Annotated in this window: 188 protein-coding genes, 3 tRNA genes, 1 other RNA gene and 1 pseudogene (1 of these 193 cut by a window edge); 101 read left to right on the top strand and 92 right to left on the bottom strand. The window is 49.8% G+C overall.

Annotated elements, in window-relative coordinates:
- The 16 genes and pseudogenes from ACTHSA_RS05150 to ylqF all read left to right on the top strand — a co-directional run.
- Window positions 1-510: pseudogene (locus ACTHSA_RS05150) on the top strand (RHS repeat protein); the annotation flags it as partial.
- Window positions 511-568: 58 nt separating this feature from the next.
- The gene (locus tag ACTHSA_RS05145; RefSeq protein ID WP_108700029.1) at window positions 569-2,794 is read left to right on the top strand and encodes a DNA internalization-related competence protein ComEC/Rec2; all 2,226 of its coding nucleotides are present in this window, start codon (window positions 569-571) and stop codon (window positions 2,792-2,794) included.
- A gap of 402 nt (window positions 2,795-3,196) precedes the next feature.
- Complete coding sequence (locus tag ACTHSA_RS05140) at window positions 3,197-3,829, top strand: phosphoribosylanthranilate isomerase (protein WP_070625516.1); 633 nt, start codon at window positions 3,197-3,199, stop codon at window positions 3,827-3,829.
- Window positions 3,830-3,853: 24 nt separating this feature from the next.
- A complete protein-coding gene (locus tag ACTHSA_RS05135) occupies window positions 3,854-4,456 on the top strand; it encodes a DNA glycosylase (RefSeq protein ID WP_070625528.1) in 603 nt (200 codons plus the stop codon).
- A gap of 4 nt (window positions 4,457-4,460) precedes the next feature.
- Entirely contained in the window at window positions 4,461-4,871 is a 411-nt protein-coding gene (locus ACTHSA_RS05130) for a hypothetical protein (RefSeq protein WP_070625514.1), read from the top strand.
- 111 nt (window positions 4,872-4,982) lie between these two features.
- Window positions 4,983-6,185, top strand: coding sequence for a tryptophan synthase subunit beta (gene trpB, locus ACTHSA_RS05125; protein ID WP_049322854.1), 1,203 nt, complete (start codon window positions 4,983-4,985; stop codon window positions 6,183-6,185).
- Between the two features lie 194 nt (window positions 6,186-6,379).
- The gene (locus ACTHSA_RS05120; RefSeq protein ID WP_070625512.1) at window positions 6,380-7,285 is read left to right on the top strand and encodes a DMT family transporter; all 906 of its coding nucleotides are present in this window, start codon (window positions 6,380-6,382) and stop codon (window positions 7,283-7,285) included.
- A 52-nt stretch (window positions 7,286-7,337) separates the two neighbouring features.
- A complete protein-coding gene (bioA, locus tag ACTHSA_RS05115; protein WP_070625526.1) occupies window positions 7,338-8,627 on the top strand; it encodes an adenosylmethionine--8-amino-7-oxononanoate transaminase in 1,290 nt (429 codons plus the stop codon).
- Entirely contained in the window at window positions 8,624-9,280 is a 657-nt protein-coding gene (bioD, locus tag ACTHSA_RS05110; protein WP_070625510.1) for a dethiobiotin synthase, read from the top strand. The genes bioA and bioD overlap by 4 nt, the downstream gene beginning before the upstream one ends.
- Window positions 9,270-9,764: a chorismate--pyruvate lyase family protein gene (locus tag ACTHSA_RS05105; RefSeq protein ID WP_070625508.1), complete on the top strand. Its 495-nt coding sequence runs from the start codon at window positions 9,270-9,272 to the stop codon at window positions 9,762-9,764. Before bioD ends, ACTHSA_RS05105 begins: the two co-directional genes overlap by 11 nt.
- Window positions 9,765-9,991: 227 nt before the next feature.
- Window positions 9,992-10,858, top strand: coding sequence for a 4-hydroxybenzoate octaprenyltransferase (gene ubiA / locus ACTHSA_RS05100; protein ID WP_432760660.1), 867 nt, complete (start codon window positions 9,992-9,994; stop codon window positions 10,856-10,858).
- Between the two features lie 268 nt (window positions 10,859-11,126).
- Window positions 11,127-11,576: a PTS IIA-like nitrogen regulatory protein PtsN gene (gene ptsN, locus ACTHSA_RS05095; RefSeq protein WP_049344012.1), complete on the top strand. Its 450-nt coding sequence runs from the start codon at window positions 11,127-11,129 to the stop codon at window positions 11,574-11,576.
- A 3-nt stretch (window positions 11,577-11,579) separates the two neighbouring features.
- Entirely contained in the window at window positions 11,580-12,542 is a 963-nt protein-coding gene (gene hprK, locus ACTHSA_RS05090; RefSeq protein WP_004520066.1) for an HPr(Ser) kinase/phosphatase, read from the top strand.
- Window positions 12,523-13,377, top strand: coding sequence for an RNase adapter RapZ (rapZ, locus tag ACTHSA_RS05085; RefSeq protein WP_004520067.1), 855 nt, complete (start codon window positions 12,523-12,525; stop codon window positions 13,375-13,377). The genes hprK and rapZ overlap by 20 nt, the downstream gene beginning before the upstream one ends.
- Before the next feature lie 34 nt (window positions 13,378-13,411).
- Complete coding sequence (locus tag ACTHSA_RS05080; RefSeq protein WP_039862229.1) at window positions 13,412-13,636, top strand: protocatechuate 3,4-dioxygenase; 225 nt, start codon at window positions 13,412-13,414, stop codon at window positions 13,634-13,636.
- Between the two features lie 91 nt (window positions 13,637-13,727).
- On the top strand, window positions 13,728-14,669 hold the full coding sequence (ylqF, locus tag ACTHSA_RS05075; RefSeq protein ID WP_004520069.1) for a ribosome biogenesis GTPase YlqF: 942 nt from the start codon (window positions 13,728-13,730) through the stop codon (window positions 14,667-14,669).
- 55 nt (window positions 14,670-14,724) lie between these two features.
- Here ylqF and ACTHSA_RS05070 read toward each other — a convergent pair whose 3' ends face one another.
- The 8 genes from ACTHSA_RS05070 to ACTHSA_RS05035 form a co-directional block, all read right to left on the bottom strand.
- Window positions 14,725-15,318: a LolA family protein gene (locus tag ACTHSA_RS05070; RefSeq protein ID WP_004520070.1), complete on the bottom strand. Its 594-nt coding sequence runs from the start codon at window positions 15,316-15,318 to the stop codon at window positions 14,725-14,727.
- 59 nt (window positions 15,319-15,377) lie between these two features.
- Window positions 15,378-17,600 carry an NADP-dependent isocitrate dehydrogenase gene (locus ACTHSA_RS05065; RefSeq protein WP_070625504.1) on the bottom strand — a complete coding sequence of 741 codons (2,223 nt, stop codon included), beginning with the start codon at window positions 17,598-17,600 and terminating at the stop codon, window positions 15,378-15,380.
- Between the two features lie 172 nt (window positions 17,601-17,772).
- A complete protein-coding gene (locus tag ACTHSA_RS05060) occupies window positions 17,773-18,975 on the bottom strand; it encodes a beta-ketoacyl-ACP synthase (protein ID WP_070625502.1) in 1,203 nt (400 codons plus the stop codon).
- Between the two features lie 3 nt (window positions 18,976-18,978).
- The gene (locus ACTHSA_RS05055) at window positions 18,979-19,497 is read right to left on the bottom strand and encodes a hypothetical protein (RefSeq protein ID WP_070625500.1); all 519 of its coding nucleotides are present in this window, start codon (window positions 19,495-19,497) and stop codon (window positions 18,979-18,981) included.
- Between the two features lie 97 nt (window positions 19,498-19,594).
- Window positions 19,595-20,833 carry an NAD(P)/FAD-dependent oxidoreductase gene (locus ACTHSA_RS05050; protein WP_070625498.1) on the bottom strand — a complete coding sequence of 413 codons (1,239 nt, stop codon included), beginning with the start codon at window positions 20,831-20,833 and terminating at the stop codon, window positions 19,595-19,597.
- Window positions 20,834-20,967: 134 nt separating this feature from the next.
- Entirely contained in the window at window positions 20,968-23,286 is a 2,319-nt protein-coding gene (locus tag ACTHSA_RS05045) for an MMPL family transporter (protein ID WP_070625496.1), read from the bottom strand.
- A gap of 93 nt (window positions 23,287-23,379) precedes the next feature.
- Entirely contained in the window at window positions 23,380-23,997 is a 618-nt protein-coding gene (locus tag ACTHSA_RS05040) for a 4'-phosphopantetheinyl transferase family protein (RefSeq protein ID WP_070625494.1), read from the bottom strand.
- Window positions 23,998-24,049: 52 nt separating this feature from the next.
- Entirely contained in the window at window positions 24,050-24,562 is a 513-nt protein-coding gene (locus ACTHSA_RS05035) for a hypothetical protein (RefSeq protein ID WP_223168965.1), read from the bottom strand.
- 199 nt (window positions 24,563-24,761) lie between these two features.
- Here ACTHSA_RS05035 and ACTHSA_RS05030 point away from each other — a divergent pair.
- Together ACTHSA_RS05030 and ACTHSA_RS05025 are read left to right on the top strand one after the other, a co-directional pair.
- Window positions 24,762-24,854: transfer RNA gene (locus ACTHSA_RS05030), tRNA-Ser, on the top strand.
- Window positions 24,855-24,934: 80 nt separating this feature from the next.
- Entirely contained in the window at window positions 24,935-25,495 is a 561-nt protein-coding gene (locus ACTHSA_RS05025) for a pseudouridine synthase (protein ID WP_440367199.1), read from the top strand.
- A 55-nt stretch (window positions 25,496-25,550) separates the two neighbouring features.
- On the opposite strand, the gene ACTHSA_RS05020 is transcribed toward ACTHSA_RS05025, so the two are convergent.
- From ACTHSA_RS05020 to ACTHSA_RS05000, 5 genes are all read right to left on the bottom strand, one after another.
- The gene (locus ACTHSA_RS05020) at window positions 25,551-26,357 is read right to left on the bottom strand and encodes a DUF4198 domain-containing protein (protein ID WP_003685136.1); all 807 of its coding nucleotides are present in this window, start codon (window positions 26,355-26,357) and stop codon (window positions 25,551-25,553) included.
- Window positions 26,358-26,509: 152 nt separating this feature from the next.
- Window positions 26,510-27,886, bottom strand: a complete 1,377-nt coding sequence (gene radA, locus ACTHSA_RS05015) for a DNA repair protein RadA (protein WP_070625490.1) — start codon at window positions 27,884-27,886, stop codon at window positions 26,510-26,512.
- Window positions 27,887-27,959: 73 nt separating this feature from the next.
- On the bottom strand, window positions 27,960-28,496 hold the full coding sequence (locus ACTHSA_RS05010; protein WP_004520080.1) for a hypothetical protein: 537 nt from the start codon (window positions 28,494-28,496) through the stop codon (window positions 27,960-27,962).
- Window positions 28,497-28,585: 89 nt separating this feature from the next.
- The gene (locus tag ACTHSA_RS05005; RefSeq protein WP_004520081.1) at window positions 28,586-30,058 is read right to left on the bottom strand and encodes a S41 family peptidase; all 1,473 of its coding nucleotides are present in this window, start codon (window positions 30,056-30,058) and stop codon (window positions 28,586-28,588) included.
- Window positions 30,059-30,273: 215 nt separating this feature from the next.
- Window positions 30,274-32,181, bottom strand: coding sequence for a peptidoglycan DD-metalloendopeptidase family protein (locus ACTHSA_RS05000; protein ID WP_440367196.1), 1,908 nt, complete (start codon window positions 32,179-32,181; stop codon window positions 30,274-30,276).
- 173 nt (window positions 32,182-32,354) lie between these two features.
- Here ACTHSA_RS05000 and ACTHSA_RS04995 point away from each other — a divergent pair, with 173 nt between their 5' ends.
- From ACTHSA_RS04995 to ACTHSA_RS04965, 7 genes are all read left to right on the top strand, one after another.
- The gene (locus ACTHSA_RS04995) at window positions 32,355-32,900 is read left to right on the top strand and encodes a CreA family protein (RefSeq protein WP_004520084.1); all 546 of its coding nucleotides are present in this window, start codon (window positions 32,355-32,357) and stop codon (window positions 32,898-32,900) included.
- 30 nt (window positions 32,901-32,930) lie between these two features.
- A complete protein-coding gene (locus tag ACTHSA_RS04990) occupies window positions 32,931-33,479 on the top strand; it encodes a YqgE/AlgH family protein (protein WP_049322876.1) in 549 nt (182 codons plus the stop codon).
- Window positions 33,472-33,927, top strand: a complete 456-nt coding sequence (ruvX, locus tag ACTHSA_RS04985) for a Holliday junction resolvase RuvX (protein ID WP_003680463.1) — start codon at window positions 33,472-33,474, stop codon at window positions 33,925-33,927. Before ACTHSA_RS04990 ends, ruvX begins: the two co-directional genes overlap by 8 nt.
- A gap of 163 nt (window positions 33,928-34,090) precedes the next feature.
- The gene (locus tag ACTHSA_RS04980) at window positions 34,091-34,513 is read left to right on the top strand and encodes a YidB family protein (protein ID WP_003747321.1); all 423 of its coding nucleotides are present in this window, start codon (window positions 34,091-34,093) and stop codon (window positions 34,511-34,513) included.
- 149 nt (window positions 34,514-34,662) lie between these two features.
- Entirely contained in the window at window positions 34,663-35,211 is a 549-nt protein-coding gene (locus ACTHSA_RS04975; RefSeq protein WP_003685141.1) for a carboxymuconolactone decarboxylase family protein, read from the top strand.
- A 125-nt stretch (window positions 35,212-35,336) separates the two neighbouring features.
- Entirely contained in the window at window positions 35,337-36,428 is a 1,092-nt protein-coding gene (locus tag ACTHSA_RS04970; RefSeq protein ID WP_440367583.1) for an acyl-CoA dehydrogenase family protein, read from the top strand.
- Window positions 36,429-36,512: 84 nt separating this feature from the next.
- Window positions 36,513-36,683, top strand: coding sequence for a rubredoxin (locus tag ACTHSA_RS04965; RefSeq protein WP_003680460.1), 171 nt, complete (start codon window positions 36,513-36,515; stop codon window positions 36,681-36,683).
- 47 nt (window positions 36,684-36,730) lie between these two features.
- On the opposite strand, the gene dapC is transcribed toward ACTHSA_RS04965, so the two are convergent.
- The 4 genes from dapC to ACTHSA_RS04945 all read right to left on the bottom strand — a co-directional run bounded on the left by dapC (window position 36,731) and on the right by ACTHSA_RS04945 (window position 41,329).
- Window positions 36,731-37,921, bottom strand: coding sequence for a succinyldiaminopimelate transaminase (gene dapC, locus ACTHSA_RS04960; RefSeq protein WP_440367581.1), 1,191 nt, complete (start codon window positions 37,919-37,921; stop codon window positions 36,731-36,733).
- Window positions 37,922-38,043: 122 nt separating this feature from the next.
- Complete coding sequence (locus tag ACTHSA_RS04955; RefSeq protein ID WP_137040981.1) at window positions 38,044-39,216, bottom strand: NAD(P)H-dependent flavin oxidoreductase; 1,173 nt, start codon at window positions 39,214-39,216, stop codon at window positions 38,044-38,046.
- A 339-nt stretch (window positions 39,217-39,555) separates the two neighbouring features.
- On the bottom strand, window positions 39,556-40,236 hold the full coding sequence (locus ACTHSA_RS04950; protein ID WP_004520099.1) for an OmpA family protein: 681 nt from the start codon (window positions 40,234-40,236) through the stop codon (window positions 39,556-39,558).
- 217 nt (window positions 40,237-40,453) lie between these two features.
- On the bottom strand, window positions 40,454-41,329 hold the full coding sequence (locus ACTHSA_RS04945; RefSeq protein WP_440367580.1) for a YoaK family protein: 876 nt from the start codon (window positions 41,327-41,329) through the stop codon (window positions 40,454-40,456).
- Window positions 41,330-41,490: 161 nt separating this feature from the next.
- On the opposite strand from ACTHSA_RS04945, the gene ACTHSA_RS04940 reads away from it, so the two are divergent.
- From ACTHSA_RS04940 to ACTHSA_RS04925, 4 genes are all read left to right on the top strand, one after another.
- Complete coding sequence (locus ACTHSA_RS04940; protein WP_049351446.1) at window positions 41,491-41,880, top strand: hypothetical protein; 390 nt, start codon at window positions 41,491-41,493, stop codon at window positions 41,878-41,880.
- Between the two features lie 122 nt (window positions 41,881-42,002).
- A complete protein-coding gene (gene ribF, locus ACTHSA_RS04935; protein WP_063075392.1) occupies window positions 42,003-42,929 on the top strand; it encodes a bifunctional riboflavin kinase/FAD synthetase in 927 nt (308 codons plus the stop codon).
- A gap of 138 nt (window positions 42,930-43,067) precedes the next feature.
- Window positions 43,068-45,860, top strand: coding sequence for an isoleucine--tRNA ligase (gene ileS, locus ACTHSA_RS04930; RefSeq protein ID WP_440378822.1), 2,793 nt, complete (start codon window positions 43,068-43,070; stop codon window positions 45,858-45,860).
- 305 nt (window positions 45,861-46,165) lie between these two features.
- Complete coding sequence (locus tag ACTHSA_RS04925; RefSeq protein WP_004520105.1) at window positions 46,166-46,540, top strand: DUF5071 domain-containing protein; 375 nt, start codon at window positions 46,166-46,168, stop codon at window positions 46,538-46,540.
- Between the two features lie 218 nt (window positions 46,541-46,758).
- On the opposite strand, the gene ACTHSA_RS04920 is transcribed toward ACTHSA_RS04925, so the two are convergent.
- The 3 genes from ACTHSA_RS04920 to ACTHSA_RS04910 all read right to left on the bottom strand — a co-directional run bounded on the left by ACTHSA_RS04920 (window position 46,759) and on the right by ACTHSA_RS04910 (window position 47,791).
- Window positions 46,759-47,151, bottom strand: a complete 393-nt coding sequence (locus tag ACTHSA_RS04920; RefSeq protein WP_049348337.1) for an MliC family protein — start codon at window positions 47,149-47,151, stop codon at window positions 46,759-46,761.
- 239 nt (window positions 47,152-47,390) lie between these two features.
- Entirely contained in the window at window positions 47,391-47,516 is a 126-nt protein-coding gene (gene ykgO / locus ACTHSA_RS04915) for a type B 50S ribosomal protein L36 (RefSeq protein WP_003685279.1), read from the bottom strand.
- On the bottom strand, window positions 47,516-47,791 hold the full coding sequence (locus ACTHSA_RS04910) for a type B 50S ribosomal protein L31 (protein WP_049328620.1): 276 nt from the start codon (window positions 47,789-47,791) through the stop codon (window positions 47,516-47,518). The genes ykgO and ACTHSA_RS04910 overlap by 1 nt, the downstream gene beginning before the upstream one ends.
- Window positions 47,792-47,964: 173 nt before the next feature.
- Between ACTHSA_RS04910 and ACTHSA_RS04905 the strand changes: the two genes are divergently transcribed.
- Window positions 47,965-49,461, top strand: coding sequence for a TrkH family potassium uptake protein (locus ACTHSA_RS04905; RefSeq protein ID WP_440378821.1), 1,497 nt, complete (start codon window positions 47,965-47,967; stop codon window positions 49,459-49,461).
- A gap of 53 nt (window positions 49,462-49,514) precedes the next feature.
- On the opposite strand, the gene galU is transcribed toward ACTHSA_RS04905, so the two are convergent.
- The 4 genes from galU to ampD all read right to left on the bottom strand — a co-directional run bounded on the left by galU (window position 49,515) and on the right by ampD (window position 55,124).
- Window positions 49,515-50,378: a UTP--glucose-1-phosphate uridylyltransferase GalU gene (galU, locus tag ACTHSA_RS04900; protein WP_004520111.1), complete on the bottom strand. Its 864-nt coding sequence runs from the start codon at window positions 50,376-50,378 to the stop codon at window positions 49,515-49,517.
- Window positions 50,379-50,505: 127 nt separating this feature from the next.
- Window positions 50,506-52,974, bottom strand: coding sequence for an NAD-dependent DNA ligase LigA (ligA, locus tag ACTHSA_RS04895; RefSeq protein WP_440367233.1), 2,469 nt, complete (start codon window positions 52,972-52,974; stop codon window positions 50,506-50,508).
- A gap of 139 nt (window positions 52,975-53,113) precedes the next feature.
- Window positions 53,114-54,382 (bottom strand): cell division protein ZipA C-terminal FtsZ-binding domain-containing protein, encoded by a 1,269-nt coding sequence (locus ACTHSA_RS04890; RefSeq protein ID WP_004520113.1) that lies wholly within the window; start codon window positions 54,380-54,382, stop codon window positions 53,114-53,116.
- Between the two features lie 175 nt (window positions 54,383-54,557).
- Entirely contained in the window at window positions 54,558-55,124 is a 567-nt protein-coding gene (gene ampD, locus ACTHSA_RS04885) for a 1,6-anhydro-N-acetylmuramyl-L-alanine amidase AmpD (RefSeq protein ID WP_039862241.1), read from the bottom strand.
- A 115-nt stretch (window positions 55,125-55,239) separates the two neighbouring features.
- On the opposite strand from ampD, the gene mltG reads away from it, so the two are divergent.
- The 3 genes from mltG to ACTHSA_RS04870 all read left to right on the top strand — a co-directional run bounded on the left by mltG (window position 55,240) and on the right by ACTHSA_RS04870 (window position 58,473).
- Window positions 55,240-56,235: an endolytic transglycosylase MltG gene (gene mltG / locus ACTHSA_RS04880; RefSeq protein ID WP_070625465.1), complete on the top strand. Its 996-nt coding sequence runs from the start codon at window positions 55,240-55,242 to the stop codon at window positions 56,233-56,235.
- A gap of 67 nt (window positions 56,236-56,302) precedes the next feature.
- Window positions 56,303-56,929 (top strand): dTMP kinase, encoded by a 627-nt coding sequence (tmk, locus tag ACTHSA_RS04875; RefSeq protein WP_004520117.1) that lies wholly within the window; start codon window positions 56,303-56,305, stop codon window positions 56,927-56,929.
- A gap of 263 nt (window positions 56,930-57,192) precedes the next feature.
- Window positions 57,193-58,473 carry a malic enzyme-like NAD(P)-binding protein gene (locus ACTHSA_RS04870; RefSeq protein ID WP_004520118.1) on the top strand — a complete coding sequence of 427 codons (1,281 nt, stop codon included), beginning with the start codon at window positions 57,193-57,195 and terminating at the stop codon, window positions 58,471-58,473.
- 301 nt (window positions 58,474-58,774) lie between these two features.
- Here ACTHSA_RS04870 and ACTHSA_RS04865 read toward each other — a convergent pair whose 3' ends face one another.
- From ACTHSA_RS04865 to ACTHSA_RS04835, 7 genes are all read right to left on the bottom strand, one after another.
- Window positions 58,775-60,118: an aldehyde dehydrogenase family protein gene (locus tag ACTHSA_RS04865; protein ID WP_004520121.1), complete on the bottom strand. Its 1,344-nt coding sequence runs from the start codon at window positions 60,116-60,118 to the stop codon at window positions 58,775-58,777.
- 79 nt (window positions 60,119-60,197) lie between these two features.
- Complete coding sequence (locus tag ACTHSA_RS04860; protein WP_070625463.1) at window positions 60,198-60,857, bottom strand: MarC family protein; 660 nt, start codon at window positions 60,855-60,857, stop codon at window positions 60,198-60,200.
- 1 nt (window position 60,858) lies between these two features.
- Window positions 60,859-62,010: a rod shape-determining protein RodA gene (rodA, locus tag ACTHSA_RS04855; RefSeq protein ID WP_070625461.1), complete on the bottom strand. Its 1,152-nt coding sequence runs from the start codon at window positions 62,008-62,010 to the stop codon at window positions 60,859-60,861.
- Window positions 62,003-64,051, bottom strand: a complete 2,049-nt coding sequence (gene mrdA / locus ACTHSA_RS04850; RefSeq protein ID WP_070625459.1) for a penicillin-binding protein 2 — start codon at window positions 64,049-64,051, stop codon at window positions 62,003-62,005. Before mrdA ends, rodA begins: the two co-directional genes overlap by 8 nt.
- A 4-nt stretch (window positions 64,052-64,055) precedes the next feature.
- Complete coding sequence (mreD, locus tag ACTHSA_RS04845; protein WP_070625457.1) at window positions 64,056-64,556, bottom strand: rod shape-determining protein MreD; 501 nt, start codon at window positions 64,554-64,556, stop codon at window positions 64,056-64,058.
- 4 nt (window positions 64,557-64,560) lie between these two features.
- Window positions 64,561-65,403 carry a rod shape-determining protein MreC gene (mreC, locus tag ACTHSA_RS04840; protein ID WP_070625455.1) on the bottom strand — a complete coding sequence of 281 codons (843 nt, stop codon included), beginning with the start codon at window positions 65,401-65,403 and terminating at the stop codon, window positions 64,561-64,563.
- 11 nt (window positions 65,404-65,414) lie between these two features.
- Window positions 65,415-66,452: a rod shape-determining protein gene (locus ACTHSA_RS04835; protein ID WP_070625453.1), complete on the bottom strand. Its 1,038-nt coding sequence runs from the start codon at window positions 66,450-66,452 to the stop codon at window positions 65,415-65,417.
- Between the two features lie 213 nt (window positions 66,453-66,665).
- Here ACTHSA_RS04835 and gatC point away from each other — a divergent pair, with 213 nt between their 5' ends.
- The 5 genes from gatC to ACTHSA_RS04810 all read left to right on the top strand — a co-directional run bounded on the left by gatC (window position 66,666) and on the right by ACTHSA_RS04810 (window position 71,889).
- Window positions 66,666-66,956, top strand: a complete 291-nt coding sequence (gene gatC, locus ACTHSA_RS04830) for an Asp-tRNA(Asn)/Glu-tRNA(Gln) amidotransferase subunit GatC (protein WP_003685110.1) — start codon at window positions 66,666-66,668, stop codon at window positions 66,954-66,956.
- A gap of 150 nt (window positions 66,957-67,106) precedes the next feature.
- A complete protein-coding gene (gatA, locus tag ACTHSA_RS04825) occupies window positions 67,107-68,555 on the top strand; it encodes an Asp-tRNA(Asn)/Glu-tRNA(Gln) amidotransferase subunit GatA (RefSeq protein ID WP_070625451.1) in 1,449 nt (482 codons plus the stop codon).
- 97 nt (window positions 68,556-68,652) lie between these two features.
- On the top strand, window positions 68,653-69,273 hold the full coding sequence (locus ACTHSA_RS04820) for a trimeric intracellular cation channel family protein (RefSeq protein WP_049331484.1): 621 nt from the start codon (window positions 68,653-68,655) through the stop codon (window positions 69,271-69,273).
- Between the two features lie 101 nt (window positions 69,274-69,374).
- The gene (gene gatB, locus ACTHSA_RS04815) at window positions 69,375-70,805 is read left to right on the top strand and encodes an Asp-tRNA(Asn)/Glu-tRNA(Gln) amidotransferase subunit GatB (protein ID WP_003685244.1); all 1,431 of its coding nucleotides are present in this window, start codon (window positions 69,375-69,377) and stop codon (window positions 70,803-70,805) included.
- Window positions 70,806-70,884: 79 nt separating this feature from the next.
- Entirely contained in the window at window positions 70,885-71,889 is a 1,005-nt protein-coding gene (locus ACTHSA_RS04810; protein ID WP_070625449.1) for a 2Fe-2S iron-sulfur cluster-binding protein, read from the top strand.
- Window positions 71,890-72,129: 240 nt separating this feature from the next.
- Here ACTHSA_RS04810 and ACTHSA_RS04805 read toward each other — a convergent pair whose 3' ends face one another.
- Complete coding sequence (locus ACTHSA_RS04805) at window positions 72,130-74,238, bottom strand: LysM peptidoglycan-binding domain-containing protein (protein WP_440378820.1); 2,109 nt, start codon at window positions 74,236-74,238, stop codon at window positions 72,130-72,132.
- 155 nt (window positions 74,239-74,393) lie between these two features.
- Between ACTHSA_RS04805 and ACTHSA_RS04800 the strand changes: the two genes are divergently transcribed.
- The 5 genes from ACTHSA_RS04800 (at window position 74,394) to ACTHSA_RS04780 (ending at window position 79,360) form a co-directional block, all read left to right on the top strand.
- Complete coding sequence (locus ACTHSA_RS04800) at window positions 74,394-75,053, top strand: class I SAM-dependent methyltransferase (protein ID WP_049336494.1); 660 nt, start codon at window positions 74,394-74,396, stop codon at window positions 75,051-75,053.
- 44 nt (window positions 75,054-75,097) lie between these two features.
- Entirely contained in the window at window positions 75,098-75,925 is an 828-nt protein-coding gene (gene mutM / locus ACTHSA_RS04795) for a DNA-formamidopyrimidine glycosylase (protein WP_070504764.1), read from the top strand.
- 64 nt (window positions 75,926-75,989) lie between these two features.
- Window positions 75,990-76,775, top strand: coding sequence for a 1-acylglycerol-3-phosphate O-acyltransferase (locus ACTHSA_RS04790; protein WP_049336498.1), 786 nt, complete (start codon window positions 75,990-75,992; stop codon window positions 76,773-76,775).
- A gap of 188 nt (window positions 76,776-76,963) precedes the next feature.
- On the top strand, window positions 76,964-77,701 hold the full coding sequence (locus ACTHSA_RS04785) for a redoxin family protein (protein WP_004520136.1): 738 nt from the start codon (window positions 76,964-76,966) through the stop codon (window positions 77,699-77,701).
- Window positions 77,702-77,953: 252 nt separating this feature from the next.
- Window positions 77,954-79,360 (top strand): dihydrolipoyl dehydrogenase, encoded by a 1,407-nt coding sequence (locus ACTHSA_RS04780; RefSeq protein ID WP_004520137.1) that lies wholly within the window; start codon window positions 77,954-77,956, stop codon window positions 79,358-79,360.
- A 79-nt stretch (window positions 79,361-79,439) separates the two neighbouring features.
- On the opposite strand, the gene ACTHSA_RS04775 is transcribed toward ACTHSA_RS04780, so the two are convergent.
- Entirely contained in the window at window positions 79,440-80,570 is a 1,131-nt protein-coding gene (locus tag ACTHSA_RS04775) for a PilT/PilU family type 4a pilus ATPase (protein WP_004520139.1), read from the bottom strand.
- A gap of 204 nt (window positions 80,571-80,774) precedes the next feature.
- Here ACTHSA_RS04775 and ACTHSA_RS04770 point away from each other — a divergent pair, with 204 nt between their 5' ends.
- The 3 genes from ACTHSA_RS04770 to lepB all read left to right on the top strand — a co-directional run bounded on the left by ACTHSA_RS04770 (window position 80,775) and on the right by lepB (window position 84,421).
- The gene (locus ACTHSA_RS04770; RefSeq protein WP_049336499.1) at window positions 80,775-81,476 is read left to right on the top strand and encodes a 5'-methylthioadenosine/adenosylhomocysteine nucleosidase; all 702 of its coding nucleotides are present in this window, start codon (window positions 80,775-80,777) and stop codon (window positions 81,474-81,476) included.
- A 132-nt stretch (window positions 81,477-81,608) separates the two neighbouring features.
- Complete coding sequence (gene lepA / locus ACTHSA_RS04765; protein ID WP_049336500.1) at window positions 81,609-83,402, top strand: translation elongation factor 4; 1,794 nt, start codon at window positions 81,609-81,611, stop codon at window positions 83,400-83,402.
- Window positions 83,402-84,421 (top strand): signal peptidase I, encoded by a 1,020-nt coding sequence (gene lepB, locus ACTHSA_RS04760; RefSeq protein WP_070588271.1) that lies wholly within the window; start codon window positions 83,402-83,404, stop codon window positions 84,419-84,421. The genes lepA and lepB overlap by 1 nt, the downstream gene beginning before the upstream one ends.
- A gap of 54 nt (window positions 84,422-84,475) precedes the next feature.
- On the opposite strand, the gene ACTHSA_RS04755 is transcribed toward lepB, so the two are convergent.
- Complete coding sequence (locus ACTHSA_RS04755; protein ID WP_070588272.1) at window positions 84,476-85,354, bottom strand: DMT family transporter; 879 nt, start codon at window positions 85,352-85,354, stop codon at window positions 84,476-84,478.
- Between the two features lie 237 nt (window positions 85,355-85,591).
- Here ACTHSA_RS04755 and ACTHSA_RS04750 point away from each other — a divergent pair, with 237 nt between their 5' ends.
- From ACTHSA_RS04750 to greB, 12 genes are all read left to right on the top strand, one after another.
- Entirely contained in the window at window positions 85,592-86,131 is a 540-nt protein-coding gene (locus tag ACTHSA_RS04750; RefSeq protein ID WP_070588274.1) for a gamma carbonic anhydrase family protein, read from the top strand.
- Window positions 86,132-86,145: 14 nt separating this feature from the next.
- The gene (locus ACTHSA_RS04745) at window positions 86,146-86,745 is read left to right on the top strand and encodes a Maf family protein (RefSeq protein ID WP_049336507.1); all 600 of its coding nucleotides are present in this window, start codon (window positions 86,146-86,148) and stop codon (window positions 86,743-86,745) included.
- An 88-nt stretch (window positions 86,746-86,833) separates the two neighbouring features.
- Window positions 86,834-87,613: a 16S rRNA (adenine(1518)-N(6)/adenine(1519)-N(6))-dimethyltransferase RsmA gene (gene rsmA / locus ACTHSA_RS04740; protein ID WP_004520146.1), complete on the top strand. Its 780-nt coding sequence runs from the start codon at window positions 86,834-86,836 to the stop codon at window positions 87,611-87,613.
- A gap of 7 nt (window positions 87,614-87,620) precedes the next feature.
- On the top strand, window positions 87,621-87,944 hold the full coding sequence (locus ACTHSA_RS04735; RefSeq protein ID WP_004520147.1) for a hypothetical protein: 324 nt from the start codon (window positions 87,621-87,623) through the stop codon (window positions 87,942-87,944).
- A complete protein-coding gene (locus ACTHSA_RS04730) occupies window positions 87,944-88,672 on the top strand; it encodes an amino acid ABC transporter ATP-binding protein (protein WP_003747231.1) in 729 nt (242 codons plus the stop codon). The genes ACTHSA_RS04735 and ACTHSA_RS04730 overlap by 1 nt, the downstream gene beginning before the upstream one ends.
- A gap of 63 nt (window positions 88,673-88,735) precedes the next feature.
- Window positions 88,736-89,095, top strand: coding sequence for a hypothetical protein (locus tag ACTHSA_RS04725; protein ID WP_003747228.1), 360 nt, complete (start codon window positions 88,736-88,738; stop codon window positions 89,093-89,095).
- A 4-nt stretch (window positions 89,096-89,099) separates the two neighbouring features.
- Window positions 89,100-89,552 carry a protein YgfX gene (locus ACTHSA_RS04720; protein WP_039862251.1) on the top strand — a complete coding sequence of 151 codons (453 nt, stop codon included), beginning with the start codon at window positions 89,100-89,102 and terminating at the stop codon, window positions 89,550-89,552.
- Window positions 89,553-89,590: 38 nt separating this feature from the next.
- Window positions 89,591-90,874 carry a bifunctional tetrahydrofolate synthase/dihydrofolate synthase gene (gene folC, locus ACTHSA_RS04715; RefSeq protein WP_440378819.1) on the top strand — a complete coding sequence of 428 codons (1,284 nt, stop codon included), beginning with the start codon at window positions 89,591-89,593 and terminating at the stop codon, window positions 90,872-90,874.
- Between the two features lie 13 nt (window positions 90,875-90,887).
- Window positions 90,888-92,033: a cell division protein FtsN gene (gene ftsN, locus ACTHSA_RS04710; RefSeq protein ID WP_049336513.1), complete on the top strand. Its 1,146-nt coding sequence runs from the start codon at window positions 90,888-90,890 to the stop codon at window positions 92,031-92,033.
- The gene (locus ACTHSA_RS04705; RefSeq protein ID WP_004520152.1) at window positions 92,026-92,559 is read left to right on the top strand and encodes a CvpA family protein; all 534 of its coding nucleotides are present in this window, start codon (window positions 92,026-92,028) and stop codon (window positions 92,557-92,559) included. Before ftsN ends, ACTHSA_RS04705 begins: the two co-directional genes overlap by 8 nt.
- A 152-nt stretch (window positions 92,560-92,711) precedes the next feature.
- Complete coding sequence (purF, locus tag ACTHSA_RS04700) at window positions 92,712-94,259, top strand: amidophosphoribosyltransferase (RefSeq protein ID WP_004520153.1); 1,548 nt, start codon at window positions 92,712-92,714, stop codon at window positions 94,257-94,259.
- A 74-nt stretch (window positions 94,260-94,333) separates the two neighbouring features.
- Window positions 94,334-94,825 carry a transcription elongation factor GreB gene (gene greB / locus ACTHSA_RS04695; RefSeq protein WP_004520154.1) on the top strand — a complete coding sequence of 164 codons (492 nt, stop codon included), beginning with the start codon at window positions 94,334-94,336 and terminating at the stop codon, window positions 94,823-94,825.
- Between the two features lie 65 nt (window positions 94,826-94,890).
- Here greB and plsY read toward each other — a convergent pair whose 3' ends face one another.
- Complete coding sequence (gene plsY / locus ACTHSA_RS04690; protein WP_004520155.1) at window positions 94,891-95,502, bottom strand: glycerol-3-phosphate 1-O-acyltransferase PlsY; 612 nt, start codon at window positions 95,500-95,502, stop codon at window positions 94,891-94,893.
- A gap of 57 nt (window positions 95,503-95,559) precedes the next feature.
- Here plsY and folB point away from each other — a divergent pair, with 57 nt between their 5' ends.
- Window positions 95,560-95,910: a dihydroneopterin aldolase gene (folB, locus tag ACTHSA_RS04685; RefSeq protein WP_004520156.1), complete on the top strand. Its 351-nt coding sequence runs from the start codon at window positions 95,560-95,562 to the stop codon at window positions 95,908-95,910.
- A gap of 74 nt (window positions 95,911-95,984) precedes the next feature.
- Entirely contained in the window at window positions 95,985-96,521 is a 537-nt protein-coding gene (locus ACTHSA_RS04680; protein ID WP_004520157.1) for an NUDIX hydrolase, read from the top strand.
- A 129-nt stretch (window positions 96,522-96,650) separates the two neighbouring features.
- On the opposite strand, the gene ACTHSA_RS04675 is transcribed toward ACTHSA_RS04680, so the two are convergent.
- Both ACTHSA_RS04675 and ACTHSA_RS04670 read right to left on the bottom strand, forming a co-directional pair.
- The gene (locus ACTHSA_RS04675; protein ID WP_049336520.1) at window positions 96,651-97,289 is read right to left on the bottom strand and encodes an alpha/beta hydrolase; all 639 of its coding nucleotides are present in this window, start codon (window positions 97,287-97,289) and stop codon (window positions 96,651-96,653) included.
- Window positions 97,290-97,330: 41 nt separating this feature from the next.
- Window positions 97,331-98,125: a polyamine aminopropyltransferase gene (locus ACTHSA_RS04670; protein WP_003685283.1), complete on the bottom strand. Its 795-nt coding sequence runs from the start codon at window positions 98,123-98,125 to the stop codon at window positions 97,331-97,333.
- Window positions 98,126-98,340: 215 nt separating this feature from the next.
- On the opposite strand from ACTHSA_RS04670, the gene ACTHSA_RS04665 reads away from it, so the two are divergent.
- The 6 genes from ACTHSA_RS04665 (at window position 98,341) to ACTHSA_RS04640 (ending at window position 103,981) form a co-directional block, all read left to right on the top strand.
- Window positions 98,341-98,416: transfer RNA gene (locus tag ACTHSA_RS04665), tRNA-Thr, on the top strand.
- A 36-nt stretch (window positions 98,417-98,452) separates the two neighbouring features.
- A tRNA-Thr gene (locus ACTHSA_RS04660) sits at window positions 98,453-98,528 on the top strand.
- A gap of 127 nt (window positions 98,529-98,655) precedes the next feature.
- On the top strand, window positions 98,656-99,447 hold the full coding sequence (panB, locus tag ACTHSA_RS04655; protein ID WP_049333454.1) for a 3-methyl-2-oxobutanoate hydroxymethyltransferase: 792 nt from the start codon (window positions 98,656-98,658) through the stop codon (window positions 99,445-99,447).
- 119 nt (window positions 99,448-99,566) lie between these two features.
- Complete coding sequence (gene panC / locus ACTHSA_RS04650) at window positions 99,567-100,403, top strand: pantoate--beta-alanine ligase (protein ID WP_254323800.1); 837 nt, start codon at window positions 99,567-99,569, stop codon at window positions 100,401-100,403.
- An 88-nt stretch (window positions 100,404-100,491) separates the two neighbouring features.
- Complete coding sequence (gene mutS, locus ACTHSA_RS04645; RefSeq protein WP_440361183.1) at window positions 100,492-103,092, top strand: DNA mismatch repair protein MutS; 2,601 nt, start codon at window positions 100,492-100,494, stop codon at window positions 103,090-103,092.
- A gap of 37 nt (window positions 103,093-103,129) precedes the next feature.
- The gene (locus tag ACTHSA_RS04640; RefSeq protein WP_440378818.1) at window positions 103,130-103,981 is read left to right on the top strand and encodes a DUF5672 family protein; all 852 of its coding nucleotides are present in this window, start codon (window positions 103,130-103,132) and stop codon (window positions 103,979-103,981) included.
- A 42-nt stretch (window positions 103,982-104,023) separates the two neighbouring features.
- Here the strand turns inward: ACTHSA_RS04640 and ACTHSA_RS04635 are convergent, their stop codons facing one another.
- The gene (locus tag ACTHSA_RS04635; RefSeq protein ID WP_219088717.1) at window positions 104,024-104,854 is read right to left on the bottom strand and encodes a DUF4198 domain-containing protein; all 831 of its coding nucleotides are present in this window, start codon (window positions 104,852-104,854) and stop codon (window positions 104,024-104,026) included.
- Between the two features lie 252 nt (window positions 104,855-105,106).
- Between ACTHSA_RS04635 and ACTHSA_RS04630 the strand changes: the two genes are divergently transcribed.
- From ACTHSA_RS04630 to ACTHSA_RS04620, 3 genes are all read left to right on the top strand, one after another.
- Window positions 105,107-106,150 carry a sulfate ABC transporter substrate-binding protein gene (locus ACTHSA_RS04630; RefSeq protein ID WP_191620581.1) on the top strand — a complete coding sequence of 348 codons (1,044 nt, stop codon included), beginning with the start codon at window positions 105,107-105,109 and terminating at the stop codon, window positions 106,148-106,150.
- A 77-nt stretch (window positions 106,151-106,227) separates the two neighbouring features.
- Entirely contained in the window at window positions 106,228-107,286 is a 1,059-nt protein-coding gene (dinB, locus tag ACTHSA_RS04625) for a DNA polymerase IV (protein WP_004521080.1), read from the top strand.
- Window positions 107,287-107,401: 115 nt separating this feature from the next.
- Window positions 107,402-108,133, top strand: a complete 732-nt coding sequence (locus ACTHSA_RS04620; protein WP_004521081.1) for a phosphoadenylyl-sulfate reductase — start codon at window positions 107,402-107,404, stop codon at window positions 108,131-108,133.
- 59 nt (window positions 108,134-108,192) lie between these two features.
- Here the strand turns inward: ACTHSA_RS04620 and recB are convergent, their stop codons facing one another.
- The 4 genes from recB to ACTHSA_RS04600 all read right to left on the bottom strand — a co-directional run bounded on the left by recB (window position 108,193) and on the right by ACTHSA_RS04600 (window position 118,795).
- The gene (recB, locus tag ACTHSA_RS04615; RefSeq protein WP_070625424.1) at window positions 108,193-111,849 is read right to left on the bottom strand and encodes an exodeoxyribonuclease V subunit beta; all 3,657 of its coding nucleotides are present in this window, start codon (window positions 111,847-111,849) and stop codon (window positions 108,193-108,195) included.
- A 144-nt stretch (window positions 111,850-111,993) separates the two neighbouring features.
- On the bottom strand, window positions 111,994-115,752 hold the full coding sequence (locus tag ACTHSA_RS04610) for a hemagglutinin repeat-containing protein (RefSeq protein ID WP_440378817.1): 3,759 nt from the start codon (window positions 115,750-115,752) through the stop codon (window positions 111,994-111,996).
- A gap of 255 nt (window positions 115,753-116,007) precedes the next feature.
- Window positions 116,008-117,675: a ShlB/FhaC/HecB family hemolysin secretion/activation protein gene (locus ACTHSA_RS04605; RefSeq protein WP_049343965.1), complete on the bottom strand. Its 1,668-nt coding sequence runs from the start codon at window positions 117,673-117,675 to the stop codon at window positions 116,008-116,010.
- 211 nt (window positions 117,676-117,886) lie between these two features.
- Window positions 117,887-118,795: a Dyp-type peroxidase gene (locus ACTHSA_RS04600; RefSeq protein ID WP_049343964.1), complete on the bottom strand. Its 909-nt coding sequence runs from the start codon at window positions 118,793-118,795 to the stop codon at window positions 117,887-117,889.
- Between the two features lie 105 nt (window positions 118,796-118,900).
- Between ACTHSA_RS04600 and ACTHSA_RS04595 the strand changes: the two genes are divergently transcribed.
- Window positions 118,901-119,989 carry a metallophosphoesterase gene (locus tag ACTHSA_RS04595; protein WP_070504789.1) on the top strand — a complete coding sequence of 363 codons (1,089 nt, stop codon included), beginning with the start codon at window positions 118,901-118,903 and terminating at the stop codon, window positions 119,987-119,989.
- A 142-nt stretch (window positions 119,990-120,131) separates the two neighbouring features.
- Entirely contained in the window at window positions 120,132-120,722 is a 591-nt protein-coding gene (locus ACTHSA_RS04590; RefSeq protein ID WP_039862166.1) for a LemA family protein, read from the top strand.
- A 108-nt stretch (window positions 120,723-120,830) separates the two neighbouring features.
- On the opposite strand, the gene ACTHSA_RS04585 is transcribed toward ACTHSA_RS04590, so the two are convergent.
- From ACTHSA_RS04585 to ACTHSA_RS04570, 4 genes are read right to left on the bottom strand one after another with little or no spacing between them, the layout of a single operon-like run.
- The gene (locus ACTHSA_RS04585) at window positions 120,831-121,943 is read right to left on the bottom strand and encodes an SGNH/GDSL hydrolase family protein (RefSeq protein WP_004519876.1); all 1,113 of its coding nucleotides are present in this window, start codon (window positions 121,941-121,943) and stop codon (window positions 120,831-120,833) included.
- Window positions 121,940-122,968 (bottom strand): peptidoglycan O-acetyltransferase PatB, encoded by a 1,029-nt coding sequence (patB, locus tag ACTHSA_RS04580; RefSeq protein WP_440366872.1) that lies wholly within the window; start codon window positions 122,966-122,968, stop codon window positions 121,940-121,942. The genes ACTHSA_RS04585 and patB overlap by 4 nt, the downstream gene beginning before the upstream one ends.
- 10 nt (window positions 122,969-122,978) lie before the next feature.
- The gene (locus tag ACTHSA_RS04575; RefSeq protein WP_049336334.1) at window positions 122,979-124,415 is read right to left on the bottom strand and encodes an MBOAT family O-acyltransferase; all 1,437 of its coding nucleotides are present in this window, start codon (window positions 124,413-124,415) and stop codon (window positions 122,979-122,981) included.
- A gap of 46 nt (window positions 124,416-124,461) precedes the next feature.
- Window positions 124,462-125,100, bottom strand: a complete 639-nt coding sequence (locus tag ACTHSA_RS04570) for a DedA family protein (RefSeq protein ID WP_004519872.1) — start codon at window positions 125,098-125,100, stop codon at window positions 124,462-124,464.
- Between the two features lie 230 nt (window positions 125,101-125,330).
- Here ACTHSA_RS04570 and hda point away from each other — a divergent pair, with 230 nt between their 5' ends.
- The 4 genes from hda to ACTHSA_RS04550 all read left to right on the top strand — a co-directional run bounded on the left by hda (window position 125,331) and on the right by ACTHSA_RS04550 (window position 127,981).
- Complete coding sequence (gene hda, locus ACTHSA_RS04565) at window positions 125,331-125,999, top strand: DnaA regulatory inactivator Hda (protein WP_004519871.1); 669 nt, start codon at window positions 125,331-125,333, stop codon at window positions 125,997-125,999.
- Window positions 125,996-126,664 carry an HAD family hydrolase gene (locus tag ACTHSA_RS04560; protein ID WP_004519869.1) on the top strand — a complete coding sequence of 223 codons (669 nt, stop codon included), beginning with the start codon at window positions 125,996-125,998 and terminating at the stop codon, window positions 126,662-126,664. Before hda ends, ACTHSA_RS04560 begins: the two co-directional genes overlap by 4 nt.
- A 59-nt stretch (window positions 126,665-126,723) precedes the next feature.
- Window positions 126,724-127,038: a TonB family protein gene (locus ACTHSA_RS04555; protein ID WP_004519868.1), complete on the top strand. Its 315-nt coding sequence runs from the start codon at window positions 126,724-126,726 to the stop codon at window positions 127,036-127,038.
- A gap of 157 nt (window positions 127,039-127,195) precedes the next feature.
- Window positions 127,196-127,981 carry an endonuclease/exonuclease/phosphatase family protein gene (locus ACTHSA_RS04550; RefSeq protein ID WP_039862165.1) on the top strand — a complete coding sequence of 262 codons (786 nt, stop codon included), beginning with the start codon at window positions 127,196-127,198 and terminating at the stop codon, window positions 127,979-127,981.
- A 167-nt stretch (window positions 127,982-128,148) separates the two neighbouring features.
- Here the strand turns inward: ACTHSA_RS04550 and ssrA are convergent.
- The 3 genes from ssrA to ACTHSA_RS04535 form a co-directional block, all read right to left on the bottom strand.
- Window positions 128,149-128,511, bottom strand: a transfer-messenger RNA (tmRNA) gene (gene ssrA, locus ACTHSA_RS04545).
- 112 nt (window positions 128,512-128,623) lie between these two features.
- Complete coding sequence (locus ACTHSA_RS04540; protein ID WP_004519866.1) at window positions 128,624-129,838, bottom strand: pyridoxal phosphate-dependent aminotransferase; 1,215 nt, start codon at window positions 129,836-129,838, stop codon at window positions 128,624-128,626.
- An 84-nt stretch (window positions 129,839-129,922) separates the two neighbouring features.
- Window positions 129,923-130,138 (bottom strand): tautomerase family protein, encoded by a 216-nt coding sequence (locus ACTHSA_RS04535; protein ID WP_004519865.1) that lies wholly within the window; start codon window positions 130,136-130,138, stop codon window positions 129,923-129,925.
- Window positions 130,139-130,303: 165 nt separating this feature from the next.
- On the opposite strand from ACTHSA_RS04535, the gene ACTHSA_RS04530 reads away from it, so the two are divergent.
- Window positions 130,304-130,903 (top strand): MlaC/ttg2D family ABC transporter substrate-binding protein, encoded by a 600-nt coding sequence (locus ACTHSA_RS04530; RefSeq protein WP_039862173.1) that lies wholly within the window; start codon window positions 130,304-130,306, stop codon window positions 130,901-130,903.
- A gap of 59 nt (window positions 130,904-130,962) precedes the next feature.
- Here the strand turns inward: ACTHSA_RS04530 and efp are convergent, their stop codons facing one another.
- From efp to ACTHSA_RS04515, 3 genes are read right to left on the bottom strand one after another with little or no spacing between them, the layout of a single operon-like run.
- Complete coding sequence (efp, locus tag ACTHSA_RS04525) at window positions 130,963-131,523, bottom strand: elongation factor P (protein WP_002213793.1); 561 nt, start codon at window positions 131,521-131,523, stop codon at window positions 130,963-130,965.
- A gap of 42 nt (window positions 131,524-131,565) precedes the next feature.
- Window positions 131,566-132,723 (bottom strand): elongation factor P maturation arginine rhamnosyltransferase EarP, encoded by a 1,158-nt coding sequence (gene earP, locus ACTHSA_RS04520; RefSeq protein ID WP_070625418.1) that lies wholly within the window; start codon window positions 132,721-132,723, stop codon window positions 131,566-131,568.
- A gap of 31 nt (window positions 132,724-132,754) precedes the next feature.
- Window positions 132,755-133,033: a hypothetical protein gene (locus tag ACTHSA_RS04515; protein ID WP_004519862.1), complete on the bottom strand. Its 279-nt coding sequence runs from the start codon at window positions 133,031-133,033 to the stop codon at window positions 132,755-132,757.
- A gap of 102 nt (window positions 133,034-133,135) precedes the next feature.
- On the opposite strand from ACTHSA_RS04515, the gene nadE reads away from it, so the two are divergent.
- Window positions 133,136-133,924 carry an NAD(+) synthase gene (nadE, locus tag ACTHSA_RS04510; protein WP_070625417.1) on the top strand — a complete coding sequence of 263 codons (789 nt, stop codon included), beginning with the start codon at window positions 133,136-133,138 and terminating at the stop codon, window positions 133,922-133,924.
- Between the two features lie 68 nt (window positions 133,925-133,992).
- Here the strand turns inward: nadE and ACTHSA_RS04505 are convergent, their stop codons facing one another.
- On the bottom strand, window positions 133,993-134,193 hold the full coding sequence (locus tag ACTHSA_RS04505) for a protein MIGRI (RefSeq protein ID WP_003747144.1): 201 nt from the start codon (window positions 134,191-134,193) through the stop codon (window positions 133,993-133,995).
- Window positions 134,194-134,309: 116 nt separating this feature from the next.
- On the opposite strand from ACTHSA_RS04505, the gene metX reads away from it, so the two are divergent.
- Entirely contained in the window at window positions 134,310-135,449 is a 1,140-nt protein-coding gene (gene metX / locus ACTHSA_RS04500) for a homoserine O-succinyltransferase MetX (protein WP_440378816.1), read from the top strand.
- A complete protein-coding gene (metW, locus tag ACTHSA_RS04495; protein ID WP_049329691.1) occupies window positions 135,446-136,027 on the top strand; it encodes a methionine biosynthesis protein MetW in 582 nt (193 codons plus the stop codon). Before metX ends, metW begins: the two co-directional genes overlap by 4 nt.
- 94 nt (window positions 136,028-136,121) lie before the next feature.
- Here the strand turns inward: metW and ACTHSA_RS04490 are convergent, their stop codons facing one another.
- Complete coding sequence (locus ACTHSA_RS04490; protein ID WP_049344703.1) at window positions 136,122-136,586, bottom strand: low molecular weight protein-tyrosine-phosphatase; 465 nt, start codon at window positions 136,584-136,586, stop codon at window positions 136,122-136,124.
- An 86-nt stretch (window positions 136,587-136,672) separates the two neighbouring features.
- Window positions 136,673-137,773, bottom strand: a complete 1,101-nt coding sequence (locus ACTHSA_RS04485) for a hypothetical protein (protein ID WP_003685151.1) — start codon at window positions 137,771-137,773, stop codon at window positions 136,673-136,675.
- A gap of 205 nt (window positions 137,774-137,978) precedes the next feature.
- Between ACTHSA_RS04485 and gloA the strand changes: the two genes are divergently transcribed.
- Window positions 137,979-138,392: a lactoylglutathione lyase gene (gene gloA, locus ACTHSA_RS04480; RefSeq protein WP_039864394.1), complete on the top strand. Its 414-nt coding sequence runs from the start codon at window positions 137,979-137,981 to the stop codon at window positions 138,390-138,392.
- Window positions 138,393-138,444: 52 nt separating this feature from the next.
- On the opposite strand, the gene ACTHSA_RS04475 is transcribed toward gloA, so the two are convergent.
- The gene (locus tag ACTHSA_RS04475) at window positions 138,445-139,194 is read right to left on the bottom strand and encodes a lysophospholipid acyltransferase family protein (RefSeq protein WP_070625415.1); all 750 of its coding nucleotides are present in this window, start codon (window positions 139,192-139,194) and stop codon (window positions 138,445-138,447) included.
- A gap of 56 nt (window positions 139,195-139,250) precedes the next feature.
- On the bottom strand, window positions 139,251-140,006 hold the full coding sequence (locus ACTHSA_RS04470) for a GNAT family N-acetyltransferase (RefSeq protein ID WP_070625413.1): 756 nt from the start codon (window positions 140,004-140,006) through the stop codon (window positions 139,251-139,253).
- A gap of 178 nt (window positions 140,007-140,184) precedes the next feature.
- Between ACTHSA_RS04470 and ACTHSA_RS04465 the strand changes: the two genes are divergently transcribed.
- From ACTHSA_RS04465 to ACTHSA_RS04455, 3 genes are all read left to right on the top strand, one after another.
- Window positions 140,185-141,117, top strand: coding sequence for an AEC family transporter (locus tag ACTHSA_RS04465; RefSeq protein WP_070625411.1), 933 nt, complete (start codon window positions 140,185-140,187; stop codon window positions 141,115-141,117).
- Window positions 141,118-141,299: 182 nt separating this feature from the next.
- Window positions 141,300-141,773, top strand: coding sequence for an iron-sulfur cluster repair protein DnrN (dnrN, locus tag ACTHSA_RS04460; RefSeq protein WP_070625409.1), 474 nt, complete (start codon window positions 141,300-141,302; stop codon window positions 141,771-141,773).
- A gap of 158 nt (window positions 141,774-141,931) precedes the next feature.
- Window positions 141,932-142,657, top strand: coding sequence for a hypothetical protein (locus ACTHSA_RS04455; protein WP_070587789.1), 726 nt, complete (start codon window positions 141,932-141,934; stop codon window positions 142,655-142,657).
- Window positions 142,658-142,698: 41 nt separating this feature from the next.
- Here ACTHSA_RS04455 and ACTHSA_RS04450 read toward each other — a convergent pair whose 3' ends face one another.
- Window positions 142,699-143,664, bottom strand: coding sequence for a tRNA dihydrouridine synthase (locus ACTHSA_RS04450; protein WP_070587787.1), 966 nt, complete (start codon window positions 143,662-143,664; stop codon window positions 142,699-142,701).
- Between the two features lie 83 nt (window positions 143,665-143,747).
- Here ACTHSA_RS04450 and ACTHSA_RS04445 point away from each other — a divergent pair, with 83 nt between their 5' ends.
- Both ACTHSA_RS04445 and ACTHSA_RS04440 read left to right on the top strand, forming a co-directional pair.
- Window positions 143,748-145,322 carry a glycosyltransferase family 2 protein gene (locus ACTHSA_RS04445; RefSeq protein ID WP_004519847.1) on the top strand — a complete coding sequence of 525 codons (1,575 nt, stop codon included), beginning with the start codon at window positions 143,748-143,750 and terminating at the stop codon, window positions 145,320-145,322.
- 221 nt (window positions 145,323-145,543) lie between these two features.
- A complete protein-coding gene (locus tag ACTHSA_RS04440; RefSeq protein WP_440378824.1) occupies window positions 145,544-146,872 on the top strand; it encodes an anaerobic C4-dicarboxylate transporter family protein in 1,329 nt (442 codons plus the stop codon).
- Between the two features lie 69 nt (window positions 146,873-146,941).
- On the opposite strand, the gene ACTHSA_RS04435 is transcribed toward ACTHSA_RS04440, so the two are convergent.
- Window positions 146,942-147,367, bottom strand: coding sequence for a DUF4124 domain-containing protein (locus ACTHSA_RS04435; protein ID WP_070625407.1), 426 nt, complete (start codon window positions 147,365-147,367; stop codon window positions 146,942-146,944).
- Window positions 147,368-147,556: 189 nt separating this feature from the next.
- Between ACTHSA_RS04435 and guaB the strand changes: the two genes are divergently transcribed.
- Entirely contained in the window at window positions 147,557-149,020 is a 1,464-nt protein-coding gene (guaB, locus tag ACTHSA_RS04430; RefSeq protein WP_003678893.1) for an IMP dehydrogenase, read from the top strand.
- A 284-nt stretch (window positions 149,021-149,304) separates the two neighbouring features.
- Window positions 149,305-150,324 (top strand): lipopolysaccharide heptosyltransferase II, encoded by a 1,020-nt coding sequence (gene waaF / locus ACTHSA_RS04425; RefSeq protein ID WP_004519841.1) that lies wholly within the window; start codon window positions 149,305-149,307, stop codon window positions 150,322-150,324.
- A 137-nt stretch (window positions 150,325-150,461) separates the two neighbouring features.
- Here waaF and ACTHSA_RS04420 read toward each other — a convergent pair whose 3' ends face one another.
- From ACTHSA_RS04420 to ACTHSA_RS04410, 3 genes are all read right to left on the bottom strand, one after another.
- Window positions 150,462-151,436, bottom strand: coding sequence for a class 1 fructose-bisphosphatase (locus ACTHSA_RS04420; protein ID WP_440378815.1), 975 nt, complete (start codon window positions 151,434-151,436; stop codon window positions 150,462-150,464).
- 67 nt (window positions 151,437-151,503) lie between these two features.
- Window positions 151,504-151,857 (bottom strand): hypothetical protein, encoded by a 354-nt coding sequence (locus tag ACTHSA_RS04415; protein WP_049344694.1) that lies wholly within the window; start codon window positions 151,855-151,857, stop codon window positions 151,504-151,506.
- A gap of 130 nt (window positions 151,858-151,987) precedes the next feature.
- On the bottom strand, window positions 151,988-152,833 hold the full coding sequence (locus ACTHSA_RS04410) for a 23S rRNA (adenine(2030)-N(6))-methyltransferase RlmJ (protein WP_049344693.1): 846 nt from the start codon (window positions 152,831-152,833) through the stop codon (window positions 151,988-151,990).
- A 125-nt stretch (window positions 152,834-152,958) separates the two neighbouring features.
- Between ACTHSA_RS04410 and ACTHSA_RS04405 the strand changes: the two genes are divergently transcribed.
- Together ACTHSA_RS04405 and ACTHSA_RS04400 are read left to right on the top strand one after the other, a co-directional pair.
- On the top strand, window positions 152,959-153,573 hold the full coding sequence (locus ACTHSA_RS04405; RefSeq protein ID WP_049344692.1) for a riboflavin synthase subunit alpha: 615 nt from the start codon (window positions 152,959-152,961) through the stop codon (window positions 153,571-153,573).
- Between the two features lie 16 nt (window positions 153,574-153,589).
- A complete protein-coding gene (locus tag ACTHSA_RS04400) occupies window positions 153,590-154,456 on the top strand; it encodes an ATP-binding protein (protein WP_049336551.1) in 867 nt (288 codons plus the stop codon).
- 65 nt (window positions 154,457-154,521) lie between these two features.
- Here the strand turns inward: ACTHSA_RS04400 and ACTHSA_RS04395 are convergent, their stop codons facing one another.
- Complete coding sequence (locus ACTHSA_RS04395) at window positions 154,522-154,950, bottom strand: Spy/CpxP family protein refolding chaperone (protein WP_049336552.1); 429 nt, start codon at window positions 154,948-154,950, stop codon at window positions 154,522-154,524.
- Between the two features lie 277 nt (window positions 154,951-155,227).
- Here ACTHSA_RS04395 and rpe point away from each other — a divergent pair, with 277 nt between their 5' ends.
- Window positions 155,228-155,908: a ribulose-phosphate 3-epimerase gene (gene rpe / locus ACTHSA_RS04390; RefSeq protein ID WP_070625401.1), complete on the top strand. Its 681-nt coding sequence runs from the start codon at window positions 155,228-155,230 to the stop codon at window positions 155,906-155,908.
- Window positions 155,909-156,013: 105 nt separating this feature from the next.
- On the opposite strand, the gene ACTHSA_RS04385 is transcribed toward rpe, so the two are convergent.
- Window positions 156,014-157,396, bottom strand: coding sequence for a phosphomannomutase/phosphoglucomutase (locus tag ACTHSA_RS04385; protein WP_070625399.1), 1,383 nt, complete (start codon window positions 157,394-157,396; stop codon window positions 156,014-156,016).
- Between the two features lie 121 nt (window positions 157,397-157,517).
- On the bottom strand, window positions 157,518-158,357 hold the full coding sequence (gene ypfJ / locus ACTHSA_RS04380; RefSeq protein WP_004519832.1) for a KPN_02809 family neutral zinc metallopeptidase: 840 nt from the start codon (window positions 158,355-158,357) through the stop codon (window positions 157,518-157,520).
- Window positions 158,358-158,543: 186 nt separating this feature from the next.
- On the opposite strand from ypfJ, the gene ACTHSA_RS04375 reads away from it, so the two are divergent.
- Window positions 158,544-159,041 carry a YbhB/YbcL family Raf kinase inhibitor-like protein gene (locus ACTHSA_RS04375; RefSeq protein ID WP_039862157.1) on the top strand — a complete coding sequence of 166 codons (498 nt, stop codon included), beginning with the start codon at window positions 158,544-158,546 and terminating at the stop codon, window positions 159,039-159,041.
- A 75-nt stretch (window positions 159,042-159,116) separates the two neighbouring features.
- Here the strand turns inward: ACTHSA_RS04375 and ACTHSA_RS04370 are convergent, their stop codons facing one another.
- From ACTHSA_RS04370 to ACTHSA_RS04360, 3 genes are all read right to left on the bottom strand, one after another.
- Entirely contained in the window at window positions 159,117-159,626 is a 510-nt protein-coding gene (locus ACTHSA_RS04370) for a peptidylprolyl isomerase (RefSeq protein ID WP_004519830.1), read from the bottom strand.
- Window positions 159,627-159,744: 118 nt separating this feature from the next.
- Window positions 159,745-161,160, bottom strand: a complete 1,416-nt coding sequence (locus ACTHSA_RS04365; protein ID WP_070625397.1) for an SLC13 family permease — start codon at window positions 161,158-161,160, stop codon at window positions 159,745-159,747.
- A gap of 193 nt (window positions 161,161-161,353) precedes the next feature.
- On the bottom strand, window positions 161,354-162,526 hold the full coding sequence (locus tag ACTHSA_RS04360; RefSeq protein WP_107737529.1) for a sugar transporter: 1,173 nt from the start codon (window positions 162,524-162,526) through the stop codon (window positions 161,354-161,356).
- A gap of 149 nt (window positions 162,527-162,675) precedes the next feature.
- On the opposite strand from ACTHSA_RS04360, the gene ACTHSA_RS04355 reads away from it, so the two are divergent.
- Entirely contained in the window at window positions 162,676-162,885 is a 210-nt protein-coding gene (locus tag ACTHSA_RS04355; RefSeq protein WP_004519826.1) for a heavy-metal-associated domain-containing protein, read from the top strand.
- A gap of 246 nt (window positions 162,886-163,131) precedes the next feature.
- On the opposite strand, the gene cueR is transcribed toward ACTHSA_RS04355, so the two are convergent.
- Window positions 163,132-163,524: a Cu(I)-responsive transcriptional regulator gene (gene cueR / locus ACTHSA_RS04350; RefSeq protein ID WP_049336562.1), complete on the bottom strand. Its 393-nt coding sequence runs from the start codon at window positions 163,522-163,524 to the stop codon at window positions 163,132-163,134.
- Between the two features lie 147 nt (window positions 163,525-163,671).
- Here cueR and ACTHSA_RS04345 point away from each other — a divergent pair, with 147 nt between their 5' ends.
- The 6 genes from ACTHSA_RS04345 (at window position 163,672) to ACTHSA_RS04320 (ending at window position 168,202) form a co-directional block, all read left to right on the top strand.
- On the top strand, window positions 163,672-163,881 hold the full coding sequence (locus tag ACTHSA_RS04345; RefSeq protein ID WP_003674677.1) for a heavy-metal-associated domain-containing protein: 210 nt from the start codon (window positions 163,672-163,674) through the stop codon (window positions 163,879-163,881).
- Window positions 163,882-163,980: 99 nt separating this feature from the next.
- On the top strand, window positions 163,981-166,143 hold the full coding sequence (locus tag ACTHSA_RS04340; protein WP_070504807.1) for a heavy metal translocating P-type ATPase: 2,163 nt from the start codon (window positions 163,981-163,983) through the stop codon (window positions 166,141-166,143).
- Window positions 166,144-166,214: 71 nt separating this feature from the next.
- Window positions 166,215-166,697, top strand: coding sequence for a sel1 repeat family protein (locus ACTHSA_RS04335; protein WP_070504810.1), 483 nt, complete (start codon window positions 166,215-166,217; stop codon window positions 166,695-166,697).
- Window positions 166,698-166,788: 91 nt separating this feature from the next.
- The gene (locus ACTHSA_RS04330) at window positions 166,789-167,046 is read left to right on the top strand and encodes a hypothetical protein (RefSeq protein WP_049329664.1); all 258 of its coding nucleotides are present in this window, start codon (window positions 166,789-166,791) and stop codon (window positions 167,044-167,046) included.
- 122 nt (window positions 167,047-167,168) lie between these two features.
- Window positions 167,169-167,735 carry an SGNH/GDSL hydrolase family protein gene (locus ACTHSA_RS04325; RefSeq protein ID WP_440378814.1) on the top strand — a complete coding sequence of 189 codons (567 nt, stop codon included), beginning with the start codon at window positions 167,169-167,171 and terminating at the stop codon, window positions 167,733-167,735.
- Window positions 167,736-167,851: 116 nt separating this feature from the next.
- Window positions 167,852-168,202, top strand: coding sequence for a CsbD family protein (locus ACTHSA_RS04320; RefSeq protein WP_003747074.1), 351 nt, complete (start codon window positions 167,852-167,854; stop codon window positions 168,200-168,202).
- Window positions 168,203-168,266: 64 nt separating this feature from the next.
- On the opposite strand, the gene trpD is transcribed toward ACTHSA_RS04320, so the two are convergent.
- Window positions 168,267-169,295 (bottom strand): anthranilate phosphoribosyltransferase, encoded by a 1,029-nt coding sequence (trpD, locus tag ACTHSA_RS04315; protein ID WP_440367531.1) that lies wholly within the window; start codon window positions 169,293-169,295, stop codon window positions 168,267-168,269.
- 88 nt (window positions 169,296-169,383) lie between these two features.
- Window positions 169,384-169,974: an aminodeoxychorismate/anthranilate synthase component II gene (locus tag ACTHSA_RS04310; RefSeq protein WP_003683598.1), complete on the bottom strand. Its 591-nt coding sequence runs from the start codon at window positions 169,972-169,974 to the stop codon at window positions 169,384-169,386.
- A 175-nt stretch (window positions 169,975-170,149) separates the two neighbouring features.
- On the opposite strand from ACTHSA_RS04310, the gene ACTHSA_RS04305 reads away from it, so the two are divergent.
- The 3 genes from ACTHSA_RS04305 (at window position 170,150) to kdsA (ending at window position 173,070) form a co-directional block, all read left to right on the top strand.
- Window positions 170,150-171,691, top strand: a complete 1,542-nt coding sequence (locus ACTHSA_RS04305) for a YdgA family protein (RefSeq protein WP_128582723.1) — start codon at window positions 170,150-170,152, stop codon at window positions 171,689-171,691.
- Between the two features lie 78 nt (window positions 171,692-171,769).
- On the top strand, window positions 171,770-172,153 hold the full coding sequence (gene panD / locus ACTHSA_RS04300; RefSeq protein WP_128582724.1) for an aspartate 1-decarboxylase: 384 nt from the start codon (window positions 171,770-171,772) through the stop codon (window positions 172,151-172,153).
- A gap of 74 nt (window positions 172,154-172,227) precedes the next feature.
- On the top strand, window positions 172,228-173,070 hold the full coding sequence (gene kdsA, locus ACTHSA_RS04295; protein WP_003747068.1) for a 3-deoxy-8-phosphooctulonate synthase: 843 nt from the start codon (window positions 172,228-172,230) through the stop codon (window positions 173,068-173,070).
- Between the two features lie 69 nt (window positions 173,071-173,139).
- Here kdsA and ACTHSA_RS04290 read toward each other — a convergent pair whose 3' ends face one another.
- The 21 genes from ACTHSA_RS04290 to ACTHSA_RS04190 all read right to left on the bottom strand — a co-directional run.
- Entirely contained in the window at window positions 173,140-173,346 is a 207-nt protein-coding gene (locus ACTHSA_RS04290) for a hypothetical protein (RefSeq protein ID WP_440378813.1), read from the bottom strand.
- Window positions 173,347-173,504: 158 nt separating this feature from the next.
- On the bottom strand, window positions 173,505-174,284 hold the full coding sequence (locus ACTHSA_RS04285) for a DNA adenine methylase (protein ID WP_083314035.1): 780 nt from the start codon (window positions 174,282-174,284) through the stop codon (window positions 173,505-173,507).
- An 81-nt stretch (window positions 174,285-174,365) separates the two neighbouring features.
- Window positions 174,366-174,479, bottom strand: coding sequence for a zinc finger domain-containing protein (locus ACTHSA_RS04280; RefSeq protein WP_079453713.1), 114 nt, complete (start codon window positions 174,477-174,479; stop codon window positions 174,366-174,368).
- A gap of 188 nt (window positions 174,480-174,667) precedes the next feature.
- Entirely contained in the window at window positions 174,668-175,930 is a 1,263-nt protein-coding gene (locus tag ACTHSA_RS04275; protein WP_070646345.1) for a hypothetical protein, read from the bottom strand.
- 75 nt (window positions 175,931-176,005) lie between these two features.
- Window positions 176,006-176,236 (bottom strand): hypothetical protein, encoded by a 231-nt coding sequence (locus tag ACTHSA_RS04270; protein ID WP_070646342.1) that lies wholly within the window; start codon window positions 176,234-176,236, stop codon window positions 176,006-176,008.
- An 83-nt stretch (window positions 176,237-176,319) separates the two neighbouring features.
- Window positions 176,320-178,185 carry a hypothetical protein gene (locus ACTHSA_RS04265; protein WP_070646339.1) on the bottom strand — a complete coding sequence of 622 codons (1,866 nt, stop codon included), beginning with the start codon at window positions 178,183-178,185 and terminating at the stop codon, window positions 176,320-176,322.
- 11 nt (window positions 178,186-178,196) lie between these two features.
- On the bottom strand, window positions 178,197-178,574 hold the full coding sequence (locus ACTHSA_RS04260) for a hypothetical protein (protein ID WP_070646336.1): 378 nt from the start codon (window positions 178,572-178,574) through the stop codon (window positions 178,197-178,199).
- Between the two features lie 3 nt (window positions 178,575-178,577).
- Complete coding sequence (locus ACTHSA_RS04255) at window positions 178,578-179,516, bottom strand: hypothetical protein (protein WP_070695169.1); 939 nt, start codon at window positions 179,514-179,516, stop codon at window positions 178,578-178,580.
- A gap of 109 nt (window positions 179,517-179,625) precedes the next feature.
- Window positions 179,626-180,207 (bottom strand): hypothetical protein, encoded by a 582-nt coding sequence (locus ACTHSA_RS04250; RefSeq protein ID WP_070646330.1) that lies wholly within the window; start codon window positions 180,205-180,207, stop codon window positions 179,626-179,628.
- A 108-nt stretch (window positions 180,208-180,315) separates the two neighbouring features.
- On the bottom strand, window positions 180,316-182,001 hold the full coding sequence (locus ACTHSA_RS04245; protein WP_070646327.1) for a hypothetical protein: 1,686 nt from the start codon (window positions 181,999-182,001) through the stop codon (window positions 180,316-180,318).
- 8 nt (window positions 182,002-182,009) lie between these two features.
- Window positions 182,010-183,845 (bottom strand): hypothetical protein, encoded by a 1,836-nt coding sequence (locus tag ACTHSA_RS04240; RefSeq protein ID WP_249967815.1) that lies wholly within the window; start codon window positions 183,843-183,845, stop codon window positions 182,010-182,012.
- Window positions 183,846-183,890: 45 nt separating this feature from the next.
- The gene (locus tag ACTHSA_RS04235) at window positions 183,891-184,301 is read right to left on the bottom strand and encodes a hypothetical protein (RefSeq protein ID WP_070646324.1); all 411 of its coding nucleotides are present in this window, start codon (window positions 184,299-184,301) and stop codon (window positions 183,891-183,893) included.
- A gap of 103 nt (window positions 184,302-184,404) precedes the next feature.
- Window positions 184,405-188,460: a phage tail tape measure protein gene (locus ACTHSA_RS04230; protein WP_070646321.1), complete on the bottom strand. Its 4,056-nt coding sequence runs from the start codon at window positions 188,458-188,460 to the stop codon at window positions 184,405-184,407.
- 109 nt (window positions 188,461-188,569) lie between these two features.
- On the bottom strand, window positions 188,570-189,328 hold the full coding sequence (locus tag ACTHSA_RS04225; RefSeq protein ID WP_070646318.1) for a hypothetical protein: 759 nt from the start codon (window positions 189,326-189,328) through the stop codon (window positions 188,570-188,572).
- A gap of 12 nt (window positions 189,329-189,340) precedes the next feature.
- Complete coding sequence (locus ACTHSA_RS04220) at window positions 189,341-189,805, bottom strand: phage tail terminator protein (protein WP_070646315.1); 465 nt, start codon at window positions 189,803-189,805, stop codon at window positions 189,341-189,343.
- 1 nt (window position 189,806) lies between these two features.
- Window positions 189,807-190,238, bottom strand: a complete 432-nt coding sequence (locus ACTHSA_RS04215; RefSeq protein WP_070646313.1) for a phage virion morphogenesis protein — start codon at window positions 190,236-190,238, stop codon at window positions 189,807-189,809.
- A 3-nt stretch (window positions 190,239-190,241) separates the two neighbouring features.
- Window positions 190,242-190,652 carry a phage protein Gp36 family protein gene (locus tag ACTHSA_RS04210; protein WP_070646310.1) on the bottom strand — a complete coding sequence of 137 codons (411 nt, stop codon included), beginning with the start codon at window positions 190,650-190,652 and terminating at the stop codon, window positions 190,242-190,244.
- A gap of 58 nt (window positions 190,653-190,710) precedes the next feature.
- A complete protein-coding gene (locus ACTHSA_RS04205; RefSeq protein WP_049335940.1) occupies window positions 190,711-191,700 on the bottom strand; it encodes a major capsid protein in 990 nt (329 codons plus the stop codon).
- 22 nt (window positions 191,701-191,722) lie between these two features.
- Window positions 191,723-192,058 carry an oxaloacetate decarboxylase alpha chain gene (locus ACTHSA_RS04200; protein WP_070646308.1) on the bottom strand — a complete coding sequence of 112 codons (336 nt, stop codon included), beginning with the start codon at window positions 192,056-192,058 and terminating at the stop codon, window positions 191,723-191,725.
- A complete protein-coding gene (locus tag ACTHSA_RS04195) occupies window positions 192,051-193,001 on the bottom strand; it encodes a hypothetical protein (RefSeq protein WP_070646305.1) in 951 nt (316 codons plus the stop codon). The genes ACTHSA_RS04200 and ACTHSA_RS04195 overlap by 8 nt, the downstream gene beginning before the upstream one ends.
- Window positions 193,002-193,291: 290 nt before the next feature.
- Window positions 193,292-193,501, bottom strand: the 3' portion of a protein-coding gene (locus tag ACTHSA_RS04190) for a glycine cleavage system H protein (RefSeq protein ID WP_070646302.1). It continues 90 nt past the right edge of the window; only the last 210 of its 300 coding nucleotides appear in the window; its start codon lies beyond the right edge, outside the window; it ends in the stop codon at window positions 193,292-193,294.

Genomic DNA, 193,501 nt, shown 5'->3' with positions numbered 1-193,501 from the left:
TACACCACAAGCTACGGCTACAACGCCCAATGGCTGCCCGAAACCATTACCGACGCCTTAGGTAAAACCCGACGCCTTCAATACGACACCCTCGACCAGCTCGTCTGCTTTACCGACTGTACCGGCGAAACCACCCGTTTCGGTTACACCGAATACGGCGATCTCGAAACCGTTACCGATGCGCTGGGCCATACCACCCGCCACCACTACGACGCAGCAGGCAACCCCGTCCGTACCGACTACCCCGACGGCAGTCACGAAACCTTCGAATACGACCGCCTCAACCGGCTGACCGCCCACATCGACGGACTTGGTGCCAAAACCGCTTACGAGCTCGCAGTGGACGGACTGCCGCTCAAACGCACCAACGCGTTGGGTCATACCTACGCCTATGACAAAGCCGGCAACCTGATTCAAAGTGCCGACCAAAGAAGCGGCGTACTCAATTACATCTACGACAAAATCGGACGGATTCAGGTCATAAATACTGCAATCAAATATTTGTCATAATCTACTAAAAGCATTTATTATTACATATCTAATAATCATAATTTAAGGGAAAATGTTCATGGCGTGGCGGTTTGTGTTGCCTGCTTGGGTGGTGGGTGTAGTGCTTTCGTTTGCGTTGCCGTTTGTGCCGCCATGGTGGGCTTGGTTGTCTGTAATCATTGGCGCGCTTGCGTTGTGTCGAAAATTTGCTGTGGCTTGGTTGGTGCTGGCTGTTTGCGTGGGTATGGCGTTTGGAGTGTGGCGGACCGGGCTGGTGTTGGCCGGTCAATGGCCTGCAGGGGAGGTGGCGGCTAAAGTTTTGACGGTTGAAGTGGCGGATATGCCGCGTGATGATGGTCGGCGCGTGCAGTTTGCGGCAAGGGCTTGGGATGAACAGGGGCAGGCTTTTGATTTGATGTTGTCGGATTATCAGCGGCGCGATTGGGCGGTGGGCAGCAGGTGGTCTGTATCGGCGCGGGTAAGGCCGGTGATCGGTGAAGTGAATGTGCGCGGTTTGAACCGTGAAATATGGGCTTTGGCCAATGGTATCGATGGCATGGGTACTTTGGGGCGCGACAGGAAACTCGTGCGGCAAGGTGGCGGTTTCGGTTTGGCTAATATGCGTGATGCGGTAAGCTGGAGTTGGCAGAGAACAGGGGACAAATATCCTGAGTTTTCAGACGGCATAGGGCTGATGCGTGCTTTGAGTATTGGCGAGCAATCGGCGTTGAGGCCGCCTTTGTGGCAGGCATTCCGCCCTTTGGGGCTGACACACTTGGTCAGTATTTCGGGCCTGCATGTGACGATGGTGGCGGTATTGTTTGCCTGGCTGATTAAGCGAATTTTCCGTTATTTGCCGTGGATTCCGGCAAAACCGCGTGTGTGGATATTGGCAGGCGGTGTTGCCGGTGCTTTGTTTTATGCGCTTTTGGCCGGTTTTTCCGTACCGACGCAACGCAGTGTGTTGATGTTGGCTGCGTTTGCGTGGGCATGGTGGCGCGGCAGTGGCGGCTCGGGCTGGACGGCGTGGTGGCAGGCTTTGGCCGTTGTTTTGTTGTTGGATCCGTTGGCTGTATTGGGCGTGGGAACTTGGTTGTCTTTCGGTTTGGTTGCTGCTTTGATTTGGGCTTCATCAGGCCGTCTGAAAGAGTCGGGCTGGCGGTTGGCTGTACGGGGACAATGGGCAGCGACTGTATTGTCGGTGGTATTGCTGGGCTATTTGTTTGCTTCGTTACCTTTGCTCAGTCCGTTGGTTAATGCGCTGGCTATTCCTTGGTTTTCTTGGGTGTTGACGCCGTTGGCTTTGCTGGGTTCGGTTTTTCCGTTTGAACTTGTCCAGTTGGTAGCGGCATTTTTGGCGGAATATACTTTACGCGGTTTGCTATGGCTGGCTATGGTATCGCCTGAATTTGCCGTCGCAGCGGCGCCCGTGCCTTTGCTTGTGTTGGCGATGATGGCGGCTTTACTGTTATTGCTGCCTAAAGGAATGGGCTTAAAACCTTGGGCATGTCTGGTTTTATTGGGCTTTGTGTTTTACCGTCCTGCCAAGCTGGAGGAGGGGGTGGCAAGAGTTACGGTGATGGATGCAGGACAAGGTTTGTCGGTGTTGATACAAACGCGTAACCGCAATCTTTTGTTTGATACGGGAACGGAGCAAGTGGCGCAAACAGGTATAGTGCCGAGTTTGAACGCGATGGGTGTGCGCCGTTTGGACAGCCTGATTTTGTCGCACCATGATATTGACCATGACGGCGGTTTTCAAAGTGTGGCGGCTGTCGGTACCGATAAATTGCTTGCCGGACAACCTGAATTTTATCCGAATGCAGAGTTTTGCCAAGAAGACAAATGGCAATGGGACGGCGTAGATTTCGAGTTGCTCAGGCCGTCTGAAAATGCAGGCAAGGAAGATAACGACCAAAGCTGCGTATTGCGTGTCGTGGCAAACAGAAAAGCCTTGTTAATAACCGGCGATTTGGGCGTGAAAGGCGAGGCCGGTTTGATTGAGAAATACGGCAATGCGCTGTATAGCCAAGTGTTGGTGTTGGGACATCACGGCAGCAGCACGGCTTCGTCAGGCAGCTTTTTGCATACGGTTTCGCCACAATATGCCGTGGCATCTAGCGGCTATGCCAATGCCTACAAACATCCGACCGTTGCCGTACAAAATCGTGTCCGCGCGCATGGTATTACTTTATTGAGAACGGATTTGTCTGGCGCGTTGGTGTTTGCTTTGGGACAGGACGATATATTTCAAGGCCGTCTGAAAAAGGATAAGTTTTATTGGCAGAAGAAACCGTTTGAGTAAAAAGGCTAAAAGGCCGTCTGAAAGACTTTTCAGACAGCCTTAATATTTTTTATTGACGGGCATTATCCAAATTTTGTGTGAATCCAATTGTGGATAGTTTATTTTACTCATTGATAATAAAGGATAAAATAAATTTGATTAAATAATAGGCAAATAGAAAAGAGGAAAATAATTACAAAGTTATTAGTAATAATCGGTATGATGTTCTGTATATCAAGCAGAGCCTAAAGCAGCACAGAGTTCGCACGTTTCTATAATGAAGATGCTGCGCAACTGACAGCCGCCAATATTATCGGCTGATGGTTGTTTTAAAGTTTAAGGCCGTCTGAACCTGATATTTCATGTTCAGACGGCCTTAAACTTATATAATATCCGACCCAACTGTTTAAAAAGGCTATCGCCATGAACACCATACGCACCAAAATTTGTGGTATTACCCGACCTGAAGACGCGCTGGCTGCGGCCGAATTGGGCGCGGATGCTATCGGGCTGGTGTTTTACGCCAAGAGTAAACGGGCAGTGAGTATTGAGCAGGCTCAGGCGGTTGTGAAAAATCTGCCGCCGTTTGTATCGGTGGTGGCCTTGTTTGTGAATGAAAACGAGCAAACCATCCGCGAGATTTTGCGTCAGGTGCCGATAGATGTGATTCAGTTTCACGGCGATGAAGACGATGATTTTTGCCGTCGGTTTGACCGCCCGTATTTGAAGGCTGTGCGCGTACAGTCCGCTGCCGATATTCAGACGGCCTGTGCCAAATTCCCGAATGCCCGCGCTTTGCTGTTTGATGCTTATCATCCGACCGAATACGGCGGTACGGGACAAAGTTTCGACTGGACCATGTTGCATGGCAATATCGGCAAACCGTGGATACTTGCCGGCGGATTGACGGCGGAAAACGTTGCCGAAGCGGTAAAAATCAGTGGCGCGGCGGCGGTGGACGTGTCCGGCGGCGTGGAAATCTCCGGCGGGATTAAGAGCAGGGAGAAAATGGCGGCGTTTATTCAGGCAGTAAAGGCCGTCGGAAATTTTGTTTGAATGAAAAACAACCGGAATACAAATATGCAAGAGCCAATCGTCGAGTCTCACCCTTTCGCAGCCTTGTTGCCGCCGCAGGCAACGGTCATGATGATGGGGACGTTTCCGCCTAAAGAAGAGAAACACGCGATGCAGTTTCATTATCCGAATTTTCAAAACGATATGTGGCGTGTGTATGGGTTGGTATTTTTTGGTGATGCGGCACATTTTCAAAAGCAGGGCGAAAAGGCGTTTGATGCCGATAAAATCAAAGCGTTTTTGAGTGAAAAGGGGATTGCATCCTGTCCGACCGTATTAAAGGCAATACGCGAACATGGCAATGCTTCGGATAAGTTTTTAAAAGTGATAGAAACCGTCGATTTGGCGGCAGTATTGGCGCAAATGCCCGAGTGCCGCCATCTTTGCACCACCGGCGGCAAGGCAACTGAAGTTTTGTTGGAGATTCAGGGCAGCGGTATGAAAATGCCGAAGACCGGCGAAACAGTACCGTTCCCCTATGCGGGGCGTGATTTGACTCTGACGCGCCTGCCTTCGACTTCGCGTGCCTATCCTTTGAGTTTGGCGAAAAAGGCAGCGGCGTATCGGGCTTTTTTTGAAATGGCTGGATTGACTGTTTTTCAGGAGTAAGGCGATGGATCGTTATGAAATCTCTTTAATGGCGTTTATGGCTTTGTGGTGGCTTTTAAATGTCGTCTCAGTGTGGCTGAAGGCCAAACAATGGCATATAAAGGTATTGCTGGGCGGAACGCTTTTGTATGTGATACAAATATCTGCAGTCATTATGTCTGTTAACGGCCTTAATTGGATATTTTTGAATATAAGCACTATAAATACCAATGAGTTGATTATTGCTTTGCTTGTGCTTAACTTTCTAGGTTGTTGGTTGCTGGCACTGTGGCTGGGGATGTTGACATTGAAACTATGCCTGAGAAACAAAAACGAAGAAAAATATATCGCGCCCCCGTTGGGTACGGCATTGATTGCAACATCGAGCTGTACGCTGTTGTTCCTATTTTGTCTGCTGATATTATTATTCAATTAGTTGCCGACAAGATGAATGGAAAACGGCTATAATTGCTGACAATTTTACTTTCAGACGGCCTTTTACTGAATCAGGCCGTCTGAAACCATAAAACGAACAAGGAAAAATCCCATGAAAAATTATCACGCTCCCGACGAGAACGGCTTTTTCGGCGAACACGGCGGCCTGTACGTTTCCGAAACCCTGATTCCGGCTTTGCAAGAATTGGCAGAAGCCTATAAAGCAGCGAAAGAAGATCCTTCATTTTGGGAAGAGTTCCGCCATGATTTGAAACACTATGTCGGCCGTCCCAGCCCTGTTTACCATGCCGCGCGATTATCCGAGCATTTGGGCGGCGCACAAATCTGGCTGAAGCGTGAAGATTTGAACCATACCGGCGCGCACAAAGTCAACAACACCATCGGTCAGGCTCTGCTCGCCCGCCGCATGGGCAAAAAACGCGTGATTGCCGAAACCGGTGCGGGCCAGCACGGCGTGGCTTCTGCCACCGTCGCCGCGCGCTTCGGCATGACTTGTGACGTGTATATGGGTGCGGACGATATCCAACGTCAAATGCCCAACGTGTTCCGTATGAAATTGTTGGGTGCAAACGTGGTCAGCGTTGACAGCGGCAGCCGCACGCTGAAAGACGCGATGAACGAAGCCATGCGCGAATGGGTGGCGCGTGTGGATGATACGTTCTACATCATCGGCACTGCCGCAGGCCCTGCGCCGTATCCGGAAATGGTACGCGATTTCCAATGCGTGATCGGCAATGAAGCCAAAGAACAAATGTTGGAAGCCATCGGCCGCCAACCTGATGTTGCCGTTGCCTGCGTGGGCGGCGGCTCGAACGCCATCGGTTTGTTCCATCCCTATATCGAAGAAGAAAACGTACGTTTGGTCGGCGTAGAAGCAGGCGGTTTGGGCGTGGATACCCCCGACCACGCCGCACCGATTACCAGCAAAGCCCCTATCGGCGTATTGCACGGTTTCCGCAGCTATTTGATGCAGGACGAAAACGGTCAAGTCTTGGGTACGCACTCTGTTTCCGCAGGCTTGGACTACCCAGGCATCGGCCCGGAACACAGCCATTTGAACGACATAAACCGCGTGGAATACACCGTTGCCAAAGACGACGAAGCACTCGAAGCCTTTGATTTACTCTGCCGTTTCGAGGGCATTATTCCTGCGCTGGAGTCCAGCCATGCCGTTGCTTGGGCGGTGAAAAACGCGCCGAAAATGAGCAAAGACCAAGTAATTTTGGTCAACCTCTCCGGTCGCGGCGACAAAGACATTAATACCGTGGCGAAACTCAAAGGCATTGAGTTGTAAGCCTTATTGATTGAGCAGCAAAGGCCGTCTGAAAAAGCTGGATATCAGTCTTTCAGACGGCCTTTGTTTCCGTAATGATTCAGCGTAGTATTTTATCCGCGCAAACTCTATCAAGTATCGGCGGCTAAGGAAATTTATCCTTCCAAACCGAGCTTGTGTGCTTTCTAAACCGATTATTCAAGTTATCCATCACCATGAAACATTTGGCAATCCATCTAAAACTATTGGGCATGGCGGCGTTTTGGGGCGCATCTTGGCCGATGGGGCGGATGCTGGGACAAGCGCTGCCGCCTTTAACGGGCGGTATGCTGCGCTTTTTGACGGCGGCAATCTTGCTTTTGGGCTGGCTGTTTGCACGGTATCGATTGCGTACTTTGGCGGTTTTGTCGCGTAAACAATGGCTTGGATTAGCACTGGCGGCGGCATTCGGCGTATTTGGTTTTACCGTGTTGTCTATGCTGGGTTTGCAGCGGATTCCTGCTTCAAGGGCGACGGTGTTGGTTACGTTCAATCCTGTATTGACGATGTTTTTTGCGGCTTTGCTGTTTGGCGAGAAGCTCAACGGCAAGATTGTGTCGGGTATGTTGTTGGCTGTGGCAGGCTCGATATGGGCGGTCACGCATGGCGAGATTGCGGCATTTTTGTCGGGCGGCGGCATAGGGTGGGGCGAAGTGCTGGTGTTTTTCAGCCTTTGCTGCTTGGTCACTTATACGATGATAGGCAGGGCGGTGTTGCAGGGGATTGATGCGCTGACGGTCACCGTGGCCACCGCTTGGCTGGGTGCAATGATGTTGCTGCCGCCTGCGCTGATTTCAGACGGCCTGCCGTTTGGTATGCTTGCCGAAATGGACGGCAGGGGCTGGTTTGCTTTGATTGGCCTGTCTGTCGGCGCAACGGTCTTGAGCTATGCGTGGTATTTTGAAGGCGTGAAGACTTTGGGTGCCGGCAGCGCGGCGGCGTACATCACTTTGGTGCCGGTATTCGGTATTTTGTGTTCCGCTTGGTTTTTGGGCGAGGCATTGCATGTTTCTTTGGTTGCCGGCTGTTTGGCAGCGGTGGGCGGATTGGCGTTGATGCAGTACGGAAGACGTGCCGTCTGAAATAGAAAATATGTTATATAATAATGAAACTGATCAAACCATTGTTTTCAACATGTCTGAACATTCCCCCCTGCTCGATTTCGACCGCACCCACCTGCTCCATCCCTATACGTCCATGACCGACCCGTTGCCTGTTTATCCGGTGCGCCGTGCGGAGGGCGTGCACATCGAATTGGCGGACGGTACGCGGCTGATTGATGGGATGTCGTCTTGGTGGTGTGCGATACACGGCTACAATCATCCTGTTTTGAATCAGGCGGTTGAGGCGCAGATTAAGCAAATGTCGCATGTGATGTTTGGCGGTTTGACGCATGAGCCTGCGGTAGAGCTGGGCAAGTTGTTGGTCGGGATTTTGCCGCAGGGGTTGGACCGTATTTTTTATGCGGATTCAGGTTCGGTTTCGGTGGAAGTCGCGCTGAAGATGGCGGTGCAATACCAGCAGGCGCGGGGTTTGACCGCGAAGCAGAATATTGCGACGGTGCGGCGCGGTTATCACGGCGATACTTGGAACGCGATGTCCGTCTGCGATCCGGAAACGGGGATGCACCATATTTTCGGCAGCGCGTTGCCGCAGCGTTATTTTGTCGATAATCCGAAAAGCCGTTTCGATGATGAATGGGACGAGGCGGATTTGCAGCCTGTCCGCGCCTTGTTTGAAGCGCATCATGCGGATATCGCCGCCTTTATTTTAGAGCCGGTCGTGCAGGGCGCGGGCGGCATGTATTTCTATCATCCGCAGTATCTTCGCGGATTGCGCGATTTGTGCGATAAATTTGATATCGTGTTGATTTTTGATGAAATCGCTACCGGATTCGGACGCACGGGCAAGATGTTTGCCTGCGAACACGCGAATGTCGTGCCGGATATTATGTGTATCGGCAAGGGCTTGAGCGGCGGCTATATGACGTTGGCGGCGGCGATCACTTCGCAAAAAGTCACCGAAACGATTTCGCGCGGCGAAGCGGGCGTATTTATGCACGGGCCGACATTTATGGCGAACCCGCTGGCGTGTGCCGTTGCCTGCGCCTCGGTCAAGCTGCTTTTGTCTCAAGACTGGCAGGCAAATATCCGCCGCATCGAAAGCATCTTAAAAGGCCGTCTGAAAGCTGCATGGGACATTCGCGGCGTGAAGGACGTACGCGTTTTGGGTGCCATCGGGGTGATCGAGTTGGAAAAAGGCGTGGATATGGCGCGTTTTCAAGCGGATTGCGTGGCGCAAGGAATTTGGGTGCGCCCCTTCGGCAGGCTGGTGTATCTCATGCCGCCTTACATTATTCCAGACGACCTCTTGACCGAACTTGCCGACAAAACCGTACAAATCTTGAAGGAACACAGCAAATGAAAGGCGTTTACTTCGTCAGCGGCATTGATACGGACATCGGCAAAACCGTCGCCACCGGCGTGTTGGCAAAACAATTGTTGCAGCAGGGTAAAAGTGTGATTACGCAAAAGCCTGTGCAAACCGGTTGCAAAAATATCGCTGAAGACATCACCGTCCACCGCAAAATCATGGGCATACTCATGCAGGAAGCCGACAAGCAAGGGCTGACCATGCCCGAAATTTTCAGCTATCCGGCCTCGCCCCACCTCGCCGCCCGTCTGGACGGCAGGGCTTTGGACTTGGACAAAATCCGTACCGCTACGCAAGAATTGGCGGCACAATACGAAATCGTCTTGGTCGAAGGCGCGGGCGGTTTGATGGTTCCGCTGACAGAAAACCTGTTGACCATTGATTATATCCGTCAGCAAGGCTATCCCGTCATCCTCGTTACCAGCGGACGTCTCGGCAGTATCAACCACACCCTGCTCAGCTTCGCCGCGCTCAAACAATACGGCATCAGCTTGCACAGCCTGATTTTCAACCATATTCATGACAGCAAAGATGAAACCGTTGCCGGAGATACCTTGGAATATCTTAAAGGCCGTCTGAAAGATGAGTTTCCCGAAGCCAAATGGCAGGAGTTGGCCAAAACAGAGGTGGTAAATGGCGTTTGATATACCGCGTGGCACACTTTGTTCATATGCCGAAGCTTCAAGTCTTCTGCCGTCTAAGGCCGAACATTTGCTGACCGTTTCTTCGCTAACCGCTGCGTTGCGCGCTTCAGGTAAGGATTTTTCAGTCGAGCCTGTGTATTTGGGTTTGACGAAGGGAGTGGAAAATGGAGACGAAATCTTTGTGCGCGATGTTTTGCTCAAACTGGACGGCGAAACAGTAATACAAGCCAGAAGTGCGTGCCGACCGGATAGCCGTCTATGGACAGAATTATTGGATTGCGGAACGCAGCCTCTGGGCGAGCGCCTGTTTGACGGTACATTGCCGTTGAAACGTTCGGATTTTGAGTTTCTTCGTTTTGAAGATTTCGACCATCCGTCTTTCAGACGGCCTGTTACCGCGCGCCGTTCATATTTCGATTGGAACGGCGAAACATTGGAATTAACAGAATATTTCTTATTGAAATTAATGGATTTATACCGATAAGGCCGCCTGAAAAGAAAACCAATTACCGATGTTTGTCATAATTCTGTTATAATACAATAAATTAAATCGTTAATATCTGTTTAATTTCAGACGGCAATAAATTATAATAAGAGCTAAGGCTCTAAAAAGCCTTTCCTTCCGAATCGACACATAAACAACGACACATTACATCAATGAACATAAGGCGCTTTTTTCTACAATTTCTACCGCGTTACGCTGTCGGACGGATGGTGATATACGCCAAGCTGATGCGCGTCGACAAACCCATCGGCACCCTGCTTTTGCTGTGGCCGACTTATTGGGCATTGTGGATTGCGTCTAAAGGCGTTCCTGACGCGGATATTTTTATTGCCTTTACCGCTGGCACATTTTTGATGCGCAGCGCAGGTTGCGTTGTGAATGACTTTGCCGACCGCAATTTTGACGGCGCAGTAGAGCGTACCAAAAACCGCCCGTTTGCCAAAGGTTTGGTTTCCAAAACCGAAGCGCTGCTTTTGACCGTCATGCTGTGTCTGATGGCGGCTTTATGCTTGGTACCGCTCAACCGTTTTACTTGGCTGATGAGCCTTCCGGCCTTGTTCCTGGCCGTCACATATCCCTTTACCAAACGCTTTTTCCCGTTGCCGCAGTTTTATTTGGGGCTGGCATTTTCGTTCGGCATTCCCATGGCCTTTGCTGCCGTGCAAGGCCGAGTGCCTCCCGAAGCATGGCTGATGTTTACCGCCAATGCCTTATGGACGCTGGCTTACGACACGATTTATGCCATGGCGGACAAAGAAGATGATTTGAAAATCGGTATTAAAACTTCGGCAATCACATTTGGTCATCACGATATTACCGCCTCTATGCTTTGCCATTTTTGGTTTACCGTATTGATGGTGGTGCTGGGTATTAAAATCGGCGCAACTTGGCCTTATTGGTTGGTATTGCCGATAACCGCGTATTGGCAGTATCAGCAGTATGCCGCCATCCGTACGCGCGACCGCCAGTTGTGCTTCCAAACGTTTTTGGCCAACAACCGCATCGGCTTGGCGTGGTTTTGCGGATTGGTCTGCCATTATTTTTGGTTGTTTTTGGTTTCCAAACTGTTTTAAAAAACGAGGTTGGGGCCGTCTGAAAAAAAGGGAAAAGGAGTATGCCGGACATACCCCTTTTCATTTGAATCATAGTTTGGCTAGTGATAGAATTTTTACTTTAAATTCAATATAAGCAAACAGTTGGATTATTTTTAGCTCGTTAAAAAATATCAAAAACAACATGGAAAATGTTAGCGGGAGGAGTGTAAATTACGCCTTCAGGATTGAGATTTGCACCGACAATCGGTACAATCCCATTGTTTTGCGACAGTTAAAAGAGATACACATGAGCCTGATCGGCGAAATTTTACCTTTGTCCCATATCGTTTTGGATTTGGAAGTCAGCAGCAAAAAGCGTCTGTTTGAGGAGGCCGCCCAGCTGCTGGAGAATGAAGCAGAATTACCGAATACCAACGTGTTCGACTGCCTGTTTGCCCGTGAAAAACTTGGTTCGACCGGTTTGGGGCAGGGGGTGGCGATTCCCCACGGCCGTCACGCATGCGTGAAAAAAGCTACCGGTGCGTTTATCCGCACCAAAGAGCCGGTCGCCTTTGATGCGCCCGACGGCAAACCCGTTTCCCTGATTTTTATCCTGCTTGTGCCTGAAAACGCTACCGGCGAACATTTGGAAGTCTTGTCCAAACTGGCCGGCAGATTCTCTCAAAAAGCCGTCCGTGAAGCATTGATGGCCGCGACTTCTGCCGAAGAAGTACGCACACTCCTGACCGAAGAGTAATTCATGCCCAGCATATCTGTCCGCCGCCTGTTTTCCGACAATCAGCACAAACTCGAACTTGCTTGGGCTGCCGGCAATTCCGGCGCGGACAACCGTATCGGTGTCGAAGCCGATAAACCCGTCTTGGCCTTGGTCGGCCATTTAAACTTTATCCATCCCAACCAAATTCAAGTTGTCGGCGTAGCCGAAGCCGAATATTTACGCCGTCTGGAATCGGGCGAACTCAACTATGATTTCGGCGAGCTTTTCGACATTCCCATGTCTTTGGTCATCGTCGCCAACGGTTTGCCGGTTTCGCCCAAATTACGCGATTATTGCCATACCAACAGTATCCCCTTGCTGACTTCCAAACAGGAAAGCCCGCACCTGATGGACGTTTTGCGGATTTATCTGCAACGGACATTGGCAACTTCCACCATCAAGCATGGCGTATTTTTGGATGTATTTGAAGTGGGCGTACTCATTACTGGACAATCCGGCTTGGGTAAGAGCGAATTGGCATTGGAGCTGATTTCGCGCGGCCACAGCCTGATTGCCGATGATGCAGTCGAACTTTTCCGTACCGGTCCAGAAATGCTGGAAGGCCGTTGCCCGCCTATGCTGCGTGATTTCCTCGAAGTACGCGGCTTGGGCATACTCAATATCCGCCATATTTTTGGCGAAACCTCCATCCGTCCGAAAAAAATCCTCCAGCTGATTATTAATTTGGTTCCGGCCGACGACGGATACATGAAACAACTCGATCGATTGAGCATCCGTACCGAAACAGAGTCTATCCTCAACGTCAGCATCCGTTCCGTTACCCTGCCTGTTGCAATCGGTCGAAACTTAGCAGTATTGGTTGAAGCTGCAGTGCGCAATTACATCCTTCAATTGCGCGGTAAAGACAGCACCAAAGAATTCCTCGAACGCCATCAAACACAACTCAAAGAAAACGAACAAAACCATGAAAATCGTCCTGATTAGCGGCTTATCCGGTTCAGGAAAATCCGTAGCCCTCAAACAACTCGAAGATTCAGGCTTTTATTGCGTTGATAATCTGCCTTTGGAAATGTTGCCTTCGCTGGTGTTGTACCATATTGAACGCGGCGAAGAAACCCAGCTTGGTGTCAGCGTTGATATCCGTTCCGGTATCAATATTCAGGAAGCGCAAGAGCAAATCCAATATTTGCGTCATGAAGGGCATCAAGTCGAAGTCCTCTTTATTGAAGCGGAAGAGGGTGTGTTGGTTCGCCGCTTCTCAGAAACCCGCCGCGGACACCCTTTGTCCGGCCATAATCTGACTTTGTTGGAAAGCCTGCAAAAAGAACGCGAATGGCTCTTCCCGCTTAGAGACATCGCATATTGCATCGATACGTCCAAAATGAACGCACAGCAGCTGCGTTATGCTGTGCAACAATGGCTCAATATTGAACGTGTCGGTTTGCTGGTCATTCTTGAATCCTTTGGTTTCAAATACGGCGTCCCCAACAATGCCGACTTTATGTTTGATATGCGCAGCCTGCCCAATCCGTATTACGATCCGGAATTACGCCCCTTTACCGGCATGGATAAGCCTATTCAAGATTATTTGGGTCAGCAGCCGTTGGCTCAAGAAATGGTTGATGACATCGACCATTTTATTAGCCGCTGGTTACCGCGCCTGCAGCAAGAGAGCCGTAGTTATGTGACGATTGCCATCGGTTGTACCGGCGGTCAGCACCGCTCCGTTTATGTTGTGGAAAAACTGGCCGAACGCCTCAAAGGCCGTTACGAACTCCTTGTCCGCCATCGTCAGGCACAAAGCTTGGCAGGACGCTAACTTGCCGTTTCAGACGGCCTCAAAGGAAGAAACCATGAAAAAAATCAGTCTGACCGCATTATCCCTGCTTATCTTGACCGCCTGTGCAACAGAACCTGTCACTGCTTACCGTTGGCACCGCACCGGCGCGAGCGAAGCTGAAGTTTCCCGCCAAATCAATACCTGCAAATCGCAAGTTCAAAATGGAAATACATCCAAGACGTTTGAGCAATGTATGGATGAAGCAGGTTATTACAGCTACGAGCATGGCAACCTCTAAATCCCGATTGACCGATTATCCAAATGCCGAGGCCGTCTGAAAAAATAATTGTTCAGACGGCCTCAGATACGAATAGAAAGAATAAAAAGACATGGCTATCCAATGGTTTCCCGGCCACATGAATAAGGCAAAAAAAGCCATTGCCGAACGCATTAAAAGCGTTGATATGGTGATTGAGATGTTGGACGCGCGTATGCCTGCTTCCAGCGAAAACCCCTTGCTTGCCCAGTTGTCCAAAGGCAAGCCAAAACTCAAAATCTTAAACAAGCAAGACCTTGCCGATCCCGAGCGTACCAGAGTTTGGCTCGAACACTACAACAGCCGCCAAGATACCCGCGCCATTGCGCTTGATTCTTCCGAAACTGGCGCGCATAGCAAAATTACCCAAGCCTGCCGCGCCATGATTCCGCATCGCCAAGGTATCGAGAAGCCGCTGCGTGTCCTGATTTGCGGTATCCCCAACGTCGGCAAATCCACCTTGATTAACGGTATGATCGGCAAAAAATCTGCCAAAACCGGCAACGAACCCGGTATTACCAAAGCCGAACAGCGCCTTTTCCTTGCAGACGATTTCTGGCTTTACGATACCCCCGGTATGTTGTGGCCAAAAATTATCGTTGAAGAAGGCGGCTACAACCTTGCGGCCGGCGGTGCAGTCGGACGCAACGCGCTGGACGAAGAAGAAGTGGCGCTTGAGCTTTTGGATTACCTTCGCCGCCATTATCTGGCCCTGTTGCAAGAGCGCTATCAAGCCGACAAAGATCCAAGTAGTCATTGGGACGATACTTCTTGGTTGGAGTGGATTGCTAAAAAACGTGGTGCGGTTTTGAGCGGCGGACGGGTTAACTATCAAAAGGCTGCTGAAAATATCCTGACTGATTTCCGTGAAGGAAAAATCGGCAGAATCACGCTGGAAACGCCAAACCAATGGGAAACTTGGCTGAAAAAAGCCAGACAGAAAGAGGCCGAACTCAAAGCCATTCGCGAAGCCAGAAAGGCGGAAAGAAAAGGGCAGCAGCCTTCAGCCGATTAATATAAAAGGCTGTCAGAAATCTATTTTCAGACGGCCTTTTGTTGGAATAGACAATTTAGAGGGCGGTACGGCTAAAGCTGTCTAGGGCTTTATCGGTTTGGATTTGGTTGAACTGCATGATGGTTTTGTCGCCTTGCTTTTCGTCCAATTCGATTTTACGCACCAGCGTATCGCCGTTGATTTCGATACGGTTGAAGATTTGGCGGGTAATGGCGGTTTTCGGAGTCAGGGTCAACGTCCATTTTTTCTCGTTGCCGTTTAATTTCAAATCAAATTGTTTTTCCAAGCCCTGGGTATTGCCGCCCAAAAGGTCGAGGAAGAGTTTGATTTGGCGGCTTTGGCCGTTGAGTTTGCTGGCATTTGGGTTGACCCATTGACTGCCGTTCCATTGCATGATGCCGTCTGAACGCACGCGCAGGGTGGTTTCAAATGGTTTTTGCATTTTCCAGAGCAGGCCTTTTTGTGGGACAAGGGTAAAGCTGCCGCTGGTGGTCATGGGTTTGCTGAGGGATTTGAGCTGGCGTTGTTGGACAAAATTACCTTGCACGTTTTGCGGTTTTTGCAGGGTTTGTGCCAATTCGGCAGGGGAAAATGCCCATAAAGCCGGAGCGCTGATGAGGAGAGTAAGAGAAAGAATGGTTTTTTTCATTGTGTTTCCATAAGGTTTTGAGGCCGTCTGAAAGTTCAGACGGCCTTTTATTGCTTTAATTATAAGGCTGACAAGGCCTGATTAAAGGTTGCGCTTGGACGCATCGCTTGTGCGGCTTTTTCAGGATTGGCTGCGTAGTAGCCGCCGATGTCGACCGCTTTGCCTTGTACGGCAGAGAGTTCTTCAACGATTTTGGCTTCGTCAGCAGTCAAAGCGGCTGCCAACGGCGCAAATGCGGCTTTCAGTTCGGCATCTTTGTCTTGCGCCGCCAATTCTTGCGCCCAGTAGAGGGTGAGGTAGAAATGGCTGCCGCGGTTGTCGAGTTCGCCAGCTTTGCGTTTAGGCGATTTGTCGTTCAGAAGCAGTTTTTCGGTGGCTGCATCCAAAGTGTCGGCGAGGACTTGGGCTTTGGTGTTGCCGGTTTTTTGCGCCAGATGTTCAAACGATACGGCGAGTGCGAGGAATTCGCCCAAAGAGTCCCAACGCAAGTGGTTTTCTTCGAGGAATTGTTGAACATGTTTCGGTGCAGAACCGCCTGCACCGGTTTCAAACATACCGCCGCCATTCATCAATGGAACGATAGACAGCATTTTCGCGCTGGTACCCAGTTCCAAAATTGGGAACAAGTCGGTCAGGTAGTCGCGCAGGACGTTACCGGTCACGGAGATGGTGTCTTCGCCGTTTTTCAGACGGCCCAAGCTGAATTTAGCGGCTTCCTCAGGAGCGAGGACGCGGATGTCGAGGCCGTCGGTATCCAGTTCGGCAAGATAGGCTTTAACCTTGGCGAGCAGGCTCTTGTCGTGCGGACGGTTTTCGTCGAGCCAGAATACGGCTGGCGTGTTGCTCAGACGGGCGCGGTTGACGGCAAGTTGTACCCAGTCTTTAACCGGAGCGTCTTTGGTTTGGCACATACGCCAGATGTCGCCGGCTTCAACGTCGTGTTGCATCAGGACATTACCTGCTGCATCAATGACTTGAACTTGGCCGTCGGCTTCGATTTCAAAAGTTTTGTTGTGCGAACCGTATTCTTCGGCTGCTTGCGCCATCAGACCGACGTTAGGAACGGTACCCATGGTTGTCGGGTCAAATGCGCCTTGTTCGCGGCAGAAGTCGATGGTTGCTTGGTAAACACCGGCGTAGCTGCTGTCAGGAATCACGGCTTTGGTGTCTTGCGCTTTGCCGTCTTTATCCCACATACGGCCGGAATTACGAATCATCGCAGGCATAGAAGCATCGACGATGACATCGCTAGGAACGTGCAGGTTGGTGATGCCTTTGTCGGAATCAACCATGGCCAAATCAGGGTTGGCAGCGTAAACGGCAGCGATTTCAGCTTCAACGGCGGCGCGGGTGTCCGCATCCAGTTTGTCCAGATTGGCAAGCAGGTTGCCGAAGCCGTTGTTGACATTGACGCCTGCGGCAGCCAGTTTGTCACCGAATTTTTCAAATACAGGCGCGAAGAATACTTTGACGGCGTGTCCGAAGATAATCGGGTCGGACACTTTCATCATGGTGGCTTTCATGTGCAGCGAGAACAATACGCCTTTAGCTTTTGCGTCTTTCACTTGTTCGGCAAGGAAGGCGAGCAGGGCTTTTTTGCTCATTACGGTCGCGTCGATGATTTCGCCGGCTTTCAGAGCAACAGGCTCGCGCAGCTCTTTTTTGTTGCCTTGTTTGTCGGTGAATACGATGGATACGGAAGTTGCTTCAGGTACGGTAACGGATTGTTCGTTATGGAAAAAGTCGCCGCTTTGCATGGTGGCAACGTGGGTTTTGGAGTCTTTCGTCCATGCGCCCATGCTGTGCGGATGTTTTTTCGCAAAGTTTTTCACTGCCTTAGGCGCGCGACGGTCGGAGTTGCCTTCACGCAGGACAGGGTTTACCGCGCTGCCTTTGATGCGGTCGTAACGTTCGCGCACGGCTTTTTCTTCATCGGTTTGAGGATCGGCAGGATAGTCGGGAACGGCAAAGCCTTTAGACTGCAATTCTTTAATCGCGGCAGTCAGTTGAGGTACGGATGCGCTGATGTTCGGCAGTTTGATCACGTTTGCATCGGGTTGTTTCACCAGTTCGCCCAATTCGGCAAGCGCATCAGGTACGCGTTGCGCTTCGGTCAGGTATTCGGGAAACGCCGCCAAAATACGACCGGAGAGAGAAATGTCGCTGGTTTTGACATCAATATCGGCATGGCGGGTAAACGCCTGCACGATTGGCAACAGGGATTGAGTGGCCAATGCAGGAGCTTCGTCGGTGTAGGTATAGATAATGGTGGATTTAGTCATGGGATTATTCTCTATGTAGGTTAAGTTTTTCTTTTCGGGCACATCGCGAGAAGAAATGTGCTAAGCCTATTATGGCATATTTCGGCGGATTTGGTTGTTGTTTTGATGTTATTGTTTTTTAAGTTGCGGAAAAGAAAAAGGCCGTCTGAAAAGACAGCCTAAATATAAGGACTTATCCGATAATCAAAACAGCATTGCTGCCGCCGAAGGCAAATGATGAGCTGGCGGCGATGCGTTTTTCAGACGGCCAGCGGCTGTTTTCGTCGGTCAAAGCGATGTTGGGCAGCTCGGAATCGGGTACGTTGTCCCATTGTTGCGGCGGCAGTTTGCCTTCCGGATTGTATTGGCGGTTGGCCATCAACCAGGCAAACGCGGCTTCGATCGCACCGGCTGCACCCAAAGTGTGACCGGTGGACGGCTTGGTTGAAGTGCAAAGGGTGTGGCTGCCAAATACTTCGGCAACAGCTTGGCTTTCCATGCTGTCGTTGTGTTGCGTGCCGGTGCCGTGCAGATTGATCCAGCCGATCTCTTCCGCTTTCAAGCCGGCTTTATCCAAAGCGGCCTGAAAGGATTGGGCTGCACCCAAACCGTCGGGGCGGGGAGAAGACATATGGTAGGCATCGCTACTTGCACCATAGCCCAGCAACTGCATTTCGCCGTCAAAATCGGCATCGCGCGTCATCACGAAAAATGCGGCCGCTTCGCCGATATTGATGCCGTTGCGGTTGGAGGAAAAAGGCTTGGCGATGCTGTCTGAAAGCACTTCCAAAGAGGCAAAACCATTAATCGTCAGCGGAGAAAGCGTATCCGCGCCGCCGCAAATTACGGCATCACACAATCCGGCACGAAGCAATCGGGCTGCGCTGATGAGGGCGCGTGCGCCGGAAGTGCAGGCGGTGGAAACGGTATAGCGCAAGCCGTCTAAACCGTAAACTTGGGCGATAAATTCGGAGGGCGAAGCCATGGTGTGTTGCAGCTGTTTGAACGGAACATCCGTCCATTCACCACCTTGGACAACGTGTTGGAACAAAGGGATATTTTCATCTGCGCCACTGGTGGACGTACCAGTCACGACAGCGACCCTTTCTTTGCCGTAACGGGCAATGGCCGTCTGAATCAGTCCGTCTATTTGCGAAAGCGCGTGAAGGATAAGCTGGTTGTTGCGGCTGCGATGCGCTTCGGGAATGCTGTCAGGCAGAGGCATCAGGGTTTCTTTGACTGCACCGAAAGCATACGTTTTGCCTTTTACCCATTGGTCTGAAAAAGTCAGGGACGTGTTTTCAGACGGCGTGAGTAAGGCATCGGCATGAACTTGCAAGCCGCTACCCAATGCGCTGGTCAGTGCCGGACGGCTGAGATAAACAGGAGTATTCATGAATTAGTCTTCTGCAATCGGGCTGACCGTCCAGAAAGTTTGGTCGGGGAAGCCGATGAGGAATTGTTCGGAATGGTGGGCGACACACCACAAATCACGCTCGCGGTAGCTGAACACCGCGCCTTTGCCGTCAGGGCAGAAGCCTTGGTGGGTGGCGTTTTGTTGGCGGGCTTCAGGGTAAAGCGTAGCGGCTTGTTCGGCGGCCAAAAGCGGCAACAGGGCTGCAAACAATCGGCGCGAACTGGCATTGGGCATCACAAAGCCGTCGTTTTTCCAGCCTTTGGTGCTGACCGATTGGCGCGATACCGGCGCACCCAGTGCATCGGTTTGGACAAAGCGGATGCCGTCTGAATGAGGCTCGACTGCCAAGAGATTGGTTTGAACGGTTTGCCCCGCCGCATTGGTCTGCTCAAGTTTGAACCATTGGCCTTCTTTGGAAAGCGGTGGCAGCGTTTGCGGATGGGGGAGCGAGGTCGTACATGCGGAAAGCAGCAGTGCGGCAAGCAAAGGGATAAATCGCATAAGGTTTTATCTATCGGTCAAAATATTTAATGATGAGGGTAGATTTTCAGACGGCCTGTTCTGTTTTTAGGCGCGGCCGTCTGAAAGGCATTCGTCCTTATTCTACCTTCAAATCGCCCACCAATGCGGCAAGTGTGGACAAACGTTGCTCGGATTTTTCCACGAATGGATTGTTCGTGTCCCAAGCGTAGCCTGCCAGAATAGATGAAATCATGCGGCTGATTTCAGGGCTGCGGTTGGGCGCGTAGATGGCATTTTGGAAGCGGAAATCGTACCAACCGGTTACATAAGTGCGGAACGCGTTCACGCCGATCATCAGTTGGTCGGCAAATTCGGTTTGCCAATCGGCAGCTTCGCCTTTGAGCTGCTTGCCCAACAAATCGGCAGCCAGTTTGGCAGAGTGCAGGGCAATGGTTACTCCGGAGGAGAAGACTGGGTCGAGGAATTCGGCGGCGTTGCCCAAAAGAGCAAAATGTTTGCCGTATAAGGTTTTCACGTTGGCGGAATAGCCTTGGATAGAGCGGAACGGAAAGTCGTTTTCCCAAACGGCTTTATCTAAAATTTCCGCCAGCATCGGGCATTCGTACACAAATTTTTTCAACACGGCTTCTGATTCGCCGGCCAGTTTGTCGGGCGTGCCGACAACGCCGATGGAGCAACGGTTGTCGCCGAAAGGAATCAGCCAAATCCAGACATCGCGATGTTCAGGGTGCGTGTTGATCAGGATTTTATTGCGGTCGAATTTCGGGCTGGTGATGTTGTCGTCGATATGCGTGAAGTGGGCTTGGCGCGGAGGCAGCTCGGACGGACTTTCCAAATCTAAAAGGCGGGGCAGGACGCGACCGTAACCGCTGGCATCCAAAACGAATTTGGCAGTCAGTTCATAGTTTTCGCCTGTATCGGTCGCAACGCTCAAACGTGCCACATTGTCACTGTTGTCAAACGCGGTTACGCCGTGTCCGAAGCGGACATCGACGCCTTGTTTTGCCGCTTCATCAATCAGGATTTTGTCGAAGATGCCGCGGCGCACTTGATAAATAGTACCGGGGCCGTCTGAAAATTTTTCAGTAAAGTTGAAATCTGTGTAACGGCTGCCCCATGAAAACGCAGCACCGTCTTTAAATTGAAAGCTGGGTTCGGCATGCACTGCATCGGCAAAACCGGCTTCTTCCAACATTTCCATGCAATGCGGCAACAGGCTTTCGCCGATGACAAAGCGCGGGAAATGTTGTTTTTCCAATACGCAAACTTTAAAGCCTTGTTTGTTCAGCAAAGCGGAAGCAACCGAACCTGAAGGGCCTGCGCCGATAACGGCAACGTCAAATTCTACGGACATTTGAAAATACCTTTGATTTTAATGATAAAAAAATGTTTAAACTAGCGTCTGAAGTTTTTCAGACGGCCTCTTACAACGTGACGATAGAAGTTGAAAAAAATATCGCTTCAACTTCAATCGCCTTCATCTTTTGTCTAATTTTTCAACAATGTGCCTGCCAGCCAAATATTGAATGCCACACCGATGGTAACCGTCATGCCGAACGCGGCAACAGCGGGCGTGCTGCTGATGGCGAGCAGGGCAAAGGAAATGGCTGTTGTCGCAGCAGCAAGCAGCATACCGCCTAATTTTGCCGGCGCGCTGTGGTGTGCGGTGGCGGCATAGACGGCATAGTCCACGCCGATGGCGGACACTAAAAGCAGGCCGAACATGGCAAACAGGCTGACGGGAATGCCGGCCAAACCGAGTACGGCAACGGTGCAGATGGCTGCGGCCAGCGGTACGGCAAGGATTTTGCTGCCGCGTTTGAAGCCAAACATTTTCCACAAAAGCAGCCATGCCAACGCATAGGAAGCCAGTTTCAACCATGCGGCCTGATTGCGCGTGTGGTGGAAAAGCTCGTTTAAGTGGGCGCGTTTGTCTGCCCAATGTATGCCGGAGACGTGTTGCGCCACGGAGCGTACGGCGGCTTCATCGGTCATGCCGTTCAAACGCACGACAGCAGCAAAACGGCCTGGTTCCACTTCGCCCAAATACAAGGAACGCCAAGCCTCTGCCAAATCGGTATTCAGGCCGTCTGAAAGCGATAATGGTTGTGTGTCGGCAGCTTGCAGCAGGGCATCGCGTACTGTTTTGCGCGGAATACCGATTTCTGTGAGTGGTTTCCAGCTATCAGGCAATTTGGTCAATTCACGCAGGCGGTTTTGCAGTTTTTGCTGTTCCGTTGTCGGCAGGATGAATTGGTCGGGCGATTGGATGCCGGAAAGTTTGCCTTGCGCGATTAAGGGCTGCAGGGCGCGACCGAGTTCGGCGGTTTTCTTCAACAGGGCATCTTCGCTTTGTGCTTCGGCCACCAAATATTTGCCGCCAAAATCCGTGCCGCTCAACTGGCCGATTTGTTGTACTTCGGCCAACATCGCGGTCGGCATATTGACCCATTGACGGATGTCGTCACGCCAGTCGCTGCGCCACAGTCCGACTGCCAGCAAAATTCCGCCCACGATTAACCATCCGCGTTTGTGCAGGCGGTTTTTCAGACGGCCTGACAAGGAATAGAGCTTTTCAGTTAATGCGGCAAAAGGCACGGTTTTGGCACGGTAGCGGCGAAACAGCGGCGGCAGCCATAAAACGGTGGCACCAAACGCGCCAAATAAGGCAAAGCCTGAAAATACGGCGGTTTGGCGTAATACAGGCAAAGGGGTAAACCACAGCAGCGCGTAGCCCAAGACGGTAATTGTCAGGCTGACGGCAAAACTTGGCAAGACATGTTTCATTGCTGATTCAGCCTGCCAAACGGTCTTTTCAGACGGCCCGAATACCGACGGAGCAAGCCAGTGTAACGGGAAATCCACCAACATACCCACCAGGCTGGTGCCGATGACGATGGTCAGGATATGCACTTCGCCGAAGGTTAATAATGCAACCGCCAATCCGGTCAACATACCGGCTGCCAGCGGCAAGGACAGCAAAAACACGCGGCCGCTGCGGAAGACCCACAACAGCAGCGCAAAGGTCAGCCCAAGTCCGACTATGCTCATCAGCCGACTTTCTTTTTCTGCGGCTGCTTTGGATACGGCGGCGAACAATGCGCCACCTGCGCTTAAGGTTTCCGCGCCGTTTCCCGAAGCGATTTGACGGCTTTGCGCCATCAGCGGTAAGAGGGCATCGTTGCCGGAAAATTGATCGCCGCCGGCGAGCCGTCCGCGCAAAAATACCCAAGTTTTGCCTTTGTCTTCGGCAAACAACATGCCGTTGTCCATGTCCCACTGTAAACGGCTTTGCGGATTGGCCTTGTCGGCAACAAAGCGTCCGAAGCCCAGCCAGTCTTGTTCTAAAGACAAAGGCGAGGGGGCGGCAAACGGATTGGCCGCGGCTTCTGCCCGAGCCTGAAAATAGGCTTGCGGCTGCTCAAACAGCAGGCGTATTTCGTCTTGCGGCAAAACTGCCAAACTCAGCTTCTGCATATCCACCCGCACTTTATCCAAATTCGGCGTCATGCTGCTGTCGACTTGTTCAAATACGCCGCTTTTGCGCCATGCGTCGGCAATTTGTGAGGCCGTCTGAAAAGCAGTTTCGGCATCGGTACTGCCTGCAAGCAAAATAACTTGCGAATTGAGCTGCGCTTCTGCGGCTTTATCTGCAGCCGTCAGTAAAGCATCGGGTTGCTGCTCGCTTGGCAACAACGCGGTCAAATCGGTTTGGATACGCGTTTGTGAAGCAAAGGCATAAACCAAAAACAGGGTAAGAAACAGGATAAGGGCAGTATAGAGGCGTTTTAGGAGGCGAAGATTCATCGTTCAGACGGCCTTTTGCAAATGCTGCTGTTGGTGTGTGGAATAAGTAAAAGTGCAGTAAATTAAATCAGATTATTATTAGTTTGTCAGTTGTTAGATAGTTTGCTGGTCGGTTAAATCATTGGGCTTGAGTGAGCCGAAAAACTGCCATTGCAGAGCGACGGCTTTTCCCTTCCAAACGCAGGCAAGTGCCATCGTATCCGCCAAAATCGCGCTTGTGCCACGCCAATCGGTTTGCTTTCCTGCGCGTAAACTGACGGGTTGCCCTGAATCGAAAACATAGCCGACCGATTTCATGTCTGACGGGAAATCCAAATTCGCCGCTTTAATCAATGCTTCTTTGAAACACCATAATCGGTAAAACGTTTCAGACGGCCAGTTTGCCGTTTCCAAGTAGTCTTGTTCTTCCTGTGTGTAGACCAAAGCCGATAGCGCTTTGAAATCACGCGGGCGGATAAATTCGATATCGACTCCGGCTGTTAAGGGCTGAGGCGCACACAATAAAGCGGCAAAGCCTTGGCTGTGGCTCAGCGATACAGCCGGTAAATCGGTTTGCTGTTTTAATGCGCGGCTGACTTGCCAGTCTTGACGCTGCGCCAGTTGCGGCGTGGCAGCCAAACGTTGTGAATCGGCTGTGTTTAGAGACGCATGGTCGTAGCAGACGACAAAAGACGGATCGGCCAGTAGGCAGTGAAGGGGTGTCGTATCCATAAAATAGAAAAATGCCAAACTTCATATTGAAGTCCGGCATTTTTGACATTGCTTAGTGGAAGCTGCCTTTCAAAACCACACGGCTGTTGAATGTAGCGATGTGGCATTCGTACTCGTTACCGCCTTTGGTTACTTTGTCAAAGTAGCTAACCAGGTGAACGGATTTGGCTTTTTTGCGATGTGCAGTGCTTTGGAAGCGTTTAACCGCGCTCAGGAATGCGCGTTGGCAGGTTTCATCAGGGGTTTTGCCGACTGAGTTGGAGATTTGACGGGAAGTCAAAGTTGCGCCGGATGTGCTGCCGTAGTGAACGCGGATGCTAGGATCCAAAGCGGATTTGGCTTCGGCAGAGTTCAAAGCCACATCGACTTTACACATATAAATATCGTTTTGACCTTTGCCATTGACTTTATGGCCTTCACCCATGCTGCGGCAGGCAGAACCGGCGGCAGTCGTTTTTTGAGTAGAAGTTTGAGAGGAGGAAGTAGATGGTTGGGAATTGCCGGATTGTGAGCAAGCAGCAAGCATCAGGGCGGATACGGCAACCAAAGCAGAAAAACGTAACATACGAACTCCTTTGTAATAAGGGGTGTGAAAAAAGGTTTACAGAAAACAGAATCATTTTAACATATATGAAAGAAGTATAAAAATAGGATGATGCAAAAAATATTATATTTTTATTTAAATGATTTCATGGTGTTAAGAAAGTTTGAGGCGGCAATGCTTGACGAAGGAGGGCAGAAAGCGTATATTGCGGTCTTCCTTAGGAGTAATGGCTGAGAGGCTGAAGGCACTTCCCTGCTAAGGAAGCATGTGGGGTCAACCTGCATCGAGGGTTCGAATCCCTCTTACTCCGCCAAATATGAAAGACACCGTTTATACGGTGTCTTTTTTATTATCCGGAATTTCTTGGAATCCAAGGCCGTCTGAAAGTGTGAAATGAACGATTTGATTATTCTAAACAAGCCTTATGGCGTGATTTGCCAGTTTTCTGCACATGAAAAACATCAGTGCCTTAAGGATTTTATCGAGAAACCGGGATTTTATCCGGCCGGACGTTTGGATACGGACAGCGAGGGTTTGCTGCTGCTGACCAATAATGGCCGTTTGCAGGCGCAGATTGCCGACCCGAAATTTAAGCAGGTCAAAACTTATTGGGCGCAGGTGGAGGGTTCTCCTGATGAAGCCAAATTGGATTTGTTGCGCCGTGGCGTAGATTTGGGCGATTTTGTCACTCGTCTGGCTGAGGTCAGGGTATTGGAAGAAGGCGAAGCGGATGTTTTATGGCCGCGCGTGCCGCCGATTCGCGTGCGCAAGTCCGTGCCTGATTTTTGGGTGGAAATCAAAATTTCGGAAGGGAAAAACCGTCAAGTGCGAAGGATGACGGCGAAAGCAGGCTTTCCGTGTTTACGCTTGGTCCGTGTGGCAATAGGCCGTTTGAACCTATTTGATTTGAATTTGGAATTGGGACAATGGCAGTTTGCGCCGCATCGTCCTTAAATAGGATGAATAAAGGCCGTCTGAACTATTCAGACGGCCTTTTGTTATGGAAAAATCAATGATGTGAATGACCGATTTGGAAGGTCAAAGTGGTGTAGTTCGCCTGTTTTTGGCACACGCTTTGATCGGGGAAATCGGCTTTGTGTTCTACGCTGGCTTTCCAGAAACCTTGGCGCAATGGAATGATGCTGACTTCGCCTTTGTCATCGGTAGTATCGGAGAAGGCTTGGGCTTCGGTTTTATGGGTTTTGCTGCGGTCGCTGGTGTCGAAGCCGTCAAATGTAGCAGTAACAGTGGCGTTAGGCAGCGGCTCGCCATTGAAGAGGACGCGGACTTTGAAGCGTTCGCCGACGTGGACGTTGGCAGGGTTGTCCAAAGGTACGATTTCCAGATGTTGGCCGACTTGTTTGGTGATGATGGCGGTATCTGCGCTTTCGTGGCCGACATTGACGATGTTTTTACCAAACATACGGGTTTGTTCGCAATAGCTTGCATCAGGCATTTCTTTGATGCTTGCCTGCTTCCAACCTGCGCTGTTTTTTGACCAGAAAGTCGGTTGGTACTCGGCTGTAACGAGGTAGCTGCCGTCTTTGACCGGCAGCTTGCTGCGGTATTGGTAATTGTATGTGCCTTTTTGAATCATGTTTTCTTTGCCTTTTTCAGTCACCAGTTGCATGGGTTTGCTGAAAATGTGCAGGCGGTCTTTGGCGATGGGCTCAAGTTCCGGGAATTCGCCATAGCCCAATTCGGCTTCAAGGTATTCGCCGCCATGTGTGTGGGCGGTTTCAACCCAAACGCGATGGGCGTGTGCGGCAGTGCTGAACAGGAAGGCAGATGCGATAAGCAAAGCGGTTTTTTTCATGATTTCTCTCCGATTTTCGATGTGTAGAAAAGATAGAATAAAGTCGTTCGTTATAATATAACAAAATTATTTAAATTTAAAGAGAGGCCGTTTGAAAACTTTTAGACGGCCTTTTAGATGATTGTTTTTTTGAATCAGATTATCGAAACGGTTTAGTCCCCGTCACGACAAACATCAATCGCTTCCTGCAAACTGCTGACGCCGTAGATTTTCAGGTTCGGAAACTCTTTGGCGTTGCGCGGCATATTGGCTTTGGGGACGATGGCGCGTTTGAAGCCGAGTTTTTCCGCTTCTTTGAGCCGCTCTTGCCCGCGTGCAACAGGGCGGACTTCGCCACTTAAGCCGATTTCGCCGAAAACCACGGTTTTTTCAGGCATGGGGCGATTGCGGAAGCTGGAGAGCATGGCGAGGATGACGGCGAGGTCGGCAGCGGGTTCGCCGATTTTGACACCACCGACGGCGTTGAGGAACACGTCTTGGTCGAAGCAGGCAATGCCGCCGTGGCGGTTGAGGACGGCGAGCAGCATGGCGAGGCGGTTTTGTTCGAGGCCGACGGTGAGGCGTTTGGGGGTAAAGCCGTGAGCGTCATCGACCAATGCCTGAATTTCGACCAAAAGCGGGCGGCTGCCTTCTTGTGTAACCAAAACACATGAGCCGGGCGTGTCGTCGCGGTAGCTGGCAAGGAAGATGGCGGACGGGTTGGATACGCCTCTCAAACCGTTTTCGGTCATGGCGAATACACCCAGTTCGTTTGCCGCACCGAAACGATTTTTGATGGCACGTATCATGCGGTAGTTGGAGTGTTGGTCGCCCTCGAAATACAGCACGGTATCGACCATATGCTCCAGCACGCGCGGGCCGGCAATCGCGCCGTCTTTGGTAACGTGTCCGACCAGTATCATGGCGATGCCCATCTGTTTCGCCATACGCGTCAGTTGGGCGGCACACTCGCGCACCTGCGACACGGAACCGGGGGCGGAAGTGATTTGGTCGGAATACATAGTTTGGATGGAATCAATGACCACGACTGCGGGCTGATGCTGTTTCAAGGCCATCTGAATCGCTTCCATGCGGATTTCGGCAAGCAGGTTCACGCCTTCGGTGGGCAGTTCCAAACGTTGCGCACGCAGGGCGACTTGTTGGGCGGATTCCTCGCCGGAAATGTACAGCACTTTGCGACTTTGCGCCATTTTGGCAATGGTTTGTAACAGCAGCGTGGATTTGCCGATGCCGGGGTCGCCGCCGAGCAGGATGACCGCGCCATCAACCAAACCGCCGCCCAATACGCGATCGAGTTCGCCCATGCCGGTCGGATTGCGCGGCACTTCGGTAGCGGTGACGGCGGAGAGGGATTGGACGGTCGAGGTGTCCGCCGCCCAAGATTGGAAGCGGGCGTTTTTCGGTTCGGGCGCGGCAAGGTTTTCCTGAAGCGTGTTCCACTCGCCGCAATGCGGGCATTTACCCTGCCATTTCGGGGAAGTACCGCCGCATTCGGAGCATTGGTAGATGGTTTTGGGGGCTTTTGCCATGGTGTTTTGTTTCCGCAATATTTAGTGGGAAGGCCGTCTGAAAAGTGAGGGAGGTTTTCAGACGGCCTTGAGATTATGGGTGTGTTTTTTTGCTGTTTTCAAGATGGTTGAGTATTTTATCCGGATCTTGTTTAAAGTAGCTGGTTTGGTTGCCACTGGCTTTGTCAGTCAATTCCAACATACCGGGCAGGCCTTTGATGATGAGGATTCTGGCTTTTATGGTACTTTTTTCACCTATTTTTTGTTTGTTTTGTTCTTCTTTGCCGTTGATGGAGGTTTTATAGTCAGTTACGGTTTGGTGGATTTCTTGTTTTTTCTCGTCAAATGTCCAATTAAAGTCCTGTCTGATGGTGAAGATTTTGTTGGTGGCTTTGAAACTCATTATGGCGATGTCTGTGCCAGTGTTGTCGGGGTTAAAGATGGTTGTGTTGATAAGAGCGCCTTCTTCGTTTTCGACTGCATTTCCCCAGAAGCCGTGTAGGTTTTCACTGGTGATTTTGTTGGCAATGTACATCTCAGAGGCTTGTTCGGGTTTGGCTGCCGATGATACCGGGGAGTTTAGGAGGAATAGGCTGGTCAGTGCGGGGAGGATGAGTCTGGAAATGTTCATGTTTGTTCTTACCTTGGAGTAGGGAGGTGTTTATAGGCCGTCTGAAAATGGAAAGTTTTCAGACGGCCTTTTATCGGATAAAGATGGGTTTATTTTTTGCTGTCTTTATCCGCATCTTTTTTCGGAGCAGGTTTTTTCGCTGCCAAACCCAAAGATTTTTGCCATTCGGCTGGATTTTTCACCAAGTCCAAGGCTTTGCGGAGTTGATCATCTTTGGCCGGATTTGGAATGCGGCGGCTGGAGATGTCTTCGTCTTTGTCTTTTTTGGACTTGTCTTTATCGGCTTTGGTTTCTGCGTTGGCAGGCGTTTCAGTGCTGCTGTTGACGTCTTGGCCGCCCAACGGATTGCCGATATGGCCGACCAAATCGGCTTCGCGGCTTTCAAAAGCGCGGTCTTTGTCTTTGACTTCAACGTCAGGAACAATGCCTTGCGCTTGAATCGAGCGGTCGTTTGGTGTGTAGTAAAGGGCGGTGGTCAGTTTAACTGCGCTGCCGCCGGAAAGCGGAATCAGGGTCTGTACTGAGCCTTTGCCGAAACTTTGTGTGCCGACGACGACGGCGCGTTTGTGGTCTTGCAATGCACCGGCAACGATTTCGGAAGCGGAGGCCGAGCCTGCGTTAATCAGGACGGTCATAGGAATGGTTTTCAGCTCGGCAGGCAATCCTGCCAACGGGTCTTTGCCGCTGGTGGTGATGTAGTCTTCGGCAGTTGCTTTGAGTACCATGCCTTCTTTTTTGTTGCGGCCTTTGGTGCTGACAACGGTTACGTCAGGTTGCAGGAAGGCTGCGGATACGCCGACTGCACCGTTGAGCAGGCCGCCCGGGTCGTCGCGCAAGTCGAGGATGATGCCTTTGAGCGGACCTTTGTTTTCTTTGACAAGGGCTTGCGCAGCTTCGTTGAGTGCGGCAACAGTGCGCTCTTGGAATTGGGAGACGCGGATGTAGCCGTAGTCTTTTTCAAGCAGATGATGGCGCACGCTTTTGACTTTGATGATGGCGCGGGTCAGGTTGACGACGATGGGTTTGTCGGCATTTTTGCGTGAAAGGGTCAGGGTGATTTTGGTACCCGGTTTGCCGCGCATTTTTTTGACGGCTTCGCTGACGGTCAGGCCGCGCGTAGAGGTATTGTCGATTTTGACGATGAAGTCGCCACTTTTTACGCCGGCGCGTTCTGCCGGAGTGTCTTCAATCGGGGCAACGACTTTGACGAAGCCGTCTTCCTGTCCGATTTCCATGCCCAAGCCGCCGAATTCGCCACTGGTGGATTCTTTCATTTCGGCATATCCTTTTTTGTCCATATACTCGGAATGCGGATCGAGATCGGACACCATGCCTTTCATTGCGCCTTCAAAGAGCTCGGCGTCGGGTTTGTCTTGGTAATAGTTGGCTTTGATTTGGCCGTACACTTCTGCCATGGTGCGGATGGTTTGCACGGGCAGGGCCTCGTTGTCTTTTTTGTCTTTTTCGGCGGCAAAACTTTGTACACTCAGGCTGAGGGCGATGCCGCTAAACGCGCCGAGAGTGTAGATTGCAACTTTTTTTAAAGTGGATTTTGTTGACATTCGTTTGACTTTCTTTTTGTGTACGGTAAGCAAAGTAGTTTTTGTTTTCTCTGAACCCGTTGACTTTATGTGATTTAAACGCTTGGAACAATAAGTTTAAGGTAAAAGTTTGTTGTTTAATGTGCTGAACAGGCGTGAAAATCGTGTTTTATTGTAGTTTATGATGAAAATTCAGACGGCCTGAAGGGGAAAATTCACTCAGGCCGTCTGAAACATCAGTTAATCCAGGAAAGCGGATTCATGACTTGTCCGTTGTAGCGGACTTCAAGGTAAAGGCCGGTTTCGCCCGACGGCAAAGTGCCGCTGGTACCAATCTTGCTGCCGGCATTGACGGCGTAGTTTTGGGCGATGTCGATTTCGTTCAGGCCGGAGTAAATGCTGACATAGCCGTCGCCGTGGTCGAGGACGACTACTTTGCCGTAGCCTTCAAGTTCGCCGGCAAAAGTAACTGTGCCTGAGGCAATGCTGCTGACAGGAGCAGGAACGGTATTGTAGAACACGCCTTTCCAAACTTCGCCATCGCCGCGGTCTTGACCAAACAGGCCTGCCAATGTGCCGTTGACCGGTTTTTTCAGACGGCCTTGCATACGGCTGAAGCTGTTGGCATTGCTGACGGTAAAGCCTTGGGTGTTGGGGGCTTGCAGTTTCATGTCTTCGTCAGTCAGCGTGGACATGGCGGCGCGTTCGGCTTCGGCTTTTTGTTGGGCGGCAGCCTGCTCTTTGCGGGCTTTTTCGGCGGCGGCCAAACGGGCTTCGGCGGCTTTCTTACGCGCTTCGGCTTCGGCTTTGCGTTGCTCGGCTTTGCGTTTTTCTAAATCTTTCAAGAGATTGTTGAGGCGCTGCTCGTTTTCTCTGTGGTTGATTTTCTTTTGCGCTTCTTTGGCCATTTGCGCGTTTTGACGGCGGCTTTCAGCTTGTTCGGCGGTATTGGTTACGCCTTGTTGACGCAATGAAGCTTGGATATTGGCTTGCAGTTTTTTCAGGTAAGCCAATTCATTGTTGATTTTTTGCTCCTGCGCCGCCAGCTCTTTTTGTTGTTTTTCCAAGTCTCTCATGACTTGGTCGTTGGCGTTGTTGATATAACGCGTGTAACGCAGGAAGCGGGTTTTTTGACCGGCATCGGCGTTTTTCAGGAAGAGGGCGACCGCGTTAGGCTGGCTGTTTTTATAGTTGCCGGACACAAAACGCGAAATTTGGGCGCGCGTGTTGGAAACTTCGGCTTTCAACTGGTTGGCATCGGCATTAAGTTTTTGGAATTTTTCCCATGCGTCGCGTTGTTTGCGGTTGATGCCGGAGAGGTTGTTGCGTGTTTGTTGCAGCTGTTTGAGCGTGGCATTGACATGGATAATGAAACCCTCGTTGCGTTTGGCAAAGGATTTCTTGGTTTCCATATCGTTGGCGGCGGCAGTTACGGCTGCTTTGAAATCGTTGTCGGCTGAAGAGATGGCTTTAGGCTCAACTTTAGGCTCGGCTTTTTTGTTTTGCTCTTTGGCTTTTGTGTCTTTTTTAGCGTCTTTTTTGTCTTCGACAGCTTTTTGGGCAGGCTCTTTAGCTTCGGCCTTTTTGTCTTCGGCTGTTTTTTTTCCGGGCTCTTTGGTTTTTTTGCCGTCTTTTTTATCCTCAACCGCTTTTTTAGCAGGCTCTTTGGCTTTGATTTCCTTAGGTTCTGCTTTTTTTACGGGTTCTTTAGCTTTGCTGTCTTTTTTATCTTCAACAGGTTTCTTGTCTTGTTCTTTGGCCTTGCCGGATTTTGCGGCTGTGGCTTTTTTGTCTTTTGCCGTTTCTTTAGGCTCTTCGGCTTTGCGGCTGGACTTTTTATTGTCGGCAGCGGCTTCGGCGACTTTAGCCGTTTTGTTTTTGGCTGAAGCGCGTTCGTTTTTGTCGGCGGTTTCCTTCTCTTTGGCAGCTTTGGCTTTAACCGCTTTTTTGTTTTCCTCTTTTTCTTTTACCGCTTGTTTTTTTGAGGTTTCTTTTTTTACATCTGCCTTAGCGGCTTCTTTCTCTTTTTTTACGGGCGCAGCCTTTTTGACAGTGGCCGCTTTTTCTTTCGGCGCGTCTTTGGCAGCATAGGTTGGCAGGGAGAAACTGAGCAACAGGGCGAGAATGAGGGGTATGTAACGCATGGTTCGATCTTGCTATCAAAGTAGGAACAATAGGACGGATTATACTGTCTGTCAGGCCGTCTGAAAATAATATCGGGTTGCAATATGGACGAACGATCTTATATAGTAACGATAGAGTGGGCGGACGGGGTTTAGTCTGCCTGGAAACTGACAGTCTGCATCGACAGGATATTATGAAAAAATATTTATTAGTAGTGTTGGGTGCCATGGTTTTGGCGGCTTGCGGTGACAATACCGATAAAATCGGACGCGCCAGTACGGTGTTTCATATGCTGGGTAAAAACGACCGTATCGAAGTGGAAGGTTTTGACGATCCTGATGTGCAGGGGGTTGCCTGTTATATTTCGTACGCGAAAAAAGGCGGTTTGAAAGAAACGGTCAATCTGGAAGAAGATGCCAGCGACGCATCAGTTTCCTGCGTGCAAAGTGCGGAAGTCATCCGTTATAACGAGGCTGCGGTTTTGAAACCGCGACAAGTGTTCAAACGCAGTGCCAGCATAGCATTTAAGAGCCAACAGATTATCCGCTACTACGATCCGAAACGTAAGTCTTTCGCTTATTTGGTGTACAGCGATAAAATCGTTCAAGGTTCGCCGAAAAACTCTTTGAGCGCGGTATCGTGTTTTGCCCATGCGAAAACCGATACGCCGGTACCGGCAGGCGGCGCAGTTTACGGTGCGTGCGTGGTGGATGCGCCGGTTACCGACGGACAAAAATAATAAAATCAGCTTATAGATATTAAGAAGAATATGAATTTAGCCAACCATTTCCTGATTGCCATGCCTCATATGGACGATCCGTTTTTTACGGATACGGTCATTTATGTGTGCGAACACGATGAAGAAGGTGCGCTGGGCATCATCATCAACAAGCCTTCGCCGATTACCATGGACATGATTTTCGCCGCCGCCGACCGCAATATCCCATTGCGCCTGCAACATGAAAACGTGATGATGGGCGGGCCGGTTCAAATTGAGCGCGGCTATGTCGTGCATACGCCGATCGGCCGCTGGCAAAACAGTATGGTGGTAACAGATAACGTCGCGCTGACTTCTTCGCGCGATGTGATTGAAAACTTGTCTAAAGAAGGTGCGGTTGATAAGGCTTTGATCAGCATTGGTTATTCCAAATGGGGCAAAGGGCAGTTAGAGCGAGAGCTGGCAGAAAATGTTTGGCTGACCGTCCCTGCGGACGAGCATATTCTTTTTGATGTCCCTTACGAACTCCGTTATGCCGCCGCTTTTGAAAAATTGGGCGTCAATCCGAACGCCTTGGTTTCAGGAGTCGGCCATGCCTGATGCACCAAAAGGCACGGTTTTGGCCTTTGACTTCGGCGAGGCGCGTATCGGCGTGGCGCAGGGGGATGCCGAGTTGGGCATGACCCATCCGCTGGCGACGGTAACCGGCAACAGCAATGATGAGAAATTTGAGGCCATTGCCAAGCTGGTCAAAGAATGGCAACCCAAGTATTTTGTGGTTGGACTGCCGACGCATACCGACGGCACGGAGCATGAGCTGACCCGTTTGAGCCGCAAGTTTGGCCGCCGTTTGCACGGACGTTTTAATTTGCCGGTTTATTGGGTGGACGAAAGGATGTCTTCCCTATACGCGGAAAGCCTGCTTGCAGAAGCACAAGTATTTGGCCGAAAACAAAAATCCGTACTTGACCAAGTAGCGGCGCAGGCGATTTTGCAAGGGTTTTTCGAAGGTGGCGCGGCAGAGTATTTCAATGGCCGCGAAGAATAGCATTATTCATTATAAAGGCCGTCTGAAACTTGGTTTCAGACGGCCTTTGTTTTGTTACGGCTTTGGGATAAAAGAAGTTTAGTTTGGTTAAGCCTGATTTTTTCAGCGCAAATTTTGCTACACTCCGTTTTCTTTTTTTAGACACAAATACAAGGAAAAAGTCATGGCACTCATGGACAATCTTTTGAATGCAGCTACTCAAATGTTGGGTGGCAACAGCGAAAACGGCGCACAAGGTTCTCTGACCGATATGGCGATGGATTTGGTGAAACAGCAAGGCGGCGTGGGCAACCTGATCAACCAACTGCAACAAGGCGGTTTGGGCGATGCCCTGAGCAGCTGGGTTTCCAACCAATCCAGCAATCTGCCTGTGTCCGGCAGCGACCTGCAAAATGCGTTGGGCAGCGATACGGTAAACCAAATCGCGCAAAAATTTGGCGTAGATGCCGGTCAAGCAGGCGATTTGTTGGCAAAAGTATTGCCTGACTTGGTCGATAAAGCCACGCCTAACGGCACGGCTCAAGATGCGGATGGCTTCGGCTTGGACGATATCGCTTCTATGCTGCTGAAAAACTTTATAAAATAATGAGTTGAATCGTTATGATAAGGCCGTCTGAATCCGTTCAGACGGCCTTATAACTTTTGGTTTACGGTAAATAACCAATTAATCTTTTTCTAACAAAAACGAATGGCTTATCATGTCCACTTCGTTTTATTACAAAAAAGGTCATAAAGATGTCACGTTTAACCATACACACAGTTGAAACCGCTCCTGAAGCTGCTAAACCACGCATTGAAGCCGTATTGAAAAACAACGGTTTTATTCCTAACCTGATCGGCGTTTTGGCCAATGCGCCTGAAGCTTTGGCGTTTTATCAAGAAGTTGGCAAGCTGAATGCGGCCAACAGCCTGACTGACGGCGAAGTTGAAGTTGTCCAAATCATTGCTGCCCGTACCAACGAATGCGGTTTCTGCGTTGCTGGCCACACCAAACTGGCTACCCTGAAAAAACTGCTGTCCGAACAATCCATCAAAGCCGCACGCGCATTAGCTGCAGGCGAGTTTGACGATGCCAAACTGGGTGCTTTGGCGACATTCACCCAAGCCGTTATGGCGAAAAAAGGCGCGGTATCCGACGACGAGCTGAAAGCTTTCTTTGATGCAGGCTACAACCAACAGCAAGCTGTTGAAGTCGTTATGGGCGTTGCTTTGGCAACCTTGTGCAACTACGTCAATAACCTTGCCAAAACTGAAATCAATCCTGAATTGCAGGCATTTGCCTAATCTCATCAAAGGCCGTCTGAAAATTCAGACGGCCTTTTAGTAAAAAGCAAGGGATATCCTTGTTGCCAAGAATAATTCATGAGTGGAACCATCTACGCTTTAAACCTTATTCAGAGGAAAAAATCATGACACGCGAAGCTTTACTGAACAATGTTGCCGCACTCGTTAAAAGCAAGCTGAAACCATTGGTGGACGACATCGACCGCAAAGGCCTGTATCCGAAAGAATTTATGCTGGAATTGGGCAAAATCGGCGGTTTTGCCGCGACCGGTACGGTTGAAGAAGGCGGTAACGGTTTGGGTTTGGCAACGCAAATCGCCGTATTGCGCGAAATCGGTAAAGAATGCGGCGCCACTTCGTTCAGCGCATGGTGTCAGGTGGCTTGCGCGTGGTATCTGCACCAATCGCCTAATCAAGCGGTTAAAGACAAATACTTCGCCGATATTCTGCAGGGTAAAGTCTTAGCCGGTACGGGCATGTCCAATACCGTCAAACACCTTGCCGGCATTGAAAAACACAACCTGCAAGCAGAGCGCGTTGAAGGCGGCTACAAAGTCAACGGCGCTTTGCCTTGGGTATCCAATATCGGCGAAGACCATATTTGGGCGAATACCGCCCAAGTCGGCGACAGCTATGTGATGTTTATCACCGGCGGCCAATGGGAAGGCGTTACCCTGCAAGATTGCCCTGAGTTTTGCGGTTTGGAAGGCACGCGCACTTACAGCCTGAATTTTAAAGACGTGTTTATTCCCGATGAAGATGTGATTGCTACGCCTGAGCAGTTCCAGTCTTATATTCCGACCATTAAAGCCGGTTTCATCTTGCTGCAAATAGGTATCGGCGCCGGTGTGATTGACGGTGCGCTCGGTATTATCCGCATGGCCAATGTAGTGAACGCGGAAGTGAACTCATACCTCGACCACAGTTATGATGATTTGAAAGCCGCGTTGGACGGCGCATGGGCGGAAACCGAACGCCTTGCCGATAATGCGTGGAACAACAAACCTGATACGCTGGCAACCTTAAAACTGCGTGAAGCCGCTGCTGTGTTGGCACTGAACGCCACTCAATCTGCCGCATTGCATGCCGGCGCGAAAGGTTATCTGATGCGCAGTCCGGCGCAACGCCGCGTCCGCGAGGCCATGTTTGTCGCCATCGTAACACCGGCCATCAAACACCTGCGTAAAGAAATCGCCACTTTGGAAGCAGCGAAATAAATTCAAAATATCAACAATAAAACACACGAAAGGCCGTCTGAAAATACGGTTTCAGACGGCCTTTAAAAATAGAAGGAACACAAAATGGCTCAATATATGTGCGGCCCTTGCGGCTGGATTTACGACGAAGACCTCGGCGACCCTGAGCACGGCCTGCCTGCCGGAACCAAGTTTGAGGATATTCCCGACGACTGGAAATGCCCTGAGTGCGGCGTAGGCAAAGAAGATTTTTATCTGTTGGATTTCGTGATATAACTTGGTTTATTTAAAAAGGCCGTCTGAAATTTCAGACGGCCTTTGTTTTATCGGCGGTATAAAGCAACCATGGTTTCAGCCGCTTTAACGCAGCTTTCCACATCAGCAACCAAAGCGATGCGGACGTAGCCTTCGCCCGGATTGCCTTGTTCGGTATCGCGGGCGAGGAAGCGGCCGGGCAACACTTGAATAGCGGCTTTCTGCCACAGGTTGCGCGTAAATGCCAAGTCGTCGCCATCGGGAACTTTCAGCCAAATGTAGAACGACGCGTCAGGCAGTTTGACATCGAATGCCTGTTGCAAAATAGGGATGACGCGGTCGAATTTTTCTTGGTAGAGACGGCGGTTGTCAATGACGTGTTCTTCATCGTTCCAAGCGGCAATGCTGGCGCGTTGGACGGGAATACTCATCGCGCTGCCGTGGTAGGTGCGGTAGAGCAGGAAGTTTTTGAGTAACTCGGCATCGCCTGCGACAAACCCTGAACGCAAACCGGGGACATTGGAGCGTTTAGACAGGCTGGTAAACATAATAATGTTGCGTGTGCCGCGTCCTAATTGCGCTGCAGCCTGCAGGCCGCCGATTGGTTTGTTGTTGTCAAAATAGATTTCGGAATAGCATTCGTCAGAGGCAATAACGAAGCCGTATTTGTCTTGCAAATCAAAGATTTCTTTCCAGTCTTCTAATTGCAGGACGCTACCGCTCGGGTTGTTGGGCGAGCAGACAATCAGAACTTTGGTGCGCTGCCATACGTCTTCGGGCAGGCTGCTCCAATCGGGGTTGAAGCTGGGTGCAGGACAGTTGGCAAAATGGATTTCGCCGCCGCCCAAAATAGTCGCGCCTTCGTAAATTTGATAGAAAGGATTAGGGCTGATAACGACCGGTTTGGGGCCGTCTGAAGCCGGATTTAAAACGGTTTGGATAAAAGAGAACAAAGCTTCCCGGCTGCCCAATACCGGTAGGATTTCATTGTCGGGATTGAGGCTCAAACCATCATAACGGCGGGCAACCCATTCGGCGCAGGCTTGGCGCAGTTCGGGCAGGCCTGCGGTCAGCGGATATTTTTCCAGTTCGTGCAGGGAGGCGGTCAGCGCATCTGTAATGACTTTGGGCGTCGGATGTTTCGGCTCGCCAATTTGCAGATGAATAGGCGTCATGCCTGTGGGTGCATCAATACCTTGCATGGCTTCACGCAGGCGGGCGAAAGGATAGGGTTTGAGATGGTTCAATAATGGGTTCATGATGTTTCAGCCGGATAAATTCAGGCAACAATCTTAGCATTTTTTAGATGGATTGGGACAAAAAGGCCGTCTGAAAACAGGGTTTAAATGTTTTTCAGACGGCCTTTTGAGTGTTGATGCGTTTATTTGGCAGGGACGGCGGGCAGGGAACCGTTCAAGAGATAATGAATGGTTTCTTGAACCGTACGGATGGCGTTGCCAAACGGCAGTGGGTCTTTACCGCGGAAAAATAGGCCTTTATCGACTTCGCCGCGGAATGCGGCGGAAAGTTGGATGTCGATACAGAATTGGCCGGCTTTGGCCAAACCGTCGCGCAAGCCGCAGCTGGTCAGACAGTTCAGGCCTTGGGTGCAACGGCGCGGATCGTTTTTGGCATTGGCTTGCAATTTGGCTTCGCGTTTGATGTAGCTGTCGAGGAATTTGGTGCGCACGCCACGAGCAGGCAAACCGGCAACAGACATGAATTCAACCACTTGTTCGGTTTCCGCACCGGTCAGCGTTTTCTTGAAGTTGATGTGGGCATCGCCTTCTTCAGTTACGGCAAACGCAGTACCAATTTGGACGGCGGACGCGCCCCAGTTTTTCAAGGCTGTTTTGACTTTTTCAAAGTTTGCCATGCCGCCGGCGAGTATCAACGGGATTTTTTCGCTTTCCAAACCCAAGTTTTTGAATACTTCAAACGTTTCTTCAATAACGCGTTTGAACTCGAATTTAGCATCGTTCACGCCGTCAACGGTTGCCGCACCCAAGTGGCCGGCTGCGTGGGCAGGGTGTTCGATAACGATGGCATCGGGCAAGATGCCTTTTTTCATCCAACGTTTCAAAACGATATTGATACCGCGTGACTCAGACAAAATAGGGAAAAGGGCGACATCTTTGTGGTAGCCCTCTGCCATTTCCGGCAGATCTAAAGGCAAACCTGCGCCCATCACAATCGCGTCTGCACCGGATTCGCAGGCCTGACGAACGTAGGCGGCATGGTCTTTGACGGCTTTCATGACGTTGACGGCGATCATGCCTTTGCCTTCTGAATCGGCTTTGGCTTTTTTGATTTCACGGTCAAGCGCGATGCAGTTGAGGCGGGTGTATTTTTCTTCGCTGGAATCGATTTTTGATTCGGCCAGCAAATCTTCGTGCAAGTGGCGCAAATCGACACTGGCGATGGTACCTACGCCGTTTTCGCGCGCAACCGCGCTGGAGAGTTTTGATGCGGAAACGCCTACACCCATACCGCCTTGTACGACGGGAATCAGTGATTTGCCACGGATAATCAATGGGTCAAAGTTGTTTTGCATGGATGCTCCTTCATAGATTTTGGATGGTGCCGTCTGAAATCCTATGAAATGGATTGGATAACGGGCTGATGTGTATATAAATAAGTGTGTTTTTCGCTGCCGTTTTCAGACGGCATGAGGCGTGTTTTTAAAATTTTAGGAATTATACTCTAAGTTAGTGTAAAAATTAGAGTATTAATACAGTTTTTTTAAAGGAAAAATTGAAAAGTCTTGTTAATAAAAGAATAAATTTTATGACAGGTTTGGTTGCGGAGAAGAAATTGCAAACAAAATCTACAAAGAAAAAGGCCGTCTGAAAATTCAGACGGCCTTAAGTATGGGAATCGGACAGATGTCGGATTACATTTGTTTTTTAGCGGCATCAATGGCGCGTTGGTCAGGGTTGATCAAGATTTCAACGCGGCGGTTTTGTGCGCGGCCTTCAACAGTAGCGTTGGAAGCGATGGGTTGACGGGAGCCGTAACCGAAAGTGCTCAAACGGGTGCTGCTTACGCCACGGGATTGCAGGAAGGTAGCAACAGATTCGGCGCGGTTGCGAGACAATGGCTCGTTGATGGCGTCGTTACCGGTGTTGTCGGTGTGGCCGTTAATGGTCAAAGTCGTGTCAGGATATTGAACCAAAGTTTGCGCAGCGGCAGACAAGGCGCTTTGAGCATGGCCGCTCAGGGCAGCGCTGCCGGTAGCGAAGGTTACGTTTTCAGGCATAACCAGTTTGATTTGGTTGCCTTGACGTTCAACTTCGATGTTGGTGTTGGCCAAGCTTTGACGCAGTTTTTTCTCTTGGTAGTCCATGTAACCGCCGATACCGGCACCTACTGCACCACAAGCCAATGCGGAGTTACGTGCGCCTTTACCACCATGGGTCAGCGCACCAACGATGCCGCAAACAGCCGCACCACCCAAACCGTACATGGCGGTTTTGCTGGCGGATTGTTGGCCGGTAACAGGATCAGTTACACAGCCGGTGAGCGCCAAAGGAATCGCAGTGGCAATAACGGTCAGGGGTTTCAAGAATTTCATGTCGTATCCTCTTTTTAGATGACGGCCCGGGCCGTCTGAAAAAATGAATAAAAACCGCGTGGGTCATTACGGATTTATGATACCCAATATCCGAAACGCAAAAGAATGGGTTTAACCCGATATTACGAAAATATTTGCCAGTTAACATAATCCTGAAGCATTTCTGCATTTCTCCGACAGTTTGGTCATTTTGCCGCGAAATAACAAGCAAAGTTTTTTACAGTTTCTTCCGTTTTTTCTGCTTGCGGCGGTACCAGTTGACGAATGCCCATTTCAATCTGACCTTGACATCGTATCCCACTGAACCTGCACCCAGTATGAGCAAAACGGCGGAAACGGGCAGGGCGAAATGATGGCCGACCAAATGATAACCCCATACGCCAACCACGCCGCCCAGTAAAAACGACAGCATTAGGCCGCTTAAAAGCCACATTTTCGGTTTGTTGACGCGGACGTGAGGCAGGCGCGGATGATGTTGCTTGGAATAATAAAGTGCGCGTGAAATTTCAATGCCCAAATCGGTTGCCGTGCCGGTCATGTGGGTGGAACGGATGGCGGAACCGGACAAAAGCGTAATGACGGTATTGTGCATGCCCATGATAAAGCACAATAAAAACAATGCTAAAGACGGCATGATGAAATCCGGGCCGCCAAAATCCCATTCCATCGCGGTAATGCCGAATAAGCCGAATATCAACAGATAAACCGCTTCCAGCCACATGGAAAAACCAAAGCTGCCACGGAAACGCATTTGCTGCGTCCACAAAATGACCCAGCCCGAATGCGCGGCTCCTGCAACAAAACATAACACACTGATTGTGGCAATAATGGCCACACTCCACTCTTGAAGATACAAAACATCTGCCAACAGCGACATTGAGCCGGTAACGTGGGAGGTATAACGTGAGAATGCGAAGTAACCGCCGGCATTAATCGCTCCGGCAAGAAAGGCCATGATGTAACCCAGCCGTCTGAAACGGGCATCGGAAATATTGTGTTCGTGCAGGTACGGACGGTCCGCCTGCCAAAACGGCGGCGTGTGTTGCCTATGGTGGCGCGGTCGGTAAGAGTGGGGCCGTTTGTCGTCGTTCATTGATTTGAGGATTGGGTCGAGCGTTTATACTGGGTGTATTTTATATGCAACTGCCTGCTACCAAGAACAAATAATATAAAGTGTTCCCAAGTTGCCACACTTGCTCATTGCAAGATGAGGGCGTACATTAATAGCCATGCATGAGTATAAGGAAACATCCGATGAATCCTATCCGCCTGACCTTATTGATTGGTGCTGCCGCATTACTTGCCGCCTGTGCCACCACGCCTGAGCAAAAAGCCGCACGCGCCCAAGCGCAGAAACGCTATGAGCAGGACCTTCAAGTCAATCTTGCCGCTCAATGCGACCAAGAAACTGCCGCGCTGATCCGCCGCAAATTTGACGAAGAAGGCAAACCCGGTGCCGCAACTGCGGAACAAAAAGCCTTCCGTCTCAAATATATCGACAAAGTTTCCGATCCGATGTTCCAAGCCTGCTACAAAATGGCATGGCAAAACTATATTTCCCAAGAACAGCTGCGCGAAGCCCGCTACTATCGTTATTACGACGATTGGGGCTATCCGTTTGGCCGTTATCCTTGGTGGTGGTAAGGTATTAACAAACTTTAGGGCCGTCTGAACGCATATATTTATTGGTTTCAGACGGCCTAAGGTTTATTGAAACGGCAATAACGTTTACAATAGCCGCCTATTCAAACACAATACCACCACCCATGAACATCTGGCTTGGACAGCGACACGCGCCCAAATTTCCGCAAGGAGCCGCCGTAACCATCGGCAACTTCGACGGCGTACACCTCGGGCACAAACACATTCTACAAAAACTCAAACGAGAGGCAGACCAGCGCGGTCTGCCTGTTGTCGTTGTTGTTTTTGAGCCTCAGCCCAAAGAATTTTTTGCGCGCAAAGCCGGGAAAAAGCTGCCTTACCGCATCAGCCCGCTGCGTACCAAATTGCGCCTTTTGCGTGAAACCGGCTGTGTGGATGCCGTTTGGGTCTTGCGTTTTAACCAAGCTTTCTCCGATATGAGCGCACAAGCGTTTATCGACCAGCTTTTGCGCCAAACGCTCAATACGCGGTATCTGCTGATTGGCGACGATTTCCGTTTCGGTGCCGGCCGTGAAGGTTGTTTTGAACTCTTGGCACAACAGCCCGATATGCAAACCGAGCGCACGCCGTCCGTTATCGTTGAAGACATCCGTACCAGCAGTACCGCCGTCCGCCAAGCCCTTTCAGACGGCAAGTTGGAATACGCCAAAAAACTGTTGGGCCATGATTATGTGTTGAGCGGCAAGGTCAAGCACGGGCAAAAACTCGGCCGCACCATCAACGCACCTACCGCCAATGTTCAGCTTCCCCCGTATCATTATGCGTTAAGCGGCGTATTTGTCGTTGAGGCAGACGGCACATTCGGCACGCGCCGAGGCGTGGCCAGTTTTGGTTTTAACCCCACTGTCAGCAACAACCGCTCGCAAAAGCTGGAAGTCCATCTGTTCGATTTCAACGGCGATTTGTACGGCCAACGCATCTTCGTCCGCTTCCTGCACAAACTGCGTGACGAGAAAAAATTTGAGAGTATCGAAGCATTGAAAACCCAAATTTTGCAAGATATGGAAGATGCGAGGGTTTGGGAAGCATAGAAACGCTTCTAGAAGCTTATAAAATCAAGACAATTGGGCTACAATAAGTCCTTTGAATTTTTTCAGACGGCCTGTTCTTTTCAAAATGAGCAATCAGGTCGTCTGAAACCGAAATACCGCAACAATAGAGATCAAAAAATGACCGATTACAGTAAAACCGTAAACCTGCTCGAGAGCCCGTTTCCAATGCGCGGCAATCTTGCCAAGCGCGAGCCTGCATGGCTGAAAAGCTGGTATGAGCAAAAACGCTACCAAAAACTGCGCGAAATCGCCAAAGGCCGTCCGAAATTCATTCTGCACGACGGTCCTCCGTATGCCAACGGCGACATCCACATCGGTCATGCCGTCAACAAAATTCTTAAAGACATCATTATCCGCAGCAAAACCCAAGCCGGTTTTGACGCGCCTTATGTACCGGGTTGGGACTGCCACGGTTTGCCTATCGAAGTGATGGTAGAAAAATTGCACGGCAAAGACATGCCTAAAGCGCGCTTCCGCGAATTGTGCCGCGAATACGCCGCCGAACAGATTGCCCGTCAGAAAAAAGACTTTATCCGCTTGGGCGTGTTGGGTGACTGGGACAATCCTTACCTGACCATGGATTTCAAAACCGAAGCCGATACCGTGCGTATGCTCGGCGAAATCTACAAATCCGGCTATCTTTACCGCGGCGCAAAACCTGTTCAATTCTGCTTGGACTGCGGCTCTTCATTGGCCGAAGCCGAAGTGGAATACAAAGACAAAGTATCGCCTGCGATTGACGTTGCCTATCCGTTTAAAGACACTGCCGCGCTTGCCGCCGCATTCAGTTTGTCCGGCATCGAAGGCAAAGCGTTTGCCGTTATCTGGACAACCACGCCTTGGACTTTGCCTGCGAGCCAAGCTGTTTCAGCTGGTGCAGACGTGGTGTATCAACTGATTGATACGCCTAAAGGCAAATTGGTGTTGTCCAAAGATTTGGCAGAAGATGCGCTCAAACGTTACGGTTTTGCTTCAGACGACCTGAATGTATTGGCAGAAACAACCGGCGACAAGCTGGAAAACCTGCACATGAACCATCCGTTCCTCGAACGCGATATTCCCATGCTCAACGGCGACCATGTGACCACCGATGCCGGTACCGGTTTGGTACACACCGCCCCTGCGCATGGTCTGGAAGACTACGCTGTCTGCAATAAATACGGTATCGAGCTTTACAACCCTGTCAACGCCGAAGGCAAATACATCAGCGAAACACCTCGTGTCGCTGGTATGCGCGTTTGGGAAGCCAATCCCGTCATCCTGCAATGGCTGGAAGAAACCGGCAACCTTTTGGCAAGCAGCAAAATCGAACACAGCTACGCACACTGCTGGCGTCACAAAACGCCGTTGATTTACCGTGCGACCGGCCAATGGTTTGTCGGTATGGACAAAGCCGGTGCCGACGGTAAAACCTTGCGCGACAAAGCCATCAAAGCCGTTGATGACACCGAATTCTTCCCATCATGGGGTCGTGCGCGTTTAGAAGCCATGATTGAAGGCCGTCCTGACTGGGTGGTTTCACGCCAACGCTATTGGGGCACGCCGATGACTTTCTTTGTTCACAAAGAAACCGGTGAGCTGCATCCGAACACTGCTGAGTTGTTGGAAAAAGTTGCCCAAAAAATCGAAGAAAAAGGTATCGAAGCATGGTTCTCTCTTGATAAGAGCGAACTCTTGAGCGCGGAAGATTGTGAAAATTACGACAAACTTTCCGATACCATGGACGTATGGTTCGACTCCGGCTCGACCCATTATTCCGTCTTGAAACAACGCGAAGAATTGGAATGGCCGGCTGATTTGTACCTTGAAGGCAGCGACCAACACCGCGGCTGGTTCCAATCGTCCATGCTGACTGGTTGCGCCTCATCAATGGGTCGTGCACCATACAAACAGCTGCTGACCCACGGTTTCGTGGTTGACCAAAACGGCCGCAAAATGTCGAAATCCATCGGCAACGTCGTCGCGCCGCAAGAAGTTTACAACGAATTCGGCGCAGACATCCTGCGTCTGTGGGCGGCATCTACCGATTACAGCGGTGAATTGGCGATTTCCAAAGAAATCCTCAAACGCGTTACTGAAAGCTACCGTCGTATCCGCAACACTTTGAGCTTCCTGTTTGCCAACCTCAGCGACTTCAATCCTATTGAAGATGCCGTGCAACAGGCAGATATGGTGGAAATCGACCGCTACGCCTTAGTGTTGGCGCGCCAGTTGCAAGAGCGTCTGGCAGGCGATTACTATCCACGCTATGCCTTCCATTTTGCCGTAAAAGACATTGTTTCTTTCTGTTCGGAAGACTTGGGCGCGTTCTACCTCGATATCCTGAAAGACCGCCTCTACACCACCAAAGCAGACAGCCATGCACGCCGCAGCGCCCAAACTGCCTTGTATCACATCACACGCAGTTTGGTTCTGCTGATTGCGCCGATTTTGTGCTTTACCGGTGAGGAAGCATGGGACATCATTGGTGGTGGCGAAGAAGACAGCGTCCTTTTCCACACATGGCATGAGTTCCCACCAATCAATGAAAAAGCCGAAGCCGAATTGGTGAAAAAATGGACGGCAATCCGAGAAGCACGCGAAGCAGTAACCGCCGCCATCGAGCCTCTGCGTACGGATAAAACCGTCGGTTCTTCATTGCAAGCCGAAACCGAAATTACCGCTCCTGAAGAAATTGCCGACTATCTGAACACTTTGGGCGAAGAATTGCGTTTTGCTTTGCTGGTGTCTAAAGCAGAAGTGAAAGTAGGTGATGAACTTGCTGTAACCGCTAAAGCCAGCGATGGTGAAAAATGCGAACGCTGCTGGCACTACACCCACGATGTAGGCGCAGTTGCAGGCCATGAAACCATCTGTAAACGTTGTGCCGACAACGTTGACGGTAAAGGCGAAGAAAGACATTACGCTTAATTATTTGGTCTAAGATAAAGGCCGTCTGAAAACTTTGGTAATAGGTTTTCAGACGGCCTTTGTTTATTGAATCTGTTTTGTATAGCGAATAGATTTTGAAGGGTAATTGGGATTTGTGATTTAGGTAAAATGCAGGATAGGGTTTCAAGTTATTGCAGGGTAGGAGTTTAATTGCACAAAATAACTCTTACTTCAGAGAAAATTTGTTGAGGATACAGGAATGACGAATAATCATTTGTCTAGAATTGAGATCAATCATTACAATTCTGTATTCGTAAGTCTTTAATAAAGCAATGAGGTATCCTATGCGCCCTAAAGATAAGTTTGACATCAAGGCTTGCAAAAAAATTAAGGACTGCAACGATGAGGAATTAATTGAGATGGGGGAGTGGCTCTCAGGATGGTTGGGAGATGCGAACTTTCCTGTTTTTAGTGAAATTGTCGAAATCTTTGTAGAACGACAAGACACATTACTTCCATTCGTTTCAAATATTTTTTACTCAAATGATAGTATATGCATTTATTGGGTTTTACTTGAACTCTATCCAAAATTATCCTATCAAAACCAAGTAGCCTTAGCCATTGATTTGGAACATTGTCTTCATAATATTTCAGAAAAATTAATTTTGGATGAAGATGATGAAAACCTTAAAGAAATCTTGGAAAAAGTTTTAAATTAAGGTAGATATATATTTAATGATTTTGAAATAATGCATTGTCGGAGAAGATACCTTTTAAAGGGTCTTACTTATCCGTGGAGTATGGACGTATTTTGAACCTTCAAATAGCCTCATATTTGCATTTTATCCTTAAACGGAAATTTCGTTTTATCCAATATGAAAGGCCATCTGAAACAAGTTTTCAGACGGCCTTTAGCTATTCTATTGCTAAGTAGAAATTAGCGTGCAGAGCAAGAAGTTTCTACTTTGTTGCCGTATGGGTCAGTGAAGCCGAAGAATGCTTCGCTGCCTTTTTGATGCCATTCAGCGCCTTTGCCGAACAGGCCTTGGTTGGCAACATAGCGTTCGCCTGAACCTGCAACGGCAGAAGACAGGGTGGCAACTTTGTCGTCAAGGCGTAATTCAACTTGATCGGTGCTCAGGTTGCGGACTTGTACAGACAGACCGTTTTCGCAGCTGAATGATTGAACACGGGCATCATGATCGTGTGCACGGCCGTGGTCATGATTGTGCTCGTGACGGTGACCATGGTCATGTTGATGGGCTTCGGGTGCGGCACAGGCAGCGAGACTCATGGCGGCGGCAATTGCGAGCAGGGCTTTTACTTTCATTTTTGACTCCTATGGTCAGTGTTGAAGGAAGAATGTAGCGGCATGTTATAAATATCTTTATGGCTTCACAATAGGGATAACCATTATTTACTTTTCTTCCTGTTTCCGGGAGTATGGCAGGATTCTTTGTAGTTTTGATATGAATGATTAATGCCGTTTGAAAAAAAGCCGCACTTGCGCTAGAGGTAAACGAAAGTGCGGAAAATTCAGAGAGTTACATTGAAATATGGGTTGGCCGTTTAACGTTGGCGTGCTTTAAAGCGGGGGTTGCTCTTGCAAATGACGTACACTTTGCCTTTTCTGCGGACAATTTGGCAGTCGCGGTGTCGTTTTTTTGCAGTTTTTAGGGATGAGAGGACTTGCATCATTTATCCTTTCTGAAGGAAGACATCATGGATTGGTAACGTTGGTTGAACTTGCTGGCGCGGCCTTCGATATTGACATTGCGTTGTTTGCCTGTGTATACGGGGTGGGACGCGGAAGAGGTATCAAGAGAGAAGAGGGGATACTCTACTCCGTCTTTCCAAACCATGGTTTTTCCGTGGGTATTGGCACATGAACGGATGAGCCATCCTTGGTCTGCGCCGCTGTCGTAAAACAGGACGGTACGATAGTTGTCTGGGTGGATATCGGGTTTCATTTCTTTCTCCAGCTAGTGTTATGGTATAACATTATACTCTTAGAAAAAAAGCAGGCAAGTGTTTTTTGGTTTTTCTTTATCACGGGGTTGCGGCATTTTGATAAAATATGCTGTTTCAGACGGCCTTTTTTTCATGAGGCCGTCTGAATATTTTGTTTTCTGATGATAGGGATATGATGTATTTGTATAAGGGTTTCAGATTGGGTGGTGCGGTAAGCAAGGTGATGCCGATTGTCCATGTATTGTCCAAGCTGGGGCTGTTGTTTTCACTGCTGTTGGCTGTGCCGACACTGATGTCGTATTTTTATCACGACAGTGCGTTTTTCGTGTTTGCCTACACGGCTTTGACGGTATTGTTGGTGTCGTGCGTTACTTGGGTGCTGACTTTGCGTTTCAACCGTGAATTGCGGCCGCGTGACGGATTTACCCTGGTATTGATGCTGTGGCTGGCCTTTGCCGTCGTGGCGGCGATGCCGATTTATTTCTATATGCCGTCCATGAGTTTCACCGATGCGTTTTTTGAAGCGATGTCGGGGCTGACGACAACGGGGGCAACAGTGATTTCCGGCTTGGATACTCTGGATCCGTCGGTAAATTTTTGGCGGCACATGCTCAACTGGCTTGGCGGTATGGGTATTATCGTGCTGGCTGTGGCGATTTTGCCGATGTTGGGCGTGGGGGGGACGCAGCTTTTCAAAGCGGAAATTCCGGGTATGGATAAAGAAAGTAAGATGGCGCCCCGCATTTCGCAAGTGGCCAAACGGTTATGGTTTGCCTATGCGCTGACAACTGCTGCGGCTTTTGTATCCTTACATATTGCCGGTATGGGTTGGTTTGATGCCTTGTGCCATGCGATGTCGGCAGTGGCCTTGGGCGGTTTTTCGACACATGATGACAGCGTTGCCTATTTTGATTCTGTGGCAGTCGAATGGACGTTGATGTTTTTTACTGTCTGGGGCGGTATCAATTTTGCCAGCCATTTTACTGCGCTGGGCAACCGCTCTTGGCGGGTGTATTGGAAGGATGAAGAATGCCGCACCATGCTGCTGGTTTTGTCGGGCAGTATTTTGATTTCGGCATTGTATCTGTGGCAGCAGGACGTGTACCAAAGCCTTGGCGAAGCTTTGCGTTTTGTCAGCTTCAACTTTGTGTCCATAGGATTGGCCAGCGGTTTTTCCAATACTGACTTTGCTCAATGGCCGCTGATTGTGTCGCTGTGGATGTTTTTCCTCTCTAACGTGTTGGCAAGCTCAGGCTCTATGGGTGGCGGTATTAAAAACGTGCGTGCGTTGGTATTGTTTAAATTCAGCTTGCGCGAGATGTTGATTTTGCTGCACCCGCGTGCGGTTCGTACGGTAAAGGTCAACAATCGCTCCATTCCGGATCGTATGGCGCTGACCGTTATGTCGTTCATTTTTATTTACTTTATGACGGTCATCGTATTCAGCTTTTTACTGATGGCCGCAGGCTTGGACTTTTTATCCGCCTTCACGGCAGTCATTGCCTGTATTACCAATGCAGGGCCGGGTTTGGGCGCAGTTGGTCCGTCGCATAATTATGCCGCGCTGAGCGATGTGCAGAAGTGGCTGTGTACGGCGGTGATGTTGTTGGGACGTTTGGAGATTTTTACCGTTTTAATTTTGTTTACTCCGGCATATTGGAAGAAATAAGTGTAGAAAAAGGCCGTCTGAAATTTCAGACGGCCTTTTTATAATGGCTGGGCTTAAGCGTATTGCTTGAGTAATTCTTTGAATTGTTCGCCGGTTTCATGGTGTTTCAAACCATAAGCCACGGTTGCTTCAAGGTAACCCAATTTGCTGCCGCAGTCGTAGCGTTTGCCATCAAACGCATGAGCCAACACAAACTCATGGTCGAGCAGGCGGGCGATACCGTCTGTCAGTTGGATTTCGTTACCGGCGCCGCGGGGCAGGTTGGTCAACAAGTCAAAAATACGCGGAGTCAGGATGTAGCGGCCGACAACAGCAAGATTGGAAGGCGCTTCTTCCGGTTTTGGTTTTTCAACAATATTGACTACACGTTGATAGCTTTTCAGCTTTTCAACTTCAACGATACCGTAAGAGCCTGTTTGGGAAGGATCGATGGTTTCAACGCCTAAAACGCTGTTGCCGCTTTGGTTATACACGTCAACCATTTGTTTTAGCGCGCCTTTAGGCGCATCAATCAAATCGTCTGCCAAAATAACGGCAAAAGGTTCATTACCGACGGCAGCTTGCGCGCACAATACGGCATGCCCCAAACCCAATGCTTCAGTTTGACGGATGTACATGCAGGTAATGTTGGAAGGCAGGATATCGCGAACGTGCGCCAACAGTTTGTCTTTTTGACGCAATTCCAATTCGGTTTCCAACTCGTATGCTTTGTCGAAATGGTCTTCGATACTGCGTTTGTTACGGCCGGTGATGAACACCATTTCAGTACAGCCGGCTTCAACCGCTTCTTCAACTGCATATTGAATCAGAGGTTTGTCCACGATAGGCAGCATTTCTTTGGGGCTGGCTTTGGTTGCAGGCAAGAAACGAGTGCCCATACCGGCAACGGGAAAGACGCATTTTTTAATGGGTTTCATATTATTATCCTATTTTAACTGTGGGTTTATACCCCAAAAAGTGTAAAGATGTAGTCGCATGTAACAATAATACCACATGATAAAGTATCGGGCGGTTTGAAAAGGAGGATTGGTCATAGATACTGTCTTATCCCAGCAACGTCAGTAATTCTTCTTCGGTTAATACGGCCACGCCCAAAGTTTGGGCTTTTTCCAATTTACTGCCTGCGGCTTCTCCGGCGACAACGTAGTCGGTTTTTTTGGATACGCTGCCGGAAACTTTACCGCCTGCAGCCTCAATCATGGCTTGGGCTTGGTCGCGTTTGAGTGTAGGTAAAGTCCCTGTTAATACAAAGGTTTTACCTGCTATGGTCTCATTGATGCCGTCTGAAATAGTTTCATCTTGAAGCTTAGACAGTGTTTGAGCAAAGAAAGTTTTCATATTTTCAAGCAGGGCTGCGTTTTGCGGTTTACTGCGCCATGTTTGCCAATCGGCAGGTAACGCTTTGTCGCTTTGCAAACCTTCTATGCTTTGTCCGGCGAGTTCCCACAAGGCCAGCGCTTTGGTTTCGCTGATTTTAAAATCGGGCAGGCGGGCAATCCAGCGTTGCGGCTCGGCATGGAGCAACGGCGGGATAGTGACAGCCTGGCTTTGCGGGGCAACACCTACAGCCAGTAGCTCGTCGATCATCGCCTGTTGCGCTTCTTGGGCAAAAAAGTGGGCGATGGAGTGGGCAACCACCGTACCGATATCGGGCAGGCAGGCGAGGATGGGTTCGGGTGCATGGCGGACGTGTTCCAGTGTACCGAATGCCTGTGCCAGCGTTTTGGCGGTGCGTTCGCCGACGTGACGGATGCCGAGGGCAAAAAGGAAGCGGGCAAGTTCAGGCGTTTTGCTGGCTTCTATGCCTGCAAGGATGTTTTCCGCCCATTTGGTCGGTTGTTTTTTATTGTTTTTGGCAAGCAGAGTATTGTCGGTCTCGCCTTCAAAGTTTTCAATCTCACCGTTTGATGGTTCTTCTTCATTAGCCGATGCTTTATCCGCTGTTTCCTTCATTTTTTGCAGGGTTGGAATATCGAGGCGGTAGAGGTCGGCGAAATGACGAACCAAATCTTGTGCTACCAGTTGCTCGATTTGTTTTTGTCCAAGTCCGTCGATGTCCATGGCTTTGCGTGAGGCAAAGTGGATTAAACCTTGCGCACGTTGTGCTTGGCAAAGCATGCCGCCGCTGCATCGGGCAACCGCTTCGCCTTCTTCGCGTTCGATTTCGCTGTGACAGATAGGGCAATGGGTGGGCAGGTGGTAAGGTTTGTGAAGCGGTTCGGAGCGGGTTTCAGAAGGTGTTTCGGCAAACAAATCGTCTTGCAGGCCGTCTGAAACAGCAATGTTGGTCTCCTGCATTGGGCGGCGTTCAAAAATCACGCGCACTACCTCGGGAATCACGTCTCCGGCGCGGCGTACGACAACTGTGTCGCCAACGCGTACGTCTTTTCGAGATACTTCGTCCTGATTGTGCAGGGTGGCGTTGGTAACGGTAACGCCGCCGACGAATACAGGTTGTAGGCGGGCGACGGGGGTTACTGCGCCGGTGCGCCCGATTTGTACATCAATGGCTTCGACAATGGTCAATGCTTCTTCGGCAGGGAATTTGTGGGCAATGGCCCAGCGCGGCGCGCGTGAGATGAAACCCAGTTTTTCTTGTTGCGCCAAGCTGTTGACTTTGACCACCATGCCGTCGATTTCATAAGGCAAAGTAGGGCGTTTTTGTTGCATTTTCTCGTAAAACGCTAATACTTCATTGATATTTGGGAAACAGCCGAAATTACCATCGGGCAGGCTGAAGCCAAGCTCTTTACAGTAGCCCAGCTCTTGCAGGTGTTCTTCTGCGATAAAACCGCCTTGCTGTCGGGCGATGGAATAGGGGAAGAAATGCAGTTTGCGCTGTGCAGTAATGCGCGAATCGAGTTGACGCAGACTGCCGGCAGCGGCATTGCGTGGATTGGCGAAAGGTTTTTGTCCGTTTTCAGCCTGTCGTGCGTTTAAGGCGGCAAAATCGGCTTTGAGCATCAGTACTTCGCCGCGTATCTCGATAAGCTCGGGAATGTTTTCTCCATACAGGCGCAGGGGGATGTTGGATACGGTTTTGACGTTTTGGGTAACGTCTTCGCCTGTTGTGCCGTCGCCACGGGTTGCCGCTTGAGTCAATACGCCGTCGCGGTACAGCAGGCTGATGGCCAGACCGTCAAATTTAGGCTCGATAACGTATTCCGGTTTTTCTCCATTTAAACCGCCACGAACGCGCTCATCAAAAGCGTACATTTCGGCATGGTCAAACACGCCGTTTTCGTCTTGTGGCGAAAAGGCGTTGGTCAGTGACAGCATAGGCACTTCGTGGCGCACTTCATCAAAGCCTGCCAAAGGCTCGCCACCGACGCGCTGGGTTGGGCTATCGGGCAGTTTCAACTCAGGGTGATTCAACTCCAATGCTTCGAGCTCGCGGAACAATTTATCGTATTCGGCATCGGGTACGCTGGGCGCGTCTAGGGTGTAATATTCGTAGGCGTAGCGGTTGAGGAGGTCGGTCAGGTATTTGATACGTTGTGCGGTCGGATTCATGAGCAATCGAAATAGAGTTTTCAGACGGCCTGATGATAGAGAGGCCGTCTGAAAATCGATGAATATTGAAGATGAAGGGATTTTACCTGAAAAAAAGCGGATATGCCGTCATTGCATATCCGCTTTTTGATTGGGGAAGTTAAGAGAACAGGCGCAGGGCTTGTTTGCTGCCGGGTTTGATGCCGACTTTAAGCATTTCTTCCTGACGGGCTAAAACGTAGTTGCGTACGTCTTTGAGCCATTGGGTGGAAACTTCTTCCATTTGGTCGTTAACCAAATCTAAGCTGAGTTGGCCGGAGAGTTTGACAGCCAAGTCCATAAATTTGTCGAAAGTTTTTTCGCCGGCAGGAACATGCGGAATATCCAACAGCATGCTGAAGCCGCGGTAGGCTTGGTTGTCCAACAGAGGATTGGTAAACGGTTTGTTGTCCAAAGTATGGATGGAGAACAATTGAGGGTTGTTGTTGTCGCCGAAGTGGAACGCGCCGTCTTCACCCAGTTTGAAACCGGTTTCTTCCACGGCGGCACGCAATTCTACGCCGCTGATGTTGGAATGGGAAACCAAGTGAATGGCGATGGTTTGGTCAACACGCGCACAGAATTGGTCGAGAGCTTGTGCGACTTCGGTGAACGCATCCAAGTCGGTATGCAAAACTTTGCCGTCCATCAGTTGGGCAAAAGCATCAACCTGTTGGTCGAAGTGTTGCAGCTCTTCACGCGCTGCCAAACCGTTGCGGCTGACAGCTTGCAAGCCTATGACGAAGCCTTGGTAGTAAACGCCCGGAATCGGCTCGGCAACGCGGAAATGGTCGTCCATAGTGCAACCGATGATTTGGAAGCGGTGTGTGCCGGAAAGGCGCGGCAGGGCGTGCAATTCTTGGGCTTGTTTCAGGGAGATGTAGGCCATGTAGTCGAAGCGCGGGTCAAACCAAGGCAACTCGACTTGCGACAATTCGTCCAAGCTAATCAATGGTACTTGTACCACAGGTTCGGAAGCGGTTTCAACCGGAGCAGAAGCGGCTTCGGCAGGGCTAATGGTAATTTCGTTGTTTAAGCCGATAACAGTGTGTTGGATTTTTTCTTCTGCGGAAAAGTCGTCTTCCACAGTCAATTCGACATCGGTTTTAAGTTGGGCAGGATGAGCCAGTTTGGCTTTTGCCGCGTAGATTTCATCTTGCTCTTGCAGGTTGCGTAATGCCTCTTCGGTTTTTTTGTTTTTCTTGATAAACAAACCTTGGCCGCCAGTTTCTTTGCTGTCGCGGACGTGCTTGGTTTTGCTGGTCAAAAGCGCATCCTTATCGGAATGGCCGAATTGTTCGCGCACTTGTTTGCGGTATTGGTTTTCCTGGTACATGTTGTAACCGATGACCGCCAAAAGAGCGGCGAGGGCTAAGACGATGAAAATCATGGAGTAATCACTTTTTAAAAAGGCAGCATTCCGTCTTTTTCAGGGTGCGGAATCTTGCTGCATGGGAAGTTCGTTGGAGCCGGACTTTATGCGTCCGAATGAATAGCTGAATTATAACGAAAATAAACGGTTGTGACAGCATTATGTCTGCCAATCATTTCAGGCCGTCTGAAAGTTATCCGCGCCGGATGGGGAAACCTGCTTTTTGAAGGCGTGGCCAATCGAAGAAATGCCCAGGATCGGTTTTCCTGTCCGGCGCGATGTCTTGATGGCCGGTAACGGCCTGAATCGGGTAATGCTCGGAAATGGCGGTCAGCAAGGCTTGTAGGCTGGTGTATTGTGCTTCGGTAAAAGGCTCGAAATCGCAGCCTTCCAATTCGATACCGATGGAAAAGGCATTGCATTTTTCTCTGCCTTGAAACGACGATACGCCGGCATGATAGGCCATGTCGTCGCAGGAAACGAATTGGACGGTTTCGCCCTTACGGCTGATGAAAAAATGGCTGGAGACGCGCAAGGTGTGGATGATGCTGAAAAAAGGATGCTCGTTAGGGTTGATTTGGTTGGTAAACAATTTTTCCACTGCCCCTGTGTTGTACTCAAAAGGAGGGAGGGAAATATTGTGGAGGACAACCAATGAGACGTTTTCATCCGGTTCGCGCGGGCTGAAATTGGGCGAATGAGTTTGGCGTGCATTCAGCCAACGGCCGTTTTGCCAAGTGTTTTTTGAAGGGGAATTCATGGTTTCAGACGGCCTTTCGGGATAGGAAAACATACGTTGGGGAAGGTGGCAGGCTTAATGTGCTTGTTTTCGGTTATACTGTTGCCCGACACGTTCACAAACCAAGAATCCTACCATGTTGAAAAAATTGTTGAAATGGCTGGCCGTATTTTTGACGGCATTTGCCGCCGTGGTTGCCGCATTGTTGTTTGTTCCGAAAGACAACGGCAAACCATATCGTATTACCATTACCAAAAACCAAGGTATCTCTTCCGTCAGTCGCAAACTGGCTCAAGACGGCATCGTTTATAACCGTTATGTGCTGGTAGCCGCCGCATATGTGATGGGCGTACACAACCAACTTAATGCCGGTTCTTACCGCCTGTCTGCCAAAGTATCGGCTTGGGACATTTTAAAACGCATTAAAAAAGGCCGTCCTGACTCGGTCAGCGTGCAAATTTTGGAAGGCGCACGTTTTGCCCAAATGCGCCGTATTATCGACAACACTGCCGATATTGCCCACGATACGCGCGGTTGGAGCGATGAAAAACTGATGGCCGAAGTGGCGCCCGACGCCTTGAGCAATAATCCTGAAGGACAGTTTTTCCCAGATAGTTACGAAATTGATGCCGGTGGCAGCGATCTTCAAATTTACAAAATCGCCTACCGTAAGATGCGGGAAAACCTGCAAGAAGCATGGGACGACCGTCAAAGCGGCCTGCCTTATAAAAATCCGTACGAAATGCTGATTATGGCGAGTCTGATTGAAAAAGAAACCGCACACGAAGACGACCGCGCCCATGTGGCTGCCGTATTCGTCAACCGCCTGAATATCGGCATGCGCCTGCAAACCGACCCGACCGTTATCTATGGCATGGGCGATGCGTATAAAGGCAGAATCCGCAAAGCCGACCTGCAACGCGATACGCCTTACAATACCTATACGCGCAGCGGTTTGACGCCGACGCCGATTGCGCTTCCCGGCAAGGCCGCGCTTGAAGCAGCGGGTCATCCGTCTGATGAAAAATATCTGTATTTCGTCTCAAAAATGGATGGTACGGGCTTGAGCGAGTTCAGCCACAATCTTTCTGAACACAACGCTGCCGTGCGCAAATATATTTTGAAGAAATAAACCGAATAGGCCGTCTGAAACATTTATAATCCCAGTTTCAGACGGCCTTTAAATTGACGATATCCATATGAAACCTAGATTTATTACCCTTGACGGCATAGACGGCGCAGGCAAGTCCACCAACCTCGCAGTAATGAAAGCATGGTTTGAGAAACACCAACTGCCCGTATTGTTTACGCGCGAACCGGGGGGTACTCCGGCCGGAGAAGCATTGCGTGAAATCCTGCTCAACCCTGCCACCCAAGTCGGCCTGCGTACCGAAACCCTGCTGATGTTTGCAGCCAGGCAGCAACACTTGGAAACAGTCATTCTGCCTGCCCTGAAAAACGGCACGCATGTCGTTTCCGACCGCTTTACCGATGCAACGTTTGCCTATCAAGGCGGTGGACGCGGTGTTCCCTTGCAAGATATTGCCACGCTTGAGCATTGGGTGCAGGGCGATTTCCGTCCAGATTTAACTTTGCTGTTGGATGTGCCTTTGGAAGTATCGATGGCGCGCATCAACCAAACGCGTGAGAAAGACCGCTTTGAACAAGAAGAAGCCGAGTTTTTCAATCGGGTGCGCGAAGTGTATCTGCAACGTGCTAACGAACAGCCGGAACGCTATGCCGTCATCGACAGCAGCCAAAGTCTGGACGCGGTAAAAAATCAGATTGAAACCGCGCTGGACAGTCATTTTGGATTGAATGTTTAAGTTTAAATAAAATGCCGTCTGAAAGAAGGGTAGTGTGGCGAAGAAATATTATTACAGAAGTTTTTAGACATAAAACCAAATAAAACGAAATATCAAAACAAATGTAATAAATATCGGTATGCGTCACCAAAAGAACATGATAAAATTACGGTCCCTTACAAAGCCGGACTGTTAACAACCCGACTTTAGAAAATTTAAACGTCTGAAGCAGCCTGTTTCAGACTTATTCGCTGTAAAATCTCTCTCGCAAACAGGATCGATAAATGGAAAATTCATTAAAAGAAGCCGCCCTGCAGTTCCACGAATTCCCCGTGCCGGGCAAAATCTCCGTTACCCCAACCAAATCTCTGGCCACGTCTAAAGATTTGGCGTTGGCGTACTCTCCGGGCGTAGCCGCTCCTTGTATGGAAATCCATGCCGATCCGCAAACTGCCTACAAATACACTGCCAAAGGCAATTTGGTTGCCGTGATTTCCAACGGTACCGCAGTGTTGGGTTTGGGCAACATCGGCGCATTGGCCGGTAAACCTGTAATGGAAGGCAAAGGCGTATTGTTCAAAAAATTCGCCGGTGTTGATGTATTCGACATCGAAATCGATGAAAAAGACCCTCAAAAATTGGTAGACATCATCGCTTCTTTGGAACCGACTTTCGGCGGTATCAACCTCGAAGACATCAAAGCGCCTGAGTGCTTCTACATCGAACGCGAATTGCGCAAACGTTGCAAAATCCCCGTATTCCACGACGACCAACACGGTACTGCCATCATTACCGCTGCCGCTGTACTGAACGCTTTGCGTTATACCGGCCGCAAAATTGAAGAAGCGACTTTGGTGTGCTCCGGCGCAGGTGCGGCCGCGATTGCCTGCTTGAACCAATTGCTGGATTTGGGTTTGAAACGCGAAAACGTGACCGTTTGCGACTCCAAAGGCGTGATTTACAAAACCCGCGAAGACAAAGACCGTATGGACGAGTCCAAACAGTTCTACGCCATCGAAGACAACGGTCAACGCGTATTGGCTGATGCCGTTAAAGGTAAAGACATCTTCTTGGGTCTGTCCGGCGCAAACCTGCTGACGCCTGAAATGCTGAACACCATGAACGAAAAACCAATCGTGTTCGCCATGGCAAACCCGAATCCGGAAATCCTGCCTCCATTGGCAAAAGAAACCCGTCCGGATGTGGTCATCGGTACCGGCCGTTCAGACTTCCCGAACCAAGTGAACAACGTATTGTGCTTCCCATTCATCTTCCGTGGCGCATTGGATGTCGGCGCGACCACCATCAACGAAGAAATGAAACGCGCCTGCGTGTATGCACTGGCTGACTTGGCAATGGAAGAGGTAACTGAAGAAGTGGTTGCCGCTTACGGTAAGAAATTTGAATTCGGTGCGGAATACCTGATTCCTACCCCATTCGATTCCCGCCTGTTGCCTCGCGTTGCTACAGCTACTGCTAAAGCAGCAATGGAAAGCGGCGTGGCTACCCGTCCAATCGCTGATTTGGATGCGTATGCTGCTAAACTGGCCGGTTTGAAATTGTAATCCGGTAAGTAGTATTTGATTGAAAATGCTGTCTGAAAGTTGTATTTCAGACGGTATTTTTGTTTATTGGGTATTTTATAGAGGGTTTAATGAAACGGTTGGAATGATGAACATGGTAAGCTGCCGATTCAAAATAGGCGTGGAAATATGAATTGCTTTCTAAAATAGGTTTCTTATTTTTGAGCCGCTTTGATTTTGCAGAATTTGTATGGGATTAAATACAATATTTTTGCCAGCTTTTTAAACAACATCAGGCCGTCTGAAATCGGGTTTTTCAGACGGCCTGAGTTAATGAAACGGTTTATTTTTGCCAATAGGTTTTGACGTTGACGAACTCGTACAGCCCGAATTCTGATAGCTCGCGTCCATAGCCTGAAGCTTTGACGCCGCCAAAGGGGAGGCGCAGGTCGCTGCTGGTGTGACGGTTGATAAAGACAGAGCCTGCTTGGATTTTTTCGGCGTATTGCCATGCGTTTGCCGTGTCGGCTGTGTAGATACAGGCGCCGAGGCCGAAAGGTGTGTCATTGGCAAGTGCGACGGCATGATCCGGATTGTCGGCGCGTAAGATCATGGCAACCGGGCCGAAGACTTCTTCGTGCCAAACGCGGCAGTTTGGATTGACTTGATCCAATACCGTGGCAGGGTAAAACCAGCTTTCTCCCTCAGGGATATAGCCGCCGCTTAAGCATTGCGCACCGTGTGTAACCGCATCTTCAACCTGCTCGTGTACGGTTTGACGCAGGTCTTGGCGGTGAAGTGGGGCAAGGGTGGTGTTCGGATCTTTGGGATTGCCGGTTTGCAGTTTGGCGCACTCGGCAAGGAAGAGTGGGATAAATTGTTCGGCAATATCTTGGGTAACAACGATGCGTTTAGCGGCATTGCAGGATTGTCCGGCATCGCGAAAGCGCGAATAGCAGGCATCGATGGCTGCGCGTTGCAGATCGGCGTCGGGTAGGATGATAAACGGATTGCTGCCGCCCAATTCAAGGACGTTTTTTTTCAGATGTCTGCCTGCATGTGCGGCCAGCAAGCGGCCGGTATGGGTCGAACCGGTAAATGCCATGGCATCGGTATCTTTAATGGCTTTAAGCGTGTCTTCATGGTTTAACCATGCGCCGATAAGCGGCAAACCTTTGGGGATGAGGCTGAAGAGGGTTTCGCTGACGCGGGCGACACTGGGCGCAGGTTTGACCGCGCAGGCATTGCCGGCGCACAGGGCAGGGATGGCAAATCGTAAAATCTGCCAAACAGGATAGTTCCACGGCATGACTGCCAAAACAACGCCCAAAGGCTCGAAACGGACTTGGCTGAGGCTGGCTTGGGTGGCGATGGTTTTATGGGCAAGCAGTTCGGGGGCAAGACGGACGTAGTAGCGGATAAGCTCGATGGATTTATTGATTTCGGCACGGCATTCGTGCAGGCAGCGTCCGACTTCTTCGCAAACCATTTCGGCGAGGCGTTCTTGGTTTTGGGTAAGGCTGTCGGCAAATTGCTGTAAGAGGGCGGTGCGCTCGGTAATGCTTGATTGAGCGAAGGTTTGCTGAAGGGTTTGGAGGCGGTTTAATTCGTCGGTAAATTCAGTGTAGTTTTGTGCCGGTCGGCGGCAAATGGTTTCACCGGTAAAGACATGGGTGCTGTGAAACATGGTTGGCTCCTTTGTTTTTATGTTTTTATGAGGCCGTCTGAAAATGTTTCAGACGGCCTTTTATTGTGATAATTGTACTTCAAGCGACCAGTTGGGGAAAAATAGATTTTAAGCCGGCAACAATAATCTCTACGGAAATGGCAGCAAGCATCATGCCCATGATACGGTTGAGGATGGTCAGGCCGGTCGTGCCCAAGCGTTTACTGATGCGTCCGGCAACGATCAGGATGAGATAGCAAATCAGGCTGACCAGAAAGCCGGAGATGATAATTAGGGCAATATCGCTGTAATTTTTGGCGGCAGAGGAGTAAATAATGACGGTAGAGATACCGCCGGGGCCGATGGTAATCGGAATGGCAATGGGTACGACGGCAATGGCTTTTTCATTGCGGCGGACTTGTTGCGCACTTTGATGTTCTTCTGAATGGGAATCAATTTTGGGTTTGGCAGGATTATCGTTGCCGTTCATTAAGGAGATGGCAATCAGCAAAACCAGAATACCGCCGCCGACTTGGAAAGAGCCGACGCTGATACCGAGTACTTTCAACAAGATACCGCCGCCCAGCGCAAAGACGACAATCACGATGAAAACGGCTAGTGCGGCAGTACGCGCAATTCTGCGTTTTTCTTTGGTGCTGTGGTCTTGCGTCAGGTCAAGATAAATCGAGAGTGCGCTGAAGGGGTTGATCAGTACAAGAAGTGCAACGAGAAGTTTGCCGATTTCTACACCCAGTTCCATATCATTTCTCGCTTTCAGTTAGTTCATCATTATCCATATTACGACGGCGGAGGTTTTTGTGTTCGTTGGCAATACCCATCAACAGGGCGAGCACCACCATGATGGAAAGCGTAGCCGTACCGCCGTAGCTGACCAAGGGGAGGGGGACGCCGACAACGGGCAAAATACCGCTGACCATGCCCATGTTTACAAAGGCATAGCAGAAAAAGGTCATGGTCAATGCGCCTGCCAGAGTACGGCTGTAAAGGGATTGAGCTTGCGCGGCAATCCACAATCCGCGTGCCAAAATGATAAGGTAAACCAGCAGTAAAAGGATATTGCCAATCAGGCCGAATTCTTCGCCGAATACTGCGAAAATAAAGTCAGTCGTTGATTCGGGAATATAGTCCAAATGGGTTTGCGTACCGTTGAGCCAGCCTTTACCCCATACGCCGCCCGAGCCGATGGCAATCATGGATTGGATGATGTGGTAGCCTGCGCCTAACGGGTCTTTGGTTGGGTCGAGTAGAGTGAGAACGCGGGTTTTCTGGTAGTCGTGCATGCCGTAATTCCACAAGAGCGGCAAAGCGGCCACAAAGGCAATAATGGCGGCAAAAATAGCCTTCCAAGGCAATCCGGCAAAGAAGATGACAAAAATACCCGAAGCCATAATCAGTGCTGCCGTACCGAGGTCGGGCTGTTTCAAAATCAGGGCGACAGGAACAAGAATCAGCACGAGGGCGACAATATAATGTATCCATTTCAGACGGCCTTCATAGCGTTGGAAATACCACGCGACAGTCATGGGAATACCGATTTTCATGATTTCGGAAGGTTGGATACGGGTAAAGCCGAGACTCAGCCAACGGGTCGAGCCGTTGACGGTGACGCCGGCGACTTCAACGCCAATCAGCAGTAATACGCCGACAATGTAAATAGGCAGGGCGACTTTGGCAGCCGTTTGCGGCTTGAATACGGCGATAATCCATAAAAGGGCAAAGCCCAAAACGGTATGGATGGTTTTGTTTTCCAATTGGCCGAACTCTTGCCCGTCTGCAGAATAGAGCAGGAACAGGCTCATGATGTAGATGGCGAGCATGGCAGAAAACAGCCAAGGGTCAATCGGGGCCGCAATGGTGGATTTTAAATTTTTCCACGCTGATGTGTTATTCATGATGAACCTCCGGCTGTGAGGCAGGGCTTGTCGGCGTCAGTCCGTAGGCAGATTGGAAAATGCTGGTAATAGGCTGATGTTTGTCCGTTGTTGCAGTTTTGGCCGAATCTGATTCAAGGCCGTCTGAAAACTGTTGCGGCTTGACGTGAAGCATATAAAAATCAGTCATTTCACGAGCCAATGGTGCGGCATAAGCACCCCAGCCGCCATTTTCCAAAATAACGGCAATAGCGATTTCAGGTTTTTCCAATGGCGCAAACGAGATAAACCATGCATGGTCACGGTGTTGTTCGCGTAGGGCTGCGGCATTGTAGCGGCCGCCCTGTTTGATTTGTACGACTTGGGCCGTACCGGTTTTACCGCCCATCGTATAAGCGAGTCCGCCACCGATACGGTGCGCCGTACCACCCGGTTTCAATACCTTTTCCATTGCGCGTTTGACGTATTCGAAGTTATCGGCTTTGAACGGAATTTGACGCTCAGGATTGGGGTTGATACGGGTAATTTTGCGCGCGCCGAAATCCAATACTTCTTTGACCAAATGTGGCTGATGAACGACCCCGTTATTGGCCAGAGATGCTGTCGCATGTGCCATTTGCAAAGGCGTGTAGGCATTGTAGCCTTGGCCGATACTGACGGAAACCATCTCGCCGGCGCGCCATTCTTTGGCAGTCGGGTCGGAAGATTTGGCAAAGCGTTTGGCTTTCCATTCGCGGCTGGGCAAAACGCCTGTGTATTCGCTGGGCAGGTCAATGCCGGTTTTTTGGCCAAAACCGAATTGCGCCAGATACGGAGAGGCTTTATCAATACCCATCTCGTAACCCAAGCGGTAGAAGAAAGTATCTGAGGATACTTGAATGGCTTTGCTCAAGTTGGCCGAGCCGTGACCGCTGCGGACAGAGTCGCGGAAAATATGGCGGCTGCCAGGTATGCTCCATGCGCCGGGAGCGGAGACGATGGTGTTTTGAGTGATTTTGCCGCTTTCCAACAAAGCCATGCCCATAAAGGGTTTAAATGTAGAACCCGGCGGATAAAGGCCTTGGGTAACGCGGTTGATCAAAGGCTTTTTCCAATCGTCATTCAGCATTTTCCAAGTATCGCTGTCGATGCCGTCAATAAAGAGGTTGGGATTGAAGGAAGGTTTGGAAACAAAAGCCAAGACAGTACCGTCTTGCGGATTGATGGCCACCAATGCGCCACGGCGGTCGCCCAAGATGCGGTCGGCTTCCTGCTGCATACGGATATCCATGCCCAGGCGCAAGGTTTGCCCCATTTTGGACGGGACATTTTTCAATACGCGGACGATATTGCCGTAAGCGTCTTTTTCGACTTCCTGATAGCCTGGAATGCCATGAAGCTGGTGTTCGTAATATTTTTCCAAGCCGGATTTACCGATATGCGTACTGCCGCGATAGAGGGCGGTCAGGCCTTCTTCTTCCAGCATTTCTTTGTCTTTATCGCTAATACGGCCGATGTAGCCTAAGAAATGGGAAGTCAGTTTGCCGTAAGGATATTCGCGGAATGTGCGTGAGTTGACTTCTACGCCTTTGAATTCGCGCAGATGCATAGACAAGCGTGCAGCCTCTTCATCGGTCAGTCTGAGTTTGAGTGGGATATTTTCAAATTTTCTATAGCTTTCGCGGTATTTTTTGAAGCGTTTTAAATCTGTCGGCGTGATATCGACGTATTTTTTCAATGCTTCAATGATATCTTCCATCTTGCCTTCAATGCGGCTGGGAATAACTTCGAGCGAAAAGACAGGATAGTTTTTGGCCAAAGGAACGCCGTTGATATCGACGATTTCGCCACGTACGGGCGGCGTTGGAATCAGGGTGATGCGGTTGCTCGATGCTTGGCCGGAAAACTCATTGTGTTGAGTTACTTGCAGGTAGAAGAACCGCGCCAGTAAGATGGAAAAGAAGATGACAATCAGGACAAAAGCAACGAGCAGGCGCAATAAAGCATCGGCTTGTGCTGCCTGAGCAGAAGGTTTTTGGGTATGCTGGCCACCGGAAAGACGGCGTGGAAGAATCGGTTTCATCTTTTCAGTGGGAGCGGTAAATACGGGTCACAATCAGCATCAGCTGGCTGAGTATCGGCCAAAGCAGTGCGCCGACAAATGGGGCAACAAAGCCTTGCAAAGTGATGACCTGATGATTAAGGAACAAACGGGCAACAGTTAAGATGGCCTGATTGAGAAGCAGAGCAGCCAAGACAGCGGCCAATTGCATAATGTGGCCGTAGAGCATGATTTGGCGGCGGCGGTTTAAAATGAAATAAGTCATCACAACGTAAGACAGGGCGTGCAATCCCAAAGTCGCCGCGGTTGCGGCATCGACAATCAGACCGATGGCAAAAGCCAGTCCCATGCCTGCGCGTTGCGGTTGGTGCAATGTCCAATACAGCAACATCAGTGCCGTCATTTCAGGCAGCCAAAAGAATCCGTCAAAGGAAAACGGCATAAAGTCCAGTATCATCATCACAATGAGACTGGCCGCCATGATGTGCAGCGGTACTGCACGGTAAGAATCGTCAAAATCGTTCATGAAATCAGCGTGGGGAATAAGGGCTGGAAGAAAGTACCAAGACAAAACGGCTGCTGCGTAAAGCGGCCAAAGGCGTCAGTTGCGTATCGTAATAAGGTGTTCCCGATGCGCGGACAACCTTGCTGACGGTTGCAACGGGAATCCCCGCCGGATAAGTACCATCCAGGCCGGAAGTCAGCAGAATATCGCCGGGTTTCAAGTCCGAGCCGGTTGGGAAATAGCGCAAATCCAAACCGTTGCCATTGCCGTATGTCAAGTTGCGTTCGCCGGTGCGACTGACGGCTACGGGGACAATGCTTTGTCCGCTTGAGATCAGTTCAATTTCCGCGCTTTGTGTGTGAACTTGTGTCAACAGGCCAATCAAACCGCTTTGATCGATGACTGCATCGCCAACTTTCAAACCGTCTTGGCTGCCCTTGCCGATAATCAGTCTTTCGGAAAGCGGATCTTTGCCATTGGAAATGACTTCCGCACCGATAACGTTGTGAATGCCTTTTTGTTGCAAACCATACAGTTTTTTCAATTCGCGTAATTCATCGGTATTGACTTTATCCCGCTGCAAATCGATTTTCAGACGGCCATTTTCTTCTAAAAGCTGGCGGTTCTGTTCCAAGAGTTCGGATTTGGACTGGGAGAGGTCAGCAAAATATTGATAAAGTTGAACAGGTTGATTCGCCAGCCATTGAACAGGGTAGAGCATGGGCATTACTGCCGCACGCACCGGCTGCATCAATGAAAAGCGGTAATCTGCCACCATCAGGCCGGCAGCCAGAGCGATATAAACGACAAAACGAGGCAACAGCTTAGGGCCTTTTGCCTCGTCAAAGCGCAAAGAAGAGCGTTCCATAACCATCTACCTTATGGGTTTTCCGTAAATACGGTATCCCATTTGCCGATATAGTCCAAAGCCTTACCGGCACCATAGGCGACGCAGTTCAGAGGCTGGTCGGCAATACCGATGGGCAGGCCGGTTGCATCGGCCAAGACGGTATCGATACCGTGCAGAAGTGCACCGCCGCCGGTCAGCATAATGCCGCGGTCGGCTATGTCGCCGGCCAGTTCGGGCGGAGCTTGTTCCAAAGCCAGACGGACGGCGCGGATGATTTGATTTACCGTTTCACTCAATGCTTCACGGATTTCATTTGACGTAACCGCCAAGGATTTAGGCGTACCTTCGGCCAGGTCGCGGCCTTTAATGCGCATGGCTATTTCGGTTTCAAAGCCCGATGCAGAGCCGATTTGTTTCTTCAATTCTTCTGCCGTCGCTTCGCCGATTAAGACGCCGCGATGTCGGCGCAGGTAATGGATGATGCTTTTATCGAATTCATCGCCGGCTGCGCGGACAGAAGCAGAATAGGCCATACCGCCCAGTGAAAGAATGCCGATTTCAGTCGTACCGCCGCCAATATCGACAATCATCGAACCTGCCGCATCTTCAATCGGTAAGCCCACGCCCAAAGCGGCGGCCATCGGTTCTTCAATCAAATGCACGCTTGCCGCGCCGGCAGCAAACGCCGAATCCAAAATCGCTTTACGTTCCACTTGGGTAGAGCCGCCAGGAACACAGATAACCACACGGGGTGGAACCAAAGACCGTCCTTCGGTGGCTTTTTTAATCAACATACCCAGCATACGCTCGGTAATCACAAAATCGGCAATCACGCCGTCCCTCATCGGGCGGACGATTTCAATATTGCGCGGCGCACGGCCCTGCATTTTTTTGGCTTCCGTGCCCACGGCCATAATTTTACTTTTATTGCCTGCGCCGGATTGAATCGCAACCATGGACGGCTCATCCAAAACAATCCCTTTGCCGCGTACAAAAATCAGCGTGTTGGCCGTGCCCAAGTCGATGGCAATATCATTGGAGAGGAAACGAGATAAAAGACGAAACATAGGATTCCTGAAATTCCGGCCCAGCCCGGATGTGTTTAGCATTATTTAAAATAAGAAAAACAGGTACACGGTTTAAGACGGATAAATGCCCCCTTAAAAGGCCGTCTGAATTAAAACACCATGCCAACCTGTTTGGTTTTCGGTTATAATTCTTCGCTTCATAGAAGACGAAATGCAATGATACCCCAAATTGCTATCAGACAAGGATTTTTTATGGCTTTAAGCTTAAATGATGTGGAAAAAATCGCAAAACTCTCGCGCCTCACTTTAACGGACGAAGAAAAAAACAAAACGCTTGCCGAGTTGAACGACATTTTCGCCATGGTTGAAAACATGCAAAGCGTCAATACCGACGGTATCGAACCCATGGCGCATCCGCACGAAGCCGCTTTACGCCTGCGCGAAGATAAAGTGACTGAAACCGATCATGCTGCCGAATATCAAGCTGTTGCCCCCGAAGTGCGCAACCGCCTGTATATCGTTCCTCAAGTAATTGAAGAATAAGGTTTCAGACGGCCTTTGCTTATCGGCAAGCCCCTATTGCAAGGCCGTCTGAAAGGATACTTTGTTCAGACGGCCCGATTTATTGATTTAAACGGATGTTTTCAATATCTGTTTTGAAAGCAAAAACTGTTTTATAGAAAGTACGGCACAATGACCGCTTACACGCTCAAACAAGCCAGCAGCCTGCTGCAATCCAAACAAATTTCCGCAGTCGAATTGGCGACCGAATATTTGGCCGCTATTGCTGCGAAAAACCCTGCCATCAATGGCTATGTGACCATCGATCAAGATAAGACCCTTGCTGAGGCCAAAACAGCCGATGCGCGTATCGCGGCCGGCAATGCAACGGTTTTGACCGGTGTACCGGTTGCTTACAAAGATATTTTCTGCCAAACAGGTTGGCGCAGTGCATGCAGCTCCAAAATGTTGGATAACTTTGTTTCTCCTTATACTGCCACTGTGGTGCAAAACCTGTTGGATGCCGGCATGGTTACTCTTGGCCGTACCAATATGGACGAATTTGCCATGGGTTCGACCAATGAGACTTCGTTCTACGGCGCAACCAAAAACCCATGGAATCTTGAACATGTTCCCGGCGGTTCGTCAGGCGGTTCGGCTGCTGTAATCGCGGCGCGTTTGGCACCGGTTGCGTTGGGTTCGGATACCGGCGGTTCTATCCGTCAGCCTGCATCGCATTGCGGTATTACCGGCATCAAGCCGACTTACGGTACGGTTTCACGCTTCGGTATGGTTGCTTATGCTTCCAGCTTTGACCAAGCCGGTCCTATGGCGCAAACGGCCGAAGACTGTGCGATTTTGTTGAACGCCATGGCCAGCTTTGACGAGCGCGATTCCACCAGCTTGGAGCTCGAAAAAGAAGACTACACCCGTGATTTGGATAAGCCGCTCAAAGGTTTGAAAATCGGTTTGCCTAAAGAATATTTCGGCGAAGGCGCGGATGCCGATGTTCAGACGGCCTTGCAAAGCGTTATCGATTTGCTCAAAGCACAAGGCGCGGAGACTGTTGAGGTTTCCCTGCCGCAAACATCATTGTCGATCCCTGCTTATTACGTTCTCGCCTCTGCGGAAGCAAGTACTAACTTATCCCGTTTCGACGGCGTACGTTATGGCCATCGTGCAGCGCAATTCGGCGATTTGGAAGAAATGTACAGCAACACCCGTGCCGAAGGTTTCGGCAGCGAGGTCAAACGCCGTATCATGATCGGTACTTATGTATTGAGTCATGGTTACTACGATGCGTACTACTTGAAAGCGCAAAAACTGCGTCACCTTGTAGCCAATGATTTTCAGACGGCCTTTGGTCAATGTGATTTCATTCTGGCGCCGACTGCGCCGACTGCCGCGCCGAAACTCGGCAGCGACATCCACGACCCTGTACAAATGTACTTGTCCGATATTTACACCATCGCCGTGAACCTTGCCGGTTTGCCCGCATTGACTCTGCCAGCCGGTTTCAGCGCAAACGGCCTGCCGATTGGTGTGCAATTTATCGGCAACTATTTCTCCGAAGCCAAAATTTTGGGTGCCGCACATCAGGTTCAGCTGAGCAGCGATTGGCACACCAAAGCGCCGGAATAATGTTTTAGGGCCTTGATGATTCAAGGCCGTCTGAAAATAAACCATATAAAAGCGCCTGAATGTATTGAGGTGCTGCATATTGTAGATATTTAAAAACATGACAGCCACCGACTTCATTCAAATCATTGGGACAGCTGCGTTTGCCATTTCAGGCTATTTGGTCGGCTACAACAAGCGGTTGGATGTGCTCGGTGTCGTCATTACTGCGTTACTGACGGCTGTCGGCGGCGGCATGATACGCGATGGCTTGGTTGGCCGGATTCCGCAAGTGTTTTTGCAAACCGATGCGCTGATTGTTGTGTTTGCCACGCTTGCTATCGCATGGTTGATAAGGGTGCAACGTTATCGCAGCACCTATTTGGCCGCTGCTTTTATTATTGCCGATGCCATTGGTTTGGCAGCGTTCAGCATTACCGGTGCACAAATCGGTATGGCTTTGCAGCTTAATCTGTTCGGCGTTATTTCTTTGGCTTTTGTGACTGCCGTTGGTGGCGGTATTGCGCGCGATATTTTGGTCAATGATGTACCAATGATTTTGCGTACCGACCTTTACGGCAGCGTGGCTATTTTGATTGGCGGGCTGATTTATCTGTTCGGGCATTTGGGCTGGATTAATATTTTTACGTTAAACCTGCTCTTTGCCGGCGGATTGTTGTTCCGTCTGACTGCATACCGTTTCCATTGGCAACTGCCCGGTTTCCAACGCCGCAGGAAATAAACTTATCTTACAGGCGGCCTGTTATGGTTTTTTATTCAGGCCGTCTGAAAAACGAATCACTCATTTAACCGATTAACTTTTTTTTCGACAGAAAGACCCTTATGACTTGGGAAACCGTAATCGGACTGGAAATCCACGTCCAACTCAACACCCAATCCAAAATCTTCAGCGGCGCATCCACTGCATTCGGTGCCGAGCCTAATGCCCACGCCAGCGTGGTTGAGTGTGCGTTGCCGGGCGTATTGCCGGTAATGAACCGCGAAGTCGTCGAAAAAGCCATCAAACTCGGTTTGGCTTTGGATGCGAAAATCAATCAGAAAAACGTGTTCGACCGTAAAAACTATTTTTATCCTGATTTACCAAAAGGCTATCAAATCAGCCAGTTGGATTTGCCGATTGTTGAACACGGCAAACTGGAAATCGTAGTGGGCGATGAGGTTAAAACCATCAATGTTACCCGTGCACACATGGAAGAAGATGCGGGTAAATCCGTACATGAAGGTTTGAACGGTGCTACCGGTATCGACTTGAACCGTGCCGGTACGCCTTTGTTGGAAGTTGTCTCCGAGCCTGAAATGCGTTCCGCAGCCGAAGCTGTGGCATATGCTAAAGCGTTGCATGGTTTAGTGACTTGGCTGGATATTTGCGACGGTAATATGGCGGAAGGTTCGTTCCGTGTTGATGCCAACGTTTCTGTACGTCCAAAAGGTCAGGCCGAGTTCGGTACACGCCGTGAAATCAAAAACCTCAACTCTTTCCGCTTCTTGGAACAAGCCATCAATTATGAAGTGGAAGCGCAAATCGAAATTTTGGAAGATGGTGGTAAAGTACAGCAGGCAACCATGCTGTTTGATCCTGAAAAAGGCGAAACCCGTGTGATGCGTTTGAAAGAGGATGCGCACGATTACCGCTATTTCCCGGATCCGGATTTGCTGCCGGTCATTATTTCAGACGGCCAATTGCAAAAGGCCAAAGAGCAAATGCCTGAGTTGCCGCATGAAATGGCGGCGCGTTTTGTTGCCGATTACGGCGTGTCTGACTATGATGCGCGCCTGTTGACTGCCAGCCGCGCCCAAGCTGCCTATTTTGAAGAAGCGGCCAAAGCCTGCGGCCAAGGTAAATTGACGGCGAACTGGATGAACGGCGAGCTTGCCGCTACCTTGAACAAAGAAGGTTTGGAATTGGCTGAAAGCCCGATTACAGCTCCACGCCTTGCCGAGTTGGTTGCTAAAGTTGCAGATGGAACATTAAGCAGCAAATTGGCGAAAAAAGCTTTTGAAGCGATGTGGGCTGAGCCTGAAGCAGGTATTGCCGAAATCATCGAAAAACATGGTTTGCAACAGATTACTGACACTGGCGCAATTGAAGCGATGGTGGATGAAGTGTTGGCAAACAATGCGAAAGCCATTGAGCAATTCCGTTCCGGTAATGAAAAAGCCTTAAATGCGATTGTCGGCCAAGTGATGAAAGCAAGTAAAGGCAAGGCCAATCCGGCTCAGGTTCAAGAGTTGATTAAAGCCAAATTGGCTTGATAGATAGGATAGGCCGTCTGAAAACAGGTTTTATTTTCAGACGGCCTTTGTTTTTGATAATAAATTTATTCTAAATACCATGACACATACCATTACCTTACCAGATCAAACTACATTTACGGCGAATGAGGACGAAACTGTTCTTGCTGCCGCAACCCGTCAGAATTTAAATTTGCCTCATTCTTGCAAAAGTGGTGCCTGCGGGCAGTGTAAGGCTGAGTTGATTAGTGGCGAATTTGAAATGGGCAAGCATATTGATAAAGCCATCAGTGAAGAAGAAAAAGCACAGGGCAAAGTGTTATTGTGTTGTACCACTGCGAAGAGCGACCTCAAAATAAATGTGCCAGGTTTTAATCAAAATGCTTTGCCGGTACGCACATTGCCGGCACGTATTGAAAACATTGAAATCAAACACGATGTTGCTTTGCTCAAACTGGCTTTGCCTAAAGCGCCGCCATTTGCATTTTATGCCGGGCAATATATTGATTTGCTGCTTCCCGGCAATATCAGCCGTAGCTATTCAATCGCCAATTCGCCTGATCAAGAAGGCATTTTGGAACTGCATATCCGCAAACGTGAAAACGGCGTATGCTCAGAAATGATTTTTGGTGCCGAGCCTAAAATCAAAGAAAAAGGCATTGTCCGCGTTAAAGGGCCATTAGGTACATTCACTTTGCAACAGGACAGCAATAAACCGATTGTTTTGTTGGCAACGGGTACAGGTTACGCACCTATCCGCAGCATCTTGCTTGATTTGATTCATCAGAATAGCGAACGTCAGGTTCATTTTTACTGGGGAGCACGTCAGCAGGAGGATTTGTACGCATTGGAAGAAGCAGAAGCATTAATAGACCGTCTGAAAAATGCGAAATTCTCGCCTGTTCTTTCTAAGCCTGATTCCGATTGGAAAGGGGAGAATGGGTACGTGCAAAATGTTGCCGCACAAAATTATCCTGATTTGAGCCAATACGAAGTTTATGCTTGTGGGTCACCAGCTATGACCGAGAGTGCGCAAAGTTTGCTGACTCAAAATTGCGCTTTACCGGAAGATGCCTTCTTCTGTGATGCTTTTTCACCGGCATAGGAATATATTTTACGGAATTCATATGTTTGGATAAGGGTATTTAGCATAGGGTTTGACGACAATTCGTTTGAAGAAGAGAGTGTGTTTTTGCACACTCTTTTTTTATACAGTAATTTTCAAAAAATATTTTTATCTTTAAGTAAAGACTATTCTGTTTGTTATCAAACATTAACTTGATTATCTATCATCAAGAAAAAGGCCGTCTGAATCTTTCAGACGGCCTTTGTTTTAAAGATAATATTAGCTACCAATCAGTTTCAAACGTTGACCGGGAGATACGGTACGGGTATTGCGGTTCCAACGGCGGATATCGTTAATATCAACATTGAAACGGCTGGCGATGGTGTTCAGGGTATCGCCTTTACGTACAGTGTAGGAAACGTTTTGAACCGGGTTGCTGCGGACTTTTGCCGGAGTAGCTGTAACACGGAGGATTTGGCCTTTTCTGATATTGTTGCCTTTGATGTTGTTGGCAATAATCAAATCAGCTACGCTCAAGTTGTAACGTTTGGAGATATTAAACAACGTATCACCATCTTCCACACGGTGTGTGCCTGCTGCAAGTGCTGCAGTTTGTGTGTTTTGTTGGCCATTTACACGGGCAAGACGCGCATTGATGCGTTGTTGTTGTTTAGCGGTATTGGCTGCGATACGTGCTGTACGAGCGCTTTCGGCAGTCACAACAGTTTGAACTTGTTTGGCTTCAGAAGTCGCTTCAGCAACAGTCGCTGCAGGTTCCTCCGCAGGTTGGCTTTGTACCAAAGCCATCAGGTCATCATGCTCTTCTTGAACCGGAGCAACAGCAACAGATTCAACTGCTGGAGTAGGGGCTACATCGTTTGCGGCAACAGTCGGTGCAGTCAAGTCGGCAGGGATAGCTGCTTTTGGTGCTTCAGCAACATTTGTGGCAGCAGGCTCAGCAGTAATATGGGTCATGGCTACAATAGGGGCGGCTACTTCCGCACTTGCAACTTGAGGCTGCGCCTTGGTTTCTGTTACCGCTACGGAAGTAACGTTTTCAGTTTTGCTGCGTGCAATAAAGTCAACCGGTTTGCTGGACTGTGGAACAACAGGAGCAACAATATTGGTCACGGTATTTTGAGCGACTTTAACCGATTCTGCTACGTTGGAAGCAATAATCGGAGACATGGCCGGCATATTGGATTGGTAAGTATCCGGCGTATTGTCTTTGTCGATGAAGTTAATGATGTCTTGACTTTGGCTTGCTGAATTTTTAGCCACCAAAATGCTGCGGCCTTCAGAAATTGCGCTACCGCTCAGGCCATTGAGGCGTTTGAGTTCGGCTACGCTCATGCCGGTATCGTTGGCGATGGCATTAAGTTTTTTGTTGCCCAAAGAAGTATAGATATCCCAAGACATCAGGGTATCTGGATTGGCATTGCGGTAGTTCTTTTCAAATGCAGAAACCGCAGAAACCGGCAACAACAGACGACGGTTATTTTTAGGGATGAATACCGGGGCATTGAAACCTGGGTTGAGTGCCAACAGTTCGCTTTCGCTGATATTTGCAAAGCGAGCAATTGTGCTGTTATCGATAGGTTTGTCGATGCTGACAGATTTGAAATACGGCTGATTGCTGATTTCACTGATATTCATGCCAAAAGTTTGCGGATTGGCAACGATATTGCGGACGGCCAAAAGTTTGGGAACGTAGTTGCGTGTTTCGTTCGGCATACGCAGGTTTTCGTATGTCGGCTCCAAACCTTGCGCACGGGCACGGTTTACGGCGCGACCGACGTTACCTTCCCCCCAGTTGTAAGCGGCAAGCGCCAAAGACCAGTCGCCGAACATACCGTGCAGGTATTGCAGGTAGTTCAATGCGGCATCGGTAGCGGCGTAAATATCGTGGCGGCCGTCATACAAAGGTGTTTTTTCCAAGCCGAAGTGGCGGCCGGTAGCCGGCATAAATTGCCACAGGCCGGATGCGCCGACGTGTGATTTGGCTTTGGTTACGAATGCGCTTTCAATGAAAGGCAGCAAAGCAATTTCGGCGGGCATATTGCGTTTTTTAACTTCATTGGCAATATGGTACATATAAGGTTTGCTGCGGGAGATGGTGCGGTCGAAATATGCGCTGTTTGCAGCAAATTTGTTTTCATGGCGGCGAACCAGTTCTGTGTTGACTTCGTTGATGCGGAAGTCTTTACGCAACGATGCCCATAAGCTGCCGGAGCCGAAGGTTTGTGCTTTGGCTTGGTCGAGCAGGGCGGAGTTGAGGCGCATCATGGCCATGCCGACTTGGTTGGGTGTAGCGTTTTGTGCGTAGGCTGTGGCGGAAACCGCCGACAGGCTTGAAACGGTCAGAGCGATGGTTTTTAGTTTTGCCATAGTAAATAAAGTTATCAAATATATAATAAAATTTCGTCTTTTTGATAGTATCGTTTCAGCATTTAAACGTCAAGTCGAGCAGGGAATTTGCTTGTGTGATGTGGCCGTGGTGTTAAAATTCTGTCACACAAGTCGGGATGCATAGGGGGCCTTTAATGGAAGTTTTTTTTATGCAAACGCCAATGGGACAATATCTTGCTCAAAAAGAGGCGGATTTTTTCAGACGGCATTTGCAGTATTTGAATAGGCAGGTGGCGGTTCAATTGGGCGGTGTATGGCAGAGGCCGTCTGAAAACATGCTTGTAGTGCCTCGCGATGTGCGGATGGATGCTGAAATGTTGGCATTTGAAACGCATTCCGTGGATGTGTTATTGATGCCCCATCTTTTGGAAGTTTCATCTGCAGATTTGGTGTTGCAAGAGGCGTTTAGGATATTAAAACCTGAAGGCAGATTGATTTTGACGGGGTTCAACCCTAAATCTTTGTGGGGGTTGAGCTCTTGGTTTGATGGGGAAAAGCTGCCTTTGAAATCTCAATGCTTGGCTCTGGCTGAGTTGAAACGAAAAATTGCGGATATTGGTTTTGAAATAGAATATGGGCAGTTTATGGATTATCTGCCTGCTGTGAATTCGCCTTCTGCTTTGAAGTTTTGGCGGTTTATGGAAAAGGCAGGGGATAGGTGGTGGCCGCAGTGTGCAGCGGTTTATGGGATGGTGTTAACGAAACATTTGATTGGTGTCCATCCTTTGCCTGAATTGGAATCTGCATTTGATGGCAATACGGTTGCTTTAAGTACGGCACGTTTGGCCGAATAGTTTTCAGACGGCCTGTATATTAATGATGAATTTGGAGAATAACGATGCCTGAATTACCTGAAGTGGAAACGACTTTACGCGGAATCGCGCCTCATATTGATGGCAAGAAGATAGAAAAAGTCATTATTCGCCAGTTTAAATTGAGATGGCCTATTCATCCAAACTTGGCGCAAATTTTGGCTGGGCACAAAGTTTTGGCATGCAGTCGGCGTGCGAAGTATTTGATTATTACTTTTGAAACGGGTATTTTACTTATTCATTTGGGTATGTCCGGAAGTTTGCGGATTTTTACCGCCGATGATGAGCGCATCGCCACGCCGGATAAGCATGATCATTTAGATTTTGTATTTGATGACGGCACCGTATTGCGTTATCACGATCCGCGTAAATTTGGTGCGGTATTGTGGTATGAGGGTATTGCCGAGCATCATCCGCTGTTGGAAAAACTGGGGCCGGAGCCGCTCTCGGACGATTTTGATGCAAATTACCTGTATCAGAAATTGAAAACCCAAAAGCGTGCAGTCAAATTAGCGCTGATGGATAATGCGGTGGTGGTTGGTGTTGGCAATATTTATGCGAATGAAAGTCTGTTTAAGGCAGGTATTTCGCCATTGCATCCGGCAAATAAGCTGACCAAGAAAGAATGCGCATTATTGGTGGAAACCGTTAAAGCGGTTCTGCAAAGGGCGATTGCAACGGGCGGCAGTACGCTGCGGGACTTTGTCAATAGCGATGGCAAAAGCGGCTACTTTCAGCAGGAATATACGGTCTATGGCCGTCACAATGAGCCTTGTGTCCAATGTGGCGGGCTGATTTTTAAAGAAACTTTGGGGCAGCGTGGAACGTTTTATTGTCCAAATTGCCAGAAATAGTTTCAGACGGCCTTAAATGTCAGAGGCCGTCTGAAAATAATGAATACCATACAGAAGAAATTTTATGTCTAAACAAAAAGCTCCTTTTTTTAAACGACTGGGCAGACTTTGCCGTTTGGCGGCTTGGTTGTTCCGAACCGGCCGGAATTTGCGTGCCATCGATGGCAATAATGCAGAGGAACGCAATCATGCTGTGGTTGTTTTGGGAAAAGGCGCATTGGATGCTTTGGATATTGAATTGGAAATCGGCGTACCGCCTCAAGGCAATGTGAGCGGTACATTGGTAGTGGCCAACCATGTTTCTTGGTTGGATATTTTTGCCATGAGCGCCGTTTATCCGAGCAGTTTTATTGCCAAGCAGGAAATCAGCGGTTGGCCGGTTTTGGGGAAAATGGGTAAAAATGCCGGCACGGTGTTTATCAACCGCAATTCCCGCCGAGATATCGAGCCTATTAACCAGGCGATTTGCGCGGCATTGAAAGCAGGACAGAATGTCAGCTTCTTCCCTGAAGCGCGTACTTCTTCCGGCTTGGGTATTTTGCCGTTTAAAGCAGCCCTGTTTCAATCGGCGATTGATGCGAAAGCGCCGATTCAAGCAGTGACCTTGCGCTATTATGATGGCGAAGGACAACGGACGGACTTGCCGTCTTATGCGGAGGTAAACCTGTTTCAATCTTTATGGCGCATTGTTTCGATGAAGAAAATCTGTATCCGTTTGGATTTCTCGCCTCAATACAAACCGACAGATATGCCGGATAAAGACCGCTATGCTTTGAAAGATATTGCGGAAACAGCCATCGGCGAAATTGTGGCTTCGGATTCGCCCGTTCAGCCCTTACCTAAAAAATAATTTCAGTCAGGCACTTGTTTTATTTCAGATGGCCTTCATTTAGAGGAATAGCTGTTTTCGGTTTAATTGAATTGATAGTTTGATGTAATTAATATTATTTGAACTATAAATTATACAAATCGATAGGCCTGCATTAAAATGCAAGCATTGATTCATTTCTCAAACCCGAATTTTTAAGGAGCTTAAAAATGGCTTTGCAAGATCGTACCGGTCAAAAAGTACCTTCCGTAGTATTCCACACTCGCGTTGGCGACACTTGGAAAGATGTTTCTACTGATGATTTGTTCAAAGGCAAAAAAGTAGTCGTGTTCTCTCTGCCTGGCGCATTTACTCCAACTTGCTCTTCTTCTCACCTGCCACGCTACAACGAATTGTTTGGTGCGTTCAAAGAAAACGGTGTTGACGCAATCTACTGCGTATCTGTAAACGACACTTTCGTAATGAACGCTTGGGCTGCTGAAGAAGAAGCCGACAACATCTACATGATCCCTGATGGCAACGGTGAATTCACTGAAGGCATGGGCATGTTGGTTGACAAAGAAGACTTGGGCTTCGGTAAACGCTCTTGGCGTTATTCCATGCTGGTTAACGACGGCGTGGTTGAAAAAATGTTTATCGAACCTGAAGAACCAGGTGATCCTTTCAAAGTGTCTGACGCTGACACTATGTTGAAATACATTGCTCCTGACTGGAAAGCTCAAGAGTCTGTTGCCATCTTCACCAAACCTGGCTGCCAATTCTGTGCTAAAGCTAAAAAAGCTCTGCAAGACAAAGGCTTGTCTTACGAAGAAATCGTATTGGGCAAAGATGCAACTGTTACTTCCGTACGCGCTATTACCGGCAAGATGACTGCTCCTCAAGTATTCATCGGCGGTAAATACATCGGCGGTAGCGAAGACTTGGAAGCTTACTTGGCTAAAAACTAATCGCCTGTATGCTTGAGACGGTTTAAACAGGCCGTCTGAAAGATAAAATATAGAGTTATTCAGACGGCGTTTACAATTCGGCGTTCTGAATAACTCTATATTCGCAAGTAGAATTTGAGATTATTGTTTTAAATCGATATTTAGGTATTGGCTATTGATTTTTAAATTTTGATAGTTTGTGAAGTTTAGGCCGTCTGAAAACGGATAACCTGATGGCAATATCGGTTTGGATATAGACAGTAAGGATAAAATATGAAAAAGATTCAAGCAGATGTGGTAGTACTGGGTGGCGGTACAGCCGGTATGGGCGCATTTCGCAATGCCCGACTTCATACAGACAATGTTTACCTGATTGAAAATAATGTGTTCGGCACGACCTGCGCGCGCGTGGGCTGTATGCCTTCTAAACTCTTGATTGCCGCAGCAGAAGCGCGCCATCATGCTTTGCATACCGATCCGTTTGGCGTGCATTTGGATAAAGACAGCGTAACGGTAAACGGCGAAGAAGTCATGCACCGCGTGAAGTCCGAACGCGACCGTTTTGTCGGTTTTGTAGTCAGCGATGTAGAAGAGTGGCCTGCCGACAAGCGTATTATGGGTACGGCAAAATTTGTTGATGAACACACCGTCCAAATCGATGACCATACGCAAATCACTGCAAAAAGTTTTGTGATTGCCACCGGCTCACGCCCTGTGATTTTCCCGCAATGGGAAGTTTTGGGCGATCGCTTGATTGTGAACGATGATGTTTTCTCTTGGGATACCCTGCCTAAGAGTGTGGCCGTATTCGGCCCCGGCGTAATCGGCTTAGAGTTGGGTCAGGCTTTGCACCGTTTGGGCGTAAAAGTTGAAATTTTTGGCGTGGCAGGTGCTATTGGCGGTATTTCCGACCCTGTTGTCGCTGAAGAAGCCAAAACTGTTTTTGGTGAAGAGTTGACTTTGCATTTGGATGCCAAAACCGAAGTCAAATTGGACGCAGAAGGCAATGTTGAAGTTCATTGGGAACAAGATGGCGAAAAAGGCGTGTTCCATGCCGAATATGCTTTGGCTGCCGCCGGCCGTCGTCCGAACGTGGATAATATCGGTTTGGAAAATATCAATATCGAAAAAGACACGCGCGGCGTGCCCGTTGCTGATCCGCTGACCATGCAAACCAGCATTCCTCATATCTTTATCGCAGGCGATGCGTCCAACCAACTGCCTCTGCTGCACGAAGCTGCCGACCAAGGCAAAATTGCCGGTCATAATGCCGCTATTTTCCCGAATATTGAGGGCGGTTTGCGCCGTAGCGTAATCGGCGTGGTATTTACCAGTCCGCAAATTGCCACTATCGGTTTGAAATACGCGCAAGTTGCAGCGAAATATCAACCTGACGAGTTTGTCATCGGCGAAGTTTCCTTCCGAAACCAAGGCCGAAGCCGCGTTATGTTGGTAAACAAAGGCCATATGCGTTTGTATGCTGAGAAAGCAACCGGCCGTTTCATTGGTGCGGAAGTTGTCGGCCCTGCTGCCGAACATTTGGCACACTTGATGGCTTGGGCGCATCAAATGAAGATGACGATTCCGCAAATGCTGGATATGCCGTTCTACCATCCGGTTATCGAGGAAGGTTTGCGCACTGCATTGCGTGATGCCGATGCAAAATTGAAACAGGCTTGATTATTTGATGGAATAAAGGCCGTCTGAAACTCATAGTAAGGTTTCAGACGGCCTTTTCTATGCTTTGAAGCTTTTACTTTTAAATCAATTCTAAATCTGGACCGGCATTTTGCGCACGACGGCTTCGTAATTGAATGTCTAGGCGCAAATCGTGGGCGGAGTCGGCATTTTTAATGGCGTCTTGATAGCTGATATCGCCGTTTTCATACAAATCATATAAGGCTTGGTCAAAAGTAATCATGCCCATGCCAGTTGATTTTTTCATCATTTCTTTGATGTTGTGGACTTCGCCTTTTCGAATCAAGTCGGCAATAATGGGCGAATTGAGCAAAACCTCGACAGCCGCTACGCGTCCCCGTCCGCCTTCACGGGGAATCAGGCGTTGCGAAATAAAGGCTTGCAGGTTGAGCGATAAATCGGTTAGCAACTGGTTACGGCGCTCTTCGGGGAAGAAGTTGATGATGCGGTCCAGCGCTTGGTTGGTACTGTTGGCGTGCAGTGTCGCCATACACAAATGGCCGGTTTCCGCGAAGGAAATGGCGTAGTCCATGGTCTCGCGGTCTCGGATTTCACCAATCAGGATAACATCCGGCGCTTGGCGCAGGGTATTTTTCAATGCAATCGGCCAATTTTCTGTATCTACACCGATTTCACGTTGGGTGATGATGCAGTTTTTGTGTTGGTGGATAAACTCAATCGGGTCTTCGATGGTAATAATGTGGTCGAAGCTGTTTTCGTTTCGATAGTCGATAAGGGAGGCGAGGGAAGTGGACTTGCCCGAACCTGTACCGCCGACAAAAATAACCAAACCGCGTTTTCTGAGGGCGATGTCTTTCAGAATCGGTGGCAGATTGAGCGTTTCAAATTTAGGGATATTGCTGGTAATGGAGCGGAACACTAATGCAGTTGCGCCGCGTTGAACCATTGCATTGACACGGAAGCGGCTGGTATCGGGCAGGCTGATGGCGAAGTTGCATTCGTTGGTGGAAGAAAATTCTTCGATTTGTTTGGAAGACATAATCGAAAAAGCGATTTCCATACATTTTTCAGCACTCAGCGGCTCATCGCTCAGTCGTGTGATTTTGCCATCCACTTTCATGGCAGGCGGGAAATTGGTGGTAATGAAAAGGTCGGAGCCTTTGTATTTGTTCATATGGCGTAGCCAAGCGAACAATTCTTCTTTTGCGCCCGGAGTATTTTCGTCAAACATAAGAATTTAGATATTTAAAATAGAGTTATTTTATTGAGAATAATTATAACAGAAGCAATCATTATTTGCTGTTTTGCCCGCTAGAGCGGCAATCTGTTTTAAATTGAGTGTCGTGTTGGGAATATAGCAGATTTTTCAGTATCCCTGTGATTTTAAATTCTGCTGTTATAATGTTGCTCGATTAGTGAATGGAAAGGTAACGAGATGTCAGTACAAACAATTGCCGTGGTCGGCGCAATGGAACAGGAAATCGAGCTTTTGCGTGAAAGTATGGCCAATGTCAAGCATGTGTCCTTCGGTAAATTCTCGGCATATGAAGGCGAATTGACTGGAAAACGCATGGTATTGGTTTTGAGTGGTATCGGTAAGGTCAATGCAGCGGTTTCTACTTCTTGGGTCATTCATCAGTTTGCACCGGATTGCGTCATCAATACCGGCAGTGCAGGCGGTTTGGGTAAAGGTCTGAAGGTTGGCGATGTGGTTATCGGCGAAACTGTGGCGCATCATGATGTTGACGTAACGGCTTTTGGTTATGTTTGGGGACAAGTACCGCAACTTCCTGCTGTGTTTGTATCGGATTCAAACTTGATTCGTCAAGCAGAAAAGGCAGCGCAAGTGTTTGAAGGTGCAGCCGTAACGCAAGGCCTGATTGTCAGTGGTGACCGTTTTGTACACAGCAGCGAAGGTGTCGCAGAAATCCGCAGCCATTTCCCTGACGTAAAAGCAGTTGAAATGGAAGCTGCGGCGATTGCGCAGACCTGTCACCAGTTGGAAGTGCCGTTTGTGATTATTCGTGCCGTATCCGATTCGGCAGATGAGAAAGCGGACATCAGCTTTGAAGAGTTTTTGAAAACGGCGGCCGTCAGCTCGGCGAAGATGGTTACCGAGATTGTCAAATCGCTATAAAATCATGCAAAAGCGTTGAATTTCCGTTAGAATACGGAACGATTCAACCTTATTCTAAGGCCGTCTGAAAACCGAATCCCTGTTTTTTCAGACGGCCTTTCAGCCTTTAATTGCATTTATCTTAATAACAATATGAAAAACATACGGAATTTCTCCATTATTGCCCACATCGACCACGGCAAATCGACGCTTGCCGACCGTTTTATCCAATACTGCGGCGGTTTGGATTTGCGCGAAATGAGTACGCAGGTGCTCGATTCCATGGACATCGAAAAAGAGCGCGGCATTACCATTAAAGCGCAAACCGCCGCGCTCAACTATAAAGCACGCGACGGGCAAGTGTATCAGCTCAACCTGATTGATACTCCGGGACACGTCGACTTTTCTTACGAAGTCTCCCGTTCGCTGTCTGCCTGCGAAGGCGCGCTTTTGGTCGTTGACGCATCGCAAGGCGTGGAAGCGCAAACCGTGGCGAACTGCTATACCGCGATTGATTTGGGCGTGGAAGTCGTGCCTGTTTTGAATAAAATCGACTTGCCTGCCGCAGAACCCGATCGCGTGGAGCAGGAAATTGAAGACATCATCGGCATCGATGCCGTTGGTGCGGTACAGTGTTCTGCCAAAAGCGGCATTGGTGTGGAAGATGTTTTGGAAGAAATCGTTGCCAAAATCCCTGCGCCGACCGGCGATGAAAATGCGCCGTTGCAAGCGGTTATTGTCGATTCGTGGTTTGACAACTACGTCGGCGTAGTTATGTTGATTCGTGTGAAAAACGGTACCATCAAGCTGAAAGACAAAGTGCGCTTTATGAGCACCAAGGCGGAAACTCAGGTTGAGCAGCTGGGCGTATTCACACCAAAATCAGTTCAAAAACAAGAACTCAAAGCCGGCGAAGTAGGCTTTTTGATTACCGGCGTGAAAGAATTGGGACAGGCGAAAGTCGGCGATACGGTTACTTTGGTTGCCAACCCCGCTTCTGAGCCGCTGCCCGGCTTCCAAGAAGTACAAAGCCAAGTATTTGCGGGCCTTTATCCCGTGGAAAGCCATGACTACGAAGCCTTGCGCGATGCTTTGGAAAAATTGCAGCTTAACGATGCTTCGTTGAAATTTGAGCCTGAGGTTTCCCAAGCGTTGGGCTTCGGCTTCCGTTGCGGCTTCTTGGGCCTGTTGCACTTAGAAATCGTGCAGGAACGCTTGGAGCGCGAGTTCGACATGGACTTGATTACCACTGCGCCAACGGTGGTTTATGAAGTCGTGTTGAAAAACGGCGAGAAAATCGAAGTTGAAAATCCGTCCAAACTGCCTGAAATCAGCACCATCGAAACCATTCTTGAGCCGATTATCACTGCGACCATTCTTGTGCCGCAGGAATATGTCGGTAACGTTATGACTTTGTGTAACCAAAAGCGCGGCGTTCAGGTCAATATGCAATACATGGGCCGCCAAGTCATGCTGACTTATGATTTGCCGATGAACGAAGTCGTAATGGATTTCTTTGATAAGCTTAAATCGACTTCGCGCGGCTATGCCTCGCTGGACTACCATTTCAAAGAGTTCCAGCCGTCTGATTTGATTAAGCTCGATATTATGGTCAACGGCGAAAAAGTCGATGCCTTGAGCCTGATTGTCCACCGTCAAAGCGCCGTTCACCGCGGTCGCGAGCTGGCATCAAAAATGCGCGAACTGATTCCGCGCCAGATGTTTGATATTGCCGTACAGGCCGCCATCGGCAGCCAGATTATCGCCCGTGAAAACGTCAAAGCCCTGCGTAAAAACGTTTTGGCGAAATGTTACGGCGGCGATATTACGCGTAAGAAAAAACTTCTCGAAAAACAAAAAGCAGGTAAGCGCCGCATGAAACAAGTAGGCAATGTGGAAATCCCGCAAAGCGCATTCTTGGCGATTCTGCAAGTGAGTGATAAATAATGAGTATAAATCTGACTTTAGGCGCAATCGTTGTACTGCTGGCCGGCTTGGTCCTCAATTTCAAAAGCAGCAAAGAGCGTCAGGAAAACGGCGAATGGAGCTCCGGCCTGCAATGGAGTTATCTCTTGTGCATGGTCGGCGTATTCGGCATTTTGTCCGAATTTATGAGCTTTACCGCCGTATTGCTGGTGTTTGTCGTGTTCACCGGTATTGTTTGGGCAATCCATAAAGTCCGTCTGAAAAAAAGCGATACCGGCGAAGACAATGCACATTTTACCGACTACATGGGCGGCTTTTTCCCCATCATCTTGGTTATCTTTGTGTTGCGCAGCTTTATTGCCGAGCCGTTCCAAATTCCGTCCAGTTCCATGCGTCCGGGCTTGGTCAAAGGCGATTTTATCTTGGTGAACAAATTTTCTTACGGTATCCGCCTGCCGATTTTGAATAAGGTCATTATCCCTGTCGGCAACATTGCCCGAGGCGATGTCGTGGTGTTCAATTACCCACTTCAGCCTGAGATGAATTACATCAAACGTATCGTCGGTATTCCGGGCGACGTTGTGGAATACCGTGATAAGGTTTTGACTGTTAACGGTGAAATTATTTCCGAAAAACCAAATGGTAATTATCAATACGCAGATGATACCGATCCGTCTATGATTCATACGCTTGAGCGTTTTCAGACGGCCTTGAACGGCAAAAATTTTGACGTAGTCAAGGAGGCCGGTCAGCCTTCCGTATCTATTGCTGTATTGAACAAATACACTTCAGAAGTAATGCCTGAAAGCAATTACTCGTTTGAAACAAGCGGTTTGGAAAATTGCGAATACGCAGAAGACGGCAATGGCTTTATCTGTAAAGTTCCCGAAGGCCGTTATTTCGCGATGGGCGATAACCGTGACAACAGCGCCGATTCCCGTTACTGGGGATTTGTCGATGACAAACTGATTGTCGGTAAAGCCTTCTTTGTTTGGATGAACTTTGGCGAACTCAGCCGTATCGGTACCAGTATCCAATAAGCAATAAACAGATTAAAAGGCCGTCTGAAATTTTTCAGACAGCCTTTTTTGTATCTATTTTTTGTCTTTTAACGAACCTAAATAAATTGCCAATAAAGTTAAAGTGGCGCCACTCCATTGGACGATATTAATCGGTTTATCCAGCCAGAAATAATCGATCAACATGGCAGCAACTGGTTCGGAGAGCAGTAGTAGGCCGGTCAGCGATAGGGATAAAAGCGGGATGGCGTAAGCAATCAATGCCCAAGCAAAACATTGCATGACGATGCCGTAGATGGAGACTAGAATCACATCGTTTAAAGTTTTGGGGTAAAGATGGGCGGCATCGAATAGCAACGATGGGATGATCAGCGCCATTGCGCCGCCGAAGCTTAAAATCATCATCAGCGGAAACAAACCGACTTTTTCCTGCTCATGGGTTTTGCGTACGAAAACCATAGACAGGGCCAGCATGGCACCGGACACTACGCCGCTGACAAATCCCCATGCGGCATTGTCGTTATGACTGAACTCTGGGCTGCCGATTAAGGCGACGCCTATGGTGGCCAATATCAAACTTAAAATTTGTAAGGTACTTAGGCGTTCCGAATAAAAGAAGAAGCCGATGGCGGCTAAAAAGAAAATCTGCAGGCTGTTGAGCAAGGTGGAAATGCCGGGGCCTACGGCGTGAATGCTTTCGTGCCAAAGGGCGAGGTCGAATGCGAGGAAAACGCCGGATAAGATTGCGTAGCCAACTGTTTTTCTTTTTGTGGGCATTTTTTGTCTGAAAAAACGCCCGAGCAGAAAGAATATAGGGGCGGCGATCAGCAAGCGCCAGAATGCGATGGCGTAAGGGCCGACATCGACAAATTTGACGATCAAACTGCCTAAGCCGAAGACGACGCAGCCGACGACCAGTAGGGGCGCTGCATAATTTCCCGAACGTGTATCCATCGTCTTCTCCAAGAATCAAATGAAGACGATTATTCCATAAAATATAGTTGGGGTGTTAATGATAAATAGTGGTAAGCCAAGATAAAGGGTTTATGATGTAAGGCCGTCTGAAAACTGTTTCAGACGGCCTTTTGATGATTTTCTGGCTTGATTTCGTATTGTTGTAGTATAAAATCGTTTTACGCCGTGTTTTCAGACGGCCTGATCAGTTTTGGTTTTGAGAAAAGGATATTGGAAATGGCAAACCCTATTCGTGCGTTTTTGGATTATGTGCCGTCGGTTGATGAGTCTTGTTTTGTAGATGAGACTTCGGTAGTGATTGGCGAAGTGTCGCTGGCGGAAGATGTATCGATTTGGCCTTATGCCGTATTGCGTGGCGATGTGAACAGCATTTCTATCGGCAAACGCAGCAATGTGCAGGACGGCAGTGTTTTGCATGTGTCGCATAAGAATGCGACGAAGCCTGACGGTTCGCCTCTGATTATCGGCGATGATGTGACGATTGGGCATAAGGTCATGCTGCATGGCTGCCGAATTGGGAATCGTGTGTTGGTAGGTATGGGCTCGATTATTTTGGATGATACGGTTGTCGAAGATGATGTGATGATAGGCGCGGGCAGTTTGGTGCCGCCGCGCAAGCGTTTGGAAAGCGGTTTTTTATACGTCGGCTCGCCTGTGAAACAAGTGCGTCCGCTAACTGATGAGGAAAAGGAATTTTTGACGTATTCGTCCGCGCATTATGTCCGCCTGTCCGGACAGCATAAAATTTCAAAATAAGGAAGTTCAATACAATGAACGCAATTTATCTGGCCTCGGGCAGTCCGCGCCGTCGTGAGATTTTGGAGAATTTAGGTTTCACGGTACGCCGCCTTCCTGCGGATATTGATGAAACCCCCAAAGAAGGCGAAGCCGCAGTAGAGTATGTGCGCCGTATGGCCTGCGAGAAAAATCAGGTAGCGGTAGCGCAATGGTTTACTGCTCATGATCAAGAGCCTGAGTTTGCTGTATTAACGGCGGATACGACGGTGGCGGATGGTGCGGCTATTTTGGGTAAACCGGAATCCGAGGCGGATGCGGTCGATATGCTGGAACGCTTGTCCGGACGGACGCATCAAGTGCTGACGGCTGTATGCGTTTACTGGCGAGGCGTGCGCCATGATGTGGTGCAGACGAGCGAAGTGCGCTTTAAAACGTTGACGGCTGAGGAGATTGCAGCCTATGTTGCCAGCGGCGAGCCGATGGACAAAGCCGGTGCGTATGGGATTCAGGGCTTGGGCGGCGTATTTGTCGAGCATTTGCAGGGCAGTTTTACCGGCGTGATGGGTTTGCCGGTTTATGAGACCGCGCAACTACTGAAATCTTTGGGTTTGGAAGCGCCGCCGTTTGCTTAAAATTAGGCAAATGCCGTCTGAAAGCGTGCCGACAAAAACGCCTGTTTCAGTTACAATACTGCCTTAAACAGCTTGCTTGAAGAAAGATATGAAAGAACATAAGGCCCGGAAACGCTTCGGGCAGAATTTTTTGCAGGATACGCGGATTATTAGCGATATTGTCAATGCGGTCAGACCGCAGCCCGATGATATCGTGATTGAAATCGGCCCGGGCTTGGCAGCCATTACCGAGCCTTTGGCGAAAAAACTCAACCGCCTGCATGTTTGCGAAATCGACCGCGACATCGTACGCCGTCTGAAAACCTTGCCGTTTGCAGACAAATTGGTGATACACGAAGGCGATGTATTACAGTTTGATTTTAACAGCATTGAAGGCAAGAAAAAAATTGTCGGCAACCTGCCGTACAATATTTCCACGCCGCTTTTGTTCCGATTGAGCGAAGTGGCAGACGATGTGATCGATATGCACTTTATGCTGCAAAAAGAAGTGGTCGAACGCATGGTGGCGCAGCCGAAAACCAACGACTATGGCCGTCTGGGCGTAATGCTGCAATATTTCTTCGATATGGAAATGTTGATTGAAGTACCGCCTGAATCCTTTGATCCTGCGCCGAAAGTAGATTCGGCCGTCGTGCGCATGATTCCGGTGAAACACCGCATTGGTAAAGCGGAAGATTTTGAACATTTTGCCAAACTGGTGAAACTGGCTTTCCATCAACGCCGCAAAACCATACGCAATAATTTGAAGGAACTTGCCGGCGATGATGATTTGCAGGCAGTCGGCATCAATCCGCAGGACAGGGCAGAACACATTGCCGCTGAAAAATATGTGGCATTGAGCAATTATCTGGTTCAAAAGGCCGTCTGAAACAGTGATGGCAATTTTTAAGCAACCTCCTATTCAATGGGGGTTTCTAGGTAATTCATATTTGTGGCGCAAGTTGGCGCAGTATTTTTCCGGTAAGGATATGCCGCCTGAGCGGCACCGTTTTGAAGCGGCAATTATCGGCGCAGTTTGGGTATTGACCGGGCATCGTCTCGATAGGGAAGAGCAATTTAAAGTCAATCGGTACAATCAAGGTGGAACCTCCGACGGCATAGTCAGCTGCCGTTTTTGGCTTGAAACGGCCATTCCTTTGCTTTGGCAGCGGCAAGCGAAACTTAAGCCCCGAAAATTTTGGCAGTTTGGAAAGAAATAATGATTAAATTCAAAAATGTACACAAACATTTTAAAGATTTGCACGTTATCAACGGCGTGAATCTGGAAGTCAAACAAGGCGAAGTGGTCGTTGTATGCGGTCCTTCGGGCAGTGGCAAATCGACGCTGATTCGTACGGTAAACCAACTCGAGCGCATTGAAAGCGGCGAGATTTGGGTGGACGGCATCAATGTTGCCGATCCGAAAACCGATTTGAACAAAGTGCGCGAAGAAGTGGGCTTTGTGTTCCAAGGGTTCAATCTGTATCCGCATTTGACTGTCTTGGAAAATATTATTCTTTCTCCGATGAAAGTGAAAAACCAAAGCCGTGAAGAGGCGGAAAAGAAAGCGATGGAGCTTTTGGAACGTGTCGGCTTGGCGCATAAAAAAGACGCGCTGCCCGGCCAGCTTTCCGGCGGTCAGCAACAGCGTGTGGCGATTGCACGCGGTTTGGCGATGGAGCCGCGCGTGATGTTGTTTGACGAGCCGACTTCCGCACTTGATCCTGAAATGGTCGGCGAAGTATTGAAAGTGATGAAAGACTTGGCGGAAAGCGGCATGACCATGATGTGTGTGACCCATGAGATGGGTTTTGCGCGCGAAGTCGCCGACCGTGTGATTTTTGTCGATAAAGGCCAGATTCTGGAAGATGAAACGCCGGAAGAATTTTTTACCAATCCGAAACACGAGCGTGCCAAACAATTCCTGCAACAGGTGATGACACATTAAACTCGGGCCGTCTGAAATTTCAGACGGCATGATCGGTTTGAATGATTTTGAAAGTTGAAAATAATGTATTTTGTTGACCGTACTGCTGTTGTGCTGAAGCCGACCGCCCGTTTTTTGGAATGGCTGAAATCCGCCGATGAAAATATGCCCGACCTGACCGTCGAGCAACTGCGCACCAACTGCTCAGTATTCCTTGTGCCGCAATTTGACGAACCCGAATCCGTCATTTCCTATTTTGACGAACGCTACCAGCAGATTTTTGAAGCCGAATTGGCAGGCTGGGACATTGATAAAAGCAAATGGCCGCAAGACATGAGCTTGAAGGCTTTTTGGGAATTTTTCGATACCGAAATCCACGATATGGTTTTGGATATGGAAGAGGCGGAATTGAACATTACGCCTGTTTTCGACAATATGATGTAAAGCCGTGAGAAGTTTTCAGACGGCCTTAAAGCCCTCGCGTTCTTTGAAAATTCTGATTGTTTCCTTACACCTTTCGGCGTTGGCCTTATGCCTTGTCGAGTTTTACGGCTGGATGATGTGGCTGGGTTTGGCGGCATTGGCCGGCAGTTTTGCCTATGCTTGGCGCAGCGTTAATTTTCAGACTCAAAATGCGGTCAGAAAAATCATCATCGACCGCCAATACCGTGCGACGGTTTATTTGAATAACGAGGCAGAGGGAAGAAGTGCGGTTTTGCAAGACAGCAGTATGTTGACGGTTTATGCTTTGTTTTTGCAATGGAATGTTGACGGGAAAATAGTCAAACACTGCATCTTGCCCGATATGGCCGACCGCGATGCCTACCGCCGTCTGAAAGTGTGGGCGCGCTGGTGCCGTGAAAAAGAAGACAAAGCAGAACTTGCGGCAGATATAGATTAAACGGCCGTTTCAGACGGCCTTTTGAAGCGATAAATACAATGGAAACATTACAAGACTGGCTTTCTCATTTGGAGACTGCCCATAGTTCCGGCCTTATCGATATGGGTTTGGAACGCGTGGGAGAAGTGAAAAAACGCATGAATTTGGTGCCGCAATGTCCTGTCGTCGTGGTGGCGGGTACAAATGGCAAAGGCTCTGTATGCGCCTATTTGTCGCATATTTATAAAGAAGCCGGTTTTAAAGTCGGTACGCTGACCAGTCCGCACCTTCTGCGTTACAACGAACGAATCGCCATCAATACTCAGCCGGTTTCAGATGAATTGATTATTTCCTCATTTGAGCGTATCGAAGCGGCACGCGGCGAAATTTCGCTGACGTATTTTGAGTTTAATGCTTTGGCTGCCGTCGATATTTTCATGCGTGAAAATGTGGACGTAATGATTTTGGAAGTCGGTTTGGGCGGACGATTGGATGCTGTGAATGTATTTGACGGCGACTGCTCGGTCGTTACCAGCGTGGATTTGGACCATCAGGCATTTTTGGGCGATACCGTTGAGCAGGTCGGTTTTGAAAAAGCCGGAGTGTTCCGTGGTGGCAAACCAGCTGTGTGCGGTCAGAATCCTGCGCCTGAATCATTGGTCAAACACGCAGAAGAAATTGGCGCAAAACTGTTGATGGTTCAGCGAGATTTTGATTTTGCATCAATGGAAAGCGTACAGTGGAACTACCGCTTCCATCCGCAATCTTCAGACGGCCAAAGCCGTAACCGCAATTCCTTGCCGTTTCCTGCTTTGCGCGGTGCCTATCAGTTGTCCAATGCCGCGTGTGCATTGACGGTGTTGGAGTGTTTGAACGAACAATTGCCGGTTGATATCGGCGCGATTAAACGCGGTTTGCTGTTGGTTGAGAATCCTGGACGTTTCCAAGTTTTGCCCGGCCGTCCGCTGGTGGTTTTGGATGTCGGCCACAATCCGCACGCAGCCCGTGCTTTGCGCCGCAGTCTGATTAACCTTGCCTTTGCCCAAAAACGTACTGCTGTATTCAGTATGTTGTCCGACAAAGATATTGATGGCGTGCTGGAAATCGTTAAAGATCAGTTTGACGAGTGGAACATCGCGCCTTTAGATGTACCGCGCGGCATGACGATAGAGGCTTTGCAGGCCAAACTGGCTGAACACGGCATCGACAATGTAAATGTTTTTGAAACTGTCGCTGCTGCCTACCGCGCTGCTTTGGCTAAAGCAACCGAAAATGATAGAATCGTTGTTTTCGGCTCATTCCATACTGTTGCCGATGTAATGGCTGTTTTGAAAGAACACTAACGAGGAAATTATCATGTCCGACAATAAACAAAAAGAAACTCCAAACGGATACGATTTAGACGGTTACGAACAACTCAAACGTCGCAACCGCCGTCGCTTGGTCTTAGCCTCCGGCTTGGTGGTGGCATCGGGTATGCTGTTCGGTCTGGCACTGACTTCCGGCGACGATAAAAATTCACCGTTTAAAGAAGCACCTGTCGGTCAGAGCCAAGTCAAAACGGCTGATGAGCCGAGCAAGGCCGTTGTTTTAGAGCCGAATAAAGAGGATGTTGCGATGGCTGAAGAAGCAGCCCGCCATGCGGATGCCGAAGCGCAAAGCAAACCTCAAAATGCCGGCGACGAAGAAGACAATGCGCCGGTTGAAGTATTGAAGCCAAACCGTGAGTCTGCTCCCGAAGATGTCGGCGAGCCGTTGGTTTTGATTAATGATACTTTGGATGACGGCAATATTAAAGGTTTGGAAGAGTCTGAGCGTATTCAACGAGCTGAGGCCGCCAAACGCGAAGCTGCGGAGCGCCGAGCCGAAGAACGCCGCCAACGCCAGGCAGAACAACGTGCTGCGGCACGCAAGGCACAAGCCCAACAGGAAGCGGATGAAAAAGAAAACGCATTGGCTGCTAAAAAACGTGCACTTCAAGCGCGTGCTGAAAAAGCAGAGCGTGAAGCTGCTGCTGAACGCAATAAATTAGCACAATTGGAAAAAGCAGAGAAAGCCATTGCCGAGCGTAAATCTGCCAAAAACAGCAAAGACAGCGTAAAAGACAAGGCCGAACCTACTAAGAAAGCAGAAGCCAAAGTTGAAAAACCAAAAAATGAAAAAGCTAAACCAGAAACGGCCAAAGCAGAAAAAGCCGATAAGGTAAAAACTGCCGAGAAGCCGTCTGAAAAAGCCAAACCTAAAGCTGAAAAAGAAAAAGCAGAAGCTAAACCTGCTAAAAAGGCCGCTATTCAGGCTGGTTATGCTGAAAAAGAACGCGCACAAAGCCTGCAACGTAAAATGAAAGCCGCAGGTATCGATTCGACCATTACTGAAGTGATGACCGATAAAGGTAAGGTGTATCGCGTGAAATCAGCCAGTTATAAAAATGCACGCGATGCAGAGCGCGATTTGAACAAATTGCGTGTACATGGCATTGCCGGTCAGGTGACCAGTGAGTAATTTGCCTGTTGCCGATTTGTTGGCTGCCGCTGTCATCGTCATCTGCATCATTATCTCGTTGACACGGGGTATTATTGCTGAAGCAGGGGCGATGGTGGCGTGGGTGGTATCGTTTATTGCAGCCAGAACGCTTGCCGTTCCGTTTGCCGATGTGGTCTTTAAATCGGTTGAGCCGCATTCTTTGGGGGTTGCCATGGGTTTTGCCGCTGTGTTTTTTCTGGCATGGCTGTTGCAGAAACTGGCACGATCGCTGTTGAGCAGTTTGATGTCTGCCGTTGGTTTGGGAAGCATCAACCGTTTGCTTGGCGGCGTATTCGGTGCAGTGAAAGGTGTGATTTTGGTAACACTGGCTGTGATGGTTTTTTCGCATACCGATTTGCCGAAGACGGAAGAGTGGCAAAGTTCCCATACGATTCCGTATTTTGAATCACTTGCTGATGCTGCGATGCCTTATCTGCCTAGAAAAGGTACCGCAATGCCCCATCTTTCTGGTAAAGCGGCTGAAGTAGAAGAATTGGATGATTGAGTTTGACGGATTCAGACGGCCTATAGGCCGTCTGAATCCGTTTTTATTTGCGTAAATTTAGCATCATATTGTCAACAATTTGAGCAAACTCATCTAAATTATTTTATAATGACGGCTTACCCATTTAATCTTCAAACTCGGAGAAGCACGATATGTGTGGTGTATTAGGTTTGGTTAGTCATGAACCGGTCAATCAGATGTTGTATGATGGTTTGCAGATGTTGCAACACCGTGGTCAGGACGCAGCAGGTATTGTTACTGCCGAAGGCAATATATTTCATATGCACAAGGGCAAGGGCATGGTGCGCGAAGTGTTCCGTACCCGTAATATGCGTGACTTGGTCGGTAATGCAGGCATTGCACATGTCCGCTATCCGACTGCAGGCAATGCGGGCAGCAGCGCAGAAGCCCAGCCGTTTTATGTCAGCTCCCCATTCGGCATTGTTTTGGCACACAATGGTAATCTGACCAATACTGAAGAGCTCTATGAAAACGTATGCAACAAACACCTGCGCCACGTTAATACCAGCTCCGATTCTGAAGTCCTACTCAATGTATTCGCACACGAATTACGCCGCAAAGTCTCTAAAAATACAGTTTCTTACCAACTCACTATCGACAATATTTTCAACGCCGTTTCTGAAGTGCACCGTTTGGTGCGCGGCGCATACGGCGTAGTAGCCATGATTGCAGGATACGGCATGCTGGCTTTCCGGGATCCTTTCGGTATCCGTCCGTTGGTTTTGGGTTCGCAAATTGACGAATCCGGCAAAAAATCTTATGCCGTTGCCTCCGAATCCGTTGCCTTTAATGCACTTGCCTATGATTTGGAACGCGATATCCAGCCGGGAGAAGCCGTATTTATTGGTTTTGATGGCACGATTATTTCCCGTCAATGCAGCGATAAAGCCAAATTAAGCCCTTGTCTTTTTGAATATGTTTATTTTGCCCGCCCGGACTCCGTCATCGATGGCGTTTCCGTTTATCAGTCCCGTATGGATATGGGCGTATCTTTGGCAGAAAAAATCAAACGCGAGCTGCCTGTCGATGATATCGATGTCGTGATGCCGATTCCCGATACCAGCCGACCCAGCGCGATGGAGCTTGCCGTCCATCTCGAAAAACCTTACCGCGAAGGTCTGATTAAAAACCGCTACATCGGCCGCACCTTTATTATGCCCGGCCAAGCAACACGCAAAAAATCAGTGCGCCAAAAACTCAGCCCGATGGAAACCGAGTTTAACGGCAAAAGCGTTTTGTTGGTGGATGATTCCATCGTGCGCGGTACGACCAGCCGTGAAATCGTTGAAATGGTACGCGCGGCAGGCGCACGCAAAGTTTACATTGCGTCTGCTGCTCCCGAAGTGCGCTATCCGAATGTGTACGGTATCGATATGCCGACCCGTGAAGAACTGATTGCAAACGGCCGCAGCGCAGCAGAAATCGCAACCGAGATTGGCGCGGATGGCATCGTCTTCCAAAACTTAGAAGACTTGGAAGCAGTAGTCAAAGCACTCAATCCAAAAATCGAATCCTTTGATTCTTCATGTTTCAACGGTGTTTATCAAACCGGCGATATCGATGAAGTGTATCTAAACCGTCTCTCTACCGAAAAATCAGGTTGTGGCGGCTTGAAAGTTCATCCAAGCAAAATGGAACACAGCATCAGTATCAGTGATAGCGATGATGATGAAGAATAAAGTAAATTGACTTACAATAAAGGCCGTCTGAAAATTAACGTTCAGACGGCCTTTAATTATGTTTTAAACACATCATGAGTACCGAAACCAAAAATTACATCACGCCTACCGGTTGGCAGGCATTGAAAGACGAACTTTATCACCTGGTCAACAAAGAACGCCCGGAAATCGTCCAAATCGTTAACTGGGCGGCAAGCAATGGAGACCGCAGCGAAAATGGTGACTATCTTTACGGCAAACGCCGTATGCGCGAAATCGACCGCCGTATCCGCTTCCTAACCAAACGCTTGGAAGCAGCCGTTGTCGTCGACCCTGAAGCGCGCGAAGCCACGGACCAGGTTTTTTTCAGCGCCACCGTTGGCTTATTGCGCGGAGACGGTCGTGAACAAACCGTCAAAATCGTCGGCGTAGATGAAATCGATACTGCTAAAAACAAAATCTCATGGATTTCCCCTTTGGCGCGCAGCCTGATTAAAGCACGCGAAGGCGATGAAGTTGTCTTGAATACACCGGAAGGGCGTGAGGTTATAGAGATTCTGTCGGTGGAATATATTAAGATTGACTGATTATGCGTGAATAAAAACTATAAAGGCCGTCTGAAAAATATATTTTCAGACGGCCATCTACACTTTTAAGATTTTCCGGCTTTATCCCCGATTTTGCTTTCTTTGCCTTGAATCAGGTTTTGAATATTGCTTTTATGGCGGTACAACACCAATGCTGCAATGAATACGGTTGCCCATGCCCAAGAGGCGTGTGGCATCATGAAGAAGGCGAAGATTGGGGCACAGACGGTGGCGACCAGTGCAGCGAGGGAGGATACTTTGAAACCGAATGCCATGACCAGCCAAATTAAGGCACAGAGCAGGGCGGTTGCAGGGGAGAGGGCGAGCAAGACACCCAATGCGGTGGCTACGCCTTTGCCGCCTTTAAAATTGAAAAATATTGGCCACATATGACCGACCAATGCGGCAATGGCGACCAGGGCTATCGTTGCATCCGATAAATCTAAAGCATCTTGCAGACAGCGTGCCAAGATGACGGCAACCAAGCCTTTTACTGCATCGCCGAGCAAGGTCAGTGCGGCCGCTTTTTTCTTACCGCTGCGCAAGACGTTGGTGGCACCGGGGTTGCCGGAGCCGTAAGTGCGCGGATCGTCCATGCCGTAATATTTTGATACGATGACGGCAAAAGACAGGGAGCCGATAAGATAGGCGGCAATAATGGCGAGTACATTGAACATTTTGGGTGCTTTACTTAAAATGGGAACGGTTATTCTATCAAAAAAACGGACAGGCAAATGGATAAAATCTTTTTGTACGGCATGAAGGCCGATACTTTAATCGGCGTATATGATTGGGAACGCGAGCGTAAACAGACTTTGATTTTGGATTTGGAAATCAGTGTTCCCGAGCGTACCGGCACGAGCGACGATATCGGCGATACCATCCATTATGGCGAAGTATGCGAAGTCGTACGCCGCAGCCTTGCCGAACAGGATTTTTTACTGCTGGAAGCTTTGGCGGAATATATCGCCCAATTGATTTTAAATGATTTTGGTGCGGCCAAAGTGCGCGTCCGTATTGTGAAACCGGGTATCTTGCCCGATGTGGCGCAGGTCGGTATTGAAATTGAACGCGCTCGGGAATAAGGCTTATCTATGCCGTCTGAAAAAGGATTTCAGACGGCCTTTAATATTTTAATAATTTGGAAATGAGGTAAAAAATGGATTTGAAAGAAACTAAATTAAGCAGTGAGCCAATCTACGAAGGTTCTTTTGTTACCATCAGCCGCGATCGGGTGCGCCTGCCCAACGGCAACGAAAGCCAACGGGTTGTGATCCGCCATCCGGGTGCTGCGTGTGTATTGGCGGAAACGGAAGACGGCAAAGTTGTTTTGGTGCGCCAATGGCGTTATGCAGCCGATCAGGCGACGTTGGAATTGCCTGCGGGTAAATTGGATATTGCAGGCGAAGATCCTGCCGAATGCGCTTTGCGTGAGTTGGCGGAAGAAACGCCATATGTCGCCGACAGTGTCAAACTGTTGTACTCCTTTTATACCGCAGTCGGTTTTTGTGATGAAAAAATGTATCTTTACCAAGCGCAAGGCGTGCGTTTGGGCAGCGAGTTGAGCAACGATGAGGATGAAATTACAGAAACTGTCCTGATGAGCAAGGACGAGGTGCGTAATGCATTGGTAAACGATGAAATCAAAGATGGTAAGACTTTGATTGGTTTGCAGTATTGGTTGACTCAGAATTGAGATGTTAAGTAGAAAATCCTTGATGGATTTCTGAATACTTGAGCCTGATATTTGATAATAAGGTTTTCATACAAACAAGGCCGTCTGAAAAAGCTTTCAGACGGCCTTGTTTTATTTTGTAGCTGTATTTTAGCCTAATAAAGCCGGTGCAAACCGTGTGATCGTATCGCGTAAAACGATGAGTTTGCCGTGGAAGAAATGGGACGAGCCGGCAATGGTTACAACCGGCAGGCCTTGTGGTTCTGCCCATGTCAGGGCTTTGTTGATTTCAACGACTTCGTCTTCCGCGCCATGAATCATCAATGTTTTGGCGACGTTGGGAACGTCTGATGGTTCCGGGCGGTCGGTGTAGTGATGGACGGCGGCGCCCATCAGCAACAGCAAATCAGGCGTGCGTTCTTGGGCGGCAAAGGTGGAAACGTAGCCGCCGAATGAGAAGCCGGCCAGGGCGAATTGCGGTGCGTCTGGATGTTGCGCGCGGGCGTAGTCGATAACGGCAATACAGTCTTGCGTTTCGCCGCGGCCGTAATCGTGTTCGCCTTCGCTATTGCCTACGCCGCGCAAATTGGGCAGATAGCAATGGAAGCCGAGTTGGCTGAGGGCTTTGGCGGCGGTTTGGATGACTTTGTTGGTGTTGGTGCCGCCTTGCAGGGGATTGGGGTGGTTGATGACGGCAACGCCGCGGGCGGATTCTTGTGTGCTTGGCAGGTAGATGGTTTCCAGCAAACCGGCCGGGCCGGGGATTTGAATGATGTCAGGTTTGAGCATGAGTGTGTCCTTGTTTGTTTTTTCAGATGGCCTGAAACGGTTTACAGATAAAAATTCTTGCCGTTGTTTTGATTGTTGGCTTTCAAATCAGCAAGCATCCGTTTGAAGTCCAAGCCGTATTTTTCGCTTAATTTTTCGGCGCGTTTTTTCAGGTTGTCGAGATTTTGCTCTTTGGGGCTGCTTTGGAATGCCATGACTGCTACGTTGCCGTGGCTCTCGGCAGGCAGCTCGAGTACGCGGCCGTCAAAGACGTTGAGCAGGCGTTCGACAAAGCGTTGGTAACGCTGGTCGCCGCTCCACCAGTTGGTGACAAATACGCCGTCGGGGGAAAGGGCGTTGCGGCAGTCTTGGAAGAAGGGTTCTTCTACCAAAGCATCGATAATCTGTTCGCCGTCAAAACCATCTACCAAAATCACATCGGTATTGTGGCGGAACACTTTAATATATTCCGCACCATCCGCCTCGATAATTTCAAAATTTTCGCCTTCGTGCGGCAATTCAAACAGGCTGCGCGCTACGGCGATGACTTGCGGATTGATGTCAATGGCGGTTTGCTTGGTGTGGGGCAGATAGCTATCTATCCAACGGGCAAACGAGCCGCCGCCCAAGCCGATTTGGGTGATGTGTTTGGGCGGGGTTTCTGCAAACAGCAGCCAACCCATCATGGCGCGGCTGTACGACAACACCAGCTCGGACGGATGATCGACATTCATGGAGCTTTGAATGGTGTCGCTGCCCAAGTGCAGGGAACGGATATTGCCTTCTTCGGAGATGCCGACTTCGGGCAGATGGGATTTGGCTGGGCGCAGGCGGCGGTAAGGATGGCGGGGTGGCATGGGTGCAGACGAAAGATGTAAAAGGCGTTATTTTAACAGAAACAATGATGTTTTGCGCTGGGGCGGTTTTCAGACGGCCTTTGAGCGTATTGGATTGGAAAATAAGGTGTGTATTTAATTTTCTTTAAAATCATTGGTTTTTATAATTTCGTGAGTAACTTTGTTTTAAAATGCTTGCCAAGATGGGAACTTATCGGCATAATGCCGACTTCCTTGCCGGTATAGCTCAGTTGGTAGAGCACCTGACTTGTAATCAGGGGGTCCCGAGTTCGACTCTTGGTGCCGGCACCAGTTAAAGACTGATGGTGCTGCAAGGCATTTCAGTAAGCCGGTATAGCTCAGTTGGTAGAGCACCTGACTTGTAATCAGGGGGTCCCGAGTTCGACTCTTGGTGCCGGCACCAATTAAAAGCCCGATTGTGAAAGCAGTCGGGCTTTTGCTTATGCTTTGATATTTTAAAAGCAGACCTTATAATACCGCGTTTCCATTACAACAAAGGGCTGCCCGTCGGGCGGAACACACAAAACACCATGATTACCGTAAACACTTTGCAAAAAATGAAAGCAGAGGGCGAGAAAATCGCCATGCTGACCGCTTATGAATCCAGCTTTGCCGCGCTGATGGACAATGCCGGAGTAGATGTACTGCTGGTCGGTGATTCTTTGGGTATGGCGGTGCAAGGCCGTCAGTCCACTTTGCCGGTGAGCTTGCAGGATATGTGCTACCACACTGAATGCGTGGCTCGCGGTACTAAAAATGCCATGATTGTCAGCGACTTGCCGTTTGGTGCTTATCAGCAGAGCAAAGAGCAGGCATTTGCGGCGGCGGCTGAGTTGATGGCGGCCGGCGCGCATATGGTCAAGCTCGAAGGCGGTGTCTGGATGGCGGAGACCACTGAATTTCTGCAAATGCGCGGTATCCCTGTTTGCGCCCACATCGGCCTGACTCCGCAATCCGTGTTTGCATTCGGCGGCTATAAAGTTCAAGGCCGAGGCGACAAGGCGGAAGCGTTGCTCAACGACGCTAAAGCGCATGATGCGGCAGGTGCGGCAATCGTATTGATGGAATGCGTTCCTGCGGAATTGGCGAAAAAAGTGACCGAGACCGTTTCTTGCCCGACCATCGGCATTGGCGCAGGCGTGGATTGCGACGGTCAGGTTTTGGTGATGCACGATATGCTCGGCATTTTCCCAGGTAAAACCGCCAAATTCGTGAAGAACTTTATGCAGGGCAAAGACAGCGTTCAAGCTGCGGTCAAAGCCTATGTGGACGAAGTCAAAGCAAAAACGTTCCCATCTGTCGAACATACGTTTGCCGGATAAAATAAAAACCAGGCCGTCTGAAACTTATTTCAGACGGCCTTTTCGATGAATAAAAGCGTATAATCGGCGCGTGATTCCCGTTGATGAAACAGCGGAAAAAATAAAGGATTTTTCAAACCATGCAAATTATTCATACGATTAAAGAATTGCGCGAGTGGCGCAAAACTGCCGGAAAAGTGGCATTTGTACCGACCATGGGCAATCTGCACGAAGGCCATCTTGCGCTGGTGCGCGAAGCAAAAAAACGTGCCGATAACGTTGTGGTCAGTATTTTTGTCAACCGCCTGCAATTCGGACAAGGCGAGGATTTCGACAAATATCCGCGCACTTTGCAACAAGATGCCGACAAATTGACAGGCGAGGGCGTTGCCGTCGTGTTCGCGCCTGATGAAAAAGAGCTGTATCCGAATGTGGAACAGCGTTTCAATGTCGAGCCTCCGCACCTGCAAAATGAATTGTGCGGCAAATTCCGTCCGGGCCATTTCCGCGGCGTGGCGACCGTTGTGACTAAGTTGTTCAACATTGTTCAACCCGATACCGCCTGTTTCGGCAAAAAAGACTATCAGCAGCTGGCGATTATCAAAGGCTTTGTCGAAGACTTGAATTTCAATATCGAAATCGTTCCTGTCGATACCGGTCGCGCTTCAGACGGCCTGGCACTTTCCAGTCGCAACCAATATTTGAGCGAAGCAGAACGCGCAGAAGCGCCCCGTCTCTATCAAGAGTTACAAAACATTGCCGCCGCCTTGAAAAACGGCAATCTGGATTACGCCCAGCTTGAAGCCGAATGTATCCGCCGTTTGACCGATGCCGGCTGGGTGGTTGATTACGTTGAAATCCGCCATGCACACAGTTTGGCAGTGGCTCATGTTGGCGATAAAGAATTGGTGGTGCTTGCTGCCGCACGTTTGGGTACCACGCGCCTGATTGATAATTTGGAAGTAGCTTTGGCTTAAAACCAAGCTGCTGTTAAAGGCCGTCTGAAACCTGTTTTTCAGACGGCCTTTTGTTACAATAACGCTTTTGCGTTTCTAAGGCTTTTCCATGTCCAAACCCACCGTTTCCCCGATGATGCAGCAGTATCTCGCCATCAAATCGCAACACGCCGACAAGCTGGTGTTTTACCGCATGGGCGATTTTTACGAGTTGTTTTTGGATGACGCAGTGGAGGCGGCAAAGCTGTTGGACATTACCCTGACCACGCGCGGGCAGATGGACGGCGTGCCGATTAAGATGGCGGGTGTGCCGTTTCATGCGGCGGAGCAGTATCTGGCGCGGCTGGTGAAGATGGGCAAAAGCGTGGCGGTGTGCGAGCAGGTGGGCGAAGTCGGCGCGGGCAAAGGACCGGTGGAGCGCAAAGTCGTGCGCATCGTTACGCCCGGCACGCTGACCGACGCGGCATTTTTGGAAGACAAGGAAACCAACCGCATCGCGGCGGTGAACGCGGATAAAAAACACATCGCCATCGCGTGGGCATCTTTGCAAAGCGGCGAATTCAAAACCAAGCTGACGACGGCGGACAAACTCGCCGACGAGCTGGCGCGTTTGCAGGCGGCGGAAATCCTGTTGCCCGAAGGCAAAAGCCTGCCTAATGGTTTTCAGACGACCTCTGCCAACATCACGCGCCTGAACTCATGGCAGTTTGCCGCCGACGCGGGCGCGAAATTATTGACCGAATATTTCGGCTGCCAAGACCTGCACGGCTTCGGTTTGGACGGCAAGGAACACGAAGCCGCTGTCGGTGCGGCGGGCGCGCTGTTGAACTACATCCGCCTGACGCAAAACCTGATGCCGCAACACTTAGACGGCATTTCGCTCGAAACCGACAGCCAATATATCGGCATGGACGCCGCCACGCGCCGCAATCTCGAAATCACGCAAACCCTCTCCGGCAAAAAATCGCCGACCCTGTTTTCCATACTCGACGGCTGCGCCACCCACATGGGCAGCCGCCTCTTGGCACTCTGGCTGCACCACCCCTTACGCAGCCGCGTCCATATCCGCGCCCGCCAAGAAGCCGTTGCCGCGCTGGGTTCGCAATACGAAACCCTGCAAGGCCGTCTGAAAAACATCGCAGACATCGAACGCATCGCCGCCCGCATCGCCGTCGGCAACGCCCGTCCGCGCGACCTCGCCGCCCTGCGCGACAGCCTGTTTGCCCTATCCGAAATCGAATTATCCGCCGAGGGCAGCAGCCTGTTGGAAACCCTCAAAGCCGTTTTCCCCGAAACCCTGCCCGTTGCCGAAACCCTCAAAGCCGCCGTAATGCCCGAACCCGCCGTCTGGCTTAAAGACGGCGGCGTCATCAACCAAGGCTATTGCGCAGAACTCGACGAACTGCGCCACATCCAAAACCACGGCGACGAATTCCTGCTCGACCTCGAAGCGCGCGAACGCGAACGCACCGGCCTCTCCACCCTCAAAGTCGAGTTCAACCGCGTCCACGGCTTCTACATCGAGCTATCCAAAGTCCAGGCCGAACAAGCCCCCTCCGACTACCAACGCCGCCAGACCCTGAAAAACGCCGAACGCTTCATCACCCCCGAACTCAAAACCTTCGAAGACAAAGTCCTGACCGCGCAAGAGCAGGCATTGGCATTGGAAAAACGCCTGTTTGAAGCCCTCCTCAAAGACATTCAGACGACCCTTCCCCAGCTTCAAAAAGCCGCCAAAGCCGCCGCCGCCCTCGACGTACTCTCCACCTTCGCCGCGATTGCGGCCGAACGCGGTTTCGTCTGTCCCGAGTTCGCCGACTATCCGGTCATCCATATCGAAAACGGCCGCCATCCCGTCGTCGAGCAACAAGTGCGCCACTTCACCGCCAACCACACCCGCCTCGACCACAAACACCGCCTCATGCTCCTGACCGGCCCCAACATGGGCGGCAAATCCACCTACATGCGCCAAGTCGCCCATATTGTCCTCATGGCGCACACCGGCAGCTTCGTGCCTGCCGATTCAGCCCAAATCGGCCCTATCGACCAAATCTTCACCCGCATCGGCGCATCGGATGATTTAGCCTCCAACCGCTCCACCTTCATGGTTGAAATGAGCGAAACCGCCTACATCCTCCACCACGCCACCGACCAATCCCTCGTCCTTATGGACGAAGTTGGTCGCGGCACTTCGACTTTTGACGGCCTCGCCCTTGCCCAAGCCATTGCCGAACACCTGCTGCAAAAAAATAAATCCTTCAGCCTCTTCGCCACCCACTATTTCGAGCTGACCAAACTGCCCGAAGCCCACGCAACAGCAGTCAATATGCACCTCTCCGCACTTGAACAAGGACAGGACATCGTCTTCCTCCACCACATCGAACCCGGCCCCGCCAGCAAAAGCTACGGTATCGCCGTTGCCAAACTCGCCGGCCTGCCCAACCGCGCATTGAAGGCGGCTCAAAAGCATTTAAACGATTTGGAAAACCAAGCCGCCGCCAACCGTCCGCAGTTGGATATTTTCAGCGCCATGCCGTCTGAAAATAGGGAAGATGAGGAAGGGAAAGAACAAGAAGTTGAGCCTGTCGATAATTTGCAGACCAATGAATTGGCTGAAGCTTTGGCGCAAATTCAGCCCGACAACCTTACGCCGCGCGAAGCCTTGGATGCCTTGTATCGCTTGAAAGATATCTGCAATAAGGCGTCGTAAATAACGTAAAGGCCGTCTGAAACAGGAGAAACATATAATGAGTTTTGCTGACATTACCGTGGTTAGTATTACCGGCGCAGATTCTTATACCGAGGGCACGATGTATGCCATTATCCGCAGCTGCGCCGAATTGCCCGGAAGCCGTGGATTGCTGATCAGCCCGAGTTGTCCGCAAGGTTTGCCGGAAAATATCCGACATCAGCCTTGCCGGAAATTCGGTTATTTAGAATACAATCTGTTTGTTTTGTACCAACTGATGTATTACATCGATACTGATTATTGTTTGATCGTTCAAAATGACGGCTGGGTGTTGAACGGTCAAAACTGGCAGGATGCCTATCGGGAATATGATTATATCGGCGCACCTTTGCCGATTTTGTTGGAAACCGAAGCAGACGGGCAGTTTTTCCTGAAAGGAACCGACCAATATTTGGCTAAACAACATCTGATTCAGACTTCTCCGAATTTGGACGAGCCGCAGAACGGCGGTTTCAGCCTGCGCAGCAAGCGGCTTTTAACCATGCCGCGACAACTGGGTTTAAATGTAGAAATCCGACCGCCTTTGCCGCCGAAAGACGAGAAAATTGCCGATATGGAATGGCTGGTACGGCTGCACCACGAGGATATGTTTTTGACGGCGCAACACCGTTATAGATTGCAGGACTTAGGTTTGAAATTTGCGCCTCCGAATATTGCTACGCAATTTTCTTCAGAAGTACCGTTTATCAATCAAATGAGGAATGTCCCTTTAGAGCGCGTCTTTGGGGCGCACTGGATGGGCAATGTGGTCTTGACTGGCTGCAACCGTATCTGTTTTACCCAATTAAATGGTGATGAGTTGGAAACATACTCCCGTTTTTTTAGAAATTTGGGTTATGAATGGGAATAAATTAAGGCCGTCTGAAAGTTCAGACGGCCTTTTTAATGGCTGTTAATGCTGATGGGCATGGCGTGCAGCCGCGCGTTTGGTACCGACAGGCACAATCAGCGTTGCGTAAGTATTGTCTTTCTGACATACGCTTTTATCGCCGTAATCGGTCTCGTTCACCACTTTGATTTTCCACAAACCGTCAATCAGAGTAATCACATTGACCACGCCGTTTTTATCGGTTTTGCCGGAAAAGCCTTGAGGCTCGCGGTGGTCGTGGGTTGATTCCAAGTCCATTTCCGCCAAAGTGTCCGAGCTGGCGGTAACTGTGGCTTTAACCAAAGGCTCGCCTTTGTACAGGACTTTGACCGGCAAAATACCGCCGGCTTTGACTTCGTTCGGATTCTTCAGCGGAACCAGTTCCAGCTCTTGGCCGATAGGGCGGGTCAACACAGCTTCATCAACTGCGCCGTTGCCTACTTGGACAAAGCTCTTGCCGAACATTTGAGATTGTTCGCAATAGGTTGAACCGGCCAGCTGTTTCAAGGTTTGCTGTTTCCAGCCGTCTTGGTTTTTCGACCAGAAAGTCGGTTTGTAGGTTGCGCTGACCCAGTAGGAGCCTTCAGGCAAAGCGGCTTTAGAAACGTATTGATAGTTTTCGCCTTTATTTACCAAATCAACGGTTTTCTTTGAGCTGCCGGTCAATTGCAGCGGTTTGAAAATATGTACGCGGTCGTCGGCGATTTTTTCGACATTAGGGAAGTCATGGCTGTAACCCAAATCCGCATGCAGGATTTGGCCGGCAGGCTGATGTGTCGGTGCGGCCACCCAAACATCGTGTGCCTGTGCCACTGCGCCCAATCCCAGCAATCCTAAAAGCATCCATTGTTTCATAGTTTCTACACTCCATCTTTCGATTATTGAATAAAACGCCTAATGATTCGGCGAATACGAACGGTACTCTTTTTTATTAACTTTGTAAATAATATGGTTTAGATTTTATAGTTATAAATAATTATTTTTTGATTTCAGACGGCCTCGGTTTATATAACCAAAACTGATAAACCCAAAAGCAAACATTATTTCCCGTTTGCCTCCGATCCCGATAAAGTATCGCCATACTTTTAATAGGAGCCGACCATGAATATCCGTACCCTTTCTTTTGCCGCATTGACCGCCGCGCTGGCGTTGAGTGCCTGCTCTCCCAAAAACGAACAATCTGCCGACAATGCCGCTTCCGCAGGCAAGGGCGGTAATGTGAAGCTGTTGAACGTCTCTTATGATGTCGCACGAGATTTTTATAAAGAATACAATCCTTTGTTTGTTAAAGAATATGCTGCGAAAAACGGCGGTGCAACGGTTGAAGTCCAACAGTCGCACGGCGGCTCCAGCAAGCAGGCTTTGGCTGTCGCCAATGGTTTGGCTGCCGATGTGGTGACCATGAACCAGACTTCCGATATCGAGCTTTTGGTGAAAAAAGGTTTGGTCAAAGCCGATTGGAACACCCGTCTGCCGGACAATGCCGTGCCTTATACCAGTAACGTCGTTTTCTTGGTACGCAAAGGCAATCCAAAACACATCCAAGACTGGGGCGATTTGGCCAAAGACGGCGTGCAAATCGTTTTGGCGAACCCGAAAACCACCGGCAACGGCCGCTACGCCTTTTTGGGTGCGTACGGTTATGGCTTGAAAGTGAATAACGGCGATGAAGGCAAAACCAAAGATTTTGTGGCCGCATTGCTGAAAAACACGCCTGTATTTGAAAACGGCGGTCGCGCGGCAACGACGACCTTCAGTCAACGCAATATCGGCGATGTCTTGGTTACCTTTGAAAATGAGGCCAACTACGTCAGCAAAAAGCTGACCCAAGACCAGTTTGAAATCGTTTATCCGAGCTACACCATTCTTTCCGAAGCACCGGTTGCCGTCGTGGACAGCGTAGTCGACAAAAAAGGCACACGCTCCGCTGCCGAAGCCTATCTGCAAAACCTCTGGAGCGAACCGGCTCAAGAGTTGGCCGCCAATCTTTATCTGCGTCCGCGCAATGCCGAAGTATTGGCGAAACACAAAGCCGATTTCCCTGAGATTGAGACGTTTAATCCGAATGAGAAATTTGGCCCGTGGGAAGAAATCATGAAAAAATTCTTTGCCGACGGCGGATTGTTTGACCAGCTTTCCAGTAAAAAATAAGGCTTAAACATAGAGGCCGTCTGAAACTTCAGACGGCCTTTTGTTACAATAAGCCTTTTTCTTATCCACCTTTTCCCATGTCCCAACGCAAAATCATCCATATCGATATGGACGCATTCTACGCTTCGGTAGAACTACACGAGCAGCCGCACCTGAAAGGGCTGCCTGTCGTTGTGGCGTGGGACGGTACGCGGTCGGTCATTTGTGCCGCTTCTTATGAGGCGCGCAAATTCGGTTTGCACTCAGCCATGTCGGTGGCAACGGCGAAAAGGCTGTGTCCGCAGGCGGTGTTTGTGCAGCCTCATTTCGATTTGTACCGTCAAGTGTCGGCGCAGATTCATGCCGTGTTTCGGCGTTATACCGATTTGATCGAGCCTTTGTCTTTGGACGAAGCCTATTTGGATGTTACCCAAAATTTTGAAAATATCCCGTACGCCAGCGAAGTGGCCAAACGTATTCGTGCTGAAATTTTTGAAGAAACCGGTTTGACAGCCTCCGCGGGTATCGCGCCCAATAAGTTTTTGGCCAAAATCGCTTCTGACTGGCGCAAACCGAACGGGCAGTTTGTGCTGCCGCCGCAAAAAATCATGGCGTTTTTGGAGAGCCTGCCGTTGGGTAAGATTCCCGGTGTCGGCAAAGTTACACTGAAAAAGATGAATGCCCTCGGTATGCAAACCGCCGGCGATTTGCGCCGTTTTGAGCGCGGCGAACTTTTAAACCATTTCGGCCGCTACGGCTACCGCCTTTACGATTTGGCACGCGGTATCGACGAGCGGCCGGTCAAAGCCGAACGCGAACGCCTGCAAATCTCAACCGAAATCACCTTACCCGAAGATTTGTCTTTGGCGCAGGCTTCAAGCCATTTGCCGCACCTCGCCGAAGACCTCTGGCGGCAAATCGAACGCAAAAACGTCGAAGCCAAAGGCGTTACCCTCAAACTCAAAACCCACGATTTCCGCATTATCACGCGTTCGCTGACGTATTCTTCCGTCCTTCCCGATAGCGCCTCGCTGCTTCAGGCAGCGCATACTTTGCTGCAACGCATACCTCCGCAACGTGAAGACGCCTTCCGCCTGATCGGTATCGGCGTGAGCCATTTGCTGCCGAAAAACCAGCAGCAGACGCTTTGGTTATAAAGAAATAGAAAAGCATTCTTTCCGTTTGAAGATAGGGCGCTGGACAATATTGTTCCATAACCATATCGGCAGCCGTTTCAACAGGCCGTCTGAAAATTATTAGGAACAACCAGCCATGTCTTTATTCCGCCCACAACTCTGGAAAATCCCCGAAATCAGCGATGCCGAACGCCGCCAACTGCCTGAGTTGGCAGCCGCTTTGGAGCACCGTTTGCAAGACATTGCCGCACGCTATCCGCAAGCCGTCTTCGCATCCAGCCTTGCGGTTGAGGATATGGTCATTACCGATGCCGTGTGCCGTCTGAAACTGCCCATCCGCATCATCACGCTAAATACGGGCAAACTCAATCCCGAAACCGCCTCGCTGATTGCCGAAACCAATGCGCGTTATCAAACCGAATTGGAAGTGTTTTATCCCAATCGACAAACCGCCGCCGAATTTGAAGCGGAGTTTGGTACGACCGCGATGTACGACAGTGTCGAGTTGCGCCGCCGTTGCTGCCATATCCGCAAAATTGAACCGCTCAACCGCGCTTTGCACAACGCGCCTGCATGGCTGACCGGACAACGCCGCAGCCAGTCCGAAACGCGCAGCGAATTGAATTTTGAAGAGCTGGATACAGGCCGCAACATCGCCAAATTCAATCCTATTTTCGATTGGGAAGAGCAGGATGTTTGGGCATATGCGCACGAGCACCAAGTTCCGCTTAATGCGCTGTATCATCAAGGCTATCCCAGCATTGGGTGCGAACCCTGCACGCGTCCAGTCAAGCTGGGCGAAAATATCCGCGCCGGGCGATGGTGGTGGGAAAGCAAAGACAGTAAGGAATGCGGTTTGCACAAATAATCAAAGGCCGTCTGAAAACGTTTCAGACGGCCTTTTTGACGGTTTAACAAGATGATTTATCAAGTATTTGCTTTTCGTTCAACAAAAGTGGAAAGCAGGGCGGTATCGATGTCCCATTTCCAGATGCCTTGATCCGAGCCGTCCATGCCGCGCAGGAAGAGGTAGCGGATGGCGATTTGGGGCAAGGGCTTGCCGCGCAGGGCATAGTAGCGCGCGATGGCAACGGCGTAGATCAGGGCTTGCAGGTAGTAGTGATGATGCGCCACAGCTTCGTTCATCGCCTGTTGCGTGTAGGCGCTTGCATCGTTGCCCAAATGGTTGGATTTGTAGTCGATTAAAACGACATTGCTGTCTGAATCTTGGCAAACCATATCAATAAAGCCGTTTAAATAGCCTTGCAAATCATGGAAATCAAGCAGTTGCGCGGCTTGGACGCATTCTGGCGGCAGGTTTGCTTCGCTTGAGGCAAACCAACGGCGCAAGTCGTCCAGTTTGAAATCGTCCATGTACAGGGTGAACCCCATTTCGGGCAGGCGTCGGGTCGTCGGAATCTGTGACAGGCTCTCGTTGATTAAAGGCGTAAGGCGGCAGGTATCGAGCATGGTGATTACCGTCGGCAGCCATTTGTCTTCAAAGCTATGGCGTTGCAAAACTTCGGCAATCATTTCGGATTGGCTCTCGGCAGAGGCGGCGAAATCGAGTTTTTCCAGCATTTCATGCAAACATACGCCGGCATTGGTGCCGCGGGGGAAATGGTGGATATCGAGGCCGTCTGAAAGTGGGGGCGGCAGGTTTTCAGACGGCATGGCACGGTCTGCGCTTTCTGCCGGATCGATGGCAGGTTGCAAAGGCTCGTGTTGTTCGTCGGTTGACTTGGTGTGCCGGCTCAAACCGGTAAAGCTGGTGTGGCGGATAAAGTCAAAATCGCGGCGTTTAATGCTATGTGCGCTAAAAGCTTGGTCTTGCTGGCGGCTGTATTGATAGACGGTTTCCGGCGGGGCTTCTTCCGTGAAGGCAAACTCCGTATTTTCAGGCGCGTTTTTGATAAAGCGTTGCCAGTTGGTTTTAAGCATTTCTACAACGTCTGTCGCGCTTTTATAGCTTTGGCTGACGCTCTCGCGGCCGGCATCCGACAAACCTTCGAGCAGATAGGCAAAAGGATTGTTTGGCGTACAGTTTTTGTTGGCGGCGGCGTAGATATTGAGCTGTTCTTCGGCGCGGGTAAGGGCGACATAAAGTAGGCGTAAATCTTCTGCCGTCTTTTCGTCGGCAAGATGGCTTAGTTCTGCTTCCGAGGTTTGCGATTTTGCCAGTAGCTCGGTTTCGTGGCTTTCAGTATGCAGGATTTTCCAGTTTTCTTTGGAATTGTCTTTGGTATCCCACGCGAAGGGGCAGTACACCAAAGGATATTGCAAACCTTTCGACGCGTGCATGGTAACGATTTTGACCAGTTTTTCGTCGCTTTCAAGACGGATGGTTTGCGCGTCTGATGGGAAATGGCCGCTGCGTGCACGGCTGATTTGTTCGTTCAGCCATTTATGCAGGGCGGCAGGGTTGCGGCTTTGACTGTCTTCTTCGGCCAAAAGCTCCAGAATTTGGTAGTAGTTGGTCAGGCTGCGCTCGTTGCCGCCTTTGAGCAGGCGTGTTTCGATGTCATGTAGGGCGGCAAACTGCTGCACGGCGGCAAAAATGCCGCCTTTCCGCCATTTTTCCATGGCTTGGGCAGATGACTCTAGCCATTTCAGCAGCTGGTGTTCGTTATGGTTGAGTTCGTAAATCTCTTTGGCGGTATAGCCGAATAAAACGCCGGTCAAGACAAAGCGCAGCCAGTCGGTTTGCCTTGGGTTGAGCCAAAAGCCGATCAGCGCGGACAGCGAATCTGCCTCGGCGGAATCGAAAACGGACTGGCGCGACAGCAACACGCTTTGGATACGGCGCTGTTTCAGTTTACCGGCAATCATCGCCGCTTCGTTGTTGGTGCGCACCAAAACCGCAATATCGCCGGACTCCAGCGCGCGGCCTTTGAAGTTCAGACGGCCTTCGGCTGCTTCATTGAGCGCAAAGGCAATTTCATCGGCGCAATATTCGGCGGCACGGCCACGCAAAATCTCTTTGTTGGTCTGATCGTCCGTGTTGAGCCAGCGTACTTGGATGGCGGGACGGTGTGGCGACAGCCGGCTTTCGGCGCGGCTGGCGGAGACATCGCTGTAATCGATATTTTCCAAGACGAAGGGGTGTTTTTTTTGTTTGAACAAGGCGCTGATGCCGTTAATCAGCTTGGCATGGCTGCGGTAGTTGACGGCGAGGGTGTAATGCCTGTCCGCATCTTGCGCAGCTTGCAGATAGGCGTAAATGTCCGCACCGCGAAAGCTGTAAATCGCCTGCTTGGGGTCGCCAACGAGAAACAGCGGGCAGCCTTGTTCGATAAAAATTTGGCGGAAAATTTCGTATTGCAGCGGGTCGGTATCTTGGAATTCGTCAATCAGCGCGATTTCCCAGTTTGCCGCCGCCGCTTTTGCCAACGCGTTGCCGTGTTCATTGGTGGTCAATGCCTGATGGACGTCCAGCAGCAAATCGTCAAACACGCGCTCGCGGCGTGATTTTTTTTGTTCGGCAATGGACTGATTGATGTGGGAAAGGAGGTCGAGTTGCAGGCGGATGAAGACCGCTTCTTCCGCGCTTTCCATTGCCTGCAAATCACGACCGAGATTGGCCAAGGCTTGCAGCTGAATAATTTCCGGCATATCGGCATCGGTTTTATATTCTTTTTTCAGTTTGCTGTTGAGCGTGTCGATACTGAAGAGGCTTAATTTTTCTAGCGTTTGTTTGCTCAGGCGGGGCAGACGGTTGGATTCGGCGTTTGTTTTTAAATCGGTAAAAACATTTTCAAAGGTTTTTCTTTTGTAGGTTTGGCCGTTAAGTTTGGGAAAAATTGCCCAAAATGCTTTTTCCAAGTCTTCCAACTGAGCGCAAACTTTTTGCCATGTTTCTTGAAGGTTGGCTTGGGCTTCTTTCAAATCGCCTTCAGACCGTCTGAATTTCAGATAGGGGCGGCCGGTATAGCTTTTGATTTCGGCAAGCATTTCTTCGGGCGTGCATTTCCGGTCAAAAACCAATTGTGCCAATGTGGCATCGGTTGCCACTTTCTGCCGCCAAAAGTCTTGTGCAGGAATCAGCAGCCTCTCGCGCGAGTCGTCCGACAGCTCGACATCCAAAGGTGCGCCGCACAAAAACGCGTAATCGCGCAAGACGCGCTGACAGAAGCCGTGGATGGTGTAAATAGAGGAGTTGTCAAACTGGCTCAGCGCGGCTTTGAGGCGGAGAATCAGGCGATGGCAGCTTTCTTGTCCGTCTTGCTCGCCTAAAGCCAAAGGAATCAAGCGATTGAGAAAGTCATCGGGGGATTTTTTCTCTTTTTCGTAATATTTGTTCAGGCCGTCTGAAATATGTTCCGGCTCGCCGCCCAAAGTTTGGATTTCGTTCAAAACCTGCAACACTTCGTCCAAACGTGCGCGCAAACGGGTTTTCAGTTCTGCCGTCGCCGCTTTGGTAAAGGTAACGACCAGAATTTTCTCGATGTCTTTTTTTTCTAAAACAATCAGTCGGGTAAAGAGCGCGGCAATGCCGTAGGTTTTACCCGTACCGGCAGAAGCTTCGATAAGGTTGGTGCCGTCGATGGAAAGTGTGAGCGCGTCAAAAGGAAGGGCGGAAGACATGGTAGGAACGGAATAATATTAGCGAGGCATTATCATAACAGAGATAGTGTGTTGTTTTGCATTGATGATAAAAATGCCGTCTGAGAACTTTCTGTTTTCAGACGGCATGTCTTAATGGCTATTAAATGACTTCAATAGCGCATCTTAGTAGCGCAAACGGCGTTTGGCGTAGCTTGGTTGGCGAGGACGATAGGTATAACGGTTCGCCGCAGGAGCTTTACTGTCGTCATAGTAGTACGCAACATTATTACCGTTGATGGTCGTATTGTTGACGCTCAAACCGGTTGGAGAGCCGGTAGTAATAACAACATTGTCGCTTTGGATGGTGTTTGCCGTATTGGTTACGTTGGCTTCGTTTTTACCTTTGGCGTTGATGCCGCCGTTTGGTTTGCCTGAAGCGTAGCTGCCGTTGACATTGATGGTCAGATTTTTTTCGTTAACGCTGCTGATCGCGCCGGAAGTATTGACTTTGTTGCCTTCTACTTCAACGGAGTTGTTGGATACCAAGTTGGTACCGTGCAGGTTGACGTCGCCGTTGTTGGCATTGATTTTAATCTCATTGCCGGCCGCTACATTCGCGCCTGCGGCGGTAGAAGAAGCGTTATCGGTTTTGTTGACGCCGACAGAGCCGTTGACGTGAGGAACGGCAACACCGGTTTCAACATTGATTGTCGCGCCAGCGCCGATACCGACATTAACAGCTGTACCTTGGTTGGAGGCAGTATTGGCTGACTCGGTGAAGGTTACGCCGTTGCCTGCGGTAATGTTGACGTTGTTGTTGGCGGTAATGTTGGATGCGATTTCAGCAGAGTCTTTGGCGTTGATGACAACATTGGTCGCATTCATATCGCCTTTGACGGCGGTAGATTCTTTTTTGTTTTCATCAGCGTAGTTGACGTTCAGGTTGGCATTCACATCAACGTTTGAACCATCTTTGGTGTATGCGCCGACAGTCAAAGAAGCGCCGCCTTGTTTACTGCTGCTGTTGCTGGTGTTGTGGGCGGCAGTGTTGTGGTATGAACCTGCATCAATGTTAATCGCACCGGTCACATCGTATTTTGTACCTTCATCAGACACTTTGTCATTTGCCAAAACGATGGCATTGCCTGCGTTGATGGTGGTTACGGTTGCAGTGGATTCATTGTGGGTCGAGGAGTTGCCTTGACCTTGTGCAGTGATTTCACCGCCGATGCCTTTGTTGGTACTGATGCCGGCAGAAACGACCAAACCGCCGCCGTTTTGTTTCACATCGGATTTTGCACCGCTGTGTGCCGCTGCATGGGTAACGTTTTTGGCAGCTTCAACCACATTGCCGGTCGCATTAATCACTGTACCTTCTTGATTAATATTGCCGTTTGCAGTGATGGTGGCGTTGCCGCCGGTGTTGATGTTGGATACATGAGATGTATTCGTTACGGTAGTTGCATCTGTTTTGGTGCTGGTAATGCCGACAGATACGCCGACGCCTGCAACGTTATTTTTTTCGTATGCAGTAGCAGATACGCCCAAATCAGTTACGCGTCCGGATTCGGTCACAGTGTTGCTGCCTTTGGATGCAACAACATTGACGTCATTGGCTGCGGAAATGTTGACAGATTCTTCGCCGTTGACTTGGCTACCGCTGACGGTAACGTTTGAGTTGGAAGACAACTGGGTGTTTTTACCGGTCAAAATGCTGCCGTTCAGGCCGACAGAGTGGGTGTCGGTGTGGGTATCGGTGAATTTAATACCGGCTTTGGCAGTCACGCTGCCGTTTTCTTTATTGGTTTCGGTGCCAGAGTAGCCTTTGATGGAATACTCGTTGACCTGTTTGTTTTCTACCGCTTTGGCAGCATCAATGGTCAAATCGCCTGCGGAAGAAAGTTGCAGTTTTTGTGCCGCAAACAATGCAGAACCGATCACATTGATGTCTTTGTTGGAAACAACGGTCAGGTCGGCATTGGAAACCAAGGTAGAACCGGTTACTTTTTCAATGCTGCTGTTGCTGCTGGTTTTAGAGGTAGTGATATTGAAAATCGTACCTTTACGCGCGCTTTGTGCGGAAGTATCGGTGCTGGTGGCGTTTTTAATATCGACATTGCCTGCTTTGGAGCTGACGAATGTACCGGCTTGGCCTTCAACGGTACTGCCGTAAACGTTGACGCCGTTTTTTGCACCCAAAACTATGTTTGAGTTGGCAGTAATGCTGCTGCCGTGCAGGTTTTCGGTACGGTTGTTTTGAACTTGGCTTTCACCGCCGAACAGGCCGCCCCAGTATTTTTTCTGGTCGTCGAGGCTGTTGGTGTTGATGGTGGTTTGAGTACCCAAGTTGATGTTGTTGACATCGGTAACGACATTGCCGTTTGCCGCAATGCTTGCGCCGTAAGTGCTCAAATCGCCTTCGGAAATCAAACCGATATCACCGGCTGCGGAGATTTTGGTTTGATGGGCGGTAGAGTTTTTGGAAGATTTTGTAGCGATACCGGTATTCAGGGCAGCAGTTTCATTTTTGAAGCTGACATAAGTCGAGCTGCTGTCGGTTTCGCTGTTGCTGCTTAATACGATTCCTTGTTGGGCGGCAATGCGTGCATCAGCAGCCGAGTTCAGTTCGGTCGCATCCAATTGAACTTTGCCGGTGGTGGCAATATTGACAGAACCGGCATTGATTTTGGTTTGATGCAGGCTTTCGTCAGCAGAGGAGCTCAGGTTGTTGTTGTACCAAAGGCCTTTGCTTTGAGTGTGGTCGGATTCTGTACGGTTGGTGGTTTTTACCGCGTTAGAATTGATATTGCCTGTGGCAGAAGCAGTCAGCGCGCCGGCATTGATGTTGGCTGCGCTCAGGTTGAGGCTGCCGCTATTGTTCAAAGTCAATGACTCGGATGCATTGATATTGCTGGCGGTAAAGGTTTCCGTTTTGTTGCGGTCCGAACGGAAGTGCTGAACATTTTGCGCCTCTTTGCCGCTGGAAGATTTGTTGGCAGAATGGCTGGTAACCGTGCCTTTGATGTCGGTATCGCGGGCAAACAATTCCATTTGTGCGCCGGTCAGATTGGCGGACTGGATGCTCAGGTTGCCTTTGCTGTCGATATTCAGGTAGCGGGTACCGGTAATGGCGGCATTTTGAATGTTTTGTTTGGCGCGTTTGTCGGTCGCGTGGATGCGGATGGTACCGGCGCGCATACTGCCGAAAATATGACCGTCAAGCACCGGCGCATTTGAAGCAGCGTCCAATGCTTCGATTTGTGCGGTTTTGTAGTCGAAGTTGCTTTTGCCTGAAGAAACATTGATGGCGTCGGCGGCATTAACGTTGGCTGATTTGCCGACAACCACTTGCGGCGCGAGCAGGTCAACCACGCGGTTGCCGCTCAAATTGCCGTTTACTTGCAGTTGTTTGCCATTGTCGCTGATATTGAAAGATTTCAACGCGCCGTCTGAAACGGTTGGCGTACCGACAACCAAGGATGCGCGGTTGGCATTCAGGATACTGCCGCCGTTGTGGGTAATGCCGTTAGGGTTTGCCAAAACATAGTCTGCGGCAATACCGAAGATCTCTTGCTGACCCAAGATCAGGGAAGGGTTTTTGCTGACCACTTCATTCAAGATCACAGATGCGGCCTGACCTTGGAAGTTTTTGTTGGCAGACAGGTTTCCGGCCAGTTGGGATTTACCGGCAGACAGGGCGTTATTCAAAACGGCACCGTGTTGGGAAACGTTGTACTTGTTATATTGGTTGTGAGAAAGACCTTGAGCCGTCGGTGCGGCAATGTTGACGATGTCAACATTGTGTTGCTGCTGTACCGAAGTTTGGCCGATGGCTTCGATATTGGCGGCTACCGCTGCATTTCCCAGGAATGCAAAGCACACGGCGACAGTTACTTTGCCGGAAGCTGAGAGCTTAGGCTGATATAAAGTGTCGATTTTCATGGATTTTAATCCTTATTTATCGTGATGGAGATTGAATCAGAAATCCCATATCGGGTATTGGATTTCTGTTGAGGAAATTTTTGAATGTATTAACATTGTTATGAATTTTTTTACAATCATACCACCAGTATGGCCTTGTGTGCACTATTTCAAATGCAAATAAAAACCGCCCATCTCATTGATATTAATGGAAAATTAATAACGGTAAGATGGGCGGTTTATATATTGGATAAAAGGATATATATTTACATAACTTTAAAATGGAATGCGTAAAGAAACAGTCACATGATCCTGTTTTTCGCTGTTTGATTGGTTGGGCATGCGCGCAAAACCTTTGCCGTAGTCGGCAGAAAGCTGCCATTTGTCCGCCTTGCCCAAATTCAAACCTGCCACTAAGCCCATGGCACGTTGCGAACCTTCGTTATTGTTTTTGGCAACGCCGATGTCTGCGCCCAGATAAGGCTCGATATAGATGCCGTGGGGCGTATTGCGGCGGAAATAAACGGTATTGCTCAACAAGACTGCGCTGTTTGCGCTCAAAGAAGTTGAACGGAAACCGCGTACATTTTGATAACCGACGATGTCCATTTCTTTGGCGGCAAACAAATCATGCGGGCTATATTGGGCGTCTATTTGGTGATGGTTGCGCACGATCCATTTACCCAATGGACGGTTTTGAATCAAATTGCTCTGCAAGGATACAGAGGTATAACGCTTGTCGAATGGCGTGTGTTCGGTATTTTTCGCAAATCCTTGTTCCACGCCGATATTGTTGAGCCAAATGCCGTTTGGCAGGATGGCTGTATGCGATAGGCCGACTTGTGTCGAATAGACTTCCGGGCTTTGCAATTCCAGTTTGCTGTCGGCAAATTTTGCAGTCTGTTTCACATAATCGATGCCGATATAGGCGGAGGTAATATGTTTTTGACTGCGTGAGAATACGCGGTCTGCTTTGATTCCTGCCGCTTTGGATTGGGAGCGGTAGGCATAACGTGTTACGCTGGGCGTTAAGATGCTTTGCGATTGCGACGCGGCGGCGTAAGTGCTGAATGTCCATGCACCATAAGGAACTTGATAGAACATACTGCCGCCGCGACTGTAATGGCTGTCGTGGTTGTTTAGATTGGTATAGCCGTTTAGATAAAGGGAGTCGCTCAATCCCAACGGGCTGCCGACATTCAGGCTGCCGCGCAGTGTCGTGGTATTGGGTTTGTTGCCTTTATTGTCAATGGTGACGCTGCCGCCCCAATGTTTTTCGGCATCGTTGTTGAGTTGGATTGAGGCGGTGCCGTCATCATGCGGATAAACATCGATGCTGACGTTGTTGCCAGCAACATGGTTTGCCTGTTCGATACCTTGGTCGAGGTATTGAATGTTCAGCGGTTTGCCTTGATGATTGGGGAAGAGGGTGTCGACGTTGACTGTACGGGAGCCGCCGGTAATCTCACGGATTTTGCCTTCGATGACTGCTAATTTCAAAACACGCTCAGGCGTGGTTTCAAATTTGATTTGCGTGTGCGGATAGCCTTGAGCGATATATTCGGCAACGATATCCCGGTTCAGTTGGTTGATGTTGTTTTGATTGATGCATTTGGGGAGCTTGGCTTCAATCTTTTTGGAATCGATGAGCGTAATGCCGGAAAGTTCGATACCGGTGTAATCCAAACATTCGGTATTGTTTTCAGACGGCACCTCTTGTGCAACCGTGTCGTTATCTTGTTTTTTCTGTAAATCCCATGCCGACTGCTCGCGTTTTTGGATTTCGACCGAATGAATCTGATCGAGATTGTCGCGGAAGTCTTTGTCGAATTGGTTGGGTACGTTTTTATCGATTTGATTAAGCGGATTCGGTGTATTGGCCGCATAGGCGTTTAGCGCGGAGAGAATCAATACGGGCAGGGGAAGAAGGCGGGATTTGTACATGGTGTCGTAATTTTATAGGGATAATAATTGGGTTTATTTTATCGAAAATAGCTGCTTGGGGCGTATCAGTTTTTATCCTTGTCTGCAATCAGGGTTTATTAAGCAACAATGGGATAAATTTTTATGATAATACCATAAAAATATTAAGGGAATTTAAATAACAAAAACCTGCCTTTGAAAAAGCAGGTTTTTTCAGACGGCCTGTGAGCCGTTAAAGATTTTGCAAACGCTCGACAGAAGGCGCGTAGTAGTAAGCACCTGATACGGCTTTAGACAAATATTTCAGCAGTAAGTCGGTTTTGCCGTCTGCATCGCCGAACATATTGAGCAGCTGAACTTCAATATTGTGCAGCGTGTTGCAATAGGAAGTGAACATCAAACCATGTTCGCCGCTGATTTTGCCGAAGGGCAGGCTGCGGCGGACAATTTTCAAGTCAACGCCGTTTTCTTTGACATTGACGCGGCCGAGATGGGAGTCGGGCAGGCGCACGTCTTCGTTGAATTCATCATTGGTTTCTTTGCTGCGGCCTACGCTGGCTTCTTGTTCGGCAGTAGGGACGGCATCCCATTTTTTTAAATCGTGCAGGTATTTTTGCAGCAAAACATAGCTGCCGCCGGTATCGGGCTTGCCTTCGGGAATAATGGCGACATTGCGCACATTGTCATCGCCCTGCGGATTTTCCGTACCATCGACAAAACCGTCCAAGCCGCGGTCTTCATACAGGCGCAGGCCGTGTTCTTCAGTGGATACGCGGATGCTGTCGCCGAATGCGCCTAAAACAGATTGAGCTAAGGCATAGGCGGCTTTTTGCTCGGTGGCTTGAATGTGGATATAGAGATCGTGTTGGGTGGAGGGGGCGAGGCCGTTGCCCAATTCAGGGAAAGGTTTGATTTCGCTGCCTTCGTCAGTATGGCCGAACGATTGCCATGCGCGGCTGCCAAAGGCAATGGTCAAACCCAAAATATCATTTGGAAAACGGGTTTTCAGTTTGGCCAAGGATTCCAAAGAAAGGCGGCAGGCAGATTTGATGTCTTCGTTGCGGCCGTCTGAAATGTCTGCTTCGATAAAAATACCGGCTTGTGCGTGATCAGGAATAATAGCTGATTGAGGGTGGCTCATGATGATTCCTTTCAAAATATTATGGGTTTTTACGCGGGAGATTATACACTGAAAGTTTCAGACGGCCTAAAATCTGCCTTTTGATTTTTTTAGGGCCGGAAAGTCATGTTTGGTAAGATGTTTTTTGTGAGCGTCATTCTGTTGCAAGTGTTTACATTCGGGCTTGGGCGTTCACTGCAATGGCTGTTTGCGCCTTGGATTGGCAAAGTTGGCAGACGTTGGCTAATGGGTATTTCCTATTTCATTACAAACGGCTTGTTGATCGGCTTGCTGCTGGAGTTGGGGCATATGATGTTCCGCGTGGTGGCGTTTTGGATGGTAATCTTGCTGTTTGTGATGTATGCCGCGTTGGTGACATTTATCCTGTATCTTTTGCTGCGCCGTTTTGTGGCACGCCAACCGCTTTCTCGAAGCCTGCGGCTGTTTGCGCCTTTGTTTGTGGCCGGTTTGCTCGGTTTGGGGATGTATAACGCCTATACGCCCGTGGTCCGCCATCAGACTGTATTCATCAATAAGAAAATGGATAAGCCGCTGCGTATCGGCGTGGCCAGCGATTTGCACTTGGGGATTTTGTTTGGCGCGCGTCAATTGGACAAGTTGACGGACATCATGAAGCGGGAAAAAGTCGACATAGTGTTGCTGCCGGGCGATTTGATGGACGATACCGTCGATGCCTACCTTAAAGAAAACATGAAACCACATTTGCAGAAGCTGACTGCGCCGATGGGCGTTTATGCCACTTTGGGCAATCATGACTGGTTCCGCGATCAGAAGCGTATCAAACATGAATTGGAAGCTGCAGGCTTGACGGTTTTGGCCAATCAGGTTTTGGAAGTGAATGGTGTGTTGCTGGTAGGGCGGAGCGATGATTTGGATCGCAAGCGTCCTAGTGCGGAGCAGCTTTTAGAAGGTCAAAATACCCGATTACCGGTTTTATTGATGGACCACCGTCCTACTTCAATCGAAACCCATGCCCGGCTGCCGATTGATGTGCAGGTCTCCGGCCATGTCCACAACGGCCAAGTTGCACCTGCCAACCTTATCGTCCGTACGCTTTATCGTCTTGCTTACGGTTATGAGGCGATCGGCAACGGCCATTTCTTCACCACTTCGGGCTACGGCTTCTGGGGCATTCCCTTGCGTTTGGGTTCGCAATCAGAAGTGTGGGTTATTGACATCAAGTCAAAGCATTGAAATAGAAATATAAACTTCAGGCCGTCTGAATTTCAGACGGCCTTTTTTATGAAAATTGGGAAAAAATATTGAAATTGGATTATAATCGATGTTAATAAAATCAGCCACCGATATGAGTGGCATCATAACTAGGGAACTCACTATGGGCATTATTAGTCTTGCACTTATCTTCGTATCAATCGCCGCCGTCTTATTGTATTTCAAACAACAGTTGAAAGACCGCAAAAAAGACTGTCGCGAATCCTTTGTCTCTTTGCGCATTGCGCTCGACTGCCGACATCAGGCCGTCCGTCATGTATTGGATGCATACAGCAAACATCTGCAAGAGCAGGGCATTGCATCGGATCGAAACGTTCAGCAGATGTGTGCCGAAGTCGAAACTGCATTGGCGCAAACTGCCAAAACATTTTCCGAGTCCAAAATCAAACATCTGTGTGAAGCCGAAACAGCATTGAATCATGCGTTGAAAAAATTGCAAACTGCCGTCAACGGTCTTTTGAAACAGTATCCTGATGAGCAATTGGCGGGTTTGATGGAAATGCTGGATGCAGCAGAAGCGGAAGTTGCATCAGCACGCCGTACTTACAACCGCAGAGCCGGAAGTTACAACCATCATTTAAACAAGCTGCCCAACCGCCTTGTCGCCAAGCCATTAGGCTTTGACAAGCAGGCAGGATTGGTTCGTTTCACGGAAAATCAAACGCAACGCATGAGCAGCAATATGTTAGCTTAAAAATTAAGCAGTTTGCTGAATAAGTGATACACAAAAGGCCGTCTGAAATATTAATTTCAGACGGCCTTTTGTTTACTGTTAATGAAAAATACTTAGGCTTTGGCCAATTTATTGGGCAAAGCGGATCAGGCTGTCGGCAAGCTTATCGGCTGCAGTTTCGTAACCTTGTGCAGAGAAGTGAACGCCGTCTTTGGCTGCCAAGCCTTGAGCCATCCAGCTTTTCATGCTGCATGCGCCCCCCATTGCATCTTGCCAAGACCAGAACATGATTTTTTCGTCACGGGCAACGCGTTGCTGCATTTGTTGTACTTCGCTGAGCAAGACCGGACGGTTGCCGCAGCTGCCGTAGGCGGTTTTCAAAGATTCCGGAGCGCCGAGGATCAGGATACCTGCGTTGGGCAGGGTGTTTTTGATTTGACGGATGTAATTGCGCCATGTCCGTTCGGTAGAGGAAATATCGAGATTGCCGGAAAAGGCTTCATTGGTACCGTAGGCAAGGATGATTAAATCGGCTTTGGTTTGTGCCAAATCTTCCCACATACCCGGCCGCCATTTTGACCATTGGGATAACTGCGCGCCGTTGATGCCCATGGCGGAAACGGTTACGCCGCGTCCGGGGCGTTCGATATTAATGAAACCGATTTGCCAAGGCATGCTGCTGCTGAGGGTCATCGGCAGGGAAGCGTTGGTATGCAACAGTTGCCAGCCGTTTTGTGTGGCAGGGATTTCGCGGCCGTTGACGGTCAGGGTTTGCTCTGACCAAACCGGTTTGCCGAAAATGGAGATTTGTTGCATATCCATGCTGCCGTCGGCTGCGCTTAAGGTAACGCTGCCGCCATCGGCGCGTGCTTCAATACCGCCGAAAGAAAAATCGCTGTATGATTTGCGGCTGCTGATGGTGTTCCAACCGCTGCCGTTGTAACGGACGGTTGCCATGCGCTGGCCTTTGACGGTGTTGGGATAAACCCAACCGATGCCGCCGTTGCCCCATTGTTGTTGTAAACGGCGGCGCAGGCGGTCGGTGAAATAGTCGCCGGCGGTGTGGGAGTCGCCGACTTGGATAATGCGGAATTTGCCGTCTGAAGTATGGTTGAGCTGTTGCAGTTTGTTCAGCCAGGCAGGGTGGTTGGAGCCGTAGTTGCTTAACAGGCCGTCATTGGTTGCGCAGGCGGTAATAGGGAGTGCGAGAAGCGTGAGGAGTAAGGTTTTATTAAATTTCATGGTTGTGTATCGTGTGTAAAATTAATTTTTTCCATAATTTTTCCGGCCAATAGTTTTTGGCCTTCTGCGGAAAAGTGAATGCCGTCCTTGCTGCGGTAACGGATGATTTTTCCATCTACTTTGACAGAGTCGGCATATTCTTCTGCGCCATTGCTCAACAGTTTGTCGGTAGGCAACCAAATGGCTTGAGGCGACACCGTACCCGACAGGATTTTGTCGAGGTAGCGCATCTGTTCATTGAGCTTGGCTTTTTTCATGTAAGGAATGCCCAGCCAAATGACTTGGACATCATGTGCGGAGGCTGCATCAAGAATACGGCGGACGCGGTTGAGGTATTCTGCCTCCCATTCGGGGGAGGCGAATTTCAGGTATTTTTTACCCATCGGGAAATCCCAAGGGTCGTTTGGGCCTAAGAATACAACCAAAACGCGGATATCGGGTTCTTTTTGCAAAGTTTGTTCGATGGTTTTCGGCCAGTCGAAGAAATTGGGGTAGGACAAACCGGTACTTTGTTTACTGAGGTTGACCGATTGTACGCCATATTCTTGCTTGAGGTGTTTTTGTACGAAAGGTGCAACGCCCTGCATCAGCGAGTCGCCGGCAAAGAAAACTTTGTTGCCTTTTTTCAATACAACCTGCGTTGCCGACTGATCAGCCTGATTGCTTGGCTCGCTGGCTGTGGTATCTGTATTGTTAGTCGCATCGGAAGCAGCAGAGTCTTTTTGATTGTCGGATACTTCAATGTTTTCCGTATTTTCAGACGGCCTTGTTGCTTCAATGCCAGAGTCTTCCGAAGCCAAAGCGTCTTCCGTTTCCAGTGAAGCTTTCAGGCCGTCTGAAAATTCGTAGGCTTTTTGTTGCCAATCCGCACCGATACGCCACCAAGCGTATTCGGATAAAGGCTCAAGCGGACTGTCCTCATGATAGGTCTGCTGCCAATAGGCATTGATGGAGTTTTGGGCAAACCACGTCAGCGCAACCGCACTGAGCAGAATAGAAACAAACAGGGAGATAAAGCGTTTCATGTTCTGCTCCTTAGAAGTTGGCGTAAATAAAGCCGGGAATGCCGGACGGGGCGAAGATGATAATTAGGGCGAGGATAAGCGTGATGGGAATAAACCACAGCCATGCAGGCAGTTTGTCCAAGCCTTTTACCGATGCTTCAAATAAGCGAAGCAAATACGGGTACAGCGAAAGCATCATCGCAAATGTACCCAGCAACATGAGGTCGGTCGGCAGAGGCGCGTTCCAACCTTTGTCATTGGCAAATAATGCGCTGAACAGCATTTCCGTATCGGCAAGCGTTGCGCTGTTGAACACGACAAAAGCGAAACAAACGAAATGGAAGGTAAACAGCCAGGCGAGCGGTTTGCCGATTTTCAGACGGCCTAAGGCATTGCGGCCGACGATTTTGTCGCCGCAGTTAAGGAATACCAAAGCCGCACCGTGCAGCGCGCCCCAAATCAAAAAGCTCCAGCCGTAGCCATGCCAAATGCCGGAAAGCAACATGGCAATCATCAGATTGAGTTGGGTACGTCCGAAGCCTTTTTTGCTGCCGCCCAAAGGAATATAGATATAGTCGCGAATCCAAGTGGACAGGCTGATGTGCCATCTGTCCCAGAAGTCGCGGATGTTGATGGCGCGAAGCGGCGCGGCAAAGTTTTTCGGCAGCTGGAAGCCGAGCAGCATGGCCAAGCCGATGACTAAATCCGAGTAGCCGGAAAAGTCGAAAAAGAGTTGGAAGGTGTAGCCATAAATCGCAGACAACACGCCCCAGCCGTCGAACTGGGCCGGATTTTCAAAAACAGGCGATACCCAGCCTTCTGCCAATACGCCGGCAAGCCACCACTTTTTGGCAATGCCCAATACAATCAGGCCGACCGCCAAAGCCGGATAAATCAGCTGGCGTGCTTGTTTGGTGCGGATTTGCGCCAATGCGCCCGCTTGTTCGCCGTCTATGCTTTTAAAAGCGGCCGCACGGATAATCGGGCCGGATGTGATGGTGGGGAAGAAGCTCAGATGCAGTAGGAGCTCGTGCCATTCAAAACGGTCTCCTTTAGGCTTGCGGTAGCAATACACTAAGTAAGCCAGCGATTGGAAAGTGTAATAAGACAAGCCCAAGGGCAAAAGGATATCGATGACGGCGCTTTGCCCCGTATATTGCTGAATAATCGGGCGGAAAAAGTCGAAATATTTGAAGAAACACAAAACAGTCAATGCCGCCGAAATACCGCAACCCAGCCAAAATTTGCGGATATTCTCGTTTTCAGAAAACATCAGTACGCTGACCAGGTAAACCACAGACGAGTAAACCAAAATCAGCGCGGCAAAAATAGGGTCGATACGGTAAAGCCAGCCTAGCCCGGCAACCAAAAGTAAAACGTTTTGAACTTGCGGCAAACGCGCAAATGCCCAGTACAAGGGCAAAAATACGATAAAGAATACCGCAAACTCAATAGACAGCAACGGCATGACAATTCCTTGATGTGTTTAAACTTTCAAACTTTTCGATTGATTGTTATTTTTTGGCGTTAAGTTTGGCACGGATGACTTCGACTACCGCAGGTAAAATCGAAATCACGATGATTGCCGCCATGACTAAGCCCAGATTGTTTTTGACGACGGGGATATTGGCGAAGAAGTAGCCTGCATAGGAAAACGACAATACCCACAACACCGCGCCGATAATGTTGTAACGGATAAACGTCGCGTAGTGCATATCGCCCATACCGGCGACAAATGGCGCAAACGTCCGCACAATTGGCACAAAGCGGGCAATGATGATGGTTTTGCCGCCGTGTTTTTCATAGAACGCATGGGTTTTTTCCAAATACGAACGGCGGAAAATTTTGGAATCAGGATTGGCAAACAGTTTTTGTCCAAAATATTTGCCAATCATAAAGTTGGCCGCATCGCCTAGAATGGCGGCCGCTAAGAGCAGCAATACCATGACGTGGATGTTCATGCCGCCGATGGCCGCAATACCGCCGGCAGCAAACAGCAGCGAGTCGCCGGGCAAAAATGGCGTTACGACCAAACCGGTTTCGCAGAAAATCACAACAAACAAAATCGCGTAAATCCACGGGCCGTATTGGGAGGAAAGGTGGACAAGGTGTTGGTCGATATGGAGGATGAAATCAATAAGGGTAGAAATCACTAGGGTTCCCCAAATAAAAAGGCCGTCTGAAAAAGAACAGACAAATGTTTCGGCGAGAAGTTCGACATTGTAAAACCAAAGCGGAATAAAACCAATGCCGTAAGCGCGTCAAGATATGTTTAGAAGTGCAGATATGTTGCAGGTATAGGCTTCAGACGGCCTTTATCCTTGATGGTGGACGGCAAAACAACGTAAAATAAAGCCGATTTCAACCTAACCGGTGCGCCTTTGTGAACCAGCTCATCTTCGATTTTGCCAGCCATGATTATCCCGGCTTCGACAAATTTTTGGGAACAGAAAATGCCGAGCTGGTGTATGTGTTGCAGCACAAACATGGGCAATGTATCTATGTTTGGGGCGAAGAGGGCGCAGGTAAAAGCCATCTCTTGCAGGCATGGGTCGCACAGGCGCTCGATGCCGGACGAAATGCCCTCTATATTGATGCCGCCGCCACGCCGCTGACAGAAGCCGCATTGGATGCGGAATATCTTGCCATTGACCAAATCGAAAAGCTTAATAATGAAGAACAGGCTTTACTGTTTGCCATATTCAACCGCTTCCGCAACAGCGGCAAAGGCTTTTTGCTTTTGAGTTCCGAATATACGCCGCAGCAACTCGTTATCCGCGAAGACCTGCGCACACGCATGGCGTATTGCTTGGTTTACGAAGTCAAACCGCTGACCGACCGGGAAAAAATCGATGCGCTCGTCAGCATGGCTGCCGCCCGTCAGGTAACCATCGATCCGGAAATCTTCGAATACCTGCTGAACCATTGGCGGCGCGATATGGACAGCCTGATGCAAATGCTCGATACCCTCGACAACTACGCCGTTATGATGGGCAAGCGCATTACTTTGCCGCTTTTGCGCCAGCTTTTAAAACAACAGGAAACCCAATGAAAAACCTTGCCATTTTCGACCTCGACAATACCTTGATCAATACCGATTCGGATCACTCCTGGCCGCAATACCTGATTAAAAAAGGTATAGTCGATGCGGCTGAAACCGAGGCGCAAAATGAAAAGTTTTACCAAGACTATCAAAACGGTTGTCTTGATATCGATGCCTTCCTCAAATTCCATCTCGCGCCTTTAGCCCGTTTCAGCAAGGAGGAATTGGCTGAGTTTCATCGCGAGTTTATGGCCGAATATATTGTCCCGTATATTTCTCCGATGCAGCGTATGTTGGTGCAAAGCCATCAAATGGCGGGTGACGAAATGTTGGTTATTTCTTCGACCAACGAATTTATCATTACTCCAATCTGTCATCTTTTCGGCATTCACAACATTATCGGTACACAGCTTGAAATCGGCGAAGACGGCCGATATACCGGCAACTATGTCGGTACGCCCAGCCTGAAAGAAGGCAAAATTACCCGATTGAACCAATGGCTTGCCGAGCGTGGCGAGACATTTGAAAGCTACGGTAAAGTTTATTTTTACAGCGACTCCAAAAACGACTTGCCTTTGTTGCGTATTGTGGACGAACCTGTCGCCGTCAATCCGGATGCCGAGCTGGAAAAAGAAGCCAAAGCAAAAGGTTGGCCGATTTTGAATTTCAAATAACGACGAATCAGGCCGTCTGAAATATTTAACCTAATCACAACCCTAATAAGGACTAAAACATGAAAACGACTAAACTCCTCGCCTCAGCCCTGTTGTTTGCCGCTGTATTCGGTACTGCTCAAGCAGCCGATACCGAAACTCTGGAAGCCATGAAAGCGCAAAACGGCAGCGTTAAAACCGTTTTGATGGATGTCTTCACAACACCTGCCGGCGATGTTGACCGCGTAAATATCATTCAATCCAGCGGCAATCCTGAAATGGACGAACGCGCAGTGAAAAGCGTTTCCAAATATCCTTATCCGAAACGCAAAACCGCATCTAAATACCAACACACTGTTACTTTTGAAACCAATGTTGAAGTAATCAACAACTGATTCGGACGCAAGGCCGTCTGAAAAACAGAAGGCGTTTTGATTGGGAAATTCTCTGTCAAAACGCCGTTTTATTTTTTAAACAAGTATAACCAAAATTGCCGTAAAACCACACGCTCCGGTGCTATACTAAAACAAATAAACCGCTTCATCACACATCATGTCTCCCCGTCCAGTTACCATTACTTCCTACAATATGCACAAAGGCATGTCTGCGCTCAACCGCAAAGTGCAAGTCAACCGCATGGCTGACGCGCTGGGTGCATTGGGTTCGGATGTTTTGTTTTTACAAGAAGTCCAAGGACAACATCTCAACAGAAGCCGCCGTACCGACTTTCCCGATGCACCGCATTACGACATCATCGGCGACAGCCTCGATTATCATCGCAGCTACGGCAAAAATGCCGTCTATCCCAAACGACACCACGGCAACGCCATTCTCAGCCGCCTGCCGCTGAAAACGGAAAACAACCTCAACATCAGCGTTAATAAACTCGAACAACGCGGCCTGTTGCATTGTGAGGTCGTACCCGAAGGTTGGGAAGATCCGCTGGTGTGTCTGTGCGTCCACCTCAATCTGCGCGAGCCAGACCGCCTCAAACAATACCGAGCCATCAGCGACTACGTTGGCCGGTACATTCGTCCGGAAAGCCCTTTGATTATTGCCGGCGATTTTAATGACTGGCGGCAGAAATCAGCGCGTGAGCTGGGCAGTGCATTAGATTTGAACGAAGTATTTGTCGATAATACAGGCAAACGCCCCAAAACCTTCCCTTCGCGCCTGCCCATCCTCAGCCTCGACCGCATTTATACGCGCAATCTTGATGTCATCGATTCTGAAATTCACAACAGTAAAGACTGGCAACATTTGTCAGATCATCTGCCATTGAGTGTAACGGTTAGGCCGCATCGTAAAATGAATATGAAATCAGATAGAAAAATGTAAGGCTGAAATTTTTTAAAGCAAAGTACTATTGGCAATGTATCGAAAGAAAAAGTTTTTTCACTCAGATATTTGAGACAAAAACAGGCCGTCTTAAAAGTTTCAGACGGCCTGTTTAAGTTTATAAAAAAGCGCAAACCTTTTTAAATCAAAAATTTGCGCTTCAAATCTGGTGGAGGCGGGGGGAATCGAACCCCCGTCCGAAAGTCCTCTACAGAGCGTTCTACATACTTAGTTGTGTCTATTTAGAATCTCGTCCTCATCATGCCGACCAACAGGCCTTCAGAGAACCAGTTACCTTAAATCTCGTTTCCTGCCAAGTAACCCGACAGAAAACCAGTCAATGTAGAATGACGTTGCGGTAGCTTGCGCTACACAGCCCATTGACCAACTGCTGCAACGGCAGGCCTTAAGCGGCCAGTGCGTAAGTTTCGTCGTTTGCGACTATTTAAATTCAGTGTTTAACGGGAAATCTGAGACCCCGGTATGCCCGCATCTGCTTTGCAACCCCCGTCGAAACCAAGATCGCCCCCAGATAGGTAAGGTCGATTATACGCATGTCAGCAGGCTTTGCCAAGTTGCTGTTTGATTAAAAAGGCCGTTTGAACAGCGGTTTGCTTTTTCAGACGGCCTCTTTGTTTAGGTTTATTGATGGTAGTTTTGCAAGAAGCGTTTGAGTTTGTCCATGGCTTCTTCGATTTGATGAACGGGCGGCAGGGTAACGATACGGAAGTGGTCGGGGCGTATCCAGTTGAAGCCTGTGCCTTGGACGAACAAGACTTTTTCACGTACGAGTAAGTCGTAGATGAATTTCATGTCGTCATGGATGCTGTACATTTCGGTATCGATTTTGGGGAACATATACAATGCGCCCATGGGTTTGACGCAGGATATGCCCGGAATCTGGTTGACCAGTTCCCATGCTTTGTTGCGTTGCTCGAGCAGGCGGCCGCCGGGGAGGAGGAATTCGTTGATGCTTTGGTATCCGCCCAAGGCCGTCTGAATGGCGTGCTGCATGGGTGTGGTGGCACAAAGGCGCATAGACGAGAGCATGTCCAAGCCTTCGATATAGCCTTTTGCATGATGTTTCGGGCCGTTGAGTATCATCCAGCCTTGACGGAATCCGGCAACGCGGTAGGCTTTCGAGAGACCGTTGAATGTAACGGTCAGGAGGTCGGGGGCAAGTGCGGCGATATGGTGGTGTACGGCGTCGTCGTAGAGGATTTTGTCGTAAATTTCGTCGGCAAAAATAATCAGGCCGTGTTTACGCGCCAGTTCGGCGATTTCCAGCAGGATTTCTTTGCTGTACACCGCGCCGGTAGGGTTGTTGGGGTTGATGATGACTATGGCTTTGGTTTTCGGTGTAATTTTGGCTTCCATATCGGCCAGGTTGGGGAACCAGTTGTTTTCTTCGTCGCATAGATAATGGCGGACGGTACCGCCTGCCAGTGTTGCGGCGGCGGTCCACAAAGGATAGTCCGGTGCGGGAATCAGGATTTCATCGCCGTCGTTGAGCAATGCCTGCATGGACATGGTGATCAGCTCGGACACGCCGTTGCCGATGTAAACATCGTTGACGGTAACGTCGAGCAGTCCTTTGGTTTGGTAGTAGTGGACGATGGCTTTGCGTGCGGAGTAAAGGCCTTTGGAGTCGCAATAGCCTTGCGAAGTCGGCAGGTTGCGGATGACGTCAACCAAAATTTCGTCAGGCGCTTCAAAGCCAAACGGAGCCGGATTGCCGATATTGAGCTTGAGGATTTTGTTGCCTTCTTCTTCCAGTTGCAGGGCTTTTTTGTGAACTGGGCCGCGAATATCGTAGCAAACGTGATCCAGTTTGGATGATTTAGGGAATTTCTCCATGATGTGTGTTCCGTAAAATTGTTAACAATGGGATAAATGTACTCTTTTTGTGGGTAAATTAAAAGAGCTTCAGACGTCCAAAGCTTACTTATTGCGCGCTTCAGCACGGCGAACCGTCACGCTTTTACCGCCTATGCCCCAGTTGTCCATATTGATTTCGTCGATGACGACGACGGTCGTCTCGGGATTTTTGTTGAGAACGCGTGAGAGTAATTCGGTGACGCCGCGAATTAATTCGGCTTTTTGTTCCGCACTCGGGGCTTCGTTGCCGCCGGTTACTTTGATGTTGACGTAGGGCATGGCTTTTTCCTTTTAAAATAGTGTTCACATGTTATCTTATTTTTATCAGGCCGTCTGAAATTTGATTGCAGGATTTTTCATTGCTCATGACTGCTTTTACAAAGAATTAAGTTTTTTGGAATAGATTGTTTTTAAAATGCGGTTTTATTTTGGATGGATATCGTCATGAACCGTTTTCTTCAGACTTTGATTGTGGCCGCGCCGATGGTGATTGCCGCGCCCTATGTGGCGGCGGAAACGCATCCTGCGCAAAAGCAGATGCAGCAGAATATTGATGCTGTGCTGAAAATTGCACGCAATACTTCTTTGACAGAAGCGCAACGTGTGAAACAGGTTGAGCAGTATGCCAACCGTTATTTGGATTATGAACGTATTTCGGCTTTGGCTGTCGGCGCGCCATGGCGTGAATTTTCTGCCAAACAGAAAACTGATTTTATCCGTGCATTCAAAGACATGGTGATTGCGATGTACTCGCATTCTGCACTGATTGGTGCGGCGGATGCGAATGTACGCCTGTTGCCGAAGATGACGGCAAACGGCAATAAGTTTGACGTTTTCTCGGAAATTCAGACCAAAAAAGGCACCAAGTATGAAGTGGCCTACCAGCTTTACCAAAGTGGCGGTGCGTATAAGATTTACAATATCCGCGTGGACGGTACCAGCTTGGTAACGGTATACCGCAACCAATTTGGCGAGCTGATTAAGAGCAAAGGCATTGACGGTACGATTGCGACTGTTGCAGCCAAGGGCTTGAAGAAACAATAAGGTAGATTGATAAAAAGGCCGTCTGAATATTCAGACGGCCTTTTTGTGTTACGGGCTGATTAAGCACGTTTGCGGAATTCGCCGGTACGGGTATCGATTTCGATTTTGTCACCGTTTTCGATATAAGACATCACTTGGATTTCAGTGCCGCCGACCAGACGCGCGGTTTTCATCACTTTACCGGAGGTATCGCCTTTAACGGCAGGCTCGGTGTATTCAACTTCGCGAACGATGATGGTAGGCAATTCTACGGAGATTGGGTTGCCTTCGTAGAAAGTAACTTCGCATTGGTCTTCCATACCGTCAACGATGAATTTCAACGCGTCGCCGATGTTGTCGGCTTCGATTTCGTATTGGTTGAATTCTTCGTCCATGAAGACGTACATAGGATCGGCAAAGTAGCTGTAAGTACAGTTTTTGCGGGACAGGATAACGACGTCGAATTTGTCGTCGGCTTTGTAAATGGTTTCAGAAGCGGCACCGGTCAGCAGGTTTTTCAGTTTCATGCTGACTTTGGCGGAAGAGCGGCCGCCTTTGATGTATTCGGTTTTTTGAACGACCATAGGATCGTTGCCGACCATGAATACGTTGCCGGCGCGCAGTTCTTGTGCTGTTTTCATTGTAGTTTTCCAATCAAATCGGTTGTAATAAAACGCGCTATTTTAGCGTATTTTTTTGTGCTTTGAAATAAAGGCGGCAAGTTTTTCAACGGCACTTTTTTGAGCAAAAAGTCCATCCCGCCATTTTGCCGCGCTTTGCCGCCATTCATTTTGGTGTGCAGTCAGGGTTTGCCATGCCTGCAGGCGCTGGCTGTCGCTGAGTGCATCACCGTTGTTGAGTTCGTCGGAAAGGCGGTGGTGTGCCGTGGCGACAACATCCGGATAAACCTGATGCGCTTTGTCCCAAAAAGCGTGCAGTTTGTCGAGATGGATATTTTCTTCTTGCGGATAGATGTGCCAAAAGAAAGGCTTTCCGGCAAGCTGGGCGCGAACAAAGCTGTCTTCGCCGCGTATGATAGCGCCGTCGGCAAGGTTGAGCAGTTTGTCGAAATCCTGTTGGGGGACAAAAGGGATTTTGATCAGGGTAATGTGTTCGCTCTGATACACATCGCCGTCTTCAAGCAGGGCATTTTGCGGTACTAGGTCGCTGTTTTTCAGACTGGCGATGATTTGTGTACCTGCAAGCAGCAGGGTAATGGGTTGGCCGGCCTGTTGCCACATAGTCAGCCATTTTGCCCAAATATCGCTTTGATAGCCGAAAAGCAGCCACTCGGACGCGTTTTTTGCGGGAAGTTTGAGTTGTCGGCGTAAGGCTTCCGTATCAAATCCGGCCGATTCGGCGTAATCGCGTTCGCGCAGCAGGCCGCCGCTTTTTTCGCTGAAACCCATAAACCAAAAGTATTTCTGTATGCCGCCGGCCTGGGGCGAGGGCATTAAGTGCAGCCTCTCGTTGCTGTCTTCCGCGCTGAGGTATTCCCAGTTGAGCCAAAGCGGTTGGTGTTGGCGGATGATGGTTTGAACGTTGTCGGGCAGTTCGCAGGCGAAGGTTTCGATGACAATGTCGGGGGTAGGGGCTGTATCGGTATCTTCGGCGTAGTCGGCTTGCCAAGCGTGAATGCCGATGCCTTGATGGATATTGGGAATCGAGGCCAAGTCAGGGCAGAGTGCCTGAAGGGACGGAAAGTCGTCTGTCCACAAATGCACTTGCCAGTTGAGTTCGCGTTGCAAAACACGCGCCAGCCGCCATGAAACGCCGATGTCGCCGAAGTTGTCGATGACGTTGCAGAAAATCCAGCAGGTATAAGGTGGGGTGGTGTTCATGGAAAAATATGCCCAAGGCCGTCTGAAAACATCAGAATGCGCCGAAATAGTGGAATAAATAAACAATCAGCAAAATAATCGGGATAAACATCCAAATGCTTTGCCGTTTCAATTCGGGCTCTTGTTTGAGGTGGTGTTTGATGACGTCAAAAAGGACGAACTTGAATAGGAACGTGGCTTCGCAGGCAAGGATGATGCCGTTGATGAGGTGTTGCGTTTTGTCTTCGGGCGGGTTGAGGGCAAACCACAAAAGGGTGGCGAGCGGAATCAGGCAGACGACGAGCCAGCGCAGAAGGATGGGTTTGGACATGGTGTGTGTGCAAGAAATAAAAAGGGTATTATACCCTGTCGTCTTTCAGACAAGTGCAAATCAGGCTATCATTCGTTTTATTTGAAGCGAACATTTATCCCTATGCAAACCCAAGCCATCATCCGCCATATTGTTCAATGGCTCAAAGATTACGCCGAGCAGGCGCGTGCCAAAGGTTTTGTCGTCGGCGTATCCGGCGGCATCGATTCTGCCGTGGTTTCCACCCTTGCAGCGCAAACCGGTTTGTCGGTTTTGTTGTTGGAAATGCCGATTCGTCAGAAAGCCGACCAAGTCAACCGCGCTCAAGAACACATGGGCCGTCTGAAACAGCGTTATCCGAATGTAAAAGTGCAAAGCGTCGACTTGACCCAAACTTTCGATACGTTTGCCGATACCGTTGACGTCAGCGAAACCGAATTTCCCAACAAACAGCTGGCACTTGCCAATGCACGCAGCCGCCTGCGCATGACGACGCTTTATTATTACGGTCAGCTGCATGGTTTGCTGGTGGCGGGGACGGGCAACAAAATTGAAGATTTCGGCGTCGGTTTCTTCACCAAATACGGTGACGGCGGCGTGGACATCAGCCCGATTGCCGATTTGACCAAAACTCAAGTGTACGCGTTGGCAGCCGAGCTGGACGTCTCGGAAGACATTCAAAAAGCCGTACCGACGGACGGACTTTGGGATATCGAGCGTACCGATGAAGAACAAATGGGCGCATCTTATCCCGAACTCGAATGGGCGATGAGCGTGTACGGCAGCCACAAGCCTGAAGATTTTGAAGGCAGACAGCGCGAAGTTTTGGCAATCTATACCCGATTGCACAAAGCTATGCAGCACAAAGTCAATCCGATTCCGGTTTGCAAGATTCCGGAAGAATTGTTTTAAATTTGAACATCAAAAGGCCGTCTGAAAACGCTGGATTAAGGTTTTCAGACGGCCTTTTATATTTTATTTCAATAAGAATTGGGAATATGCTTGAAAAACAGCATCATCAAATACCAAAACAGCGTAGCCGCCGCCGCACCCAGCAATACCCACGCGCTGATTTTGGCGATTTCCCGAATGGTGCGCTTTTGTTGGCGGCTGAACAAACGGTTCACAATCAATGCCGCTATGGCGCAAAAGAAAAAAAATCGCAAAAGCCTGCCAATCATTCCACATTCTCCCAAAAATATTGCCTTTAATCAGGGCAGGCCGTCTGAAGCCTCATGCACAAAACAAAAACGAAACGTTATAATACCCCTTTTGCCGCTTCACTTGGAAATTACAAATGACAACAAATGCCTCAGTGGGCATTGTAACGCCCCAGAAAATCCCGTTTGACACACCGCTTGCTCTGGAAAACGGCAAAACCTTACCCCGTTTCGACCTGATGATTGAAACCTATGGCACACTCAATGCCGACAAAAGCAATGCCGTCCTTATCTGCCACGCCCTGTCAGGCAATCATCACGTTGCCGGCAAGCACAGTGCGGTGGATAAATACGCCGGCTGGTGGGACAATATGGTTGGCCCCGGCAAACCCATCGATACCGACCGCTTTTTCGTAGTCGGGTTGAACAACTTGGGCGGCTGCGACGGCAGTACCGGCCCTTTGTCTGAAAATCCTGAAACCGGCCACGAATATGGCGCGGATTTCCCTGTCGTAACCGTCAAAGACTGGGTGAAGTCCCAATCCATGCTTGCCGATTATCTCGGCATTCAAAAATGGGCGGCCATTGTCGGCGGCAGCTTGGGCGGTATGCAGGCATTGCAATGGACGATTTCTTTGCCTGAACGCGTTGCCCACGCGCTCGTCATCGCTTCTGCGCCTAAACTTTCCACTCAAAACATCGCGTTTAACGATGTTGCCCGTCAGGCCATTTTGACCGATCCCGATTTCCATGAAGGCAATTACCGCAGCCATCATACCGTTCCTTCACGCGGTTTGCGTATCGCGCGCATGATGGGACACATCACTTATCTTGCCGAAGACGGCTTGGGTAAAAAATTCGGCCGCGATTTAAAATCAGACGGTTATCAGTATGGTTACGGCGTTGAGTTTGAAGTGGAATCTTATCTTCGCTATCAAGGCGACAAGTTTGTCGGCCGCTTTGATGCCAACACTTATCTGCTGATGACCAAGGCGCTTGACTACTTCGACCCGGCCGCCGATTACGGCCACAACCTCACGCGCGCTGTGGAGAATGTGCAGGCCAAGTTTTTTGTTGCCAGCTTCAGCACCGACTGGCGCTTTTCGCCGCAACGTTCGCATGAATTGGTCAAGGCATTAATCGCCGCGCAAAAATCCGTGCAGTACATTGAAGTCAAATCCAATCACGGCCACGATGCGTTCTTGATGGAAGACGAAGCCTATATCCGCGCGGTTGCCGCTTATATGAACAACGTTTACAAGGACTGCCAAAAATGAATCTGCGCGACGATTTGCAACTCATTTACGATTGGATACCCGAAGGCAGCCGCGTACTCGATTTAGGCTGCGGCGACGGCGAGCTGTTGGCTGCGTTGGTGGAACATAAAAATTGCACCGGCTACGGTGTTGAAATCGATACCGACAGCGTGATTGCCGCCATATCCCGCGGTGTGAACGTCATTCAAGCCGATTTGGAAGAAGGTTTGGTGGCTTTTGGCGATCAAAGCTTTGATGTGATTGTCTTGAGCCAAACCATTCAGGCGATGCAGAACACGGAAAAAATCCTGCGCTGCCTGATGCGCGTGGCCAAGCAGGCTATTGTCAGCTTCCCTAACTTCGGCTACTGGCGCAACCGCTTTCAAATCGCCATTGGCGGCCATATGCCGGTTTCCGAGCGGATGCCGTATCATTGGTACGATACGCCCAATATCCATTGGTGTACCCTCAAAGACTTTGATTTGCTGTGTGCCAAAAACAAAATCCGCGTGCTTGAGCGTGCGGTCATGACGGGCAACCGACAGGTTAAACATCTGCCGAATTTATTGGGCAGCCTGGCGTTTTATCGTGTAGGTTGATTGCAGTAATCAATAGGGCCGTCTGAACAGGTAATCACGAAAGCATGGCTTTTGCAAATACCTGTTCAGACGGCCTTTTATTATTAAAGTCGGTTTAAGCCTGTTTCAGTTTTTCCAACAAGGCAAAACTGCCGGCATCGACCAGACGGTAGGTTTCGTCAAAGTCGCCCGTGTACCACGGATCAGGAACGTGGTTGTAACCTGAATCGGGGATAAGGTCGGTCAGTTTGAAGATTTTGCCGGGGTGGAAGCCGAGCTGCTTTTCGGTTTCTCTGAGGTTGTTGTCGTCCATCACGATGATGTAGTCGAAATGTTCGGCATCGCTGGGTTTGATTTTGCTGCTGGTAAAGCCTGACGGGTCGATGCCGTGTTGTTTGAGTACACGGCGCGTGCCTTCGTGCATGTTTTCCCCGTCGTGCCAACCTGACGTGCCTGCGCTGGCTGTAATGACGGCATTGCCCATGCCTGCTTTGCGGGCGCGGTGGCGCAGGACGTATTCGGCCATAGGGGAGCGGCAGATGTTGCCGAGGCAGACGAAAAGGATTTTGTGGGTTTTCATATGCGTGAAAATGAGCGGTAAGGTTTGAAAATCAATGCAACACGCTAAACCGTTTTCAGACGGCCTTGGCGTGTTGCATTTTCAATTTAGTTTACATTGCTGAAGAAAGGATTATGGCCTTCTAGTTTCAACGCTTGGGCATAAGTAGGGATGTTCTCGTTTTCGCCCAATGGGTTGTGCAGCAGGTAGAGGTGCTCGATTCGGCATTCGGCCATCAGGTCGAGGAAGTTTTGCTGAACGATGGCGATATTGTCGGTTGATGCAAGCTCCCAAGTGAAGGTCTGCGGAACGATTTCAAACGCGCTGTCTGTCGCGTTGAAGCTGAACTGGAGCTTGCCGTCCGCTTTCGCTGCGGCAACAACGCCGACGCGCGGGCTTTGCATACGGATGGCGCGGATGGCGTTGGTGGCAAAAACGTCCATGGCCATGCGTTGGCGGGTGTGGCTGCCGTCGGTAAGCGCGTCAAGCGGCGTATTGGGCGAGAGCGGGTTGGTAAAGAGGGTAACGCCGTCGAGGGCGAGATGCTCTTGCCAAACCTGCATCAATGGCAGGCCTGCCTGTTGCAGGTTAAGGCCCAAGGCAGTCTGAATGTCTTTATTGCCGTAGCCCAGCGCGTAAACAACATGGACGGATTGACCTTCGGGCAGCGTCAATGGTTTGTATTCGAATTTTTGCAGGAATGCGCCTGCCGCTTCATCGTTTTGCTTGGCTTGGAACCACTCGCCCGGGGTAACGCTGCTCAAGTCGGTAGATTGGACGAGGTAAGGCAGCCATTGCGTGTTTTGCGTGAGGGTACGCAGGTTGGGGTAGTTTTGCAGGCAGGCGAAGAGTGCTTCGGTAGGCAGCGTAAGCGGCAGGGTTTGTTCTTTTTTGCAACCGGCGACCAAAACGACAGGCAGGGCAAACCATTGGGCTTCGTTATCGTTTTCTGCCTTCAGGACTTCGCCTACGCTTTGAATCAGGCTGGTGTAAGTGCCGACATCGGGCGCCATGGTCATTGCCAATGAAAGGTTGATGTAATGGTTTTGGCTGAGCATGGTGCGGATTTCGGTTTGCAGTTGGCCGGCCGAAAGCTTGCGCGATGCGGAGGAGGAGTTGTGCGCCAGCTGATAGGCATTGAGCAGAAGGTAGTTTTTGATAGGGCTCTGCGGATAAGGGCGGGTATCTGGAAGAACAAAGGTTTTCATGACGGTTTGAAGTGTTGTGTTGTAAGTGTGGCGATTATAGCAATTTAGTCAGTCGGTGTGCTTGTTAATAAATTAAATTCAACTGGCGATAGGGATACGCTTCATTTTCACAAGGTTTAAGTATCAGCATTTTCTAAGTTGGGGAGGGTAAATGCCCGATGTGTTATAATCCATGACCAAACATAATTCAGAAAGGAACAAAATCATGCGCTTGCTTCATACTATGCTGCGTGTCGGCAATCTCGAACGCTCTTTGGATTTCTATCAAAACGTATTGAATATGCAACTGCTGCGCCGCCGCGATTATCCTGAAGGCCGTTTTACTTTGGCTTTTGTCGGTTATGGCGATGAGGCAGACCATACTGTTTTAGAACTGACCCACAACTGGGATACCGAGTCTTACAACTTGGGCGATGCTTACGGCCATATCGCGATTGAAGTCGATGATGCTTATGCGGCGTGCGAACGTGTCAAAGAAATGGGCGGTAAAGTGGTACGCGAAGCCGGCCCGATGAAACACGGCACGACTGTGATTGCGTTTGTTGAAGATCCGGATGGCTACAAAATTGAATTTATTCAAAAGAAAAGCGGTAGCGATTCGGTGCAATATTCATCTTAAGACATAAGATAATGGAAAAGGCCGTCTGAACATTCAGACGGCCTTTTATTGATCAGCCCAACTGTTTTTGCTTTTCGCTCAACAGGGCGTGTACTTGAAGCGCAGTAGCGTATCGGTCTTCTCCCGCTTCAATCGGATCGAGGAAATGCAACTCGACTGTACTGGAAGGCTGACTGATGACCATGCAGATGGATTGCCAGAGGCTGATGTCGCCGTAGTAGGCAGTGTGCGGATTGGGGCTGCTGCCGTCCGGATTCGGATAGCGGCAGAGTGCCGGAATAATTGGTACGCCTGCATCATAGGCCGTCTGAAAAAAGCTGGGTTTGAACGGCAGGATTTCACGGCCTTCGGTACTGGTGCCTTCGGGAAAAATGGTGACGGTATCGCCGTTTTTCAGCGCTTCGGTTACGCCGGCGATTTTGGCAGAATTGCCTTTGATGCCGCGGTTGCGCGAGACGTAAACCGTTTGCGCCTGTGTGGCAAGATAACCGACCACCGGCCATTTGGCCACATCGTCTTTAGCCACGAAACGGCCGGGGAAAGCGCCGTTAACCGCCATAATATCCAACCATGAAATATGGTTGCTGATAAGCATTTGGCCGCGGCCTTCTTGCGGCGGAGTGCCGAAAGTTTGCAGGTTCATGCCGCAGGAAGCGAGCACGCGCAGCGACCATAATTGAATCGCGCGCAGTTTGCGTTTGCTGCTGTAAAAGGGAAACAGAAAAAACATTTCGGCCATGCCGTACAAAAGGCAGCCGGCAATGCAGAGAAGACGGAAGATAAAACGGATTTTGGCGGTCATTGTGTGTGTTTTTATAAAGATTAGGCAGGCCGTTTGAAGTTTCAGACGGCCTTTTATTATGAATCGGTTTTAGGGGCAAAACGCTGCAGGTAGCGGTCGGAAAGGTGGTTGATATCCATCATGATCAGCACATCTGCGCAGTTGAATGCTTCATCGACGCAAGGCTCGCCGCAGAACCACGCGCCTGCTTTGAGATAGCCTTTGATCAGTGCGGGTACGGGGGGATTTTCAGACGGCGTGATGCTGTCCCATTTGAGCGGGTTGAGCGGTTTGACGCGCCATTGTTCCGGAGCGAGGTATTTGTCTTTTAAAGCATGATACAGGCCGGCCGCATCGTTGCCGCCGTCGCGCATTTCGATACTGCCGCAGCCAATCATAAAGCGCAGGTTTTCGTCTTTCATGAATTTGACCAAACCGGTCCACAACAGCATGACCAAGCCGCCGTTGCGGTAGTCCGGGTGGGTACAGGCGCGGCCGAGTTCGACGGTTTGCGGCAGAATGTCTTTCAAAGGCTCAAGGTCGAATTCATGCTCGCTGTACCAGCCGCCGACTTTTTTTGCGGTTTCTTCGGTAATCAGGCGGTAACAGCCGATTACCTCGCCGGTTGCATCGTCAAACGCGAGCAGATGGTGGCAATGTTCATCATAAGGATCGACATCGCGGCCGTCATCGCTTTCGATTTCTGCACCCAATTCTTGGGCAAAAACCTGATAGCGCAATCTTTGGGCGGCTTCGATTTCAGCTTGGGTTTCTGCAAGGCGTACGCTCAGGCCGATTTTGGGGCCCGTTTGATTGAAACGGCTGGGGGACATGATGTTTCCTGTTTGAAGAAAATGGCTGATTATAGCGGATATACGGACAGATTTATATTGATTTGCTTTGCGGTAGGGCAAATTATGTCGGGTTGTTGGAAAAAGGCTTCAGGCCGTCTGCATTTGGCATGCCAAGCGGTACAAGCGTAAAATCAACGTTTTTGCCGCTTTTTTTATTATGGAAACCTCTTTCCTGCTTGCCGGAAAAATTATCGAGCTGACGCTGATTGTTTTGATGGGCGTGGCCTTAGTGAAGGCAGGGCTGTTGAAATCGGAAAACAGCTATACGCTCTCGGTCATCGCGCTTTACTTGATCAGCCCGTCTGTCATGATTCATGCCTTTCAGATGGACAATACGCCGCAGATTATCGAAGGGCTGAAGCTTTCCGTCATGTTGGCGGTGTTTTTCCATGTGGTATTGATTGTTTTGGGCAGGTTGTTTAAACACTTGTTCAAACTCGATGCGCTCGAACACGCGGCGACGGTGTACAGCAATTCGGGCAACCTGATTATCCCTTTGGTGATGTCGGTATTTGGTGCGGAATGGGTGATTTACACCAGCGGTTTTATCATGGTGCAGACGTTTTTGTTTTGGACGCATCTGCGTCTGTTGATTTGCGGCCGCGGCAATGTAGCTTGGAAAACCATTTTCACTAATATCAATATCTTATCCATGCTGGTCGGGCTGCTGATGTTTGTCTTTCAAATCAAGCTGCCGCACATTGTCGATAATACTTTGGCGACGGTGGGCAGTATGATTGGCCCGGTTGCTATGTTGGTGGCAGGCATGCTTTTGGCTTCTTTGCCGCTGCGCTCGATTATGTGGACGCCGAGGCTTTATCTCGTTGCTTTTTTAAGGTTGATTTTGATTCCGATATTATTGCTTTTTGCCGTCAAAGTCTGTGGTTTTGCCCATCATGATGCGCATGCGGATACGGTTGTTTTAATTAGCTTTTTGGCAACGACTTCGCCTGCCGCCGCGACAGTTACTCAAATGGCGGTTGTTTACGGCAAAAATGCCCAAAAAGCCAGCGCAATTTATGGACTGACGACCTTGCTTTGTGTGGTAACCATGCCGGTAATGATTGCGTTATATCGTTGGATTATTTAAGAAAAGGGCAGGCCGTCTGAAACTTCAGCTTTATGTTTCAGATGGCCTGTTTGTTATTTTCAATTTGAAAATAACTTTTATTATCAATTAATTAAGCAATTAAAAAACTATACAAAGCCGTTTGCAGCGTGTATCCTTATGTCTAACATTCATTCAATATAAATCTTTAAAGGAACACAGCCATGACCGACTTTACCCTTTGGGAAACCGCGCCTTTCAATTCCACCATTGACCATATTTTGCAGCGTTACCACAATGTCCACCGCGCCCAGTTTGAAGAGTTGGTTCCGCTGGCGCAAAAAGTGGCGCAGGTTCATGCTGATACTTTCCCTGCCGAAGTTCCTGATTTGTTGGCCTATATGCAAAACGAGCTGTTGATGCACATGATGAAAGAGGAGCGCATGTTGTTCCCAATGATTAATCAGGGCGTGGGTCGCGGCGCGGCAATGCCCATCAGCGTAATGATGCACGAGCATGAAGAACACGATCAAGCCATCGCGCGTCTGGAAGAATTGACCTACAATTTTGAGCTTCCCGAAGGCGCTTGCGGCAGCTGGACCCGTTTGTACACTTTGGCCAAAGAGATGGTGGATGATTTGAAAGACCATATCCATTTGGAAAATGAGATTTTGTTCTCCCGCGTTTTGGCTTCTTAAAAATTTGAGCTTAATCAAGGCCGTCTGAATGTTCAGACGGCCTGTTGTTTAATCCCTTGCTAATTTAGTGCAATGGTTCTAAAATTTTAACAAAGAAACAAAAATAAGCAGTAAAGGCACACATCCGTTCTTTTGTTTACTTGAGAAGGAGTTTATGAATGAAACATTCTAAAGTTTTACTATCGGGTATTCTGTTTGTTGCTCTGACTGCGTGCGCCCAAACGACGGACGGCAGCTGGAGCGCCTTGCAGGATACGAAAACAGGCGTGCAGTCGCGGCCTTATTATGAATTTGGCAATGTGGTTCAGAAGATTTCTTTTAAGAAAACCGGCAATCCGGAAAATGGTCTGAAAAAGCCTGTCTTGACTGTGTATCGTCAGGGCAAGCTGTTGGGCGAAGCATATAATTTGGAAGCCTCTCATGGCAGCCCCTTGTTGCCAACCCTGTTTTTGGTAAACGGCAAGTCATTAAATATCAATGACGGCAACGATAAAAAACAATTGGCTTCTGCGAAGAGAATCGATTTTTACGATTTCGGCCACGGCCGTATCGGCCATGCAGTCTTTACCGCGCCTAACGGCATCTGTCAGGATATGAAACACGGCAAAGGCGTTTCCTACAAGCTGGTTACCAACTATGTTAATTTCCCGGATTATCCTTCACCTGAAAATATCTTGATTATTACTGCGCAAGGCAAATATGAGCAAGACGGGTTTATATTGGATGCCACTGAGTCAAGAGTGACCAGTGCCAATAAAGAGTTTGCCAGAAAATATGGCGAAGCCCTGAAATCCAAGAATGGCCCTGAGACCAGGCATGTGAATATGGCCAATGCAGCCAGTGCAGAAAAAGGCAGACTGTTGGCTGATTATATCTGTCAGTAATCATATTAAAGGCCGTCTGAAATTCAGACGGCCTTTTTGAATCATAAATGCATCTCTTGTTCAAACGACAGCAGAATCTGTTTCACTTCATCCGCTTCTTTGACGGCGCGGATGCGGTCAAACAATACCTGCGCTTGTTCAAACTCTTTTTTCATCATGCCCAGCCACTGTTTCAAACGGGCAACCGGATATTTGTTGTTGGCTTCTTTAGCAAGGCATAAGTCGAAGAATTGGACTATCCATGAGGAGACTTCGGCAAAGTCGGTGTCTTTGACTGTTTCGCCGTTTTCATATTGCTTGATTTGCCGCGCCAAGTCGGGACGGATAACCGCGCCGCGCCCGAGCATCACGCTGTCGCAGCCGCTGACGGTTTTAATGTCGAGATAGTCTTGAAGGCTGAACACATCGCCGTTGGCAGTAACGGAAATATTGACTGCATCGCGGATTTTGCGCACCCATTCCCAATGTGCTGGCGGTTCGTAGCCTTCGACTTTGGTGCGCGCATGGACGGTTAACGCGCATGCACCGCCGTTTTCAATCGCGGAGGCGCATTCCAATGCCAGACTTTTGTCTTCATAACCGAGCCGCATCTTGGCAGTCAGCGGAATGTGTTGTGGCAGGCGTTGGCGCAGGGTGTGGACGATGTGGTAAATCAAGTCGGGCTCTTTGAGCAAGACTGCACCGCCTTTGTGTTTATTGACCGTCGGCGCGGGGCAGCCGAAGTTGAGGTCGATTTTGTCCGCACCGAAACGCACGGCTTCCAAAGCATTGACGGCCATGTTTTCCGCATCGCTGCCCAAAAGCTGGACAGTACAGGGCGTGCCGGCCGGCGTGCGGTTGGCATGGGCGATTTCGGGAACATATTTAAGCCAAGTGGCGCGTGAGTGGACCGTGTGCGTAATGCGGACAAATTCGCTGACGCATTCGTCAAATCCGCCGATACGCGTCAACAGGTCGCGCATCACATCGTCCACCAGCCCTTGCATGGGGGCAAGAATAAGCTGCATGAGTCAGGCCGTCTGAAAAAAGGAGGACATATTGTAGCGGTATATCGGTTAAAATACAGCTTCCTTTTTCAGACGGCCTTTTTATGATGCACACAATTCCGGCAACCGCCGCCATGTTGGTAAAAAATTCAGAACGTTATCTTTCAGAAGTTTTGAGTGCGCTGAAAGACTTTGACGAAGTCCTGCTGTTGGACAACGGCTCGACCGACCGTACTTTTGAAATTGCCAAGGGCTTTCCCAATGTCAGCTATTACAAGCATGACTTTATCGGGTTTGGCCCGATGAAAAATCTGGCGGCCAGACTGGCGCAAAACGATTGGATTTTCAGCATAGACAGCGATGAAGTGGCGGATGAGGCTTTAATCGAATCCATTCGTGCGGCCGTTTTGGAAAATGAGAAGGAACATATTTTTTCGCTTTCCCGTCTGAACCATTACCACGGCAGACTGATTAAAGGCTGCGGCTGGTATCCGGATATTATTCCACGCCTTTATCATCGAAAATTTACCCGTTTTTCTGACCGTCAGGTGCATGAGTCTTTGGTGTTGCCGCAGGAAGCTAAGATTAAACAACTTGATGGCCGTCTGAAACATTATTCTTTTGAAAACGCCGAAGGGCTGATTCAGAAAATGCAGCAGTACAGTTCGCTGTATGCGGAAGAAAACCGCTTCAAGAAAGACAGTTCGCCGGTTAAGGCTTTGCTGCATGGCGGCGTATCGTTTGTGAAGAACTATCTGCTCAAGCGCGGCTTTGCCTATGGTGCAGACGGCCTGACGATTTCAGTTTCCAACGCACAAGGTTCGTATTACAAATATGTCAAACTCTACGAGCGCAACCGCACGATAACCGTCTCCCTCATCATTACCACTTACAACCGCCCAGATGCTCTGGAGCTGGTGTTGAAATCGGCTTTATCGCAAACCCGTCTGCCGGATGAGATTATTGTCGCGGATGACGGCTCAAGGCAGGAAACCGCCGAAGTGGTTGATTTTATCCGCCGCAGAACAAGCATTCCGGTCAAGCATTCATGGCAGCCGGATAGAGGTTTTCGTGCCGCCGAATCGCGCAACCGTGCGCTGGCGCAGGCGAAAAGCGATTATATTGTGTTGATTGACGGCGATATGGTCTTGAATCCGTCTTTTATCGCCGATCATTTGAAGATTGCCCGAAAGGGCCGTCTGATACAGGGTTCCCGCGTGATTTTGACTGCGGATAAAACGCAGGATATTTTGAACGAAGGCGATTTGCCTGCCTTGTCCATGTTCAGCTCGGGAATAGAAAAACGGCTTTCCGCCCTGCGCTGCCGTTGTTTGGCCAAATTGGCAGGCCGAAAAGGCAACCGCAAACACAAAGGCATCAAAACTTGCAATATGGGCTTTTTCCGCAGCGATGCGCTTGCCGTCAACGGGTTTGACAATAGCTTTGTCGGCTGGGGCAGGGAGGACAGCGAATTTGTCGCCCGTTGCTATCATAACGGGATGAAGCGCCATAATCTGAAATTTGCCGGCATTGCGTACCACCTCTGGCACAATGAGGCAGAACGCGATTCATTGCCGCAAAACGATGCCTTGTTGGAGGCAACTTTGTCGGAACGCAAAATCCGCTGTGTTCATGGCGTATCGGATTTTATAAAAGATGAAGAAGTAGCCGGAAAATAGCCTTATCATCTTTTTAAATCATAGAGGCCGTCTGAAAATTTTCAGACGGCCTCTTTTGTATTTTTAAAACCTAGTGTTTAAATGAGAATATTATTTATTTGATATAGACCAGTATGTATAATTAGGTAAAGTATGGTTAGGAAAGAGGGTTTACTCTATAATCCAACCGTTTGTAATTTTATTTCGGCTAAGGCCGGATTTTGGGAGTTGTTATGTCAACTATGTTTTTTATCCAGTTTGCCGTTGTGCTGCTGTGTATCCTGATTGGTGCGCAGGTTGGCGGTATTGGTTTGGGCGTGCTCGGCGGTATCGGCTTGGCCGTATTGTCTTTTGGTTTCCATCTTCAGCCGACCAGCCCGCCGATTGATGTGATGCTGATGATTATGGCGGTAGTGTCTGCCGCGGCGGCCATGCAGGCCAGCGGCGGTTTGGACTATATGATTAAGATTGCCACGCGCGTGTTGCACCGCAATCCGAAATACATCACCTTTATCGCGCCGGCGGTGACTTATACCTTTACCGTGTTGGCAGGTACGGGCCATGTGGCTTACTCGGTCTTGCCCGTGATTGCCGAAGTCAGCCGTCGCAATGGCATCCGTCCTTCCCGTCCGTTGACGATGGCGGTTATTGCTTCCCAATTTGCGATCGTTGCCAGCCCGATTGCCGCCGCGGTTGTTGCCTGTGTTACCATGCTTGAGCCGCAACACATCACGATGGCGGATGTGTTGAAAGTTACTGTTCCGTCCACGATTTTGGGTATCGGTTTGGCTTGCGTGTTCGTAAACAAACTGGGCAAAGAATTGAAAGACGATCCGCATTATCAGGATTTGCTGAAAGACCCGAACTATGTGAAAGAATACATCGATGTGGAGGAACAACAAACCGATGTCGCCATTTCGCCGAAAGCCAAATTGTCAGTCGGTATTTTCTTGACTGCGGCATTGCTGGTAGTTGTGATGGGTGCGCTGCCTGAGCTGCGTCCGGCTTTTGAACACGATGGCGCGATCAAGCCTATGGGCATGGCGCATACGATTGAAATCGTGATGTTGTCTGCTTCTGCATTGATTATCTTGGCGTGTAAACCCAATGGCGATGCGATTACCCGAGGTTCGGTATTCCATGCCGGTATGCGTGCCGTGATTGCGGTGTTTGGCGTGGCTTGGTTGGGCGATACCTTGATGAACGGCCACTTAACAGAAGTGGAATCGACAGTCAGCCATTTGGTTGAATCTGCACCATGGACCTTTGCCTTTGCCCTGTTTGTCTTGTCGGTATTGGTCAATAGCCAAGGCGCGACAGTGGCAACGCTGTTTCCGATCGCCATCAAACTGGGTATTCCTGCGCCCATCATTATCGGCACATTTGTTGCGGTAAACGGTTATTTCTTCATTCCGAACTACGGTCCGATTATTGCCGCTATCGACTTCGATACAACCGGCTCGACCAAAATCGGCAAATTCATCTTCAACCACAGCTTCATGATTCCGGGCCTGTTGAGCATGGCATTTAGTCTGGCTTTCGGTTTGTTGTTGGTTCAACTGTATTATTGATGGACTGAAAAATAAAGGCCGTCTGAAATTAAATTTCAGACGGCCTTTTTGATATTGTTATCCGAGAGCTTAATTGCAGTATTTATTGACGTCGTTTTGGTATTGCTTAATCAGGCTGTCGCGATTGGCCAAGCGTGCGCTTTCGGCGACTTGACGGTTGATTTTGGCGATTTTGCAGTTTTCCAGCTTGTTTTGGCGGTTTTGCTCTTCGATTTTTTTATTGCGCTCTTCGATTTGTTTGTTTTGTTCCGCAACCTGTTCGTTGGGCTGCTCGGCAACCGGCTCAGATGCCGCAACAGCAGGCGCAACGGCAGGTTTGACGTTGTGCGTGCGGATGTTGACCACGCCGGAACGCTTCGGTTGCAGACGGTTTGGCGTATCGGAATAGCTGTTGCCCGATGTGCCTTTCCAAGTGTAAACCTCGGCCGCGCCGGTCAGGGCGGCGGAAGAGAGAAGGGCTGCTATCAGACAGGTTTTGAGTACGGAAGATTTCATGGGTTTCCCTTATGTAAATGATGTTCTCATGCGGCTTATTTTACTTGAAACTGCAATGCGTTGGCATATTTTTGTACGCCAAATCAAATCATGTAAAAAAATAACGTTAAAACGTGTATTGCCAATGTTAGCATCAAGCCGGTGTGATATAATGCCGTGCATCTTGCACAAACTGAAAGACCGAGCATCATGCGTATTGTAGAAAAAGCCTATACTTTCGACGACGTTTTGTTGGTTCCAGCGCACTCAAACGTGCTGCCTCGAGATGTCAAACTTCAAACCAAACTCACCCGCGATATCACGCTCAACCTCCCTCTACTTTCTGCTGCAATGGATACCGTTACCGAAGCGCGTCTGGCCATCTCTATGGCTCAAGAAGGCGGCATCGGCATTATCCATAAAAACATGACGCCGGAGTTGCAAGCGCGTGCCGTTTCCAAAGTGAAGCGCCATGAGAGCGGTGTGGTGAAAGATCCCGTTACCGTTGCGCCGACCGCATTGATCCGCGAAGTCTTGGAAATGCGCGCACAACGCAAACGCAAAATGTCCGGTCTGCCTGTTGTTGAAAACGGCAAAGTGGTCGGTATCGTGACCAACCGCGACCTGCGTTTTGAAAACCGTGTCGATCTGCCGGTTTCTGCTATCATGACTCCCCGTGACCGTTTGGTTACCGTTCCTGAAGGTACCAGCATCGATGAAGCCCGCGAAATCATGCATGCGCACAAAGTTGAGCGCGTTTTGGTGTTAAATGACCAAGACGAACTCAAAGGTCTGATTACAGTTAAAGATATTCTGAAAACAACCGAATTCCCTAATGCCAACAAAGATGCCGAAGGCCGCCTGCGCGTCGGTGCCGCGGTGGGTACCGGCGGCGATACCGAAGAGCGCGTCAAAGCATTGGTAGAAGCAGGCGTGGACGTGATTGTGGTTGATACTGCCCACGGTCATAGCCAAGGCGTTATCGATCGCGTGCGCTGGGTAAAAGAAACCTACCCACACATCCAAGTCATCGGCGGCAACATCGCGACTGCTAAAGCTGCTTTGGATTTAGTCGCTGCCGGTGCGGATGCCGTTAAAGTCGGTATCGGCCCGGGCTCGATTTGTACGACCCGTATCGTGGCCGGCGTGGGCGTGCCTCAACTGACTGCGATTCACAATGTTTCCGAAGCCCTGAAAGGTACAGGCGTTCCCCTGATTGCTGACGGAGGTATCCGCTTCTCCGGCGATATTGCCAAAGCTCTGGCAGCAGGTGCATACAGCGTCATGCTGGGCGGTATGTTTGCCGGTACGGAAGAAGCTCCGGGTGAAATCGAACTTTACCAAGGCCGCTCTTACAAGTCTTACCGCGGCATGGGTTCGTTGGGTGCGATGAGCCAAGGCTCTGCCGACCGCTACTTCCAAGACAAAACCGACAGCACAGACAAATATGTTCCTGAAGGCATCGAAGGCCGCGTTCCTTACAAAGGTCCGATCGTGAACATCATCCACCAGCTGACCGGCGGCCTGCGCTCCAGCATGGGTTATTTGGGTTGCGCCAATATTGCTGAAATGCACGAGAAAGCAGAATTTGTGGAAATCACTTCTGCCGGTATGAGCGAATCTCACGTTCACGACGTACAAATCACCAAAGAAGCGCCTAACTACCATCGTTAAACGAGTATAAAAAGGTCGTCTGAAAATATTTCAGACGGCCTTTCTGTTTTTATAAGGTTTTAAAAATGAAGCAAATATTGCTTGCTGCCGTTATGCTTAGTATTTGGGGTGTGGTATTTGCCGAATAATTGGGAAGACAAACGCTTCACGCGCTCGAGCCAGAGTGCATCTGTTGAAATAATATGTATCAACCAGTACGTTCTGATCTAGGCGATTAAACCGAGTTTCAGACGGCCTTTTAAAAATCGTATTACAATAAGCCAAAATTAAAAACACATTCCATTATGTCCAAAAAAATCCTGATTATTACCCCAAGCTGGATTGGGGACTGCGTCATGACCCAACCGCTTTATCGCCGTTTGCATGAGCTGCATCCCGGCTGCACTATTGATGCTTTTGCGCCCAAATGGTCGATGGCCGTATTTGAGCGTATGCCTGAAATCAACCGTGTGATGGAAAACCCGTTTGGACATGGTGCGTTGGAATTAAAAAAACGCTGGCGTATCGGACGTGAATTGGGAAAAGAAGGCTATGATCAAGTAATTGTTTTGCCCGGTTCGCTCAAATCCGCCATTATTGCCTTGGCTGCGGGCATTAAGCAGCGTACGGGCTATGTTGGCGAGTCGCGCTATTTTTTGTTGAACGATATCCGCAAGTTGGATAAGGCCGCGTTGCCGTTGATGGTCGACCGCTATACTGCGCTGGCACATCCGACCCAAGCGGATTTTAACGGGCATTCCGATAATCCCTGTTTCACGATTGATTCCGAAAGCCGTCAAGCCGCTTTGGCAAAACATGGTTTGACGACGGATAAACCGATTTTGGCATTTTGTCCCGGTGCGGAATATGGCCCGGCCAAGCGTTGGCCTGCGCGTCATTTTGCCGAACTCGGCCGCCGATATTTGGCCGAGGGTTGGCAGGTTTGGCTGTTTGGTTCGCAAAAAGATTTCGATATTGCAGATGAAATCAACCAACTTTCAGACGGCCTGTGTACCAATCTTTGCGGCAAAACCAATCTTCCGGAGGCGATTGATCTGTTGTCTTGCGCCGATACGGTCGTGTGCAACGACAGCGGTCTGATGCATCTTGCGGCCGCGCTTGATCGGAAATTGGTTGCGGTTTACGGCTCATCCAGCCCTGACCATACGCCGCCTCTAAGCCAAAAGGCAAAAATCGTCAGCTTGAATTTGGATTGTTCGCCATGTTTTAAACGCGAATGTCCGTTAGGGCATACGGATTGTTTGAACAAGCTGACGCCGGATATGGTGCAAAAAGCAGCGGAAGAGCTGGCTCGTTCGGCGTAATCCAATAAAGCTTAGATGGAAAGTAGTAAAGGGCAGATTTGAGTCTGCCTTTTGATTTTTCATTTCTTTGATTTCTTAACGAAAGGCCGTCTGAAAATTATATTTCAGACGGCCTTTTTTGGTTTCAATATATCCGATTATTTTTGATGCAGATTGTAAACGTATTCGACTTCTTCGCGGCTGCCCATGAATACGGCAACACGTTGGTGCAGGCCGGTAGGTTGGATGTCGAGCATGGCTTCGATGGCGTTGTTTGATGCGCCGCCGGCTTGTTCCATAAGCAGGCTCATCGGGTTGGCTTCGTACATCAGGCGCAGTTTGCCCGGTTTGGATGGGTCGCGTTTGTCTTGCGGATACATGAATACGCCGCCGCGCATCAGGATGCGGTGGATTTCGGCAACCATGCTGGCTACCCAGCGCATATTGTAGTTTTTGCCGCGTACGCCGGTTTCGCCTGCCAGCAATTCGTCAATGTATTGTTGAACAGGGGTGAACCAATGTCTTTGGTTGGACATATTGATGGCGAATTCTTTAGTAGACTCGGGAACGCGCGGATTTTCTTTGGTCAGCAGGAATTGGTTGGCATCGTCCAGAGTGAAGACGAACACGCCGTGACCGACAGTCAGTACCAGTTGTGTTTGCGGACCGTATAAAACATAACCTGCGGCCACTTGGTCGCGGCCTTTTTGCAGGAAGGACTCGGTAGTTAATGCGCCTTCTGGTTTCGCCAAGATGGAGAAGATGGTGCCGACGGAGATGTTGACGTCGATATTGGAAGAGCCGTCCAACGGGTCAAACAATACCAAATAGCCGCCGTTTTCGTGTGTGGCGACATAGGTGTCTTCTTCTTCGCTGGCAAGGCCTGCGATGTTGGCATTGGCTTTTAAAACATCAATCATGATGTTGTTGGCAATGACGTCAAGTTTCTTTTGGTCTTCGCCTTGGATGTTGCCGGTACCTGCCATGCCCAAAACGCCGGAAAGCGCGCCGAGGCGGACTTTGGCGTTGATGTCCAAACAGGCGGCGGCTACGGATTCCAGTACGCTGGCCAGCTCTTGCGGCAGTTTGTGTTCGGGCAGGTGTTGGGCTAAGAATTGGTTCAGTGTCTTCATGGTTTCACTCTTTTCCTAAGTTTGAATCGAATATTTTTCAATTTCAGGCCGTCTGAAAACGGCGTGTTCATTTGGTTTTGCTCTCGGCCATGCCTAAAACTTCTTTAGTGCAGGCGATGCTGGTGTCTTTGATGCGTTTTTTCAGCTCGTCGCTGATGGAGTCGCTGCCGCCCAAAAGCGATGTCGCTTCTTCAGGATTGATTTGGTCGACTGTTTTTTCGCCGATGCAGCGGCAGATTTTTTCAGTGGTCGCGGAATCAAACGGGCTTTTTCCGGAGGCTTTTTCTACGCAGGCTTCGGTTGCCGAGCGGACAAATTCGGTGCGGAAACTTTGGGTAAATTCTTCTTTAAATTCGTTTTTTGCTGATTCGCTGCACGCGCAGAGCAGGAGTGTGCAGGCTAGGGGTGTGCGTATATTCATGAGTGGACGGCCGTTAATTGTTATGTTGTGAATTGTAGTGGAAAAAGGCTTAAGTATAAAGGGTTAAGGCCGTCTGAACAGGTATGGCGGCAAAATCAAAGCGTTTGGGTATACGTTCAGACGGCAGTGTTTATTTCGTTTTGCTTTCCAATACATAATGCGCGCCGACATCTTGCGCCAAAATTTTGGCAAGTTCGGGCAGATTGTTTTGCAACTGTTCGGCAAGCATATAGGGCGGGTTGATGACGAACATGCCGCTGCCGTGCATACCGAAGCCGTCGCTGCGCGGCGTATGGACATGAAGCTCGGCGTGCAGATAATTGTCGGGAGCGATTTTTTTGAGTTCGTCCGGAAGTTTGCGGCTTTCTTCGCGGCTCAAGCAGGGATACCAAACCATGTAGCAGCCGGTTTCAAAGCGTTTTAAAGCATCTTTCAAGACTTGGACGACACGGCGGTAGTCTTGTTTTTCTTCGTAGGGCGGATCAATCAAGACGGCGGCGCGGCGCGGCGGAGGAGGCAGAAGTGAAATCAAACCTTGATAACCGTCCGCTTGGCTGACCTGCACTTTACGCGCAGGGCGAACTTCGCGCATATTGTTTTGTAAATGGACAAAATCGGCAGGGTGCAGCTCAAAGAGGCGCATTTTGTCGCTGTCGCGCGTGAGCGCCTGTGCTAGCCAAGGCGAGCCGCAGTAAAGGTTGTCTTGCGGCAGTATTTGTTTCAGACGGCCCACAAATTCGGCCAATTCGGCAGGCAGCTTGTCAGCTTGTTCCAAGAGCACAAAGCCTTGTTTGTATTCGCCGACTTTTTGCGCTTCATCGCCGCTCAAATCATACAAACCGGCACCGCTGTGCGTATCGATATACCAATAGGGCTTGTCTTTGCGGTTGAAATATTCGAGGACGAGGAAGAGGGTAAAGTGCTTGAGCATATCGGCATGGTTGCCGGCATGGAAGGCGTGGCGGTAGCTGAGCATGATCGGGCTGCGGAAATAAAAATTCGATTATACCCCAAACCATCGCCATCACCGCTTTCAGACGGCCTTTGTGCCTGGAAAATGCTACAATATCCGCCTTATCGTACCATCGGAAAGAAGACATCATGTTTACAGGCATCGTACAAGGTATGGGCAAAATTACAGACATCGCCCAACCTTCGCCCGACTTTCGTACCCACACAGTTGAGCTGCCCCCCGAAATCGCCGACAATCTGCAAACCGGCGCCTCTGTCGCCAACAATGGTTGCTGCCTGACCATTACCCGAATCGACGGCAACAAAGTCAGCTTTGATTTGATGGACGAGACCTTACGTAAAACCAATCTCGGCAGCTTGAAAGTCGGCGACAGTGTCAATTTGGAACGCGCGGCGCGGTTTGGCGATGAAATCGGCGGCCATGTAATGAGCGGCCATGTGATGGCGGTTACCCGAATTTCCCGAATTGAATCAAGCGAGTTCAACCGTACAGTTTGGTTTGAGCTGCCGGAAAACCTCAAGCCCTACATCCTGACCAAAGGCTTTGTCGGTTTGGACGGTTGCAGCCTGACCATAGGTGAAATCAGCGACAGCGAATTTTGCGTACACCTGATTCCGGAGACTTTGGAGCGCACCCTGTTTGGCAGCCGCAAAGAAGGCGACCTCATTAATATTGAAATCGATCCGCAAACCCAAGCCGTTGTCGATACCGTGATGCGAGTATTGGCGCAAAAGGCCGTCTGAAAAAAAGAAAGCCGAAATGAAATTATCCAATTTTTTGAAAAAAGCGAATTCCGTTTTAAACCGTCTGGATTTAATCCTGCCTGACGAAGCCGGTAAAACCGACTGGCGCGCTTTGGCCTACCGTTGGCACAGCGTGGGCAAAAAAGGCATTTTGGAAAGCCTGCCACGTCCGCATACGTTTCCTTTGAGCAGATTGGCGGCAGTCGGTTCGCAAACCGACAGGCTGAAACGCAATACCGAGCAATTTTTGGCAGGCCGTCCGGCAAATAATGTCTTGATGACCGGCGCACGCGGTACGGGCAAATCTTCCTTGGTTAAAGCGTTGTTACACGAATACGCCGAGCGCGGCCTGCGACTGATTGAGGTGGATAAAAGCGATTTGATCAGCTTACCGGCTTTGTTGACGCTGTTGTCTGAGCGTCCCGAGAAATTTATCGTTTTCTGCGATGATTTGTCGTTTGAAACCGGTGATGAGACCTATAAAGCCTTGAAAACTGCTTTAGACGGCGGACTGTCGCAACGTTGCACCAATGTTTTGGTTTATGCCACTTCCAACCGCCGTCATTTAATTCCTGAATACATGGATGAAAACGGCGGTACTACGGGCACTCGCGGCGAAATTCATCAGAAAGAGGCCGTCGAGGAGAAAATCTCCCTTTCCGACCGCTTCGGTTTGTGGCTGAGTTTTTATCCTTTCGATCAAAACGATTATTTGACCGCCGTAGCCAACTGGTTGGAAGATTTCAATGTTCCTTTTGATGACACGGCACGCCAAGCCGCGTTGCAATGGGCGCAAATGCGCGGCAGCCGTTCAGGCCGTTCGGCATGGCAGTTTGCCTGCGACTGGGCAGGTCGGTTGCCGGAAGAAAGAGTGCTGGATTAAGGCGAAAAAAGCAAAGGCCGTCTGAATATGGTTTCAGACGGCCTTTTTGTATTTTTATTTATCCATCAGCGCAAGCATGAAGACAACCATTGCTGGCGTTGGCGCGGATTGAGCAGATGGTAGAGGCGGTATTGGATTTCCATTTCATCTACCGCATAGTCCATGCTGGAGAGGTAGCGGTTTTCAACATAATCGCGGGCGGCGTTTGAGTCGAATGAGTCGCCGGAGAGGATTTTGATGATGGTTTGACGGCGGTTGCGGTCGGAGCGTACAGTTTTACGGTAGGCTTTATCGTTGATTTGTTTGAAATCGGTACGCAGGCGGCGCAGGGCGGCGTGTTGGTCGGCGGATAAATTGAGCTGTCGGATGTCGCAATTCGGGTGAAAGTCGTCCAAAGTGGCCAGAAACGGACCGGCATGTGCAGGCAGACTGGAACAGAGTAGGGCAAGTGCTAAGAAAATAAAAGTCGGATAGCGGGAAAGTGCAACAGACACGGTGTTTTCCTAATGTTTCATCAGGTTTGGAAATATAACCGATAAGCGTGTGAAAGGCAGTATCAATGCAGTTAACTTTTGTTAATGATGTTAGATTTTTTTGAATGTGTATGTAATCTAATAATTTATTTTCAAAGCCTTACTATGTGATTATAAGTTTCATTAATGTATATGAAATGTAAATTCACAAAAATGACGGCAGAGACGTTGTCGGCGGCATACAACATAGGGTTAAAAATGCGATAATGACAAAGGAACACACTTTAGGAGAATAAACATGACCGACTACCGTATTGCCCCTAGTATTTTGTCTGCCGATTTTGCCCGTTTGGGCGAAGAGGTTGCCGAAGTTATCCGCGCGGGTGCGGATTTGATTCATTTTGACGTGATGGACAATCATTATGTGCCGAATCTGACTTTCGGCCCTATGGTTTGTGCGGCTTTGAAACCGTATGCAACCGTGCCGGTCGATGTGCATTTGATGGTTGAGCCGGTGGACGATTTGATTCATGCGTTTGCCAAATCCGGTGCCAATATCATTACCTTTCATCCCGAAGCCAGCCGCCATGTCGACCGCAGCTTGGGTTTGATTAAAGAATACGGCTGTCAGGCAGGCTTGGTATTGAATCCTGCTACGCCGGTTAATATTCTGGAAAACGTTTTGGACAAACTGGATATGGTGTTGCTGATGTCGGTCAACCCGGGCTTTGGCGGGCAAAGCTTTATCCCGAATACGCTGGTGAAAATCCGCAAAGTGCGCGAGATGTTGGACGAGTATGAACGGCAAAGCGGCCGCCATATCGCATTGGAAGTCGATGGCGGCGTGAAGACAGACAATATTGCTGAAATTGCGGCGGCGGGTGCGGATACGTTTGTCGCCGGTTCGGCAATTTTTGGCAAACCGGATTACAAAGCCGTTATCGATGAAATGCGTCAACAGTTGGCGCAAGTCGGATAACTAAGCCGGGATATTCTTGTTTTTTCAAACTTTGAAATAGCAATATTGAATATTAAAGGCCGTCTGAAATGATTTTCAGACGGCCTTTTGTTTTAGCCTAAACCCTTACAGCGGCCATTTCAATGCAGGATTGCTTTCAATGACTGCTTTGAATTGGTTTTGAATACGCTCAATCGCTTCTTGCGTATCCGCTTCAAAACGCAATACCAAAATCGGCGTGGTATTGGAAGCACGCATCAGGCCGAAGCCGTCAGGGAATTCAACGCGCAAGCCGTCGATGGTGATGATTTCGGTCGCACCTTCAAACTTGGCATTGGCAGCCAGCTCTTCAATCACTTTGTGCCCGTTGCTGCCTTCCGGCAGGTCGATGTTGAGTTCCGGAGTAGAAATGCTTTGCGGTAGCTTGTTCAACACTTCGGACGGATTGTCGAAGGCAGACAGGATTTCCAAGAGGCGTGCGCCGGCATACATACCGTCATCGAAGCCGAACCAGCGTTCTTTAAAGAAAACGTGACCGCTCATTTCGCCGGCAACCAGTGCGCCGGTTTTTTTCATGGTGGATTTGATGAAGCTGTGGCCGGTTTTTTCCATCACAGGATCGCCGCCGTGTTCTTTAATCCAAGGTGCGAGCAGGCGGGTGGATTTGACGTCGAAAATCACTTTGGCTTTAGGATTGCGGCTCAACACGTCTTGCGCGAAAAGCATCAGTTGGCGGTCTGGATAGATGATGTTGCCGTCTTTGGTGACCACGCCCAAGCGGTCGGCATCGCCGTCAAATGCCAAGCCGATTTCAGCATTGCCGTTTTTGAGCTCGACGATGAGGTCTTGCAGGTTTTTCGGTTTGGACGGATCAGGGTGGTGATTAGGGAAATTGCCGTCCACTTCGCAGAAAAGTTCGGTCACTTCGTTGCCCAAACCTTTGTAGAGTTTGCCTGCAAATGCGCCGCCGACACCGTTGCCCGCGTCAATCACGATTTTCATCGGGCGTTTGATTTTGATGTGGCCGACGATGTTGTTGTGGTATTCGCCGGAGATGTCTTTTTCGGTTACGCTGCCTTGTTTGTCGGCGGCAACAAAACCGTCTTTCTCAACAATAGCTAAAAGTTCTTGAATGGCTTCGCCTGCGAGCGTGTCGCCGCCGAGCATCATTTTGAAACCGTTGTAATCGGGCGGATTGTGGCTGCCGGTAATCATCACGCCGCTGCCGCCGCATTCGTTGATGGCTGCGAAGTAAAGCATAGGAGTGGCAACCATGCCGACGTTGAGGACATCGATGCCGCTGTCTGTAAAACCGCGTTGAATTTGTGCCATCAGGCCGGGGCCGCTCAAACGGCCATCGCGGCCGAGTGCGATGCGGGTAATGCCTTTTTCGGAGGCTTTGGTGGCAATGGCTTTGCCGATTAAGTAGGCAGCTTCGTCAGTCAGAGTTTTACCGACGATGCCCCGGATGTCGTAGGCTTTGAAAATGTCGCGGGCGATATTTGCCATGTGGATTTCCTTTGAATTTAAGGGAAAATAATAGGCGTTATTCTAACACGGCTAAAAGGCCGTCTGAAGAATTCAGACGGCCTTTTGTCGTTACATCAAAGAACAGTGTTGCTTGGACGAATCAATTGTTGAAAGTGTTGCACTGGTTGATGTCGCCGCTTTCCAAACCGCGCTTGAGCCAAGTCATGCGTTCTTCGGACGAGCCATGAGTAAAGCTGTCGGGAACGACATAGCCCTGAGCCTGTTTCTGCAAGCGGTCATCACCGACGGATTCGGCAGCAAGCATGGCTTTTTGAATGTCTTCGGCTTTGAAGATGTTGTTGTTGACGGCGTAGTGTCCCCAAATACCGGCGAAACAGTCGGCCTGCAATTCGAGTTTGACGGAAAGGGCATTGGCCTCTTTCTTGCCGACTTGCTGTTGCATTTTGTGGACTTTAGGCAGAATGCCGAGCAGGTTTTGAACGTGATGGCCGACTTCATGGGCAATAACGTAGGCAAACGCAGCATCGCTGGCAGATTTGAGTTTGGTGCGCATGTCTTCGTAGAAACTCAAATCCAAATAAACTTTTTGGTCGCCCGGGCAGTAAAACGGACCCATGGCAGATTGGCCCGTACCGCAGGCGGTGGACGTGCCGCCTTCATACAACACCATGGTTGCCGGTGTATAGCGTTGGCCGTGTTGTTGGAAATATTTGCTCCATGCTTTTTCCGTATCGGCAAGGACGACGCGGGACAGTTCGTTCAACTCGGCTTCTTGTTGGCTGTCGAGTCGGGAAGCTTGCTGGGTAGGAATGCCCATCGAAGATGAGCCGCCAACCAAACCGCTCAAATCCACGCCGTAATATGCGCCGACCAAAACCACGATAATGCCGAGTATGCCCGGTGTTTTGCCGCCACCGCCGCCACTGCTTCCGCGGCGATCTTCGACGTTTTGGCTTTGTTCACGACCTTTCCAATCCATAATGCGTATCCTGTGTAGTTTTCATGCGGCGGATTATACTATGGAATGTCAAATGTGTTTGATCGAATTGTGAATATTGCTTGAGGCCGTCTGAAAATGCGACATCGGGAAAGTGAAAACGGCAGTATCTTTCAGACGGCCTTGGTGTTTGTTAGAATGAACAAACCTACTATTGGGAGATATAAGATGAAAGTCAGCAGTAAAGCTATTGTCAACGGCGAATTTGAAGACAAATACGGCAAGCGCGGCAGCCAGTTCAGCCCGAGCGGTATGCCTTCTTATTCGATTCCTTTTGAGATCAAAGATGCACCTGAAGGAACAAAATCGTTTGCCGTGGTGTTGGAAGACAAAGATGCCATTTCGGCATCGGGTTTCGTATGGACGCATTGGTTGATTTCGGATTTGAAACGTACTTCCGTGGCAGAAAATGAAAGTATTTCTGCAACAGATTTCACACAGGGTGCGAACACTTGGGCAAGCGCGTTGGGTAAATTTGAAATCGAAGAGGCCTCGTTTTACGGCGGTATGGCGCCACCGAACAACCGTCATCGTTATGAGTTGATTGTGTACGCGTTGGATACCGTTTTGGATTTGCCGCGCGGTTTCCGCTTTAATGAGTTGCATTTTGCCATGCAGGGCCATGTTTTGGATTCGGCATGCGTGGTCGGTACTTATGATGTGTGACGGTATGCGTCATTATTGAAAAAAGCCTGTCCGAGTTAAAAACGGACAGGCTGTTTTTATGAGAAATCAAATCAATTAAACCACTTCGGCTTTAGTGATGATGACAGGTTCGCTCGGTACGTCGTCGTGGTAACCGTGACGTTTGGTAGAAACGCCTTCGATGGCATCGACAACGTCAAAACCGTCAACGACTTTACCGAATACGGCATAGCCCCAGTCTTGGACAACGGTTTTGCCGTACAGCTCTTTAGAACGGAAGTTCAGGAAGGCGTTGTCGGCGGTGTTGATGAAGAATTGCGCGCTGGCAGAGTGAGGATCAGAAGTACGCGCCATAGCGATGGTGTATTTCTCGTTAGGTAAACCGTTGGACGCTTCGTTTTGAATCGGATCGCGGGTTTCTTTTTCGTTCATGTTTTCATCCATGCCGCCGCCTTGAATCATGAAGCCTTTGATAACACGGTGGAAGATTACGCCGTCGTAGAAGCCGTCTTTAACGTATTGCTCGAAGTTTTTAGCAGTAACGGGGGCTTTGTCGAAATCGAGTTCGATTTTGATGTCGCCTTTGTTGGTGTGCAGGATAATCATGGGTTTCCTTTCGTTAGAATCCGGTTTTGAATCATTCGTTAAATTGTGTCTGAACGACAAACTTCAAGGCCGTCTGAAAAATTTTCTTTCAGACGGCCTTGTTGTTTAGGTCGATGGTTTACATCAGTACAGCATAAGCCCACAGAGCAACCAATACTACGCAGAGGATGTTTAGCAATAAGCCGACATTCATCATTTCGCGTTGTTTGATTAAGCCTGTACCGAACACAATCGCGTTAGGCGGTGTGGCAACCGGCAACATGAAGGCACAAGATGCGCCGACACCGATGACGAATACCAAGACTTGTTCCGGCAGGCCCATTTGCGCGGCAATGCTGGCGAAAATAGGCACAAGCAGAGCGGCGGAAGCCGTGTTACTGGTGAACTCGGTCAGGAAGATGATGAAGGTGGCAACCACGAAAATCACCAGCAATGCAGGAGAATGGGAGAATGTGGAAGCAACTTGCTGACCCAGTGCTTCAGATGCACCGGAAGATTGCAGCAACGCGCTCAAGCTGATACCACCACCGAAGAGCATCAATACACCCCAGTCGGTATTGCGGGCAACTTCTTTCCATTGCGCCACGCCGAATACGACAACGGCAACGGCGGCAATCAGGGCGATAACGGTATCAGGGTTGGAAATGCCGAATGCAGCTTTGATTTTGGAGCTGAATACCCAAGCAACGGCAGCTGCCAAGAAAATCAACAGCGCGATAACGCGGTGCAAAGTCCAAGGGATAGATTCGGCTTTAACTTCCACGCGCTCGTTCAAATTAGGCTTGAGGATGACGTACATGGAGAACAGCATCAGCGGCAGAATCAACAGCATCATCGGCAGGCCGAGCTTCATCCAGCCGACGAAGTCCAAGTTCAGCGCTTTGGCGGCAATCATGTTCGGCGGAGAACCGACCACGGTACCTAAGCCGCCGATACTGGCGCAGTAGGCGATGCCGAGCAGAACGAAAACATAGGTTTTGCGTTCTTTTTCTTGATCGAGGTGGCTCATCATACCCATGGCCAAAGGCAGCATCATTGCGGCAGTCGCAGTGTTACTGATCCACATAGACAGGAAGGCGGTAACGGCAAACAGCATCAACACGGCAACTTTCATATTTCCGCGGGAGAGGCGCAACAGGCTGACGGCGATTTTACGGTCGAGACGCTGCATGTGCAGGGCGGTTGCAAGCGCGAAGCCGCCGAAGAAAATATAAATCGTCGGGTCGGAGAAACCTGCCATCGCTTTTTTGATGTCCATATCCGGGAAGCCGAGTACAACGGCAAGGATAGGGATCATCAGTGCGGTAACGGTAATGTGTACGGCTTCGGTAAACCAAAGTGCCGCAACGAAAATCAACAGCGCGATACCTTTGTTGGCATCAGGGCTATAAGGAAGTATGTAATAAATGCCGAAGCAGACGACGGCGGAGATGATGGTGGTCAGCAGGCCTTTAAAGTCGGTAATCGGCTTTTGTGCACTGAGCAGCTCGACGTTTTCCGGATGCTGGGTTTTGTCCTTTGCGTGCAGATCCATAGAATGTTCCTCTGAAGTTTGCTGGTTTTTCTTTTACGCTTGTGCCGGCCGTTTTCAGACGGCCTGACAACGACAGTATATTTGTAATTTAATGTAGTGTAAATAAATTGTAAATTATTTTTTAAAATAAAATAAAAAACGGACAAGCAGCAGGAAGGCTGTTTGTCCGTTCGATTAGGAAAGTGATTGGATTTTAAACATTTTGCGTCAGATTGTCTTGTTCCTTAAACAACAAGCCGCAAACGGCCAGACCTGCCGCCGCCAGCAAGGCTCCGGCAATGCCGATATTGGAAAGACCGAACCAGACGGTTACATAATGCCCCAAAAGTGCACCGCCGCCGATGCCGACATTGTACAAACCTGAATAAATCGAGTTGGCCACATCTGTCGCGTCGGAAGCAAACGTCAATACTTTTGAGACCATGCCCAAACTGACGATGACGATGGCCACGCCCCAAATAAACACCAGCGCGTACACCGCATAAGGGAAAGAGGCAAACGGCAGAAGCAGCAGAGCAGAGAGCAGGATGACCGCCACCGCGCCAAGCATAAACAGGCGTTGCGATTTGGCAAACCATTTGCCAAACAGATAAGAAGCGGCGAAGCCTGCCAAACCGTACAGGCTCAAAACGATGGTAACTTGTTCAGCCTTAAATCCGCCAACTTGCAACACAAAAGGCTCGATATAGCTGTATGCCGTGAAATGGGCTGTAATAATCAACACCGTCATGGCATAGAGCAACATCAGGTTGCGGCGTTTGAACAAACTCGGCAGGCTGCTTAAAGAACCGGTATTCTGGCTGGGTAAAGCAGGTAGGTTTTTGGCCAACACCAGCATTACGCCGGCGGCGCAGACCCCAATCAGCAGGAAGCTGAGCTGCCAGCCGAAGTATTGCCCAACCACTCGCCCCAGCGGAATACCCAATACCATCGCCAAAACCGTACCCGTACTGAGCAGGCCCAAAGCCTGATTGGTTTTGCCGGTGGGTGCAAGCCGTACCGCCAAAGAAGCCGTAATCGACCAAAAGACAGCGTGTGTCAGCGCAATACCAATACGGCTGATCAAGAGGATGTTGAAGTTCCAAGAAAAGAACGACAGCGCGTGGAATACGACGAATAATGCAAACAACGCCAGCAATAATTTGCGCCGTTCGATGTTTTTCGTCATCAGCATTAGCGGCAGAGACAGCAACGCCACAATCCACGCATACACCGTGATCATCATGCCTACTTCCGTTGCCTGCATTTTGAAGCTTTGGCCAATATCGCTCAAAAGCGCAATCGGAATGTATTCGGTGGTATTGAAAATAAACGCCCCCACCGCCAGAGCGCATACGCTAACCCATTGTTTGAATGTTGAAGTCATTATTATGTCCGTTTGATGAAGCAAAAGGCGTTATTGTACACCTATCTGCATTTTTCAGACGGCCTTAATGAAGAATTTGCAAGCTGTTTGTGTAAGGAGTAAAGTATTTGGCAACCATATTTGATTTGTGTGAATGAAAGGAAATACAAATGCAAACTGTTACCCTCAACATCGATGGCATGACCTGTGGCGGCTGCGTGAAAAGCGTAACCCGTCTTTTGGAAGGCGTAGAAGGCGTGGAAAAAGCAGAAGTCAGCTTGGAAAACAAAAATGCAGTGATTACTTTTGATGAAAGCAAGACAGATACCGATGCGCTGATTGATGCCGTAGAAGATGGCGGCTACGATGTGGCTTTGTAACCGATAAGCGTATTTTGAAAAGGCCGTCTGAAACGCTTCAGACGGCCTCTGTCTCTTGATAACTTACTTTTTGCCATTATTTGGATTACACCGCCACACGGGTAAACAAAAGTTTTCGCGCATATCTGAAGCAAAGCGGCGGCAAGTGGCTGCCGTATTACGACGAGGCCTGTACCAAACCGTTAGCGGCCGACTAAGGCTACCTGAAACTTTTCAGGTAGCCTGTTTCTATTCTGCCCAAGCCGCCTAACGCTCCTCCAGCCCGGCCAAAATCGCACAATCCGGGCAGTCGTCTCCCGCGCAGGCATCGTGCCAACGTTGCAGCTCGGCCACCATGCCCTGCAAGCGTTCGATTTTGGCTTCCAGCTCGGCGATGTGCCGCGCGGTGAGCGTTTTCACTTCGCGGCTGGTACGCTGCGGGTTGTGTTGCAGGCTCAAAAGCTGCCCGATCTGCGGCAGCGAAAAGCCCACTTCCCGCGCATGGCGGATAAAGCGCAGCCGGACAAGGTCGGCCTGTCCGTAGCGGCGGTAGCCCGCTTCGCTGCGCGCGGCCGGAGCGATTAGGCCGTGCTTTTCGTAGTCGCGGATTTGTTTGGCGGAAAGGCCGCTCTCGGCCGCAGCCTGGCTGATGTTCATCATGATGCTTGACCTTTACTTCGGGTAAAGCTTTATAGTGGCGGCACTTAGCGGGAAAGCAAGAGCAGACCCATCATTTCAGGTTACCTGAAAGCTTTGGCTGCAACGGGCTTTAAAACCTCAGCCTCATTCCAACAGAAAGGAAACCCTATGCAAACCATCACATTAAACATCGAAGGCATGACTTGCGGCGGCTGCGTGAAAAGCGTTACCAGCATCCTCGAAGGCGTAAACGGCGTGGACAAGGCCGAAGTGAGCCTGGAAAACAAGAATGCCGTCGTGGAATTCGACCCCGCCCAAACCAACCCCGCCGCGCTGATAGAAGCGGTGGAAGACGGCGGCTTTGATGCGGCTTTGTAAATCGAATCGCAACAAATCGACTGCAACACCCCAAAGGCTACCTGAAAACCCTGCTCCGCTTTTTTCAGGTAGCCCAATCACATTCAGAAGGAAGAAACCATGCAACAAAAAGTCCGTTTCCAAATCGAAGGCATGACCTGTCAGGCCTGCGCTTCTCGTATTGAAAAAGTGTTGAACAAAAAAGATTTTGTCGAATCGGCAGGGGTAAACTTTGCCAGCGAGGAGGCGCAGGTTACGTTTGACGACAGCAAAACTTCCGCTGCCGACATCGCCAAAATCATTGAGAAAACCGGTTACGGCGCAAAGGAAAAAACGGAAGATACATTGCCGCAACCTGAAGCAGAACACCATATCGGCTGGAGGCTGTGGCTTTTGCTGGCCATTAATATTCCGTTTTTAATCGGCATGGTAGGCATGATGATCGGGCGGCACGATTGGATGATTCCGCCTGTATGGCAATTTGTACTGGCAAGCATAGTGCAACTTTGGCTGGCCATCCCGTTTTACAAAAGCGCGTGGGCGAGCATTAAGGGCGGACTGGCGAATATGGACGTGTTGGTTACCATCGGTACGGTGTCGATTTACCTGTATTCCGTCTATATGCTGTTTTTCAGCCCGCACGCGGCGCACGGCATGGCACACGTGTATTTTGAAGTAGGCGTGATGGTGATTGGTTTTGTGTCGCTGGGCAAATTTTTGGAACACCGCACCAAAAAATCCAGCCTGAACAGCTTGGGCTTGCTGCTCAAACTCACGCCGACCCAAGTCAACGTGCAACGCGATGGCGAATGGAAACAACTGCCCATCGACCAAGTGCAAATCGGCGACCTTATCCGCGCCAACCACGGCGAACGCATTGCCGCCGACGGCATCATCGAGAGCGGCAGCGGTTGGGCGGATGAGAGCCATCTTACCGGCGAATCCAACCCCGAAGAGAAAAAAGCGGGCGGCAAAGTGTTGGCGGGTGCGTTGATGACCGAAGGCAGCGTGGTGTACCGCGCCACACAACTCGGCAGCCAAACCCTGCTTGGCGACATGATGAACGCGCTGTCCGAAGCGCAGGGCAGTAAAGCGCCGATTGCGCGCGTGGCCGATAAAGCAGCGGCGGTATTCGTGCCAACTGTCGTGGGCATTGCGCTTCTGACTTTTATCGCCACTTGGCTGGTTAAGGGCGATTGGACGATTGCGCTGATGCACGCCGTTGCCGTTTTGGTAATTGCTTGTCCGTGCGCGCTCGGTCTGGCGACCCCTGCCGCGATTATGGTCGGCATGGGCAAAGCAGTGAAACACGGCATTTGGTTTAAAGACGCAGCGGCAATGGAGGAAGCCGCCCACGTCGATGCCGTCGTGTTGGACAAAACCGGCACGCTGACCGAAGGCAGACCGCAGGTTGCCGCCGTTTATTGCGTTCCCGACAGCGGCTTTGACGAAGACGCTTTGTACCGCATCGCTGCCGCCGTCGAACAAAACGCCGCCCACCCGCTCGCGCGCGCCATCGTTTCCGCCGCCCAAGCGCGTGGTTTGGAAATCCCCACTGCACAAAACGCGCAAACCGTTGTCGGCGCAGGCATTACCGCCGAAGTCGAAGGAGTGGGTTTGGTGAAAGCGGGCAAAGCCGAATTTGCCGAACTGACCTTGCCGAAGTTTTCAGACGGCGTTTGGGATATTGCAAGCATTGTTGCAGTCTCAGTCGATAACAAACCTATCGGCGCATTCGCACTTGCCGACGCGTTGAAAGCCGATACCGCCGAAGCCATAGGCCGTCTGAAAAAACACAATATCGATGTCTATATTATGAGCGGCGACAACCAAGGCACGGTCGAATACGTCGCCAAACAACTGGGTATCGCACACGCCTTTGGCAACATGAGTCCGCGCGATAAAGCTGCCGAAGTGCAGAAACTCAAAGCTGCCGGCAAAACCGTGGCCATGGTCGGCGACGGCATCAACGACGCTCCCGCACTCGCCGCCGCCAACGTCAGCTTCGCCATGAAAGGCGGTGCGGACGTTGCCGAACACACCGCATCCGCTACGCTGATGCAGCATTCGGTTAATCAGCTCGCCGATGCCCTGCTGGTGTCGCAGGCAACTTTGAAAAACATTAAGCAAAACCTGTTTTTCGCCTTCTTCTACAATATTTTGGGCATTCCGCTTGCCGCACTCGGCTTTTTAAACCCCGTCATCGCAGGCGCGGCAATGGCGGCAAGCTCGGTTTCGGTATTGGGTAATGCCTTGCGCCTGAAACGGGTGAATATTGAGTGATAATATAAAGGCCGTCTGAAGACTGTTTTTTCAGACGGCCTGTCATCAAGTATTTTTGGAGAAATAATCAGATGAAAACACTTCGTTTATTGTTTGGTTTAGCATTGGTTGCCACTGCATTTAGCGTGCAGGCTGAGGATTACAGCGAGAAGCAGCACGATAAGCTGATACGGGAATGCAATCGGAACAATCTGGAGAGTTGCGTCACTGCGGCCATTTGGATGCGCGATTATCTTGAAGCGCCTGCTCATGCGTATCCGTTTCTGAAAAAAGCCTGTGATGGCGGCAATATGCGCGGCTGCAATGTTTTGGGTAATCTGTATCTCAATCCGTCCAGCGGTTTGGGCATGGATTATGCCGCAGCGGTCAAGCTCTACGAACGGGCCTGTAAAGGCGGTTATGAAAATGCCTGTACCAATCTTGAAGAAACTAAAGCAGAGATGGCGCAAGGCAATACACCAGACCGCGACAGTCGTTTAAATCAATTAAGCCAATCTTGTGCTTTAGAAAACGAATCCGCTTGCCAGGCATTAATGCTGGAAATGCAACGTTGAGCGTCACGCTGAGGCCGTCTGAAACATTGTTTTTTTCAGACGGCCTTTAATCATATTTTCTGATTTTGAGATCCAAGCGGGAGTATGTCGTATGGACATGATGTTGTTTACCAATATTGTATTGATTGTTTTATGTATTTTTACCATGTTGCTGGTGTGGTCGCGCAACTGGAAACGCAAGCAGGCGTATTTTGAGAAAATCAAAAGCAATCCGGAAAACCTCAAATGGGTTGGGCAAAATCTGACCGGTCAGGAATGGAAGGATTTGAAAGTCGTAAGCGACCGTTTTGGTCTGCCCATGTTGCAGGCCAAGCAATTAATTGATTTTTATAAAAACAGTCAGCTCTAATTGATGATTTAACGATAGAACTTGACTGAAGTTAAGGCCGTCTGAAATAGCACTCTTATAATAATATAAGTGATATTTCAGACGGCCTTGCTGTTGATTCAAATAAAGGGAGGAGAACAAAAATGACCGTTTACTTAATCGGCGACTCCGTTCGGCTTGCTTCGGAGCCTTACACGCGCGCCGCTTTGCCTGAGGTGGATATTGTTTCTCCATCGGAAAACTGCCGTTCGTCGCATGATGTGTTAGAGCATATCAGGCAATGGACAGAGGGCGCGACTGTGGGAGACATTATCCACATCAATTGCGGTTTGCACGACATCCGCTACAATCAAGGCTGTAACGGGCCGGTGGCCGATATAGAAACCTACCGCAGCAACCTGACCCAAATTTTCGATTATCTGAAACAGACAGGGGCAAAAATTATTTGGGCGAGCAGTACGCCGTTTTTGGAAAGCGTACACAATATCGTCAAACCCTCGCGCCGCTATCTGGCCGACTTGAAGGCCTATAACCGTGTGGCGGAGGATTTGGCAAGGCAATATGGTTTTACCGTCAATGATTTATACAGTCTGATGTTTGAGCAGGATTTGACCGATGTGATGCTGTGCGATGGACTTCATTTCAATGAGTTCGGCAGTAAGATGATAGGCGAGGCAGTAGCCGAAGCGATATTGAAACAGTTGTGCTAACTTGACGTAATCCATTTTTATTATGTTTTTAATATTGAGACAGACTTTAAGTTGCAACCCAATATCTATTGGGGTATAGTGATTACTCTTATCAACATGAAACTAAGAAGGAATAAATGATGACTGGCAAATTAGATCAAATCAGCGGTGAAGTAAAAGAGAAAGCCGGCGAAGTTCTTGACGATTCCAAACTCAAAGCTGAAGGCGTAGTTCAACAAGGCGTCGGTAAGACAAAAGAAGTTGCTGCGGATGCTAAAGAAAAAGCAGAAAACTTTGCAGGTGAAGCCAAAGAAAAAGCGGCGCACTTCGCAGGCGAGGCTAAAGAAAAAGTAGAAAACTTTGCAGGTGAAGCTAAAGAAAAAGCAGCTCATTTAGCCGGTGAAGCCAAAGAGAAAGTAGCACACTTGGCTGAAGAAGCCAAAGAAAAAGCTGAAGGCTTGATTAATGATATTAAAAGCAAATTTTAATATTTAAAGAATAAAAGGCCGTCTGAAAGATTTTTCAGACGGCCTTTGTTTATGGTTTTAAAGTTTAGGCAAACTGTTTGCCAAATTCGATAAACTCGTCTTTTTTGGCTTTGGCTTTGCCGGAGTTGATGGCTTCTTGCGCGGCTTTGACACCGTCCGCCAGCGATGCGACCACATTTCCTGCGTAGAGCGCGGCGGCTGCATTGAGGACGACGATGTCGCGTGCGGCACCGACTTTGCCATCCAGCACTTCGTTCATTTTTTGCAGGGATTCTTGCGCGTTTTCGACTTTGATTTCGTCCAAATTGCGGCGGATTTCCATGCCGAAATCGGCCGGGCTGATATCGTATTCGGTGATTTTGCCGTCTTTCAGTTCGGCAACGCGGGTTTTGCCGGTCAGCGTGATTTCATCCAAACCGCCTTCGCCGCACACAACCAAAACATGCTTGGAACCAAGCTGTTGCAATACGCGGGAAAGAATGCCGCACAAGTCGATGTGGAACACGCCCAAGAGTTGGTTTGCCGCGCCGGCAGGATTGGTCAACGGGCCCAAGATATTGAAGATGCTGCGGAAGCCGAGCGAACGGCGGACAGGAGCAACATAGCGCATGGCGCTGTGGTGGTTGGGCGCGAACATAAAGCCGATGCCGGTTTGCTGAATGCTTTGGGCAACCTGTTCGGGGTTGAGGTTGAGGTTGGCACCCATTTGTTCCATAACATCAGCAGCACCGCTGGATGAAGAAACGGAGCGGCCGCCGTGTTTGGCGACTTTCGCACCTGCCGCAGCCGCGACAAACATGGAAGTCGTGGAAATATTGAAGGTTTTGGCACCATCGCCGCCTGTGCCGACAATATCGACCAAGTCATCGGCGTTTTCCAGCGGCACTTTAGTGGCAAATTCACGCATCACGCTGGCTGCAGCGGTAATCTCGGAAACGGTTTCAACTTTAATCCGCAGGCCGGTCAGGATGGCGGCGATTTGCTCGGGCGGAACTTGGCCGCTCATGATTTGGCGCATGAGGTCGGTCATTTCATCGTAGAAAAGTTCGTTGTTGCTGATGAGGCGTTCAATCGCTTGTTGAGGGGTAATCATGATTTTTCCTTTGTTCGTGTCCGATGTGATTCAGGCCGTCTGAAAATGCGGTTTGAACATTGTCAAACACATTTCAGACGGCCTTTCATTAAGATTTTTGCGGACGATAGTCTTTAAATTCTTCCAGGAAGTTTTTCAGCATATCGTGGCCGTGTTCGGTTAGCAGGGCTTCGGGGTGGAACTGTACGCCTTCGACGGCATATTCTTTATGGCGTACGCCCATGATTTCGCCGTCTTCCGTCCATGCGGTAATTTCGAGGCAGTCGGGCAGGGTGGCGCGGTCGATGGCCAGGCTGTGGTAGCGCGTGCAGTTGACCGGATTGGGCAGATCTTTAAACATGCCTGTGCCGTGGTGGAAAACGGGGGAGACTTTGCCGTGCATCATCGTTTGCGCGCGCACGACATTACCGCCGAACGCTTCGCCCATGGTTTGATGGCCGAGGCACACGCCCATGACGGGCAGCCTGCCGGCAAAGTGCTGCATGGCTGCAACAGAAATGCCTGCTTCTTTAGGGGAACAAGGGCCGGGGCCGATGACCAGATATTGAGGTTTCAGGGCTTCGATTTCTTCGATGGTGATTTCATCGTTGCAGCGAACCAAAACTTCCTGCCCCAATTCGGCAAAGTATTGGACGATGTTGTAGGTGAAGCTGTCGTAATTATCGATAAATAAAAGCATTTGCAAACCTTTAATGACATTTTGGCAGACAGGGTAAGGCCTGCCAAAAGTGTAAAAATCGTTTATGTTTGCATAATATCACAATCTTCCCCTAAAGGCCGTCTGAAACGGCGGATAAGACAAAACAGCTAAAAAATGCTATGCTTTACGCTTTGAACCTAATCTGTTTGAAGTGATGAAAAAGTATCTTATCCCGACTGCCGCCGTCGTTATCGCCGCTGCGCTTGGCACGCCTTACTATCTCGGTGTCAAAGCGGAAGAAAGCCTGACCGAGCAACAAAAGCTGTTGCAGGAATCCGGTTTCCTGACCGTTGAATCCCACCAATACGATCGCGGCTGGTTCAGTTCAACCGAGACGACCGTCATCCGCCTCAAGCCGACCCTGCTTCAAAATACGCAAAAATACCTGCCGGACAATTTGAAAACCGTCCTGCAAGAGCCGATTACGGTCATCAACCACGTAACCCACGGCCCGTTTGCCGGCGGCTTCGGTACGCGCGCCCACGTGGAAACCGAGTTCCAATATCATCCGGAAACCAAAAAGGTTTTGGACCGCTTCTTCGGCCAGCAAACGCCGTTGACCATGACCAATACGGTTTACCTTTCCGGCGACGGCAAACTCAGCCTCAATATCCCCGCCTTCGACTACGAAGAGCTTTCCGGCATCAAGCTCAACTGGAAAGGCTTTAGCGGCAATACCGATTACAGCCAAGGCTTCAAAAGCTATCGCCACGATTACCTTGCGCCGTCTTTGCAAGTCAAATTGGCCGACAAAGGCGATGTTTCTTTGGAAAACCTGCGCTTCCAATCCGAAACAGAAGACGGCCTGACCAAACTTGCTTTGGGTAAGAGCAGCATTACGCTGGATAAATTCCTGCTGCAATGGAAAGAAAACATCGATTACAACGTTAAGTTGAACGAGTTGGTCAACCTCGTAACCAATCTGCAAATCGGTGCATTCATCAATCCGACCGGCACGATTGCTCCGTCTAAAATCGAAGTCAACAAACTGCGTTTCGATACCCAGACCGGCGAAGTCGATAAATTCATCAACAGCGAAGGCCGCTTCCAATTTGAAAGCCTGACCTATGGCGAAGACAAATACGGCCCTCTGGACATTAATGTCGCTGCCGAGCATTTAGACGCCGCGTCGCTTTTGGCATTGAAAAACAAAATTGCCGAAGTGTCCGTGAAGAAAATGAGCGAAGAGGAAATTCAGGCTTCTTTGCTTCAGACGGCCAAAAACGAGGCTTCGGGTCTGTTTACCAACAATCCGGTTTTAAACGTCAAAACTTTCAAATTTACCATGCCTAATGGTGATGTCGATGTCAGCGGCAAGCTTGCCTTTAAAGGTTTGACGGCCAAAGACCTCAACAGCCTGGGCGATATGCTGAAGAAAACCGAAGCCGACTTCAACATGAGCGTACCGCAAAAATTGTTGGAGCAGCTTGCCGTCAACCAAGCCAGCAGCCTGTTTAGCGTCAATGCCGAAGATGAAGCCGCAGGCCGCGCCAGCATCGACGATATCAACGAGACCTTGCGCCTGATGGTAGACAGCACCATCAAAAGTATGGCAAGAGAAAAATATTTGACCTTAGAAGACGATAATGTCAAAACCCATCTGACTCTGCAAAACAGCGAGTTGAAATTAAACGGAAAAGTCCTTCAAAGCGACCCGGAACCCGAGTTTGACGAATCAGACTTTCCCAATAACTAATCCTCAATCACACAAACAGCGGTTTTAGCTTCACTGAAGTTAAAACCGCAAATCAACCCACAATCAAAAAGGAAACCCATGTTCCGTACCATGCTCGGCGGCAAAATCCACCGTGCCACCGTTACCGAAGCCGACCTCAACTACGTCGGCAGCATTACCGTTGACCAAGACCTGCTGGATGCGGCAGGTATTTGCGTGAACGAAAAAGTCGCCATCGTCAACAATAACAACGGCGAACGTCTTGAAACCTACACCATCCCCGGCGAACGCGGCAGCGGCGTTGTTTGCCTCAATGGCGCGGCCGCACGTTTGGTTCAAAAAGGCGACGTCGTAATTATCATGTCTTACGTCATGTTGTCCGAACCCGAAATTGCAGCGCATGAGCCGAAAGTCGTCCTCGTCGATGAGAACAACAAAATCCGCGACGTGATTTCTTATGAGCCGCCGCACACCGTGTTGTAATATTCAAACAAAGGCCGTCTGAAACGTTTCAGACGGCCTGTTTCCCAAATTCAACTTATCTGAAAGGCTTTGCCGTGAATATCCAAATCAACAACATCACCGTCAGCAACGATGCGCCCTTTACCCTTTTCGGCGGCATCAATGTCCTTGAAGACCTCGACTCTACGCTGAAAGCCTGTGAGCAATACGTTAAAGTAACCGATAAACTCGGCATCCCTTACGTTTTTAAAGCCTCTTTCGACAAGGCAAACCGCTCTTCCATCCACTCTTTCCGCGGTGTGGGTTTGGATGAAGGCATGAAGATTTTTCAAGCAGTGAAACGCGAGTTTAACGTTCCCGTGATTACCGATGTTCACGAGCCTTACCAATGCCAACCGGTTGCCGAAGTCTGCGATGTCATTCAGCTGCCAGCCTTCTTGGCACGCCAAACCGATTTGGTGGTGGCAATGGCGAAAACCGGCAATGTCATCAACATCAAAAAGCCGCAATTCCTCAGCCCGTCTCAAATGAAAAACATCGTTGAGAAATTCCAAGAAGCAGGCAACGAGCAAATCATTTTGTGCGAACGCGGCGCGAACTTCGGCTACGACAACTTGGTGGTCGATATGCTCGGCTTTGGCGTGATGAAAAAAACGTGTCACAACCTGCCCGTTATTTTTGACGTAACCCATTCCCTGCAAACGCGTGAATCCGGTGCCGCTGCATCGGGCGGTCGTCGCGCCCAAGTATTGGACTTGGCGCTTGCCGGCATGGCAACCCGCTTGGCCGGTTTGTTCCTCGAATCCCATGCCAATCCCGACCAAGCCAAATGCGATGGCCCAAGCGCATTGCCGCTTGCGCAATTGGAAGACTTCCTGACCCGTGTTAAAGCAATCGATGAAACCGTGAAATCGTTTGCGCCTATGGATATTCGTTAAAGGCAAATAAGTTAAAAGGCCGTCTGAACATTTTTTCAGACGGCCTTTTGTATTTTTTATTGCATTTATTCAAAACTCACAAGTAAAGCGATAGAGTTTTTCAGCAATTAAATTGTTTTTTATTTCAAACCATTGCAGTTCTTCGGAAGATAGGACTCCATATGCACTCAATTGATCCTTACTGTCAAAAAATGCAAAGTCTTCATATGCCATTTTTTGATTTTCACAGTCAATTTGGAGTTTAAAACGAGCTTTAATATAGTCCTTTCCTATCATATTCTTTTGACTATTTATTGAGTTATTTTTAGGTGTAAGGTCGTGGCGGATTTGTCATAGTTTCGCGGAAATTTTGACACTTTTAAAAATATCGGCTGTGCCAAATAAATTGCAATTCAGAAATGAAAACAAAAGCGACGATACCGTCGCTTTTTATTTTACCAATTACATACGACCAATTCTCCACTGGTTTTACCAGTTTTATTTCTTCCGACCGTATAAGCCAATTCAAGTTGAGTGATACGGAAATCTTTAAACAATTCCCTGATATCAGGGTGGTCATTAATGGATAGCATGACCTTACCCTTACTCTCTGCCATTACCTTGGCCAGTAATTCATACTGCTCCCAGCCAAATGATTGGTCATAGCCTGCGGTCTGCCAATATGGTGGGTCTGCATAGAAGAAGGTGTGCTCACGGTCATATCGCTTGAAGCAACGATCCCACGATTCATTCTCTATATAAACACCTTTTAAACGGTCTTTAGCAGCCTTTAATTTAACCTCAATCTGAGACGCATCCCACGCTTTTGACGTGGTAGCTGTCCCAAAATGCTGATGGACGGTTTTGCCGCCGAAGGCGTTGTGTTGAAGGTAGAAGAAGCGAGCGGCACGTTGAATATCTGTCATGCATTCGGGCGGCGTGTTTTGCAGGCAGGAGAATGTCTCGCGGCTGGTCAGCGTCCACTCGAACTGACGGACGAACTCGTCGAAATGATGTTGTACCACACGATAGAGATTGATGAGCTGTCCGTTGATGTCGTTGAGTACCTCTACTTTAGCAGGCGTTGGGCGCATAAAGAACAATGCTGCGCCACCAGAAAACAACTCGACATAGCAAGAATGCTCGGGGAACATGGGCAAAAGATGTTTTGCCAAACGACGTTTGCCACCCATCCAGGGGATAATAGGTAATGTCTGTTGCATTTTTTGCATCATATATACTCCTAAATTATGGCATTCGCGATGCTCTAAATCAGATTTAATATGACGCTCAAAGGCATTCTTTTGATTTATTAATTAGCTGAAAGAATTGATGTTTTTACAACGAGCGCACTTTATTTGTACACAGCCGCTGCCTTTTGCCAGCAATTTCCCACAAAACTTACAGCGTAATTCACGATAGATTTGCATTTGCATCCACTCCTGTATCAGATAGAATGCCTCGGTCTCTAGAGACTAAGGCGGCCTTAGAAGTCAATGCAGGCATACTCTGCTTGGCTGGCGTAACAGTGTTGCCGCACTGTTACGTCGCCGTCCCACTTATATTTAAAATCCTCCCGAAGGCCGCCTTATTCAGACGGCCTTTTATTTATATTTGCCTACAAGTAGCGCAACTCTTTGGCTTTTGCGATGATACGTTCGGCGACTTTAGCCTCAACCGCCGGAAGCAGATGAGCACCGCCGTCCTGCGAGAGGGACAACGGCATTACGCCGTCTGTTTGCGCTTTTTTATCCGCCTCATTCGGCGTGAGGCCGCTATCCGTCCAAATCTGGTCAGATAAAATATATTGCTCAATATCAAAGACATTATTGCCATATTTAGACTTGAGCCAATTATTAAATTGATCCTTGAGCTGATGTCGGTATGGGTGGTTTTCTTTGGCCCAACCCGGCTTATTATCAGCCCATACAGTCAGGACAATATAACGGGGAGACTCTTTCGGCTGAACTTGTTGAATACATTTTTCAACATAGCTTTTGATTCGTTCTAAGACCGTCTGCCAGTTGCCGATATTTGCGCCGTTAATATCATTCTTGGCCGTTGCCAACACACAAATGCCATCGACACCGCCGCTGTTTTTCAGTCGTACCGGATATTTTTTACCCGGAACAACGCTATGAGCCTGGCTATCGCGCGGAATAACTTTAATATTGGCGGTTTGGCCGGTCATGACCGCCTCAATGTCATCGCCAATAATAACGACGGTAGAGTGCATACTGAAAGGCGTAACGCCTTCGCCGTAAACCAACTCGCCATCAACCATCACGCCATTCGCTTTTGCCGGAATAGTATCAACTTTAAAAGTAACTTCCACCGGACTGCCGTCCATCGACATCAAGGCATACGCAGCCAGGCTGCCCCCCTGTGCGTTGTTTACAACCGGCAGATTTTCAGCGGCGGCAACACTCACGGCCTGACCGCCGATACGCGCATTGGTAGAGTCCCCGAAGAAATTGAGGCTACGTTTCAATGCAGAAGGAGGGGAAGGAGGAGCTACCGGGCGTTCCGCTTCTTTAGGCGGAACCACAGGGCCCGACGGCATAACGGTATGACGTCCATGCTCGACCGGTGCGCCAATATATTGAATGCCGAATCGGTCGCCTTGCTGCAAGGTATCAGTAATATTTTCAGGCTTGGCACAATAACGCAGATCAATAATACAATTGTGCGGCTGAACAAGAGCGTAGCCGTCTTGCTCATCGGTTAACGCGACTAATTTATTTTTATTATCACGCAAAGAGAAATTGACCCAATCACCGGCACGCGTACCATCCGGCACTTTTACCTTCACACGCGTCAAGGCAGTGGCTTCAAATTTTAAAATGTCGCCGATACCGACACCCAACACTTCAGTTCGCACAAAACCTCCTCAAAATAATAATAATTATTTTAAGACGTTATACGAAAGCAACGCCTGGCTATACTGCACTTAGCCTTATACGCCAAGCTCTAAAACAGTAGTATCGGGAGCCTGCCCAAGGATACGGTTGCTCAAGACATCATAAAACACGCGCTGATTTAAAGCGGCTTGTCCGCTTAAAACAAGATTGCCGCCGCTTTGCGTTTGCGCCGCCCATGAGCCGCCGCCCAAATCGCCCGTTATTTTGGCAATGCCGCGCTGTTCGCGCCTGAGCAGTGCCGTCAGGTTTTGATACAGATTAGTCATTTTGTTATCCTCAACAAAAAGATAAAAGGCCGTCTGAACATGGCTTTCAGACGGCCTTTAAAGCATCTTTAAACCAGCTTTAATCACTCGTCAAAATAGCGGTCTATCGTTACATTTTGAGTCACGACAGGCGCGTCGTTTTCGATTTTGACTTCGACCGACACACCAACCACCACGCCTTGCCAGCTTCCCGAAGGCTCATTGATTTGCCAAATCTCGCCTAAATTCGCCATAGGAATGGCGTATTTATCCGATACCGGCAAAGACACCGTTTCGCGCTTATGCACACCGGTTTCGCTTAACGCGGCAATCCCTGCGGCGAGCAAGACCGGCTGGTCGGTATAAAGCGTATTGGTCAGCGCGGAGGCACGCGGCTCGCGGTTACTGCCGTTGCGGTACACATCCGCGCCTTTGCCCTTGTTATGGCTCGGCCAAACATAAACCCCATTGGCGCGCTCCGATACATTGCGCTGGCCGCTGATGCTGAAAATCACGCTGACAGGGACACTGACATCGGCAGGCGCATCGGAAACCTCCCAAGAAGCCTTTTTCCATTTAGGCTTAAAGCGGATAACCGGCCTAGCGCGGTCGCTCTCCACAAATCCCCCGGCGGCTTGAGCCAGCTCTTGCAAAACAGCAATCGGCGTTTTATCGGTCAACGAATACACATCTCCCGGAATCAACCAATCAGCCATCGTCCAGCCGTCCAAATCCACGCCTGTCGGGCGTAAAACCTCCGTTGCGATTTGTTGCGCATAAATCGGATTGCGGTATGTACCGCGGCCTTTAGGCGCATAGTCCGCGCCCAAACGGGCGGTAACACTGCGGCCGGTTACCGTATAGCTCTTTTGCCCAAAGCGGCGGTTGTCGCTGTAATCCTCGGCGAGGATGACAAAAGTATCCGCATTGATTTGCACCGCGATTTCGGCCTCCCGGCCTTTCGGGCGGACATCAGGATTAATCTTAGCGAAATCATCGGGCGAAACAGTCAAACTGCCTTGCCAGCAATAACCGGCAGTGTCCGTCGTAAAGGAAGCAGAAAACAGCCCGATCGGCTGGCCGTCAACCGTAGCCTTAATAATATTTTGCATGATATATCCGTCTAAAACAGGAGTGCTTACCGTATCAAAACAAGCAAACGGCAGCGGAATATGGCGCGCATCGTGTGCAATCTTTTTGCGGTAAAACCGCAGGTGCAGACGGTTTGAAGGCGGGCGGATACCGCAAACATAAGTTTCAGGAACCGGCTCTGGCTCAACCGGAATCTCATAATACTCGCAAGGCACAGCCAAAGCAGGCAGGCTTTGCGAATGCGCACAGCGTGCCAATACCGCCGCCTCGCGCACCTCCGACACCAAACAATCGCCAACCGGCGCATCATCGGAAAACACACTCTCCGAACACGCCGCCAAAGCCTCGCCAAGACCCGCCGCCGATTGATCCGCATTACAGCCGCTTAGAAACAAATCATCGGGGAAAGCATCATGCAGACAGCCGTCCAGGCCATCCATTCCGGCCTGCTCCGCCTGCATACAACCGGCAACCCCGTCAGACAAGCCGACCGTTTCATGCAGGCAGCTTTCCAACTCAGGCATATCCGAAAAGGCCGTCTGAAAACAAACCGCCTCCCCGACAGCCTCCGCCGTTATCCCCGACACTTGGGCAGCAATGCCGCCCAAATCATAACGACCGGCCGCGCACACTGCCTGCGTTGACACCGCCTGCTGCACAAAGCCCCACGCCCCCGAAACAGTCGCATAACCATCCGGAGGGCGGTACGGATTAGGCTTAGGCGGCGTATCAGGAACAATCTCGCCGCCGTCTTCAATATGGCGTAAAGGCCGTCTGAACGCCAACGGCAAGAACCTGGACGGCGGACGGGAGCCAATCGCCAAACCGAAAGGCAAAGGGATACGCGCCGAATCAGCATAAATTTTGTCTTCGGACATTTCAGACGGCCTCAACCGCCGCCGTCACGCTCGACATAAGGCTTAATAAAATCATAAGAAACAGGCTCGTATTGCTTTTTATAATCCGTCGCCACCATCAAATACTCCTCGTCTTCCTTAAGCCGGTCGAAGCGGTAGCTGCCGTCTTCCGCGCTCCAAGTATCGGCGATGCAGTACATATTAGGCCGGGAAAACAGGTAAATACGGCGCGAAGCCGGCTGGCCGCCTACCGTAACAATGCCCGTACCTTCGCCGGCAATATAGCCATGGCCGCCGTATTTCCAATGCGGTGACTTGACAGCACGGCTTCGCGCAATCCGGTTGACGACTTTGCCGCGCAGCTTGCCGCGTTTAACGGCAAGACGGCTGCGGAAAACATAATTCGGCATGGCTTACAGCTCCCAGGCCGTGAGGTTGATCAGCAGGCCGGAATGATTACTAAAAACTTTGACATACATCCATGCATCGCCGGAATTGTCTAAATTATCGTAAACAGTACCTTGCGGGATAACACTGTTACTCGGCATCGCTTCGTTAGTACGCATCAAACCCGGAACTAAGCCGCGAATCGCATATTTACTGCCATTAAGTTCCTCAAAAAGATACAGGTCGGAAGCCGTAAAGCCGCCACTGATTGGGCTTGGATAAGGGGAAGCGGATTCAACCACATTAGCACCACAATAAAATTTATTTGGCGCATCCCCCTTGTAATCACGCATGGCCGAGCAATAAAAATTGGAGTAGTCAGCAAGATTAAAATAATATTCGCTTCCGTACGCCCCCAGACCCAATAGGTTTTGATGCTCGTCAGCCACCGCCAAGCTTGGAAACTCCCCAAAATAAAGTACAGGGCTGCCTACCGAATTGCCCGGACTCAGCAAAACAAGGGCGAAGGCACGTGCATGACCTACTAAAACCCATTTCAATCTGAAACTATTGTCGTAATAACCGGAGCTAGCAAATCGAACCCTACTCGAATTACGCCAAACATACTGAACCGCCTTGCCCGCTGTAGCAGATGTCGGCTCCAAAATCCCACAGACATCGGCATAACGATTATTTCTGTCGCCGCCTGCAAGATACTTCGTATCATCCACCCCCAGCCACCACTTTGTCGCCTTCGGGTGCGTACTGCGGAAACAAGCTTCTTGCGTCTTTTCAAACGCCATTTCCCAGCCCAGCCCGTCCTTACGTTTATTACCTTCGCCGTAACCGGTAACCAAGCAGGCTTTTAAAATCGTTTTAATGCTGCCTGCCGCCGATTCAACCTGCGGCGCACCCTCGTCATCCCAGCGGTAAACCTTTACCGGCACACGTTGCGTATCAAACATTTCAGACGGCCTTTCTTTTTAAATGGTTTTTAAAACCAAATTAAAACAAAAGCCCCGAAAATCGGGGCTTGGCATAGTTGCACTCACTTGCTTGTTTCTATTTTGTTTTTTAGCGGAAATAAGTAATTTTCGCCTGATTTCCGCTTGCATCGACGGAGCAGCTAAATTGCGCACGCAACATAGCCCCGAAACTGTTTTGTGAATCGACATATCCGCTTATTTCAAACGTCCCATCGGCATTTTCACGTCGTTGCCACCCTCCGAAATCAGCCGAAGAAGGCGATTTTAAAATACCCGTTACCGCGCTTTCGCAAGCTGATTGCGCCTGATATACGCTCGGCTTGGATGACGTACCGCCGTTTTTGAATGTAAACCAAAGCATCGGGATGGAAACCAGAATCCCGGTGCCGATCAATTTCAAGAAATCAGACCCTCCGCTTTTTTTATTTTTCTGTCTGAGCTTTTCTCTTTCTTTCGCTTTTTCGCTTTCTTCTTTGGCAAGATCGGGATTGTCGGCATGGAGGATTTTATCGTATTCCGCCTTTGCCGCCGGATTCAGCAAATACTCGCGACACCATCTTATCTCATCCAACTCAAGTTCCTGTCGCTCCGCAGCACGCAATATAGCCCGTTTAATCTCTTCTTCCGTTGCAGATGACATAATCCCAAGAAGTTTGTAATAGTTTTCCATTTCATTCTCCATATTTATTTTAAATAATGTATTCTAAAACAAACGGCATAAAAAAGAAACAAACGGTATAAAGGCCGTCTGAAAGTGCTATTCAGACGGCCTTGTCTTTTATTCGGCCACTGTATTACCGCGCAAACACGCGGTAAAACCATCGCGGCCGTTTTGCTTGTCCGGCGAAGGCTGGACACTGCGCAAAATCCAAACGGGCAACAGCGTGCCGTAGGTGTTGAAGCGGATACAGTTCTGGACCGACCAGCCGCCGCCGAATGCGGCCGCCTTGAGCGTGAAATACGGCTTGCCGGTCGCAGGATTGGTCGGCGCAAGATCGGTCAAGGTATCGCTTTTTGCGACCAAGCCCAGCCGCTCGCCGTAAAGCTCAAATTGGGTTGCAGTAATAAATTTAATCAGCCAACGCTCGGTAATCGCGCCATTACTGGCCAATTTAATCGGGTAGTCTTTGACATTGGTACGCGCCAAAATAGGCTCCCCGCGTTGCGCGTCACTCCACACATTGTCCCATGCCTGTTGCGAAAACGGCTCGGTAGCGCGCACCAGCAAATCGCCGCCGATCAGGGCGGAGGACACAAATGTATGCTCCTTCGGATAGTTGCGCCCAATCGCAAACTGGAGTTTCAGACGGCCTGAAATATCGACGCCGGTCACACGGTTTTCTTCTTCCCACGCGCAAACGGCAGTCAGCGGCAGGGTATATTGCGACAAGTCCAACGGCTCGGCAAAAGTAATGCTGCCCGCTTTGAGGTCTGCCGTGTATTTCTCAGCGAGGACGTGTTTGCCCTTGCTGTCGACCAAGCAGAGGCGGTCGATATTTTGACGGTTGAGCGTGATTTTTTGAGCGGCAGTAAACGCGCTGCCCAAATCCTGCTTGAGACGGTTGGAAATCACGATCATATCGCCCTTGCGGAACACAGGGACGCGTCCATCGGCAGGCAGGCGTACGGCATCAATGCCGATAATCGACGAATCCAAAGGCAGGTTGTCTTGGGTCACGGCGTTGTAGCGTAAATCTTCAGGGTAAAAACCCTCATCGCGCTTGATTTCATAAAAGCCTGTCTCGTAGTCGATTTTGCCTGTGATGCCGCCGGTAATTTCGCCTGCGGCGTTGCTTCTGCCGACAATTTCGCCATTGCCCGCGTAAACGGTAAAACTTTCAGGCTTAACCGGCGCAGCAGGTGTGCGGCCTGCATAACCATAACCCTTGATCTGTGGCTGGCGTACGATACCGCCTGTAATTTTAAGATTCAGGAAGGCAATATTACGGTCATTGATAATGACTTTACCGTCAGCAGTCAACGTACCGACTACATCGCCAGAACCTTGTACTGCATTCCAATTCTTATAAAGCGTACCGCCTCGTTCAACAATCTCTGTCTCGCCGTCATGAAATGACCAGGTATCAAAAACACAGACGCTTCCTTGATCAAAGTCGCTCAAAACATTAAATAACAAGCCACCGTTCAAGCTGCCACGACGTTTTTTTATTGAGGCTGGATCACTAGTGAGGTAATCTGCATACCAACTGACTATTTTCCCATAACGGTTTATTGTTTTGGTTTCAAGCAATTCTAGGTACTTATATTTTGTACCCAAAATATTTCCTTCGACTATCCGTCTTTCCTGACCAGCAACCTGCAACACCGTTTTAGGTACAATTATTGTCGAGCCTACAGCACTTACACCCTCGGCTTTTCGACCGCCGATTGTGAACTCGCCATTTTTCGCAGGGTTGGCGGACAATACAATTTTAAAACCGCCTGAACCAGTTTTTATTCCCATTATTTATCCTATCTCAATGCTGCCGCATAACCAGAATAACTGTTTGAAACAGTTGTACTTGTATATTCTTCAAAGCTTCCCAAAGCCGTTAAAGAAACAGTGCGCCAATCAGGTATCGCTGTCCCCAGTGTGATATTCCAAACCTCTCCTTTTTCCTCTGCGGTCAAGCCAAGACCATCAGCAAGGCCAACTTGAATGCGATCAGGCTCATCACAAACATAATCAACTGAAGTAGAGTCAATATAAGCCGGCAATTTAATCGTGCCGTTCAAATAATCCACGCTGCCAGTTGCATCGCCCGTTAATTTTCCTGCTCCATCATCTCGTGCGCTTTTTTTACCGTTATTTTGCCAAGTAAGCACCAGCGTTCCCGGCTTAATTGGATGGCCTAGGGAATAAGTGCACTCCCCATTTGCCGCCTTGGGCAGATTATTCCCCCCCGTCTTCCCACCATCAAAAGACGTAAAACCAGAGGAATCTCCCCATTGAAACACCAAACGGCTGCCAACATCCGGAAGAGACGGTAGATTAAGCAATACACTGCCTGTTGCAGACGATACCGTACCTACACTTTTACCGGCTTCATCCCGTAACACGCCGTCGCCTGTATCGGTCAAAACATACCAAACGCCCAAAGCCATAAAAGACACTTTTAAACTACCCAAAGCAGGATTAGGTCTAAGCAGAGGGGCAAATGATGTACCGTGGTTGGTTTCTTTAATTTCTACCGCAAAAGCATATCGCGCTGATGACGATTTAGCACCCGGAACCGCAGTTACCGTGTAATAACCTGTCGGCAAACCACTCAGACGCCCATGAGCGTAATCGGCATTGACGATATTGTCCCCGCTTTTAAGTTGACCGAAGCCATTGTCTGTGTAGTTCCCAATCTTGATACTGCCGGGTAAAACAGCCGAAGGCAAAGTTAAGGTTCCACTATCGACACGCCCCGCAAAAAGCTGCTTTTCCGGCGCAGCGGCGACCCATGCTTCACCGGGAACCGGGTATTCGTCCGCATAAGGTGTCTCGACTGTCGAGGTCGGTACAAGCTTTTCGTAAATGCTTGACACCGTCAGCGCGGCATCTCCTGCCGAAAGGCCATCTGACACGGGTTTGACACCATAATAAGTCGCGGAATCTGCAACTTGGGTTTCTAAAATCTTAACTTTAGGCGCGGCATAACCTTTGACCGGATAATCGACACCGTCAAAATCTCGGGTTAACGGATTGCTGATTTCCATTTTGACTACACGGCGCGGCACTTCCTCGACCTCACCGTTTGATTTTGGAATCTCAAAAATGCGCACCTCGTCTTCGATGTTGATAATGCGGAAATACTCTGTGATACGGCGCGTCATATTTTCAGTTTTATCCTCATATTGCAGACAATAACGCTCGCCAACCTTCGGCAAAGGAGCCTCTACGCGCTGATACGCCTGCACAAGGCGCACGCCTGCCAAATGGCGACCCAATAACGTCATGCGGCTCTCCACTGTCGGCACAGAATACGCCTCAATGCGCGGCATAATATCCGCGCGGCTCTCTCCGTAGTTGCGCGCCTTAAACGCTAAAAAAGACACGTTTTCAGAGGTCGGCGGCTCGGTAATGACGAAATGACCGCCGTAAAGCGGCTCGGAGTCGTTACGCAAAACGGCAGGGTACAGCAGACGCGCGTCCAGGCTGCCCATCGTGCGGTCAACGTCCGAGACGGGCGGAAAAATCTCGTTATCCTCGCCCGTCAGCGGCTGGCCGACCATCAAACCGCCGCCGTCAGGCGTATCGGTCATGCGCTGGCTGGGGTAAATCTGCAAATCCTGCTGCGTCAGGCGCGTTGTTTTTTCCATTTTGAAACCTTTTTAAATCCTGTTTAAACCTACTTTCAGACGAACTTAAAACGTCATCAGGCAGAGCTGGGCGGTGTATCGCTCGCTATCCGTTTCCGGCGTTGAGTAATGCACCGGCTCGACATTGTTCAAAGCCGCGTTGTGCGTACGCCAAATAACATTAAATTCGCGGCCGTCGTAGTGCGTCAGCGTCATCTCCAATTCGGGGACGTCGGTCCAGTCACGCAACGTACGCAAGATACTCAAATCAAGCCACACCCAATCGCCCGACAGCGTAATCGGGCGACCGTTTGTCTTAATGCCTTGTTGAATGACCAATCCGCCCGACAAGGTGCGCTGCGGAGCGGCCTGCGCCACCTTGTTCCATTCAAATTCATCGTCCCAGCGCATATCCTGCGGCAGATGTACGGCCACGCCGGTATCTTTCCGTTTCAGCGTCCATTCTTGATTTGCCATTTCAGACGGCCTTTGCGTATTTTTCTCAAAACCCTATTAAAACAAAAGCCCCGAAAATCGGGGCTTGGCATGGTTGCAGTCAGATGGTTGCAGGCCGTCTGAATTATGTCGTGCGCTTTAATGAAGCTTGTAAACTATTCATAAAACCGTTAACAGCTTTCTCAGCAACCGCTTGGTCGCGCTGCGCCAAAATTTGGTTAAGCTTTTCCGGGTCGATATTAACCTGCGGATTGCCGATTTGTTGCAACCGCTGGGCGGCATTACTGTTACCATACGAACCTTGGTTGCGGACTTGCTCTTGCGCGGCAGATTCGGCGCGCTTGCTGCGCTGCCTGTTGTAAATCTGTTGCTGCAAATCGATTTGACGCTGATATTCGCGCGCAACGTCGGTTTGTTTGAGGCGGTTGGCATTGTCGAGTTTTTGTTGCAGCTCACGGATTTTTCTTTCTTGCTGCAAAGAATAAACCGCTTCCGTATTACCATTAAGCTCGGCAAGCTCGGCCTCAAGCGCGCGGGTTGCATCATGTGCTTCTTGACGCAGGGCATTCAGCCGGCGTTGGGCATCGGATATCGCATTGCGGAATTTTGTCAGCTCAGTATTCCCCAATTTATCGGCAGCACGAGATGCCGCGCTGGCCGCATCGTTCAAGATATCCTGTGTCACTGCGCCTTGAGCAGCAGCATTGGTCAGCCTTTGCATCGCGGTATTCGCGTTGTAAATCTGTTGCGTGTACTCTTTCATCTGAGCAGCGCGGAATGTGGCCTCCATGCCCAACTTAATCCCGGAAAACTGTCGGTTCATCAAATCTAGCTGCTCATTATTGAGCTTGTAAAAGCCTGCCGTTTGCGTCAGACGGTAGCCGTAATCACTAAACGATTTAGACGCATTTGCTGCCGCTTTGGCTGCATTGTCTGCCTCTGCTGCCGCCTCTTTGTTGGCTGTCGCCACTTTTCTGACCGATTGGGCATGGTTTTCCGCCGCTTGCGAGCCTTTTTCATGCGCGGCTTTCGCGGCTTCGCCTGTTTTAGCGGCAGTATCATTTAACCCTTGATAGGCGGTTTTGGCTTTTTCCGCACCGCCCGAAGCCGCGTCGCCCAACCGGGCAAGCTGTTCCTGCGTCAACAGTGCCGCGTCTCCGCTGGCTTTGAGCTGGTGTTGAAACTCGGCAAATTCCTCCTTGCTTTTAAGTTTGCCCATCATGGCCTCAAAGGCTGCCTGTATTAGCTTGGCATCTTTTTGACCGGCGGCCGCCGCTTCTGTCGAGGCTGTCTGAAAATCAGCGAATGCCTGCCGCGCGTCGCTGCTGATACCTGTCATCACGGCCTTGCTGTCCACGCCGATTTTGGCGAAGGCGTCGGCAACCTTGTCCGTCGACTCCCTTGCCGTATCTCCGATTTTCTTAATTTCCTCGGCCGTCAGCCCGGATTGTTTGCCTACCTTTTCCAATTCGGCCAAAAGAGCATCGGTTGATTCTTTACTGTCCATCTGCTTGAGCGCGGCCTGAAACACCCGGCCCATCTGCTCGGCATCATTACCAAACTGAGAGGCGACACGCGAAAAATTGGCAATACCTTCCGCCGCCTTTTTGCTCATGCCGGTGGTTACCTCTTCCGCCGTCAAACCCAAAGCCTCAAGGGCTTTTTGTGCTGCGGCAAGCTCGCCTGTATCTGCGCTGATTTTGACGTTTTTCTTATCAAGTTCGGCTTTCAGTTCGGCGGTTTTGGTACGCACGTTTTCCAGCTTGATTGCCAGCTCACTGTAAAAGTCGCTGGTTTCTCGACCGTCTGCACGCAAGGCGGCCATACTGTGTTCCAACGCTGACAACTCTGTTGCAGACGCACGATATTCGGCTTGCAGGGCTTTGACGGCGGCTGCCTCTTCTTCGGCAGCTTTTTTCTTGGCGACGGCGGCTTTTTCGGCAGCTTCCTGGGCTTTTTTATCCGCTATCTCCAACTCGCGCTTAATTTGGGCTTCGGTTTTGAAAAACTCGTGATACTTGTCGAGACCGCCGGTGGTAAACAGACTATCCAAAATGGCAGGAATACGGGCGAGGTTATCGCCGAAAATTTTTGCTAAATCCGTGTTTTCGCGCAGCCAGCCGCCCACACCACGGCCGACCTCAAAAGCCGCAAAAAGTAATCCGGCATTGGATGCCGCCGTCTTGAGATTTTGAGCCAATGCTCCCGCAGCAGCCGCGCCATTACCGAAACCGTTACCGGCAGCAGCGGATTTGAGCGCAATGCCCAGCTCTCGTGCAGCGACAGTGGTCGACAGGATAGATGCTTTGGTTGCTTCAATTCCGACACGCTGGGTCGCAAATGATGCTGATACCGCACCACCAGTCAGGCGGACAGCCGCCTCATAAGCCTTGACGGCAACTGCGCCTGCTGCAAACAGCGTGGCAAGTTGCGTCAAAACCGGAAACTCTTCGGTAATCGCTCCGATTGCGCTTGCCACACTGCCGGCCGTACTCGCCAATAGAGACACCAAAGGCAGCAGCTTTTCGCCGACCTCGATGGCAACGTTGATGATTTCCTGCTTGGCTTTGTTGATTTGCGCCTCGCTGGTGGACATGGCGTTTGCCACCTCTTTTTGCATCGCGCCGACGACTTGTCCCTTGTCAGCGACCAAACCCAAAGCCTTTTCGTATTCGCCCAGTGAGCCGACCAAGAGGGCAATGTCGTCGCTGTATTCCGTGCCGAAGAGTTGCGAGAGCATTAGGGCGCGGCTTTGTTTGTCCAAGCCTTCGAGTTTGTGCAAGAAGTCCGTTAAAGCCTGCTGCGGATTGGCGGCGATATTGGCTGCCATCTCGTCGGCAGACGTACCGATACCTTCCAAGGCTGCCTGAAAGCCCTTGCCCTGGCTTTGCGCGGTTTGCAGTTTTTGCAGCATGGCATTGATGGCGGTCGCCGCTACTTCGGGCGGTTTGCCCAAGGCGATAAAGGCGTCGGCAAGCGCGGCAGCTTCGTCGGCGGCCAGTCCGAACTGCTTGGCCGTACCGCCGATACGCGCCATCGCCGCAACAATGTCTTTTTCACGGGCGGCGGTATTGTTGCCCAAAACGTTGATGGCATCACCGAGCTTCTCGACTTCTCCAATCGGGAGCTGGAACACGTTGGCAATCGTCGCGGCGGCATTGCCTGCCTCTTCAGCAGTCATGCCAAAGGCAACCGACATCTTAGACGCGATGGCGGTAAATTCCGACAACTTCTCAATCGGGATGCCGAGCTGTCCGCCGGCAGCGGCAAGATCCGCCATTTCGGCGGCGGAAATGCCCAATTCCGCACTCATTTTTTTCAGCTCGTCTGAAAGTTTGGCGTACTGCTCGTCCGTACCTTCGGCGACTTTTTTCACGCCCGCCATCGCAGTCTCAAACTTCATCGCCTCTTTGGCGGCAAACGCCAAGCCGCCTGCCTTACCGACCAAACCTTGAACTTCAGAGGCAATTTCGGAAATAGACGGCTTCACGCCTTTCAGGCTGGCTTCAAGTTCGCGCACCTTGCCTTCCTGCAACTGCGCCGCCCGGGCTAATTCTTCATGCGAGAGCGTGCCGCTGTTTTTAAGCAATTCGTAGGCGTCTTTGGTCTTTTGGATTTCCTGCCGTGCCTTGTCGTCGGTATCGATGCCGAGCTGGATTTTTGCATCAGCAATGGCTTTTAGGGTTTGCGCTTCGGCGGTCAGGCGGTCGAGCTGCGCTGTTGCGGCGGCGGATTCGGACGACAGGCGCGCCTCTTCGGCGGCAAGATTTTTGACGGACACGCCCGACACCGACATCGCATCGCGGGCGGCATACAGCTTGCCTGTCAGCTCGGTTTCGCTTTTTGCCAGGCGTTCGGATTCGGCACGCAGTTTCGCCAAATCGGCCTGCTGTTGCTGCGTACCGCCGCCGCGCATGGATTTCTCCAACGTCGCGGTCAGCTCGTCCAGCGCGCGCATTTCTTTGGCGGTATTGTCCAATTCCGCCGACAACGCCTTATATTCTGCAATTGCCGCCTGTTGCGCTTGTGCTTTGGCCAGCGTTGCGCCCAGCTCTTTCGCTTCGGTGGTCAGCTTGCCCGTATCGATGCCCGCTGCCTCGATGGACTGCGCCAGCGCGTCGATGTTTTCAACGCCGGACACGCCCGCCTTAATCTCTAAACCTGCCTGAATATTCGCCATGATTTAATCCTGTTTTAAAACCCGTTTAAAAAAGGCCGTCTGGAACCTGCCGCCGCTGCGCCTACACGCAGAAGCCAGTTTCAGACGGCCTTTGTTTATTACCGAATCTTTAGTTGTTGTACGACGTGAAGGAATAGGTCGAAGTTTCGCCCGAAGCCAACACCGCCGTGCCTTTGAATTCCGCCGTATTAAAGTCGTCGCCGAACCAGTCGATACTGCCGTCCGCCGCCAGTACGGCATGGGGGATATGCAGGATGCCGGTCTCGCCGGTAACGCGGTTGCGGCCGTCGACGTAGATTTCCAAATCCAAGCGGGACAAGGTGGCTGCGGACACTTTATAGCCGCCGGAATCGCGGGTTTTGTAGTCGACGGTGATGTTTTCGCCGTCGTTGACGGTATCGGCGGCCGGCAGGATGGTAATCATGCCCAAGGTGGCATTAATATCCAAATGCTTGGCATCAACATTTGCGTTTGACTTGTTTTTGACTTTGACGGTAGCCGGGTCGATGTTGCCGTTTGCCAGTTTGTACGCCATGCCTTTTTTGCCGATGGTCACGGTCTCGCCGGTAACGGTCTCCGCCGTAGCCGCGATGACGGCGGCTTCGCCCATCAGGGCAAGCGCGAGGTTGTCTTTGTCGAAGGTGTCGAGTTTCAGGCCGATTTCGGTGGGCTTGACGGTTTTCAGGCTGTCGAGTGCGCTGCCGTAAGTGCCTTTTTGCTTGGACACGCGCTCTTTGGTTTCCACGCTGGTTTGCGTGGTCAGGGCGGTGGTGTTGCCGATTTCGATAAAGCCCGAGCCTTTTTGATTGAGGTTGCGCACCTTGACGTCGCCCTCAAAAATTAAGCCGTGGTCGTTTTGTTTTGCCATGTGGCAGCTCCTTTAGTTTGCCGCCTGCACGGTGTCGCAGGCGAATGAAATGGGGTAAAAAGCAAAGCCGTCGTTGTATTCGATGGATGGCGAGGCGATGCGGCGGAAAGGGGTAACGGCATATTCGTCGCCCGCGTCCCAGCCAGAAAACGCCTGTTGGATTGCCGTCAGGGTCTCGCCGACCTCGTACAGCGTGGATTTGCCGTTGGCGGTGTAGCTTCGCGCGAGGACGAAGGTAAAGTGCAGCGTCGATTTGAGGAATTTGCCGTTTTTCGCTTCGTCGGCAAAGGTTGAGCCGCCGTAAACGACATAGACCGCGCCGTCCAGCGGGGCGGCTTTGCGCTTCGCCGCGCCTTGGGCGAGCAGCTCGGCAAGTTCGCCAATCTCCTTGACCGCCTTAATGCCTTTGACGGTTTTCAGACGGCCTAGGATTTCGGGATAGACCGCCAATAAGTTTTCATGCTGTTTTAAAGCCATATCAGACAATCAATCCTTCCAGCCAATCGGACATTAAATCGTCAATGTCCTGATAATCTTGCGAAGACAAGCCCAAAAACGGGCGGGCAGGCATGGTTTTCGTGCCTTCCTGCACATAAACCGAGTAGCCCATTACCGAGCCGGTAATCACGCTTTTTGCCGATGCCTCGTGCGTAATGCTTGCCAAGAGGTTGCCGTAGTCCACCAAAATCCCGCCGCGTCCGTTTTTGGCTTCTGCCGTAGCGGGGCTGACATCCTGCCAGCGTTTGCCGTCAGGCGCGGTTTTGGTTTCGGCGATACGGCGGCGGGTCGAAGATTCGAGGATGCCGCCGATAGCGCGCAAAGGCTCTTCAAGGCTGCCGTTCAACCTGCCCGACAGGCGGTTCAGGCTTTGGGCGATACGCGACAAGTCGTGCGATACCGTAATCCGCATTGCCTACTCCTTCAGCCATTCCCGCAAATCGGGTTCGGCATTCACATAAACGGCACACGTTGACGGTCTGCGGTCATCCGATACTCGGCTTTCGTCCAGCATATTCGGATTTTTGACGACCATCTTCAGCCAAGCGATTGCCGACTGATAACGCTCTTCGACAATACCTGTTACCGCATCGTCGTAGAGGTAGTAGCGGGCGATGTCGCAGACTTTGATTTTCAAAACCTGCGGCGCGGTGTCGTTGGTAAAAAACAGTTTCGCCGCCCGAAGGTAGCTTGCCGCTTCTTCTTCCGCGTCGGCAATTGCCGCCACCATCACCGCTTCGTCTATGGTTTCGTAGTTCTCATGATTCGACCGCTCCGCCATTTCCTGCTCACCGAAGCGGGTAATCATGTCTTGGATGGTAATCATGCCGTCCTCCGTTTTCAGACGGCCTTTAAAACTGCCTTAAAGGCCGTCTGAAATCCGTTTAAGACATAGTCAGCGTTGCCAACAACTCGGGGCGCAGCGCAATCGGCAATGGATTGGATTGCATATGCAGGCTCCAGCCTTTGTCATGCTGCAACTTCTCGCGGCTGGCGTAATACGGCAGGGCGCGGGTGTTGACGGTCGCGTTCATGTCGGCAGGCGCGAAATACTCTTTGTAGAGATTGCGGCCAACCGGCAGCAGAATGGCTTTGTCCGCACCGATGTCGGCGTCGCTGCCGAAATGGTTGGCATACTCGATAAAGCGGATGCCTTTGTGGACAAACTCGGTCGGATTGAGCGTATCGCCTTCGCGGTAGGCGCGTGCTTCGTCAAAGCGTTTGTACACTTCGAAGATAGACTTATGCTCTTTGAGTGCACTCAAAAACTCCATGCCGCAATAGACAACCCAGCCGCGCACTTGCGCACCGTTGAATTTTTGGCGTTGTTCGGACAAGAGCTTGTCCAATACCGCGCCGACTTTGGTCGTATCTTTCGACAATTCGATGTCTTGTGTTTTGCGCTGCACTTTGAAATCGGTATTGATGTCCAAAATCACGCTGCCGTCCGCATCCAAAATCTTGCCTTGCAACGCGCCGAGCATCAGGTGCTCACGGGTGTATTCAAGGTCGGATTTGCCGCCGGCCAGCTTTTCGTTGACCTTGTCCATGACGGTCGCGGCTTGGGTTGTGCCGAAAGCACGCAGGTTCTGCACGTCGTCCGCGCGGATGACGTCATGAATCGGCAGGTGTGGGATTTTGACGGTACGCACGGTGCGTTTCGGACTTTCGACCGCCTGGCCGGCCGTACCGCGCTCTTTGCTGGCTACCAAGTGGACTTTGCCGTCTTGGAACTCAATGTCGGCGTAGGTGGTGGTCAGATATTCGGGTTCGAAAATACCCAATTCGCGGATTTGGCTTGCGCCCGGGTCGATTTTGTTGACGGCGGTGGTCAAAGCCTGCACGCCAAATTTGCTGTTGTCAGATAAAGGCATATTTTTTCCTTATTTCAAATAATTAAGCATCAGATGCGCCGAATTTCTGCAGGTTGACGTAAACAATCCCATACGCGTCACCTTCTTTTTCCATAACCGCGGCGGACTGAAATGCAGCTTTAGCTTGGATAAAAATATCCTTACACTCAATGATGCAATTGAGCGGCTGAACAATAACTTTCCCATCAGCTTCATCTGTTAAAGCAACAAGTTTTTTATTGCGTAGCGGATACGTCACAAAACTACCCGCTTTAGTACCGGCATCGGCAGCAACAGCCACACGCGTCAACGGCGTCGCTTCGTATTTCAAAAAGTCGGAAATAGCAGGGCCTAAGATTTCGGTTTTGACTTTAGACATAAGAACCTCCCAATAAGCCTTTGTGGCTGGCGACGGAGAATTTGCCCTCCGCCTCGCCGGTGTGTTCGGATTCGCCTTTGCCTGCGCCTTCGCTCAACAGTGCGGGTGGTACGGCAGACTGGGTGGCTTTCGGCTTTAGATCGGCAATCATGGCTTCTGCCGCTTCGATGTCGGCAGACAAAAGCACGGTCATGGTTGCGTCGGACAAGCCTTCAAACTTGCCGTTTTCGCCTTCCTTAAAGCCGGCGGCGGACAATTTCGCCTTGACTTGGTTTTTCTTGGCAGCCGCTTCGGCTTCTTTTAGCTTTTTCTCGGCTTCGGCTTTTTCAGCCTTGAGCGTATCGACTTCCGCTTTCAGGTCGTCAAACGCTTGCTTTTCTTCGGGTGTCATAGATAACTCCAAAGGTTGTTTAAAAATATCCGGCAATGGACTGCCGTCCGACAACACCACCGCCTCCGTCTCGCCGTCCACGCCGACGGCGGTAAACGACACCTCGCGTATCGCACAACGGCGCAGGATGACGGCCGGCCCGGTTACCTCGTTGCCGTTGACGGACAATACTGCGCCCGCCGCCAGCTCCTCGTAGGATTCCGCCTGCGCGTAAACCGACATTTCCCAAGGGAAACCTTGGTCGGCTGCTTCGGCGATCTGCGTGCCAAACTCGTTGGACAACAGACTGCCTTCCGCAATCAGGCCGTCCGCCGTTACCGACAGGCTGCACACGCCCGCCATCTTGACGGGAGAATGCTCCAACAGGACGGGGACGGACGCTTTGTGTGACAGCTGGGCCAAATCGACGACTGTCTGATAATCGCCGTAGCCGAAGGGCTTGCCCGAATTGGCAATGCCTTTAAAAGTACGCACCTTGTCGGCACCGGTCGCCAGGGCAACCGGCAGCGCGGCGGACAATTTGATTTTGAGGGGGGTGTTGTTCGTATCCATTGCTCCATTTTGCCTTGCCAAGTTCAAAAAGACGGACGGCAGGATTTCACTTCCCAATCCAAATGCAAAAGCCGCCTAAAACCCGAATATCAGGTTTCAGACGGCCTTTGAAAATCCTCATGCGTAAAATATGAAAATACCCACTTTAAAACCGCTTTAGAATCGTGTCAGATTGCATTTAAACTCTCGGATATATCTTTGCCTATCCTGACCGATAAAACGCGCTTAAACGCGAAATTTGGGCGGTTATGAAAAAAGGTCGTCTGAAACGGTTTCAGACGACCTTCGGGTTATACAGGTTTAAATCTCGGATCAGCTTCAAGCGCGGCTTTCAATTCGGACTTGTACGGCTTAATCCACTCGGACTTTTCTGCTGCCTCAAGTATCCATCCGCGCACACGGGCGAATGCCGCAGCGGACAAATCCGCAATCGAAAATACGCAGCCCGAAAACTCGCCCTGCATTTGGTCGGCTGCTTCCTTGTCGATTTCGGCAAGACG

The organism is Neisseria sp. P0008.S002 (genome assembly GCF_051962805.1).
In the GTDB taxonomy this organism is placed as follows: Bacteria; Pseudomonadota; Gammaproteobacteria; order Burkholderiales; family Neisseriaceae; genus Neisseria; species Neisseria perflava.
Note: the sequence above shows the minus strand (reverse complement) of the source record. Positions and strands in the feature narration are given on the sequence as shown.

What these genes read in the sequence shown, in the direction of transcription:
- trpD (WP_440367531.1), bottom strand. Translation starts at nt 169,295, where the DNA reads ATGATTACCCCTCAACAAGCGATTGAACGCCTCATCAGCAACAACGAA.
- ACTHSA_RS05005 (WP_004520081.1), bottom strand. Translation starts at nt 30,058, where the DNA reads ATGTCAACAAAATCCACTTTAAAAAAAGTTGCAATCTACACTCTCGGC.
- ACTHSA_RS04600 (WP_049343964.1), bottom strand. Translation starts at nt 118,795, where the DNA reads ATGAGCCACCCTCAATCAGCTATTATTCCTGATCACGCACAAGCCGGT.
- ACTHSA_RS04965 (WP_003680460.1), top strand. Translation starts at nt 36,513, where the DNA reads ATGGCTCAATATATGTGCGGCCCTTGCGGCTGGATTTACGACGAAGAC.
- ACTHSA_RS04290 (WP_440378813.1), bottom strand. Translation starts at nt 173,346, where the DNA reads ATGATAGGAAAGGACTATATTAAAGCTCGTTTTAAACTCCAAATTGAC.
- ACTHSA_RS04555 (WP_004519868.1), top strand. Translation starts at nt 126,724, where the DNA reads ATGAAAACGACTAAACTCCTCGCCTCAGCCCTGTTGTTTGCCGCTGTA.
- gloA (WP_039864394.1), top strand. Translation starts at nt 137,979, where the DNA reads ATGCGCTTGCTTCATACTATGCTGCGTGTCGGCAATCTCGAACGCTCT.
- ACTHSA_RS04925 (WP_004520105.1), top strand. Translation starts at nt 46,166, where the DNA reads ATGCGCCCTAAAGATAAGTTTGACATCAAGGCTTGCAAAAAAATTAAG.
- rapZ (WP_004520067.1), top strand. Translation starts at nt 12,523, where the DNA reads ATGAAAATCGTCCTGATTAGCGGCTTATCCGGTTCAGGAAAATCCGTA.
- plsY (WP_004520155.1), bottom strand. Translation starts at nt 95,502, where the DNA reads ATGTTCAATGTACTCGCCATTATTGCCGCCTATCTTATCGGCTCCCTG.
- ACTHSA_RS04835 (WP_070625453.1), bottom strand. Translation starts at nt 66,452, where the DNA reads ATGTTTCGTCTTTTATCTCGTTTCCTCTCCAATGATATTGCCATCGAC.
- ACTHSA_RS04225 (WP_070646318.1), bottom strand. Translation starts at nt 189,328, where the DNA reads ATGGCAAAACAAAACGACCACGGCTTAATTTTTGAGGGCGACGTCAAG.
- ACTHSA_RS04675 (WP_049336520.1), bottom strand. Translation starts at nt 97,289, where the DNA reads ATGCTCAAACCTGACATCATTCAAATCCCCGGCCCGGCCGGTTTGCTG.
- ypfJ (WP_004519832.1), bottom strand. Translation starts at nt 158,357, where the DNA reads ATGGATTGGAAAGGTCGTGAACAAAGCCAAAACGTCGAAGATCGCCGC.
- ACTHSA_RS04530 (WP_039862173.1), top strand. Translation starts at nt 130,304, where the DNA reads ATGAACCGTTTTCTTCAGACTTTGATTGTGGCCGCGCCGATGGTGATT.
- ACTHSA_RS04505 (WP_003747144.1), bottom strand. Translation starts at nt 134,193, where the DNA reads ATGATTGGCAGGCTTTTGCGATTTTTTTTCTTTTGCGCCATAGCGGCA.
- panC (WP_254323800.1), top strand. Translation starts at nt 99,567, where the DNA reads ATGCAAATTATTCATACGATTAAAGAATTGCGCGAGTGGCGCAAAACT.
- ACTHSA_RS04485 (WP_003685151.1), bottom strand. Translation starts at nt 137,773, where the DNA reads ATGAAAACCTTTGTTCTTCCAGATACCCGCCCTTATCCGCAGAGCCCT.
- ACTHSA_RS04950 (WP_004520099.1), bottom strand. Translation starts at nt 40,236, where the DNA reads ATGAAATTCTTGAAACCCCTGACCGTTATTGCCACTGCGATTCCTTTG.
- ACTHSA_RS04435 (WP_070625407.1), bottom strand. Translation starts at nt 147,367, where the DNA reads ATGAAATCTTCCGTACTCAAAACCTGTCTGATAGCAGCCCTTCTCTCT.
- ACTHSA_RS04640 (WP_440378818.1), top strand. Translation starts at nt 103,130, where the DNA reads ATGAGTTTTGCTGACATTACCGTGGTTAGTATTACCGGCGCAGATTCT.
- patB (WP_440366872.1), bottom strand. Translation starts at nt 122,968, where the DNA reads ATGAAACGCTTTATCTCCCTGTTTGTTTCTATTCTGCTCAGTGCGGTT.
- ACTHSA_RS04365 (WP_070625397.1), bottom strand. Translation starts at nt 161,160, where the DNA reads ATGGATCTGCACGCAAAGGACAAAACCCAGCATCCGGAAAACGTCGAG.
- ACTHSA_RS04635 (WP_219088717.1), bottom strand. Translation starts at nt 104,854, where the DNA reads ATGAAACAATGGATGCTTTTAGGATTGCTGGGATTGGGCGCAGTGGCA.
- ACTHSA_RS04800 (WP_049336494.1), top strand. Translation starts at nt 74,394, where the DNA reads ATGGAAGTTTTTTTTATGCAAACGCCAATGGGACAATATCTTGCTCAA.
- ACTHSA_RS04975 (WP_003685141.1), top strand. Translation starts at nt 34,663, where the DNA reads ATGTCACGTTTAACCATACACACAGTTGAAACCGCTCCTGAAGCTGCT.
- ACTHSA_RS04730 (WP_003747231.1), top strand. Translation starts at nt 87,944, where the DNA reads ATGATTAAATTCAAAAATGTACACAAACATTTTAAAGATTTGCACGTT.
- mutM (WP_070504764.1), top strand. Translation starts at nt 75,098, where the DNA reads ATGCCTGAATTACCTGAAGTGGAAACGACTTTACGCGGAATCGCGCCT.
- ACTHSA_RS04305 (WP_128582723.1), top strand. Translation starts at nt 170,150, where the DNA reads ATGAAAAAGTATCTTATCCCGACTGCCGCCGTCGTTATCGCCGCTGCG.
- ACTHSA_RS04345 (WP_003674677.1), top strand. Translation starts at nt 163,672, where the DNA reads ATGCAAACCATCACATTAAACATCGAAGGCATGACTTGCGGCGGCTGC.
- ACTHSA_RS04575 (WP_049336334.1), bottom strand. Translation starts at nt 124,415, where the DNA reads ATGCCGTTGCTGTCTATTGAGTTTGCGGTATTCTTTATCGTATTTTTG.
- ACTHSA_RS04245 (WP_070646327.1), bottom strand. Translation starts at nt 182,001, where the DNA reads ATGGGAATAAAAACTGGTTCAGGCGGTTTTAAAATTGTATTGTCCGCC.
- ACTHSA_RS04670 (WP_003685283.1), bottom strand. Translation starts at nt 98,125, where the DNA reads ATGCCACCCCGCCATCCTTACCGCCGCCTGCGCCCAGCCAAATCCCAT.
- ptsN (WP_049344012.1), top strand. Translation starts at nt 11,127, where the DNA reads ATGAGCCTGATCGGCGAAATTTTACCTTTGTCCCATATCGTTTTGGAT.
- ACTHSA_RS05080 (WP_039862229.1), top strand. Translation starts at nt 13,412, where the DNA reads ATGAAAAAAATCAGTCTGACCGCATTATCCCTGCTTATCTTGACCGCC.
- ACTHSA_RS05120 (WP_070625512.1), top strand. Translation starts at nt 6,380, where the DNA reads ATGAAACATTTGGCAATCCATCTAAAACTATTGGGCATGGCGGCGTTT.
- metW (WP_049329691.1), top strand. Translation starts at nt 135,446, where the DNA reads ATGAATCTGCGCGACGATTTGCAACTCATTTACGATTGGATACCCGAA.
- ACTHSA_RS04860 (WP_070625463.1), bottom strand. Translation starts at nt 60,857, where the DNA reads ATGGAACTGGGTGTAGAAATCGGCAAACTTCTCGTTGCACTTCTTGTA.
- ACTHSA_RS04790 (WP_049336498.1), top strand. Translation starts at nt 75,990, where the DNA reads ATGTCTAAACAAAAAGCTCCTTTTTTTAAACGACTGGGCAGACTTTGC.
- ACTHSA_RS04550 (WP_039862165.1), top strand. Translation starts at nt 127,196, where the DNA reads ATGTCTCCCCGTCCAGTTACCATTACTTCCTACAATATGCACAAAGGC.
- rpe (WP_070625401.1), top strand. Translation starts at nt 155,228, where the DNA reads ATGACCGACTACCGTATTGCCCCTAGTATTTTGTCTGCCGATTTTGCC.
- ACTHSA_RS04440 (WP_440378824.1), top strand. Translation starts at nt 145,544, where the DNA reads ATGTTTTTTATCCAGTTTGCCGTTGTGCTGCTGTGTATCCTGATTGGT.
- ACTHSA_RS05055 (WP_070625500.1), bottom strand. Translation starts at nt 19,497, where the DNA reads ATGCGATTTATCCCTTTGCTTGCCGCACTGCTGCTTTCCGCATGTACG.
- ACTHSA_RS05035 (WP_223168965.1), bottom strand. Translation starts at nt 24,562, where the DNA reads ATGTTACGTTTTTCTGCTTTGGTTGCCGTATCCGCCCTGATGCTTGCT.
- ACTHSA_RS05135 (WP_070625528.1), top strand. Translation starts at nt 3,854, where the DNA reads ATGCAAGAGCCAATCGTCGAGTCTCACCCTTTCGCAGCCTTGTTGCCG.
- purF (WP_004520153.1), top strand. Translation starts at nt 92,712, where the DNA reads ATGTGTGGTGTATTAGGTTTGGTTAGTCATGAACCGGTCAATCAGATG.
- ACTHSA_RS04265 (WP_070646339.1), bottom strand. Translation starts at nt 178,185, where the DNA reads ATGTCCGAAGACAAAATTTATGCTGATTCGGCGCGTATCCCTTTGCCT.
- ACTHSA_RS04410 (WP_049344693.1), bottom strand. Translation starts at nt 152,833, where the DNA reads ATGCTCAGCTACCGCCACGCCTTCCATGCCGGCAACCATGCCGATATG.
- ACTHSA_RS04560 (WP_004519869.1), top strand. Translation starts at nt 125,996, where the DNA reads ATGAAAAACCTTGCCATTTTCGACCTCGACAATACCTTGATCAATACC.
- bioA (WP_070625526.1), top strand. Translation starts at nt 7,338, where the DNA reads ATGTCTGAACATTCCCCCCTGCTCGATTTCGACCGCACCCACCTGCTC.
- ACTHSA_RS04370 (WP_004519830.1), bottom strand. Translation starts at nt 159,626, where the DNA reads ATGATTATCCTGCACACCAACAAAGGCGACATCAAAATCGAACTCGAT.
- ACTHSA_RS05060 (WP_070625502.1), bottom strand. Translation starts at nt 18,975, where the DNA reads ATGAATACTCCTGTTTATCTCAGCCGTCCGGCACTGACCAGCGCATTG.
- dinB (WP_004521080.1), top strand. Translation starts at nt 106,228, where the DNA reads ATGTCCCAACGCAAAATCATCCATATCGATATGGACGCATTCTACGCT.
- ampD (WP_039862241.1), bottom strand. Translation starts at nt 55,124, where the DNA reads ATGAATTCCCCTTCAAAAAACACTTGGCAAAACGGCCGTTGGCTGAAT.
- ACTHSA_RS04945 (WP_440367580.1), bottom strand. Translation starts at nt 41,329, where the DNA reads ATGAACGACGACAAACGGCCCCACTCTTACCGACCGCGCCACCATAGG.
- ACTHSA_RS04200 (WP_070646308.1), bottom strand. Translation starts at nt 192,058, where the DNA reads ATGTCTAAAGTCAAAACCGAAATCTTAGGCCCTGCTATTTCCGACTTT.
- ACTHSA_RS04250 (WP_070646330.1), bottom strand. Translation starts at nt 180,207, where the DNA reads ATGGAAAACTATTACAAACTTCTTGGGATTATGTCATCTGCAACGGAA.
- tmk (WP_004520117.1), top strand. Translation starts at nt 56,303, where the DNA reads ATGAAACCTAGATTTATTACCCTTGACGGCATAGACGGCGCAGGCAAG.
- panB (WP_049333454.1), top strand. Translation starts at nt 98,656, where the DNA reads ATGATTACCGTAAACACTTTGCAAAAAATGAAAGCAGAGGGCGAGAAA.
- ACTHSA_RS04255 (WP_070695169.1), bottom strand. Translation starts at nt 179,516, where the DNA reads ATGTTTGATACGCAACGTGTGCCGGTAAAGGTTTACCGCTGGGATGAC.
- ACTHSA_RS04400 (WP_049336551.1), top strand. Translation starts at nt 153,590, where the DNA reads ATGAAATTATCCAATTTTTTGAAAAAAGCGAATTCCGTTTTAAACCGT.
- ACTHSA_RS05000 (WP_440367196.1), bottom strand. Translation starts at nt 32,181, where the DNA reads ATGCGTTACATACCCCTCATTCTCGCCCTGTTGCTCAGTTTCTCCCTG.
- lepA (WP_049336500.1), top strand. Translation starts at nt 81,609, where the DNA reads ATGAAAAACATACGGAATTTCTCCATTATTGCCCACATCGACCACGGC.
- ACTHSA_RS04735 (WP_004520147.1), top strand. Translation starts at nt 87,621, where the DNA reads ATGGCAATTTTTAAGCAACCTCCTATTCAATGGGGGTTTCTAGGTAAT.
- dnrN (WP_070625409.1), top strand. Translation starts at nt 141,300, where the DNA reads ATGACCGACTTTACCCTTTGGGAAACCGCGCCTTTCAATTCCACCATT.
- ACTHSA_RS04820 (WP_049331484.1), top strand. Translation starts at nt 68,653, where the DNA reads ATGACAGCCACCGACTTCATTCAAATCATTGGGACAGCTGCGTTTGCC.
- ACTHSA_RS04230 (WP_070646321.1), bottom strand. Translation starts at nt 188,460, where the DNA reads ATGGCGAATATTCAGGCAGGTTTAGAGATTAAGGCGGGCGTGTCCGGC.
- hprK (WP_004520066.1), top strand. Translation starts at nt 11,580, where the DNA reads ATGCCCAGCATATCTGTCCGCCGCCTGTTTTCCGACAATCAGCACAAA.
- ACTHSA_RS04220 (WP_070646315.1), bottom strand. Translation starts at nt 189,805, where the DNA reads ATGGCTTTAAAACAGCATGAAAACTTATTGGCGGTCTATCCCGAAATC.
- ACTHSA_RS04195 (WP_070646305.1), bottom strand. Translation starts at nt 193,001, where the DNA reads ATGGATACGAACAACACCCCCCTCAAAATCAAATTGTCCGCCGCGCTG.
- ykgO (WP_003685279.1), bottom strand. Translation starts at nt 47,516, where the DNA reads ATGCAAGTCCTCTCATCCCTAAAAACTGCAAAAAAACGACACCGCGAC.
- ACTHSA_RS04320 (WP_003747074.1), top strand. Translation starts at nt 167,852, where the DNA reads ATGATGACTGGCAAATTAGATCAAATCAGCGGTGAAGTAAAAGAGAAA.
- ACTHSA_RS04610 (WP_440378817.1), bottom strand. Translation starts at nt 115,752, where the DNA reads ATGAAAATCGACACTTTATATCAGCCTAAGCTCTCAGCTTCCGGCAAA.
- ACTHSA_RS04490 (WP_049344703.1), bottom strand. Translation starts at nt 136,586, where the DNA reads ATGAAAACCCACAAAATCCTTTTCGTCTGCCTCGGCAACATCTGCCGC.
- ACTHSA_RS04980 (WP_003747321.1), top strand. Translation starts at nt 34,091, where the DNA reads ATGGCACTCATGGACAATCTTTTGAATGCAGCTACTCAAATGTTGGGT.
- ACTHSA_RS04605 (WP_049343965.1), bottom strand. Translation starts at nt 117,675, where the DNA reads ATGTACAAATCCCGCCTTCTTCCCCTGCCCGTATTGATTCTCTCCGCG.
- ACTHSA_RS04990 (WP_049322876.1), top strand. Translation starts at nt 32,931, where the DNA reads ATGAATTTAGCCAACCATTTCCTGATTGCCATGCCTCATATGGACGAT.
- greB (WP_004520154.1), top strand. Translation starts at nt 94,334, where the DNA reads ATGAGTACCGAAACCAAAAATTACATCACGCCTACCGGTTGGCAGGCA.
- ACTHSA_RS04465 (WP_070625411.1), top strand. Translation starts at nt 140,185, where the DNA reads ATGGAAACCTCTTTCCTGCTTGCCGGAAAAATTATCGAGCTGACGCTG.
- ACTHSA_RS04310 (WP_003683598.1), bottom strand. Translation starts at nt 169,974, where the DNA reads ATGCTTTTATTTATCGATAATTACGACAGCTTCACCTACAACATCGTC.
- ACTHSA_RS04360 (WP_107737529.1), bottom strand. Translation starts at nt 162,526, where the DNA reads ATGACTTCAACATTCAAACAATGGGTTAGCGTATGCGCTCTGGCGGTG.
- ACTHSA_RS04240 (WP_249967815.1), bottom strand. Translation starts at nt 183,845, where the DNA reads ATGGAAAAAACAACGCGCCTGACGCAGCAGGATTTGCAGATTTACCCC.
- ACTHSA_RS04210 (WP_070646310.1), bottom strand. Translation starts at nt 190,652, where the DNA reads ATGATTACCATCCAAGACATGATTACCCGCTTCGGTGAGCAGGAAATG.
- ACTHSA_RS04445 (WP_004519847.1), top strand. Translation starts at nt 143,748, where the DNA reads ATGATGCACACAATTCCGGCAACCGCCGCCATGTTGGTAAAAAATTCA.
- ACTHSA_RS04775 (WP_004520139.1), bottom strand. Translation starts at nt 80,570, where the DNA reads ATGTTTGACGAAAATACTCCGGGCGCAAAAGAAGAATTGTTCGCTTGG.
- ACTHSA_RS04205 (WP_049335940.1), bottom strand. Translation starts at nt 191,700, where the DNA reads ATGCCTTTATCTGACAACAGCAAATTTGGCGTGCAGGCTTTGACCACC.
- ACTHSA_RS05105 (WP_070625508.1), top strand. Translation starts at nt 9,270, where the DNA reads ATGGCGTTTGATATACCGCGTGGCACACTTTGTTCATATGCCGAAGCT.
- recB (WP_070625424.1), bottom strand. Translation starts at nt 111,849, where the DNA reads ATGTCTTCCGCCCTTCCTTTTGACGCGCTCACACTTTCCATCGACGGC.
- ACTHSA_RS04940 (WP_049351446.1), top strand. Translation starts at nt 41,491, where the DNA reads ATGAATCCTATCCGCCTGACCTTATTGATTGGTGCTGCCGCATTACTT.
- ACTHSA_RS04865 (WP_004520121.1), bottom strand. Translation starts at nt 60,118, where the DNA reads ATGTTTCACAGCACCCATGTCTTTACCGGTGAAACCATTTGCCGCCGA.
- ACTHSA_RS04750 (WP_070588274.1), top strand. Translation starts at nt 85,592, where the DNA reads ATGGCAAACCCTATTCGTGCGTTTTTGGATTATGTGCCGTCGGTTGAT.
- ACTHSA_RS04590 (WP_039862166.1), top strand. Translation starts at nt 120,132, where the DNA reads ATGGGCATTATTAGTCTTGCACTTATCTTCGTATCAATCGCCGCCGTC.
- mltG (WP_070625465.1), top strand. Translation starts at nt 55,240, where the DNA reads ATGTTGAAAAAATTGTTGAAATGGCTGGCCGTATTTTTGACGGCATTT.
- ACTHSA_RS04405 (WP_049344692.1), top strand. Translation starts at nt 152,959, where the DNA reads ATGTTTACAGGCATCGTACAAGGTATGGGCAAAATTACAGACATCGCC.
- ACTHSA_RS05040 (WP_070625494.1), bottom strand. Translation starts at nt 23,997, where the DNA reads ATGGATACGACACCCCTTCACTGCCTACTGGCCGATCCGTCTTTTGTC.
- dapC (WP_440367581.1), bottom strand. Translation starts at nt 37,921, where the DNA reads ATGAACCCATTATTGAACCATCTCAAACCCTATCCTTTCGCCCGCCTG.
- ACTHSA_RS05140 (WP_070625516.1), top strand. Translation starts at nt 3,197, where the DNA reads ATGAACACCATACGCACCAAAATTTGTGGTATTACCCGACCTGAAGAC.
- ACTHSA_RS05020 (WP_003685136.1), bottom strand. Translation starts at nt 26,357, where the DNA reads ATGAAAAAAACCGCTTTGCTTATCGCATCTGCCTTCCTGTTCAGCACT.
- ACTHSA_RS04535 (WP_004519865.1), bottom strand. Translation starts at nt 130,138, where the DNA reads ATGCCCTACGTCAACATCAAAGTAACCGGCGGCAACGAAGCCCCGAGT.
- ACTHSA_RS04285 (WP_083314035.1), bottom strand. Translation starts at nt 174,284, where the DNA reads ATGATGCAAAAAATGCAACAGACATTACCTATTATCCCCTGGATGGGT.
- gatB (WP_003685244.1), top strand. Translation starts at nt 69,375, where the DNA reads ATGACTTGGGAAACCGTAATCGGACTGGAAATCCACGTCCAACTCAAC.
- ACTHSA_RS04905 (WP_440378821.1), top strand. Translation starts at nt 47,965, where the DNA reads ATGATGTATTTGTATAAGGGTTTCAGATTGGGTGGTGCGGTAAGCAAG.
- ACTHSA_RS05065 (WP_070625504.1), bottom strand. Translation starts at nt 17,600, where the DNA reads ATGACTAAATCCACCATTATCTATACCTACACCGACGAAGCTCCTGCA.
- ligA (WP_440367233.1), bottom strand. Translation starts at nt 52,974, where the DNA reads ATGAATCCGACCGCACAACGTATCAAATACCTGACCGACCTCCTCAAC.
- guaB (WP_003678893.1), top strand. Translation starts at nt 147,557, where the DNA reads ATGCGTATTGTAGAAAAAGCCTATACTTTCGACGACGTTTTGTTGGTT.
- folC (WP_440378819.1), top strand. Translation starts at nt 89,591, where the DNA reads ATGGAAACATTACAAGACTGGCTTTCTCATTTGGAGACTGCCCATAGT.
- panD (WP_128582724.1), top strand. Translation starts at nt 171,770, where the DNA reads ATGTTCCGTACCATGCTCGGCGGCAAAATCCACCGTGCCACCGTTACC.
- mreC (WP_070625455.1), bottom strand. Translation starts at nt 65,403, where the DNA reads ATGGAACGCTCTTCTTTGCGCTTTGACGAGGCAAAAGGCCCTAAGCTG.
- ACTHSA_RS04595 (WP_070504789.1), top strand. Translation starts at nt 118,901, where the DNA reads ATGTTTGGTAAGATGTTTTTTGTGAGCGTCATTCTGTTGCAAGTGTTT.
- ACTHSA_RS04455 (WP_070587789.1), top strand. Translation starts at nt 141,932, where the DNA reads ATGAAACATTCTAAAGTTTTACTATCGGGTATTCTGTTTGTTGCTCTG.
- ACTHSA_RS04415 (WP_049344694.1), bottom strand. Translation starts at nt 151,857, where the DNA reads ATGAATATACGCACACCCCTAGCCTGCACACTCCTGCTCTGCGCGTGC.
- ACTHSA_RS04330 (WP_049329664.1), top strand. Translation starts at nt 166,789, where the DNA reads ATGGACATGATGTTGTTTACCAATATTGTATTGATTGTTTTATGTATT.
- ACTHSA_RS05130 (WP_070625514.1), top strand. Translation starts at nt 4,461, where the DNA reads ATGGATCGTTATGAAATCTCTTTAATGGCGTTTATGGCTTTGTGGTGG.
- ACTHSA_RS04620 (WP_004521081.1), top strand. Translation starts at nt 107,402, where the DNA reads ATGTCTTTATTCCGCCCACAACTCTGGAAAATCCCCGAAATCAGCGAT.
- ileS (WP_440378822.1), top strand. Translation starts at nt 43,068, where the DNA reads ATGACCGATTACAGTAAAACCGTAAACCTGCTCGAGAGCCCGTTTCCA.
- ACTHSA_RS04780 (WP_004520137.1), top strand. Translation starts at nt 77,954, where the DNA reads ATGAAAAAGATTCAAGCAGATGTGGTAGTACTGGGTGGCGGTACAGCC.
- ACTHSA_RS05070 (WP_004520070.1), bottom strand. Translation starts at nt 15,318, where the DNA reads ATGAAAAAAACCATTCTTTCTCTTACTCTCCTCATCAGCGCTCCGGCT.
- rodA (WP_070625461.1), bottom strand. Translation starts at nt 62,010, where the DNA reads ATGAATAACACATCAGCGTGGAAAAATTTAAAATCCACCATTGCGGCC.
- ACTHSA_RS04340 (WP_070504807.1), top strand. Translation starts at nt 163,981, where the DNA reads ATGCAACAAAAAGTCCGTTTCCAAATCGAAGGCATGACCTGTCAGGCC.
- ACTHSA_RS04680 (WP_004520157.1), top strand. Translation starts at nt 95,985, where the DNA reads ATGGATTTGAAAGAAACTAAATTAAGCAGTGAGCCAATCTACGAAGGT.
- gatA (WP_070625451.1), top strand. Translation starts at nt 67,107, where the DNA reads ATGACCGCTTACACGCTCAAACAAGCCAGCAGCCTGCTGCAATCCAAA.
- ACTHSA_RS04375 (WP_039862157.1), top strand. Translation starts at nt 158,544, where the DNA reads ATGAAAGTCAGCAGTAAAGCTATTGTCAACGGCGAATTTGAAGACAAA.
- bioD (WP_070625510.1), top strand. Translation starts at nt 8,624, where the DNA reads ATGAAAGGCGTTTACTTCGTCAGCGGCATTGATACGGACATCGGCAAA.
- nadE (WP_070625417.1), top strand. Translation starts at nt 133,136, where the DNA reads ATGCAAACCCAAGCCATCATCCGCCATATTGTTCAATGGCTCAAAGAT.
- ACTHSA_RS04725 (WP_003747228.1), top strand. Translation starts at nt 88,736, where the DNA reads ATGTATTTTGTTGACCGTACTGCTGTTGTGCTGAAGCCGACCGCCCGT.
- ACTHSA_RS04805 (WP_440378820.1), bottom strand. Translation starts at nt 74,238, where the DNA reads ATGGCAAAACTAAAAACCATCGCTCTGACCGTTTCAAGCCTGTCGGCG.
- folB (WP_004520156.1), top strand. Translation starts at nt 95,560, where the DNA reads ATGGATAAAATCTTTTTGTACGGCATGAAGGCCGATACTTTAATCGGC.
- ACTHSA_RS04235 (WP_070646324.1), bottom strand. Translation starts at nt 184,301, where the DNA reads ATGGCAAATCAAGAATGGACGCTGAAACGGAAAGATACCGGCGTGGCC.
- ACTHSA_RS04470 (WP_070625413.1), bottom strand. Translation starts at nt 140,006, where the DNA reads ATGTCCCCCAGCCGTTTCAATCAAACGGGCCCCAAAATCGGCCTGAGC.
- ACTHSA_RS04540 (WP_004519866.1), bottom strand. Translation starts at nt 129,838, where the DNA reads ATGGAGAAATTCCCTAAATCATCCAAACTGGATCACGTTTGCTACGAT.
- metX (WP_440378816.1), top strand. Translation starts at nt 134,310, where the DNA reads ATGACAACAAATGCCTCAGTGGGCATTGTAACGCCCCAGAAAATCCCG.
- ACTHSA_RS04260 (WP_070646336.1), bottom strand. Translation starts at nt 178,574, where the DNA reads ATGCCGAATTATGTTTTCCGCAGCCGTCTTGCCGTTAAACGCGGCAAG.
- ACTHSA_RS04325 (WP_440378814.1), top strand. Translation starts at nt 167,169, where the DNA reads ATGACCGTTTACTTAATCGGCGACTCCGTTCGGCTTGCTTCGGAGCCT.
- ACTHSA_RS04355 (WP_004519826.1), top strand. Translation starts at nt 162,676, where the DNA reads ATGCAAACTGTTACCCTCAACATCGATGGCATGACCTGTGGCGGCTGC.
- earP (WP_070625418.1), bottom strand. Translation starts at nt 132,723, where the DNA reads ATGAACACCACCCCACCTTATACCTGCTGGATTTTCTGCAACGTCATC.
- mrdA (WP_070625459.1), bottom strand. Translation starts at nt 64,051, where the DNA reads ATGAAACCGATTCTTCCACGCCGTCTTTCCGGTGGCCAGCATACCCAA.
- lepB (WP_070588271.1), top strand. Translation starts at nt 83,402, where the DNA reads ATGAGTATAAATCTGACTTTAGGCGCAATCGTTGTACTGCTGGCCGGC.
- ACTHSA_RS05025 (WP_440367199.1), top strand. Translation starts at nt 24,935, where the DNA reads ATGAACGATTTGATTATTCTAAACAAGCCTTATGGCGTGATTTGCCAG.
- ACTHSA_RS04910 (WP_049328620.1), bottom strand. Translation starts at nt 47,791, where the DNA reads ATGAAACCCGATATCCACCCAGACAACTATCGTACCGTCCTGTTTTAC.
- ftsN (WP_049336513.1), top strand. Translation starts at nt 90,888, where the DNA reads ATGTCCGACAATAAACAAAAAGAAACTCCAAACGGATACGATTTAGAC.
- ubiA (WP_432760660.1), top strand. Translation starts at nt 9,992, where the DNA reads ATGGTGATATACGCCAAGCTGATGCGCGTCGACAAACCCATCGGCACC.
- mreD (WP_070625457.1), bottom strand. Translation starts at nt 64,556, where the DNA reads ATGAACGATTTTGACGATTCTTACCGTGCAGTACCGCTGCACATCATG.
- gatC (WP_003685110.1), top strand. Translation starts at nt 66,666, where the DNA reads ATGGCTTTAAGCTTAAATGATGTGGAAAAAATCGCAAAACTCTCGCGC.
- ACTHSA_RS04785 (WP_004520136.1), top strand. Translation starts at nt 76,964, where the DNA reads ATGGCTTTGCAAGATCGTACCGGTCAAAAAGTACCTTCCGTAGTATTC.
- ruvX (WP_003680463.1), top strand. Translation starts at nt 33,472, where the DNA reads ATGCCTGATGCACCAAAAGGCACGGTTTTGGCCTTTGACTTCGGCGAG.
- radA (WP_070625490.1), bottom strand. Translation starts at nt 27,886, where the DNA reads ATGGCAAAAGCCCCCAAAACCATCTACCAATGCTCCGAATGCGGCGGT.
- waaF (WP_004519841.1), top strand. Translation starts at nt 149,305, where the DNA reads ATGTCCAAAAAAATCCTGATTATTACCCCAAGCTGGATTGGGGACTGC.
- ACTHSA_RS04515 (WP_004519862.1), bottom strand. Translation starts at nt 133,033, where the DNA reads ATGTCCAAACCCATCCTTCTGCGCTGGCTCGTCGTCTGCCTGATTCCG.
- ACTHSA_RS04770 (WP_049336499.1), top strand. Translation starts at nt 80,775, where the DNA reads ATGTCAGTACAAACAATTGCCGTGGTCGGCGCAATGGAACAGGAAATC.
- ACTHSA_RS04810 (WP_070625449.1), top strand. Translation starts at nt 70,885, where the DNA reads ATGACACATACCATTACCTTACCAGATCAAACTACATTTACGGCGAAT.
- ACTHSA_RS04215 (WP_070646313.1), bottom strand. Translation starts at nt 190,238, where the DNA reads ATGCGGATTACGGTATCGCACGACTTGTCGCGTATCGCCCAAAGCCTG.
- ACTHSA_RS04870 (WP_004520118.1), top strand. Translation starts at nt 57,193, where the DNA reads ATGGAAAATTCATTAAAAGAAGCCGCCCTGCAGTTCCACGAATTCCCC.
- ACTHSA_RS04745 (WP_049336507.1), top strand. Translation starts at nt 86,146, where the DNA reads ATGAACGCAATTTATCTGGCCTCGGGCAGTCCGCGCCGTCGTGAGATT.
- ACTHSA_RS04270 (WP_070646342.1), bottom strand. Translation starts at nt 176,236, where the DNA reads ATGACTAATCTGTATCAAAACCTGACGGCACTGCTCAGGCGCGAACAG.
- ribF (WP_063075392.1), top strand. Translation starts at nt 42,003, where the DNA reads ATGAACATCTGGCTTGGACAGCGACACGCGCCCAAATTTCCGCAAGGA.
- ACTHSA_RS05045 (WP_070625496.1), bottom strand. Translation starts at nt 23,286, where the DNA reads ATGAATCTTCGCCTCCTAAAACGCCTCTATACTGCCCTTATCCTGTTT.
- ACTHSA_RS04970 (WP_440367583.1), top strand. Translation starts at nt 35,337, where the DNA reads ATGACACGCGAAGCTTTACTGAACAATGTTGCCGCACTCGTTAAAAGC.
- ACTHSA_RS05050 (WP_070625498.1), bottom strand. Translation starts at nt 20,833, where the DNA reads ATGTCCGTAGAATTTGACGTTGCCGTTATCGGCGCAGGCCCTTCAGGT.
- efp (WP_002213793.1), bottom strand. Translation starts at nt 131,523, where the DNA reads ATGAAAACAGCACAAGAACTGCGCGCCGGCAACGTATTCATGGTCGGC.
- ACTHSA_RS04475 (WP_070625415.1), bottom strand. Translation starts at nt 139,194, where the DNA reads ATGACCGCCAAAATCCGTTTTATCTTCCGTCTTCTCTGCATTGCCGGC.
- ylqF (WP_004520069.1), top strand. Translation starts at nt 13,728, where the DNA reads ATGGCTATCCAATGGTTTCCCGGCCACATGAATAAGGCAAAAAAAGCC.
- ACTHSA_RS05145 (WP_108700029.1), top strand. Translation starts at nt 569, where the DNA reads ATGGCGTGGCGGTTTGTGTTGCCTGCTTGGGTGGTGGGTGTAGTGCTT.
- galU (WP_004520111.1), bottom strand. Translation starts at nt 50,378, where the DNA reads ATGAAACCCATTAAAAAATGCGTCTTTCCCGTTGCCGGTATGGGCACT.
- ACTHSA_RS04385 (WP_070625399.1), bottom strand. Translation starts at nt 157,396, where the DNA reads ATGGCAAATATCGCCCGCGACATTTTCAAAGCCTACGACATCCGGGGC.
- cueR (WP_049336562.1), bottom strand. Translation starts at nt 163,524, where the DNA reads ATGATGAACATCAGCCAGGCTGCGGCCGAGAGCGGCCTTTCCGCCAAA.
- trpB (WP_049322854.1), top strand. Translation starts at nt 4,983, where the DNA reads ATGAAAAATTATCACGCTCCCGACGAGAACGGCTTTTTCGGCGAACAC.
- ACTHSA_RS04755 (WP_070588272.1), bottom strand. Translation starts at nt 85,354, where the DNA reads ATGGATACACGTTCGGGAAATTATGCAGCGCCCCTACTGGTCGTCGGC.
- ACTHSA_RS04420 (WP_440378815.1), bottom strand. Translation starts at nt 151,436, where the DNA reads ATGAAGACACTGAACCAATTCTTAGCCCAACACCTGCCCGAACACAAA.
- ACTHSA_RS04995 (WP_004520084.1), top strand. Translation starts at nt 32,355, where the DNA reads ATGAAAAAATATTTATTAGTAGTGTTGGGTGCCATGGTTTTGGCGGCT.
- ACTHSA_RS04450 (WP_070587787.1), bottom strand. Translation starts at nt 143,664, where the DNA reads ATGCAGCTTATTCTTGCCCCCATGCAAGGGCTGGTGGACGATGTGATG.
- ACTHSA_RS04280 (WP_079453713.1), bottom strand. Translation starts at nt 174,479, where the DNA reads ATGCAAATCTATCGTGAATTACGCTGTAAGTTTTGTGGGAAATTGCTG.
- ACTHSA_RS04890 (WP_004520113.1), bottom strand. Translation starts at nt 54,382, where the DNA reads ATGATTTTCATCGTCTTAGCCCTCGCCGCTCTTTTGGCGGTCATCGGT.
- mutS (WP_440361183.1), top strand. Translation starts at nt 100,492, where the DNA reads ATGTCCAAACCCACCGTTTCCCCGATGATGCAGCAGTATCTCGCCATC.
- ACTHSA_RS04955 (WP_137040981.1), bottom strand. Translation starts at nt 39,216, where the DNA reads ATGCAAAACAACTTTGACCCATTGATTATCCGTGGCAAATCACTGATT.
- ACTHSA_RS04335 (WP_070504810.1), top strand. Translation starts at nt 166,215, where the DNA reads ATGAAAACACTTCGTTTATTGTTTGGTTTAGCATTGGTTGCCACTGCA.
- ACTHSA_RS05010 (WP_004520080.1), bottom strand. Translation starts at nt 28,496, where the DNA reads ATGAACATTTCCAGACTCATCCTCCCCGCACTGACCAGCCTATTCCTC.
- rsmA (WP_004520146.1), top strand. Translation starts at nt 86,834, where the DNA reads ATGAAAGAACATAAGGCCCGGAAACGCTTCGGGCAGAATTTTTTGCAG.
- ACTHSA_RS04585 (WP_004519876.1), bottom strand. Translation starts at nt 121,943, where the DNA reads ATGAAATTTAATAAAACCTTACTCCTCACGCTTCTCGCACTCCCTATT.
- ACTHSA_RS04920 (WP_049348337.1), bottom strand. Translation starts at nt 47,151, where the DNA reads ATGAAAGTAAAAGCCCTGCTCGCAATTGCCGCCGCCATGAGTCTCGCT.